Origin of the sequence: Rhizobium sp. BK112 (assembly GCF_014193215.1) — a bacterium.
Classification (GTDB): Bacteria; Pseudomonadota; Alphaproteobacteria; order Rhizobiales; family Rhizobiaceae; genus Rhizobium; species Rhizobium anhuiense.
In genome coordinates this window covers 1-230182 of the sequence record NZ_JACHYZ010000007.1, presented here as the reverse complement: position 1 = coordinate 230182, position 230182 = coordinate 1, and the positions used below count along the sequence as shown (strand labels likewise).

At 62.0% G+C, this 230182-nt stretch carries 203 protein-coding genes, 2 tRNA genes, 1 other RNA gene, 2 pseudogenes and 1 riboswitch (1 of these 209 cut by a window edge); of the genes and pseudogenes, 87 read left to right on the top strand and 121 right to left on the bottom strand.

Going from position 1 to position 230182, the window contains the following annotated elements; genetic code table 11:
* The 3 genes from FHT75_RS20590 to FHT75_RS20580 all read right to left on the bottom strand — a co-directional run.
* On the bottom strand, positions 1-229 hold the start of the coding sequence (locus tag FHT75_RS20590; protein ID WP_047616361.1) for a tetratricopeptide repeat protein. The gene continues 641 nt to the left of window position 1, outside the view; 229 of the gene's 870 nt are visible here — the first part of the coding sequence; it begins with the start codon at positions 227-229; the stop codon falls past the left edge of the window.
* 134 nt (positions 230-363) lie between these two features.
* Positions 364-576, bottom strand: coding sequence for a 30S ribosomal protein S21 (gene rpsU / locus FHT75_RS20585; protein ID WP_003585885.1), 213 nt, complete (start codon positions 574-576; stop codon positions 364-366).
* Positions 577-753: 177 nt separating this feature from the next.
* Positions 754-2355 carry an adenylate/guanylate cyclase domain-containing protein gene (locus FHT75_RS20580; protein WP_047616608.1) on the bottom strand — a complete coding sequence of 534 codons (1602 nt, stop codon included), beginning with the start codon at positions 2353-2355 and terminating at the stop codon, positions 754-756.
* A gap of 288 nt (positions 2356-2643) precedes the next feature.
* On the opposite strand from FHT75_RS20580, the gene FHT75_RS20575 reads away from it, so the two are divergent.
* Positions 2644-4815: a CHASE2 domain-containing protein gene (locus tag FHT75_RS20575; RefSeq protein WP_047616792.1), complete on the top strand. Its 2172-nt coding sequence runs from the start codon at positions 2644-2646 to the stop codon at positions 4813-4815.
* A 5-nt stretch (positions 4816-4820) separates the two neighbouring features.
* Here the strand turns inward: FHT75_RS20575 and FHT75_RS20570 are convergent, their stop codons facing one another.
* A complete protein-coding gene (locus FHT75_RS20570; RefSeq protein ID WP_063475311.1) occupies positions 4821-5840 on the bottom strand; it encodes a FecR domain-containing protein in 1020 nt (339 codons plus the stop codon).
* Between the two features lie 247 nt (positions 5841-6087).
* Between FHT75_RS20570 and FHT75_RS20565 the strand changes: the two genes are divergently transcribed.
* From FHT75_RS20565 to FHT75_RS20545, 5 genes are all read left to right on the top strand, one after another.
* Complete coding sequence (locus FHT75_RS20565) at positions 6088-7341, top strand: sarcosine oxidase subunit beta family protein (RefSeq protein WP_028756873.1); 1254 nt, start codon at positions 6088-6090, stop codon at positions 7339-7341.
* A gap of 115 nt (positions 7342-7456) precedes the next feature.
* Positions 7457-7798: a sarcosine oxidase subunit delta gene (locus FHT75_RS20560; RefSeq protein WP_063475313.1), complete on the top strand. Its 342-nt coding sequence runs from the start codon at positions 7457-7459 to the stop codon at positions 7796-7798.
* Positions 7795-10788, top strand: a complete 2994-nt coding sequence (locus tag FHT75_RS20555; RefSeq protein ID WP_063475314.1) for a sarcosine oxidase subunit alpha — start codon at positions 7795-7797, stop codon at positions 10786-10788. Before FHT75_RS20560 ends, FHT75_RS20555 begins: the two co-directional genes overlap by 4 nt.
* Positions 10781-11329, top strand: coding sequence for a sarcosine oxidase subunit gamma (locus FHT75_RS20550; protein ID WP_063475315.1), 549 nt, complete (start codon positions 10781-10783; stop codon positions 11327-11329). Before FHT75_RS20555 ends, FHT75_RS20550 begins: the two co-directional genes overlap by 8 nt.
* Before the next feature lie 48 nt (positions 11330-11377).
* Complete coding sequence (locus FHT75_RS20545) at positions 11378-11776, top strand: VOC family protein (protein WP_063475316.1); 399 nt, start codon at positions 11378-11380, stop codon at positions 11774-11776.
* A gap of 15 nt (positions 11777-11791) precedes the next feature.
* Here FHT75_RS20545 and FHT75_RS20540 read toward each other — a convergent pair whose 3' ends face one another.
* From FHT75_RS20540 to FHT75_RS20475, 14 genes are all read right to left on the bottom strand, one after another.
* Positions 11792-12280, bottom strand: coding sequence for a MaoC family dehydratase (locus FHT75_RS20540; RefSeq protein WP_028756868.1), 489 nt, complete (start codon positions 12278-12280; stop codon positions 11792-11794).
* A gap of 90 nt (positions 12281-12370) precedes the next feature.
* The gene (glgX, locus tag FHT75_RS20535) at positions 12371-14350 is read right to left on the bottom strand and encodes a glycogen debranching protein GlgX (RefSeq protein ID WP_063475317.1); all 1980 of its coding nucleotides are present in this window, start codon (positions 14348-14350) and stop codon (positions 12371-12373) included.
* A 12-nt stretch (positions 14351-14362) separates the two neighbouring features.
* The gene (locus FHT75_RS20530) at positions 14363-15994 is read right to left on the bottom strand and encodes an alpha-D-glucose phosphate-specific phosphoglucomutase (RefSeq protein ID WP_028756866.1); all 1632 of its coding nucleotides are present in this window, start codon (positions 15992-15994) and stop codon (positions 14363-14365) included.
* Positions 15995-16000: 6 nt separating this feature from the next.
* Positions 16001-17443 (bottom strand): glycogen synthase GlgA, encoded by a 1443-nt coding sequence (glgA, locus tag FHT75_RS20525; protein WP_063475318.1) that lies wholly within the window; start codon positions 17441-17443, stop codon positions 16001-16003.
* A gap of 3 nt (positions 17444-17446) precedes the next feature.
* Positions 17447-18709 carry a glucose-1-phosphate adenylyltransferase gene (glgC, locus tag FHT75_RS20520; protein WP_028756864.1) on the bottom strand — a complete coding sequence of 421 codons (1263 nt, stop codon included), beginning with the start codon at positions 18707-18709 and terminating at the stop codon, positions 17447-17449.
* A 19-nt stretch (positions 18710-18728) separates the two neighbouring features.
* Positions 18729-20936 carry a 1,4-alpha-glucan branching protein GlgB gene (glgB, locus tag FHT75_RS20515; RefSeq protein ID WP_063475319.1) on the bottom strand — a complete coding sequence of 736 codons (2208 nt, stop codon included), beginning with the start codon at positions 20934-20936 and terminating at the stop codon, positions 18729-18731.
* Positions 20933-23395: a glycogen/starch/alpha-glucan phosphorylase gene (locus FHT75_RS20510; protein WP_063475320.1), complete on the bottom strand. Its 2463-nt coding sequence runs from the start codon at positions 23393-23395 to the stop codon at positions 20933-20935. Before FHT75_RS20510 ends, glgB begins: the two co-directional genes overlap by 4 nt.
* Positions 23396-23671: 276 nt before the next feature.
* Positions 23672-24892: a TadE/TadG family type IV pilus assembly protein gene (locus tag FHT75_RS20505; protein ID WP_063475321.1), complete on the bottom strand. Its 1221-nt coding sequence runs from the start codon at positions 24890-24892 to the stop codon at positions 23672-23674.
* 115 nt (positions 24893-25007) lie between these two features.
* Entirely contained in the window at positions 25008-25886 is an 879-nt protein-coding gene (locus FHT75_RS20500; protein ID WP_063475322.1) for a transglutaminase domain-containing protein, read from the bottom strand.
* A 5-nt stretch (positions 25887-25891) separates the two neighbouring features.
* The gene (locus FHT75_RS20495; RefSeq protein ID WP_047616384.1) at positions 25892-28306 is read right to left on the bottom strand and encodes a circularly permuted type 2 ATP-grasp protein; all 2415 of its coding nucleotides are present in this window, start codon (positions 28304-28306) and stop codon (positions 25892-25894) included.
* Between the two features lie 39 nt (positions 28307-28345).
* A complete protein-coding gene (locus FHT75_RS20490; RefSeq protein WP_183845182.1) occupies positions 28346-31672 on the bottom strand; it encodes a DUF2126 domain-containing protein in 3327 nt (1108 codons plus the stop codon).
* A gap of 112 nt (positions 31673-31784) precedes the next feature.
* Positions 31785-33167 carry a sensor histidine kinase gene (locus FHT75_RS20485; protein WP_183845183.1) on the bottom strand — a complete coding sequence of 461 codons (1383 nt, stop codon included), beginning with the start codon at positions 33165-33167 and terminating at the stop codon, positions 31785-31787.
* Positions 33164-33841, bottom strand: coding sequence for a response regulator transcription factor (locus tag FHT75_RS20480; protein WP_183845184.1), 678 nt, complete (start codon positions 33839-33841; stop codon positions 33164-33166). The genes FHT75_RS20485 and FHT75_RS20480 overlap by 4 nt, the downstream gene beginning before the upstream one ends.
* Before the next feature lie 194 nt (positions 33842-34035).
* Complete coding sequence (locus FHT75_RS20475) at positions 34036-35904, bottom strand: adenylate/guanylate cyclase domain-containing protein (RefSeq protein ID WP_183845185.1); 1869 nt, start codon at positions 35902-35904, stop codon at positions 34036-34038.
* Between the two features lie 427 nt (positions 35905-36331).
* Between FHT75_RS20475 and FHT75_RS20470 the strand changes: the two genes are divergently transcribed.
* The 6 genes from FHT75_RS20470 (at position 36332) to FHT75_RS20445 (ending at position 42063) form a co-directional block, all read left to right on the top strand.
* A complete protein-coding gene (locus FHT75_RS20470; protein WP_183845186.1) occupies positions 36332-37201 on the top strand; it encodes an ornithine carbamoyltransferase in 870 nt (289 codons plus the stop codon).
* Between the two features lie 62 nt (positions 37202-37263).
* The gene (locus tag FHT75_RS20465; protein ID WP_029868252.1) at positions 37264-38310 is read left to right on the top strand and encodes an ABC transporter substrate-binding protein; all 1047 of its coding nucleotides are present in this window, start codon (positions 37264-37266) and stop codon (positions 38308-38310) included.
* A gap of 286 nt (positions 38311-38596) precedes the next feature.
* The gene (locus tag FHT75_RS20460) at positions 38597-39541 is read left to right on the top strand and encodes a Bug family tripartite tricarboxylate transporter substrate binding protein (RefSeq protein WP_183845187.1); all 945 of its coding nucleotides are present in this window, start codon (positions 38597-38599) and stop codon (positions 39539-39541) included.
* Complete coding sequence (locus FHT75_RS20455; RefSeq protein WP_025570435.1) at positions 39538-40029, top strand: tripartite tricarboxylate transporter TctB family protein; 492 nt, start codon at positions 39538-39540, stop codon at positions 40027-40029. The genes FHT75_RS20460 and FHT75_RS20455 overlap by 4 nt, the downstream gene beginning before the upstream one ends.
* Before the next feature lie 87 nt (positions 40030-40116).
* Positions 40117-41634 (top strand): tripartite tricarboxylate transporter permease, encoded by a 1518-nt coding sequence (locus FHT75_RS20450; protein ID WP_025570437.1) that lies wholly within the window; start codon positions 40117-40119, stop codon positions 41632-41634.
* A 258-nt stretch (positions 41635-41892) separates the two neighbouring features.
* The gene (locus tag FHT75_RS20445) at positions 41893-42063 is read left to right on the top strand and encodes a hypothetical protein (protein ID WP_088930351.1); all 171 of its coding nucleotides are present in this window, start codon (positions 41893-41895) and stop codon (positions 42061-42063) included.
* A 98-nt stretch (positions 42064-42161) separates the two neighbouring features.
* Here FHT75_RS20445 and FHT75_RS20440 read toward each other — a convergent pair whose 3' ends face one another.
* Complete coding sequence (locus FHT75_RS20440) at positions 42162-43253, bottom strand: DUF475 domain-containing protein (protein WP_025570439.1); 1092 nt, start codon at positions 43251-43253, stop codon at positions 42162-42164.
* A gap of 354 nt (positions 43254-43607) precedes the next feature.
* On the opposite strand from FHT75_RS20440, the gene FHT75_RS20435 reads away from it, so the two are divergent.
* Both FHT75_RS20435 and FHT75_RS20430 read left to right on the top strand, forming a co-directional pair.
* On the top strand, positions 43608-43838 hold the full coding sequence (locus tag FHT75_RS20435) for a hypothetical protein (RefSeq protein WP_025570441.1): 231 nt from the start codon (positions 43608-43610) through the stop codon (positions 43836-43838).
* A gap of 58 nt (positions 43839-43896) precedes the next feature.
* The gene (locus FHT75_RS20430) at positions 43897-44076 is read left to right on the top strand and encodes a hypothetical protein (RefSeq protein ID WP_183845188.1); all 180 of its coding nucleotides are present in this window, start codon (positions 43897-43899) and stop codon (positions 44074-44076) included.
* Positions 44077-44129: 53 nt separating this feature from the next.
* Here the strand turns inward: FHT75_RS20430 and FHT75_RS20425 are convergent, their stop codons facing one another.
* A complete protein-coding gene (locus FHT75_RS20425; RefSeq protein WP_029868307.1) occupies positions 44130-44642 on the bottom strand; it encodes an MgtC/SapB family protein in 513 nt (170 codons plus the stop codon).
* Positions 44643-44873: 231 nt separating this feature from the next.
* On the opposite strand from FHT75_RS20425, the gene FHT75_RS20420 reads away from it, so the two are divergent.
* Positions 44874-45599 carry a hypothetical protein gene (locus FHT75_RS20420; RefSeq protein ID WP_029868308.1) on the top strand — a complete coding sequence of 242 codons (726 nt, stop codon included), beginning with the start codon at positions 44874-44876 and terminating at the stop codon, positions 45597-45599.
* Positions 45600-45728: 129 nt separating this feature from the next.
* On the opposite strand, the gene FHT75_RS20415 is transcribed toward FHT75_RS20420, so the two are convergent.
* From FHT75_RS20415 to cpdR1, 4 genes are all read right to left on the bottom strand, one after another.
* Complete coding sequence (locus FHT75_RS20415) at positions 45729-46220, bottom strand: hypothetical protein (protein WP_245294586.1); 492 nt, start codon at positions 46218-46220, stop codon at positions 45729-45731.
* A 122-nt stretch (positions 46221-46342) separates the two neighbouring features.
* Entirely contained in the window at positions 46343-46537 is a 195-nt protein-coding gene (locus FHT75_RS36395; protein ID WP_028755908.1) for a hypothetical protein, read from the bottom strand.
* A 178-nt stretch (positions 46538-46715) separates the two neighbouring features.
* Positions 46716-46790 (bottom strand) — tRNA-Val (locus FHT75_RS20410).
* A gap of 84 nt (positions 46791-46874) precedes the next feature.
* Positions 46875-47237, bottom strand: a complete 363-nt coding sequence (gene cpdR1 / locus FHT75_RS20405) for a response regulator CpdR1 (RefSeq protein WP_003542883.1) — start codon at positions 47235-47237, stop codon at positions 46875-46877.
* A gap of 187 nt (positions 47238-47424) precedes the next feature.
* On the opposite strand from cpdR1, the gene FHT75_RS20400 reads away from it, so the two are divergent.
* Together FHT75_RS20400 and hisN are read left to right on the top strand one after the other, a co-directional pair.
* On the top strand, positions 47425-48306 hold the full coding sequence (locus tag FHT75_RS20400; RefSeq protein ID WP_025570459.1) for an N-formylglutamate amidohydrolase: 882 nt from the start codon (positions 47425-47427) through the stop codon (positions 48304-48306).
* Between the two features lie 277 nt (positions 48307-48583).
* Positions 48584-49357 carry a histidinol-phosphatase gene (hisN, locus tag FHT75_RS20395; RefSeq protein ID WP_028755893.1) on the top strand — a complete coding sequence of 258 codons (774 nt, stop codon included), beginning with the start codon at positions 48584-48586 and terminating at the stop codon, positions 49355-49357.
* 65 nt (positions 49358-49422) lie between these two features.
* On the opposite strand, the gene FHT75_RS20390 is transcribed toward hisN, so the two are convergent.
* The gene (locus FHT75_RS20390) at positions 49423-50397 is read right to left on the bottom strand and encodes an alpha/beta fold hydrolase (protein WP_132575850.1); all 975 of its coding nucleotides are present in this window, start codon (positions 50395-50397) and stop codon (positions 49423-49425) included.
* Between the two features lie 420 nt (positions 50398-50817).
* Here FHT75_RS20390 and FHT75_RS20385 point away from each other — a divergent pair, with 420 nt between their 5' ends.
* Positions 50818-51288 (top strand): Hsp20 family protein, encoded by a 471-nt coding sequence (locus FHT75_RS20385; protein WP_028755891.1) that lies wholly within the window; start codon positions 50818-50820, stop codon positions 51286-51288.
* A 129-nt stretch (positions 51289-51417) separates the two neighbouring features.
* Here the strand turns inward: FHT75_RS20385 and FHT75_RS20380 are convergent, their stop codons facing one another.
* Positions 51418-52422, bottom strand: coding sequence for a bile acid:sodium symporter family protein (locus FHT75_RS20380; protein WP_028755890.1), 1005 nt, complete (start codon positions 52420-52422; stop codon positions 51418-51420).
* Positions 52423-52513: 91 nt separating this feature from the next.
* Here FHT75_RS20380 and FHT75_RS20375 point away from each other — a divergent pair, with 91 nt between their 5' ends.
* Positions 52514-53368, top strand: coding sequence for a LysR substrate-binding domain-containing protein (locus FHT75_RS20375; protein ID WP_028755889.1), 855 nt, complete (start codon positions 52514-52516; stop codon positions 53366-53368).
* Positions 53369-53388: 20 nt separating this feature from the next.
* Here the strand turns inward: FHT75_RS20375 and FHT75_RS20370 are convergent, their stop codons facing one another.
* Positions 53389-54441: a threonine aldolase family protein gene (locus FHT75_RS20370; protein WP_028755888.1), complete on the bottom strand. Its 1053-nt coding sequence runs from the start codon at positions 54439-54441 to the stop codon at positions 53389-53391.
* 539 nt (positions 54442-54980) lie between these two features.
* Here FHT75_RS20370 and gltB point away from each other — a divergent pair.
* Both gltB and FHT75_RS20360 read left to right on the top strand, forming a co-directional pair.
* Positions 54981-59705 (top strand): glutamate synthase large subunit, encoded by a 4725-nt coding sequence (gene gltB / locus FHT75_RS20365; protein WP_176707375.1) that lies wholly within the window; start codon positions 54981-54983, stop codon positions 59703-59705.
* A gap of 223 nt (positions 59706-59928) precedes the next feature.
* The gene (locus FHT75_RS20360; protein ID WP_028756675.1) at positions 59929-61383 is read left to right on the top strand and encodes a glutamate synthase subunit beta; all 1455 of its coding nucleotides are present in this window, start codon (positions 59929-59931) and stop codon (positions 61381-61383) included.
* A 445-nt stretch (positions 61384-61828) separates the two neighbouring features.
* Here FHT75_RS20360 and FHT75_RS20355 read toward each other — a convergent pair whose 3' ends face one another.
* Together FHT75_RS20355 and FHT75_RS20350 are read right to left on the bottom strand one after the other, a co-directional pair.
* A complete protein-coding gene (locus FHT75_RS20355; RefSeq protein ID WP_028756674.1) occupies positions 61829-63064 on the bottom strand; it encodes an SGNH family hydrolase in 1236 nt (411 codons plus the stop codon).
* 171 nt (positions 63065-63235) lie between these two features.
* A complete protein-coding gene (locus tag FHT75_RS20350; protein WP_183845189.1) occupies positions 63236-64459 on the bottom strand; it encodes a lytic murein transglycosylase in 1224 nt (407 codons plus the stop codon).
* Between the two features lie 204 nt (positions 64460-64663).
* Here FHT75_RS20350 and galU point away from each other — a divergent pair, with 204 nt between their 5' ends.
* Positions 64664-65551, top strand: a complete 888-nt coding sequence (gene galU, locus FHT75_RS20345) for a UTP--glucose-1-phosphate uridylyltransferase GalU (protein WP_003542870.1) — start codon at positions 64664-64666, stop codon at positions 65549-65551.
* A 60-nt stretch (positions 65552-65611) separates the two neighbouring features.
* Here the strand turns inward: galU and FHT75_RS20340 are convergent, their stop codons facing one another.
* Entirely contained in the window at positions 65612-67156 is a 1545-nt protein-coding gene (locus FHT75_RS20340; protein ID WP_097595161.1) for an outer membrane beta-barrel protein, read from the bottom strand.
* A 143-nt stretch (positions 67157-67299) separates the two neighbouring features.
* Here FHT75_RS20340 and FHT75_RS20335 point away from each other — a divergent pair, with 143 nt between their 5' ends.
* On the top strand, positions 67300-68295 hold the full coding sequence (locus FHT75_RS20335) for an SIS domain-containing protein (RefSeq protein ID WP_047616405.1): 996 nt from the start codon (positions 67300-67302) through the stop codon (positions 68293-68295).
* A 28-nt stretch (positions 68296-68323) separates the two neighbouring features.
* On the opposite strand, the gene FHT75_RS20330 is transcribed toward FHT75_RS20335, so the two are convergent.
* The 11 genes and pseudogenes from FHT75_RS20330 to FHT75_RS20280 all read right to left on the bottom strand — a co-directional run bounded on the left by FHT75_RS20330 (position 68324) and on the right by FHT75_RS20280 (position 79979).
* Positions 68324-68779 (bottom strand): NfeD family protein, encoded by a 456-nt coding sequence (locus tag FHT75_RS20330; RefSeq protein WP_028756670.1) that lies wholly within the window; start codon positions 68777-68779, stop codon positions 68324-68326.
* 3 nt (positions 68780-68782) lie between these two features.
* Positions 68783-69823 carry an SPFH domain-containing protein gene (locus FHT75_RS20325; RefSeq protein ID WP_028756669.1) on the bottom strand — a complete coding sequence of 347 codons (1041 nt, stop codon included), beginning with the start codon at positions 69821-69823 and terminating at the stop codon, positions 68783-68785.
* A 180-nt stretch (positions 69824-70003) separates the two neighbouring features.
* A complete protein-coding gene (gene hemH / locus FHT75_RS20320; RefSeq protein ID WP_028758602.1) occupies positions 70004-71038 on the bottom strand; it encodes a ferrochelatase in 1035 nt (344 codons plus the stop codon).
* A gap of 125 nt (positions 71039-71163) precedes the next feature.
* On the bottom strand, positions 71164-73107 hold the full coding sequence (locus FHT75_RS20315) for a bifunctional metallophosphatase/5'-nucleotidase (RefSeq protein WP_063475333.1): 1944 nt from the start codon (positions 73105-73107) through the stop codon (positions 71164-71166).
* A gap of 176 nt (positions 73108-73283) precedes the next feature.
* Positions 73284-73604: a hypothetical protein gene (locus FHT75_RS20310; protein WP_028756666.1), complete on the bottom strand. Its 321-nt coding sequence runs from the start codon at positions 73602-73604 to the stop codon at positions 73284-73286.
* A 27-nt stretch (positions 73605-73631) separates the two neighbouring features.
* On the bottom strand, positions 73632-74000 hold the full coding sequence (gene omp10, locus FHT75_RS20305) for an outer membrane lipoprotein Omp10 (protein WP_028756665.1): 369 nt from the start codon (positions 73998-74000) through the stop codon (positions 73632-73634).
* A gap of 171 nt (positions 74001-74171) precedes the next feature.
* The gene (locus FHT75_RS20300; RefSeq protein WP_183845190.1) at positions 74172-75623 is read right to left on the bottom strand and encodes a homospermidine synthase; all 1452 of its coding nucleotides are present in this window, start codon (positions 75621-75623) and stop codon (positions 74172-74174) included.
* Positions 75624-75811: 188 nt separating this feature from the next.
* Positions 75812-76096: a YciI family protein gene (locus tag FHT75_RS20295; protein ID WP_047616412.1), complete on the bottom strand. Its 285-nt coding sequence runs from the start codon at positions 76094-76096 to the stop codon at positions 75812-75814.
* An 8-nt stretch (positions 76097-76104) separates the two neighbouring features.
* Positions 76105-76728 (bottom strand): annotated as a pseudogene (locus tag FHT75_RS20290) (aminotransferase class IV family protein); the annotation flags it as partial.
* Positions 76725-77831, bottom strand: coding sequence for an aminodeoxychorismate synthase component I (locus FHT75_RS20285; protein ID WP_210294485.1), 1107 nt, complete (start codon positions 77829-77831; stop codon positions 76725-76727). The pseudogene FHT75_RS20290 and the gene FHT75_RS20285, both read right to left, overlap by 4 nt.
* A gap of 294 nt (positions 77832-78125) precedes the next feature.
* Positions 78126-79979, bottom strand: a complete 1854-nt coding sequence (locus tag FHT75_RS20280) for a M3 family oligoendopeptidase (RefSeq protein WP_029867998.1) — start codon at positions 79977-79979, stop codon at positions 78126-78128.
* Positions 79980-80290: 311 nt separating this feature from the next.
* Between FHT75_RS20280 and FHT75_RS20275 the strand changes: the two genes are divergently transcribed.
* Both FHT75_RS20275 and FHT75_RS20270 read left to right on the top strand, forming a co-directional pair.
* Positions 80291-81838 (top strand): sigma-54-dependent transcriptional regulator, encoded by a 1548-nt coding sequence (locus FHT75_RS20275; protein WP_028755997.1) that lies wholly within the window; start codon positions 80291-80293, stop codon positions 81836-81838.
* A 178-nt stretch (positions 81839-82016) separates the two neighbouring features.
* On the top strand, positions 82017-83873 hold the full coding sequence (locus FHT75_RS20270) for a DUF882 domain-containing protein (RefSeq protein ID WP_028755996.1): 1857 nt from the start codon (positions 82017-82019) through the stop codon (positions 83871-83873).
* A 166-nt stretch (positions 83874-84039) separates the two neighbouring features.
* Here FHT75_RS20270 and FHT75_RS20265 read toward each other — a convergent pair whose 3' ends face one another.
* The 3 genes from FHT75_RS20265 to FHT75_RS20255 form a co-directional block, all read right to left on the bottom strand.
* On the bottom strand, positions 84040-84303 hold the full coding sequence (locus tag FHT75_RS20265; protein ID WP_008533181.1) for a DUF2312 domain-containing protein: 264 nt from the start codon (positions 84301-84303) through the stop codon (positions 84040-84042).
* Between the two features lie 91 nt (positions 84304-84394).
* Positions 84395-84700 carry a DUF1244 domain-containing protein gene (locus FHT75_RS20260; RefSeq protein WP_028755995.1) on the bottom strand — a complete coding sequence of 102 codons (306 nt, stop codon included), beginning with the start codon at positions 84698-84700 and terminating at the stop codon, positions 84395-84397.
* Positions 84701-84715: 15 nt separating this feature from the next.
* Positions 84716-85504: an N-formylglutamate amidohydrolase gene (locus FHT75_RS20255; protein ID WP_028755994.1), complete on the bottom strand. Its 789-nt coding sequence runs from the start codon at positions 85502-85504 to the stop codon at positions 84716-84718.
* A gap of 202 nt (positions 85505-85706) precedes the next feature.
* On the opposite strand from FHT75_RS20255, the gene FHT75_RS20250 reads away from it, so the two are divergent.
* The 3 genes from FHT75_RS20250 to FHT75_RS20240 all read left to right on the top strand — a co-directional run bounded on the left by FHT75_RS20250 (position 85707) and on the right by FHT75_RS20240 (position 88406).
* Positions 85707-86192, top strand: a complete 486-nt coding sequence (locus FHT75_RS20250; protein ID WP_017967841.1) for a DUF1036 domain-containing protein — start codon at positions 85707-85709, stop codon at positions 86190-86192.
* The gene (pyk, locus tag FHT75_RS20245; protein WP_028755993.1) at positions 86192-87631 is read left to right on the top strand and encodes a pyruvate kinase; all 1440 of its coding nucleotides are present in this window, start codon (positions 86192-86194) and stop codon (positions 87629-87631) included. The genes FHT75_RS20250 and pyk overlap by 1 nt, the downstream gene beginning before the upstream one ends.
* Positions 87632-87770: 139 nt before the next feature.
* The gene (locus FHT75_RS20240; protein WP_028755992.1) at positions 87771-88406 is read left to right on the top strand and encodes a LysE family translocator; all 636 of its coding nucleotides are present in this window, start codon (positions 87771-87773) and stop codon (positions 88404-88406) included.
* 2 nt (positions 88407-88408) lie between these two features.
* Here the strand turns inward: FHT75_RS20240 and FHT75_RS20235 are convergent, their stop codons facing one another.
* Genes FHT75_RS20235 through FHT75_RS20225 form a run of 3 tightly spaced genes read right to left on the bottom strand, consistent with a single transcriptional unit; the run spans position 88409 to position 89783 of the window.
* Complete coding sequence (locus FHT75_RS20235; RefSeq protein ID WP_028755991.1) at positions 88409-88966, bottom strand: DUF4865 family protein; 558 nt, start codon at positions 88964-88966, stop codon at positions 88409-88411.
* Positions 88963-89367, bottom strand: a complete 405-nt coding sequence (locus FHT75_RS20230) for a cupin domain-containing protein (RefSeq protein ID WP_028755990.1) — start codon at positions 89365-89367, stop codon at positions 88963-88965. The genes FHT75_RS20235 and FHT75_RS20230 overlap by 4 nt, the downstream gene beginning before the upstream one ends.
* Entirely contained in the window at positions 89364-89783 is a 420-nt protein-coding gene (locus FHT75_RS20225; protein ID WP_028755989.1) for a tautomerase family protein, read from the bottom strand. Before FHT75_RS20225 ends, FHT75_RS20230 begins: the two co-directional genes overlap by 4 nt.
* Before the next feature lie 117 nt (positions 89784-89900).
* Here FHT75_RS20225 and FHT75_RS20220 point away from each other — a divergent pair, with 117 nt between their 5' ends.
* Positions 89901-90797, top strand: a complete 897-nt coding sequence (locus FHT75_RS20220) for a LysR substrate-binding domain-containing protein (protein WP_028755988.1) — start codon at positions 89901-89903, stop codon at positions 90795-90797.
* A gap of 230 nt (positions 90798-91027) precedes the next feature.
* A complete protein-coding gene (locus FHT75_RS20215) occupies positions 91028-91834 on the top strand; it encodes a phytanoyl-CoA dioxygenase family protein (protein ID WP_028755987.1) in 807 nt (268 codons plus the stop codon).
* A 93-nt stretch (positions 91835-91927) separates the two neighbouring features.
* On the opposite strand, the gene FHT75_RS20210 is transcribed toward FHT75_RS20215, so the two are convergent.
* The 3 genes from FHT75_RS20210 to FHT75_RS20200 all read right to left on the bottom strand — a co-directional run bounded on the left by FHT75_RS20210 (position 91928) and on the right by FHT75_RS20200 (position 95721).
* Entirely contained in the window at positions 91928-92902 is a 975-nt protein-coding gene (locus tag FHT75_RS20210; protein WP_028755986.1) for a threonine/serine dehydratase, read from the bottom strand.
* A gap of 154 nt (positions 92903-93056) precedes the next feature.
* Positions 93057-94793, bottom strand: a complete 1737-nt coding sequence (gene ggt, locus FHT75_RS20205; protein WP_028755985.1) for a gamma-glutamyltransferase — start codon at positions 94791-94793, stop codon at positions 93057-93059.
* Positions 94794-94866: 73 nt separating this feature from the next.
* Positions 94867-95721, bottom strand: coding sequence for a helix-turn-helix transcriptional regulator (locus tag FHT75_RS20200; RefSeq protein ID WP_028755984.1), 855 nt, complete (start codon positions 95719-95721; stop codon positions 94867-94869).
* Positions 95722-95837: 116 nt separating this feature from the next.
* On the opposite strand from FHT75_RS20200, the gene FHT75_RS20195 reads away from it, so the two are divergent.
* Positions 95838-96554 (top strand): SDR family oxidoreductase, encoded by a 717-nt coding sequence (locus tag FHT75_RS20195; protein ID WP_028755983.1) that lies wholly within the window; start codon positions 95838-95840, stop codon positions 96552-96554.
* A gap of 25 nt (positions 96555-96579) precedes the next feature.
* Here FHT75_RS20195 and FHT75_RS20190 read toward each other — a convergent pair whose 3' ends face one another.
* The 6 genes from FHT75_RS20190 to FHT75_RS20165 all read right to left on the bottom strand — a co-directional run bounded on the left by FHT75_RS20190 (position 96580) and on the right by FHT75_RS20165 (position 100560).
* Complete coding sequence (locus FHT75_RS20190) at positions 96580-97635, bottom strand: alpha/beta fold hydrolase (RefSeq protein WP_029867997.1); 1056 nt, start codon at positions 97633-97635, stop codon at positions 96580-96582.
* Positions 97636-97753: 118 nt separating this feature from the next.
* Entirely contained in the window at positions 97754-98368 is a 615-nt protein-coding gene (locus tag FHT75_RS20185) for a tetratricopeptide repeat protein (RefSeq protein WP_028755487.1), read from the bottom strand.
* Between the two features lie 112 nt (positions 98369-98480).
* Entirely contained in the window at positions 98481-98606 is a 126-nt protein-coding gene (gene ykgO, locus FHT75_RS20180; RefSeq protein ID WP_003582204.1) for a type B 50S ribosomal protein L36, read from the bottom strand.
* Positions 98607-98770: 164 nt separating this feature from the next.
* On the bottom strand, positions 98771-99847 hold the full coding sequence (locus FHT75_RS20175; RefSeq protein WP_029867995.1) for a 5-(carboxyamino)imidazole ribonucleotide synthase: 1077 nt from the start codon (positions 99845-99847) through the stop codon (positions 98771-98773).
* The gene (gene purE, locus FHT75_RS20170) at positions 99844-100338 is read right to left on the bottom strand and encodes a 5-(carboxyamino)imidazole ribonucleotide mutase (RefSeq protein ID WP_028755489.1); all 495 of its coding nucleotides are present in this window, start codon (positions 100336-100338) and stop codon (positions 99844-99846) included. Before purE ends, FHT75_RS20175 begins: the two co-directional genes overlap by 4 nt.
* A gap of 18 nt (positions 100339-100356) precedes the next feature.
* Positions 100357-100560, bottom strand: a complete 204-nt coding sequence (locus FHT75_RS20165; protein ID WP_017968168.1) for a YdcH family protein — start codon at positions 100558-100560, stop codon at positions 100357-100359.
* Between the two features lie 228 nt (positions 100561-100788).
* Here FHT75_RS20165 and FHT75_RS20160 point away from each other — a divergent pair, with 228 nt between their 5' ends.
* The gene (locus FHT75_RS20160; protein WP_003542831.1) at positions 100789-100962 is read left to right on the top strand and encodes a YdcH family protein; all 174 of its coding nucleotides are present in this window, start codon (positions 100789-100791) and stop codon (positions 100960-100962) included.
* Between the two features lie 274 nt (positions 100963-101236).
* On the opposite strand, the gene FHT75_RS20155 is transcribed toward FHT75_RS20160, so the two are convergent.
* Together FHT75_RS20155 and FHT75_RS20150 are read right to left on the bottom strand one after the other, a co-directional pair.
* Entirely contained in the window at positions 101237-101497 is a 261-nt protein-coding gene (locus FHT75_RS20155) for an ArsR/SmtB family transcription factor (protein ID WP_017962043.1), read from the bottom strand.
* A 121-nt stretch (positions 101498-101618) separates the two neighbouring features.
* On the bottom strand, positions 101619-102383 hold the full coding sequence (locus FHT75_RS20150; protein WP_028755490.1) for a sulfite exporter TauE/SafE family protein: 765 nt from the start codon (positions 102381-102383) through the stop codon (positions 101619-101621).
* A 107-nt stretch (positions 102384-102490) separates the two neighbouring features.
* Between FHT75_RS20150 and FHT75_RS20145 the strand changes: the two genes are divergently transcribed.
* Both FHT75_RS20145 and FHT75_RS20140 read left to right on the top strand, forming a co-directional pair.
* Positions 102491-103144, top strand: a complete 654-nt coding sequence (locus FHT75_RS20145) for a thiamine phosphate synthase (RefSeq protein ID WP_028755491.1) — start codon at positions 102491-102493, stop codon at positions 103142-103144.
* Positions 103145-103154: 10 nt separating this feature from the next.
* The gene (locus FHT75_RS20140; protein WP_028755492.1) at positions 103155-104237 is read left to right on the top strand and encodes a tetratricopeptide repeat protein; all 1083 of its coding nucleotides are present in this window, start codon (positions 103155-103157) and stop codon (positions 104235-104237) included.
* A gap of 19 nt (positions 104238-104256) precedes the next feature.
* Here FHT75_RS20140 and FHT75_RS20135 read toward each other — a convergent pair whose 3' ends face one another.
* A complete protein-coding gene (locus tag FHT75_RS20135) occupies positions 104257-106005 on the bottom strand; it encodes a hypothetical protein (RefSeq protein ID WP_028755493.1) in 1749 nt (582 codons plus the stop codon).
* A 341-nt stretch (positions 106006-106346) separates the two neighbouring features.
* Between FHT75_RS20135 and FHT75_RS20130 the strand changes: the two genes are divergently transcribed.
* From FHT75_RS20130 to FHT75_RS20070, 13 genes are all read left to right on the top strand, one after another.
* Positions 106347-106676, top strand: coding sequence for an STAS domain-containing protein (locus FHT75_RS20130; protein WP_028755494.1), 330 nt, complete (start codon positions 106347-106349; stop codon positions 106674-106676).
* Positions 106673-107041, top strand: coding sequence for a response regulator (locus FHT75_RS20125; protein ID WP_028755495.1), 369 nt, complete (start codon positions 106673-106675; stop codon positions 107039-107041). Before FHT75_RS20130 ends, FHT75_RS20125 begins: the two co-directional genes overlap by 4 nt.
* A complete protein-coding gene (locus FHT75_RS20120; protein WP_028755496.1) occupies positions 107038-109092 on the top strand; it encodes a chemotaxis protein CheA in 2055 nt (684 codons plus the stop codon). Before FHT75_RS20125 ends, FHT75_RS20120 begins: the two co-directional genes overlap by 4 nt.
* On the top strand, positions 109089-109598 hold the full coding sequence (locus FHT75_RS20115; RefSeq protein ID WP_028755497.1) for a chemotaxis protein CheW: 510 nt from the start codon (positions 109089-109091) through the stop codon (positions 109596-109598). The genes FHT75_RS20120 and FHT75_RS20115 overlap by 4 nt, the downstream gene beginning before the upstream one ends.
* 31 nt (positions 109599-109629) lie before the next feature.
* Positions 109630-111339, top strand: coding sequence for a methyl-accepting chemotaxis protein (locus FHT75_RS20110; RefSeq protein ID WP_183845191.1), 1710 nt, complete (start codon positions 109630-109632; stop codon positions 111337-111339).
* A 223-nt stretch (positions 111340-111562) separates the two neighbouring features.
* On the top strand, positions 111563-113485 hold the full coding sequence (locus FHT75_RS20105; protein WP_028755499.1) for a methyl-accepting chemotaxis protein: 1923 nt from the start codon (positions 111563-111565) through the stop codon (positions 113483-113485).
* A gap of 220 nt (positions 113486-113705) precedes the next feature.
* On the top strand, positions 113706-115511 hold the full coding sequence (locus FHT75_RS20100; RefSeq protein WP_028755500.1) for a methyl-accepting chemotaxis protein: 1806 nt from the start codon (positions 113706-113708) through the stop codon (positions 115509-115511).
* A complete protein-coding gene (locus FHT75_RS20095) occupies positions 115508-115990 on the top strand; it encodes a chemotaxis protein CheW (protein ID WP_028755501.1) in 483 nt (160 codons plus the stop codon). The genes FHT75_RS20100 and FHT75_RS20095 overlap by 4 nt, the downstream gene beginning before the upstream one ends.
* A 30-nt stretch (positions 115991-116020) precedes the next feature.
* Positions 116021-116875: a CheR family methyltransferase gene (locus tag FHT75_RS20090; RefSeq protein ID WP_028755502.1), complete on the top strand. Its 855-nt coding sequence runs from the start codon at positions 116021-116023 to the stop codon at positions 116873-116875.
* A 120-nt stretch (positions 116876-116995) separates the two neighbouring features.
* A complete protein-coding gene (locus tag FHT75_RS20085; protein ID WP_028755503.1) occupies positions 116996-118093 on the top strand; it encodes a chemotaxis response regulator protein-glutamate methylesterase in 1098 nt (365 codons plus the stop codon).
* A gap of 245 nt (positions 118094-118338) precedes the next feature.
* The gene (locus FHT75_RS20080; protein WP_097630729.1) at positions 118339-119139 is read left to right on the top strand and encodes an inositol monophosphatase family protein; all 801 of its coding nucleotides are present in this window, start codon (positions 118339-118341) and stop codon (positions 119137-119139) included.
* A gap of 111 nt (positions 119140-119250) precedes the next feature.
* Positions 119251-120354: a hypothetical protein gene (locus FHT75_RS20075; RefSeq protein WP_028755505.1), complete on the top strand. Its 1104-nt coding sequence runs from the start codon at positions 119251-119253 to the stop codon at positions 120352-120354.
* 3 nt (positions 120355-120357) lie between these two features.
* Entirely contained in the window at positions 120358-121389 is a 1032-nt protein-coding gene (locus FHT75_RS20070; protein WP_028755506.1) for a peptidoglycan -binding protein, read from the top strand.
* Here FHT75_RS20070 and FHT75_RS20065 read toward each other — a convergent pair whose 3' ends face one another.
* The 5 genes from FHT75_RS20065 to FHT75_RS20045 form a co-directional block, all read right to left on the bottom strand.
* Positions 121390-122628 carry an RNA polymerase sigma factor gene (locus tag FHT75_RS20065; RefSeq protein WP_097630730.1) on the bottom strand — a complete coding sequence of 413 codons (1239 nt, stop codon included), beginning with the start codon at positions 122626-122628 and terminating at the stop codon, positions 121390-121392.
* A 7-nt stretch (positions 122629-122635) separates the two neighbouring features.
* Positions 122636-122974 (bottom strand): YciI family protein, encoded by a 339-nt coding sequence (locus FHT75_RS20060; protein WP_028755508.1) that lies wholly within the window; start codon positions 122972-122974, stop codon positions 122636-122638.
* Positions 122975-123244: 270 nt separating this feature from the next.
* Entirely contained in the window at positions 123245-123433 is a 189-nt protein-coding gene (locus tag FHT75_RS20055; protein WP_028755509.1) for a YegP family protein, read from the bottom strand.
* Positions 123434-123670: 237 nt separating this feature from the next.
* Complete coding sequence (locus tag FHT75_RS20050) at positions 123671-124663, bottom strand: Bug family tripartite tricarboxylate transporter substrate binding protein (RefSeq protein WP_097630732.1); 993 nt, start codon at positions 124661-124663, stop codon at positions 123671-123673.
* A gap of 144 nt (positions 124664-124807) precedes the next feature.
* Entirely contained in the window at positions 124808-126610 is a 1803-nt protein-coding gene (locus tag FHT75_RS20045) for an ABC transporter transmembrane domain-containing protein (protein ID WP_097630733.1), read from the bottom strand.
* 193 nt (positions 126611-126803) lie between these two features.
* On the opposite strand from FHT75_RS20045, the gene rpmE reads away from it, so the two are divergent.
* Positions 126804-127025 (top strand): 50S ribosomal protein L31, encoded by a 222-nt coding sequence (rpmE, locus tag FHT75_RS20040; RefSeq protein WP_028755512.1) that lies wholly within the window; start codon positions 126804-126806, stop codon positions 127023-127025.
* Between the two features lie 208 nt (positions 127026-127233).
* Here rpmE and FHT75_RS20035 read toward each other — a convergent pair whose 3' ends face one another.
* From FHT75_RS20035 to FHT75_RS20025, 3 genes are all read right to left on the bottom strand, one after another.
* Positions 127234-127749 (bottom strand): DUF1465 family protein, encoded by a 516-nt coding sequence (locus tag FHT75_RS20035; RefSeq protein WP_028755513.1) that lies wholly within the window; start codon positions 127747-127749, stop codon positions 127234-127236.
* Positions 127750-128137: 388 nt separating this feature from the next.
* The gene (locus FHT75_RS20030) at positions 128138-128329 is read right to left on the bottom strand and encodes a DUF1192 domain-containing protein (RefSeq protein WP_028755514.1); all 192 of its coding nucleotides are present in this window, start codon (positions 128327-128329) and stop codon (positions 128138-128140) included.
* 76 nt (positions 128330-128405) lie between these two features.
* A complete protein-coding gene (locus FHT75_RS20025; protein ID WP_028755515.1) occupies positions 128406-129704 on the bottom strand; it encodes an MFS transporter in 1299 nt (432 codons plus the stop codon).
* Positions 129705-129877: 173 nt separating this feature from the next.
* Here FHT75_RS20025 and FHT75_RS20020 point away from each other — a divergent pair, with 173 nt between their 5' ends.
* A complete protein-coding gene (locus FHT75_RS20020; RefSeq protein WP_088930352.1) occupies positions 129878-130042 on the top strand; it encodes a hypothetical protein in 165 nt (54 codons plus the stop codon).
* Positions 130043-130079: 37 nt separating this feature from the next.
* Here FHT75_RS20020 and FHT75_RS20015 read toward each other — a convergent pair whose 3' ends face one another.
* The 8 genes from FHT75_RS20015 to tkt form a co-directional block, all read right to left on the bottom strand.
* On the bottom strand, positions 130080-131003 hold the full coding sequence (locus FHT75_RS20015) for a PhzF family phenazine biosynthesis protein (protein WP_028755516.1): 924 nt from the start codon (positions 131001-131003) through the stop codon (positions 130080-130082).
* A 135-nt stretch (positions 131004-131138) separates the two neighbouring features.
* Complete coding sequence (locus tag FHT75_RS20010; RefSeq protein WP_028755517.1) at positions 131139-132164, bottom strand: class I fructose-bisphosphate aldolase; 1026 nt, start codon at positions 132162-132164, stop codon at positions 131139-131141.
* Between the two features lie 224 nt (positions 132165-132388).
* Entirely contained in the window at positions 132389-133588 is a 1200-nt protein-coding gene (locus tag FHT75_RS20005; protein WP_028755518.1) for a phosphoglycerate kinase, read from the bottom strand.
* 69 nt (positions 133589-133657) lie between these two features.
* Complete coding sequence (locus tag FHT75_RS20000) at positions 133658-135532, bottom strand: potassium/proton antiporter (protein WP_028755519.1); 1875 nt, start codon at positions 135530-135532, stop codon at positions 133658-133660.
* A gap of 493 nt (positions 135533-136025) precedes the next feature.
* The gene (locus tag FHT75_RS19995) at positions 136026-136205 is read right to left on the bottom strand and encodes a hypothetical protein (RefSeq protein WP_028755520.1); all 180 of its coding nucleotides are present in this window, start codon (positions 136203-136205) and stop codon (positions 136026-136028) included.
* 90 nt (positions 136206-136295) lie between these two features.
* Positions 136296-136610 carry a hypothetical protein gene (locus FHT75_RS19990; protein WP_028755521.1) on the bottom strand — a complete coding sequence of 105 codons (315 nt, stop codon included), beginning with the start codon at positions 136608-136610 and terminating at the stop codon, positions 136296-136298.
* A 228-nt stretch (positions 136611-136838) separates the two neighbouring features.
* Positions 136839-137849: a type I glyceraldehyde-3-phosphate dehydrogenase gene (gene gap / locus FHT75_RS19985; protein ID WP_028755522.1), complete on the bottom strand. Its 1011-nt coding sequence runs from the start codon at positions 137847-137849 to the stop codon at positions 136839-136841.
* Between the two features lie 82 nt (positions 137850-137931).
* Positions 137932-139905 (bottom strand): transketolase, encoded by a 1974-nt coding sequence (gene tkt / locus FHT75_RS19980; protein ID WP_028755523.1) that lies wholly within the window; start codon positions 139903-139905, stop codon positions 137932-137934.
* Between the two features lie 333 nt (positions 139906-140238).
* Between tkt and FHT75_RS19975 the strand changes: the two genes are divergently transcribed.
* From FHT75_RS19975 to ssrS, 3 genes are all read left to right on the top strand, one after another.
* Positions 140239-140514, top strand: coding sequence for a DUF4164 domain-containing protein (locus tag FHT75_RS19975; protein ID WP_012758879.1), 276 nt, complete (start codon positions 140239-140241; stop codon positions 140512-140514).
* Between the two features lie 125 nt (positions 140515-140639).
* Positions 140640-141017 carry a cell division protein ZapA gene (locus tag FHT75_RS19970; protein ID WP_028755524.1) on the top strand — a complete coding sequence of 126 codons (378 nt, stop codon included), beginning with the start codon at positions 140640-140642 and terminating at the stop codon, positions 141015-141017.
* A 69-nt stretch (positions 141018-141086) separates the two neighbouring features.
* Positions 141087-141245: non-coding RNA, 6S RNA (ssrS, locus tag FHT75_RS19965), on the top strand.
* A 427-nt stretch (positions 141246-141672) separates the two neighbouring features.
* On the opposite strand, the gene FHT75_RS19960 is transcribed toward ssrS, so the two are convergent.
* The 3 genes from FHT75_RS19960 to FHT75_RS19950 form a co-directional block, all read right to left on the bottom strand.
* Entirely contained in the window at positions 141673-142656 is a 984-nt protein-coding gene (locus tag FHT75_RS19960; RefSeq protein ID WP_063475345.1) for an NAD-dependent epimerase/dehydratase family protein, read from the bottom strand.
* A 98-nt stretch (positions 142657-142754) separates the two neighbouring features.
* Complete coding sequence (locus FHT75_RS19955) at positions 142755-143291, bottom strand: helix-turn-helix transcriptional regulator (RefSeq protein ID WP_063475346.1); 537 nt, start codon at positions 143289-143291, stop codon at positions 142755-142757.
* 76 nt (positions 143292-143367) lie between these two features.
* Complete coding sequence (locus tag FHT75_RS19950) at positions 143368-143700, bottom strand: ArsR/SmtB family transcription factor (RefSeq protein WP_063475347.1); 333 nt, start codon at positions 143698-143700, stop codon at positions 143368-143370.
* Between the two features lie 69 nt (positions 143701-143769).
* On the opposite strand from FHT75_RS19950, the gene FHT75_RS19945 reads away from it, so the two are divergent.
* The 3 genes from FHT75_RS19945 to FHT75_RS19935 all read left to right on the top strand — a co-directional run bounded on the left by FHT75_RS19945 (position 143770) and on the right by FHT75_RS19935 (position 147738).
* Positions 143770-144252, top strand: coding sequence for an SRPBCC domain-containing protein (locus FHT75_RS19945; protein ID WP_063475348.1), 483 nt, complete (start codon positions 143770-143772; stop codon positions 144250-144252).
* Positions 144253-144386: 134 nt separating this feature from the next.
* On the top strand, positions 144387-145418 hold the full coding sequence (gnd, locus tag FHT75_RS19940; protein ID WP_063475349.1) for a phosphogluconate dehydrogenase (NAD(+)-dependent, decarboxylating): 1032 nt from the start codon (positions 144387-144389) through the stop codon (positions 145416-145418).
* A gap of 205 nt (positions 145419-145623) precedes the next feature.
* Positions 145624-147738: a mechanosensitive ion channel family protein gene (locus tag FHT75_RS19935; RefSeq protein WP_063475350.1), complete on the top strand. Its 2115-nt coding sequence runs from the start codon at positions 145624-145626 to the stop codon at positions 147736-147738.
* Between the two features lie 4 nt (positions 147739-147742).
* Here FHT75_RS19935 and FHT75_RS19930 read toward each other — a convergent pair whose 3' ends face one another.
* Positions 147743-148120, bottom strand: coding sequence for a DoxX family membrane protein (locus FHT75_RS19930; protein WP_028755532.1), 378 nt, complete (start codon positions 148118-148120; stop codon positions 147743-147745).
* A gap of 235 nt (positions 148121-148355) precedes the next feature.
* On the opposite strand from FHT75_RS19930, the gene mprF reads away from it, so the two are divergent.
* Positions 148356-150962, top strand: a complete 2607-nt coding sequence (gene mprF, locus FHT75_RS19925; RefSeq protein ID WP_063475351.1) for a bifunctional lysylphosphatidylglycerol flippase/synthetase MprF — start codon at positions 148356-148358, stop codon at positions 150960-150962.
* Complete coding sequence (locus tag FHT75_RS19920; RefSeq protein WP_063475352.1) at positions 150959-152341, top strand: virulence factor family protein; 1383 nt, start codon at positions 150959-150961, stop codon at positions 152339-152341. Before mprF ends, FHT75_RS19920 begins: the two co-directional genes overlap by 4 nt.
* A 140-nt stretch (positions 152342-152481) precedes the next feature.
* Here FHT75_RS19920 and FHT75_RS19915 read toward each other — a convergent pair whose 3' ends face one another.
* The 8 genes from FHT75_RS19915 to ruvC all read right to left on the bottom strand — a co-directional run bounded on the left by FHT75_RS19915 (position 152482) and on the right by ruvC (position 157469).
* Positions 152482-153045 carry a DinB family protein gene (locus tag FHT75_RS19915; RefSeq protein WP_063475353.1) on the bottom strand — a complete coding sequence of 188 codons (564 nt, stop codon included), beginning with the start codon at positions 153043-153045 and terminating at the stop codon, positions 152482-152484.
* A gap of 38 nt (positions 153046-153083) precedes the next feature.
* Entirely contained in the window at positions 153084-153596 is a 513-nt protein-coding gene (locus tag FHT75_RS19910; protein ID WP_028755536.1) for an NUDIX hydrolase, read from the bottom strand.
* Between the two features lie 6 nt (positions 153597-153602).
* Positions 153603-154505, bottom strand: coding sequence for a metallophosphoesterase (locus FHT75_RS19905; RefSeq protein WP_028755537.1), 903 nt, complete (start codon positions 154503-154505; stop codon positions 153603-153605).
* A complete protein-coding gene (ruvB, locus tag FHT75_RS19900; protein ID WP_003552548.1) occupies positions 154506-155546 on the bottom strand; it encodes a Holliday junction branch migration DNA helicase RuvB in 1041 nt (346 codons plus the stop codon).
* Positions 155543-155947 carry a PIN domain-containing protein gene (locus tag FHT75_RS19895; protein ID WP_049810847.1) on the bottom strand — a complete coding sequence of 135 codons (405 nt, stop codon included), beginning with the start codon at positions 155945-155947 and terminating at the stop codon, positions 155543-155545. Before FHT75_RS19895 ends, ruvB begins: the two co-directional genes overlap by 4 nt.
* Complete coding sequence (locus FHT75_RS19890) at positions 155944-156228, bottom strand: AbrB/MazE/SpoVT family DNA-binding domain-containing protein (RefSeq protein WP_028755538.1); 285 nt, start codon at positions 156226-156228, stop codon at positions 155944-155946. Before FHT75_RS19890 ends, FHT75_RS19895 begins: the two co-directional genes overlap by 4 nt.
* A 74-nt stretch (positions 156229-156302) precedes the next feature.
* Entirely contained in the window at positions 156303-156917 is a 615-nt protein-coding gene (gene ruvA, locus FHT75_RS19885) for a Holliday junction branch migration protein RuvA (protein ID WP_028755539.1), read from the bottom strand.
* Positions 156918-156959: 42 nt separating this feature from the next.
* Positions 156960-157469, bottom strand: coding sequence for a crossover junction endodeoxyribonuclease RuvC (gene ruvC / locus FHT75_RS19880; protein ID WP_028755540.1), 510 nt, complete (start codon positions 157467-157469; stop codon positions 156960-156962).
* A 241-nt stretch (positions 157470-157710) separates the two neighbouring features.
* On the opposite strand from ruvC, the gene FHT75_RS19875 reads away from it, so the two are divergent.
* Both FHT75_RS19875 and FHT75_RS19870 read left to right on the top strand, forming a co-directional pair.
* Positions 157711-160026, top strand: coding sequence for a methyl-accepting chemotaxis protein (locus FHT75_RS19875; RefSeq protein WP_047616505.1), 2316 nt, complete (start codon positions 157711-157713; stop codon positions 160024-160026).
* A gap of 125 nt (positions 160027-160151) precedes the next feature.
* Complete coding sequence (locus FHT75_RS19870) at positions 160152-161153, top strand: LLM class flavin-dependent oxidoreductase (protein WP_063475354.1); 1002 nt, start codon at positions 160152-160154, stop codon at positions 161151-161153.
* A gap of 78 nt (positions 161154-161231) precedes the next feature.
* On the opposite strand, the gene FHT75_RS19865 is transcribed toward FHT75_RS19870, so the two are convergent.
* Positions 161232-161978 carry a YebC/PmpR family DNA-binding transcriptional regulator gene (locus FHT75_RS19865; RefSeq protein WP_047616509.1) on the bottom strand — a complete coding sequence of 249 codons (747 nt, stop codon included), beginning with the start codon at positions 161976-161978 and terminating at the stop codon, positions 161232-161234.
* Positions 161979-162118: 140 nt separating this feature from the next.
* On the opposite strand from FHT75_RS19865, the gene FHT75_RS19860 reads away from it, so the two are divergent.
* Positions 162119-162622 (top strand): pyridoxamine 5'-phosphate oxidase family protein, encoded by a 504-nt coding sequence (locus FHT75_RS19860; protein WP_028756321.1) that lies wholly within the window; start codon positions 162119-162121, stop codon positions 162620-162622.
* A gap of 132 nt (positions 162623-162754) precedes the next feature.
* Here the strand turns inward: FHT75_RS19860 and FHT75_RS19855 are convergent, their stop codons facing one another.
* The 7 genes from FHT75_RS19855 to FHT75_RS19825 all read right to left on the bottom strand — a co-directional run bounded on the left by FHT75_RS19855 (position 162755) and on the right by FHT75_RS19825 (position 169031).
* Complete coding sequence (locus FHT75_RS19855; RefSeq protein ID WP_063475355.1) at positions 162755-163600, bottom strand: MBL fold metallo-hydrolase; 846 nt, start codon at positions 163598-163600, stop codon at positions 162755-162757.
* 155 nt (positions 163601-163755) lie between these two features.
* Positions 163756-164580, bottom strand: coding sequence for a TIGR00282 family metallophosphoesterase (locus FHT75_RS19850; protein ID WP_047616736.1), 825 nt, complete (start codon positions 164578-164580; stop codon positions 163756-163758).
* Positions 164581-164583: 3 nt separating this feature from the next.
* Positions 164584-165171: a 5-formyltetrahydrofolate cyclo-ligase gene (locus FHT75_RS19845; protein ID WP_063475356.1), complete on the bottom strand. Its 588-nt coding sequence runs from the start codon at positions 165169-165171 to the stop codon at positions 164584-164586.
* Positions 165172-165289: 118 nt separating this feature from the next.
* Positions 165290-165982 carry a hypothetical protein gene (locus FHT75_RS19840; RefSeq protein ID WP_063475357.1) on the bottom strand — a complete coding sequence of 231 codons (693 nt, stop codon included), beginning with the start codon at positions 165980-165982 and terminating at the stop codon, positions 165290-165292.
* Positions 165983-166041: 59 nt separating this feature from the next.
* Complete coding sequence (locus FHT75_RS19835; RefSeq protein ID WP_047616740.1) at positions 166042-166959, bottom strand: NAD-dependent epimerase/dehydratase family protein; 918 nt, start codon at positions 166957-166959, stop codon at positions 166042-166044.
* Positions 166956-167780: a glycosyltransferase gene (locus FHT75_RS19830; protein WP_063475358.1), complete on the bottom strand. Its 825-nt coding sequence runs from the start codon at positions 167778-167780 to the stop codon at positions 166956-166958. Before FHT75_RS19830 ends, FHT75_RS19835 begins: the two co-directional genes overlap by 4 nt.
* A 30-nt stretch (positions 167781-167810) precedes the next feature.
* A complete protein-coding gene (locus FHT75_RS19825) occupies positions 167811-169031 on the bottom strand; it encodes an NAD-dependent epimerase/dehydratase family protein (protein WP_063475359.1) in 1221 nt (406 codons plus the stop codon).
* Between the two features lie 141 nt (positions 169032-169172).
* Here FHT75_RS19825 and ybgC point away from each other — a divergent pair, with 141 nt between their 5' ends.
* The 13 genes from ybgC to serA all read left to right on the top strand — a co-directional run bounded on the left by ybgC (position 169173) and on the right by serA (position 184718).
* Positions 169173-169628: a tol-pal system-associated acyl-CoA thioesterase gene (gene ybgC / locus FHT75_RS19820; protein ID WP_012485098.1), complete on the top strand. Its 456-nt coding sequence runs from the start codon at positions 169173-169175 to the stop codon at positions 169626-169628.
* Positions 169629-170004: 376 nt separating this feature from the next.
* The gene (gene tolQ, locus FHT75_RS19815) at positions 170005-170724 is read left to right on the top strand and encodes a protein TolQ (protein ID WP_047616526.1); all 720 of its coding nucleotides are present in this window, start codon (positions 170005-170007) and stop codon (positions 170722-170724) included.
* An 18-nt stretch (positions 170725-170742) separates the two neighbouring features.
* Positions 170743-171198 carry a protein TolR gene (gene tolR, locus FHT75_RS19810; RefSeq protein ID WP_003542730.1) on the top strand — a complete coding sequence of 152 codons (456 nt, stop codon included), beginning with the start codon at positions 170743-170745 and terminating at the stop codon, positions 171196-171198.
* Between the two features lie 8 nt (positions 171199-171206).
* Complete coding sequence (locus FHT75_RS19805; RefSeq protein ID WP_063475360.1) at positions 171207-172343, top strand: hypothetical protein; 1137 nt, start codon at positions 171207-171209, stop codon at positions 172341-172343.
* A gap of 21 nt (positions 172344-172364) precedes the next feature.
* Entirely contained in the window at positions 172365-173675 is a 1311-nt protein-coding gene (gene tolB, locus FHT75_RS19800; RefSeq protein WP_063475381.1) for a Tol-Pal system beta propeller repeat protein TolB, read from the top strand.
* Positions 173676-173828: 153 nt separating this feature from the next.
* Positions 173829-174362, top strand: coding sequence for a peptidoglycan-associated lipoprotein Pal (gene pal / locus FHT75_RS19795; protein WP_018243435.1), 534 nt, complete (start codon positions 173829-173831; stop codon positions 174360-174362).
* Between the two features lie 162 nt (positions 174363-174524).
* Positions 174525-175511 (top strand): tol-pal system protein YbgF, encoded by a 987-nt coding sequence (ybgF, locus tag FHT75_RS19790; protein ID WP_063475361.1) that lies wholly within the window; start codon positions 174525-174527, stop codon positions 175509-175511.
* A gap of 11 nt (positions 175512-175522) precedes the next feature.
* Complete coding sequence (gene tilS, locus FHT75_RS19785) at positions 175523-176944, top strand: tRNA lysidine(34) synthetase TilS (RefSeq protein WP_063475362.1); 1422 nt, start codon at positions 175523-175525, stop codon at positions 176942-176944.
* A 97-nt stretch (positions 176945-177041) separates the two neighbouring features.
* On the top strand, positions 177042-178973 hold the full coding sequence (gene ftsH / locus FHT75_RS19780; RefSeq protein WP_047616537.1) for an ATP-dependent zinc metalloprotease FtsH: 1932 nt from the start codon (positions 177042-177044) through the stop codon (positions 178971-178973).
* Between the two features lie 241 nt (positions 178974-179214).
* Entirely contained in the window at positions 179215-180567 is a 1353-nt protein-coding gene (gene glmM / locus FHT75_RS19775) for a phosphoglucosamine mutase (RefSeq protein ID WP_047616623.1), read from the top strand.
* Positions 180568-180829: 262 nt separating this feature from the next.
* The gene (locus tag FHT75_RS19770; protein ID WP_047616539.1) at positions 180830-181666 is read left to right on the top strand and encodes an outer membrane protein; all 837 of its coding nucleotides are present in this window, start codon (positions 180830-180832) and stop codon (positions 181664-181666) included.
* A gap of 190 nt (positions 181667-181856) precedes the next feature.
* Positions 181857-183035: a phosphoserine transaminase gene (locus FHT75_RS19765; protein WP_063475363.1), complete on the top strand. Its 1179-nt coding sequence runs from the start codon at positions 181857-181859 to the stop codon at positions 183033-183035.
* 87 nt (positions 183036-183122) lie between these two features.
* Complete coding sequence (gene serA, locus FHT75_RS19760) at positions 183123-184718, top strand: phosphoglycerate dehydrogenase (protein ID WP_047616543.1); 1596 nt, start codon at positions 183123-183125, stop codon at positions 184716-184718.
* Between the two features lie 96 nt (positions 184719-184814).
* Here serA and FHT75_RS19755 read toward each other — a convergent pair whose 3' ends face one another.
* Entirely contained in the window at positions 184815-185081 is a 267-nt protein-coding gene (locus FHT75_RS19755; protein WP_047616545.1) for a hypothetical protein, read from the bottom strand.
* 213 nt (positions 185082-185294) lie between these two features.
* On the opposite strand from FHT75_RS19755, the gene FHT75_RS19750 reads away from it, so the two are divergent.
* The 3 genes from FHT75_RS19750 to FHT75_RS19740 all read left to right on the top strand — a co-directional run bounded on the left by FHT75_RS19750 (position 185295) and on the right by FHT75_RS19740 (position 189252).
* Complete coding sequence (locus FHT75_RS19750; protein ID WP_183845192.1) at positions 185295-187379, top strand: putative bifunctional diguanylate cyclase/phosphodiesterase; 2085 nt, start codon at positions 185295-185297, stop codon at positions 187377-187379.
* Between the two features lie 461 nt (positions 187380-187840).
* Positions 187841-189040, top strand: coding sequence for a tRNA 2-thiouridine(34) synthase MnmA (gene mnmA, locus FHT75_RS19745; protein WP_063475365.1), 1200 nt, complete (start codon positions 187841-187843; stop codon positions 189038-189040).
* 135 nt (positions 189041-189175) lie between these two features.
* Positions 189176-189252: transfer RNA gene (locus tag FHT75_RS19740), tRNA-Met, on the top strand.
* A gap of 439 nt (positions 189253-189691) precedes the next feature.
* Here the strand turns inward: FHT75_RS19740 and FHT75_RS19735 are convergent.
* From FHT75_RS19735 to pobA, 7 genes are all read right to left on the bottom strand, one after another.
* Positions 189692-190525 (bottom strand): VCBS domain-containing protein, encoded by an 834-nt coding sequence (locus tag FHT75_RS19735; RefSeq protein ID WP_047616551.1) that lies wholly within the window; start codon positions 190523-190525, stop codon positions 189692-189694.
* A gap of 374 nt (positions 190526-190899) precedes the next feature.
* A complete protein-coding gene (locus FHT75_RS19730; RefSeq protein ID WP_097595158.1) occupies positions 190900-191616 on the bottom strand; it encodes an ABC transporter ATP-binding protein in 717 nt (238 codons plus the stop codon).
* Complete coding sequence (locus FHT75_RS19725) at positions 191597-192361, bottom strand: ABC transporter ATP-binding protein (RefSeq protein WP_047616555.1); 765 nt, start codon at positions 192359-192361, stop codon at positions 191597-191599. The genes FHT75_RS19730 and FHT75_RS19725 overlap by 20 nt, the downstream gene beginning before the upstream one ends.
* Positions 192358-193362, bottom strand: a complete 1005-nt coding sequence (locus FHT75_RS19720; RefSeq protein WP_063475367.1) for a branched-chain amino acid ABC transporter permease — start codon at positions 193360-193362, stop codon at positions 192358-192360. Before FHT75_RS19720 ends, FHT75_RS19725 begins: the two co-directional genes overlap by 4 nt.
* Before the next feature lies 1 nt (position 193363).
* Positions 193364-194227, bottom strand: coding sequence for a branched-chain amino acid ABC transporter permease (locus FHT75_RS19715; protein ID WP_063475368.1), 864 nt, complete (start codon positions 194225-194227; stop codon positions 193364-193366).
* Positions 194228-194334: 107 nt separating this feature from the next.
* Positions 194335-195507, bottom strand: coding sequence for an ABC transporter substrate-binding protein (locus tag FHT75_RS19710; RefSeq protein WP_063475369.1), 1173 nt, complete (start codon positions 195505-195507; stop codon positions 194335-194337).
* 199 nt (positions 195508-195706) lie between these two features.
* Positions 195707-196879: a 4-hydroxybenzoate 3-monooxygenase gene (gene pobA / locus FHT75_RS19705; protein WP_063475370.1), complete on the bottom strand. Its 1173-nt coding sequence runs from the start codon at positions 196877-196879 to the stop codon at positions 195707-195709.
* A 117-nt stretch (positions 196880-196996) separates the two neighbouring features.
* Here pobA and FHT75_RS19700 point away from each other — a divergent pair, with 117 nt between their 5' ends.
* A complete protein-coding gene (locus tag FHT75_RS19700; RefSeq protein WP_183845193.1) occupies positions 196997-197887 on the top strand; it encodes a helix-turn-helix domain-containing protein in 891 nt (296 codons plus the stop codon).
* A 63-nt stretch (positions 197888-197950) separates the two neighbouring features.
* On the opposite strand, the gene FHT75_RS19695 is transcribed toward FHT75_RS19700, so the two are convergent.
* Both FHT75_RS19695 and FHT75_RS19690 read right to left on the bottom strand, forming a co-directional pair.
* Complete coding sequence (locus FHT75_RS19695; protein WP_183845194.1) at positions 197951-200335, bottom strand: phosphoketolase; 2385 nt, start codon at positions 200333-200335, stop codon at positions 197951-197953.
* A 71-nt stretch (positions 200336-200406) separates the two neighbouring features.
* Positions 200407-201585: an acetate/propionate family kinase gene (locus FHT75_RS19690; RefSeq protein ID WP_063475372.1), complete on the bottom strand. Its 1179-nt coding sequence runs from the start codon at positions 201583-201585 to the stop codon at positions 200407-200409.
* A 113-nt stretch (positions 201586-201698) separates the two neighbouring features.
* On the opposite strand from FHT75_RS19690, the pseudogene FHT75_RS19685 reads away from it, so the two are divergent.
* A pseudogene (locus tag FHT75_RS19685) lies at positions 201699-201911 on the top strand (inorganic phosphate transporter); the annotation flags it as partial.
* 9 nt (positions 201912-201920) lie between these two features.
* Here the strand turns inward: FHT75_RS19685 and FHT75_RS19680 are convergent.
* A complete protein-coding gene (locus FHT75_RS19680) occupies positions 201921-203492 on the bottom strand; it encodes a putative bifunctional diguanylate cyclase/phosphodiesterase (protein ID WP_047616569.1) in 1572 nt (523 codons plus the stop codon).
* A 544-nt stretch (positions 203493-204036) separates the two neighbouring features.
* Entirely contained in the window at positions 204037-204591 is a 555-nt protein-coding gene (locus tag FHT75_RS19675; protein WP_063475374.1) for a histidine phosphatase family protein, read from the bottom strand.
* A gap of 88 nt (positions 204592-204679) precedes the next feature.
* Positions 204680-204822: riboswitch (adenosylcobalamin (AdoCbl) riboswitch) on the top strand.
* A gap of 13 nt (positions 204823-204835) precedes the next feature.
* Between FHT75_RS19675 and FHT75_RS19670 the strand changes: the two genes are divergently transcribed.
* The 3 genes from FHT75_RS19670 to FHT75_RS19660 all read left to right on the top strand — a co-directional run bounded on the left by FHT75_RS19670 (position 204836) and on the right by FHT75_RS19660 (position 206587).
* On the top strand, positions 204836-205045 hold the full coding sequence (locus tag FHT75_RS19670) for a CbtB domain-containing protein (RefSeq protein ID WP_047616573.1): 210 nt from the start codon (positions 204836-204838) through the stop codon (positions 205043-205045).
* Between the two features lie 113 nt (positions 205046-205158).
* Positions 205159-205905 carry a CbtA family protein gene (locus FHT75_RS19665; protein WP_047616574.1) on the top strand — a complete coding sequence of 249 codons (747 nt, stop codon included), beginning with the start codon at positions 205159-205161 and terminating at the stop codon, positions 205903-205905.
* A 49-nt stretch (positions 205906-205954) separates the two neighbouring features.
* Positions 205955-206587, top strand: coding sequence for a hypothetical protein (locus tag FHT75_RS19660; RefSeq protein WP_063475375.1), 633 nt, complete (start codon positions 205955-205957; stop codon positions 206585-206587).
* On the opposite strand, the gene FHT75_RS19655 is transcribed toward FHT75_RS19660, so the two are convergent.
* Positions 206572-207234, bottom strand: a complete 663-nt coding sequence (locus FHT75_RS19655; RefSeq protein ID WP_097595157.1) for a sulfite oxidase-like oxidoreductase — start codon at positions 207232-207234, stop codon at positions 206572-206574. The genes FHT75_RS19660 and FHT75_RS19655 overlap by 16 nt on opposite strands.
* Before the next feature lie 290 nt (positions 207235-207524).
* Here FHT75_RS19655 and FHT75_RS19650 point away from each other — a divergent pair, with 290 nt between their 5' ends.
* The 6 genes from FHT75_RS19650 to FHT75_RS19625 all read left to right on the top strand — a co-directional run bounded on the left by FHT75_RS19650 (position 207525) and on the right by FHT75_RS19625 (position 215359).
* Complete coding sequence (locus FHT75_RS19650; RefSeq protein ID WP_183845195.1) at positions 207525-209327, top strand: ATP-binding protein; 1803 nt, start codon at positions 207525-207527, stop codon at positions 209325-209327.
* Positions 209324-210658: a sigma-54-dependent transcriptional regulator gene (locus FHT75_RS19645; RefSeq protein WP_029868281.1), complete on the top strand. Its 1335-nt coding sequence runs from the start codon at positions 209324-209326 to the stop codon at positions 210656-210658. Before FHT75_RS19650 ends, FHT75_RS19645 begins: the two co-directional genes overlap by 4 nt.
* A gap of 283 nt (positions 210659-210941) precedes the next feature.
* A complete protein-coding gene (locus FHT75_RS19640; protein WP_029868282.1) occupies positions 210942-211925 on the top strand; it encodes a tripartite tricarboxylate transporter substrate-binding protein in 984 nt (327 codons plus the stop codon).
* Between the two features lie 180 nt (positions 211926-212105).
* The gene (locus tag FHT75_RS19635) at positions 212106-212567 is read left to right on the top strand and encodes a tripartite tricarboxylate transporter TctB family protein (protein ID WP_029868283.1); all 462 of its coding nucleotides are present in this window, start codon (positions 212106-212108) and stop codon (positions 212565-212567) included.
* Positions 212568-212576: 9 nt separating this feature from the next.
* Complete coding sequence (locus FHT75_RS19630; protein WP_018243405.1) at positions 212577-214082, top strand: tripartite tricarboxylate transporter permease; 1506 nt, start codon at positions 212577-212579, stop codon at positions 214080-214082.
* 107 nt (positions 214083-214189) lie between these two features.
* A complete protein-coding gene (locus FHT75_RS19625; RefSeq protein ID WP_029868284.1) occupies positions 214190-215359 on the top strand; it encodes a M20 aminoacylase family protein in 1170 nt (389 codons plus the stop codon).
* Positions 215360-215413: 54 nt separating this feature from the next.
* Here FHT75_RS19625 and FHT75_RS19620 read toward each other — a convergent pair whose 3' ends face one another.
* The 13 genes from FHT75_RS19620 to FHT75_RS19560 all read right to left on the bottom strand — a co-directional run bounded on the left by FHT75_RS19620 (position 215414) and on the right by FHT75_RS19560 (position 229751).
* Complete coding sequence (locus FHT75_RS19620) at positions 215414-217201, bottom strand: adenine deaminase (protein WP_063475377.1); 1788 nt, start codon at positions 217199-217201, stop codon at positions 215414-215416.
* Complete coding sequence (locus FHT75_RS19615; RefSeq protein ID WP_025570667.1) at positions 217198-218118, bottom strand: nucleoside hydrolase; 921 nt, start codon at positions 218116-218118, stop codon at positions 217198-217200. Before FHT75_RS19615 ends, FHT75_RS19620 begins: the two co-directional genes overlap by 4 nt.
* 4 nt (positions 218119-218122) lie before the next feature.
* Positions 218123-218275, bottom strand: a complete 153-nt coding sequence (locus FHT75_RS19610) for a hypothetical protein (RefSeq protein WP_165932280.1) — start codon at positions 218273-218275, stop codon at positions 218123-218125.
* A 19-nt stretch (positions 218276-218294) separates the two neighbouring features.
* Positions 218295-219335, bottom strand: a complete 1041-nt coding sequence (locus FHT75_RS19605; protein WP_029733029.1) for a LacI family DNA-binding transcriptional regulator — start codon at positions 219333-219335, stop codon at positions 218295-218297.
* A 171-nt stretch (positions 219336-219506) separates the two neighbouring features.
* On the bottom strand, positions 219507-220946 hold the full coding sequence (locus FHT75_RS19600; RefSeq protein WP_029733030.1) for an efflux transporter outer membrane subunit: 1440 nt from the start codon (positions 220944-220946) through the stop codon (positions 219507-219509).
* Between the two features lie 147 nt (positions 220947-221093).
* Positions 221094-224204, bottom strand: coding sequence for an efflux RND transporter permease subunit (locus FHT75_RS19595; protein ID WP_025570604.1), 3111 nt, complete (start codon positions 224202-224204; stop codon positions 221094-221096).
* A gap of 48 nt (positions 224205-224252) precedes the next feature.
* Positions 224253-225464, bottom strand: coding sequence for an efflux RND transporter periplasmic adaptor subunit (locus tag FHT75_RS19590; RefSeq protein WP_025570605.1), 1212 nt, complete (start codon positions 225462-225464; stop codon positions 224253-224255).
* Between the two features lie 156 nt (positions 225465-225620).
* Entirely contained in the window at positions 225621-226223 is a 603-nt protein-coding gene (locus FHT75_RS19585) for a TetR family transcriptional regulator (protein ID WP_028756368.1), read from the bottom strand.
* A 108-nt stretch (positions 226224-226331) separates the two neighbouring features.
* On the bottom strand, positions 226332-227276 hold the full coding sequence (locus FHT75_RS19580; RefSeq protein WP_183845196.1) for a phosphoribosylaminoimidazolesuccinocarboxamide synthase: 945 nt from the start codon (positions 227274-227276) through the stop codon (positions 226332-226334).
* Positions 227277-227387: 111 nt separating this feature from the next.
* Positions 227388-228095 (bottom strand): phosphoribosyltransferase, encoded by a 708-nt coding sequence (locus tag FHT75_RS19575; RefSeq protein WP_280952293.1) that lies wholly within the window; start codon positions 228093-228095, stop codon positions 227388-227390.
* A 5-nt stretch (positions 228096-228100) separates the two neighbouring features.
* Complete coding sequence (locus FHT75_RS19570; protein ID WP_029733032.1) at positions 228101-228907, bottom strand: pseudouridine synthase; 807 nt, start codon at positions 228905-228907, stop codon at positions 228101-228103.
* A gap of 159 nt (positions 228908-229066) precedes the next feature.
* A complete protein-coding gene (locus tag FHT75_RS19565) occupies positions 229067-229273 on the bottom strand; it encodes a hypothetical protein (protein WP_025570485.1) in 207 nt (68 codons plus the stop codon).
* Between the two features lie 139 nt (positions 229274-229412).
* Entirely contained in the window at positions 229413-229751 is a 339-nt protein-coding gene (locus FHT75_RS19560; protein WP_025570484.1) for a hypothetical protein, read from the bottom strand.
* Between the last annotated feature and the right edge of the window lie 431 nt (positions 229752-230182).

Genomic DNA, 230182 nt, shown 5'->3' with positions numbered 1-230182 from the left:
CGCGGACGTTGTAACCTTCTGGATCTCTCGGATTGGCATTGATAACAGCCGTCAGCGAAGCGATGTTCTCTTCCGAACCTTGCGCCTTGTCGATGCGGATCACGGCATCCGAGGTGTTGGTCGTCTCGCAGCCGGCGAGGCCGAACATCGCCGCCAGCGCCAAGGCGGGCAGGAATGCGGTTTTCTGCAAGCGCAAAGCGCGGGACGGATTGAAGGTGTTGACAGCCATTCGGGCTCGCTTTCCCCATGCGGCATATCCGGTGCGCGGATATGCGATCTTCAGCGGCAAACTAAAAAGGCGGCGGCGAACCCATCGCCCCCGCCACAATGCATCTGAAAACGTCGAAAAAACGACGGCAACGCTCAGCGTGCGACCAGACCTTCGCGCTGGGCGCGCTTGCGGGCCAGCTTGCGAACGCGACGAACAGCCTCGGCCTTCTCGCGAGCACGCTTCTGCGACGGCTTCTCGTAGTAGTCGCGCATCTTCATTTCGCGGAAAATGCCTTCGCGCTGCATCTTCTTCTTGAGAGCGCGGAGAGCCTGATCAACATTGTTATCGCGGACAAGTACCTGCACGAGAATCACGTTCCTTTGGTTGGTTGATGCCGGAGGCGGCGCAGCGGCCAGAGGCAAAACAATAACGTTCGCGCGGCCGCAGCCTTGCGATTGGTGATGCGGAATAGCAGATCGGGTATGGGAAGTCCAGATGGATATGGGAGGCAGGTGGAAAAATCACGCCTGCCCCGAATCCGCTCACGATCCGGCCGTTTCGGGCGCGGCTTCATCCAGCGCGGCGATGGCCTCCTTGAGAGCCGTCCTGACCCGGAGGCGGTCGGCCGGCTCCAGCCGGCTCATATCCAGATGCAGGTCAAGGCCGGAGAGATGCTCGCTGAGAACACGGCTCTTGTGATCCGCGCCGAGCGTCAGCCCATCCACCGCATAGGGCACGATTTCGCGCTGGATGCCCTTCATCGTGATCGGCGGCAGGGGATGGGCGTCGACGATTTCGTTCACCAGCGCATAGGTTTCGTAGCTGATGACGATCTCTCCTCCCTGGGCGATCGATTGCAGCCGGGCCGCGAGATTGGCCTCCGCCCCGATAATCGTATAGTCCATACGGTCATTGCTGCCGAAATTGCCGACATTGCAATAGCCGCTGTTGATGCCCATGCGGACGACGAAGGGCTCTTCGGTGCCGTTTCTGCGCCATCTGTCCTTGAGTTCGCCGAGACGGTGCTGCATGGCGACGGCCATGCGCAGACAGGCTTTGGCGTCCTCCTCCGGTCCCTTGGTTTCGGGATCGCCGAAGAAGACCAGCATCGCGTCGCCGATGAACTTGTCCACCGTGCCGCCATGCTCCAGGGCAATATTCGACATTTCGGTCAGATATTCGTTGAGCATCTCCGTCAGCGCTTCCGGCTGCAGGCGCTCGGTCGTCGCCGTGAAATCCTTGATGTCGGAGAAGAAGATCGTCAGGCGCTTGCGCTCGGTATGCACGACCACGTCCTTCTGTCCGGAGAAGATGCTCTTGTAGATCTGCGGCGAGAGATAGCGCGATATCTTCAGCGAAACGCTGGCGAGAAACTCGTTCGCCGCTTCCAGATCCTGGTTGGCGCTATGGATCGCGCGCGCCTGCTGCCGCTGGAGCAGAATGAAGCTGATGCCGATGATGGCGACGAAAAGAAAATAGCAGAGCAGGTATTTGAAGGCGAAGACGTTGCCCGCATAAGGCTGCCGGATGATGACCTCCTGAATGCCGCGCACATCGCCCACCTTCCAATCAGTCTTCGGGCTTTCGGGATGGCTATTGTGGCAGGCAACACAGGCCTGGCCCATGACGACGGGGGTGATGAACCGCAAGGTGTCGGTCAATCCGACGCGGGTGAGATCGTTCAGCGTCTGCTGCGGATTGGCGCGCAACGCGGCGAGCGATTTCTTCTCGAAGTCGTCGAGCTCGTGAGAGGCGCGGCTCTTGAACGGCAGGTCGGAGACGAAACGGTAGGTGATATTGGCCTGCTGTTCCTTAATGACGTCGCCGAGCTCCAGGGACAATGTGGCCGGCAGCGGAATGGCGCCTGGTATATTCGCGTAGTTGTGAGAGACGATCGTGCCTTCGGTCGCGCCGCTGGCATGGGCGGCCAGCACGCGCCCCACGACATTGGCGGAATAGTAGGAGCGGATGCTCGATATCAGCGAGCTCATGTCGCGCGCCTGACGCCGCAGGGTGTTTCCGGAGAGATCGCTGATATCGAGCCAGACGGCCAGCGGCAGCCCTGCGAGCATTGCCAGCACGACGACAATCAGCCAGTGGCCGCTGCGACGCGCGGCGGTTTCGGAAATCACGGCGACCTCCATCGCTCTCGAAAGCATCCGATTTTTCGGTCGCTACAAGAACATTTCGCCGCGCGCCGAGCAAGGTCGAAGCCTTGTCATCCAAGCAAAAGCACGGCCAAAATTGGAGGTGTGTTGGTATTGAAGAGGTTTGCAGGCCGCCGGCCGGAAAACGAAATGCGGGAGGCGGAAAAGACACTGCTCGGGATGCATGTGCGAATGGCGTTTGGACTGAAAGCGGCGTAGCCTGTCTGACGGCAGGTTCGGTCCGCTCTACCCTGTCTGCCGTGGGAGGGGACGCCCGGTGAGATGATGACGCGCGTGCAGCAAATCGGTGTCGTTATCGGCCTGGCGATCGTGGCTGCGCTGACGATCCTCCGGGCCGGCGATCCCGGGATTTTCAAGCTGATCCGCGGCGTGACGTTCGACGAGTATCAGCGGCTGGTTCCCAGAACCTTCGAGCCGATGCCGGTCCGCGTGATCGACATCGACGAGGCATCGTTGCGCGAATTCGGCCAATGGCCATGGCCGCGGGACCGGATCGCCCTGCTGGTGGACCGGCTTTCGCAGATGGGGGCTGCGGCCATCGCCTTCGATATTCTGTTCGCCGAGCCGGACCGGCTGTCGCCGCGCAACGTTGTCCGCGAGGTTGCCGGCGTCGATCCTTCCCTTGCCGAGAAGCTGCCTGACAATGACGAGATATTCGCCAGCGCAATTGCCGAGAAACCCGTCGTCCTCGGCTTCGGTCTTTCCAACGAGGGCAATTACCGGCCGCCTGTCAAGGCGGGCTTTGCCTTCACCGGCGAAAGCCCCGTCTCGGCTCCACCCTATCTCCGCGCCTCGACACCACTCAGGCCGCAATTGGAGGCCAAGGCGGCGGGGCTGGGTCATATCAGCCTCAACCCCGGCAATCCCTCGCCGGTGGTGCGGGCGGTGCCGCTGTTTCTGACCGACGGCACGCAGCTCTATCCGAATCTGGCGATCGAGGCCCTGCGCGTGGCGCAGGGAGTGTCGACCTATGTGCTGTCAGGCGCGCCCGATCGCGCCGGCATCATGACATCGGCAAAGATCGGGGATTTCGTCGTGCCGCTGACGGCGGCGGGCGAACTCTGGCTCTATGTCAGTCCCGACCGGGCCGAGCGGTACATATCCGCCCGGCAGGTGCTCGCCGCCGAAGGGGCCGCTCCCGAGGTCGCGGCCGCCATCGACGGCAGCATCGTCTTCGTCGGCACGTCGGCGGCCGGGCTGCAGGACATTCGCGTCACCGCGCTCGGCGAGAACGTTCCCGGCGTTTCGCTGCATGCGCAGGCTGTGGAGCAGATCCTCTCTGGTCATTACCTGTCGCGGCCCGACTGGGCGGACGGCCTGGAAATCCTGATGATTGCCGTGCTCGGATGCCTGCTCGTCGTGGTGACGACCTTCGTCAGCCCGGCGGTCGCGCTGATCTGCGGCCTGCTGATCACGGCAATGGGGTTGGTGGCGTCCTGGCTCTCGTTTCTCTATGCAGGACTTCTCTTCGATCCGCTGGCTCCAATCGTCAGCGGATCGATCATCCATTTTGCCGCGACCTCCTTCCGGATCCTGGTGATCGACCGGGAGCGGCGGGCGGTGCGGCGGGCCTTCGGCCATTATCTTTCTCCGTCGCTGCTGCATCGCATCGAGCATACCCGCGACGCGTTGCGCCTCGGCGGCGACGACCGCGAGCTGACGGTGATGTTCGTCGATGTCAGGAGCTTTACCGAGATCAGCGAGCGGCTGGCGCCGACGGATGTCGTCGCGTTCCTGAACACGTTGCTCGATGCGCTGAGCCGCCATGTGGTGGCCAATGAAGGCACGCTCGACAAGTTCATCGGCGATTCGATCATGGCATTCTGGAATGCGCCCGTCGATGTGGCCGATCATGAGACCAAGGCGGTTCGCGCTGCACTTGCCATGCGCGAGACGCTGGCCGAATTGAATGCCGGCGACGCCTTCGGCTTCGGGCCCGAACAAAAGGTCGGGATCGGCATCGGCATTCATACCGGCCTTGCCTGCGTCGGCAATATGGGCGCCAAGACCCGCTTCAACTATTCGGCGGTCGGCGACGCCGTCAACGTCGCGGCGCGGCTGGAATCATGCTGCAAGGAGGTTGGCTTCGATATTCTGATATCCGACAGCACGGCAAAGTCGGTGCAGGGGATGGCGCTGATCGAGGCCGGCGCCATTCCGCTCAAAGGCAAGAGCAGCCGAACGCAGATCCTTGCCGTCGTCGGCGACGAACGTGTTGCCGCATCTGCCGAGTTTGCAGCACTTGTTGGCGTTCATCAGCAACTGATGCAGGCCCTGCTTTCGCATTCGAAGAACACCCGCAAGCTTATCGGCACGGCAAAGCTCAGGGCGGTGCAGGTGATCGACGGCCTGGCGGAATTCTATCAACGAATATCCGGCAGGACGGATCATTTTCGCGAGGCGCCCGATGGATTGGAGAAGAGTGCGGCCGACTGAGGGCGTCAGCGGTTGCGATTGAGGCCCCAGCCCTTGCCATGGTTCCGATCCCTTTTGTGATCCCGATCTTTATCGTGATCGCGGTCACGATCCCGATGATCCCCTCGATCGTGATAGTCGTGATCATCGTGCTGATCGTGATGTTCATGCCGGCCACGGCCATCATGCTTATCGGGTTTATCCGGTTTGTCGTGATGCGGCTTGTCAGGCTTGTCGGGCTTGTCGGGCGTGGCCGGCCGCTCTTTCTGCGGCTCGGCCTGCCGCTGCGGCGGATCTTGTCGCTGCGGATTGGGCGCCGGCTCGGTTGAAGACGGAGGCGAGGGCCGGTTTCTCTCTTTTCTGTCCGGCGCGACGGAGGCCACATTGCAGCCGCCGAGCATGCCGATGCCGCCCGAAAGTCGCTGATTGCCGGAGAGGAAGGGGAGGGCGCGCGGATTTCCGAGCGTCTCGAGAACACTGGGATCGACCCGGCGTGCCGCCGACATATTGCCGTTCGGCTTGGCCACCACGCAATCGCAGCGCTGCTGCAACTGCCGGCAGCCGCCCGGGCCGCAAAACTGGGCCGCGCCGTTCAGCAGCACGACGGCGGTCGTGCCGTCAGGGCCGACGTAGAAATCGAAAGCGGTGCCGCGTACGCCGATCGTGCCGGCCGGCGTCAGGATCTGGTAGGCCGAGGAGTTGGAACTGCCGCTGACCCAGCGGAACGTCCCTTTTGCCGCTCTGATGGTCAGTTTCTTGACCGATTGGGAATCATCGAAGACATATTTGTCGATGACAACCGACGAACCCCAGCCGACCGCGAGCTTCGTGCCGTCACGAAACAGGAACTGGCCGAGCCCCGATTGCGATGTCTTGATGCGCTCGTTGCGATGAACTTTGGTGTCGACCTCGATCGGGCCGCTTTGTCCCGTCACCTCGGTCTTGATGACGACAGCCTGGCCGACCGGCTCGGCGGCGGGTGCCGGCCATGCGCTGCTTAACGCGACGCAAAGCGTCGCGACTGATACTGAGCGCCAACCCCACATGATACACATACCCCAGAACATGCGATGATTAGCATTTTAGCAATTGCTTGTCTTCTCACCCTGTTGGGCTAGGACGGAGGAGGCAGAGCATGGCGTCGACCGAAAACCGCGCAGTTTTTCGCCATCATGTCGTTTAGTGTCAAAAGCAAAGCTCTCGCGCGTCGCAAAAGAACCGTTGTGCCGCATTTGGATTTGCGATTTGTATGGGCGCGGAGAACAGCCCCTTGCCCGAAGGAGAAGAAGGCGGATGCGGAAATATTCGGTTTTTGCCGTGGCGCGGGAGGCCCTTCGTGGCCACAAGGGCTGGGAGAAGCAGTGGACTTCGCCTGAGCCGCGCGCTGAATACGACGTCGTCATCATCGGCGCCGGCGGCCACGGGCTGGGTGCCGCCTACTACCTCGCCAAGGAACACGGCATCACCAATGTTGCGGTGATCGAGAAGGGCTGGCTCGGCGGCGGCAATACCGGGCGCAACACCACCATCATCCGCTCGAACTATCTCTATGAAGAGAGCATGCACATCTACGAGCATTCGATGAAGCTCTGGGAAGGGCTTTCCCAGGAGCTCAACTACAATGTGATGTATTCGCCGCGCGGCGTGATGATGCTTTCGCACAATATTCACGACCAGCAGTCCTTCAAGCGGCATATCCATGCCAACCGGCTCTACGGCATCGACAATGAATGGCTGACGCCGGAGCAGGCGAAGGCCTATTGTCCGCCGCTCGATATCTCGGCCAGCGCGCGCTACCCGATCAACGGCGCAGCACTGCAGCGCCGCGGCGGCACGGCGCGGCACGACGCGGTCGCCTGGGGTTATGCGCGAGCGGCCTCGGACCGCGGCGTGCACATCATCCAGAATTGTGAAGTGACCGGGATCCGGCGCGGTGCGGACGGACGGGTGACCGGGGTCGAGACCTCGCGCGGTTTCATCGGCGCCAAGAAGGTCGCCGTGTCGGCGGCCGGCCATACGACAACTGTCATGCAGATGGCCGGCGTGCGTGTGCCGCTGCAATCGAGCCCGCTGCAGGCGCTGGTCTCCGAGCCGTTGAAGCCGATCTTTCCCTGCGTCGTCATGTCAAACACGGTGCATGCCTATATCTCCCAGTCCGACAAGGGAGAGCTGGTCATCGGCGCCGGCACCGACCAGTATAATTCCTATTCCCAGACCGGCGGGCTGCAGATCATCACCCACACGCTCGATGCCATCTGCGAGCTCTTCCCGATGTTCCGGCGCGTCAAGATGATGCGGCAATGGGGCGGCATCGTCGACAATACGCCGGATCGTTCGGCGATCCAGTCGAAGACGCCGGTTCCCGGGCTCTACGTCAATTGCGGCTGGGGCACCGGCGGTTTCAAGGCGACGCCAGGCTCGGCCAATCTCTTCGCGCATCTGATTGCCCGCGACGAGCCGCATAAATTCAATGCCGGGCTGACGCTGGAGCGTTTTCGCAGCGGCCGGCTGATCGACGAAGCAGCGGCGGCGGCGGTGGCGCACTGATGACAAATGTTATGGCTGAGCCTCGGACGCTCACTCCTTTCGTCGCTTACCCCCTCATCCGCCTTTCAGGCACCTTCTCTCTGCTGGGGAGAAGGGGAGGAGAAGGAAATCCCACATGCTGCTGATCCATTGCCCTTACTGTCAGGAAGAGCGTTCCGAGCTCGAATTCCGCGGCGCGGGTGACGCGCATATCGCGCGGCCCGCCGAGATCGCCTCGATCTCGGACGAGGAATTCGAGGCCTACTTCTTTCTGCGCGACAATCCGAAGGGGCTGATCTTCGAACGTTGGCGACACATTCACGGCTGCGGGCGTTTCTTCAACGCGGCGCGAGATACGGTGACCGACAAGTTCATCGTGACCTACAAGGCGGGCGAGCCGAAGCCTGAGATCGGGGCTGCGGCCAGGCAGCATGGGCCTGTCGAGACATATGAAGCCGTGGAAGGAGAGGCGCAATGAGCGGCGTGAACCGTATCGCCGGCAAGGGGCGCCTGACACCGGCCAAGACCGCCCGCTTCAGCTTCGACGGAAAGAGCTATACGGCGCTCGAAGGTGATACCGTCGCCTCGGCGCTGATCGCTAACGATGTGCATCTTCTGGGACGCTCGTTCAAATATCACCGGGCCCGCGGTATTCTGTCTGCAGGGGCCGAGGAGCCGAACGCGCTGATCGACGTCGCCCGTGATACGGCGCGCAAGCAGCCGAACGTGCGCGCCACCGTGCAGGAAGTTTTTGACGGCATGATCGTCAACTCCCAGAACCGCTGGCCCTCGCTCGCCTTCGATGTCGGCGCCGTCAACAATCTGATGTCGCCGTTCTTCGCCGCCGGTTTCTACTACAAGACCTTCATGTGGCCGCGCGCCGCCTGGAAACACGTCTACGAACCGCTCATCCGTCGCGCCGCCGGCCTCGGGGTCGCGCCGACGGAAGAGGATCCGGACCATTATGCCAGCCGCTATGCCCATTGCGACGTGCTGGTGGTCGGCGCCGGCGTTGCCGGGCTTTCGGCTGCGTTGGCTGCGGCTGAGACCGGTGCCCGGGTGATCCTTTGCGACGAGCAGGCGGAAGCCGGCGGTGCGTTGCGCTACGATGCCGGCGTGACGATCGACGGACAGGACGGCTATGCCTGGGCCCAGAAGGCCGTGGCGCGGCTGAAGGCGATGGACAATGTCGAAGTGCTCACCCGCACGACCGCCTTCGGCTACTACAACCACAATTTCGTCGGTCTTGCCGAGCGCGTCACCGACCATATCGCCAAGCCCTCCCACGATCTGCCGCGCGAGCGGCTCTGGCAGGTCCGGGCCAAGCGGGTCATCCTCGCCACCGGCGCGATCGAGCGGCACATGGTATTTCCGAACAACGACCGGCCGGGCATCATGCTCGCCTCGGCGGGGCGGATGTATCTCAATCACTACGGTGTCGCCGTCGGGACCAAGGTCGGCATCTACACGGCGCACGACTCGGCCTATGAAGCGGCTTTCGATCTGAAACGGGCCGGTGTTTCGATCGCCGCCATCGTCGACAGCAGGCAAGCGCCGGGAGCGGCGGTGCTGGAAGAGGCGCGTGCGCTCGGCATCGATGTTCTCACAGGCCAGTCTGTTATCAACACCGCGGGACGGCTGCGCATCTCATCGATGACGGTGGCGCGCAACGGCGGCGGTTCATCGCGCAAGATCGCGGTCGATGCGCTCCTGGTTTCGGCCGGCTGGACGCCGTCCGTCCATCTCTTCTCGCAGTCGCGCGGCAAAGTGGCCTTCGATGCCGAAAGCCAGCGCTTCCTGCCCGGCTCCTATGCCCAGGACTGCCTGTCGGTCGGCGCCTGCAACGGCACCGACGACCTGCAGCGGACGATCGAGGAATCGCTTGCCGCCGGCGAGCTGATGGCGCAGGCCACCGGCAAAAGCAGCGGCGAGAAGATCGCAATTTCGGCCGAGCAAGCCTATGACTGGACGGGCGGCATGATCGGCGCTGCCGAAGGCGCCGGTCCGAAGACCAACGCCAAGGCCTTCATCGATTTCCAGCACGACGTCTGCGCCAAGGATATCCGCCTTGCCGTGCGCGAAGGCATGCATTCGATCGAGCATATCAAGCGCTTCACGACCAACGGCATGGCCTCGGACCAGGGCAAGCTCTCCAACATGCATGGCCTGGCGATTGCCGCCGAAATGCTCGGCAAGGAAATCCCGCAGGTGGGGCTCACCACGTTCCGTGCGCCCTATACGCCGGTCACCTACGGTACGCTGATCGGCCACTCGCGTGGAGAGCTGTTCGATCCGACGCGCAAGACGCCGCTGCACGATTGGGAGGAAGCCCATGGCGCGGTCTTCGAAGATGTCGGCAACTGGAAGCGCGCTTGGTTCTATCCGCGGGCCGGCGAGACCATGCATCAGGCGGTCTCTCGCGAATGCCGGACGGCGCGCGAGTCGGCCGGTATCTTCGATGCCTCGACGCTGGGCAAGATCGAGGTGGTAGGGCCGGATGCGGCGAAGTTCCTCAACCTCATCTACACCAATGCCTGGGATACGCTGAAGCCCGGCAAGGCTCGCTACGGCATCATGACCCGCGAGGACGGCTTCGTTTATGACGACGGTGTCGTCGGACGCCTGGCGGACGACCGTTTCCACGTGACGACGACAACCGGCGGCGCGCCGCGCGTCCTTCACCACATGGAAGATTACCTGCAGACGGAATTCCCGAATCTGAAGGTCTGGCTGACCTCGGTGACCGAACAATGGGCGGTCATCGCCGTGCAGGGGCCGAAGGCGCGCGAGATCGTCGCGCCGCTGGTCGAAGGACTCGATCTTTCGAACGAGGCCTTCCCGCATATGAGCGTTGCCGAGTGCACGGTCTGCGGGGTGCCGGCACGGCTCTTCCGCGTCTCGTTCACCGGCGAAATCGGCTTCGAAATCAACGTGCCGGCCGATTACGGCCAGTCGGTGCTCGAAGCGGTCTGGGCCAATGCCGAACCGCTCGGCGCCTGCGTCTACGGCACCGAGACGATGCACGTTCTTCGCGCCGAGAAGGGTTACATCATCGTCGGGCAGGATACCGATGGGACGGTGACCCCCGATGACGCCGGACTTTCCTGGGCGGTTTCGAAGAAAAAGACGGATTTCGTCGGCATTCGCGGGTTGAAGCGGCCGGATCTCGTCAAGGACGGGCGCAAGCAGCTTGTCGGCCTCGTCACCAAGGACCCGAATCTGGTGCTCGAAGAAGGCGCGCAGATCGTCGCGAGCCCGAACGAGCCGAAGCCGAAGACCATGCTCGGCCACGTCACGTCAGCTTACTGGTCGGACAATTGCGACAGGTCGATCGCCTTCGCGCTCGTCGCCGGCGGCCGGGCGCGGATGGGCGAAACGCTCTATGTGCCGATGCCGGACCGGACGATCGCCGTCGAAGTGACGGATCTGGTATTCTTTGACAAGGAAGGGGGCCGCATCTATGGCTGATGTCGCAATTCGCAAACCGGCGCTTGCCGGCCGTCTCGGCGGCTCCGCAACGGTGCGGCTGACGACCGCACCCGCTGCCAGCCGGGTGGCGCTGCGGGCGCCTGCAGAATCGCTCGCAACACTTTCCGCTGCTCTCGGCCTGTCACTGCCGACCGCCCCGAAAACATCCGGCCGGGCTGGCGCCCGCTCGGCGCTGTGGATCGGGCCGGACGAATGGCTTGTCATCGATGAGGATGGCGCCGACCTGATGGCGGCATTTTCCGGTGCCGGCGCGCTGCATTCGGCGACCGACGTGTCCCACCGCAATGTGGCAATCATCGTCTCCGGGCCGGGCGCGGAGGCAACGCTTTCGGCCGGCTGCCCGCAGGATCTGTCGCTTGCTGGCTTTCCGGTCGGAGCCGCATCGCGCACAATCCTGGGCAAGGCGGAGATCGTGCTTTTCCGCACGGAAGAAGACACGTTCCGGGTGGAGTGCTGGCGGTCGTTTTCGGATTACGTCTTCGGGCTGCTGAACGAGGCGGCTCACGACGCCGGGCATTGAGCCCGCGCCAATCCCGGCTGGGTAAGCCTTCATTCAAGGGGTAGGCCAATGCTGCACCATGCTTCTCTCGGCGTTTCCGATATTGAACGGTCGGCGGCATTTTACGATACCACGCTGGCCGCGCTCGGTTACGTCAGGGTCTGGGACGATATCCGGCCGGGGCAAACGGGGCAGGCAATCGGCTATGGCCTTCCCGGCGGCGGGGACAAACTGGCGATCAAGCATCGCCCGGATGGCCAGCGTCCAGCCGGCCCGGGTTTTCATCTGGCTTTTGCCGCCCCGAACCGCCAGGCGGTCGATCGGTTTCATGCGGCGGCCATCGCGCATGGCGGCGGTGACAATGGCCGGCCCGGCCTGCGGCCCCATTACGGTGAGCACTATTACGCGGCGTTCGTCACGGATCCCGACGGACATGCTCTCGAAGCTGTGTTCAATTCGGCCGAGTAGCAAAAGCAGTTTTGCTTAGACGTCCTCGGGACGGTCCTTCGGGTCGAATTGGATGATGGTGATCCATTTTGCCGTCAGCGCCGGCTTCTTCTCGTTTTCGATCTCGATCGAGACGTCATAGGTGGTCATCAGCATGCCGGCGCCGCGGAAGCGGGCCTCGGAGAGCAGGAAGCGGCCGCGGACGCGGGCGCCGCTCTTCACCGGCGTCATGAAGCGGACGCGCTCGAAGCCGTAGTTGATGCCCATGGTCTGCTCGCGCACTTTCGGCAGGCAGTTGTAGTTCATCGTCGACAGCAGAGACAGTGTCAGGAAGCCGTGAGCGATGGTGCCGCCGAAGGGGCTCTCGGCTGCCGCGCGTGCGGGATCAACGTGAATGAACTGATGATCGTCGGTCGCCGCCGCGAAGGCATCGATCATCGACTGGTCGACGGTGATCCAATCCGATAGGCCCGTTTCCATGCCGATCAATCCCCGCACGTCGGAGAGTGAAATTTCCGTGACCATAAATTCCTCGTGAAACAAGCCGTCGCGGCAAAGCCTTATCGCGCATTTGTGACGATTGCGACAAGGATTTGCGCAAGCGAAGGCAGGCGGTCAATTTTCTACGAAAAAGGCGACGGAGCGCGGCTCGACGGCTGCACTCTTGCCGGCTTTCTGCGCTCCTTCAGGCGTCAACTGGCGCCAGCCCGGTTCGCCCCGGGAAGGGAGCGTGAAAAATTGGCGGCTCCCCGAGCGGTTGAAAAGCACGGCAAGCCGGGTCTGCCTGCCGCCGGCGGAGCGGTCCTCGGTCGACAGAAGCATGCCGAGGGTGGAAAGCGACGGCGTCTCCCATTCGGCAACGGTCATCGGCTCGCCGGAGAGCGAAATCCATTCGACGTCGCCATTTCCTGACAGGAAACCCGTTTCGGAGAAGACGGTGAAGCGGCGGCGCAGTTCCGCAACGAAGGCGGTGTGGGCGATGAGATTCCCGTCCAACGCGTTCCAGTCCAGCCAGGTGATCTCGTTGTCCTGGCAATAGGCGTTGTTGTTGCCGTGCTGGCTGCGGCCGCCCTCGTCGCCTGCCGTCAGCATAATGCTGCCGCGGGTGGCAAAGAGGGTTGATAGCAGCGCCATCACGTCGTCACGGCGACGCTTGCGGATGGTGGGATAGAGGGTTTCCCCCTCGACGCCGTTGTTCCAGGAGTGGTTTTCGTTGTGGCCGTCGCGATTGTGTTCGCCGTTGGCATCGTTATGCTTTCCGGCGTAGGAGACGAGATCGATCAGCGTGAAGCCGTCATGGGCGGCGAGGAAGTTGACGCTGCGCGTTTGCCTGCCGTCGTTGCGGGAGAAGATGTCGGAGGAGCCGGCGAGTGCGGTTGCCAGCGCGCCGGTCTTCCAATCGTCGCCGCGCCAGTAACAGCGCAGGTCGTCGCGGACCCGGTCGTTCCATTCCAGGAAGGACGCCGGGAAATTGCCGAGCTGATAGCCGCCCGGGCCGATATCCCAAGGTTCGGCGATCATGATCCGGTCGGCAAGCACATCGTCGGCGAGGATCGCGGCAAGCGTTCCGCCGTCGCGCTCGAAGCCCGTTGCGGTGCGGCCGAGCACGGGGGCGAGATCGAAGCGAAAACCGTCGACGCCAGCGTTGAGCACGAAATGGCGCAGGCTGTCGATGACGAGGCGGCGGACCTCGGGATGATCGCAGGCAAGCGTGTTGCCAGTGCCTGTGTCGTTGATGAGCTCGCCCGGCCAATTCTGGGCGTGGCGATAATAATGCAGATTGTCGAGGCCGCGCAGCGACAGCGTCGCGCCGTAACGGTCGCTCTCGCCGGTATGGTTGAAGACGAGGTCGAGGATGACGGCGATGCCTTCGGCATGGAGGGCCGCGACCGTCTCGCGCAGCTCCGTCATGCCGCCGGGGACAAGCCGCGGATCGAGCGCCATGAAGGCGACGGGATTGTATCCCCAGCCGTTGGTGAGGCCGAGCGGCGGCAGGTGGCGCTCGTCGATCCAGGCGGTGATCGGCATCAGTTCGACGGCGTCGACACCGATCCGCTTCAGGTGTGCGATGACGGAGGGATGAGCAAGGGCTGCAACCGTGCCGCGCTCTGCCTCCGGCACGTCGGGATGGAGAATGGTGAAGGGCCGCACCGCCACCTCATAGATAAAGCCGCCCGGATTGAAGAGCGGCTTGCTGACCAAGGCGGGTATATCGGCAGTGACGATCGCCTTCGGCATCAGATCCTGGCTGTCTTCGCCATAGATGCCGAGACGGGGATCGTAGCGGAACGGCCTGTCGATCTCCTTGGCATAGGGATCGATCAACAGTTTGGAGGGGTCATACCAGAGACCGTTATCGGGCGCGTAGATGCCATCGGCGCGATAACCATAGCGCGCGCCGGCCTTCAGCCCGTCGACAAAGAGACGATGGATGTGATTGCTGTCGCGCGCCATCGGCAGGCGCGCGAATTCCCTGTTGCCGTCATCCTCGAAGAGGCAGAGCTCGATCTGTGCGGCATCACGCGACCACACCGCAAATTCGACGCCGGTCTCGAAAACGATCGCGCCGGCTTGCGCCGCACTGCTTCCCCGCATGTTCCCCCCGGATCAGGTGATCACGGTTGGCGCGTCGCGTCCCGTGCGTTCCCGAATGCTGGCAATGCTTTCGGCGGCCGCGATCAGATCGGCGAGCGCTTCCTGCGTTTCGATGTTGTGGCGAGTCGAATCCGGCTCGTAACGCTCGATATAGACACGCAAGGTTGCGCCAGACGTGCCAGTGCCGGACAGGCGGAAGACGACGCGGGAGCCGCCCTCGAAGAGCACGCGGATACCCTGATGTTCGCTGACCGATTTGTCGATCGGATCGTGATAGGCGAAGTCGTCTGCCTTCTCGACCTTCAGGCTGCCGAAGCTCTTGCCGGCCAGGGTGGAAAGCTGGCTGCGGAGATTGTCGACCAAGCCGTTTGCCGCATCGGTGTCGAGGCCTTCATAGTCATGGCGCGAATAATAGTTGCGGCCGTAGGTCTGCCAGTGCTGGGTGACGATATCGGCGACACTCTCGCCGCGCACGGCAAGAATATTCAGCCACAGCAGCACGGCCCAGAGGCCATCCTTTTCGCGGACATGATTGGAGCCGGTACCGGAGCTTTCCTCACCGCAGATCGTCGCCATGCCGGCATCGAGCAGGTTGCCGAAGAATTTCCAGCCGGTTGGCGTCTCGTACATACCGATGCCGCGCTTTTCGGCGACGCGGTCGGCAGCACCCGATGTCGGCATCGAGCGGGCGATGCCGGCGAGGCCGCCGGAATAGCCGGGGGCGAGATTGGCGTTGGCGGCAAGGATCGCCAGGCTGTCGGACGGCGTGACGAAGATGCCGCGGCCGATGATCAGATTGCGGTCGCCGTCGCCGTCGGAAGCGGCGCCGAAATCGGGCGCATCATCGCCCATCATCTCGTCGAAGAGTTCCTTGCAGTGAACCGGGTTCGGGTCGGGATGATGGCCGCCGAAATCCGGCAGCGGCATGAAGTTGCGCACGGAGCCCGAGGGAGCGCCGAGACGATTTTCGAAGATTTCCTTGGCATAGGGGCCGGTGACGGCGCTCATCCCATCGAAGGCAATGCGGAAGCCGAGGCTGATCAGGTTGCGGATGGCGCCGAAATCGAACAGTTCTTCCATCAGTGCGGCATAGTCCTCGACCGGGTCGATGACCGAGAGGATCGTGCCGCCGGGAAGCTCGTCCTTGCCGATGCGGTCGAGATTGACGTCGGCGAAATCGGCGATCTTGTAGCTGTCGATCGTCTTGGAACGCGCATAGATCGCGTCGGTGATCTTTTCCGGCGCCGGGCCGCCATTGTTGATGTTGTATTTGATGCCGAAGTCTTCGGTCGGGCCGCCGGGATTGTGGCTGGCGGAGAGGATGATGCCGCCGAAAGCCTTGTATTTGCGGATGATGTGGGAGGCGGCCGGCGTCGACAGGATGCCGCCCTTGCCGACCATGACCTTGCCGAAGCCATTGGCAGCGGCCATCTTGACGGCCTTCTGGATGACTTCGCGATTGTAGTAGCGTCCGTCGCCGCCGATGACGAGGCACTTGCCCTGATAGCCTTCCAGCGAATCGAAGATCGACTGGATGAAGTTCTCCGCATAATTCGGTTGCTGGAAGACTGGAACCTTCTTGCGCAGGCCCGACGTGCCGGGTTTCTGGTCCAGATAGGGCGTGGTGGGTACGGACTTGATCATTTTAGGTCACATGCCTTTCGAGACGAGGCTTGAATAGAGGGCAGCGTAGCGTTCGGCGCTCTTCTCCCAGGAGACATCCGATTTCATGCCCTGCTTTTGCAATTGGGTCCAGAGTTTTCGGTCCTGGTAAAAATGCATCGCACGGCGGATTGCCTGTAGCATGCCTGTTTCTGTCACGGGGGCAAATTGTATGCCGGTTGCGACTTTCGCTGCAAGTGCGGCGTGATTGGCGTCGATCACCGTGTCATTCAATCCGCCGGTGCGGGCGACGATCGGCACGCAGCCGTAACGCAGCCCGTAAAGCTGGGTCAGGCCGCAGGGTTCGAAGCGCGAGGGGATGATGATCGCATCGCAGCCGGCCTGCATCAGGTGCGACATCGGCTCGTTATAACCGATCGAGACGCCGATGCGGCCGGGATGGCGGCTGGCGGAGGCGAGCAGCGCGCCTTCAAGCGCCGCTTCACCGGAGCCGAGCACGACGAGCTTGCCGCCCATGGCGACGATCTCATCGGCGACGTTGGCGACGATATCCATGCCCTTCTGCCAAGTGAGACGGCTGATGACGCAGAAGATCGGGGCGTCGTCATTGTCGAGATGGAAGAATTCGGCGATCGAGCGACGGTTCTCCTCGCGGTTCTTGAGCGTCGTCGGGCCGTAATGGGTGTGGACGACGGGATCGGTCGCCGGGTTCCAGACATCGGTGTCGATGCCGTTGACGATGCCGTGCAGATTGTCGATGCGGCTGGCGATGACGCCCTCGAGCCCCATGCCGAATTCCGAGGTCAGGATCTCATCGGCATAGGTCGGGCTGACCGTCGTGATCGCATGAGCGGTCTTGAGGCCGCCCTTGAGGAAGCCGACAGTGCCGTAATATTCGATGCTTTCGGTGGCAAAGGCATGGGCGGGCAGGCGCAGGCCGGGAAAGATCTCGGAACCGAACTGGCCCTGGAAGGCGATATTGTGGATGGTCAGCACGCTCGGCAGTTCCGGCGTCGGGTAATAGCGCATATAGACCGACGTCAGCGCCGCCTGCCAGTCGTGGGTGTGGACGAGATCCGGCCGCCACCCGGGCATCAGGCCGGCGGCAATCTCGGAGGCGGCAAGCGACAGAGCGGCAAACCGGCGCCAGTTGTCCGGATAGTCCTTGCCGAGCGGATCGAGATAGGGGCCGCCCGGCCTGTCGTAATAGGCCGGCGCATCGAGGATGAGCAGATCGAGGCCTTCGTGCTCAACCTCGAGCACCGTCGCCCGCTCGCCGAGCAGGTCGGCGAATTCGAGCCTGGCGACCGGGTTGCGAATGACCTTCATGACGGCGGGATAGCCGGGCAGAAGGGTCTTGGTCTCGACCCCGAAGGCTTTGAGAGTAATCGGCAGGGCGCCTGACACATCGGCCAGGCCCCCTGTCTTGATCAAAGGGAAGACTTCGGACGAAACCGAAAGAACTTTCATAAGTCAGATATCCAGCTTGTCGATCATCGGTTGCGTGATCAGGCAGATGCCGCTTTCCGTCCGCCGGAAACGCTTGGCGTCGAGCTCGGGATCCTCGCCGACAACCAAGCCTTCCGGAATGACGACACCATGGTCGATCACCACATTCTTGAGCTGCGCGCGCCGTCCGATCTTTACGTTCGGCAGGATGACGGCGCCTTCCATCTTGGAGAAGGAGTTGGCCCTGACACCGGTGAAGAGCAGGCTGTTGTTCAGGCTGGCGCCGGAGATGATGCAGTCGCCCGATACGACGGAGGAGGTGGCCGAGCCGCGGCGATCCTCGTCGTCATGGACGAATTTCGCCGGCGGGGTGATCTCGGCATAGGTCCAGATCGGCCAGGACTTGTCGTAGATGTCGAGCTCCGGAACGATCGCCGTCAGGTCGATATTGGCCTGCCAATAGGCGTCGATCGTGCCGACGTCGCGCCAGTAAGGCTCGTGCTCGAAATCGGACCGGACGCAGGACTTGGCGAAGCGGTGGGCGACCGCCTTACCGTTCTTGACGATATAGGGGATGATGTCCTTGCCGAAGTCGCGGCTCGAGTTCGGATCGGCGGCGTCGCGGCGCAGCGCATCGAGCAGGAACTTGGTGTGGAAGACGTAGATGCCCATCGAGGCGAGGGCGAAATCCGGCTTGTCGGGAATGGGCGGCGGATCGGCCGGCTTCTCGACGAAGGCGATGATCTCGTCCTTCGCGTTGACATGCATGACACCGAAGCCGGTCGCTTCCATGCGCGGCACTTCCAGGCAGCCGATGGTGACGTCGGCGCCGGAATCGACGTGCTGCTGCAGCATCCATTCATAGTCCATCTTGTAGACGTGGTCGCCGGCAAGCACGACCATGTATTCGACGCCGTAATCCTGGATGATGTCGATGTTCTGATAGACGGCGTCGGCGGTGCCCTCGTACCATTGCGTCTCGGAGACGCGCTGGCTGGCGGGCAGGATGTCGAAGCTCTCGTTGCGCTCGGGGCGGAAGAAGTTCCAGCCACGCTGCATGTGGCGGATCAGCGAATGCGCCTTGTATTGCGTGGCGACGCCGATGCGGCGGATACCGGAATTCAGGGCGTTCGACAGGGCGAAATCGATGATGCGAGCCTTGCCGCCGAAATAGACGGCCGGCTTGGCACGCCGGTCGGTGAGTTCCTTGAGACGGCTTCCCCTACCGCCCGCCAGAACATAAGCCATTGCATCGCGGGCAAGTGGCTGAACGCGTTTTTCTACCATTTTCTCCTCCCACCAGTCACTAATTTTCAGGTTCAAGCATGATTGTCGCCAAGGGCGGCAAGGTGATCGAGCAGGTGATGTTGCCGCCGGCATCGACGGCCTGCACGCGCCCGCCATTGCCCTTGCCGCTGCCGCCGTAGATGTCGGCATCGGTGTTCAGGATTTCCCGCCAGCGGCCTGCGGACGGCAGGCGGATCGAGTAGTTCTCGCGGTAGACAGGGGTGAAATTGGTGATGACGGCGACCGGCTTCTGGCCCGGCGCCTTGCGCAGCCAGGCAAAGACGGAATTCTGATGGTCGTCGGCGACCAGCCATTCGAAGCCTTCGCCTTCGCAGTCACGCTCATGCAGAGCCGGCTTGCTGCGATAGGTGAAATTGAGGTCGCGCACCAGGCGCCGCATGCCCTCGTGCATACGATACTGAAGCAGGTTCCAGTCGAGCGACTTCTCCTCGCTCCACTCGCTCCACTGGGCGAATTCCTGGCCCATGAACAAGAGCTTCTTGCCGGGATAGCCCCACATATAGGCGTAGTAGGCGCGCAGATTGGCGAATTTCTGCCAGTCGTCGCCCGGCATCTTGGCGATCAGCGAACCTTTTCCATGGACGACCTCGTCATGCGAGAGCGGCAGGACGAAATTTTCCGAATAGGCGTAGAGCAGGCCGAAGGTCAGCTCGTTGTGATGGTGCCCGCGGTAGATGGGATCGCGGCTCATGTAGCTCAGCGTGTCATGCATGAAGCCCATGTTCCACTTGAAGCCGAAGCCCAGGCCGCCTTCATGAACGGGCTGCGAGACCTTCGGCCAGGAGGTCGATTCCTCGGCGATGGTCATGACGTTGGAATGCTGGCCGTAGATGCGGATGTTGAGATCCTGCAGAAAGCGGACCGCTTCGAGGTTCTCGTTGCCACCATATTCGTTGGGGATCCATTCGCCGTGTTTGCGCGAATAATCGAGATAGAGCATCGAGGCGACGGCATCGACGCGCAGGCCGTCGAGATGGAATTTTTCGGCCCAGTAAAGCGCATTGTTGACGAGATAGGAAACGACCTCGGTGCGGCCGAAATTGTAGATCGCCGTGCTCCAGTCGGGATGGAAGCCCTTGCGCGGGTCTTCGTGCTCGTAGAGTGCGGTACCGTCGAACCAGCCGAGGCCGTGTTCGTCGGTCGGGAAATGCGCCGGCACCCAGTCGAGAATGACGCCGATGCCGACCTTGTGGCAGCCGTTGACGAAACGGGCGAAACCTTCCGGTTCGCCGAAACGAGCGGTCGGCGCGTAGAGGCCGGTCGTCTGGTAACCCCAGGAGGGGTCGTAGGGGTGCTCGGTGATCGGCAGGAACTCGATATGGGTGAAGCCCATATCGGCGCAATAGGGGATGAGGCTGGAGGCGAGCTCGTCCCAGGACAGCATCGTGCCGTCCTGCCGGCGCTGCCAGGAGGCGGCATGCACCTCGTAGATCGAGATCGGCTGGCGGCGCTTGTCGGTTTCGCGCCAGTGCTTGAGGTGGGCTTCGTCTTCCCACTCCTGCACCAGTTCGGCGGCGGTGATGGAGGCGGTCTTCGGCCGGAGTTCGCTGCGCCGCGCGAAGGGGTCGGCTTTCAGGGGCAGCAATACGCCATCCTGGCCGCGGATCTCGAACTTGTAGCCAACGCCGATCGGCACATCCGGGGCGAAGATTTCCCAGATGCCGCTATCGGCGCGGAAGCGCATCACGTGGCGGCGGCCGTCCCAATTGTTGAAATCGCCGACGACCGAGACGCGCTGCGCATTCGGGGCCCAGACGGCGAAATGGATACCCTGGGCGCCATCATGCTTGATGAGATGGGCGCCCATCTTGTCGAACAGCCGCAGGTGCGAGCCCTGGCGGGCGAAATAATCGTCCATCGGCCCGAGCACCGGACCGAAACTGTAAGGATCGGTGACAGCCCATTCGGCATCGCCGCGCCGGGCGCGATAGCGCACCGGCTGGAGCTTGGTCAGGGAAACCGGGCCGGCGAAGACGCCGTCGGCATGGAGCTGTTTCAACTCGCCGATGACGCTGCCATCGAGCGTCATGGCGGTCACTTCCTCGGCGCCCGGGATGAAACACCGGGCGACGAAAACGTCGCCGGCCTGGTGCACACCGAGGACGGCAAAGGGATTGGAATGCGAGCCGGCAAGGATCGCCGCGATTTCATCTGCCGAAATTTCCCAGGAAAGCTTTACTTCAGGGACGGTTTTCGGCGTTTTCATCCGGCTCTCCAGATTTCGTCTGCATATTGCCTGATCGTACGGTCGGAAGAAAACCAGCCCATCCGCGCCGTATTGTTGATCGTCTTTGTGTACCAGGCGGACTGGTTGGTCCAGATCTGGTCGACTTCGCGCTGTGCCTGGGCATAGGCGTCGAAATCGGCGGCGACCATGAACCAGTCGTGCGAATAGATGCCGTCGATCAGTGCGGTGTAGCGATTGCGGTCATCAGGCGAGAAGACGCCGGAGCCGATGGCGGCGAGCGCCTGGGCGAGCTCGCGCGACCCCTCGATGATGGCGCGGGGATTGTGGCCATCACTGCGGACCTTCGACACCTCGTCGGCCTTGAGGCCGAAGATGACGATGTTGTCCTCGCCGACATTGTCGCGCATCTCGACATTGGCGCCATCGAGCGTGCCGATCGTCAGTGCGCCGTTGAGGCCGAACTTCATGTTGCCGGTGCCGGATGCTTCCATGCCGGCGGTCGAAATCTGCTCGGACAGGTCGGCGGCCGGAACCATGACTTCGGCGAGCGAAACATTGTAGTTCGGTACGAAGACGACCTTCAGGAGGCCGCGGACCGACGGGTCGTTGTTGATCGTGCGGGCGACGTCGTTGATCAGCTTGATGATCAGCTTGGCATTGTAATAACTCGGCGCTGCCTTGCCGGCGAAGAGTTTTACACGCGGCACCCAATCCAACTCCGGATGCGAGCGGATCTGGTCGTAGAGCGCGACGGCCTCGATGATGTTCAGCAGCTGGCGCTTGTATTCGTGGATGCGCTTGATCTGGATGTCGAACATCGCCGAGGGATCAAGCTTCACGCCCATGCGGCTGGCAACGAGATTGGAGAGCGCTACCTTGTTGGCCCGCTTCACCGCGGCGAACTTCTGCTGGAAGGTCGGGTCGGAGGCGAACTTGTCGAGCGGCGTCAGCTTCTCGGCATCGTCAAGGAATTCGTCGCCGATCGCCTCGCGAATCAGGCTGGTGAGACCCGGATTGCACTGCTGCAGCCAGCGGCGCGGCGTGATGCCGTTGGTCTTGTTGTTGATACGGTCGGGATAGAGCTTGTGCAGGTCGGCAAAGACCGTGACCTTCATCAGGTCGGTGTGCAGGGCCGAGACGCCGTTGATCGAATGCGAGCCGACGAAAGCGAGGTTGCCCATGCGCACGCGGCGGTCGCCGCTTTCATCGATCAGCGAGATCGAGCGGATTTCCCCATCGGTGAAATTCTTGCCCTTGCGCGCGTCGATCAGGATCTTGGCATTGATCGCATAGATGATCTGCATGTGGCGCGGCAGCAGACGCTCGAACAGCGGCACCGACCAACTTTCCAGCGCTTCGGGCAGAAGTGTGTGGTTGGTGTAGGAGAAGGTATGGCGGGTGATTTCCCAGGCCTGGTCGAAATCCATTCCGTGGACGTCACAGAGCAGGCGCATGAGTTCGGCGACCGAGACGGCGGGATGGGTGTCGTTCAGCTGGATTGCCACCTTGTCCGGCAGCGAGGTGAAATCGTCATATTGCTGCAGATGGCGGCGCAGGATGTCCTGCAGCGAGGCCGACGAGAAGAAGAATTCCTGGCGCAGGCGCAGTTCCTGACCGGCCGGGGTGGCGTCGGCGGGATAGAGAACCCGGGTCAGGCTTTCGGCCTTGTTGCTTTCACGCAGCGCTCCGATGTGGTCGCCGGCGTTGAAGGCATCGAGCAGGATCGGATCGATCGGCTGCGCCGACCAGAGGCGCAGCGTGTTGACGCGCTTGCCGCGCCAGCCGACGGCCGGCGTGTCGAAGGCGGCGGCGATGACGCGCTCGGCCGGTTTCCAGACGTAGCGCGGCTGGTCGTCATGGGTGGTGATGAATTCGACGGCGCCGCCGAAGCCGATTTCATAGGAGCTTTCGCGGCGCTCGAACTCCCAGGGATTGCCGTGGGCGAGCCAGTTTTCCGGCAGTTCCACCTGCCAGCCGTCGGCCATCTGCTGGCGAAACAGGCCGTGGACATAGCGGATGCCGTAACCATAGGCGGGCACGTCGACGGTTGCCATGCTTTCCATGAAACAGGCCGCCAGACGACCGAGGCCGCCGTTGCCGAGTGCGGCATCCGGCTCCAGCCCGGCGATGACGTTGACGTCGACGCCGAGCGAGGCGAGGGCATCGCGCACCTCCTCCATCAGGCCGAGGTTCGAGACGGCGTCGCGCATCAGGCGGCCGATCAGGAATTCGAGGGAGAGATAATAGACGCGCTTGGCGCCGGTCGCATAAACCTCGCGGGTGGAGGCCATCCACCGATCGATGATGCGGTCGCGGACCACCAGGATCGTCGCCGTCAGCCAGTCATGCGGCTTTGCCACCTTGGCGTCCTTGCCGATGCGGTAGGTCAGGCGTTCGATGATTTCTTCGGCGAGAATTTCCGGCCTTGAACTGCGGGGAGCGGGAGAGGGGATAACCGGCTTGGAAACGGTATTCATGGTCAGATCTCGCCAATTTTAATTTGGTTTCAGGATGTTATGCCTGATTTAATCGATTTGTCGCCTGTGCTCCGACAGTTTATGCATCGTTAGGAAGCACTTGCAACAAAGGATTTGGACAAACGAAAAATTTGCGAAACCTTCATATTCACGGGGCTTGAGGGTATTGATTTCAATCGCTTTTCCCGATCAGATGGGGTTGGACGAGAATAACGAAAAGCCGCGCCGGTTTGTTCCGGAGCGGCTTTTCCTTTGCCCTTTTTCGTAGCGGTATGCTCAGTTCGTCAGACGTGTCAGCTGAGCGGAGGCTTTCGCACCGATCGCCTGAAAGGCCGCAAGGAGGTCTTCCATTTTTTCAGCCTGGAAATAATGGGAGTCGTCGGAGGCGCAATAATGCAACAGCGCCTGTCCGCCTGCGGGTGCCATAAAGGCAATCGTATAGATTTCGATGCCTTTAGATTTCGCGTCGTCGCATGTCTTCTTCGTCGCGGTGTCGTAGGAACGGCCGCCGCCGCTATCATTGTTATTGTCGCCGTCGGTCATAAAGACGATGTACTTCTTGGGCACTTGCCCGGTCTTCTGCCGGTGGGCGGCGTCTTCGGCGTCATTGCCCGCGGCGTTCTTGGCGGTGAGAGACGTGTAAGCCGTGTTCACTGCGCCGCTGGAATTCGTGCCACCTCCCGACTGAAGCGCGTTGACATAGCTCGTGACAGCGGCAGTTCCCCAGGCGAGGCTGCTGGCGGGGTATTCAACAATATCATAGGATACCGCGCCTGTGCGCACATATTCGGCATTGGGATCCGCGCTATCGAGCTGACCAAAGAGTTTGTCGGCGGCGAGCTTCAGCGCTTCTATCTTTGTGTAATAACGCGTACGCGTGCCGGTGCAGGTGTCGTAGATTGTCTTACCGTTTTTGTTGGGGTGAGGGTTGCATTTGTAGGTGTACGATTCCGTCGTGAGGGTCGCGGTATCCTCTCCCATCGACCCCGACTTATCGAGTGCGAGGAACATAGAGATCGAGCCCTGGGTCTGTGAGTGACCACCGACCGTCGTGCCTGACGTCGAGAGATGCTGCGTGCTGAAGCCGACCGCCTGCATCAGCGGGTTGACCGTGAGGTCGTAACTCGGTGAAACCGTCACCTGATAGGATGTCGACTTGCCCGATGTCGTCGTCTGGACACTGACGCTCGTCGTGTTCTTGATATCGGTGCCGCTCTGCAGGTAATTCGCCATTTGCCCGGCAACGAAATTCTGCGCAAAGGCCTCGGCCTGCGACGTTTGGATCGTGCCGTTCGCCAGGGCGGTGGCGGTCGCGAGCGCCGCCGAATCAGCGGCCTCCTGCAACTGCTGCTTCGAGAGCAGCATATCGCCCACCTGGATCGCCATGCCGGCTGCTCCGAAAAGGACGGGCAGCAGGATAGCCGTCATCATACCGAAATTACCGCCACGGTCGCTCAACATGCGACGCAGGCAGGGATGCAAAAAGGAGGTGCTCATCATGTTCACCCAACTGGAAACCCTGTGAGGTGATATTAGGCACGTCTCTCCTTTCCGCGGGCCTTACGGCGTCAATAGAATTTTAACGAATCGGCGGATTTTTCCAGTTTTGGGATTATTTCAGCGGGATGACGTCGACCGCCTGGACAGCGCGCTGGCCGCCATAGCTTTTCAGCACGCCGATGACGGGAACGACGTCGGAATAGTCCCGGCCATAGGCGACGACGATGTGGTCCATGCCAGCGGGGATGTTGTTGGTCGGGTCGAGTTCGATCCAGCCGATCGTCTCGCCGCACCAGATCCGCACCCAGGCATGCATGGCGTCGGCCCCTTCCAGCCGCTCCTTGCCGGGTGGCGGGATGGTGCGCAGGAAGCCGGAGACGTAGCCGGCCGGAATGCCGAGGCTTCGAAGCGCCAGGATCATGATGTGGGTGAAATCCTGGCAGACGCCGCGCTTCAATCGGAACGCCTCGAGCGGTGTCGTGTCCACCGTCGTCGCATCGGGATCATAGGTGAAATCCTTGTTGATGCGGGCACAGAGCGCATGGGCGATCTGCATGGCTGTCAGCGTCGGCAGGGCACAGCCTCGCGCATAGTCGCTGATCTCGCGTGCCTGGGTGAGGCGCGGGCTGTCGCCAAGGAAGTGGTGCGGCGAATCCGGTGCCAACGACCAGATGCCTGATATCTCCTCCGGCAGGTCGGCAAGCAGCGGCGAGAAATCGGCGGCGATCGGCTGGCTTTCCACCTGCACGCGGGCCTGCATGCGAATGTCGAGTGTTTCGTGCGGCGCACGCAGCATGAAGGAGGTGGCGGGATGATGGAAGAAATCGACGAAATGCGCCTGCTCATCCGGCGTCGGCGAGACGGTGATCGAGCCGGCGACCAGGCGCTGGCGGTTGGTCAGCGACAGCGGCATCAGCCGCATGACGTGGCGGGCGCCGGAGGCCGGCACGTCGTAGCTGTAACCCATGCGGAGAGTGAGATCGTAGAGCATTGATGTCACCCGAGATAGGTCTGGGCGAGCAGATCGGAAAGCTGTTCCAGTTCGCGTTCGAGCCGTTGATAGACCTCGACACCCATGCCCTCCGGGGTCATCACCGCCAGGCCGGAATGGAGCCGCATCGCTTCGCGGTAGAAGGGTGACATCTGGCCGTTGATCAGGGCATTGGGCAACTGCTCGACCTCGTGGTGGATCTCGTTCACCTGGAAGAGGACCGAGCGCGGGTTGAGGGGGTCGAGCGCCAAGAGGTCGGTGACCGTCAGCCGCGCCGTGTTGACGTTGTAGCGGCGGCGGTGGGTCATGACGCTGTCGCCGATCTCGAGCAGCATGTCGAGGGCGCCGTCCGGCGCTTCCGGGCCGGACATGTGGCCGAGCAGGCGCGTCATGTGCAGGCCGCGCTCGATATAGCGGCCGAGCGAGAGGAAGCGCCAGCCGGTGAAGCGGTACATGTTCTCGTGCACAAGGCCGGCGAAGCCCGCGAGCTTGCGCAGAAGGATCGTCATCGCATGGCTGGCGTCATCGCCGGCAGAGACGGTGACGTGAAAGCGGCGGGCGGTCTTGGCGAGGTCGTTGAGGGCCAGCCAGCCGTCCGGCGAGAAACGGTCGCGGATGTTGCTTGCCGAATAAACGGCGCTGTCGATGTTGCGCAGGAGCGTTTCCGGCACGGGTTCGGCGGTATCGATATCGACGGCCGTCAGATATTCGGAGACATCGGCTAGCAGCGGCTGGCTTGGATCGGCGGCTTCGGCGAAACGTGCATGCCAGGCGCGCAGGATGCGCAGCGCCCCTTCGGCGCGTTCGATGTAACGGCCGAGCCAGAACAGATTGTCGGCCGCCCGGCTCGGCAAGCTGCCCGGCATGTTGCGGGTGAAGCTGCCCTCGGCCGGCAGCAGCGTGTGGCGTTCGACCGGCTTGTCGCTGACGATCCAGACGTCGGCGGCCGCGCCGCCCGACTGCATGGCGATCGCCGCGACATCGGCGCCGGAGCCGATACGGGCAAAACCGCCGGGCATGATCTGCCAGCCGTTTGCCGTGCGGGCGGCGAAAACGCGCAGCGACATCGGCCGCGGCACGAGCTTGCCGTCCACCCAGGCGGGCGTGGTCGAGAGCGTGACGACTTCCTGGCCGACCAGTTTCGGGCCGTCCGAACTCAGCCAGTCGGTGATGGAATCCTTGGCCGTCGCACGCAGCGACGAGCCGAGCACGGATTCGCCGTTGTCGTCGAAGAAGGGTGCCCGGGAATAGGCCGGGCCGATCACCATCTTCTCGATGTTTTTTGCGACGTGCTCGCGCTCTTCCTTCTGGCCGCACCACCAGGTGGCGATCGAGGGGAGGTGCAGATCCTCGCCCAGCAGGCGGCGACAGATGGTCGGCATGAAGGCCAGAAGCGCCCGGGTTTCGAGAACCCCGGTGCCGAGCGCATTGACGATGGTGACGCTTTCGGCGCGCAGCGCTTCCACGAGGCCGGGCGTGCCGATATGCGAATTCTGGTTCAACTCCAGCGGGTCGGCAAAGGCCGAATCGAGACGGCGCCAGAGCACGCCGATCGGCTTCAGGCCGGCGACGGTGCGCACCATGACGCGGCCCTTGACGACGGTGAGGTCCTCGCCCTCGAGCAGCATGAAGCCGAGGTAGCGTGCGATGTAGGCGTGCTCGTAATAGGTCTCGTTGGCGGGGCCGGGCGTCAGCACGGCGATGCGGTCGTCGCCCGAATGTTTCATGCCCTGCAGCGCGTCGCGGAAGGCGCCGAAGAAGGAGGCGAGGCGGTGGACCGGCGTTTCGGCGTAGATATCCGAGAAGGCCCGGGTCGTCGCAACGCGGCTTTCCAGCGCGAAGCCGGCGCCTGACGGCGCCTGCGTCCTGTCGGCCAGCACCCACCAGTTGCCGTCAGGTCCGCGGCCGATCTCGAAGGCGCAGAAATGCAGATAGTGGCCGGAACCCGGCCGGATGCCGGCGAGCGGTCGCTGGAATTCGGGATTGGCGGCGATCAGTGCCGGCGGCAGGACGCCTTCCTCCACCAGCCGGTTGTCGCCGTAGATATCGGCAACGATCGCCTCCAGCAGGTCGGCGCGCTGGACGAGGCCCGCCGACAGCGTCTGCCATTCGCGCTCATCGATCAGCACGGGGATGTGCGAAATCGGCCAGGCGCGTTCGCCGGTGCCCTTGCTGCCATAGGCGCGGTAGAAGACGCCGGCATCGCGCAGGTAGCGGTCGGCGCGGGCGAAGCGCTCGGCGAGATCCTTTTCCGGCATTGCGCTCAGATGCGAGAGGAAACGCTGCCAGACGGGGCGGACCACGCCTTTGTTGTCGACCATCTCGTCAGCGGTACCAGGAAGCGGCGCATAGTCGAAGGCCGCATCCTTGATGCGGTCCTCTGCCTCTCCCCTGCGTTCCACTGCCGGCCTCTTACCCATCAAAACCCAAGCCCTAAACCCCCGGCCCTCACCTCAGCCTTAAATTCCGGCGGGCCGCCGCAGATCCAGCGTCAGCGGGAATTCAAGCGAACCCGTCTCGGCGCGCGGGATATAGCCGCCCGCCGTATGTCCCCACGGCTCGAAGCGGGCGAGCCGCCTTGCTTCCGCCTCGTTGCCGTTGACCGGGAAGGTGTCATAGGTCCGGCCGCCCGGATGGGCAACATGATAGATGCAGCCGCCGATCGAACGCTTCGACCATGTATCATAAATGTCAAAAGTCAAAGGTGTGTTGATCGGCAGGACGGGATGCAGGCCGGAGGCAGGCTGCCACGCCTTGTAACGGACGCCGGCGACCGACACGCCCGACGTGCCGGTTGGTGTCAGCGGCAGGGTGCGGCCATTGCAGGTGACGGTATAGCGCGCCGTATTGCTGGTTTCGAGCCGCACCTGAAGGCGTTCGACAGAGCTGTCGACGTAGCGCACGGTGCCGCCCGGCGCGCCTTCCTCACCCATGACGTGCCAGGGCTCCAGCGCCTGGCGCAGTTCCAGCTTCGAGCCCTCATATTCGACTTCGCCGCAGAAGGGGAAGCGGAATTCAAGCTGGGCCTTGAACCATTCCGGGCTGACGTCGAAGCCGTTTTCGCGAAGGTCGGCCAGCACGTCGAGGAAATCGGTCCAGACGAAATGCGGCAGCATGAAACGGTCGTGCAGGGTCGTGCCCCAGCGGACGAATTTGCCGTCGACGGGATTGACCCAGAAGCGGGCGATCAGTGCCCGCACCAGCAATTGCTGGGCAAGCGACATGCGGGCATTCGGCGGCATCTCGAAGCCGCGGAACTCGATGAGGCCGAGCCGTCCGGTCGGGCCCTCGGGCGAGAACAGCTTGTCGATGCAGATCTCGGCGCGATGGGTGTTGCCGGTGACGTCGGTCAACAGGTTGCGGAACAGGCGATCGACGAGCCAGGGCAACGGCTGCTGGCCGCGGCCGGGGGCAGCGATCTGCGCCATGGCGATCTCCAGCTCGTAGAGGCTGTCGTGACGGGCCTCGTCGATGCGCGGCGCCTGGCTGGTCGGCCCGATGAACATGCCGGAGAAGAGGTAGGAGAGCGAGGGATGGCGCTGCCAGTGGAGGACGACGCTCTTTAAGAGATCGGGACGGCGCAGGAAGGGACTATTGTTCGGATTGGCGCTGCCGACGACGACGTGGTTGCCGCCGCCGGTGCCGGTGTGGCGGCCGTCGATCATGAACTTGTCGGCGCCGAGACGGGTGGCGCGCGCCTCTTCGTAGATCGCCGTGGTGATATCGACGCACTCCTTCCAGTTCGATGCCGGATGGATGTTGACCTCGATGACGCCGGGATCCGGGGCGACGCGGATGACGTTGATGCGCTCATCCTGCGGCGGCGGATAACCTTCGATATGGACGGGAAGCTTGAGTTCGGCGGCGGCGTTTTCGGCAGCGGCAATCAGCTCGAGATAGTCTTCGATGCGTTCGACCGGCGGCATGAAGACGCAGAGCCTGCCGTCGCGCGGCTCGACCGACATGGCGGTGCGCACGGCGCCGCCGATTTCACCGAGCGTCTGTTCGATGCGGCCGCGATTGCTCTCGTCGGCGTGGAAGGAGGCTTCCGGCATGGCGCGACCGGCCGGCACGAAAACATCGGGCAGCGGTTCGCGCGGGATGGTCGGATCGGCGGGGTGGATATAGGGATAACGCGCCGGGGGAACATAGGGCAGCGTGCCGAGCGGCAGGCGGTAACCGATCGGGCTGTCACCCGGAACCAGGAAGATCTTGCCGCGGCGAGTGCGCCATTTCTCGCTGATCCAGACGCGTGTTTCGGCCGCCTTGGCGTTCCATGCCTGAACCGGAAGGAGGTAACCTGTGGGGACGGTGAGGCCACGGGCAAAGACGCGAGCGATGCGGTTGCGCTCCTCGGGATCTTTCAGTTTCGAATTCGCGGGATCGACATTGTCGGGAAGATTGCCTTCCTTGATGATCCAGTCGGCAGTATCCTCATAGGCCGGCTGCACCATGTCAGGCTTGATCGCCAGTTCCTTGGCGATCGCCGTCAGGAGCTTTTCGGCATCCTCGGCCGCAACACCGGTATCTTTGCCTTCGGCGGCGACCAGATCGAGGTTCTGCCAGATCGGCTTGCCGTCGCGGCGCCAGTACAGCGAGAAGGTCCAGCGCGGCAGGCTTTCGCCCGGATACCATTTGCCCTGGCCGTAATGCAGGAAGCCGCCGGGGGCGAAGCGTTCGTGCAGCCGGCGGATCAGGCTGTCGGCCTTTTCGCGCTTGGTCGGGCCGACGGCGGCGGTGTTCCATTCCTCGGACTGGAAGTCGTCGATGGAAACGAAGGTCGGCTCACCGCCCATCGTCAGATGCACGTCCTCGGCTTCGAGGACGCGATCGACCTTCTCGCCGAGTTCGTTGAGCTCGTCCCAGCTTTCATCGGAGAAGGGCTTGGTGATGCGCGGATGTTCGGCAACGCGTGAGACCTTCATGTCGAAGGCGAACTCGGTTTCGGCCTCGCCGAAATAACCGCCGGAGATCGGAGCGGCGTTGCGGTAATGCGGCGTGGCGGCAAGCGGGATATGGCTTTCGCCGGTCAAGAGGCCGGAGGTCGGATCGAGGCCGACCCAGCCGGCGCCGGGCAGATAGACTTCCGCCCAGGCATGCAGGTCGGTGAAATCGACTTCGGTGCCGGAGGGCCCGTCGAGCGCCTTCAGGTCCGGTGTCAGCTGAATGAGATAACCGGAAACGAAGCGGGCGGCCAGGCCGAGATGGCGAAGGATCTGCACGAGCAGCCAGCTGGTGTCGCGGCAGGAGCCTTTGGCGCTTTCCAGCGTCTCCTCCGGCGTCTGCACGCCGGTTTCCATGCGGATGACATAGCCGATCTGCCGCTGCAGACGGGCATTCAGGCCGACGATCATATCGACCGTCCGCTGACCGGGCGACCAGTCGAGCGTCGGCAGCAGCGCCTTCAGGCGCGGGCCGGCCGGCTCCGGCGTCATGTAGATCGACAGATCCTCCTGGATCGTTTCCGGATATCCGAAGGGCCACTTGGTCGCCTCTTCCTCGACGAAGAAGTCGAAGGGATTATAAACCGTCATGTCGGCGACGAGATCGACCTCGATCTTGAACTCCGTCACCGGATCCGGAAAGACGTAGCGGGCAAGGTAATTGCCGTAGGGATCCTGCTGCAGGTTCACGAAATGGTTGGAGGGCGTGATCTTCAGCGAGTGGCTGAGCACCCGTGTCTTCGAATGCGAGGCAGGTTTCAGCCGGATGATCTGTGGGCCGAGGCGGACCGGCTTGTCATAGGTGTAATGCGTCAGATGATAGATGCTGGCTTTGATCGACATATTTCTCTTTTTATCCGGCTCGCATCGTCGTGCGGCTTGCTGTTCCCGAAAATCAGTGTGTGCAATGCAGCGAAAGAAAGCAAGGTGGAAAGGTCAAACGAGCCGAAGGCTTTTACGCTGCCTTGGCGAAGGTGACGGCCGCCTTCAGGCCCTTGCCGTCCGTACCCGGCTCCAGCGTCAGGTCGGCATTGAAAAGATTGGCGATTTCTTCGACGATCGGCAGGCCGAGGCCGGCGCCGGGCGCGCCGGAATCATGGCCGCGCGAAAAACGCTGGCGTACCGCCTCCAGCTTCTCGCGCGGAATGCCGGGGCCATTATCCTCGACTTCGAGGCGGATCGTCTCTGACGCAGCGATAATGCGGACGGTGACCTCAGCCCCGTTGCCGGCATAGGCGATGGCATTGCCGGCGAGGTTGCGCAGCATTTCGCCGATCAGCAGCGGCTCGGCGCGGATCATCGCCGGGCTCTCGCCCTCGAAGCCGAGATCGATGCCGGCGACGGCCGCCGTCGGGATCTGCTCGCCGGTGATTTCCTGGGCGATTGCGGCAAGATCGATGGCGGAGGCGGTCAGCGCTTCCTTGGCTGTGGCGGCGTCGATCTTGGCCATCAGGAGCAACTGGGCGAGGATGCGCTCGGCATGCGCCACCGCCTGATCGCCCTTCAGCGCCGCCGCCTGCGCCTCATCCAGCGAGCCGGCGCGGGCGGCAAGAGCAAGCTGGGTGCGGATGATCGCCAGCGGTGTGCGCAGCTGATGGCTGGCATTGCCGGTGAAATGGCGCAGTGCATCGAGCGCCGATTGCAGCCGGACCATGAAGGAATTGACCGTATCGACCAGCGGCTCGACCTCGCTCGGCACAGTCTGCTTGATCGGATGCAGGTCATCGGGGCTGCGTTCGCCGATGGCGTCGCCGAGCTTATAGAGCGGGCGGAGCGCCACCGTGACCGAAATCCAGACGATGACGGCCGCGCCCGCAATCATGAAGGCGAGGCGCAATGCCGAGCGGACGAGGATTGCCCGCGCCAGCTGGCGGCGGGCGATGGTGGTTTCGGCGACCGTTACCACGAAGGGCACGGAGCGGATGCCCGTCGAGGCTGAGCGTTCGAGTGTGGCGACACGGATCGGCTCGCCGCGGAAGGTGTCGTCGGCGAAGGCGGCAGCATTGGGCGGCGTCTTCTTCAGGACCGGCAACGACTGGTAGCCAGTGATGAATTGGCCCGGCGGGCCGTCGACGCGATAGAAGACGCGATCCTGCGCGGCAGAGGTCAGCATTTCAAGCGCGACATAGGGGATATCGACCTGCAGCGTGCCGTCCTCGGCGACGACGACGCGTTCGGCGATCGCCAGCGCCGAACCGGCGAGCACGCGGTCGGAGACGATGTTCGAGGTCTGGACCGCCTCGCGATAGGTATCGGCAAGCGCCAGCGTGCCGATCACGGCGGTGGAGACGAGCAGCCAGAAGAGCAGCCGGCGCCGGAGGGAATAGGCGGCTTTCATGAGGCCTCGGGCAGCTTGTCGAGATAATAGCCGATGCCGCGGGCCGTCTTGACGGTCAGGCCGTGCGGCGAGAGACGCTTTCTCAAGCGGCTGACATATTGCTCGATGGCGTTTGCGGAAATGTCGTCGTCGAAGGCCGTCAGCGACTGGATGATCGCTTCCTTGGCGACGACCTTGCCGGCCCGCATGAAGAGGATTTCGAGCAGGCCGAGCTCGCGGGCGGGAATATCGAGGGGTGCGGCGCCTGATGAAAAGGTGCGGGAGGTGAGGTCGAAGGTAATGCCGCCGAAGCCGACTGTCGCCGAGCGCAGACCGGCCTGGCGGCGCAGAAGCACGCGCACGCGGGCCTCGAATTCTGATATGTCGAAGGGTTTGATCAGGTAATCGTCAGCGCCGAGGTCGAGGCCCTTCACCCTTTCTTCCGGCGTGCCGCGCGCCGTCAGGATGAGGACGGCCGCCTGGTTCTGGCGGGCGCGCATGGCACGCAGCACGTCGAGCCCGTCCATCTCGGGCAGGTTGAGGTCGAGAATCACCAGATCGAAATTTTCCGCAGCAATGACCGCATTGGCGGATGCGCCGTCATGGACGACATCGACGGCGTGGCCCGTGCCGCGCAAGATCGCCGACAGGCCGTCGGCCAGCGCGATATTGTCTTCGGTGAGCAGGATGCGCACGAATGTTCCCCCTGTTTTTCAAAGAAGATTACAGAGGTAGCGGAGCGATGTCACAGCGATTTTGCAGCTTACAGCGCAGCGGGTCCTTCAGACGCGCAAAATACGCTGTGGCACTTTAATCCTCGCATCGAGCTTTGCGAAAATCGATTCCGATTTCCGGCCGATGCGCCACCGAATGCCGGGAAAGACTGGCGTCAGCTCCCGGTCATTTCGATTCGTTCGCGCTGCGTCATTGCGGCGTTGAGGAGTTTCCGGAAGCGGGGATCGTCGCGGATGTTGTCGAGATCAGAATCATTGTCGAACCATTTGATATGGTAGACGGAGCTGTTCGGCAGCAGCTTCTCGAGAAGGTCGATCGCCTGGTCGGCGTCGCCGAGGACGGAATAGACGCAGGCGAGATTATACTGGGCGACGATGTCGTCGGGATCGATGGCAATCGCGCGGGCCGCCCAGTCGCGGGCTCTCGTCACATCGCCCATATGGGCAAGCGCCAGCGCGCCACGATGGGCGGGGCCGGAATTTTCCGGATTGAGGTTCAGCGCGCGTTCGGCGCGCAGCAGGCCGAGGCGCGCCCAGTTTTCCGTGTCCAGCACACGGCCGAGCGAGCGGTAGGCGGACATCAGGTGGATCGGCGAGACATAGTCGTCAGGGCGGATCTCGGCGGCGCGGGTGAAGTATTGAACCGATTCGGCAAAGTTGCCGTGCATGAAGAAGAACCGGGCATAATGGAAATTCGCCTCGAAGAGGTTCGGGTCGAGCGCCAAAGCCCGTTCGAAGGCCGCCGCCGCCCTGTCGTCATAGCCGCTCTGATGCAAGGCGAGACCATGGGAAGCGTGGGCCTCGGGAAGGTCGGGATCAAGTTCCAGGGCGCGGGCGCTCATCTCGAGGATGCGCCTCAGCGGCACGTCGTCTGGTGCCCAATCGCGGATCGCCGCATCGCAGTCGGCGATGCCGGCATAGGCGCGGGCATAGTCCGGATCGAGCTCGACCGCCTTGCAGAACATCCGCCTTGCAAGCTGCAGATAGGATTTGGTCCAGGTGTGGGAGAGCTGGCGGCCCCTGAGGTAATAGGTATAGGCCTCGACATTGGCGGTCGGCTCATTGGCGATCGCCTTCTTCTCTTCCGGCAGCAGACGCACCTTCAACTGGCCGACGATCGCGTGGGTGATCTCGTCCTGAATGGCGAAGATGTCGGTCAGGTCGCGGTCGTAACGCTCGGCCCAGAGATGGTCGCCATTGGCGGTGTCGATCAGCTGACCGGAGATGCGCACGCGATTGCCGAAGATGCGCACGCTTCCCTCGAGCACGTAGCGCACGCCGAGTTCCTGGGCGAGCCGCTTCACTTTCACCGATATGCCCTTGTAGGTGAAGATGGTGTTGCGCGGCACGACGTGCAGGCTGGAGATCTTGGAGAGATCGGTGATGATGTCTTCGGTGATGCCGTCGGAGAAATAGTCCTGGTCGGCATCGCCGCTCATATTGGTGAAGGGCAGCACCGCAATGAAGCACGTGTTGCGGTTCTGCGCGACCAATTTCGCCGAGGAGGGCGGCGCCAAGCTGACAGTATAGACCTGAACGGGCTGCCTGATGTTCTTCAGCGTATGTTCGCCGATGAACTCGAAGCCGAGATTGAGGCGCGAGCCGACCTGATCGCGCACCGAGGCGGACACGGCGATGCCGCCTGGCGCCGCGATACGCTCGAGTCTGGCGGCGAGATTGACGCCATCGCCGAATATGTCGCCATTCTCGACCACGACGTCGCCGAGATTGATGCCGATGCGGAATTCGACGCGCTCGTCCTTGGGCACGCTCTCGTTGCGGGCCGCCATGCTGCGCTGGATCTCGGCGGCGCAGGCGACCGCATTCACCACGCTCTGGAATTCGGCAAGGATGCCGTCGCCGGTGAGTTTGACGATCCGGCCCTTGTAGTCGGCAATACGAATATCGACCAGTTCGCAGCGATGGCGGTTCAGCGCCTGCAACGTGCCGGATTCATCGATGCCCATCAGTCGGCTGTAGCCGACGACATCCGCAGCGAGAATAGCGCTCAGTCGTCGTTCCATGACCCCTCCCAGGATCTTCCCAGTTTAGTCTAGCTTTTTATAGAGTTTTTGTTGCGCGGAGTCGTCCCCCGAATAAGGAATTCGGGCGGTTTCGACGTTTTGACGCGGCAGCGCGACCATATAAGGTCGCCGATCTTCATCAATACTCTGAATGGGTGAAGGATGGCGTTCGGCTCTAATCCTTTGTGATGAAAAGGTAATTCTAATCGAAGAAATGCGGGTTTATTTCATCGCTCGATACTTCGGGCGTGGCACTATAAAAGTGGCGGTCGATCGGTTTGGGGCTTGAAGCGGAGCCAGGGGTTGGGCCGGAAGACTATTGCGAGGGGTATCCACCGTATGATTGTGATTCGCGGCTGCTTCGATGGTTGCGACGAGGCCGGCGCCGGCTATTGTGGCGATGTTTCATGCGCGGCGGAGATTTTGGATGACAGGTTCGGCCCGGAATTTTCTGGAGTTTCACGATATTCCGGAGGCCGGGCTCCGATCGATTGTCGCCCGCGCCGGCGAACTCGCCAAAAGCTGGGATGAGCGCACCGTGCCGCAGAGCCTTGCGGGCAAACGTGTCGCGCTGATTGCCGACGATAGTGGCTGGCGTAATACCACTGCCTTTGATCTCGGCATTCAGGCAATGGGCGGTATCTGCGCGCATGTGCCGATCGGTTTCGATGTCAGGGAGGAGACCGGCGACCTTGCTGGTTATCTCGGCAACTGGTTCGATATGTTGGTGATCCGCACCAAGGCGCTTGCGACATTGAAGGCGACGGCGGCAGTCTCGCCGGTGCCTGTCATCAATGCGCGCACAGGCTCCAACCACCCTTGCGAGACGCTCGGTGACCTTGCCTATATTAGGAGCCGGCGCGGCTCGATCGACGGGTTGAAGGTCGTTGGCGTGGCGGCGGACGCAAATATCCTCCGCTCCTGGGCCGAAGCCTCGATTGCGCTGCCGATAGAGGTTGTGCAGGTCTACCCCGAACGCTGGCATATCCGTGACGCTGCACTGCTCAACGGGCGTTTCCGTGTGAGCGCCGATATGGGCGAGCTATCGGACGCCGATGTCGTCATCACCGATTCATGGCCGGGCGATGCCGCCTCGGAGGCGCTCGCCGGCTACCGGATCGGCGCCGACCTGCTCGATCGTTTGTCGGAGGATGCGATCTTCCTGCCGTGCCCGCCGGTGAGGCGTGGCCAGGAGGTGACGGCCGAAGCGATGGAACATCCGCGCTGCCAGAGCCGTGCCGCCAAAGCCTTTCTGCTGCATGCGCGGAATGCGCTGATGGAGTGGGTCGCCGCCTAGTCGGCGGCCTTGCTCCTCCCGGCGCGCTCAGGCATTGTTGCGGCATGAGGAGAGTTTTCATTTTGCTGCTGGCCTTCTGGCCGGGCTTCGCGCTCGCCGATCAGGCCTTCTATCCGGCGAAGTCGGGTCAGGCCGATGCGGCGGTGCTGACGGTTTACTCCTCGCTCGACGAGCCGCTGGCGCGGCCGATGATCCGCGGTTTCCAGGATGCCAATCCCGACGTTGCGGTCAAATACGAGGATATGCTGACCGGCGACATCTACGACCGGATCGTCAAGGAGACGGATGCCGGCGAGAAGACGGCGGATTTCGCCTTTTCCTCGGCGATGGATCTGCAGGTGAAGCTTTCCAACGACGGATATGCGCAGGTCAGCAACCTGCCGATGAGTGCAGCATGGCCGAAATGGGCGAACTGGCGCAACACCGCCTATGCGCTCACCTTCGAGCCGGCGGTGTTCGTCTATCACAAGCCGAGCTTTGTACATGAGCCGGTGCCGAGTTCGCGGGCGGAATTCGTCGACTATCTGAAACGCAAGGGCAACAAGGTCTATGGCCGGATCAGCACCTACGATATCGAACGCTCCGGGGTCGGCTTTCTGTTCATGGCGCGCGACCAGGAGCAATTCGGCGACATCTGGTCGGTGATCGGGGCGATGGGGGCTGCCGGCGTCAAGCTCTATTCGACGAGCTCGGCAATCCTCGAGCGCGTCGCCGACGGGCGCTTCGTGCTCGGCTACAACATTCTCGGCTCCTATGCGGCGGACTGGGCCTCGCGCTATCCCGATGTCGGCATCGTTCTGCCGAAGGATTACACGGTGGTGATGTCGCGGATCGGGCTGGTGCCGCAGGCGGCCGCCGAGCCGGAGCTCGGGCGGCGGTATCTCGCCTTCTTCATGTCGAAGGCGGGTCAGACGATCATGGCGCGGGAGCTGCAGATCCCGGCCGTCAGTCCTGAGGTGGCGGGGGAGAATACCGCCAATACGCTGCAGGAGCTGCTGGGCGCCCAGCTTCGGCCGGTGCCGGTCAGCCCCGGGCTGATGGTCTATCTCGACCAGGTGAAGCGGGCACGGCTCATCGCGCATTGGAATGAGGTCTTGCGCGCGCAGTGAAGGTGTTCCGCTTCCAGCTGCTTCGTCCTTTGAAGCCGGAAATCGGACTGCCGTCCGCCAATTACGGCAAAAAAGTGTCCGCTGCTGCTGGATATCTTGCCGATGTCAGCTAAATGACAGCTTGTTGTGGTGCCTTTGGCTACTTCTTCTCCGTGGAGGCGGAGAGCTGAAGCCTTGGGAGGTATTCCGCTCGTCATTCAGGACACTTGTGTCCGCTGATCAGCCATCCTCCCGATTCCCTGGAGAATAACGGGCGGTTTGCTCAGCCGCCGACGGAGGACACATCGTGAAGCATACGTTCATCGCAACCCTTTTTGCAGCTGCTATCGCGCTGCCGGCCTATGCGGCCGACTACACCATCATCGCGCCGGCCGCTCCCGGCGGCGGCTGGGACCAGACGGCTCGTTCGCTGCAGACCGCGCTGCAGCAGGAGAAGATCTCCGGCAACGTGCAGGTCCAGAACGTTCCGGGCGCCGGCGGCACCATCGGGCTTGCGCAGTTCAGCAGCCAGGCTGCAGGCAACCCGAATTCGCTGATCGTCGGCGGCTATGTGATGGTCGGCGCGATCCTCACCAACAAGTCGCCGGTGACGCTCAAGGACGTTACGCCGATTGCCCGGCTGACCGGCGAGTACGAAGCCGTCGTCGTTCCCGCCGCATCCGAGATCAAGACCATGGCCGATCTGGTTGCGGCGCTGAAGAAGGATCCGGGTTCGGTTTCCTGGGGCGGCGGTTCGGCCGGCGGTACCGATCACATCACCGTCGGCCTGATCGCTAAGGCGTCCGGCGTTGATCCGACCAAGATCAACTATGTCGCCTTCTCCGGCGGCGGTGAAGCACTCGCCGCCATTCTCGGCGGCCAGGTCACGGCCGGCGTCTCGAGCTACAGCGAGTTCCAATCGCAAGTGAAATCCGGCACGCTCCGCCTTCTCGCCGTTTCCAGCGACAAGCGTATCGACGGCGTCGATGCCCCGACGCTGAAGGAAGCCGGCACCGACGTCACCATCCAGAACTGGCGCATGGTTGCGGCTGCCCCCGGCCTGTCGGCTGAACAGGTCGCCGCCGTCACCGCCGATTTCGAGAAGCTGCATAACTCGGCCACCTGGCAGGAAACCCTGAAGACCAAGGGCTGGGCCGACACCTATCTGTCCGGCGACGCCTTCAAGGCGCAGCTCGAAAAGGACGTCTCCGCCACCGAAGGCATTCTCAAAGAGATCGGACTTGTTCAATGAGCGAGGATAACACCTCCTCGGCAACCGAGCGCCGCCCTGATTGGGCGGCGTTCATCATTGCCGTTTTCCTCTTCGTCGTCGCCGGCGTGATGGCCTGGGATGCCTCGCATCTGAAAACGATCGCGCAATACGACCGCATCGGCCCGGCAACGGTGCCTGAAGTGGTGGCGTTCGGGCTCTTCTGTCTTGGGGTCTGGACCGTCGCCGAAGCCTGGCGCGGCGAGTTTCCGGAACGCGACCGGCAGGAAGTGGCGCCGGTCATCTGGATCGTCGCCGGTCTTGCCGCCCAGATGCTGCTTCTGCGCACCGCCGGCTTCTCGATTGCCACCGGTGTGCTGTTCGCACTGACGGCGCGCGGCTTCGGCAAGCGCAAGCTCTGGATCTCGCTGCCGTTCGGCATCGTTTTCAGCTTCGTCGTCTGGGCGATCTTCTCGCAGTTGCTGCAGCTGACGCTGCCGGCCGGCCCGCTCGAACATCTGTTCTTCTGACCGCGCGAGGCGCTGTCAGCTCTTTTGATTTTGCGCGGCGCCTGACCCCGTAACCGCAGGGTCGGGAATGCCGCTTGGGACACCAAGATGAGCACATTCGAATTTCTATGGCAGGGTATCCTGGTTGCGATGCAGCCGATGAACCTGGTTTATGCGCTGGTCGGCGTCACCCTCGGCACCGCCGTCGGCGTGCTTCCCGGTATCGGCCCGGCCCTTACCGTGGCGCTGCTGTTGCCCGCCACCTACAAGCTCGATCCCGGCGGTTCGCTGATCATGTTCGCCGGCATCTACTACGGCGGCATGTATGGCGGCTCGACGACCTCGATCCTGCTCAACACGCCGGGGGAAAGCGCCTCGATCGTCACCGCGCTCGAGGGCAACAAGATGGCGCGCGCCGGCCGCGGCGGACCGGCGCTGGCGACGGCGGCGATCGGCTCCTTCGTCGCCGGCCTGCTCGCCACGCTCGGGCTTGCCTTCATCGCGCCCTATATCGTCAAGCTGGCGCTGGTCTTCGGACCACGCGAATATTTCGCGCTGATGGTGCTTGCCTTCGTCACCGTCTCCTCGGCCTTCGGCGATTCGGCATTGAGGGGTCTGACCTCGCTGTTCATCGGTTTTGCGCTTGCCATGGTCGGCATCGACCAGCAGACGGGCCAGGCACGGCTTTCCTTCGGCATCCCCGACCTGCTCGACGGAGTCGAGGTCACGACGCTGGCGGTGGCCATGTTTGCCATCGGAGAGACGCTCTACATCGCCGCGCAGGGCAACCGGATCGCGGAGAAGGTCGAGGCGGTCAAGGGTTCGCTCTGGATGAACGCGCAGGATTGGTCGCGCTCGTGGAAGCCGTGGCTGCGCGGCACGCTGATCGGGTTCCCGATCGGTGCGATGCCGGCGGGCGGCGCCGAAATCGGCACCTTCCTCTCCTATGCCACTGAAAAGCGGCTGGCAAAGAACCCGGAAGAGTTCGGCCATGGCGCAATCGAAGGCGTGGCCGGTCCCGAGGCGGCGAACAACGCCTCGGCCGCCGGTACGCTGGTGCCGCTTCTGACGCTCGGCCTGCCGACGACGGCGACGGCGGCGATCATGCTTGCCGGCTTCCAGCAATACGGGCTGCAGCCCGGACCGCTGCTGTTTGCCACCAATCCGCAACTCGTCTGGGGCCTGATCGCCAGCCTGCTCATCGCCAATGCGATGCTCCTGGTGCTGAACCTGCCGATGATCGGGCTCTGGGTGCGGCTGCTGACCATTCCGAAACCGTGGCTCTACGCCGGCATCCTGCTGTTTGCAACGCTTGGGACGATCGGCGCCAATCCGTCGGTGTTCGAGCTCGGCATGCTGCTCGCCTTCGGCTTGCTCGGCTATGTGATGCGGCTCTTCGGCTATCCGATTGCGCCTGCCGTCGTCGGCCTGATCCTCGGGCCGCTGGCCGAACAGCAGCTGCGCCGTGCGCTGGCGATCAGCCAGGGCGACGTCACGACGCTGGTGATGTCGCCGATCGCGGCCGGTCTGCTCATCGTTGCCGCTGCCGCCTTCCTCATCCCGCTGATCCTGCGGCTGCGCGGCAGGGGCCAGGTGCTGTCGCAACTGGCGGCAAACGAAGACTAGCGCATCGGCCCGAAAATCGGAATCGATTTTCGGAAAACACGATGCGGGGATTGAAAGTGTTAGAGCGTCCTTTGTGGTCCGAAGGGACGCGGCGCTCTAAGAAGAAAAAGACGACCTTACCCCTCCCTCGAGGCCGGCCATGGAGACATGCGCCGGCCTCTCGTTTTTGCATGGCTGAGGTGATTTTCTGAGCATTGTGGAGGTATGGGCGCGATGCCATCTATAGGTAGTCAATCATAGAGCAAGAGGAAAAGGACAATGTCCGCCATCCGCAATTCAGTCCGTACAGGTTTCTTTGGCCGCGCCTTTGCCGTGCTGGGCGCCGCAAACGCCGTCAGCGCCGCCGTTGAAGCCGGCCGCCGCCCGCGTGCCAGCGACCTCAAGGAACTCGGCATCGACCCGGCCTCCTTCGGTCCGGCTTCCCGCTAAGGCCTTCAAGCCATGCATGAATGAATTAGCCCGCAACCGGATGGTCGCGGGCTTTGTTTTTAACCGCAAGGCTGTTGCGCACTGCGCTTCCTGCATCGTCAGGCGTGAAGCTCCTCCCGCTCGGCGCCGTGCTCCTCCACTCGTTCGCGCCTGTTGTGGCGGATGGACGACCAGAGCGACAGCCCGATCAGGGCCGCGCCGCCGAGCCCGGTGATAACCTCGGGGATGTGCATCAGGGTCTGCGCATACATGATCACCGACAGGATCAGGATGGCGTAGAAGGCGCCATGCTCGAGATAGCGGTATTCGGCAAGCGTTCCCTTCTCCACCAGCATGATCGTCATCGAGCGCACATACATGGCGCCGATGCCGAGGCCGATCGCGATGACGAATAGGTTCTGAGTCAGGGCAAAGGCGCCGATGACGCCGTCGAAGGAAAAGCTCGCATCCAGCACCTCCAGATAGATGAAAGCGCCAAGACCACCCTTGGCGGCAGCGCTCATCGTCTGCTGCGAAGCATCGAGCAACTCGCCAACGACCTCGACCGCGAGGAAGGTGAGCAGGCCGTAAATGGCGCAATGAACGAAGACGCTAGCCTCCTCGCCGCCGATCAACCAGGAGAAAACCAGCATCAGCGCCAGCACGAAAGCGATCTCGATACCTCGGATGGTAGCCGAGCGTGCCATCACCTTTTCCAGGCCGCGAAACCAATGGATCTTCTTTTCATGGTCGAAGAAATAGCTGAGGCCGACCATCATCAGGAAGGTACCACCGAAGGCTGCGATCGGCAGATGCGCGTCGTTCATGATGCGGGCATATTCCTCGGGTTCGCGGGCAGCCAGCACCAGCGCGTCCCAAGGGCCGATCCGCGCCGCGATCGCGACGATCGCCAGCGGAAAGACGATGCGCATGCCGAAGACGGCGATGATGATGCCCCAGGTGAGGAAGCGCTTCTGCCAGACGGGCGTCATCTCCTTCAGCTTGTTGGCATTGACGATGGCATTGTCGAAGGAGAGCGAGATCTCCAGCACGGCAAGCACCGTGCAGATGAAGAAGACAGTTGCCATGCCGCCGATCGTGCCGGTCGTCTGCCAGCCGAGCACGGCGCCGAGAACGAGGCCGAGGGCAGTGACGATGAAAGCCCAGCGGAAATAGCCGAGCGAGGATTGAGGGACTACGGGCTGATTCATGGCCGCACCTCGTGGCCGCAAATCGTGTTGAAGAGGGTGGATATATTGGAAAGACGCGGCACGCCACAACGGGCATGCGGGTCAGGCATGGTGAGTTTGTTCATCGATGAAAAATCCGCCGGCTAAGCTGCAGGCGGTACCGACATCACGAGAGCGCCGTAAAAACTCTCGCCAGAGGGGCCCGGCACCAAAGTTCCCCGTCAGCCGATGTCTGGAAGGCTGCGGGATAGGCTCTAGTTAATGAACTTCCCCGGCCAGTCAAGGCTCCGGGCACACCGGAGATCAGGCAATTTTTTTTGGAACCATCCCGATGCCCGCCCGTTAGGCTCTGGTTGAGCTTAAAAAAGGAGGCCGATGATGCACACTTCGACCCATATTCCCGACAAACGCACGGAGGCATCCGACCGCATGAAGCGGGCGAAGCCGAACCGCATGCAGAAGGCGCAGGTGCTGCCGCCGCATCATGTCGACCTGACGCTGACGCCCGGTGTCTATCACGACATTCATGTGCCGGCCCATGTTACCGGTGCGGATCTTTCCAAGGGTGGCCCGGACATCAAGAGCAATGCAGAGACCAAGAAATAACCAGCATTCCCGCCTCTTTGGCGCGCTGACGGTCGATTTGAAACAGGGTGAGAAACATATGACGATCAACTTTGTGCCCCGCGAGATCTTCATCCGGCACGAAAAAGAATGGCAGGCCATACGCGAGGCGGCGGACGAGCGCATTCGGATCGGCAAACGGCAGAAGCCGCTTGCCTCGTCCATCGGCGACGCGACGCCGGTTGAGAAAAACGATCTTTCGGCCGCATGCTCCGAATAACCGACAGACAGTCACGCTGACACAAACGCCCGGCATGATGCCGGGCGTTTTTTCTATCGATGTTCATCCCGGTCGACCCGCTGTCCGGAATTATAGCCGAAGTGTTGTTCGAGTTTGCCGAAGGCGAAGAGCACGCAGATGGCGGCAATCGTCGTGAAGAAGGCGATCGGCCAATAGCCGAAGCCCATGGCGAGGCCGATCGCGCCGGAGAGCCACATGCCGGCGCCGGTCGTCAGCCCGTGCACCCGGCCTCTTGCAAAGACGATCATGCCGGCGGCAAGGAAGGCGACGCCGGCGGTCACCGCTTCGATGACGCGCAGCGGATCGATGCGCACCTGCTCATCATCGGCGAAACCCGGCATGTGCACGGCCTCGATCGAGATGATGGCGAAGAGGGCAGCGGCAAGACTGATCAGGATATGGGTTCGGAAGCCTGCCGGGCGGTCGCGGGCCTCGCGTTCGAAACCGATCAGTCCGCCGAAGAGGATGGCGCCGATCAGGCGGGCGAAGATGACAGGATAGTGGATGCGTGACGCCGGTATCATGTCGGCGATGATGAGATCCATGGAGTTTCCCCAGAACATACGGAATTTTTCGCTGGCTAACGTATGAGCGCGGGATTTGTTCAGCTTTTTCCCCTCACGCGTTTCGGCCGCCACGCTGGCCTCCCCGATAGGCGCCGACGCTTGTATGCCATTCGAGGGAAAGATCGGCGGATCAAGCATCATCCTGCCGCCGCGCCAACCTTTCAGAAAGGATTGGGCGGCGATAATTGCGGCCTCACAGGAATCGGACAGATGGCCAAGACAGCGACACGCGGCCGCCGCAAGGCGCCGGCGAGAGGAAAGAGCAGAGCACGCAGCAGCGGTGGCGGATTGCTGCCCTGGGCGGTGATCGGCATTGCCGCGATCGGCGGCATCGTCGCCCACGACAATTGGAAGAGCATCCAGCCGATGCTTGCAAGGCAGGCAACGCCGGTCACGCGGGAAACGGCGGAGCTGAAACCTTCAGTCAGGAAGGACGTGCCGGCGAAGCAGGTGGCGCTGGCCACACCGACGCCGAAAGCTGCACCGCCGGTGCAACAGTCGCAACCGTTACCGCCAGCCGCGATCCCGACGCCGGCGATCCAGCCGATAAAGGCGGTGCCGTCGCCCGCCTCCCCGGCCGTGTCGGAAACCGGGACGGTGGCCTTCGGCTATTGCGGGCAGGGCGCCCATATCAATTGCGTCGGCGATGGCGGTGTCTTCTGGTACAAGGGCGAGAAGATCGTGATAGCCGACATGGCAAGCCCTGTCGTCGACCAGGCGCGTTGCGACGGCGAACGCCGGGTGGCCTTTGCCGCCAAGTCGCGGCTGCTGGCGCTTCTGAACGCCGGACCGTTCACGATGAATGCCGCGGGCAAAGCCGAGCCTTCAGGCGCGCCGCGCGTCGTCTCGCGCGACGGGCGCTCTTTCGGCGCACAGCTGATCAATGAGGGGCTGGCACGCAAGCCGGGGGCTGCCGGCGCCGCCTGGTGCGCCTAGACCGGTTCAGCTTTTAACGGAAGCGCCGAACCGCTCGATCCTTTTGTTTTTCGCATTCCCGGCAAAAGCGCTTCGCGCTTTGCCTTGGAAAACCGCTTCGCACTTTTCCTGGAACTGCTCTGACGGGGACTATTTGCCCTTCTTCACCAGCTTGCCGCCGGTGCGGAAGCTGCCGGTAAAGGAGGAATCCTTGCTTTCGGCGGTGCATTCGATTGCGATCGGCTTGCCGGAATAGGGATTGCCGAAGGTGCAGAAGCCAGCGACCTTGACCTCCCCGGTCATCTTGTTGCCGACACCCGTGGTGACGAGGCTGAGCGGCAGGCGGGCATTGCCGTTGGATGCGGGTTTGATGCCGGCGCCGTCGCCCTGGAAGCCGAGCGCCTTGCCGTCAGAGGTGAAGATGAAGGTCACCAGGCCATTGGCCAGCGTGACGCTGGCAAGCTCGTTCTTGCAGCCTTTGGTGGCGTCGAATTTGGCGACAACAAGCTTGGCGCATTTGCCGGAAAGGGTAATGACGCCGGGTGCGCCCGGAAACGTCTCGGGAGCAACTGGTGCTGCAGAGACCGGCAAGGTGAAGGCGGCGGAAAAAATGGCGGCGGCTGCCGGTGCGAAAAATCTCATTCTCTGTCTCAACCCCATCTGTCTGCGACGGCGAATCGGCCATGCGTTGGATAATCAGGCATTGGCACCGTTCTGTGACTTATTTTGGTCTTGTCCGGCGCTGTTCGGCGTCGAACGGGGCGTTAGGGATTTTTGAAATCATCCCAGAGGATCGCCACCGCAGCCGCGAATATCGTGGTCGGAATCAGCCAAAACTTGATGCTGATCGGTTCGACGACATGAAACTGCATATAACCGAAACCGAAGAGGCCAGTCCCAACCAGGGCGAGGCCGAGGATTATCGATATCGCTTTCCGTGTCCGCGTTCTTTGCGCCATACATCCCCCCAATTTCCCACATGTGCGGGTGACCGCACAGCCGACTGAAATCCGCCCGGACATAATCCGAGTTAAAAAGCCCTTGCGCCCGTAAAGTGTCGGATTGGGAGCGCATGCCAGCCGCAAGAACGAAAAATCCCCGAAGCGGGGATTTATCAACGATGTCAGGGGGATCGGATGGTGGGCGTGACAGGGATTGAACCTGTGACCCCTACGATGTCAACGTAGTGCTCTCCCGCTGAGCTACACGCCCATCCGATGGCGGCGCATAGATCACAAAACCTTTGGAGCCGTCAATAGGCTTTTTTCAGTTTTGTGACGCGCCGCCCGGCAAGCCTTACGCGGCAAGCATTTTGTTGACCTCGTCGACGAGGTCGCGCAGGTGGAAGGGCTTGGAAAGGACCTTGGCATCCTTCGGCGCCTTCGAATCGGGGTTCAGCGCCACGGCGGCAAAACCGGTGATGAACATCACCTTCAGGTCGGGGTCGAGCTCGGTAGCGCGGCGCGCCAGCTCGATACCGTCCATTTCGGGCATGACGATATCGGTCAGCAGCAGGGAAAACGGCTCCTCGCGCAGCCGGTCATAGGCGCTGGCGCCGTTGTCATAGGAAAGGACCTTGTAGCCGGCCTTTTCGAGCGCTTTCACCAGGAAGCGGCGCATGTCATTGTCGTCTTCTGCGAGAAGTATCTTCTGAGTCATTAATCCAGACCGCTGATCAATAAGTTTTGGTGGGCTGCCAGCCGTTTACACTAGTCTTGAGCCGGTAAACAACCGGTGAATTGCCTGTGCGTGATTGCCATCCCTTCTACATAGTATGGACTTGAGGCCGGGCAACTGGCAACATGGGCGCAGCAGCCAGTTCATGACATGGTAAAGAGGGCCGAAAGTGCCGGAAATACGCGAATACGAGCTTTTTGAGGTTCATGAGCCCGTGTCGCAGACCATTCCCTTCGTCTACAACTCCCCTCATAGCGGCCGCATTTATCCACCGGAATTTATTGCCCAGTCGCGGCTCGAGGGCATCGCCATCCGCCGTTCCGAGGATCACTATGTCGACGAGCTCTTCGGCTCTGCCGTCGCACTCGGCGCGCCGCTGCTCGCAGCCAACTTCCCCCGCGCCTATCTCGACGTCAATCGCGAGCCCTACGAGCTCGATCCGCGGATGTTCGACGGGCTGTTGCCGCCCTATGCCAATGTCAATTCGCTGCGCGTCGCCGGCGGGCTCGGCACCATTCCGCGTATCGTCGCCGAAAATATGGAAATCTATGCACGTCGTCTTCCTGTGCAGGAGGGGCTCGACCGGGTCGAAGCGGTCTATAAACCCTATCATGCGGCGCTGCGCCGGCTGATCGCGCGGACGCATGTGCAGTTCGGCTTCGGCGTGCTGATCGACTGCCACTCGATGCCCGGCAATGTGCGCGTCGCCGGCAACGTTGGGCGGCCTGATTTCATCATCGGCGATCGTTACGGCACCAGTGCTTCGGCCGAGCTTTCGCGGGCGGCCATCGCCATTCTCGAGGAAATGGGCTTTGCAGCAATCCGCAACAAACCCTATGCCGGCGGCTTCATCACCGAACATTACGGCCGGCCGTCGCGGGGCCTGCATGCACTGCAGATCGAGGTGAACCGGGCGATCTATGTCGATGAAGTGACGCTGGAGAAACGCGAGGATTTCGCCGCAGTTGCCGATGCCGTCACCGCCTTCATGCGGCAGATGGCGGATTACGTCGAGAAATTCGCCGGCGATCGGGCGCTGGCCGCCGAATAAATCTCTTTTTCGATTTCGCTGCTGCCAGGCCTAGTCCTCCCTGGCCAAAAAAAACCGCGCTTGTGAGCGCGGCTAAGTCTAGGGAGGAAACACCCAAGGAGGGTATTTACAGTCAGAAGACTGTACGGAAGAAGCTACTATTGCATTGCACAAATGTCAAGCAATATATTGCGCTGCGACATCTTTGGGCAGTTAGATTGAAATTGCCTGCTACGTTTGCATTCCCGTTGCTTTTCGCTATGAAAAGCGCCACTCCCGCCAGCCAAACGGATAAATCATGCTTCCTGACCGTTCGTTCTTCAACCGCCTGGCGGAAGCCGCCCGAGCCGAGACGCTGCCGCGATTCCGCTCCGGTCTCGATGTCACCAACAAGCTCTCCTCCGGTTTCGATCCGGTGACGGAGGGCGACCAGGCGGCCGAACTCGCCATCCGGGCGCTGATCGAGGAGAGTTTTCCCGGTCACGGCATTCTCGGCGAGGAACACGGCAATGTCGGGCTCGACCGCGAATATGTCTGGGTGATCGATCCGATCGACGGTACGCGCGCCTTCATATCAGGCGTGCCGGTGTGGGGAACGCTGATCGGTCTGCAGAGAGAGGGCCGGGCGATCATGGGCATGATCGAACAGCCCTTTACCGGTGAGCGTTATTTCGCCGACCAGAACGGCTCGATCTATACAGGACCGGAGGGCGAACGGCGGCTGGTGACGCGCCAGTGCGACGCGCTGTCGAACGCCATCCTGTTCACAACCTCGCCGCATCTCTTTGCCGGCGAGGAGATGGAAAAATACCGCGAGATCGAGAGCCAGGTACGGCTCTTCCGCTACGGCTGCGACTGCTACGCCTATGCGCTGCTTGCCGCGGGCCATATCGATCTCGTCGTCGAAAACAGCCTGAAGCCCTATGACGTCGGCGGCATCATTCCCGTCATCGAAGGGGCGGGCGGCATCATCACCACCTGGGACGGCGGACGGCCGGAAAATGGCGGCTCGATCATCGCCGCCGGCAGCCGGGCGGTCTACGAGCAGGCGATCGCCATCCTGCAGCGCTAATCCGGATCAGCCCTGCTGATCCTTGATCAGCCTTGCTAATCGCCCGGTCAGCAACAGCGGTCGGGTCACGTGCCGAGGGCGGCGACGTCCTGGTTTTCTTCGGCGTCGCTGCCGGGAATGAAGGCGTGGAAGGCGGCAAGAGCGGCGGCGCGGTAGGTATCCCGTTCCTGGAAGATCTCGTGACGGGCGCCGTTGATTGGCACCAACTGGCCGGCGCGGAAATAACGCGAGAGCCGCTCCTGCGCCGTGTAGGGCACGACACCGTCCCGCGTCGGGGCGATGACGATGGTCGGGATGGTGATCGAGAAGAGATGGTCGGGCGAGGTGACCCGGTCCATCGTGCGAAAAGCCTCGATCAGCCAGCGGGCTGTCGGCGGCCCGAGCGTCAGTTCCGGATGGTCCTTCATCATCGCGACGTTGCGCTCGAAGCGGAGTTCGTCGGAGGTCAGCGGATTGTCACGGAAATCCGGCTCCTTCAGTTTCGAGGTCAGCGGCAGAAAGCCCAGGCCGATGGCGTTCAGCGTGCCGGCCAGAGCGCGGATGACACGGGGCGAAGCCGCCTGGCCGGTGAGGCCGATGAAGGGCGCCGACAGCACCATCCGGTCGATACGGGTGGTGAGATAGGGCGCGGCCGAGAGCGCGATCAGCCCGCCTGTGGAATGGGCGAGCAGGTAGAAGGGCAGGCGGGTATCCGGCAGCACCACCTTTTCAAGGAAGATGTCGAGATCACGCTCGTAATCGGCAAAGCGGCGGATGTGGCCGTGGTTGCGGTGCTTCAGCAGCCGTGACGAACCGCCCTGGCCGCGCATGTCGAAAGTCGCCACCCAGAGGCCTTTGGCCGTCAGGTCGCGGATCGTCTCGAAATATTTCTCGATATATTCGTTGCGGCCATGAAGGATGACGACCGTGCCCCTGGCCATCTGGGCGCTCGAGCGGAAGACGGCGTAACGCAGCCGGTGGCCGTCATGGGTTTCGAAGAACCCCTCGGTGCGGTTTTCCGGGGCGGGATTGTCGGGCGTCGAATAGAGAACCTGATCCATGACCTTGCCAATGCGCCGCTGCTGACTGCTTCGCCTATCAGGGATAGCGCATGGTATCCGCCTTGGAAAGCGGTGCGCCCGCAAGGCGCGGGAAAAGGGCCGGCAGGAGCATGAGGGTGCTCGCGGCCGGCCGAAGTTGAGACTGAAGAAGAAGGGACGATGCACTTCAGCCATCGGGACCAGATTCACCCGACGCTGAAATTCCTAAGCGAATGCGCCTGAACGCGTGCCGAACCGGTCGTTCATGCGGGGTTCACTGGCCGATCAAGGCGATTCCCAAAAGGTCTTGAACTCGTCAAATCCCATCACCATCTCCTTCCTGCGGGCGCCGGAAAGGGCCCGCGCAACCGTCCCGAGGCCGCCAAAGATGGGGTTTCAGGGGCATTTCATCGCAACACGTCGCTTCCACAGGAGGACATCATGCGTCACGTAGACTTCTCTCCCCTTTATCGTTCGACCGTCGGTTTCGACCGGCTCTTCACCATGCTCGACAGCCTTGCCCAGCCGGAGCAGGCGCAGACCTATCCGCCCTATAATATCGAGCGCACCGGTGAAAACACCTATCGCATCACCATGGCGGTCGCCGGTTTCGACGAGACCGAACTTTCGATCGAAGCCCATGCCCATGTTCTGTCCGTGAAGGGCGAAAAGAACGAGGAACCTGCCGAAGGTGGCGAATTCCTCTATCGCGGCATTGCCAAGCGCGCCTTCGAGCGCCGCTTCCAGCTTGCCGACCATGTCGAGGTGACTGCCGCTTCGCTGAAGAACGGCCTGCTGCACATCGACCTTCTGCGCAATATTCCCGAGGCCATGAAGCCCCGCAAGATCGCGATTGCCGCAGAACCGGTTGAGGCTCCGAGGGCCATCGAAGCGCAGATCATCAACGGCTGATCGATCCCTTACGGGTAAAACGGACGGCGCTCCCATCGGGGCGCCGTTTTTTATTTGTCGCCCAAAGCGCGCCGCGATCCTTCAGATTCGCTCCTCGCGCTTTAGCTCCTTATTTTTGCGCGACCTGCTCTATGCCGGGCTGGCTGCCTCGTCCATTTCCTTTTCCGTTGCGCGGCGGGCCGCGGCGGCGGCGTATTTCTGGGCGATGACGGCGCAGACCATCAGCTGGATCTGGTGGAAGAGCATCAGCGGCAGCACGATCGCGCCGATCGACTGGCCGGCGAAGATGACATTTGCCATCGGCACGCCGCTGGCAAGGCTCTTCTTCGAGCCGCAGAAGGTGATGGTAATCTGGTCGGGCTTGTTGAAACCGAGCCAGCGGCTGCCGAACATCGTCAAAACAAGAACAAGTGCCAACAGCACGATGTCGGCTGCGATGACGACGGCGATATCGGCGATCGAGAAAGTGTGCCACAGGCCTTCGACCACCGCCGTGCTGAAGGCGAGATAGACGACCATCAGGATCGAGCCGCGGTCGACAGGCATCAGGATCTTCTTCTTGGCGCGGATCCAGTCGCCGATCCAGGGCTGCAGGATCTGGCCGACGATGAAGGGGGCAAGCAGCTGCAGCAGGATCTGCTCCAAGGCGTCGAAAGAGAAGCCGCCATGGCCGCCGACGGAAAACAGCAAGCCGACGAGCAGCGGTGTCAGGAACATGCCGAAGATGTTGGACGCCGAGGCCGAGCAGATGGCGGCAGGCACATTGCCGCCGGCCATCGAGGTGAAGGCGATCGACGACTGCACCGTCGATGGCAGCACGCAGAGGAAGAGAATGCCGAGATAAAGCGGCTGCGGCAGGATCGTGTCCGGGATCAGTCCGAGCGCCATCCCGAGCAGCGGGAAGATGCCGAAGGTCGTCAGCAGGATGACGAGATGCAGCCGCCAGTGCAGCAGGCCTGCTATGACGACGTCGCGCGAGAGGCGGGCGCCATGCAGGAAGAACAGCAGGGCGATGGCAAGATCGGTGGCGATGCCGAAATAATCCGCGAATGTGCCGCTCGCCGGAAACAAGGAGGCGAGGATGACGGTGCAGACGAGCAGGATGGTGAATGTATCGGGCAGAAAGCGGCGCATGGCGGTCTCGCGGCGTGATAAAAACAGTCGTTGTTCTGTCGTCCATTATGATCCAGGATGCAAGAAATAACAGTTATCGAGAATCTGGATCATGCTGGACCTTTCGCAATTGCGCAGTTTCGTCGCCGTCGAACAGATGGGCAGTTTCACCCTTGCTGCGGAGAGGCTTGGCTTGGGGCAATCGACGGTCAGCCAGCATATCCAGCGGCTGGAGACGGCCCTGGGGCGCAAGCTGCTGGCGCGCGACACGCATAAGGTGATGCTGACCGGCGATGGCGAGGCGTTGCTCTCGCATGCGCGCGCCATGCTTTCGATCGAGGGGCAGGTGCAGTCATTGTTTAAGAGCCACAGCCTGCGCGGCAGCCTGCGGCTCGGCGTGTCGGAGGACTTTGTCACCAGCCAGTTGCCGGCGGTGCTGGAAGATTTCGTTCGTTCGCATCCCTCCGTCGATCTGGAACTGACGGTGGCGCTATCAGGCGTTCTCTACGAGATGCAGGATAATGGTGAGATCGATTTGGTGCTCGCCAAGCGCCGGCTCGGCGATGCACGCGGAAAACTCGTCTATCGCGAGCCGCTCGTCTGGCTGGCGCGCGATCCCGAGCGCGTGCTCGCCTCCGGCCCTCTGCCTCTGATCGCCTTTCCGCCGCCGAGCGTCACACGGGTGATCGCCCTGGAAGCGCTCGGGCGAAACGGCGTGCCGTGGCGGATCGTCTGCACCTGCGGCAGCCTGAGTGGGTTGACGGCGGCGGCGCGGGCCGGGATGGGCGTGCTGGTGCAGCCGCGCAGCATGGCACCATCAGGCCTGAAGGAGATTGCTGCGGGAAAACTTCCGGCGCTAGAGGACGTCGAATTCGTGCTGGTGCCGCGCAAGGGAGCGGATCAGGCGCTGGTCTCAGCACTTTCCGACGATATTCTGCAAAAGGTGAGGGGACTGAAATCGGCGTGAAGCATTGCCAATCGGGGCAATCAGGCAACCAGGCACTTCAGGAAACCATCCACATCCGCTTCCGTCGTCGCGAAGCTGGTGACGAGACGGATCAGGATTTCGCTTTCGGAAACGAGCTCGGGCGTTGCCGCCGGAACCGGCCATTCGTAGAATTTCGCGCCCTTTTCCTCCGCGGTTTTCGCAGCGCTTTTGCTGATAACGGCAAAGACTTCGTTGGAGGCGGTCGGCCAGGCGAGGCGGGCGGCGTTGCTGTCTCTGATGCCGGCGCGCAGCCCGTCGGCCATGCCGTTCGAATGGCGGGCGAGATCGAGCCAGAGACCGTTTTCGAAATAGGCATCGAACTGGGCGGCGATGAAGCGCGACTTGGAAAAGAGCTGGGCGGCGCGCTTGCGGATGAAGGGCATTTCCCGGGCCTGATCCGGATTGAAGAAGACGATCGCTTCCGCACACCAGCAACCATTCTTGGTGCCGCCGAAGGAGAGCATGTCGACGCCGCGCTTCCAGGTCATTTCGGCCGGGGTGGCGCCGAGCGCGATCAGCGCATTGGCGAAGCGGGCGCCATCCATATGGAGCGGCAGATTGCGTTTTTTTGATATGGCGGCGATCTCGCCGATCTCCGGCAGCGAATAGACGGTGCCGATCTCGGTTGCCTGGGTGATCGTCACCGCGCTGGCGCGGCCATGACGGAGGGCGTCTTCGGGATAATGCGCGATCTTTGCCGAGAGCCCGGCCGGATCGATCTTGCCGGCTTCGCCGTCGACGGCAACGAGGCGGGCGGAGCCGGAGAAGAATTCCGGCGCGCCGCATTCATCCTCGATCACATGGGCTTCCGAATGGCAGAAGGTGATGCCGCCGGGGCGCTGGACGCTTGCCAGCGACAGCGAGTTGGCGGCCGTGCCGGTGGCGACGAAAAAGACCGAAACCTCGCGTTCGAAAATCTCGGAAAAGCGGGCTTCGACCTTCCTGTCGAGGTCGCCGGCGCCATAGGCGGCGGCAAAACCGGCCGATTCCGTCAGCAGACGTTCGGCAATGGATTGATGGGCGCCGGCCCAGTTATCGGAAGCAAAGAACATGGGGGAAACCGTTGGGGAAGGATAAGGTTGGCAAGTCCGCAGCGGACATTACGCCAAAGCTTCACAGGATCAAGGTTGTCGCCCGTGACACATCACAGAAATTGAACTACGCAATCAATAAACAAAATAGTGTGGCTTTGCGTAATTTTATTTCGCCATGCCGACTGATCTGGCAATCTTCAGTCGCAAATTGATGTTTTTTGACAGAGCGCTCTTGCGGAGCCGAATGCTTTCTGGCATAGAACTGATGAATTAGGACAGTGTTGCTGTCCTATTTTGGCCTTTGTGGCCGAAGAGGCGCCGAAAGCCCTGGAACAGACCGGCTTTCACGCTATAGTTCTTCCGAGCGTCAAAGCCTTGCCGGCGGCGCGCGGAGGCGAATGGCAGGCGCGGAACGCGACGGTTTGCTTTCCTTTGAAGCAGATGTCTGCGGCCGATCTTCACACTGCAACAGCGCTGTCACGCGCCGAACCTATCTTCGGGTTGCGGCGCATGACGAAAAGCCGCCCGCGGCCCCGCGGGCTTCGACAGGAGGAAAGATGATGACGAAGACGCCATCCATGGAATTTGACCGGTTTGCTGCTGCCGAGGTGCGCGCGACGGCCAATATCTCCACATCCGCCTCCGGCCTGCCGAAGAAACAGGGCCTCTACGATCCGCGCAACGAACACGATGCCTGCGGCGTCGGCTTCGTCGCGCATATGAAGGGCCAGAAGTCGCACCAGATCGTCAAGGACGGCCTGTTCATCCTCGAGAACCTGACGCATCGCGGCGCCGTCGGCGCCGATCCGCTGATGGGTGACGGCGCCGGCATCCTGGTGCAGATCCCCGACCGTTTCTTCCGCGAGGAGATGGCCGAGCAGGGCATCACCCTGCCGCCGATCGGCGAATATGGCGTCGGCCATATCTTCATGCCGCGCGATGAAAAGCAGATCGAGCACTTCAAGAAGGTGATCCAAGACGTCATCACCGAGGAAGGCCAGGTCTTCATCGGCTTTCGCGACGTGCCGGTCGACAATTCCTCGCTCTCCAAGGCGCCGGCGATTGCCGCAACCGAGCCGCATCATGTGCAGGTCTTCATCGGCGCCGGCGAGGATGCCGAAAACAACGACGAGTTCGAGCGCCGGCTGTTCACGCTGCGCAAGGTGATCTCCAACCGTATCTATGATGAGTTCGACGGCGAGGAGAGCAATTTCTATCCGGTGTCGCTGTCGTCGGCGACGGTGGTCTACAAGGGCATGTTCCTGGCCTATCAGGTCGGCGTCTATTACAAGGACCTGTCGGATCCGCGCTTCGAAAGCGCGGTCGCCCTGGTGCACCAGCGTTTCTCGACCAACACCTTCCCGTCGTGGAAGCTCGCGCATCCCTACCGCATGGTCGCCCATAACGGCGAGATCAACACGCTGCGCGGCAACGTCAACTGGATGGCGGCGCGCCAGGCGTCGGTCTCCTCGCCGCTGTTCGGTGAGGACATTTCCAAGCTCTGGCCGATTTCCTATGAGGGTCAGTCGGATACGGCCTGTTTCGACAACGCGCTCGAATTCCTGGTGCGCGGCGGTTATTCGATGGCACATGCGGTGATGATGCTGATCCCGGAAGCCTGGGCCGGCAACCAATCGATGGCGGCCGACCGCAAGGCGTTCTACGAATATCATGCCGCTCTGATGGAGCCCTGGGACGGTCCGGCTGCCGTGGCCTTCACCGATGGCAAGCAGATCGGTGCTACGCTCGACCGCAACGGCCTGCGGCCGGCGCGCTACCTCGTCACCGATGACGACCGCGTCATCATGGCGTCCGAAGCCGGCGTGCTGCCGGTTCCGGAAGAGAAGATCATCCAGAAGTGGCGCCTGCAGCCGGGCAAGATGCTGCTGATTGACATGGAGGAAGGCCGCATCATCTCCGACGACGAGGTGAAGTCGCAGCTGGCGACGGCGCATCCCTATCGCAGCTGGCTGAACCGCACCCAGCTCATCCTCGAAGATCTGAAGCCGGTGGAGCCACGGGCGCTGCGCCGCGACGTGTCGTTGCTCGATCGCCAGCAGGCCTTCGGCTACACGCTCGAGGATACTCGCATCCTGATGTCGCCGATGGCGACGACGGGCCAGGAGGCGATCGGCTCGATGGGCACGGATACGCCGATCTCGGCGATGTCGGAAAAGCCGAAGCTGCTCTACACTTATTTCAAGCAGAACTTCGCGCAGGTGACCAACCCGCCGATCGACCCGATCCGCGAGGAACTGGTCATGAGCCTGGTGTCCTTCATCGGGCCGCGGCCGAACATTCTCGACCACGAGGGCGCGGCGAACGCCAAGCGGCTTGAAGTGCGTCAGCCGATCCTGACCAACGGCGATCTCGAGAAGATCCGCTCGATCGGCCATACGGAAGATCGTTTCGACACTAAGACGCTTGATTTCACCTATGATATCGAGCGTGGCGCCGAAGGCATGCCGGAGATGCTCGACCGACTCTGCGAGCGCGCGGAAGCGGCCGTCAAGGGCGGCTACAACATCATCGTGCTCTCCGACCGCCAGATTGGCCCGGACCGGATCGCCATTCCGGCGCTGCTGGCGACGGCGGCCGTACACCATCACCTGATCCGCAAGGGGCTCCGCACCTCGGTCGGTCTCGTCGTCGAGACCGGCGAACCGCGCGAAGTGCATCATTTCTGCCTGCTCGCCGGCTACGGCGCCGAGGCAATCAACCCCTATCTCGCCTTCGACACGCTGCTCGACATGCATGCCAAGGGCGAATTCCCGAAGGAAGTGGATGCTTCCGAAATCGTCTACCGCTACATCAAGGCGGTCGGCAAAGGCATCCTCAAGGTCATGTCGAAGATGGGTATCTCGACCTATCAATCCTATTGCGGGGCGCAGATCTTCGATGCGATCGGCCTGCAGTCGGAACTCATCGACAAATATTTCTTCGGGACCGCGACGATGATCGAAGGTGTCGGCCTCGAGGCGATTGCCGCCGAAACCGTCGCCCGCCATAACTCGGCCTTCGGCAAGGATCCGCTTCTTGCGACGACGCTCGACATCGGCGGCGAATATGCCTACCGCATGCGCGGCGAAAGCCACGCCTGGACGCCGGATGCAGTCGCTGCCCTTCAGCATGCGGTGCGCGGCAATGCCGAGGATCGCTACCGCGAATTCGCCGAGATGGTGAACAATTCAGCGCTGCGCATGAACACGATCCGCGGCCTCTTCAGGATGAAGAGCGCCGAGGCGCTCGGCCGCACGCCGGTTTCGATCGACGAGGTCGAGCCGGCGGCCGATATCGTCAGGCGTTTCTCGACGGGAGCGATGTCCTTCGGCTCGATCTCCAGGGAGGCGCATACGACGTTGGCGATCGCCATGAACCGGATCGGCGGCAAGTCGAACACCGGCGAGGGCGGCGAGGAATCCGACCGCTACATGCCGCTGGCCGACGGTTCGATGAACCCGGAACGTTCGGCGATCAAGCAGATTGCCTCGGGCCGCTTCGGCGTCACCACCGAATATCTCGTCAATGCCGACGTGCTGCAGATCAAGGTGGCGCAAGGCGCCAAGCCTGGCGAAGGCGGCCAGCTGCCGGGTCACAAGGTTGACGCGACGGTTGCCAAGACCCGCCACTCGACGCCGGGTGTCGGCCTGATTTCGCCGCCGCCGCACCACGACATCTATTCCATCGAAGATCTGGCGCAGCTGATCTACGATCTAAAGAACGTCAATCCGACCTCGGATGTCTCGGTCAAGCTCGTCTCCGAAGTCGGCGTCGGCACGGTCGCCGCCGGCGTCGCCAAAGCGCGTGCCGACCATATCACGGTCGCCGGCTTCGATGGCGGCACGGGTGCATCGCCGCTGACTTCGCTCAAGCATGCCGGCAGCCCCTGGGAAATCGGCCTTGCCGAGACCCAGCAGACGTTGGTGCTGAACGGCTTGCGCTCGCGTGTCGCATTGCAGGTGGACGGCGGGTTGAAGACCGGCCGCGACGTCATCATCGGGGCGCTGCTCGGCGCTGACGAGTTCGGCTTCGCCACCGCGCCGCTGATCGCGGCTGGCTGCATCATGATGCGCAAGTGCCATCTCAACACCTGTCCGGTGGGCGTGGCAACCCAGGATCCGGTGCTGCGCAAGCGCTTCAAGGGCACGCCGGAGCACGTCATCAACTACTTCTTCTTCGTCGCCAACGAAGTGCGCGAAATTCTCGCCTCGCTCGGCTTTACCCGGCTCGACGAGATCATCGGCGCTTCGGAGCTGTTGGAGAAGGACGAGATGCTGGCGCACTGGAAGGCCAAGGGCCTCGACTTCAGCCGCATCTTCCATAAGGTCGATGCCGCCAAGGAAGAGACCTTCTGGACGAGCCGGCAGCAGCACCCGATCGACGATATTCTCGACCGCGTGCTGATCGAGCAGGCACAGCCGGCGCTGACCGCCAAGACACCCGTTGCCTTCGAGGTCGGCATCAAGAACGTCGACCGTTCGGCGGGCGCGATGCTCTCCGGCGAGGTCGCCAAGCGCTTCCGCCATCGCGGGCTGAAGGAAGACACGATCAATGTCACACTTCGCGGTACGGCGGGGCAGAGCTTCGGCGCCTTCCTGGCGCGTGGCGTCACCTTCAACCTGATCGGCGACGGCAACGACTATGTCGGCAAGGGGCTTTCGGGCGGCAAGATCATCATCCGGCCGCCGGAGAATTCACGGATCGTGGCCGAGAACTCGATCATCGTCGGCAACACCGTGCTTTACGGTGCGACCGAGGGCGAATGCTACTTCCGGGGTGTTGCGGGCGAACGTTTCGCCGTGCGCAATTCGGGTGCGATCGCCATCGTTGAGGGTGTCGGCGACCATGGCTGCGAATATATGACCGGCGGCGTCGTCGTCGTGCTTGGCGCCACGGGCCGTAACTTCGCGGCCGGCATGTCCGGCGGTGTTGCCTATGTGCTCGATGAAACCGGCGATTTCGCCAGCCGCTGCAACATGGCGATGGTCGAACTCGAGCCGGTGCCCGAGGAGGACGACATGCTGGAGAAGCTGCATCATCACGGCGGCGATCTCATGCACAAGGGACGTGTCGACGTTTCCGGCGACATGACGCGCCACGACGAGGAGCGCCTCTACCAGCTGATCTCCAACCATCTGCACTATACGGGTTCGACCCGCGCCAAGCAGATCCTCGACAGCTGGGCCGACTACCGTCCGAAGTTCCGCAAGGTCATGCCGGTCGAATACCGCCGTGCGCTCGAGGAAATGGAGCGCAGCCGGATGGGCATCGCCGCGGAATGATTTGCACTGGGACATCCGTCACCTGCTGACCGCAGGTGACGGATGACGAAAATATCTCGATGACTCCGATCATGCCGGCAGCGAAACCTGTCCAGATCGTACGGATGTCTTCCAGGGGATATGCGCCAATGACGGTCAAGAGAAGCAACTTGCCCCGGATACCGGGACTGACGATAGACAGATTGGCTGCGGTGAGGCGGTCATGAGGGTAAGGGACGAAAGCATGGGTAAGGTAACAGGGTTTCTGGAAATCGACCGGCAGGTAGCGAAGTATCAGCCGGCGTCGGATCGTATCCGTCATTTCCGCGAGTTCACGATCCCGATGTCGGACCCGGAAGTGCAGAAACAGGCCGCGCGCTGCATGGACTGTGGCATCCCCTATTGTCACGGCCCGACCGGATGCCCGGTTCACAACCAGATTCCCGATTGGAACGACCTCGTCTACAACAACAACTGGGAAGCGGCGATCCAGAACCTGCATTCGACCAACAACTTCCCTGAGTTCACCGGCCGCGTCTGCCCGGCACCCTGCGAGGAAGCCTGCACGCTGAATCTCGAGGATGCGCCTGTTGCCATCAAGACGGTCGAACAGGCGATCGCCGACAAGGCCTATGAGCTCGGCTTCATCCGGCCGCAGCCGGCGACGGTGCATACCGGCAAGAAGGTCGCCGTCATCGGCTCCGGCCCCGCCGGCATGGCGGCCGCCCAGCAGCTCGGCCGCGCCGGCCACGAGGTGCATGTCTACGAGCGCGAGACAAAGCCGGGCGGGCTGCTGCGCTACGGCATCCCCGATTTCAAGATGGAGAAGAACTTCATCGACCGCCGCGTCGAGCAGATGAAGGGCGAGGGCGTCACCTTCCATTGCGGCGTCAATGTCGGCGTCGATGTCAAGGTCGAGCAGCTACTCGCCGATCATGACGCCGTTCTTTACTGCGGCGGCTCCGAGACGCCGCGCGAGGCGGGCATTCCCGGCACCGAGCTTGCGGGCGTCCACGATGCGATGCCCTATCTCGTCCAGCAGAACCGTCGCGTCGGTCGCGAGAACATCGACAGCGTCGGCTGGCCATCGGACCCGATCCTTGCCGGCGCCAAACATATCGTCGTCGTCGGCGGCGGCGATACGGCTTCGGACTGCGTCGGCACGGCGTTCCGCCAGGGAGCCGTCAAGGTTACCCAGCTCGACATCCGGCCGCAGCCGCCGGAGAAGGAAGACAAGCTTGCCGTCTGGCCGTTCTGGGCGACGAAGATGCGCACCTCCTCCTCGCAGGCCGAAGGCGCCGTGCGGGAATTCCAGGTAGCCACCCTCGAGTTCGTCGGCGAAGACGGCGTGCTGACCGGCGTCAAGTGCTGCGAGGTCGATGAGCGCCGGCGGCCGGTTCCGGGCACGGAATTCGTCATCCGGGCCGATCTCGCCTTCATCGCCATCGGTTTCCGCGGCCCGTTCACATCAAGCGTGCTGAAGGAACTCGAAGGCAAGCTGACGCTCAACACCGACAAGCGCGGCTCGACCAACGTCGTCGCCAACGACCGCGACTACAAGACGTCGATCGACAAGTTCTGGACGGCCGGCGACGTGCGCCGCGGTCAGTCGCTGGTGGTCTGGGCGATCCGTGAAGGCCGCCAGGCGGCGCGCGCGATCGACGAGGCATTGATGGGCTCGACCGTCCTGCCGAACTGACCGCCGGCCGCTCGCACCTTCAAGAAGACAAGAACTCCGCCCTTTCGGCGGAGTTTTTTCATGGAGCGCCGCGCGTCCGCCAGGACGTGATGCGACCGCTTGCCACAGAAACCGTGCCGCAAAGCTCGGACAACGGCAAGGATATCGATGTCAGCAGCCGGATCGACTTCAGACGGACGACAGCGATGCCTTCTTCGGCCTATCGGCTCCAACCATTATTATTTGAGCTGGCCGTAGGCGGCGACCTAGACGGGAAGGGAGCGAAAGGCTGCTTCACGCACAGCGCGTTGCCGACTGATCTACGATCTAGAGCTAGCCGAATTGCAGGACGCTGTTACGCAGGAGATGTGCTTTTATGCTCGCCGAAGAGCAGCTTGTAACCGCAAGCACAATGCCGCCCGCCGCGATTGATCGCTGATCCAGCGCAGCAGAGCGGGCGGTCTCTTTATTTGACCGAGACTTCGGCCGGCGCCTTTGCGGCAGGCAGGCGGTAATCGTCAACGCGGCCGGGAGGTGCTGGCGTCATTTCGCCTTGCTCGACCAGGAGGTCGCGCGGCGACCGCGTCAAAGCCACAGGCGGCGGCCTGGCGCCGAGAAGCTCGGCGCCGCCGTCGAGATTGGGATCGGAGAGGCTGATCGGCACGGTATGTTCGACCGGATTGGCGGGGAGGCCGAGGCCGGGCAGATTGCTGGAGTCGAGGCGAATTAGGTCGGGGCTTGCCTGGGTGCCGAGAAGACGCCGGGCCGGCTTTTCCACATAGAAGGCGAGCTTTCGCCGGCCGGCTTGCGTAAGATTAATGCCGTCGGAGGTGCGCAGGCGCACCTGCTGGCCGTTCACATCCGAACCAGTGACGATGAAGGTGCCGTTTTCGTCGACGAAACCATCCCAGATGTCGACGAATTCGCCGCCGATGCTTTCAACCTGGTTGCGGTAAAGCTGATTCATCTGGACGGCATCGGCCGTCATCGAATCGGACTGGAAAGCGGGAAGGCCGACCCAGAGCAGCGGGATCTTGCGGGCGGTGACCTCCTTGCCGAAGGAAAGGACACGGCGGCGATATTCGGTAAACCAGCCATCGGTGCGGAATTTTTCCTTGGCGGTGTCGGTCACCATCTGCTGGCGGTCGTTGGCGCCGATCATGACGACGACCATCGCCGGCTTCAGCTCGTCGATCATCTTCGGCAGCTGTGCCGGCCAGTCGTAATAATCGTCACGAACCAGGCCCGAGGAGACGTTGCCGCGGGCTTCGACGACGACGCCGGGCGAGGTCTCGAAGGCGGCGGTGAGGCCGTCGCCGAGGCCGCTCGCCAGGAAATCGCCGACGATCAGGATCTTACGGGCGTCGCCGAGCTTCTGCACCGCCGGCTCCTCCTGCACGGGAGCGCGGACCGGCGGCGCGGTGCGGGTATTGACGATGGCTTTCTGCGCCGGCGGGCGCTTGCGCTGCTGGCGTCTCGGCTGCTGGACATCAGGCGCCTGCGGTGCGTCGTCGAGATAGCGCCGGCCGAGGAGGAAATCGAGGATCGACCGGCGCTGGTAGCGCTGCTCCTGGGCTTCGGCAACCTGCATCGGCGCAAGCGCGCCAACGAATAGCGAAGCCGCCGTCAAGGCGAGCATGAGCCAACGGATTGGGGTGCGATCAGTTTTCTTCGTCATGGGCAGTTCCGCATCTGCCGGCATCTTGCACGTGGGGTAGGCCAGCGTCCACTCTCGCTATCTAGGTCAAGGTTCTGGCTGTTGTAGAGCAGCATGCCGAAAAGTGTGTGTGGTTTTCGGGCGGTGTCATGCCCTACTTTCTTGATCCAAATGCGGGTTCAGCTTCCCGGCGGATTCGGCCGGGATCATCCCGATCTAGCGACGCAGCGCGTTCAGAAGCGGCAAGGAGGGCTCGCCGTCCGGCTGCATGCCGATGCGCTCCTGCACGGCTGATATCGCCGCCTTCGAACCCGAGCCGAAATTGCCGTCGACCTCGCCATTGTAATAGCCGAGTGTCTTCAGACGCGTTTGCAGCTCGAATTTCTCAGTGATATCAAGGGCGCCGTCCGGGCGCGGCCAGCGCTGCTGCATGCCGCCGTAGCCGGCGATCTGGTCGGCCAGCAGGCCGACGGCAAGCGCATAGCTGTCCGAGGCATTGTAGTTCTTGATGGTGAAGAAGTTGGCGGTCATCACGAAGCCGGGGCCACCGGCTCCGGCCGGCATCTTCAGCATGGCTTTGGTGCCGCCGTCGCGGAAGGCCTTGCCGTTCGGGCGTGTCAGGCCGAGCGCTGCCCATTGGGCCAGCGTATGGGTCTTGCCGGCCTGCTTGGCCGCGTCCGCGGGAACGACGACCTCGTAGCCCCAGGTCTTGCCGGTGTCCCAGCCGTTCTTCATCAGGAGATTGGCCGAAGTCGCCAGCGCATCCGGCACCGAGTTCCAGATATCGCGATGGCCGTTGCCGTCGGCATCGACGGCATAAAGCAGGTAGCTTGTCGGGATGAACTGGGTGTGGCCCATGGCGCCGGCCCAGGAGCCGGTCATTTCGCGAGCCGGCACGTCACCGTTCTGCAGGATCTTCAGCGCGGCGACCAGCTGCTTCTTAGCGAATTTGGCGCGGCTCGGATCGGCATAGGCCAGCGTTGCCAGCGCGCGCGGCACATAGTGCAGCCGGTCGTCCTTGTCGAGAATCGCGCCGTAATTCGATTCCATCGACCAGATGGCGAGCAGAATGGTCTTGTCGACGCCGAATCGCCGCTCGATCGCATCGAGTGTTCTTGCGTGTTTGGCGGCCATCTCGCGGCCGATCTTGACCGTGTAGGGATTGACGCGGGAATCGACATAGTCCCAGATCTTCGAGGTGAATTCCGGCTGATAGGCGGCCTTTTCGAGCACGGTCGGATCAGGCTCGCTCACCCCGGAAAAGGCCTTTTGATAAGTTGCCTTACTGATGCCACTCTGAGCGGCTGTTTGGTAAAAATCCGCGATCCATTTCTGGAACCGGGAATCAGCTCTAGCGTTGTCGGGGACCAGCCCCACCTGGGCGGCGACAATGAGGGCGAGAGCAAGACCACGAAGGGAGTTTTTGTGATTCTGGGTCATCGACAGTCGTATCCGTCATCTTCAGTTTCCGGGGACAGCGAGGCATCATGTCCGCGCCAGAACCAAGACTACAGGAACGGAGTCAACAAATTCTTTACCATAGCGAACCGCTGCGGTCACCATTGCAAAACAGTAGCAATTCTATACTAGTTAAGGCTAAAAAGCCCTATTTCCAAAGCGATATGATCGAAGCAGGAGGCCGGTGTGGCTCAACACAACAAAGTTCGTAAAGCAGTATTTCCGGTGGCCGGATTGGGGACGCGATTCCTGCCGGCGACAAAGGCTGTTCCGAAGGAAATGTTGACCGTCGTCGACAAGCCAATCATTCAGTATGTCGTCGATGAGGCGATCGAGGCCGGGATCGAACATCTGGTGTTCGTCACCGGACGCAATAAGCACGTCATCGAAGACTATTTCGACATCCATTTCGAGCTGGAACAGACGCTGCGCGAGCGCGCCAAGAAGGCGGAGATCACCCTTCTGGCCCAGCAATTGCCGAAGGCCGGCACGGTGAGCTTCACCCGACAGCAGGAGCCGCTCGGCCTCGGCCACGCCGTGTGGTGCGCCCGCGAGATCGTCGGCGACGAGCCCTTCGCATTGCTGCTGCCCGATATGATCATGAAGGGCGACAAGGGCTGCATGAAGGGCATGATCGACCTTTACGCCCAGAGCGGCGGCAATATCATCGCCGTCGAGGAATGCGCGCCCGACCAGGCGCATAAATACGGCATCGTCGGCGTCGGCGAAGCGATCGGTGACGGCTTCCGCATCACCGGCATGGTGGAAAAGCCTGCCAAGGGGACGGCACCTTCCAACTTCTTCATCAACGGCCGCTACATCCTGCAGCCGGAGATCTTCAAGATCCTCGAAACCCAGGAGCGCGGCGCCGGCAACGAGATCCAGCTCACCGACGGCATGCTGAAGCTGCTGAAGGAACAGGATTTCGCCGGTTACCACTTCCGCGGCGCGACCTACGACTGCGGCGCCAAGGACGGCTTCATCCTGGCAAACGTCGCCTTCGCTCTCGAACGCGCCGATATTCGTCCCTCCGTCGAAGGCGGCTTCAGGGAATTGCTTGCCGGCCTGAAGTAAGGGCTACGCCTGGATTATGAAGTGACAGAACGCCGCGCATCCGGGCTGGATGCGCGGCGTTTAACGTTTCAGCTTGAGGCCGACGCCGGCACGAAATTGCTGCGAGTCGGTGCCTTCCTTGCGCGTCGTCAGCTCGTAGCCGAGCGTGCTGGTCAAATCGAGATAGCGGTTGATGTTCCAGGTCAGGCCGGTCGCGGCGGTATAGACGAGCTCGTCGTTGATGGTGCTATCCGTGGGATAGTCGCGCCATATTACCCCGCCGATCATCGTCCCGACCAGATTGTCGCGCAGCTGGTGGGTGAGCGTCGTCGTCAGTGCGTGCGAGACGTAGCCGCTCTCACCGGCAGTCGTTGAGGGCTGAATGCTGGTTTGCAGGTCGAAATTGACGTCGGTTCCGCGGATCGGCGACCAGAGCAGGCTTGCATCGAGTGTCGCCGTATCGATCGAGGACAGGCGGCTGTCTTCGAAATCGGCCTGCTCGTAACCGACGCCGACTTCACCCTTCAGTTTCTCGCCGAGATCGACTTCGACGCCCACCTTGGCGCCATAGCTGTGCCCCGAGCGCTCATAGCCGGCCGAGTCGCGCGTTTCGTCATAGATCGTGCGGCCGATGTTGGCTTCGATGAAGGGGATGAGCGCGGGGGACAGCTCGTAGCCGACGCGGCCGCGCAGCGTACCCGTCGTCTGGTCGCGATCGCTGAGGGTGACGGTCGTGCCGTTCGAAAGCTTGGCATCCGAATAAATCGAGCGGGTCATGGCAAGGGCCGTCGTCCCGCGTAGAATGCCGAAATCGCGCTGGACGGAGGCGCCGGCCGAAAATTCCTGTACATCAGACTGCTGCGCGGCATTGGCGATGGCGTCGGGATCGTCCGTATCCTCGCGGTAGAAATTGTAACCGGCGGTCAGGTGCGCCGTGGTGTCGTCGGGAAGATCGAGCCTGAGGTCGCTGTTGATCTTGAAGGAGGGCTGTTCTTCGCCCTCGCCACTGATATTCCTCTGATAGGCACCTTCCGAGGTTACGGACAGTTGATGGCGGCCCCAGTCGGAGGTCAAGGTCGCTGCCGCGTCTGTTTCGAAAAAGGCGCGCCGCTGTCGGGTATTGCCGTCCTTGGTGGTCTCGGTGTTGATGCTCTGGGTGACGCTCGGGCGGAGCACGAACGTGCCGATCGGGATTCCCGGCGTTTCCTCCGTCGAGGCGCTTGTGGCAGCCCTGCGGCGCGGCAGCGTCTCGTCGAGCGGCGCTTCGCGGGTGTTCAGCCGGCGTATGTCCTCGTCGAGGATGGAGCCGGTAATGTCGTCGCCGGCCTGCGCATCCGGTATGGCTGGCCTCTGCTGGGCATCGTCGGCATTCGCGGTCGCACCATTTGCCGCAGGCGCGGCGGCACCGTCGGTCTCGTCATCGAAACCGGTGGCGGCGGCGTTGTTCGTGGTGCTTTTGTCCTGATTGGCCGCGGAGCGGCTGTTTGCCATCCCTGCCGGCTGTGCGGCGGACTGCGCAAGGGCTGCCGTCTGGGCAAGAATCAGGCCTCCGAACGCGGCAAAAGAGACGGCACGGCTCATGGCGCGGAGCGGCGTCACACTGCTCGTCTGTTTTGGCTGGCCCATGCAATTCGCGCCTGACATGCTTTCGGTTCTTACCCAAAGGTAAAGCCTTGTGGTTAATCATTCGTTGCCGTCAGCGGGCGCCGTTCACATTTCGGAAAGAGTGCGGGGTGGACTTGGAAAGTGAAAAGGTCTAACGCAACTTCATGAACAGAAGAGCGATAAACCTCGTTGAAAACAGCGTGCTCGAATCGGCAAAACGCACGATAGAGACCGAAAGACGCGGTCTTGAAGCGCTGGAACGGGCCCTTGACAATGGCTTGGCCGATCCTCTGACACGGGCCGTCGAAGTCATCGGCGACATCTCCGGCCGCGTCATCGTCACCGGCGTCGGCAAGAGCGGCCATATCGGGGCCAAGCTCGCGGCGACATTCGCTTCAACCGGGACACCTGCCTTTTTCGTGCATGCGGCCGAAGCCAATCACGGCGACCTCGGCATGATCGAGCGCGACGATGTCGTGCTGGCGATTTCCAAAGGCGGCGAGAGCGCCGAGCTCAAGAGCATCATCTCCTTCACCCGGCGCTTCTCCATTCCGCTGATCGCAATCACCTGCAGCGACCGTTCCTCGCTGGCGACCGCCGCCGATATCGTCCTTCTTGTGCCGAACGAACAGGAGGCCTGCCCCAATGGGCTGGCGCCGACGACCTCGACGCTGATGCAGCTTGCGCTCGGCGACGCGCTGGCAGTGGCGCTCCTGGAAGCGCGCGGCTTTACCGCCACGGATTTCCATGTCTTCCATCCCGGCGGCAAGCTGGGCGCCAGCCTGATGCATGTCGCCGATATCATGCATACCGGCGAGCGGCTGCCGCTCGTTGCCAAGGGCACGCCGATGCCGGAGGCGATCACGGTGTTATCGCGCAAGCATTTCGGCTGCGTCGGCGTGCTGGATGAGGATGGCCGGCTTTGCGGTATCGTCACCGAAGGCGATATGGCGCGCAATCTGACCCGCAATCTGGCCGAGCTCGCGGTCGACGATATCATGACCAAGACGCCGAAGACGGTGAAGCCGACGATACTGGCGACCGCGGCGCTGGCGCTGCTCAACCAGCATCATATCGGCGCGCTGATCGTCATCGACGACGACCGCCGGCCGGTCGGACTGGTGCATTTCCACGACCTGCTGCGCATCGGCGTCGCCTGATCAAGCTCGTTCGATCAAGCTCGTTTGATCAGATGGGCTCGACCGTCAGGTCGCGGCCGTTGCTTGAAACCACCTTCACCTGTGTTCCCACCGGCAGGTCCGGTCCCATCACCTGCCATAGCGTATCGTCGAGGCGGATGCGGCCGCGGCCCTCGCGGATCGGTTCGTGCAGCGTCGCCGTGCGGCCGACGAGGCTCGCGCCGCGCTGATTGAGGAAGGGCTCGTCGGTCGTTGCATTGCGCAGCGTCAGCCGCCGGCCGGCGAAGGTCGTGGCAACGGCGAGCAGCGCAAAAAGGATCGCCTGCAATTCCCAGACCCAGAAGGCGCTGTCCCAGAAGAGCAGCGACAGCGCGCCGACGATCAAGGCGGCAAGGCCGATCCAGACTAGGAAGAAGCCGGGTACGATCATTTCCGCGGCGAGCAGCACGAGGCCTGCGACCCACCAACTCCACGGACCGAGTTCGGCGATGATCTTCGCCAGCATGGCTTATCGCTCCTGATCGGGATTGAAAGGATTGGGAGTCGACGGATTGATCGGCGGCGTCGAGCGCGCCGGTGCGGGGCGCGGACGCGGCGGCAGCGGCGGCGGGGTTGCCGGGCTGTTGCCGGCATCGCCGAAGACCTCGCGGGCAATGGCGCCGATGCCGCCGAGCGAACTCAAGATGGAAGAGGCTTCCATCGGCATCATGACGATCTTGGAATTGGGCGCCGAACCGATCGAGGTGAGCGCTTCGGTGTATTTCTGCGCAACGAAATAGTTGATCGCCTGGATGTCGCCGGCGGCGATCGCCTCGGAGACCATTTTCGTCGCCTTGGCTTCGGCTTCGGCCAGGCGTTCGCGGGCTTCTGCGTTGCGGAAGGCGGCCTCGCGCTGGCCTTCGGCCTGGAGAATGGCGGATTGCTTGGCGCCTTCGGCTCGGAGGATCTGCGCGTTGCGCGAGCCTTCGGCCTCCAGCACCTGCGCCCGCTTCTCGCGCTCGGCCTTCATCTGGCGGGCCATCGCGTCGACGAGGTCGCGCGGCGGCTGGATGTCCTTGATCTCGACGCGGGTGACCTTGATGCCCCAGGGATGCACGGCCTCGTCGACGACGCGCAGCAGCCGGTCGTTGATCGCATCGCGGTTGGAAAGCAGTTCGTCGAGATCCATCGAACCCATGACCGAACGGATATTGGTCATGGTGAGATTGAGGATGGCGTTTTCGAGGTTGGAGACCTGATAGGCGGCCTGGGCGGCGTTCAGCACCTGATAGAAGGAGACGGCATCCGCCGAAACCGAGGCATTGTCCTTGGTGATCACCTCCTGGGTCGGCACGTTCAGCACCTGTTCCATCACGTTCAGCTTGGCGCCGACGCGCTCGATGAACGGGGTGATCAGGTTGAGGCCGGGCTCCAGCGTGCGGGTATACCGCCCGAAGCGCTCGATCGTATAGCGGTAGCCCTGCGGCACGGTCTTGATCCCGGCAAAGAGCACGAGGATGACGAAGATGACCAGCACGATGACGACAATGTCGAAGCCGCCGAACAACATGAAGAATTCCTCCTATCGGCGCATGCGCCCATACACTGATGTGGTGGGGTAGCATGTTCTTTGCGAGGAAGAAATGCCGTATGGATGCTACACATCCGTGTGAGGTGGAGGTTTCCTCTCGGTTGGGTTATTTGGATCTTCGCCAGCTATCCGTGCGGCGATGCTTTCTGAAAAGATCTCTCAGGTCCAGCCCTGCAATTCGCGGCGCACGACCTTTTCCAGCACCTTCATGCCGTCCTCGCCGTCGTTGAGGCAGGGGATATGCGCGAACTTCTCTCCACCGTTCTCATGGAAAGAATGGGCAGCCTGCTCGGCGATCTCCTCGAGCGTCTCCAGACAGTCGGAGACGAAGCCCGGATTGATGACGGCGATGCGCTTGACGCCGTCCTTGGCGAGCTTCTCCACCGTCTTGTCGGTATAGGGCTGCAGCCATTCCTCCGGCCCGAAGCGGGACTGAAAGGTGACCATGAAGTTTTCCTCGGTCAATCCGAGCCGCTCGCGCAGCAGCCGGCCGGTCTTCTGGCATTGACAGTAATAGGGATCACCCTGCTTGAAATAGGACATGGGGATGCCGTGGAAGGAGGCGAGCAGCATCTCGGGCTTCCAGTCGAGCGTCGAAAGATGTCTTTCGACGGAACTGGCGAGTGCCTCGATATAGGTCTCGTCGTCGTGATAGTCGGGCACGGTGCGCAGCGCCGGCTGCCAGCGCATAGAGAGCAGCTTCTGGAAGGCCTTGTCGTTGACGGTGGCGGTCGTTGCCGCCGCATATTGCGGATAAAGCGGGAAGAGCACGATACGGTCGCATCCCTCTTGCTTCAGCGCGTCGATGCGCGAAGCGATCGACGGCGTACCATAGCGCATCGCCCAGTCGACTTTGACGCTATCAAGATCCTTCAGGCGCTCGGCCATCAGCTCCGATTGGTTGCGGGTGTAGGTGCGGAGATAACTTTCGTTCTTCTCCTTATTCCAGATCAGCTCATAGGCCTTGCCGACCTTCTGCGGGCGGGTGTTGAGCACGATGCCGAACAGGATCGGGTACCACTTCCAGGGCGACCATTCGATGACGCGGCGATCGGTCAGAAATTCCCTGAGATAGCGGCGCATCGACGTGTAATCGGTGCCATCGGGCGTGCCGAGATTGACCAGCAGGACACCGACCTTGCCTGATTTTACGGCCGGATGGTCCGCCGGGCGGAGTGAAATATCTGCTGTCATTCTGGCCCCAACGCTTTTTTTGTCTCGTCAGCTCATACGCAGCCTGGAGATCGTGGTTCACCCTATAGAAAGAAAAGCCGGCCCGGGAAACCCCGGACCGGCCAGTGGCATCGGGACAAATCGTCTTACTTGGCGGGAACCTCGATCTCCTTGCCAACCGTCAGGTGACGTGGGTTCGGCTTGCCGTTGGCATCCGACAGCTTCCGCCACAACGTGCCGTCGCCATAGAAGGTTACGGCGAGATCCCAGAATGTGTCGCCGGCGGCAATGACGTGGGTGGACGGCGTCGTTGCGGCAGGTGCGGAGGCTGCCGGCGCCGGTGTGGGTTCCGCAGCGGGCGCGGGGGCTGCTGGTGCCGGAGCGGCAGGTGCCGGTGCAGCGGGTGCGGGAGCCGGCTCTGTGGATGGAGCAGGAGCAGCCGGTGCAGCAGGCGCCGGTTCGGAAGCGGAGGGGGCCGGCGCTGCCTGCGCCAGTTCCGCGATGCGGCCATCCGTGTATGGCTTATAGGGCGAATGCGCGGCGACGTATGCCGCAGTCACATCGGCAAGATCCGGGCCGAAATCATAGGCGTTCTGGCCCTCCTTGAAGATCGAATAGCCGTCGCCGCCGGCCCGCATGAAGTTGTTGGTGGCGAGTTTGTAGGTCTTGGCCGAATCGATCGGCGCGAAATTGGCGCCGTCCTTCACCTGAACATCGCTGACACGGCTGCCCGCGGGCTTCGACGGGTCGAAGGAGAATTTCAGGCCGGCGACCTGCGGAAAGCGGCCGGCGCTCTGGTCGATCTGGCTGACGCCGTTTTCGAGCGCCTTGACGACGTCTGCGCCGGTCAATTCAAAAGTGGCGAGCGTGTTCTGGAAAGGCAGGACGGTGATGACCTCGCCCTGGGTGACCTCGCCGCCGTCGATCGACGCGCGCAGGCCGCCGCCGTTCTGGACGGCGATGGTGACGCCCTGGTTCTTCGTACGGTCGAGCATGGCGTCAGCCACCAGATTGCCCATCGAGCATTCCTTGACGCGGCAGACCTTGCGATCGCCCTCGATCGGGCTTTCGGAGGAGCCGATGACCTTGTTGCGCAGTTCCTCGATCGGCTTTGCCAGTTCGGCGATGCGGGTAATGACAGCCGGATCGGGCGTGAAGGTGGAATCGATCAGGATTGGATCGCCCTTGGCATCCTTGACGACGCCGTTGTCGTCGAAATTGACGACGAGATCGCCGAGATACTTGCTGTAGGAAGCGGCCTGGACGACCGGCACCTTGTAGCCGCCGGGATTGTCGACCATCGTCGGATAGGGGCCTTCGGCCTTCGGATCGGTGTTGGAGAGCAGGCTATGGGAGTGGCCGCCGACGACGACATCGACGTCCGGAATCTTGGCGATCAGGGCGAGATCGCGGGGATAACCGACATGGGTCAGCGCGATGATCTTGTTGACGCCCTGGCCCTTCAGATCCTGGACGGCTGACGTAATGGCCTGGACGTCATCTGATATCGTGACGTTCGGACCGGGGGAGGACAGCTCGGGGGTATCATTGGTGACGGCGCCGACGATGCCGATCTTCTGGCCGCCGACATCAAGCACCAGCGAGGGCTTGATGCGGTCGCCGAGCTTAGAGGCAGCCGTCGCCTTGACGTTCGCCGTCACGACAGGGAACTGCACCTTGTCGAGGAAGGTCGCAAGCCCGTCCTCGCTGTCGTCGAATTCATGATTGCCGACGGTCATGGCGTCGAACTTCATCAGGTTGAGGAATTCGGCTTCGGCCGCTCCCTTGTAGGTCGTGTAGAACAGCGAGCCCTGGAAATTGTCGCCGGCGTTCAGGAGGACGACGTTCTTGCCGGATAGCGCCTGACGGCGCTGGTCGATCGCGGTCTTCAGGCGGGCAGCACCCCCGAAGCATTCCTTCTTGCCTTCCTCCTCGGCCGAGCAGGTGGAGTCGAATTTGTTGATCGATTCGATGCGCGAATGGAAATCGTTGATATGAAGAATATTAAGTTCGTAATCCGCAAAGGCGGCGCCCGCGCTCAGCGCCAGCATGGACGCGGTCAAAAGACCGAAGCTGAAAGACTTCGTCATCCCTGTTCTCCTGATTGAGGCGAAAGATTCCCCTGATCCCTCGCCGTTCCCTTTCATTGTGCGCCGGGGCGATTGCCCGGCCTTCGGATTGTTCCATCAGACGATGTGCAACCGCAAGAGAAAGCTGGGCCAGGCAGGGCGCTTTCCAAGGGGACAGGGCAAAAAAGCCGGGCTGCTTATCCCTGGCATTCGCCATCGGCCGCGTTTCGGTAGAGTTCGTGTACGGCCTCGGCAATATTCGGAACTGTCGCCAGCGCGATGACCAAACAGAAAAGGGCAAAGAGGCGATGAAAGCGCCGGCCGGTCCGGTAGACCAGAAATGCGCCCGCACCATAAATCAGGATTGCCGGTACGGCGAAGATCAACACCTGCAGCGGCCCGTCGCAATCGGGAGCGGCGATGCCCTGGGCACGATAGACATTGGCCGGCAAAATAACGGCAAGTGCCGCAAGCGGCATTGCAAGCAGCAGAACGAGGTAAAAGGCGAAGGCCCGCATGGTGTGCCTAGCCTATCGCCTCATCTTTCAGCCGCGGCGGGAAAGCGTGAACTGTGCGCCGGAATCGGAGGTGCAGTTCAACTGGCTCGGATTGACGAGAGCGCAATTGACCTTGGACTGGGTCTTGCGCACCAGCGAGGTCATGTTGATCTCCACCAGGGTCGGCGAAGTGTTGATATAGGTGCCTGAGGCGAGAAGCTGGTTGCTATCGGTGGTGCGGGTGGTGAAAGTGCCGCCCTGGAAGGTGGAAACGATGCCGTTCGGATCGCTCCAATTGCCTTCGACGCCGGTGGCGACGGGTGCGGTTGCAACCGGCAGGCGACGCGGCTCCGATGAAACACAGGCGGCAAGAGCGGCGGCTGCGCCGACAAGAACGAGACCAGTTCTGATTTTCATAAGGCTTCTCCCGGCGAATCGGCGCGGCGGACACCCGCCAAGTTCGGGCAAAACATGGCGCGCGCCCGGCTTGAAGGCAAGCCTTGGAGGGGCAGCGGCCAGCATTTAGACAGCAGGCGTTACAAAAATGCCCGCCTTGCGGCGGGCATTGTCAAAGCCGAGGAAATGATCTCAGCGAACCAGAATGTTCCGGAACTGCCACGGATCCTTGGTGTCGATATCTTCCGGGAAGAGGCCCGGACGGCCGTCGAGGGGTGTCCAGTCGGTGTAATGACCTTCGACCGGGCCGAGATAGGGCATCTGCACTTCGAGGCAGCGCTTGTAGTCGATCTCGTCGGCTTCGACGATGCCGGCTGTCGGGTTTTCCAGCGCCCAGACCATGCCGGCGAGAACGGCTGATGTGACCTGCAGGCCGGTGGCGTTCTGGTAGGGCGCGATGCGGCGGGTTTCTTCCAGCGACAGCCGCGAGCCGTACCAGTAGGCGTTCTTCTCATGACCGTAGAGCAGGACGCCGAGTTCGTCGATGCCGTCCTCCAGCTCGTCCTCGTCGAGAACGTGATGGACCGGCTGCGGGGTGCCGCCATTGCCGAACATCTCATGCAGCGAGAGCACGGCGTCGTTGGCCGGGTGGTAGGCATAGTGGCAGGTCGGGCGGAAGGTCACTTCGCCGTCCTTGTCGCGCACGGTGAAATAGTCGGCGATCGAGATCGACTCATTGTGGGTGACGAGGAAGCCACATTGCGGGCCGGGCGTCGGGCACCAGGTCCGCACGCGGGTGTTGGCGCCCGGCTGTTCCAGGTAGATCGCCGCCTTGTTGCCCTTCTTGTGCTTCTTGGCATTCTTCGGCATCCACTCTTCATGGGTGCCCCAGCCGAGTTCGGCCGGCTGCATGCCTTCGGAGATGAAGCCTTCGACGGACCAGGTGTTCCAGAAGACGTTGAGCGGCTTCGGATGCTTGGTGCGCTGGGTATCACGCTCGGCGATGTGGACGCCCTTGACGCCGAGTTTCTTCATCAGCTTTGCCCAGCCTTCGCGATCGTGCTGGTCCGGCTCGTCGAATTTCAGGCCGGTGTCGTTGGCGAGGTTGACGAGCGCCTGCTTGACGAACCAGGAGACCATGCCCGGATTGGCGCCGCAGGTGGAGACGGCGGTGGCGCCGCCCGGGTTCTTCGCCTTTTCCTTGCGCACGGTTTCGCGCAGCGCATAGTTGGTGCGGTCGGCATTGCTCATACCCTTGTCGAAATAGAAGCCGAGCCAGGGTTCGACGACGGTGTCGACGTAGAGCACGTCATGCTTGCGGCAGAGCTTGATGAGGTCGAGCGAGGAGGTGTCGACCGAGAGGTTGACGCAGAAACCCTGGCCTTCGCCTTCCGTCAGCAGCGGCTTCAGCAGTTCCTTGTAATTCTCCTTAGTGACATATTCCTTGATGTGGCGAACGCCGTGCTTCTTCAGGATCTCCATGTCAGAGGGATCTTCGCGCGGGTCGATGACGACCATCCGGCTCTTGTCGAATTTGAAATGGCGCTCGATCAGGGGCAGGGTGCCGCGGCCGATGGAGCCAAAGCCGATCATCACGATCGGACCGGTAATTTCGGCATATACCGGATAGTTCTGTTCCGTCATTCTTTTCTCCTGTGGAAGGCGACGAAGGCGTTCAGCCCGAAGAATTATTTGAAATTGCCGCAGAGAGTGCGAGGTGACCGGCTCTAATCACAAAACGACGTCACAATAAAGAGCGTTGACGGGGAAAGGCCAAATATCGGTCGGGCGATGGAGGCCGGCGCGACTATCCACGATCGGTTCGCGTAGATTCAGCGCTTCAGGATTTCCAGCCCTTCGACCACCGTCGTTACGGCAAGCTCGGTGATTTCGTATTCGGCGATGCCGTGGATGGTGAAGGGATCGGCGGCGACATAGGCCTCGATCCCAGCGCGCTCGCCGATCGCCAGGATGACGCCGCCGGTGCGCGGCACCTTGCGGCCGGAGGCGAGGAACCAACCCTTCGCATAACCCTCCTTCACCCAGGCCATATGCGGCTCCATCTGCCCGTCGGCTTCATCGTTGGACTTGAGATAGGTGAGGGAGAGAATGAACATGGTGAGTGCCTCAGAAGGTTTGCGCGGATCAGGCCACGCAGCGAGTTGCCGATATAAAGCGTGCCGGCATCGAGATCGGCAAGCGTGAGGCGGCCGACGCGGGCCCTGCGCTGGCAGATGAGTTCGGTGCGCAGCACGCCGGCGAGCAGGCCGCAGGAGATGGGCGGGGTGCGCAGAATGCCGCTCCCGTCGTCGAGGAAGATCGAGGTGATGGTGCCCTCGCAGACTTCGTCGTGCTCGTTCAACAGGATGACTTCATCGGCCTCATAGGGCCCATATTCGGCGCGGGCTCTCTCGTAGACGGCACGGCGTGTGGTCTTGACCCGAAGCAGCCTGTCGGCGGAATCCAGACGGGTCTCGGCGAGGCGGACGATCCAGGTGGTATCGGGCGCCAGCGGCACGAAAGCGGCGCTCGTCACCTCGATGCGGCCTTGCGCGTCGAAAGTCAGGCGGATGCGCAGCGGACCGGTAGCGCCTGCAACGGCTTGGTCGAGCTTGGCCGCCGCGTCGACCGGTTGCGGGAAGCCGAGGCGACCGGCGGAGCGGGAAAGCCGGGCGAGATGCAACTGCCGCCGGATGAAGCCCTCGCCCGGCTGCCAGCGCAGCGTCTCGATCAACGAAAAATCGATCATCGTGCAATCCAATGATCGCCGACAGCGAAGCGGGCCTTGAGCAGGCATTCCTCATATTCGGCCTCGGCGGTCGAATCGAAGACGATGCCGCCGCCGACATTGAAGACGGCCCTGCCGCCCTCAAAAAGCGTGATGGTGCGGATGGCGACGGAAAAACGCATGGCGCCGGCGGGCGAGATCATGCCGATTGCGCCGCAATAGGCGTCGCGCGGGGCATCCTCGAGCGCATGGAGAATTTCCATTGCCCGCATCTTTGGCGCGCCGGTGATCGAGCCGCAGGGAAAAAGCGCGGAAAAGATGTCGCGGATCGAAAGATCGGGGCGGAGCCTTGCCTGCACATGGCTCACCATCTGGTGGACGGTCGGATAGGTCTCGATGTCGAAAAGCTTCGGGACGTCGAGCGTGCCGACTTCGGTGATGCGGGAGATATCGTTGCGCAGGAGATCGACGATCATGCGGTTTTCCGCCTGCGTCTTGATATCGCGGCGCATGGCCTCGATGATTTCGGCATCCTCGGCGGCGGTGGCGCCGCGTTTCGCCGTACCCTTCATCGGATGGGTCTCGATCCAGCCCTGTTCGTCGGTGCGGAAGAAAAGCTCGGGCGACCGCGAAAGGATGACCGGACCGCCGAGATCAACCAGCGCGCCGTATTTGACCGGCTGGCGTTCGATCAGCGACCAGAAGGCGGCACGGGGATCGCCGTTCCAGCGGGCTTCGACCGGCATGGTGAGGTTCGCCTGATAGGCGTCGCCGAGCCGCAGATGCTGGTGGAGGCGGTCGAAGCGCTCCTTATATATAGCGAAATCCCAGGCAGCTTTCGGAGCAGTGAGGAATTCCTCGTTTTCGAGACGCTGTTTGGGCTGGGCAAGCGGATGCGCATCCGGCTGCGGCGCATCGAAGACGCCGAAGCAAAGCAGCGGTGTTTCGCGGTGTTCCCCAGCGAAGGGGGCGAGTTTCTCCTCAAAGAAGTATCCGGCCTCGTAGGCCATATAGCCGGCAAGCCATTTGCCCTCGGCCTTGGCCTGCTCCATCCGGGTAAGACCCGCAAAGAACTCGGCGCGCGTGCTGGCAACGATGATCTCGGCCGGCTCGGCGAAAAGCATCACCTGTCCGGTCGTGTCGTCGCGGAAGAGAATGTAGGGTTGGTCAGCCACGCGCCGCTTTCAATTTGTTCTGCTCCTCATTGCTCAAAATCCAATGGGAGCGTGAGGCATTTTTCCGCTTCTCCCCACGGGGGAGAAGATGCCCAAAGGGCAGATGAGCGGGCGGAGCGGAGCGACGTCCTGAGCACATGCGAAGGACAGGTTCAGCCGTGTCGCCCCCCATCCGCCTGCCGGCACCTTCTCCCGAGGGGAGAAGAGACCCGTTGCTGCCCTTCCGCCTTTGGAGAAGAGATCTCAGCCTCTATCCAACGCTTCCAACTCGTCGATCAGCCCTTCGATCATCGACAGGCCCTGGCTCCAGAACGACGGATCGGTGGCGTCGAGGCCGAAAGGCTTCAGCAATTCCGAGTGATGCTTGGTGCCGCCGGCCCTCAGCAGTTCGAAATACTTCTCCTGGAAGCCTTTCTCGGCCTTCTGGTAGACGGCATAGAGCGAATTCACCAGGCAATCGCCAAAGGCATAGGCGTAGACATAGAAGGGCGAGTGGATGAAGTGGGGGATATAGGCCCAGTAGGTCTCGTAACCCTCCGAAATGTTGATCGCCGGCCCGAGGCTTTCCGACTGGACGGAGAGCCAGAGTTCACCGATGTCGTCGGCTGTCAGTTCGCCTGATTTGCGGGCGGTGTGGAGCTTGCGCTCGAATTCGTAGAAGGCGATCTGGCGCACGACCGTGTTGATCATGTCCTCGACCTTCTGGGCGAGCATCGCCTTGCGCTCGCGCGTGTCGGTGGTCTTTTGCAGAAGCGCGCGGAAGGTCAGCATCTCGCCGAAGACGGACGCGGTTTCGGCAAGCGTCAGCGGCGTCTGGCACATCAGCGCCCCTTGCGCACCGGCGAGAACCTGGTGCACGCCGTGCCCGAGTTCATGGGCAAGCGTCATTACGTCGCGCGGCTTGCCCATATAATTGACGAGCACATAGGGATGGGCCGAGGGAACCGTCGGATGGGCGAAGGCGCCTGGCGCCTTGCCGGGACGGACCGGGGCGTCGATCCATTGTTCGTCGAAGAAGCGCTTGGCGATGGCAGCCATCTCCGGGGCGAAATTGCTGTAGGCCGAAAGCACCGTGTCCTTTGCCTCCGGCCAGGAGATGATGGCGCTGGAGGTTTCCGGCAGCGGCGCGTTGCGATCCCAGAAATTCATCTGCTCCATGCCGAGCCATTTCGCCTTCATCTTGTAATAGCGATGCGAAAGGCGGGGATAGGCTTCACGGACGGCCGCGGCCAGCGCATCGACGACCTCGCGCTCCACCCGGTTTGCCAGGTGGCGACTGTCGGCGATGTCTTCGAAGCCGCGCCAGCGATCGGCGATCTCCTTGTCCTTGGCAAGCGTGTTGGTGATCAGCGTGAAAGTGCGGATATTCGCCTTGAAGGTTTCGGCGAGCGCCATAGCCGCTTTGCGGCGGACTTCAGGGTCCTTTTCCTGCAGCCTGTTCAGCGCCACTTCGAGCGGCACTTTCTCGCCATCGATGTCGTAGCGAAGTTCCGCCATGGTTTCGTCGAAGAGGCGGTTGAAGGCGGCGGCCGATGTCATCGACTTCTCGAGGAAGAGCTGTTCCAGCCTGTCGTCGAGCTGGTAGGGCTTGTCCTTCCTGAGATCGAGCAGCCAAGGGCGATAGTGTCCGGCGGCGGAATCGCTCGCCATGCAGGCGTCGACCACCGCGTCGTCGATGCGGTTCAGCTCCAGCGCGAAAAACAGGAGGTGGCCGGAAAATTCGGTGATCTTGGCCTGCACGTCGCCGTAGAGCTTGCCGTTTGCCGGGTTGGTGGTGTCGGAGAAATAGGTGAGGCCGGCAAAGGAGCCGAGGCGGCCGATGATATCGTCAAGCGCCTCATATTCCTTCAGCGCCGCGCCGATGCCCTCGGCACCAGTCTTCGTCGCGGCCTCAGCGAGTTTGCCCTTCCATTTTTCTTCAAAGGCGATTGCGGCCTTGCCGGCCTTTTCCATGTCGGCGACGAAAGCGGTCGACGTGGCGGAGGGGTAGAGATCTTGCAGCTTCCAGACCGGCAGATCGCCGAGCGCCGGATCGGCGGCTCCAGCTGGCGCTGCTGCCGACAAAAGAAGGCGGGCGTGCGGGAGCTTGATTTTCATGGGTGCAATTCCTCTCCACTTTCATAACAGGTCTGATTGTCTAGCGCATCGGCCCGAAAATCGGAATCGATTTTCGGAAAGCACGATGCGCAGGTTCAAAGTGTTACAGCGTCCTTTGCGCGTCTGAAAAGACGCGCGGCGCTGTAAGCGTGAGAAGCCCCCGCATCAAGGGATTTTCGGCGCATGAAAGGCGTCGCTTCGGCATGAAAATGACCCGTTCCAATCGTTAAAATGCAATTGTTTCTCAAAACTGGATGTTCAAGCCTTTCTGTCAGAGTGCGCTTTATGGTTTCGCATGAAGTGAGGCGACAATGACCGGTTACAATGAGCTCAAGGGAGCAGGGCAAATCCTCGTGGTCGAGGACGACCCGGTGCAGCGCCGCCTGCTCAAGAACGCAATCGAGCGTCACGGCCATGTCGTGCACCAGGCGGAGAACGGCCGTATCGGCCTGGAAATGGTCAAACGCGACGGCGGCCTTTTCAACGTCATCGTGCTCGACCTGATGATGCCGGAGATGACCGGCCTCGAATTCCTCGACGCGCTCCACGAGTTCGGCACGCAGATCCCGGTCATCGTGCAGACGGGCCAGGGCGGTATCGAAACGGTGGTGCAGGCAATGCGCGCCGGCGCCTTCGATTTCGTCGTCAAGCCGGTCTCGCCTGAACGCATCGCCACGTCGATCTCGAACGCGATGAAACTCGACCAGCGCGAGGTCAAGGCGCGGGCCGGACGCCGGTCGCGCTCAGGCTCGGTCGGCTTCGACGACATCGTATCGGCAAGCCCGGCGATGATCCGCGTCATCGATCTCGCCCAGCGGGCGGCCCAATCCAACATTCCCGTCGTGCTCGAAGGCGAATCCGGCGTCGGCAAGGAGCTGGTGGCGCGCGCCATTCAGTCCGGCGGCGACCGCTCGAACAAGCCCTTCGTCACCGTCAATTGCGGGGCGATCCCGCATAATCTCGTCGAGAGCATTCTCTTCGGTCACGAGAAGGGCGCGTTTACCGGCGCGACCGAACGCCATATCGGCAAATTCATGGAAGCCGACGGCGGCACCATTTTCCTCGACGAGATCGGCGACCTGCCGCTCGAAGTCCAGGTGAAGCTCCTGCGCGCCGTGCAGCAGGGCGAAATCGAGACCGTCGGTGCGCGCACCGCGCATAAGGTCAATGTCCGACTGATCTCGGCGACCAACAAGGATCTGATCGAGGAGGTCAAGAACGGCCATTTCCGCGAGGATCTCTACTATCGCCTCAATGTCTTCCCGATCACCATTCCGGCGCTGCGCAAACGCAAGGAAGATATTCCCAATCTGGTGCGCGTCTTTGCCGATCGCTTCTCCAGCGAACAGAAGAGCGGCCGCCGTATGACGGTGAACTCAGGCGCGCTGGCGTTGCTGACCGCCTATGACTGGCCGGGCAATATCCGCCAGCTCGAAAACGCGATCTTCCGCGCGGTCGTTCTGGCCGAAGGGCCGGAGCTGACCGAAGCGGACTTCCCGCAGATCGCTGCCCAGCTTCCGGAATACGAGGTGGTGGATCACCTGGCGCTGGTTGCCGACAATACCGGCCTCGATCCCGACGATAGCTATGGTGAGGAGTTCCGGGCGTCGATATCGGGGGAGGTGCACCACCACCGCCTGTCCGAAGCCTCGGAAAACGCGATCGCCAGCGTCAATCCCGCCGGAGATGTGCGCAAGCTTGCCGATGTCGAGGAAGAACTCATCCGATTCGCACTCAAATTCTATCGCGGGCAGATGAGTCAAGTGGCACGGAAGCTCGGCATTGGCCGATCCACACTTTATCGCAAGCTCAAGGATTACGGTATCGATCCCGATAATCCCCAGAAAGATGCGGCTTAAGCGCTTTTTGTTAAGACTAAGGCAACCACGATTTGTTACCGGTCATAAACCACTTGTTAGTGGCTCGTTCACTATGTAAAGAAAAGGTTGATCATGTGTGGCATTTTTGCCATCGTGTGACCGCATTTGACAGTCATCTGAGACAGTACGGGACATTGTCTGTCTGACGGGGATCGAGTTGCCGAATCTGAATGGGAATTCTAAGCCTTCGCGCTTGAGCTGGCGTTCGTTGGGCGCCAACATTTGCGGAAAGGCAATAAGGACGGTAGCGGCCGCCCTTCTTGCGCTTGCGGTTTCCTCACCGGTATTCGTTGGTACACCTTCGCAGGCAGCGGGCGACACCCGCAGCCTGAAGCTCTATTTCATTCATACCGGCGAAAAAGCCGTCATCACCTACAAGCGCAACGGCAAGTTCGACCCCAAGGGTCTGGAGCAGCTGAACCGCTTCCTGCGCGACTGGCGCAAGAACCAGCCGACGAAGATGGACCCGCGCCTGTTCGACCTGATCTGGGAAGTCTATCGCCAGAGCGGTTCGAGGGACTATATCAACGTCGTCTGCGGTTTCCGTTCGCCGGGAACCAACGAGATGCTGCGCGGCCGCTCGCGCAATTCCGGGGTCGCCGAAAAGAGCCAGCATATGCTCGGCAAGGCGATGGATTTCTTCATTCCCGACGTCAAGCTGGCGACGCTGCGCGCCATCGGCATGAAGATGCAGGTCGGTGGCGTTGGTTTCTATCCGAAGTCGGGCTCGCCCTTCGTGCACATGGATGTCGGTGGTGTTCGCGCCTGGCCGCGCATGAGCCGCGACGAGCTGGTCCGGCTCTTCCCCAACGGCAATACCATTCATATTCCGGCTGACGGCAAGCCGCTACCGGGCTACCAGCAGGCGATGGCCGACTATAAGCGCCGCGCCAGCGGCACGCAGATAGAGATCGCCAGCGCTTCCGAATCGGCGCCAAAACATAAGACGCTGTTTGCCGCGCTGTTTGGCGGCGGAGCGGACGAGCAGGAAGACGAGTCGGATGATTCGACGCCTGTTGCCGTCGCCAAGGCGACGCCGCCGAAGGCGGAGCCCGCCCCGGCTGAGCCCGCTCCGGTCGAGCCGCAGCAGACCGAAGTCGCCGATCTGAACGCGCCCGTGCCGCAGGTTCGCCCCGCATTCAGCGGTCAGCCGGCCGGCAGCGAAGTGGCGAGCGCGCTCGTCGCACCGCCTTCGGGTAATGCCGCACAGCAGGCTCTTGCGGCGGCCCTTCCGGCCGACCAGGCGCCGCCGCAGCAATTCGCCGATCTCAGCGCCTACAGCATTCCGGTTCCCTCGCTTCTCGGCCCGCGCCGCGCGCCCGGCGACGCCGAGGTCGCGTCCGTCGATCCTAGCGTGCTGACGGGTGCGAACGGATTGCCGGTTCCGACGCCGATCGAACGCCCCTCCGTTGCCGAGAACCTGCTTGCCGCCGCCGATGCCGATCCGGAAGCAGATGCCGACGAAGCCGATCAGGACGCGCTGTCTCCTGCCGTCGCCGATGCGCTCGAGCAGCAGCGGAATGAGGGTGAAAGCGAGATCGCGTCGAAGGGGCCGGTCACGGTGGAGCAGGCGATCAACGCCGCGATGACGCAAAAGCCGGCTGCAAAGCCGCCGCTCGAGCTTGCAGCTTTGGCGCCGATGACCAAGTCGGCAAGCTTCGGCGATGGTTTCGACGAGCCGGCCGCCGAAAGCGCCGTGGCACAGGGCCTTCCCACCAAGGGTGGTCGCCCGACGCAGAAGGAAGCCGCAGCAGCGGATGCCAGCCGCACGACGGTGCGCACCGAGCCGAAGCTGACGGAAAAGATGATTTCGCAGTGGGCGCTTACCAACGCTCGGCTCGAAATGGCTTCCAAGCAGGTCAAGGCGCCGCGTTTCGTCAGCCAGACGATGCGCGCCCAGCCGACCGCCGTCTACGCCGAGGGCTTCAATATCAAGACCGCCTCGGTCGACCCGGCCCGCTTCAGCGGCACGGCTGTGAACTTCATGGAAGTGCGCAAGTTCAACACGAATTGAGCCGGCCAATCACGGAAATATCGAAAAACCGCCGGAGCGATCCGGCGGTTTTTCTTTTGGCTGCTTCGATCGGGCAAGATGGCCGTTTGGCCAAGCGGATTCTAAGCAAAAGAAAAGCCGCCGGGCGAAGGCCCGGCGGCTTGGTCGACATCAGTATGCCGGCGGATCAGCCTTCCGGCGGCGCCTCGATCATCCCGAGCGCGTGCAGATAGGTGTCGAGGATTGCTTCCTCTTCCATGCGCTCCTGCTCGTCCTTCTTGCGCAGCGCCACGACCTTCTTCAGGATCTTGGTGTCGAAGCCCATTCCCTTGGCTTCGCCATAGACGTCCTTGATATCGTCGGCGATGGTCTTCTTTTCTTCTTCCAGCCGTTCAATGCGCTCGATGAAAGCGCGGAGCTGATCGCGGGCGACGCCATGAGCATCAGACATCGTGTTCTCCTGATTTTCCGGTGATTAATTTTGGATGCACGTGACTGCCGCGAAGCGGCGTCACGGTCAAGCCTGTTCGGGGCAAGCCGGGCTATTTGTGTGGGTTGTTCAGTTCAAAAGCAGCCTTTTGCACAGGCGAGGCCTCGTTCTGGTGAAGATTCTTCCAGTCCTCATAGGGCATGCCATAGACCATCTCGCGCGATTCGTCCCTGGTAACGGCGACACCTTCGGCCTCGGCGGCTTCGCGATACCAGTTCGACAGGCAGTTGCGGCAGAAGCCGGCCAGATTCATCAGATCGATGTTCTGAACGTCGCTGCGTTCACGAAGATGTGCGACGAGGCGGCGGAAGGCGGCGGCCTCGAATTCGGTCTGCTGTTCCTTGCTGAGCGTGGTCATTTCGCTCTCCTTCGTTCAATAGGGACCGGTGCGTGAGAGGTGGACGTCGTATTCGTGCAAGGCGGGATCGGCATTCATCGCCGCAAAGATCGGCGCCAGGCGTCCGGCCCATGCCGATATGCCGGCGTCGTCTCCCATCAGATCCTGGCGCACCTCGAGCAGCGCGTGCGGAATGCCCGTAATCATGCAGTGGCGGTACATGGTATCGCCCTTCAGCGCCCCGTCATAGGGTTCGTTGTCACCGACCACGAGATCGGGATCGGCGCGCAGCATGTCAAGCAGCGGGCCGACGGCGCGATGATCGCTGTCCCAGAGTACGGCGGCGTGCCAGGGGCGGGGAGTACCTTTCCAGGCCGGGGTGAAGGAGTGCAGCGACAGCACCAGCGGAGCCCGGCCGGTGGCATTCGCCACGCTGTCGATCGTTGCGGCCACGGCATCGTGATAGGGGCGATGGAAGGTTTCGATGCGGTGGTCCCACTCTTCCTGGGTGATCGGATGGTTGCCGGATATGACGGCGCCGTCTGATATTTTCATGATCAGCGTCGGATCGTCCTCGCCGCGGTTCGGGTCGATCAGCAGGCGCGAGAAGCCGCCGAGCACGGCGGGCACGCCGAGTCTTGCCGAAAGCTGCCGCGTCAGGCCCTCGATGCCGATGTCATAGGCGATGTGGCGGGCAAAAGCCGCGTCGGGCAGTCCGAGCCGGCCATATCGCGCGGGGAGGCGGTTCATCGCGTGATCTGCGAGGATCACCATGCCTTTGTCATGTTTGCCGGATAGGATTTCGAAGGATTGGAAGTCGTCCATCAGGGAATTGCCGTTCGTCATTGCGCCGTCGGGCGCAGTGATCGCATGCACCTGCGGCGGGTTCAAGCGCGGCAGGTGGGGAGAGGTCGAGCCGCACCCTCGACAGGCGGTATATGAAAGGAAATATAATCGATTAGCATTGCGTTGACTTTCGCTTGACGGCGGCGCAAGAAGACACGGATACGAATAACCGTGGAGCTATTTGGGAGCCGTGTTGATCCAAGCCGCGCCAAGTTTCCTCACGCGGTCCGGGCCGCTGGTCCGTCTCGCTCTGTTCGCTCTTGCAGCTGCCATGCCGTTTTTTATCGCAGATGCCGCACGCGCCGATTTTCGCGTCTGCAACGGAACACAGAATCTCGTCGGCGTCGCCATCGGATACCGGGCCAAGGATGGCTGGGTGACGGAGGGCTGGTGGCAGGTGCCGGCAACGACCTGCGCTACGTTGATCGAGGGAGAATTGCAGTCGCGCTATTATTACCTCTACGCAGAGGACGCCGCCCGGGGGGGACGATGGACGGGTGACGTGCAGATGTGCGTGGCGGAAAACGAATTCAAGATCACGGGTGTGCAGGATTGTTATGCCCGCGGTTACCAGAAAATGGGATTCAAGGAATATGATACGGGCCGCCAGGGTAGCTGGATGGTTCAGCTCTCCGACACCCCAGGGACGCAAGAAAGCCAGAATTGATGAAGCGCAATCGCAAAATTAAAATCCTCGCCACCCTCGGGCCAGCCTCCTCCGAGGAATCGATGATCGAGAAGCTGCACCAGGCCGGTGCGGATGTCTTCCGCATCAATATGAGCCATGCGAGCCACGACCTGATGCGTACGCTCATCCAGCGCATCCGCTCGGTCGAGGCGCGCTCCGGCCGGCCGATCGGCATTCTCGCCGACCTGCAGGGGCCGAAACTGCGCGTCGGCAAGTTCGTCGACAGCAAGGTGGACCTGAAGCCCGGCCAGACCTTCACGCTCGACAACAACGAAGCGCTTGGCGATCAGAACCGCGTCTATCTGCCGCATCCGGAGATCCTGGAATCGGTGCAGCCCGGCCACCGCCTGCTGATCGACGACGGCAAGCTCGCTCTGCGCGCAGAAAAATGCGACGGCAAGAGCATCGTCACGACAGTTATTTCGGGCACGCGCATTTCCGACCGCAAGGGCGTCAGCCTTCCCGACACGCTGCTCGGCGTCGGCGCATTGACGGATAAGGACCGCGCCGACCTCGACGCCGTGCTCGCCACCGACGATGTCGACTGGGTGGCACTGTCCTTCGTCCAGCGTCCGGACGACCTTGCCGAAGTGCGCAAGATCGCCCGCGGCCGTGTCGGCCTGATGTCGAAGATCGAGAAGCCGCAAGCTCTCGAACGCATCGAGGAAATCATCGAGCTTTCCGACGCGTTGATGGTCGCCCGCGGCGATCTCGGCGTCGAAATGCCGCTCGAATCGGTTCCCGGCATCCAGAAGCAGTTGATCCGCGCCTGCCGCCGTTCGGGCAAGCCGGTGGTCGTCGCCACCCAGATGCTGGAATCGATGATCTCGGCGCCGGTGCCGACGCGCGCTGAAGTTTCCGACGTCGCGACCGCCGTCTTCGAAGGTGCGGATGCCGTCATGCTTTCGGCCGAATCGGCCTCGGGCGACTACCCCGTCGAAGCCGTTTCGACGATGGCGTCGATTGCCACCGCCATCGAGCGCGAGCCGCATTATCCCGGCATCATCTATGCTCAGCGAGCCCAGCCGGAAGCGACCGGCGCCGACGCGATCTCGCTTGCCGCCCGCCAAATCGCCGAGACGCTGAAACTGTCGGCAATCGTCTGCTACACCTCGTCGGGCACCACAGGCCTTCGCGCTTCGCGCGAGCGTCCGCAGGTGCCGATCCTGGCGCTGTCGCCGATCATCAAGACGGCGCGCCGGCTTGCCATCGTCTGGGGCCTGCATTGCGTCGTCACCCATGATGCGACCGATCTTGACGACATGGTCAATCGTGCCTGCCGCATCGTCGCCGACGAAGGTTTCGGCAAGCCGGGCGATCGCATCATCATCTCGGCCGGCGTGCCGCTCGGCACGCCCGGCGCCACCAATATGATCCGCATTGCCTATATCGGCTCCGACGGCCAGAGCGGCGTCTGATCCGATCGTGTCCCTTCGAAAGCCCGCTGCCTCAAGAGGCGGCGGGCTTTTTCGTTGAAGGGCCGGCATTGCCAAGGTTGGCGACACGTGCAAATTTCGAACCTAGCGCTGGAATTGCTCCAGGTTCGGAGGGATCATCATGGATATCGTCACGCTTCTGGCTTTTGCAGCTGTTTCCTTCGTCGGCATCGCGACGCCGGGGCCGACGGTGCTGCTGGCATTGACCAACGGTTCGAGGCACGGCCTGCGCCGGGCGATTGCCGGCATGATCGGCGCGGTGCTGTCCGATTTCGTGCTGATCGGCGCCGTCGCGATCGGGCTCGGTGCGCTGCTGGCGGCATCGGAATTCTGGTTCTCGATGCTGAAATGGGCGGGTGCTGCCTATCTCACTTTTCTCGGTATCATGCTGCTGCGCTCGAAGGGCACGATCGACGCGGCGTTGAAGTCCGGGGCGCCTGCGGGTGCGACATCGCCCTTCTCGATCGGACTGAAAAGCTTCATGGTCGCGGCGACCAATCCGAAGGGCTATCTGTTCTTCTCGGCCTTCCTGCCGCAGTTCATCGATCCGGCCCTGCCGCAGGCAACGCAATATGCGCTGCTTGCGCTGGTCTTTGCCGCACTCGATTTCCTCATCATGTTCGGCTACGCCTTCTTCGGCTCGCAAGCGGTGCGTTTCCTGAAAACCTCAGGCGCCATGTGGCTGGAGCGAGCCTGTGGTGGTGCGCTGCTGGCGCTTGCCGGTTCGCTGGCCTTCTACCGCCGGGCAACTGTCTGAGTTCAGGATCGGGCCAGGGATAGATGGCCGACGCGATAGGCCTGCGTTTGCTCGTCAATCTCGGGAATCTCTCGCCAGAGCCTGAAGCGCACCCGTGTCCAGTTCGTCGGTTCGAAGGCGGAGACCGAGGCGAGCGCGCCGGCTGTCGCAACGTCGGCTGCAGCCTCTGCGCTTTCGGCGCGGCGGATATCGGCGAGCAGCGCGTAAGGCTCTATCCGCAGGATATCGCGTGTGGCGAACCTGGCTGAGGCGATATCGGACGAGATTTCTGCCTGCCAGACGATCCAGGTCCTCACCTGCGGCCAGCCGAAGGCGCTGGTGAGAGCCTCGAACCCGGGGCCGCAGAGGAAGTCGCTTGCTCCTTCCGGCTTCTGCCAGAGATAGAAGGGCGCGTAGAGATTGTCGCGGCTGCCGAACTCCCCCTTGCGAGCGCTGAGATAGGCTTTGAAACCGAGATTGGGAAAGCCGTCGAGCAGCGGACCCTTGTCGCGGATGCGGCGATCGATGATTGACATGTCGTAATCGCCGGGCAGGGTGAAGCCGTATTGCATGGCGATCATGACCGTTTCTCCACCGGTTGCAGCCATTCGACGACGCTGCTGTTTTCCGTGGGCTGGACACTGATATAGCTGAAGGGGCTGTCATCGGCGGCGCCATGCCAGTGACGCTCGCCGGGCGCAAACCAGACGGCATCGCCGGCACGCAATGCTTCGATCGGGCCGCCGTCGTTCTGCGCCAACCCATGACCTGAGAGCACATAGAGCAATTGACCCCTGGGATGGGTGTGCCAACGGGTGATGGTGCCGGGATCGAGCGTCGCCCGCATCGCGGTGTTCTCGCCATCGGCGCTGCCTTCGAGCAGCATCTCGACCCAGAAGGGCGCCGTCGCGACGCCCTCTGGCGAGCGGACCGCCTTGCCGGAGCGTCTAACAGTCGTGATCTTCGGGTTCGAAACGCTCATTGCCGGCCTCCGACCGCACGCAGCCGCCAGTCGGGGTCGGTCATCTGGGCGATGCCGTCGCCGAAGGACCAGTCTTCCGGGGCGCTGGTGCTGATGACGATCATCACATCCTCGGGCCGAAGGCCCGGCGATTGCGCCAGGAGTTCGGCGAGCCGCCGATAGAGCGCCGCCTTCATCTCGGCCGTGCGAGGCCTGCCGATCGTGATGGAGATGTAGACGAAATCGGCGGAGCGCGGGCCGGAGAGGTAGGTGCGGTCGAAGATCAGCTCGTTCTCGTCATGCTGGTGTATAGTCTGGAAACGGTCGTTTTCGGGCACGTCGAAGGTCTCGACCAGTGCACGCTGGATGCTGTCGGCTAGCGCCGTGAGATAGTCCGGCGACTTGCCTTTGCGAAGAGAAATGCGAACGAAGGGCATCGGGATCTCCATGGTTAGGGCCGTCTGTCGGCCTTGACAGCAGAACCATCGCACGGCACGATGATACTGAAAATCAGAATTTTATGGATTAATGATCCTGAAAAATAGGATTATAAGATGCGGCGGACGATCTTCGATCTTGATGTGCTTCGAACCTTTTCGACCGGCATGGAGCTCGGTAATTTCGCCAAGGCGGCCGAGCGGCTCGGGCGGTCGACCTCGGCAGTGAGCGCGCAGCTGAAGAAGCTGGAGGAACAGGCGGGCACGCCGATCTTCCGCAAGGCCGGGCGCGGGCTGGCGCTGACCGATGCCGGCGAGACGATGCTCGGCTATGCCAGGCGGCTGCTGGAACTCAACGACGAGGCGGCTGCGGCTGTTCACAGCGTCGAGCTGGAGGGCTGGGTGCGGCTCGGCCTGCAGGAGGACTTCGGCGAAAGCCTGTTGCCGGAGGTGCTCGGCCGCTTCGCGCGTGCCCATCCGAAGGTTCGCATCGAAGCGCGGGTGGTGCGCAATGCCGAGCTGCTCGAGCGTGTCACATCAGGCAAGCTTGATCTGGCGCTTGCCTGGAGCGATGGCACGCTGACCGCCCATTGCGAGCGGATCGGCGAGGTGCCGATGCGCTGGATCGGACCTGCCGAGGGGCCGCCGGGCTGGCAGGCCGCAAGTGGTGAGCCGATGCCGCTTGCCTCGCTGGAGGCGCCGTGCCTGTTGCGGAGCGCAGCAACCAGGGCGCTTGATGCGGCGGGCATTTCCTGGCGGCTCGCTTTCGTCAGCCCCAGCCTGGGCGGTCTCTGGGCCGCGACGGCGGCAGGCCTCGGTCTCACCATCCGCACGCCGATCGGTCTGCCGGCGAAGGTGCGGCCGCTGGCGCCCGAGACGGTCGGCCTGCCCGATTTGCCGAAGCTCGGTCTGATCCTGCACCGGGCGGAAGCCGAGCCGCAGCCGGCGGCGGCACGCCTTGCCGAGCTCGTACTGCAGTCGGTGCATGGTGCGTTGCGCGAGGTGCTGGCCTGACATCTCCGCATTGACCCTTCGAGCGCGAGCCTGTAGCTTCGCACCGCTATGAAGACGATCACCCTCAATATCGCGACAATCTTCTTCTTGAGCCTCTAAAGGCTCTGCCTTCGGGCATCAGAAGATGCGGCTACTGACCAGCCTTCGCGGCTGGCTCGTTGCCGTTGTTGTAACCACCCTGCGTCTGGCCAAGGAAAGAGCCGGCAGGTTTGGCGATAGAGAGAGCTTTCATGACATCAGCTGTTTACCCGCCGGCGCTGAGCGCTGCGCAGATCGAGCAATTCATCGAAGACGGCTTCATCAGGATCGACGACGCTTTTCCCCGCGCATTGGCCGAGGAAGCTCGTGCCATCATGTGGCGCGATATTCCCTTCGATGCCGATGATCCAAGCACGTGGACGCAGCCCGTCGTGTGGCTTGCCGGTTATGGCGGCGGACCGTTCGAGAAAGCCGTCAATACGCCGGTATTGCATCTGGCCTTCGACCAGCTCGTCGGCAAGGGACGCTGGCAACCACGCGATGGGCTTGGCAGCTTCCCGGTCCGCTTTCCCCATCCCGATGATCCCGGCGATGCGGGCTGGCATGTCGACCTCAGCTTCCCCGGCGAGGATGGCGATCCGAACGAGCAACGGGACTTTTCGGCATGGCGGGTGAACATCACCTCGCGCGGGCGGGCGTTGCTGATGCTCTTCCTGTTTTCGGATGTCGGGGAGGAGGATGCGCCGACCCGTATCCGCGTCGGTTCGCACAAGGATATCGCCCGCCTTCTGGCGCCGGCGGGCGAAGCGGGAATGGCGCATCTCTGGTTGGAACATGTCGGCGAAGAGCGACCGCTGGCCTTGGCGACAGGGCCGGCGGGCACTGTTTATCTCTGCCATCCGTTCCTGATCCATGCAGCGCAGATGCATCGCGGCGGGGAGCCGCGTTTCATGGCGCAGCCCGGCCTTGCGCCTTGCGAACCGCTTCGCCTCGAACGGCAGGACGGCGCCTATTCGCCGGTCGAAATCGCAATCCGCCGGGCGCTTCGGGAGCATTAGCAGAGACGGGATGCATTCGGCCGCGCAAACCGGCTGCATGACATCTGCAGTTTCCATCTCCAGGCGGGCGGCTGGCGGTCGCCCGCGCGCTATCTAGCCGAAGCGTTCGAGCGCCATGGCGAAGATATCAGCGTCGACGTTGCCACCTGAGGTGACGGCGACGACCGTGTCGCTTTCCAGCGCCTCGCCATGGAAGAGAGCGGCCGCCAGCGCCACGGCGCCGCCGGGCTCGACGACGATCTTCAGCCGTGTGAAGGCGAGCGCCATGGCGCGCAGCGCTTCCTCGTCGGTGACGACGATGCCGGCGCCGGCGAGACGCTTGAGGATCGGGAAGGTGATGTTGCCGGGCTGCGGCGTGACGATCGCATCGCAGATCGAGCCTGACACCGAGGCGTTGCGTTCGATCCCGCCGGAGGCGAGCGAGCGGGTGGTGTCGTCGAAATCCTTCGGCTCGCAAGGGCGGACGCGGAAGCCGGGGGCACTGGCTTCCAGGGCGAGCGCGATTCCGGAGGTCAATCCGCCGCCGCCGCAGGGAACGAGAACTTCGGCTGATGTCACGCCTTCCTCTTCGGCCTGTTCGGAGATTTCGAGACCGGTCGTGCCCTGGCCGGCAATGACAAGCGGTTCGTCGAAGGGTTTGATCAGCGTCAGGCCGCGCTCGGCCGAAAGTTTCGCGCCGATCTCGTCGCGGTCCTCGTTGACGCGGTCGTAAAGGACGACTTCGGCGCCGAAGGCGCGGGTGTTCGCGATCTTCAGCTTCGGCGCATCGCTCGGCATGATGATGACGGAGGGGACGTTGTGCAGCTTGGCCGCAAGCGCAACACCCTGGGCGTGGTTGCCGGAGGAGAAGGCGATGACGCCCTTCGAGCGCACCGCCGGATCGAGCCCGGAGACCGCCGACCAGCCGCCGCGAAACTTGAACGAACCGGTATGCTGCAGGCATTCCGCCTTCACGAACAGACGCCGGCCGGCGATCTCGTTGAGGAAGGGGGAAGAGAGAAGCGGCGTGCGTCTGATATGACCGCGCAGGCGGGCGCGGGCTGCGACAATCATTTCAATGCTGGCCATGCGGGAATCTTTCTGCTTGCGGGTTCGCTCATGCATAGGGCGCGGCCAGCCAATTGTGAACGGCGACTTTGTCACGGTGACATGAATATGGCGATGCTGCCTTTGCGGCTCTTGGAGCCGCATCGTGCCTGGTCGATCAGGCGATCCGCCGTCGTCAGTAACCGTTCGCCGACCCCTCCGCCGCGCGGCTGTCCATGGCGCCGTTATATCGGGCGCCGCCACCCTTTTCGATGGCGGCAAGGCTTTTGCCGCCGACGAGGATGCCCGCGGCTTGGCCCCATTGTGGCGCGTCATTGCCGCCATCGAAACTGTAGCCCATGGCGGCGAGCGTCTTTTCGGTATCGGGCGAAAGCGCATAGGGTTCGAGATAGATCTTGTCGGGCTGCCATTGATGGTGCACACGCGGAGCATTGACCGCCTGGCTGATATCCATGCCGAAATCAACGACGTTGAGGATCGCTTCCAGCGTGATGGTGATGATGCGCGAGCCGCCGGGGCTGCCGATCACCATGAAGGGTTTGCCGTCCCGGGTCACGATCGTCGGGCTCATCGAGGAGAGCGGCGTCTTCTTCGGGGCGATGGCATTGGCCTCGCCCTGCACCAGTCCGTAGAGGTTCGGCACGCCTGTTTTGGAGGTGAAATCGTCCATCTCGTTGTTGAGCAGGACGCCGGTGCCCGGCGCCACGACGGCGGCGCCGAAGGAGCCGTTCAGCGTATAGGTGACGGCAACCGCGTTGCCCTCGTCGTCGATGATCGAATAATGCGTCGTCTCGGTGCTTTCCTTGCCGCCGAGCGGTTTGAGGTTCGCCGAGGTGCCGGCCTTGTACGGATCGATCTTGGCGGCGATTTCCAAGGCATACTTCTTGTCGAGCAGTTTCGTGACCGGGTTTTCGACGAAATCGGGATCACCGAGTGCGGCATTGCGGTCGACATAGGCATAGCGCATCGCCTCGACCATGATGTGTACGGTTTCGGCCGAATTGTAGCCGAGATAGGAGAGCGGATAGCCTTCGAGAACATTGAGGATCTCGCAGATGATCACGCCGCCGGAGGAGGGCGGCGGCGAGGAGATGATGTCGTAGCCGCGGTAATTGCACTCGATCGGCTTCAACTCGCGCACGGCATATTGCTCGAAATCCTCCTTGGCGAGAATGCCGCCCTGGGCTTGGCTCGCCTTGACGATCGCTTCGGCGGGCGCGGCCTTGTAGAAGGCGTCGGGACCTTTTTCGGAGATGCCGGCCAGGACGGCGGCAAGGTCCGGCTGCAGGAGTTTCTCACCCGATGCATAGGGCTTGCCGTCGGGTTTCAGGAAGATCTTCGCTGCCGCATCATCCTTGGCGAGGCGCTTGGCGCTGCCGGCGAAACTTGCAGCGTCACCCTGTTCCAGCGTGAAGCCCTCTTTGGCGAAACGGAGTGCCGGCGCGATCAGATCCTGGCGCGATTTCGTGCCGTATTTTTCGCGTGCGGTCTCCAATCCCATGACGGAGCCGGGCACGCCGACGGCGAGATAACCGTCGAGGCTGGCGCGCGGCACGATATCGCCCTTGGCATCGAGATACATGGTCTTCGTCGCGGCAAGCGGCGCGCGTTCGCGGAAGTCGAGGAAGGTCTTCGTACCGTCTTTCAGGCGGATGGTCATGAAACCGCCGCCGCCAAGATTGCCGGCCGAGGGATAGACGACCGCCAGGGCATAACCGACGGCGACCGCCGCATCGACGGCGTTGCCGCCGCTCTTCAGCACCTCGACGCCGACATCGGTCGCCAGATGCTGGGCGGTGACGACCATGCCGTGCTCGGCTTCGACTGGTGCGGGCGAGGCGGCGAAAGCCGAGGTCAGGCCCAGCGACAATGCTGATATGACGGAGATCGTCCCGATATGCAGGCGGCCCATGATTTCCCTCCTATGGACAATGATGGAAAACATATGGGGCTGCGGCAGTTCGCGGCAATGCAAGGGATCAGCTTTAGGTGAGGAGTTCGGCGAGTTTTCTGTTGGTCTCGTCGTCATCGAGGGGCGTATAGACGATGAGCTTCATCTCCGGCCGGTTCGTGAGTGTCAGGCCGGTATGCTCGAAGGACATGCGGCCCTTGACGGGATGGTCGATACGCTTGATGCCGGACAGCGGGCTGATGACCTCGTGGCGCTGCCACCAGTCGCGAAATTCAGGGCTTGCCTCTTTCAGCAGTGCGATCAGCCGTTCAAAATCCGGATCACCGGCATAACGCGCGCTGTCGGCCCGGAACGTCGCCAGCGAGACGCGGGCAACCGATTCCCAATCGACGAGCAGCCGGCGATGCGCGGGGTCGGCGAAGAGACGGTGCATGATGTTGCGTTCGTCGCGGTCGAGCGTGTCATAACCGCCGAAAAGCACGTCGGCGGCACGGTTCCAGGCAAGCACGTCCCATCGACGGCCGAGCACATAAGCCGGCTGGTGGGTCAGATTGGCGAGCATGCGCTGCAGCGGTTCGTCGACGCATTCGGGAGCAGAAGACGTTGGTTGTGGCGCCTGGCGATTGTTGAGGGTGAAGAGATGCCGTCGCTCGGCCTCGTCGAGGCGCAGCGCATCGGCAAGGGCGTTGAGGACCTGCACGGAAGGCCTGATGTCGCGGCCCTGTTCCAGCCATGTGTACCAGGTGGTGCCGACGCCAGCGAGCATGGCGAGTTCCTCGCGCCTCAGACCCGGCGTGCGCCGACGAAGTCCCTCCGGCAGGCCGACCTCGGAGGGCGTCAGCCGCTCGCGGCGGGATCGCAGGAAGGCCGCGAACTCGCGGCGGCGGGCTTCGAATGTGTCGGCTCTTTGGTCCATGGCAGTATTCATATCAGTATCGATACCAGGATAAAACTGGAACTGGTTGCCGTTTCCAGGCCACGCATGATGCCGGTGTCGCAGGTGCTTGAAGCGCCTGCAGCCCGATCAATTCAAGGAGCAGCATCATGTCTTTGCAGCATGTGGTCGTCATCGGCGGTTCTTCCGGCATCGGCCTCGCCACGGCGACATTACTTTTGAAACAAGGATATAGGGTCACTATTGCAGGCCGTGACGGCGAAAAACTCGCGGCGGTCAAGGCTTCGCTCGATGGTAATCTGCGCAGCCTGGTGCTCGATGCGACGCAGCTTTCCACGCTCGGGCAGGCTTTTGCCGGGATCGGCGCGTTCGACCATCTGGTGCTGGCGATGGGCAGCGGCCATGGCGCCGGACCTTTTGCATCGCTCGATATGGCGGATCTGCTTGCCGGGTTCCAGACCAAGCTCATTCCGCATGCCGCGGTAACCCAGGCGGCGTTGCCGCTGTTGCAGCCGGGCGGCAGCATCACTTTCGTTTCGGCGGTCAGCGCGCAGGCCGCGATGCCCGGTACGGCTGGGCTTGCTGCCGTCAATGCCGGCATCGAGGCGATGGTGCCGGTGCTGGCGGCCGAGTTGAAGCCGTTGCGTGTCAACGGCGTTTCCCCTGGGGTCGTCGATACGCCTTGGTGGAGTTTCCTGCCGCCTGAGCAGCGCGGCAGCGTCTTTGCAGATTTCGCAGGCCGCACGCCGGTCGGCCGTGTCGGCAGGCCGGAGGATATTGCGGAGGCGATCGCCTTCCTGGTCGGAAACACCTTCATGAGCGGCCATATCATCACCTGCGATGGCGGCGTGCGTCTTGGCGCCTGAGGCAGGTAAATTCAAACCGGAGAGGTCATGCGCCGTGCAGGGCGCCTGGCCCCAATGGCGACACGGCTGCGACCTTTCGATCACGTGATGCGGCGGCAAGCCTTTCCTCGGCGCTGCGGGCGATTGCCTGCAGGTCGCGCGGCTTGCCTGATATCTTCTCCATGGCGGCGATGACGACATCGGTTGCGAGGTAGTCCGGCTTATGGCCGACGCCGCGAACGGTGATGAGCTCGGAGCCCGATATGTCGCGGGCAAGGCCGCGCGAATGCAGGTGCTCCCAGACGATCTCGTCGCGGTCGCCTGTTATGATGACGGTCGGCGCGGTGATCTGCGAGTAGAGCGGCGACTGTTCCTTCACATAGGCCAGCAGTCTTTTGAAATCGGCGGCGTTATTGTGGAAGGCGCGGGGCCGCAGCACCAGTGACGGGCCGGTTTTTTCGATATAGTCGGCCGGGCGCGGATTGGGGCGGAAGACGTTCAGCGTGCCGCGCTCCAGCCGGCTCAGCCCGAGCGGCACGACGATCGCATGGTTGAAGAGCCAGCCGACGACCGGCACGGTTGCGACATGATAATACCAGTCGATGCCGCCCGGCCATGGATGGGTGGCGGGTGCGAGGAACAGCAGGCCTGATGTCTTATCGGGATGGCGCAGGCCGAAGGCGGCGGTGATCGCGCCGCCGAAGGAATGGCCGACAATGATCGCCTTCTCGATGCCGCGCTTTTCCATCAGCCTGGCGATCGCATCGGCCTGGCCGGAGGGAACGGCGTTCTCAGGGCCGCCGCGCTCGGAATAACCATGACCGGGACGATCAACGAACAGCATTTCCGCCCGGCCTTCGAGTGCTGCGTGAAAGGCGACGACCTGGTCGAGCAGATTGCCGCTGGCGCCATGAATGAAGACAAGCGGCGGCAGATCCGCATTTTCGGGACGCTTGATGTGGACGGCATTCATGCAGTAGCCGCCGACATCCGTCAGTTCGCCGATATTGGGATAGGCGTGTTCGAATTGCCGCGCCTTATAGGATGAGTAACCGATGGCGGCGGCGAGCGGGGCGAGAAGAGCGGAAACTTCTGCAAGCATGATGTTAACAACGAGCGACAGTTGCGGGATGAGCTGCGGGCGAACAAACCGCTACATCATTCCCTCTATATTCTAAAATTGCGCGACGTGATCCGACGTCAAGATGTCAGCCCGGGAATCAGGTGCGGTTGCCGGCGAGTTTTTCGGCAAGCGTGTTGACCTGTTCCTGCGCGGTGCGTTCGGCGGGATAGACATCGAGGAAACGCTCCCAGGCCTTCAAGGTCAGTTGGTCGTTGCCGGAATTGCTAAGAATCGCCGCCATGCCGGAGAGTGCGCCGAAATGGCGCGGCTCGAGATCGAGCACACGTTCGATGTCGGACATCGACTTGCGATAATTGCCCATGACGAAATTCAGCGTGGCGCGGCGGTTCCAGCTTTCGGCATAATCGGGCTTCAGCGCGATCGCCTCGTCGAGGAAGTCGAGGGCAGCCGGATTGCGCTTTTCCTCGATCGCCTTGTCGGCCCACTGCATCAGCAGATTGATGGTGGCGCTGCCGGAATCGTTCCATTCCATGCGGATTTCATTGGCGATGCTGCTGGCCTTGTCGGGGTCGCGCTCACGCTTCAACTGGCTGAAGAGCTGGTCGAGGTGCTGCTTCGGCGAACTGCTGACATCCGTCTGTTCGACGATGACGTCCTTTTCCGCGGCGGTGGCCGGAAAAGTGGCGGAGAGGAGAATGAGGGCGAGCGGCAGCGCCGCTGATGTCAAAGCAAAAAAGCGCATGGCGGACATATTAGCCCGCCAACGCCGAAGATCAAACAAATTTGACGTGATCACCATAGTGACCCACCGGATATATCCGCCGGCGCAAGCTCACGCGGCGCGGCGATCCGGATGCGCGAAATCAGCCCTGACGAGCCTTGTAGCGCGGGTTCAGCTTGTTGATGATGTAGATGCGGCCCTTGCGGCGAACCAGACGGTTGTCACGGTGACGAGCCTTGAGCGACTTGAGCGAATTCTTGATCTTCATTTTTCTGATCCGCGATCTCTATGGGGGAATTCACATTCGCCCGTATCTTTAACAATCAAAAGCGCGCCATCGGGCGCGCTCTTTAGGTGGGGGAGCAGATACCTCTTCACCTTTTCCATGTCAACCGCATGAAGGTGTTTTTCCCAAGGCGTCGCGGTGTTTTCTCAAGCCGAAACCGGTGATTTCGGCGTCAAGGTGGTGACGTGGCCCATCTTGCGGCCGGAGCGCCACTCGGTCTTGCCATAGAGATGAACCAGCGTATCGGGACGCTGCAACCAGTCGGGAACGGCAAGGATATCGTCGCCGATCAGGTTCTGCATGACGCAGTCGGAATGACGCTCGCCATTGCCGAGCGGCAGGCCGGCGACGGCGCGGATATGCTGCTCGAACTGGCTGACGACGCAGGCGGCTTCCGTCCAGTGACCGGAGTTGTGGACACGCGGCGCCATCTCGTTGGCGATCAGACCACCGTCGCGCAGCACGAAGAATTCGATGCCGATGACGCCGACATAGTTCAAGGCGGCGAGGATCTTTTCGGCCGATCGGCGCGCAATATCCGCCGTCGCTGGCGAGATCGTAGCGGGAACCGTCGAGGTGTGAAGGATGCCGCTGCGGTGGACATTCTCGGCGGGATCGAAGCAGACGACCGTGCCGTCGGTGGCCCGCGCGGCGATGATCGAGACCTCGCGCTCGAAGGCGACGAAACTTTCGAGGATGAGTGGCACGCCGCCGAGCGCGGCATAGGCGCCATCTGCGCTGTCGGCCACGGAGCGGAAAACCATCTGGCCCTTGCCGTCATAACCGAGACGGCGCGTCTTCAGCACGCCCTGACCGCCGAAATCCTTCAGTGCCATCTCGAGATCGGCCTGGCTGTCGACCGCATGGAAGCGGGCGGTCGATATGCCGCAGCCATTGAGAAAGCGCTTTTCGACGAGGCGGTCCTGGGCGGCTTCCAGTGCCTTCGGCGGCGGATAGACGGACACGCTCGCCGAGAGCGTCTCGGCAGCTGCGACGGGCACGTTCTCGAATTCGTAGGTGACGACATCGCAGATATCAGCGAGTTCGGCGAGTGCCGCCGGATCGTCATAGGCGGCGGTAATCTGCCGGTTGGCGAGCTGGGCGGCCGGGCAGTCCGCCTGCGGCTCGAGGATGATCGTGCGAAAATTCAATCTGGCGGCGGCAATGGCCAGCATGCGGCCAAGCTGGCCGCCGCCGATTATGCCGATCGTTCTTGCCGTCATAGGTCGTCCATCGGGTATTCGGCGACGGCGGCACTCTGGCGCTCGCGCCATTCGTCGAGCCGGTCGGCGATTTCTTCGTCGGAAAGGGCAAGGACGGCTGCGGCGAGAAGGGCGGCATTGACCGCGCCGGCCTTGCCGATGGCGAGCGTGCCCACCGGAATGCCGGCCGGCATCTGCACGATGGAAAGAAGGCTGTCCTGGCCGGACATGGTCTTTGACTGGACCGGCACGCCGAAGACCGGCAGCGGCGTCATCGATGCGGCCATACCCGGCAGGTGGGCAGCGCCGCCGGCGCCGGCGATGATGACCTTGAAGCCCTCCGCCCGCGCTCCCTTGGCGAAATTGACCAGCCGGTCGGGTGTGCGGTGCGCCGAAATGATGCGCGCATCGTAAGGGATCTCAAGCGCCTCCAGCGTGTCGGCGGCGTTCTTCATGGTCTCCCAGTCGGACTGGCTGCCCATGATGATGGCGACGGGCGGTCTGTCTGTCATCGTTGCTGCTATTCCCTCTCAGGCGATGATGTCAGGGATGATCTGATCTTCCAGCTTGGAGAGCCTGTCCTTGATGACGAGCTTCTTCTTTTTCATACGCTGGATCCGCAGAGCATCGCATCCGGTCTGGATCATGGCGTTGATCGCGGCGTCGAAATCCTCATGCTCCTGGCGCAGACGCGCCACTGTGAGCCTGATTTCCGCCTGTTCCTGATCGGCCATATGCAATCCCCGTTATCGTGCTCGGACGTTGTCCGATCTGCCGATGATTTCCGCAAGCTCCTATCACCAAATACAGGTAACGGCTAGTTAGTCTTGATCATGAAATTGCCATCCAGTCTTCATCTTTTGGCCTTCGACAAGCCTTCAAAAATATGTCACAGTCCCCGCCGTTGACACCTTGATCCCCGACGATGTTGGCCGGGGAGGGTAAGAGGAAGGAAGGGTCATATGACTGTTCAAGCTCATCTTGAGTCACTCCAGAAAAAGCATGTTGCTCTCGAGGAGGAGTTGCACGCGCTCAGAACATCTCCCTCTATTTCCGATACGGAACTTGCCGAATGCAAGCGCCGCAAGCTGCGCATCAAGGACGAGATTCAGCGTCTTAAGTCATCCGTCCACTGATCTTCCCAAGGGTCGCCGGACGATCATCTTGCGCAAAGAGGTAAATCCATCCATTCCGCCTAAAATCAGCAAGAACCGGTGATCACACACTCGATTTGCGCCAGTCCGATGCCCGCCGCATCGCGGCTGGCGCTTTTGGTTCGTCAAGCTTCAAAGGGGCTGATGATCCGTGTCGAGTTTCCGGCCGGCATAATTTAACCCTGAAGCGGAACTGCTCGGGATAAAATTATGCAATTCAAAGTGATAAAACGTCCTCAGAGACGCGTGACGTGCATCAGGCCCAGAATTGATCAAGCCATAAATTGAGCGTGTCGAAGCCGCGGTTGTTGACCGCGTAGATGCGCTTCGTGCCTTCGGATGTCACCGAAACAAGATTGCTGTCCAACAGCGCTTTCAGGTGTTGCGAAACGGCGGGGCGGCTGATCGGCAGACCCTCGGCGAGCTCATTGACCGTCCGTGGTGCGCGGCGCAGTTCCTCCAGCAGAAACCGCCGGTTCGGATCGGCAATCGCAGAGAAAGGGTCCGTGTTCGACATGGCGGGAACGCTACGTCAAACCGGGCGCTCCAGCAAGGAAATTGTGCATTGCAGCGTGCGGCAATTCAAAGTGCTGCAGCGTTCCTCGCGCGTCTCAAAAGAAGCGCGGCGCTCCAGGGTTTCACCAACCAAGGCCCTCGTGCACGATCAGGAAGGCAGCGATCAGCGCCATCGCATACATGAAGGGATAGAAGATCTGTGGCCTCATGCGGCGCACGCACCATGCGCCGGCAAAGGTGGCGAGCGGGGCGAAGGGCAGGAGCGTCGCGGAGGTCGCAAGGTTCTGGGTGTCGAGTTGGCCGAGCGCGAAATAGGGGATCAGCTTGATGGCGTTGAGGATCGCAAAGAAGCGCACGCTGGTGCCGGTATATTCGCGTGGCTGCAATTTGAGCGGCAGGGCATAGATCTGGAAGGGCGCGCCGCCGGCATGGGCGACGAAGCTGCCGTAGCCGGAAAATGTGCCCCAGAGGCTGGCGGCCACCGGCCGCTGGCCGCGCGGCGGGACCACCTTGCCGGCGCCCGGGCCGAAATTATTCCAGAAATAGCGCAGGCAGAAGAGGATGGTCACCGCGCCGATGACAATGCGCAGCATGCTGCCCGGAACGAGCGCCGAGGTCGCCCAGCCGAGCGCGATGCCGAAGACTGCGCCCGGCAGCATGATCTTCAGCGTCGCCCAGTCGCCATGCTTGCGCCAGATGACGAGCGAGATCATGTCCATGAAGACCAGGATCGGCAGCAAGATCGCTGCCGCTTCGACCGGCGAGACGACGAGGGCGAGGAAAGGCAAGCCGATCAGCGACAAAGCGTCGCCCATGCCGCCCTTTGCGAGGCCCACCAGCAGAACCGCGGGCACGGCGGCGTAGTAGAATGACAAATCCTGCGGCATGCTTTCGACGTCCTCCTCTTGCAAGCCTCGTCTAACGGAACTACTCACACAAAACGAGTGCGGATCCCTCATTTCGAAGGGGAATTCGCCGGAAACGGAAAGACCTCATGACCGAACCGGAAAACCGCTGCCGCCTTGTGCTCATCGCACCTGATATTGCCGATGCCGATGAACAGGCAAAGATCGTCGCCGACGCGCTGAAGGGCGGCGACGTCGCTTCGGTGATCGTGCCGCAATACGGGCTCGACGACGGCGCCTTCCAGAAACATGCCGAAAAGCTGGTGCCGCTGATCCAGGATGCCGGAGCGGCTGCGCTGATTTCAGGCGACAGCCGCGTCGCAGGCCGGGCGAAGGCCGATGGCCTGCATCTTTCCGGCAATGCTGAGGCGCTTTCGGAAGCGATCGACAAACACGCGCCGAAGCTGATCATCGGCGGCGGCAACGCGGCTGACCGCCACCACGCGCTGGAGATCGGCGAAGTCAGGCCGGACTATATCTTTTTTGGCAAGCTCGACGGCGACATCAAGCCGGAGGCGCATCCGAAGAACCTTGCGCTCGGCGAATGGTGGGCCTCGATGATCGAGATTCCCTGTATCGTCATGGGCGGCACCGATCCGGCCTCGGCGCTTGCCGTTGCCGAGACCGGAGCGGAGTTCGTGGCGCTGCGGCTGGCGGTCTTCGGCGAGCCCGGCCGGGCGCCGTCGATCGTCGCCGAAATCAACGCGTTGCTTGACGAAAAAGCGCCACGGTTTGAGGATTGAAATCGCCCTCATGCCGATCCCGCCCGTCCGCCTTTTGAAATTTGCCCTTGCCAGCGTGGCGGCCTTGGTTGCTGCCGGGCCGGACGTCGCTTTGGCGCAGGCGCCGGACAGCGTCATCAGCCAGCCGGGCACGGCGCCGGCATCGACCTTCCGCACCGACCGGCCCACTGGCCCGGATGTCAAGCCCTCCGATGGTGTTGGCGTGTTCGACCGTATGGGCGCGAAGCTGCCGGACCTGCCGCCGGAAAAGGATTACAAGGGGCCGATCGACGAGGCTTACGGCGCCTTCCAGCGCGGTTATTACCTGACGGCAATGGACAAGGCGCTGCCGCGCGCCCAGCTCGGCGATCCGGCGGCGCAAACGCTGATCGGCGAAATCCTCTCGCAGGGCCTCGGCGTCAAGAAGGACGTGAAGAATGCCGCCTTCTGGTATGGCAAGGCGGCCGAAGGCGGCGATGCGGCAGCCATGTTTAAATATGCGCTGATCCTGATGGAAGGCCAGGGCGTGCCGCGTGACAAGGTCAAGGCCGACGACTACATGCGCAAGGCGGCCGAGGCGGGCAATCCTTCAGCGGAGTTCAACTGGGCGCAGCTTCTCATCGCCGACAATCCCGGCGAGAAGGGGCTGAAGCTTGCGCTGCCGTTCTACGAGAAATCGGCCGAGCAGGGCATTGCCGATTCGCAATATGCGGTGGCGCAGATCTATGCGACGCTGAAGGACCTGCCGGAGGAAAAGAAGCAGCTCGCCCGCGAGTGGATGGCGCGGGCGGCGCGCGCCGGCTTCGACACCGCCCAGCTCGATCTCGGCATCTGGCTCGTCAATGGCGTCGGCGGACCGAAGGATTACGTCAAGGGTTTCGAATGGCTGAAACTTGCCGCCAATGGCGGCAATGTCGTGGCGCAGAACAAGCTCGCCCATCTCTACATCAACGCCATCGGCACGCCGCCCGATCCGATCGAGGCAGCGAAGTGGTACGTGCTGTCTCGGCGTGCCGGGCTTGCCGATCCGTCGCTTGAGGATTTCTATCTCGGTATCGAGGACGATCAGCAGAAGGCGGCGATTGAGGCCGCCAATAAGTTCCGGCGGCGATAGCGGCCCGACGCGACGCGCTTTAAAAAAGCGCGTCGGCGAACAGATCTTCGTCGTTTTCGGCTTTGGCGGTCTCGGTGGGGGCGGGGGCGGGAGCGCTGTCCGCGGCCGCCGGGATGATGTCGCGATGAATGCTGCGCTCCTGGACCATCGTGTAGTGCTTGAAGATCGTGCGGTCGAGCGGCGCGATCGTCTCGGCGAGATCCGAGATATCTTCGATATCGCTGCCGGCGATGCCTTCGAGCAGATCGGCGCAGCGGCCAAGGACTTCGCCGAGATCATGCTGGAAATCGAGCTTGCCGATCAGCAGGCTGATCTTCGTGGCGACCTCGCGGCCGTTCTCGGCGAGCACTTTCAGTTCATCTTCCATCACGTTGGCCGCGGAGCGGATGTTGCCGACGGCTGACGTCAGGCTCTCCCCGAGGTTGCCGGCCCCGGCGCCGGCAGCGGGGGCGACGCGTCCGGCCGCGGCTTCGAGCGCCGGCAGGCCGTTGACGATGGCGTCGGCGGAATCGTCGAGCTTGCCGGCGAAGATGCGCAGCTCGGCGGTGACGACGTTGATCGACTTGCCTTCCTCGCCGAGACGGCTACAGCGCAGGTTGGTATTCAAGGCCATATAATGGATGTCGGTCTTGACGGCGCGGATATTTGCGATGGCTTCGGAGAGCTTGGCGGCCGTGCCGATCGTCGACTGGCTCACCTGGTCGGCCTGGCGGCTTGCCGTGTCGACCTGCTTGACGATTTCGTGAGCGGCCGAAACGCTGGATTCGAGCGCGCGCATGAAGTTGCCGCCGGCTTCGCCGCTCTGCCCGCTCATCTGATCGCGAAGCTTGAGGATCTCCCGCATGTCGTGGCCGAAACTCGCGATCGTCTTGACGACGTTCTCTGAATCCCGCTGGAAATTGGCGCACATGTCGCGCATCTGCGCTGCGGTTAGATGGTGAATGACGTTCTGAAGGCGCTGGCGGGCGCTAGCGTCGAGCCTTGCGCCATCCTCGCCGGCAAAGAAATCGTCGAGCGACGAAAATGTGGCCTGCACATGCTCGATGCGCTGGCGGGTAATGTCGCCGATCTGCAGGGCAGACAGCGTCGAGCCGACCTTGCTCTGGACATCGCGGGCAATCGCGCCGACCTCGCGGGCGATGACGCCGAGATCCTTGCGGTGTGCGGCGATCTTGGCGGCATCATCGCGCAGGGCTGCGGCGACGGCCGGAACGGTCTCGGCATAACCCTTGGAAACGCTGGCGCCAAAGGAGGCGGCGAGCTTGACCTCCTTGTCGAGGCTATCGAGATGCGTGGCGAAACGGTTGACTTCGTCGGTGCCGGAATAGATGCGTTCGAGGATCTCCTGGGCGAATCCGGCGAATTCGGCAAGGCCGGCACCGGTGATCTTCACGGTCACGGCGAAGGTTCTGAGATAACGCATCGTCTCCTGCATGTCGGAAACGTGCTTGCGCAGTTCCCTGCCGGTATGCGCCAGCGAGACCAACGCCTGCTGACGGTTTTCCTCGGTGACGGGCAACGCCTTCAGGCTCTCCACCGTGGCGCGGAGATCGGCGGTGGTATCGCTGGCTTCCTTGTTGTCGAGCGCCGTGGTCACACTCTCAAGCGAGTTCAACAGGCGGTTGAGGACATCCATCACCGACAGCAGTACGGTGCCGCCTTCGAGAAAACGCTCCTCGACCTGGTTGCGGGCGGATTCCAAGGTCCGGCTGATGTCCCGCCCCGACGAGTAGGCTGCAGCGTTCGGCGATACCAGAGCGTGTGCCAATTTTATACCTTTTCTTAAAATACAGGCAATTCGATTCTATTTTTACGGGCAGGATGGAAACGTCCGGTAAACGCGCCGGACTCGCCAGCGTTGTGATTAACGAAAGATGTCGATGCGACCCAGGGCAAAGTGTCAGGGCCGAGAAATGCAATTTAACACGCTGTTTTTACTTTATTTATTTCTAATTTTTGAGAAAAAAATACAACTTATCTCGGATGAGAATTGGGAGTCTCGGGACTCGTTATACGGCAGTTTCCTACAACCGCTGTTTACCCCGCATTAACGCTGCCATGAGAGTCCTTTTAGGGTCATCAAGTATTTCTCTGGCCCAGGAGGCGGCATTGGATACTCCGAAGCAATATTACGAATCTATAAATTTGCCGGATGTGCTCAGCATTCGCAACGTTTCAGAACTATATTCCAAGCTTACTGATGAATTTCATAGTCGTGATTCAATCATCATCAGCATTCCGGAAGGCGCGGAAGCGGATCTGAGTTTCGTTCAACTCATCGAATCCTCGCGCTGCCAAGCAAAATCCCAAGGAAAGACGTTCAAACTTTCTTCGCCGGCCAGTGGTTCGGTCCTGAAGGTACTTGAGCGCGCCGGTTTCATCGAATCTTTCGATCAAGAAGATGCAAATTTCTGGTTGCATAAAGAGGTAACGTTATGAGTGCAAATATCCTGACCGTCGACGATTCCGCCAGCATTCGTCTGACTACCAAGGTCACGCTGACCAATGCCGGCTATAGCGTCACCGAGGCAGTCAACGGGGCAGAGGGCCTCGCGACGGCCAAGGGCAGCACCTTCGATCTGATTGTGACCGATCTCAACATGCCTGTCATGGACGGGCTGACGATGATCGAGGAGCTGCGCAAGCTGCCGGCGCAGGCCGGCGTTCCGATCATCTTCCTGACGACGGAATCGGATGCCGATCTCAAGGCGCGTGCCAAGGCCGCCGGCGCCACCGGCTGGCTGACCAAGCCGTTCGACCCCGAAAGTCTGGTGAAAATCGTGAAAAAGGTTCTCGGACGATGAGCACGATCGATCCTGTCGCCGTATTCCGCATGGAGGCCGCCGAATGCCTCGAAGCGATCGAGGCCGGTCTTCTCGACCTGACCCACCAACTCGACAACAAGGATCTCGTCGACGCCGTGTTCCGCGGTCTCCACACGCTCAAGGGCTCCGGCGCGATGTTCGGTTTCGAGGCGCTCGCCGCCTTCACCCATCATTGCGAAACAGCCTTCGACCGCGTCCGCAAGGGTGAAGTCGCAGCGACCAGCGAACTCGTCGCCGCCGTTCTCGCCGCCCAGGACCATATGCGTGCCCTTGTCGACCAGCCGGACGCCGATCACGGCGATACCGGACATAAGCTTCTGGCGCAGCTGCAGGCCGCCGTCGGCGGCAAGGCGGCAGCGGTAGCTGCCCCTGTGGTCGCCGTTCCCCCACCCGTGGCCGTGCGCGAGGCACCGGCGAAGAGGAAGAACAGCTGGCGCATTCACTTCAGCCTGCCCGCCAATTCGATGGCCAACGGCACCAATCCGCTCGGCCTGCTGGACGAGCTGCGCGATCTCGGCGAATGCACCGTGCGCGCCAATAGCTCGGCTATTCCGCCGCTCGACGAGCTCACTCCGACAGAACTCCATATCTCCTGGGACGTGACGCTGGTGAGTGACCAGGACCGTTCGGCGATCGACGACGTCTTCATCTTCGTACTCGATGATATGGAACTCAGCGTCGAGGAAATCGACGCGCCGGCAGCGGCAACGGTCGCGGCCATCGAGGAAAAGACAGCATCTGCAACTGCCGCCGCATCGACGGCGCCCGTTCCACCGGCCGCCGTTCCGGAATTTCGTCCTGTCGAGGCGGTTCCGGCCAAGCGCGAGGCGCCCGTTGCCGTCAGCCAGGCGAAGGCGGCCGAGAACGTCCGCGTTCCGGCCGAACGTCTCGACGAGCTGATGGACCGCGTCGGCGAACTCGTCATTGCGCAATCGCGCCTCAGCCAGCTCGCCAGCGCCAGCACCGATATCGCGCTACGCTCCGTCTCGGAAGAAATCGAACGCCTCTCTGGCGAATTGCGCGACACGATGATGGTGCTGCGCATGGTGCCGGTCGCCACCCTCTTCTCTCGCTTCCGCCGCCTCGTCCACGATCTCGCCCGCGAGACCGGCAAGGTGATCGAGCTGGTGACGGAGGGCGAGAGCACCGAAGTCGACAAGACGGTCATCGAGCGCCTGGCCGATCCGCTGGTGCATCTGGTGCGCAACTCGATCGACCACGGCCTCGAAACGCCGGCCGATCGACTTGCCTCCGGCAAGACCGAAGCCGGCACGGTGACGCTTTCGGCCCGCCAGGCCGGTGGCGAGGTGATCATCTCGATCAAGGACGACGGCCGCGGCATCAATCGTGACCGGGTTCGCGCCAAGGCGGAATCTTCCGGCCTCATCCACCCCGGGCAGCCGCTTTCCGACTCCGAGCTGCTGCAACTGATCTTCGCCCCCGGCTTCTCGACAGCCGCGGCGATCACCAATCTGTCCGGCCGCGGGGTCGGCATGGACGTGGTCAAAAAGACGGTCGAAGCGCTTCGCGGCGCAATCGACATCGTCAGTGTGCCCGGACAGGGTTCGGAAGTGTCGCTGCGCATCCCGCTGACGCTTGCCATCATCGATGGCCTGCTGGTGCGGGTCGGTTCCGGCCGCTACGTCATCCCGCTCTCGGCGGTCGAGGAATGCCTCGAACTGTCGCTCGAGGAAGATCTCCGTTCGCGCGGCCGCAGCTTCATCTCACTGCGCGACAGCCTGGTGCCGTTCCTGCGCCTGCGCGATCTCTTCCGCACCGGCACCAAGCCCGACGTGCACCAGAAGGTCGTCGTCATCTCGACCGGCACCGAGCGTGTCGGCCTCGTCGTCGACCAGATCATCGGTGACCACCAGACGGTCATCAAGTCGATGTCGAAACTGCACAATAACGTTGCGACCTTCTCGGGCGCCACCATTCTCGGCGACGGCAGCGTCGCTCTCATTCTCGACGTCGGGCACCTGGTTGCCGCGGGTCAGCAACAGGAGGCGCAATTGCGTGTAGCAGGATGAGTGCAACAGCAGCAGCCGAACGATTTGACAATCACTGGAGCTATGCCGAAGAGGTGGAGGTCCTGACCTTCGATCTCAACGGCGAAACCTTCGCGCTGGAAGCGGTCATCGTCCAGGAAATCCTGGACCTGCTTCCTGAGACAGCGGTCCCGGGCAGCCAGCCCTTCGTCGCCAGCGTCATCAACTTTCGCGGCAAGGTCATTCCGCTCGCCGATCTGCGCCTCGCCTTCGGGATGGAAGCGGCAGAAGCGACGATCGACAGCCGCATCATCGTCATCGAGATCGATCTGCAGGGCGAGCAGACGCTCGTCGGCCTCAGAACCGACAAGGTGAACGAAGTGACGACGCTTGCAAAGACCGCGAGCGAGGCACCACCGAGCGTCGGCATGCGCTGGCGCGCCGACTACATCAATTGCCTCGTGAAGAGGGGCGGAGAATTCATCATTCTCCCTAATCTGCAGGCGATTTTCTCATCGAGGCACGATGCGGCGGGAGCCGTTAATTGACGCCGGATGAATTCAACGAGGGGTTTGGACCATGCGACTGACAATCAAGACGAAACTGGTGACCGCGTTCACCTTCATCATTCTGATGCTCATGGGCACCGCCGCTTACGGTGTCCTCAGCCTTGGATCGCTGAACGATACGATCGATAAGCTTCTCTCCGGCCCGGCAGCCCGCCTCGATCTCGCGCAGCAGATCAACATCGCCCAGCTCGAGGCCATCCGCCAGCAGAAGAACCTGCTCACCGCCCGGACCGCGGACGAGTCGGCCGGGGCAATCGCCAAGGGCAACCAGGCCCGCAAGGAATTCGCCGACGCCTTCAGCCATGTGCTGGCGCTGGCAACGGAAGAGGGCAAAGTGCGCTGGGCACGCATCGCCGAGCTGTCCAAGACCTTCAATGCGGCCGACGATCAGATCCGCGAATATGTGAAGGCCGGCAATGCCGAAGGCGCAAATGCCATCTCCGTCTCGACGGCCCGGGCCGCTGCCAACGACATCGACTCGACACTCAGCGAAATCCTGGCGCTTGAAAAGCAGCGTATGAAGGCTGCCGATGACGGCGCCGAAGCGCAGTACACGACGACCCGCACGACGATGATGGCGGTCGCCGCCGTCGCGCTGCTGATCGCTGCTCTCACCGCCTTCTGGATCGCCAGCACGATCAGCAAGGGACTTAGCCGCGCCAACACCGTGGTTCGCGAGGTGTCGGAAGGCGATCTGACGAAGATGGCCGATATCACCAGCCATGACGAAATCGGCGAGCTTCTGGGTAATGTCAATACGATGATCGAACGCCTGCGCGGCGTCGTCGCCGACGCATTGTCGGCTGCCGACAACGTCTCTTCCGGCAGCCAGGAACTTTCGGCGAGCTCGGAACAGGTCTCGCAGGGCGCCACCGAACAGGCGGCGTCGGCTGAAGAGGCGTCGGCCTCGATGGAGCAGATGGCCGCCAACATCAAGCAGAACGCCGACAACGCCGCCCAGACGGAAAAGATTGCCCGCCAGTCGGCCAAGGACGCGGAAGCCAGCGGTGAAGCGGTGACGCGTGCCGTCGACGCCATGCGCACGATCGCTCAGAAGATCGGCATCGTCCAGGAGATCGCCCGCCAGACCGATCTCTTGGCTCTCAACGCGGCTGTGGAAGCAGCACGTGCCGGCGAACACGGCAAGGGTTTTGCGGTCGTCGCCTCCGAGGTTCGCAAACTCGCCGAACGCAGCCAGTCGGCCGCCGCCGAAATCAGCTCGATGTCGAGCGATACGGTCAAGGCCGCCGCCGATGCCGGCGACATGCTTGGCCGGCTGGTGCCCGACATCCGCAAGACGGCAGAGTTGGTCTCCGAGATCAGTGCAGCCTGCCGCGAACAGGATATCGGCGCTTCGCAGATCAATGAGGCGATCCAGCAACTCGACAAGGTGACCCAGCAGAATGCCGGCGCCTCCGAGCAGATGTCGGCGACCTCCGAGGAGCTCGCCTCCCAGGCCGAAGAACTGCAGGCCTCGATCGCCTTCTTCAAGGTCGATACGGCGGGTAGTGCGCGGCCCGGCGCCCAGAAGGCACAGCCAAAAGCTTCGGCCAAGGTGGCCAAAGCCCCGGCCACTGTCCGCAAATCCGCCCCGCAAGGCCATGGACAGGGTCGCGGCCAGACGGTTTCGGCTCAGCAGCAGCGTCTCAAGGGCTTTGCTCTCGACATGTCGATGGGTGGTCCAGACGCCAGCGACGACGACTTTAGGGAGCGCGCATAAGCGCTCCTGCCCTCAATGTGATCCCTCGGGCTGCTCCGGCGGCCCGAGGAGGGAATATCCCCCAACGCATGTAGGCGTTGGCGCTGCGATGGATAGATGTCCGGCTGCCGGGAAGTGAATGTAATCGCTTTTCCCCGTTTCAACACATCAGTTCCAAGCTCGACGTCCCGCCAAGGGGACATGTCTCTCTCCATTCGTTTTGACCGCAAATCGGGGGTATCACATGCGTTTCACCATTAAACTCAAACTGGGTCTTGCCTTCGGCATCATGACGCTGCTGCTAATCGGCATCGCGGTTTATGGAAGCCTCAGCCTCGGCACTTTGAACGAGGCGAGCAGCAATATGATCGACGGCCCGATGCGCCGCCTGGAACTGGCGCTGAATGCCAATGTCGCCGAAGTCAACGCCATCCGCGCTCAGAAGAACGCGCTGCTTTCCACGGATCCCGACGCGGCCGCCGCTTTCTACAAGGAAGCCGATCAGAACCTGCAGGCCATGTTCGATGCTGTCGACGCCGGTTTTGCCATCGCCACCGCTGAAGGCAAGCCTCATTGGGAAAAGCTGCGGACGGTCGGTGGGAAATTCCGTGAAAAATCCACTGAGTTGCAGCAACTTGACGCGAAGGGCGACAAATCAGGCGCGCTGGCGCTTTCACTCGGCGACCTTCGAGCGATGACCAATGACATGGGCGATGCAATCGCCGCCCTTACGGAGATCCAGCGCAAGGGCATGCAGGCAACCAACCACTCGAACACCGATCTTTATAATTCGACCAAGCTGATCCTCACTGCTGCTTCCGGCATCGCCGTGCTCGTCGCACTCGCCGCCGCATTGTGGATCACGCTCGGAATCAACAACGGCTTGCGGAAGATCACGACCGTCGCAAACGCCGTCGCAATCGGTGATCTCAACCAGAGGGTCGACGTCAAGACCAATGACGAGATCAAGGATCTCATCAACACGGTCAATACCATGACCGCCAATCTGCGCGCCACGGCAGCCCTTGCCGACCAGATCGCCATGGGCGACCTCAGCACCGACGCCAAGCCGCTTTCGGACAAGGATACGCTCGGCATCGCGATGCAGAGCATGATCTCCAACCTACGAACCACCGCCGGCATCGCCGATCAGATCGCAAACGGCGACCTGACGGTGTCTCCGAAGCCGCTCTCCGACAAGGATGCGCTGGGCCTCGCCCTGGAGCAGATGGTCGAGCGCCTGCGCGGCGTCGTCGCCGACGCAATCTCCGCGGCCGAGAACGTCTCGTCCGGCAGCCAGGAGCTTTCGGCAAGCTCCGAGCAGGTCTCGCAGGGTGCCACCGAACAGGCGGCTTCCGCCGAAGAGGCTTCCGCTTCGATGGAAGAGATGGCCTCCAACATCAAGCAGAACGCCGACAACGCCGCCCAGACGGAAAAGATCGCCCGTCAGTCGGCCAAGGATGCGGAAGCCAGTGGTGAAGCCGTCTCCCGTGCCGTCGACGCCATGCGCACGATCGCTCAGAAGATCGGCATCGTCCAGGAAATCGCCCGGCAGACCGATCTGCTGGCTTTGAACGCCGCAGTCGAAGCGGCGCGCGCCGGTGAACACGGCAAGGGATTTGCGGTCGTCGCCTCCGAGGTTCGCAAACTCGCCGAACGCAGCCAGTCGGCGGCCGCCGAAATCAGCGCCATGTCGAGCGATACCGTGACAGCCGCCCAGGAAGCCGGCGAAATGCTCGGCCGGCTGGTGCCCGATATCCGCAAGACGGCCGAGTTGGTCTCCGAGATCAGCGCCGCCTGCCGCGAACAGGATATCGGGGCGGCCCAGATCAATGAAGCGATCCAACAGCTCGACAAGGTGACGCAGCAGAATGCTGGCGCTTCCGAGCAGATGTCGGCGACCTCCGAGGAGCTCGCCTCCCAGGCCGAAGAGCTGCAGACGTCGATCGCTTTCTTCAAGGTCGATACGGCCGGCAGTCGCCGTGACCGCGCCCCGGCGGCAAAACTCGCCGCCCGCAGCCGGGTTCAGGCGGCACCACGCAAACCGGGCGGCAAGACGCCGGCCAATACGGTCGCCGGCCAGCAGGCCCGCGTGAAAGGATTTGCCCTCGACATGTCGATGGGCGGTCCCGACATGGCCGATGACGAGTTTAGGGAGAGCGCATAGCGCTCCCTTGGAGAAAGCGCATAGGTGCTCTCTCCGTTTGCAACTGTCGTGGGCCAGCCAACATGGCCCGCGACGCAGGCTTCCGGTGCTCGAGGGGATAGGCACGGAACCTATTCATTTCTTTCCGTTGGATGCTTTTGCCTGATGGAATTTCTTTGCTGCATGACGCCGCGCCACCTGGACCATATTTATTGCTTCGCTCTCTGAGAGGAATATTGAGATGCGTATTACGATCAAACTTAAGCTCGCGGCCGCATTCGGCTTTGTCATATTGTTGCTGGTGGGTAGCGCGGTTTATGGAATCATCAGCCTCAGCTTGCTGAACGACGCTGTTGGCGACCTTGTTTCCGGGCCTGCAAAAAGGCTGGAACTGGCTCTGGAGGCGCAAACTGCCGAGCTCGATGCCGTCCGCTGGCAAAAGAACGCGCTTCTGGAAATGGATTCCGAAATCGTCAAAAAGGATTATCAGAATTCGGCGAGAAGCGTGGATGAAATGCTCAGCTTCGCGACAAGCGGCCTACAGCTCGCAACTGCTGAAGGCAAGCCGCTCTGGGACAGGTTGATCGAACTGGCCAAGCGCTTCGATGAAGGCTCCAACAAAGTAGCCTCCATTCAACAAAGCGGCGACAGAGCGGCGGCCGTGGCCCTTTCCTCAGGGGAGGTTCGCGCCCTCGTCGCGGAAATGGAAGAGGTTTTCGGGAAACTCGTTACGCTTCAACAGAAGTCGATGGCGCAAGCCGATAGCGATACCGATGCTCTTTATAGCTCAACAAAGAACATGTTGATCGGTATCGCAATCGGGGCTTCCCTTATCGCCTTCGCCGCCGCGCTTTGGATCGCGCTCGGTGTCAACAGCGGCCTGCGCAAGATCATGAACGTTGCCAGCGCCGTCGCCATCGGCGACCTGAACCAAAAGGTCGAGATCAGGACCAACGACGAGATCAAGGATCTGGTCAACATGATCAACACCATGACGGACAACCTTCGCGTCACCGCCAACATTGCGGCACAGATCGCTGACGGCGATCTGACGGTGTCTCCGAAGCCGCTTTCGGAGAAGGATACGCTCGGCATTGCGCTCGACCAGATGGTCGAGCGCCTGCGTGGCGTTGTCGCCGATGCGGTCGCGGCCGCCGAAAATGTTTCGGCCGGCAGCCAGGAACTGTCCTCGAGCTCCGAACAGGTGTCGCAGGGCGCCAGCGAACAGGCGGCTTCGGCCGAAGAGGCGTCGGCCTCGATGGAGGAGATGGCCGCCAACATCAAGCAGAACGCCGACAACGCCGCCCAGACGGAAAAGATCGCCCGCCAGTCCGCCAAGGATGCGGAAATGAGTGGCGAAGCGGTGTCGCGCGCCGTGCAGGCGATGCGGACCATTGCCGAGAAGATCAGCATCGTCCAGGAAATTGCCCGCCAGACCGATCTTCTGGCGCTCAACGCCGCCGTCGAAGCGGCGCGCGCCGGTGAACACGGCAAGGGTTTTGCGGTCGTCGCCTCCGAGGTTCGCAAGCTTGCCGAACGCAGCCAGTCGGCCGCCGCCGAAATCAGCTCGATGTCGAGCGATACGGTCAAGGCCGCCCAGGACGCTGGCGACATGCTCGGCCGCCTGGTGCCCGACATCCGCAAGACGGCCGAACTGGTTTCCGAAATCAGTGCGGCCTGCCGCGAACAGGATGTGGGCGCCTCGCAGATCAACGACGCGATCCAGCAGCTCGATCGGGTGACGCAGCAGAATGCCGGCGCGTCCGAGCAAATGTCTGCGACCTCGGAAGAGCTCGCGAGCCAAGCCGAAGAACTGCAGGCCTCGATCGCCTTCTTCAAGGTGGATACCGCAGGCGCCCGCCAATCCCGCGTGCCCGCTGCCAGGGCGACTGTCCGCAGCTCGGCGCCCGCCGGCCGCAACCTCGGCACCAGGAAACTCGCCGCCAACAGCGTCGCCGGTCAGCAGGCGCGGGCAAAGGGTTTTGCTCTCGATCTCTCCATGGGCGGTCCCGATGATGGGGACGTCGAATTTAAGGAAAGTGCATGATCATGGCCACGACATCCCTGGAAGCGCAATTCGTGACCTTCAGCCTCGGCGAGGAGATCTTCGCCGTGCCGGTCGAGGTGGTACGGGAAATCCTCGACTATGCGGAAGCTTTCAAGATTCCGAATGGTCCCGACTATCTGCTCGGTCTGCGTGACGTGCGCGGACAGGGCGTGCCGACGATCGATCTTCGATTGAAGCTCGGCATGACGAAGACCGTGCCGACGCCGCACACACGCGTGCTCGTCCTCGACGTGCCGATGGAAAGCCGGCTGCTGACGCTCGGCCTCGTCGCCGACCGCGTCTTCGAGGTGACGCCGTTCCGGCGCGAACAGATCGAGGCGGCGCCTGATATCGGCGTGCGCTGGCGCTCGGATTATATTGCCGGCGTCGTTCGCCGTGAAAACGGTTTCGTCGTCATCATCGATCTTGCCCGGTTGCTGTCGCACGAGGACGCCTCGGCACTGCAATCGGCGGCCTGACCCGCGCATCAACTGGGAGTACGGCGTTCTATGAGTATGGCAGCGGTGGAAACCCAATTGCCGGGGGACCGGATCAGCAAGCGCAATTTCGACAAGCTTGCCCGGTTCATCTACGACTATAGCGGCATCAAGATGCCGCCGACCAAGCTGACGATGCTCGAAGGGCGGCTGAGGCGCCGCCTTCGCGCAACCAACCATTCGACCTTCGACGATTATTGCGACTTCCTGTTCAATCACGACGGCCTCGCCCAGGAAACCGTCTACCTGATCGACGTGGTGACGACGAACAAGACCGACTTCTTCCGCGAAGCCAAGCATTTCGATTACTTGCAGAGCGTGGCGTTGCCGGCGATCGCCAATAGCGGCGTGCGGACCATCCGCACCTGGAGTTCGGCCTGCTCGACAGGGGCGGAACCCTATACGATGGCGATGGTGTTGGCGGAATTCACCGAAGGCCGCAACGACGTCTCCTACAGCGTGCTTGCCACCGACCTTTCCACCGACGTGCTACAGACGGCGCGCCGGGGCATCTACCCGGAAGACCTCATCGCGCCTGTGCCGCGTGACCTGCAGCGCAAATACGTGCTGACGGCCAAGCAGCCGGATCGGCGGGAGGTGCGCATCACGCCGAAATTGCGCAGCAAGATTGGTTTTGCCCGCATGAACCTGATGGACGAGAAATACCCGATCGGCGAGGCGATGAACGTCATCTTCTGCCGCAACGTGCTCATCTACTTCGACAAGCAGACTCAGGCCGGCGTGCTCAACCGCCTCTGCGACTGCCTGGCGAAGGGCGGCTACATGTTCATCGGTCATTCCGAATCGATTACCGGCTTCGACCTGCCATTGAAACAGGTCTCGAATACGGTGTTTCAGCGCATCTAGAGCATGTCCGTTTTCTTCCAATCACGGGCGTGCTCTATCTCTTTGTGTCACTAAAGAGTTAGAGCATGATGTCGTCCGAAAATTGCCAATTCTTTTCGGCATCATGCTCTAGGAGCATTCATGGCTAAAAAAATCCGCGTTCTGATCATCGACGATTCTGCCAGCGTCCGTCAGACACTGACCCATGTCTTGGAGCAGGATCCCGATATCGAGATCATGGCGGTCGCATCCGACCCCTTCGTGGCGGCGCGGAAGCTGCTGGAGGAGATCCCCGACGTCATCACGCTCGATGTGGAAATGCCGCGCATGGACGGCATTACCTTCCTGCGCAAGCTGATGTCGCAGCGGCCGATCCCCGTCGTGATGTGCTCGTCGCTGACGGAAGCGGGTTCGGAAACGCTGATCCAGGCGCTGGAGGCCGGCGCCGTCGACGTCATCCTGAAATCGAAGATCGGCGCCGCCGACAGCCTTGCCGACGATGCGATGCGCATTCGCGAAGTCGTCAAGAGCGCCTCGCATGCGCGGCTTACCACGGTGCGTCGCGCCGCCGGAACCATCCGCTCGGCTTCGGCGGAAGGGCCGGCCAAGAAGCTGACGGCGGACGTGATGCTGCCGCCGCCGACGGGGCGGGCCATGGCGAAGACGACGGAGATGGTCGTCTGCGTCGGCGCCTCCACAGGCGGCACCGAGGCGCTGCGCGAATTCCTGGAGGAACTGCCGGCCAATGCACCCGGCATGGTGATCGTCCAGCATATGCCGGAGAAATTCACCGCCGCCTTCGCCAAGCGGCTGAACGGGCTCTGCGAGGTCGAGGTCAAGGAAGCCGTCGATGGCGATCCGGTGCTGCGCGGCCATGTGCTGATCGCGCCAGGCGACAAACACATGCTGCTCGAACGCCAGGGTGCGCGCTACTATGTGAGCGTGAAGACCGGACCGCTGGTGTCGCGCCACCGGCCTTCGGTCGACGTGCTTTTCCGCTCGGCGGCGCGCTCGGCCGGCTCGAATGCCATGGGCATCATCATGACCGGCATGGGCGACGACGGCGCGCGCGGCATGCTGGAAATGCATCAGGCCGGCGCCTACACGGTGGCGCAGGACGAGGCGAGTTCGGTTGTCTTCGGTATGCCGAAGGAGGCGATCGCCAAGGGCGGTGTCGACCGTATCCTGCCGCTCGATCAGATAGCTCGCGAAGTGCTGATAACGCAGCAGAAATTCTGAGATGAGTTTCGAGGGAAACCACGTAAAACGGGCGGTCCCGGAAGATGGCGCGGATTTAATCCGTTCAGCATAATCGGCGGTTTCCGGTGTCGCAGCGCAGCCATGCGCGCCTCCCCTTGAAATTTCCCTGATTTTGTGGTCTTGAGGCCGCCAATCTTTGCAGCGCCGCCTGTCATGCATGTTCAGGGACATTTCCCGCCCCCGGCAGTGCGCGCCCCGTATCAGTCCCAAGGAAAAATGCGCCGATGGCCCGTTCAGCTCTTCTCAATGTCATGGTTCAGGCTGCCCTCAAGGCAGGAAAATCGCTGGGACGTGATTTCGGCGAAGTGCAGAACCTGCAGGTTTCGGTGAAGGGACCCGGCGATTTCGTTTCCACTGCCGACCGCAAGGCCGAAAAGATCGTTCGGGAAGAACTGCTCAAGGCGCGTCCCACCTATGGCTTTCTCGGCGAGGAAAGCGACGAGATCAAGGGCACGGACGGCGCGCACCGCTGGATCGTCGACCCGCTCGACGGCACGACGAACTTCCTGCACGGCATTCCGGCCTTCGCTGTTTCGATCGCGCTCGAACGCAACGGCGAGATCGTTGCCGCCGTCGTCTTCAATCCGGCGACCGACGAGCTCTATACAGCCGAGCGCGGTGGCGGCGCCTTCCTCAACGACCGGCGCCTGCGCGTCGCTGCGCGCCGCGTGTTGTCGGATTGCGTCATCGGCTGCGGTGTGCCGGCGCTCGGCAAGCGTAATCACGGCAAGTTTCTGGTCGAGCTTCGCCACGTGATGGGCGAAGTGGCGGGCATCCGCCGCCTGGGCTCGCCGACACTCGATCTCGCCTATGTCGCCGCCGGGCGCTTCGACGGTTTCTGGGAAGCGGAGCTTGCGCCCTGGGACATGGCGGCCGGCATCCTGCTCATCCGTGAAGCCGGCGGGTTCGTCACCGATTGGGACGGCGGGACGGCCATTCTGGAGAGCGGCGCGATCGTCGCCGGCAACGAACTCATCCACAAGGCGCTGATCGAAGTCGTCAAGCGACCGATCCCCGCCAAGTAAGCGAACGAAAATCCGGCTGTTGTAAAGTCACGGTTTTCGCCCCGGCATACTTCAATTCGGCACAATGTTGCTCTAGTCTCCGCCAGCAATGACTCCGGAGGCAGCGACCCTATGGAAAATGTGAATGTGGCGGAGATCGGCTCCACCGAAAAGACGGCCGGCGGTTATGCCTACAGGCTTTCGAGCCCCATGCCCTTCCTCTGGACGATGCTGCTTTTCCTGGTCATCGTCGGCTTTATCGCCGCCATCCTCTTCCGCCAGACGCAGACCGCCTTCATGCACAATCCAGGCCTCAACGGCCTGATCGTCGGCGTTCTCGCGGTCGGAATCATCCTTGTTTTCAATCACGTGCTGGCGCTTCGCCCCGAAGTGCGCTGGTTCAACTCGTTCCGCGCCGCCGGCAGCGCCGACAAGGTCAGCCGCAATCCGCGGCTGCTTGCGCCGATGCGGGCGCTGATCGGCAGCCGCAAGACCTCGGTCGCGCTGTCGACGACGGCGCTGCGCTCGATCCTCGATTCGATCGCCACCCGCCTTGACGAATCGCGCGACGTTTCGCGCTACCTGATTGGCCTCCTGGTCTTCCTCGGCCTGCTCGGCACCTTCTGGGGCCTCATCGGCACGATCGGTTCGATCAGCATCGTCATCCAGTCGCTCGATGCCGGCTCGAACGGAACGGGGGATGTACTTTCGGCGCTGAAGGAAGGGCTTTCCATGCCGCTTTCGGGCATGGGCCAGGCCTTCTCCTCCTCGCTGCTCGGCCTCTCCGGTTCGCTCATTCTCGGTTTCCTCGATCTGCAGGCCGGCCGCGCGCAGAACCGCTTCTATATGGAACTGGAAAACTGGCTGTCCTCGGTCACAGATGTCGGCTCCGATCTTGCCCCGGCCCTCGACGCCGTTTCCGGCGCCTCCTCGGACGACATGCGCGCGCTCTCCGATTATCTGCGCAAGGTCTCCGAAGAGGGCGGCACCGGCAGCCAGCGCTCCGTCGCCGCCATGGCGAGCCTTGCCGAAGGCATTCAGGGCCTCGTCAAGAACATGCGCAACGAACAGCAGATGCTGCGCGACTGGATCGAGGCGCAGCAGGACGAGGCGAAGGCGATGCGCCGCACGCTTGACCGGCTGGCCGAACGCATCGGCGTGCAGGAGCGCGCAGGCGAGAGAGGCGAGCGCACGCGCGACCGCGCCAGCCAGACAGAAAAGAGCGAGGGCAAGTAAGCCATGGCTCTTGCCCGCAACCGCCGCCGCGAACGCACGGTGGATTATTGGCCGGGTTTCGTCGACGCGCTGTCGACGCTGCTCATCTCGATCATGTTCCTGCTGACGGTCTTCGTCGTCGGGCAGTTCATCCTCAGCCGCGAGATCACCGGACGCGACGAGGTGCTCAATCGCCTCAACAGCCAGATCAACGAGCTGACGCAGCTACTCGCGCTCGAAAAGGGCAGCAACCAGGATCTTCAGGATTCGGTCGCCAATCTGCAGGCCTCGCTTGCCAGTGCCGAAGGCGACCGTTCGCGGCTGCAGGCGCTGCTGAATGCCGGTTCGGGCGGTCAGGATGCAGCGCAGAAACGGATCGGTGCGATGACGCAGGAGCTCGACGAGCAGAAGCAGGTGAGCGAGCGGGCGCTCAGCCAGGTCGAACTGCTGAACCAGCAGATTGCAGCGCTTCGCAGCCAGATCGCCGCCGTCGAAGCTGCCCTTCAGGCGTCGGAGGAGAAAGACCGGGTCTCGCAGACCAAGATCGCCGACCTCGGCAGCCGCCTGAACGTCGCGCTCGCGGCGCGCGTGCAGGAACTGAACCGCTACCGTTCCGACTTCTTCGGCCGCCTGCGCGAGATCCTTTCGGACCGCGAGAATATCCGTATCGTCGGCGACCGGTTCGTCTTCCAGTCGGAAGTGCTGTTTCCCTCGGGCGGCGCCGATCTCAATCCGGAGGGGCAGACGGAGATGGCAAAGCTCGCCGCCGCCCTTCTCGATCTCGCCAAGGAAATTCCGCCGGAGATCAACTGGGTGCTGCGCGTCGACGGCCATACCGACAATGTGCCGCTTGGCGGAACGGGCCGCTATCGCGACAATTGGGAACTTTCCTCGGCGCGCGCGATCTCGGTCGTCAAGTTCCTGATCGCGCAAGGCGTGCCGGCCGACCGGCTCGTTGCCGCCGGCTTCGGCGAGTTTCAGCCGATCGCGCCAGGCGATACGCCGGACGCGCGCGCTACCAACCGCCGCATCGAGCTGAAGCTCACTGAGAAATGATTACAGCCGCGCCTCCTTTAGCCGGCCGGCGAGAAAATCGCGGACGGCGGGGCTGTCACTGAGGCCGATCGCTGTCATATAGGCGCCGGCCGCCGCGGTATCGTCGCCGGCCTGCGACAGAAGAAAGGCGCGCACCGCCCAGTAGGGCTGGTAGCTGGCGACAGCGCTCGGATCGAGCTGGTCGAGCCGTTTCAGGCCAGCGGCCGCATTCAGCGCCCTGCCGATCACCGCAGCCTGGCTGACATGTGCACCCAGCGTGGGTTTCATCATCACCAGCGCCGCGTAGAGTGTTGTCAACGCCTGCCAGTCGGTCTTTCCCGACAGCCGGCGCGCCGCATGCACGGACTGGATCGCCGCCTGGCACTGGAAGGGGCCGAAACGGTTGAAACTCCCGGCCTTGCGTAGCAGCGAATCCGCCTCGGCGATCATGATTGCGTTCCACGCAGCGGTATCCTGTTCGTCTAGCGGCACATATCGACCATCGCTGTCGCGCCGGGCGTTGCGGCGGGCTTCGCAGTGAAGCATCAACGAGAGGAGACCGATTGCCTCCGGTTCGTCCGGCAGTACCGCAAGAAGCGCTCGGCCGAGCCAGATCGCTTCGCCGGCAAGCGAATGGCGCTCTTCTTCGCCGTCGAGGCCGTCCCAGCCGAGGCCGTAGGCGGCGTAGATCGCCGAGAGCACCGCGGCGAGCCGCCCGGGCAAGGTGGGACGCTGCGGAACGGCGAAGGGAATGCCGGCATCCCGAATCTTCGCCTTGGCCCGCACCAGCCGTTGGCTCATCGTATCCGGCGAAATGACGAAGGTTCGCGCGATGGTTCGCGCCTCGATGCCGAGAACGGTCTGCAGCATCAGCGCCGTATGCACGGAGCTGTCGATGGCGGGATGGGTACAGGCAAAGAGCAGCTTCAGCCGCTCATCGGGAAAGACGGCCTTGCCGGCCTCGTTCATGCGTTCCTCTGCTTCTTCGAAGGCAATCAATATCGTCGTTTGCGCATTGACCTCGACGGTGCGGTGGCGGGTGGCCTGCATGAGGTTGCGGCGTGCAGCCACCAGCAGCCAGGCTTCCGGATTGCCGGGAATGCCGCGCTCTGGCCAAACGCGAAGGGCCGAGGCCAGCGCTTCCGACAATGCGTCTTCCGCCGCCGGCACGTCGCGCGAGCGGGCGGCGAGGAAAGCGATCAGCTTGCCGTAGGATTGACGCGCCACCTTTTCGGCAGCGCGCCCGGCATCAGGCGGCATCGTCGCCTCACATCTGCAGGCGCGGGCGCACCTCGACAGAACCCTTGTCGGAGATCGGAACGCGGGTCGCCCATTCAAGCGCGGTGTCGATGTCGGGGACGTCGATCAGATAGAAGCCGCCGAGTTGTTCCTTGCCTTCCGGATAGGGGCCGTCCTGAACATCGTGTTCCCCGCCTTTGCGGCGTACGATCGTGCCGGTCTCCGGGCCGGTCAGCCCGGCGCCGCCGGTCATGATCCCTGCCTGAGCAAGCGCCTTGCTGTAGGCGACCCAGCCATCTCGATAGGCCGGATCGCTGCGGCGCTCGAAATCCTCGGCGGCTTCGCGAATGATGAGAGCATATTGCATGGAAAACTCCTGATCTCGTTGTTGGCGTTGATCCGGGCATGCCGATATCGGGGACCGATATCCCGAGAGCTGTAAAGCCCGGCGGAGCGGAGGGCCGTTCCAAAACAATGAGGCGCGGCCATCGGTCGTTTCGACATGGTTTTCAAAAAATATGCGAAAAAGAAAATGGCGCCGAAAAATCACCAGCAAACGGGCAGACTCAAGGGTGCCGGCGCTGCTCAAAGGCGCGAAAGGGCAGGAGCTGCGTTGACGCCGCCCCTGCCGATCTGATCAGGATTCGGCCTTCGTCTGATCGACGATTTCGGCGCCGGGTGCGTTCTTCTTGATGGATTCGATGGCGTTCACGGCCGACGCCTTCGCCTTGTAGCCCTCGGACGAGAACATGGCTTCGCCGTTCGATGCCTTGAAGCGGAAGCGGAACTCGCCGGCCTTATCCTTATAAACTTCGAATTTATACATGGATGTCTCCCGAAACGCTGAATTGCAACCATCAGCGTAGCGGAGGCTAGATCAAAATGGCGAGCTTTTCCACTACCTTAATTTGAATTGAATTGCTTAGCGTCCAATTGTCACCATTTCCATTGGACGCTAGCAAAGGAGAGGCCGGACGCTTCGCCGCGACAACAAGAGATTTCAGGCCGGGCCGGCCTAAAATCCGAATCCTGTTCGCGATGGAAGAGGCATGATGCTCCGGCATCACTCCATCTGGATATTCGCCCCCTTGACGACCGGTCCCCATTTGGCGAGTTCGGCCTTCACATGGGTGGCAAGTTCTTCCGGCGTCGAGCCGACGATGGTGGCGCTGAATTCTTTCATCCGTTCGGCAACGGCCGGGTCGGCGAGCGCCTTTTTGGCCGAAGCATTGAGGCGCAAGACCACCTCGTCCGGCGTCTTGGCCGGGGCGAAAAGCGCGTTCCATGTATAGGTCTCGTAGCCTGGTATGCCCGACTCGGCGACCGTCGGCACATCGGGGAAGGAGGGCGCGCGCTGGGCCGTCGTCACCGCCAGCGCCCGCAGCGTACCGGCCTTGATGTGGCTCGATGAAGAGGGCAGGTTGTCGAACATGATCGGCACCTGGTTGCCGATGACGTCGTTCAATGCCGGGCCGGCACCCTTATAGGGGATGTGCTGCATGCTGACGCCGGCCATGGACTTGAAGAGTTCGCCGGAAAGATGCAGCGGCGTACCGTTGCCCGACGAAGCGTAACTGTATTTGTCGGGCTCGGCCTTCAACAGCGCGATCAACTCCTGCACGGTCTTTGCCGGCAATTCCGGATTGACGACCAGAACGTTGGGCACGATGACGAGCAGCGAGACCGGCGCGAAATCCTTCTCGGGATCGTATGGGGTCGATTTGAGGATCAGCGGGTTGAGGGCGTGGGTTGCGACCGTGCCCATCAGAATGGTGTAGCCGTCGGGTTCAGCGCGGGCGACATTGCCGGCGCCGAGATTGCCGCCGGCGCCGGCGACATTCTGGACGATCACCTGCTGGCCCAGATCCTCCGACATCTTCTGCGCGACGATGCGGGCAACGACATCGGTCGAGCCGCCGGCCGCGAAGGGCACGACCATGGTGATCGCGCGATCAGGAAAATCCGCGGCAGCGGCAGTTGCGCCGGCGGCAAAGGTCGCAAGCACACTGAAACCGAGCACAAGGCCCGCACGTCGCGTCATATCGGAAAGCGCCATTCCCATCTCCTCCCAAGAATTTCTACAGCGATATCCCCACCCCGGGGAATGAAGAGGGTAGGGCAGACCGCGCGAAAGGCAACCGCGGAGAGGTGCTGCGAGGTTCAGACTTTAGTCGCTTTTGGCTGGAGAGATGCGCGCCGGCTATTTGGCGGCGGCGAGTACATCCTCGTTGGCGGCGTCGAATTGCAGCCGTGCCAGCCGCGCATAGATACCGCCATGGCCGATCAGGCTCTTATGCGTGCCCTCCTCGACGACGCGGCCCTGATCCATGACCAGGATGCGATCGGCTTTCAGAACCGTTGCCAGGCGATGGGCGATGACCAGCGTCGTGCGGCCGTCGACAAGGCCGTCGAGGGCTTTCTGCACCAGCGTCTCGCTTTCGGCGTCGAGGGCGGAGGTCGCTTCGTCGAGCAGCAGCACGGGCGCGTTCTTCAGGATGGCGCGGGCAATGGCGATGCGCTGGCGCTGGCCGCCGGAGAGCGTGATGCCGCGTTCGCCGACTTCCGTCTCGTAGCCCCTATCCAATCGGGCGATGAATTCGTCAGCCTGGGCGGCAAGGGCTGCGGCGCGGACCTCGTCACGCGAGGCGCCGGGACGGCCGAAGGCGATGTTGTCATGGATCGAGGCGGCAAAGATGGTGACGTCCTGCGGCACGATGGCGATGCGCTGACGCAGCTCGTCGGGCGTGGTCAGCTGGGCGTCGACCCCGTCGATCTTCACGCTGCCCTGCTGCGGATCGTAGAAGCGCAGCAGCAGCGAAAAGACGGTGCTCTTGCCGGCACCGGAAGGGCCGACGATGGCAACGGTCTCGCCCGGCGTGATGGCGAAGTTTAAGCCATGCAGCGCCGATTTGCCGGGGCGTGAGGGATAGGCGAAATGCACGTCTGCGAATTCGACGCGGCCGCGGCCAGGGGACGGAAGCGGCTGCGGACTGGCGGGGGCGGCAATCGGCGAAACCTCGTCGAGAAGTTCGGTCAGCCGGTCGGCAGCGCCGGCTGCCTGCGAGAGTTCGCCCCAGACCTCCGACAGCGCGCCCAGCGAACCGGCGGAGATGACGGCATAGAGCAGAAACTGGCCGAGCGTGCCGGCAGAAAGGGTGCCGGCAAGAACGCTATGGGCTCCGACCCAGAGCACGGCGACGACGCTGCCGAAGATCAGCGTAATGGCGATCCCCGTCAGCAGCGCGCGCGAGCGGATGGCTGCCCGGGCGGCGTCATAGGCGGATTCGACGGCGGTGCCGTAACGCGTCGCTGCGGCATCCTCGCCGTTGAAGGCCTGGACGGTGCGGGTCGCGGCGATCGTCTCGTTGGCGAAGGCGGAGGCGTCGGCGAGCGTATCCTGGGCGGCGCGCGAGCGCTTGCGCACCGAGCGGCCGAAGGCGACGAGCGGGAAGACGATCAGCGGGATCGCTCCGATGACGAGGCTCGAAAGCTTCGGCGAGGTGACGATCATCATGCCCATGGCGCCGATACAGAGGATGAGGTTTCTGAGCGCCACCGAAGCGGTGGCGCCGACGGCGGACTTGATCTGAGTCGTATCGGCAGTCAGGCGCGAGACGATCTCGCCGGACTGGTTGACATCGAAGAACGAGGGCGACAGCCTCGTCACATGGGAGAAGACATCGCGGCGTAGATCGGCGACGATGCGCTCGCCGATGGTGATGACGAAATAATAGCGCAGCGCGCTCGCGACCGCGAGGACGATGGCCATGACCATCAGCATGGCGAAGTAGCTGTTGATGAAACGGCCGTCGGAATGAGTGAAGCCGTGATCGATCATGCGGCGCACGGCAAGCGGCAGCGCCAGCGAGGTGACGGCGGCAAGCGCCAGCGACATCAGCGCGCCGGCCACCATGGCGCGATAACGCATGACATAGGGCGTCAGCCTGCCGAGCGGTCGCAGCGACCGACTTTTGTTTTCTTCAGCCCGTGCCTGCTCTGCCAAATCGTCTCCGATCGCCCGCAGGACCCGCGCAATGCGGCCTGTTGGCTCTTGTTATCTAGGCGTCCTTCATGTATAGGCACCGCATCCTAATGGGAAGCCGTAGCCATCACGACTGCGGCTTCATTTATTCAATCGGTTCGTTGGCCGCAACTGCATGCGGCAAATTGAACTCCGGTATCGCAGGAAGATTGTTATGAAGGCAGGCATCCATCCCGAATATCACATGATCAAGGTGGTCATGACCGATGGCACCGAATACGAAACCCGCTCGACCTGGGGTTCGGAAGGCGCTGTCATGAACCTTGAAATCGATTCCAAGTCGCATCCGGCCTGGACCGGCGGCAGCCAGCAGCTCATGGACCGCGGTGGCCGCGTCTCCAAGTTCAACAAGCGTTTCGGCGGCCTCGGCCTCTAATCGCTTCTGCCCGACGGAATTCGAAGAGAGCCCGGTTTCACCGGGCTTCTTTGCGTGTGCAGTGGCTTACAGCGCCGCGCGTCTTGCCAGACGCGCAAACGGCGCTGGAACAGTTTGAATTATGCAGTCGGCATGCCGGCGTTCGACGACAACAAAAAACCGGCCGCGCAGGACGCAGCCGGTCTCTATCGAATTCTCGCAGATCCGTTCAGTTGTTGCCGAAGGCGGTCTGCAGCAGGGAAAGCTGAGCCTGGACGCTGTTCTGGTTGTCATGAACGATCACGGCTTCGGATGGGCGGTAGATCTCGCGGTCGAGCAGAGCAATGCGGTTCTGCAAACGCAGTGAGCGCTCGACGAGATCGCGGAAGGATTCCGGCAGGTCGCCCCAGCCGGGTGCTGTGCGGTCGACGTTGAAGCCGTCGAGGCGGACCTTGTTCTTTTCGGCCAGCACTTGGTCACGGGACATTTCGCCATTGTTGACGGCGCGCTGCAACAGCAGCCAGGAGGCCATCTGCATCAGGCGGGTGGTGAGACGCATCGATTCCGCGGCGTAAAGAACCGAGGCCATCCGCGGCAGAACCTTGGAGGCTGCGCGGCCCTGGCCGTCGAGATAGGCGGCGGTCTCTTCGACTAGCGACATGCCTTCCGCATAAAGTGCCTTGAACTGCGAGGATGCAGCGGCGCGGCCCGCAAAACTGATCGTGTTCAATCCAACTTCCGACATCGCAATAGTCCCTGTTGCACGCAGCTACTTTATATTCAGGTAACGCCGACACCGACGGAAAAGTTTCCAGGCCCGGTCTTTATGACTTTAAGATGGTATCATTAGCCCAAATGCGCAAGCCGTTTCTTAAGAAAGGGTTAATCTCCACAGTTTCGTGGAAACGCGCCGGCATAGGAAAAAGAAGAGCCGCAAAAGCGGCTCTCAAGGTAAAACAGGGAGAAAAATCAGACCAATTCACCGCTTGGAAAACTGTCTGAGATCCAGAGAAAATCCGGATGAATATAGTAATACCTTATAAAGCTTAATATTTTATTAACACTGTACCGAAGTAAGACTTGAGGCAGGCTCATTTATCCGCCTATAGCCTTGTTTTTCGGGGTTTACCGGATCACGAGCGGAAGAAGCTTTCCGCCGCCTGCCGCCCGGAAGCCTTGCGCGCGGCTTCGGCTTCGAGACGAGCGATCTCCGTCTTCAACAATTCCACCCGCGCCTTCAACTCGTCCACCGAAAGCATGGAGAGATCGGCGCCGATCTCATGGGCGAGTTTCTTCTGCGGCCGGTCGTCATCGATGAAGCTCATGGTTCGTCCTCCGTTTTGCTGTTCTGTCAAAGCAATTCCGGACGCAAAACCGCTGCGCACTTTTGCTGGAACTGCTCTAACCGAACTTTACAGCAGGATCGCCGCTTTCGGGAGACTTTCCGGTGTCGGCAGCCTTGCCGGCGCCGCGATCGGCAAGCGACATGCTCTGTGGTGTCAGCATCGGCGAGGTGCCGGTCGGGATCGTCGTATAGGCGTCGCGGTCGCTGACGGGGACGGCGGCGCGGATACGGCTCCTGATGATGGCATAAACGGTGATCAGCACGTGAGCGATGGCGGTGACAAGGAAAAGCGCATGCGGGGTGATCACCGACATGACGGGGCCGCCGATCGTCGGGCCGATCACCGTGCCGATGCCGTAGAGCAGCAGCAGGCCGCCAGAGACCTTGACGAAGTCCTCCGACGCCGCGAAGTCGTTCGCATGGGCGACGGCGATCGGATAGAGCGTATTGGCCACCGCGCCGTAAAGGACAACGAGCCCGATCAGCAAGCCGGCGGATGTCGGGTGGAGAAAAAAGATCAGCAGGCCGGCAACGGCGGCGATCCCGGACATGGCGGCGAGCACGTAGCGCCGGTCGATACGGTCGGAAAGCCGGCCGGCCGGCAGCTGCATCATGGCGCCAGCGAAGATGGTGGAGCTCATCATGATGGCGATGCTGGTGTCGGAGAGGCCGGCGCCGGCGCCGAATACAGGAGCGAGCGTGCCGTAGGCACCGTTGGCGATGCCGACGAGCAGGATGCCGAGGCAGGAGACCGGCGAGTTGCGATAGAGGGCCGGCAGATCGAGGCGGACCGCCTTCAACGGCTGCGGCGAAGCGGCCGTCGATAGCGTCGTCGGCAGCATGGCGATGCAATAGAAGATACCGCAGATCATGAACAAGACAGGCGTGCGCACATCCTCGAGCGGGATCATCATCTGGCCGCCGACGACGCCGAGCAATGTGATGCCGATATAGAGCGAGAAGATCGCACCGCGGCTCTCGTTGCTGGCGCGCTCGTTCAGCCAGCTTTCGATGATCATCGAGGTGCCGGCGGTGGAGAAGCCGGTGACGGCGCGCAGGATCACCCACCAGATCGGATCGATGATGATGCCGCTGACCAGCGCGATGATGGCGATGATCGAGATGAAGCCGGAAAAGGCGCGCACATGACCGACGCGGCGCACCAATTTCGGCGCCACCAGGCAGCCGATGACAAAGCCCCCAGCCCATGACGTACCGAGCAGACCAAGCGTCGTCGTGGCATAACCTTCGAGATTGCCGCGCACGGGAAGCAGGATGCCCTGCAGGCCATTGCCCATGAAAAGGAAGAGCGTGCCAAAGAGCAGCGCAGCGACGGACAGCAGATTTCTCTTCATTTCCCCAGACTCGGTCTTAAGCGATTTGCATGGACATAAGGCAGGAGCGGCGTCAGCCCAGCCTCAAGATGATTGATTGTGCCCCGGAATGTCTTTACGGCGTGTCGAGATTCTCTTGTTCGCGCGGAAAAATGTCCGTCCTGTGACATTCCGAAAAACGGAAAAAATAAAGCATGACAAAGCTGATAGCCTTGCTGCTCATCCTTGCCATGGCGATACAGCTGATCAAGCCGCTCGGGCTTCCCGGCCTGAGGCGACGGATGGATTTCTGGAAGATCGCGCTGATTGCTTTTGCCGTCTGGGCATTGGCACTGCTTTCGCGCGACTTCCTGATGTAATCCCTGGTTACCTGGGGTACGGCGCGATCTGCGACCGTCAGTCTTGCAAGCCGATTTCTCCGCGCATGACGGGAACGCAGCTTCCCGAGATGACGACATCGGTGACGATGCCGCCTGATTTCACCACATCGAGGGCGATGATGCTGCGGCGGCCCATTTCGACACCTTGCTCGATGGTGATGCGGACATTCATATCGCGATCTGGCGCAAGCGAGACGAGATAGGCGCCAAGGGCGGCGGAAGCGCTGCCCGTCGCCGGATCCTCGGGCACGTTGTCGAGGGGCGCGAACATGCGAGCGCGGATATGCCAGGGATCATCGGATGTTCTGACATAAAGAAAGAGCGAGAAATCGTGGCCGTTCGTCGCCTGGCGGCCAGCCGCCCCCTGGAAACCGGCAAGGTCCGGACGGGCAGCGGCCAGTGCTTCGAGCCCGTTCAGCTCTGAGACGGCGAAGTTCAACCCGACGGACGCAAAGACCGGGGCATGGGTGGTGCTGACGATGACACTGGGATCGATCGAGACGCAGCGCGCAATGGTTTCTGCGGCAATGGTATCGCCGATCGTCAGCGATTGCGGTGCGCGGATGGCGGCAGCAACAACCTTTCCGCCGCTGCGTTTCAGGCTGACCTCGACGATGCCGGCCTTTTCCTCGAAGCGCAGCGTATCGCCGACCGGCTTGCCGAAGATCTTCGCCTGCTGGCCGAGCACATAGGCGGTGCCGACATTCGGATGGCCGGCGAAGGGTATTTCCATCGTCGGGGTGAAGATGCGCACATGAGCGGAGTTTTGCGGGTCTTCCGGCGGCAGCACGAAGGTGACTTCGGAATAGTTGAACTCGGTGGCGATCTTCTGCATCGCCGCATCGCTGAGACCGCGCGCATCGGAAATGACGGCAAGCGGGTTACCCTCGAAACGGGTGGAGGTGAAGACATCGACAGTGACGTAGGAGAGGGTGTTCATGGCGGCTCCCGTTGTGGCAGGCCGCTATGAATAATCACGGTTTTTCAAGGAACGAAGCGGTTTCTTGTCGCCGTGACAATGAGAGGGCAGGAAGCTGTGTTTGCCGCTCCCTGCCCAAATCTCAAGCTTGAAAAATCAGGCTGCCTTTTCCAGGTCTTTCTTCCAGCTGCCCTTGGCGGCGAGGCTGTTCATCTCGGCGCGGTGGGTGAACTCGCGCTGGCCGGCGGCGACGTTTTCCTGTTTGCCGTTCCAGGCCTTGAGCGCGCTGTCCTGCAGGGCGCGGCCGTAGGAGAAGGTAACGAACCAGGGCAGGTCGGCTGTGGCATTGATGGCGGAAAGATGCGCACTCGCCTCTTCGGTCGACTGGCCGCCGGAGAGGAAGGCAATGCCGGGAACCGCTGACGGAACCGTGCGCTTCAGCACCTGCACGGTACGTTCGGCGACTTCCGCGACCGAGGCTTTGCGGGCATTCTTACCGTCGATCACCATGTTCGGCTTCAGGATCATGCCTTCGAGGCTGACGCGGGCATCGGCCAGTTCCTCGAAAACGATGCGCAGCGTGGATTCGGTCACTTCGGCGCAGCGGTCGATAGTGTGGTCGCCCGGCTTGCCGTCCATCAGGCATTCCGGCTCGACGATCGGGACGATCCTGGCCTCCTGGCAGAGTGCGGCATAACGAGCAAGCGCCTGAGCGTTGGCGCGGACGGAACCGCGGGTCGGCAGCGTCGATGAGATGGCGATGACGCCGCGCCATTTGGCGAAGCGGGCACCGGCTTCATAATACCGGGCAAGGCGCTCGCCGAGACCGTCTAGGCCTTCGGTGATGGTTTCGCCAGGATACTTGGCCATCGGCTTGGCGCCGGTATCGACCTTGATGCCGGGAATGGAACCGGCAGCGCGGATGATATCGACGAAAGGCGTGCCGTCCGCGGCCTTTTGGAAGAGCGTCTCTTCGTAAAGGATGACGCCGGAGATATATTTCTTCATCGCCTCGTCGGAGCGGAAGAGCATCTCCCGGTAGTCGCGACGGCTCGTTTCGGTCGATTCGAGATTGATCGTGTCGAAACGCTTCTTGATGGTGGAGGTCGATTCATCAGCTGCGAGCAGTCCCCGGCCGCCCGTAACCATCTGCACTGCAATGTCTTCCAGTCGTTCGCTCATCTCGTTCTCTCCACAGCATTAAACATCGGCGATTAAGAATATAGGACGGCGATAACAGAAGTTTATAGAGAGGAAAATGGAAGGCTAAGTCATTGAAACGATTGAAATCAATTCAATCGTTTGAAAATCTGGGATTTTTTCCGCGCGCTGAGCAAAAGACCGCGGAAAGCGCTTGGCCTCCACGGTCTATCCACATGTAAAACCTGTCAAATCAGGTTTTGCGATTATCTGCCGTTGAGGACGGCGACGCCGGGAAGCTCTTTGCCTTCCATCCATTCGAGGAAGGCGCCGCCGGCGGTCGAGACATAGGTGAAGTCGTCGGCAACGCCGGCATGGTTCAGGGCTGAGACGGTGTCGCCGCCGCCGGCAACCGAGGTGAGCTTGCCGGCGGCGGTGCGCCCCGCGGCGTATTTCGCGGCAGCAACGGTTGCGGCATCGAAGGGTTCGATCTCGAAGGCGCCGAGCGGGCCGTTCCAGACCAGGGTTGCAGCGCGCTCGATCCAGGCGTTGATGGCCTCGACGGATTTTTTGCCGACATCGAGCACCATGGCATCGGCGGGAATAGCGTTGATATCGACCGTCTCGTTGGCAGCACCTGCCTTGAACTCGCGGGCGATCACGCCATCCTCCGGCAGGATGATGGCGCAGCCGGCGGTCGCCGCCTCGATCATGATCTGCTTGGCGGTTTCGGCGAGATCATGTTCGCAGAGCGACTTGCCGACATTGGTGCCGCGGGCGGCGATGAAGGTATTGGCCATGCCGCCGCCGATGACGAGCGCATCGACCTTCTTCACGAGGTTCATCAGGAGGTCGATCTTGGTCGAGACCTTGGCGCCGCCGACGATCGCGACAACAGGACGAGCGGGATCGCCGAGGCCTTTTTCCAGCGCCTCCAACTCGGCCTGCATGGTGCGGCCGGCATAGGCCGGCAGGTGGTGAGCAAGGCCCTCGGTCGAGGCATGGGCGCGGTGGGCGGCGGAAAAGGCGTCGTTGACATAGATATCGCCATTGGCGGCAAGCGCCTTGGTGAAGTCGGCGTCGTTCTTTTCTTCGCCCTTGTGGAAGCGGGTGTTTTCCAGAAGCAGGATATCGCCGTCATTCATCGCGGCGACGGCGGAGGCGGCGGCCTCGCCGATGCAGTCGGAGGCCGTCAGCACGGCATGATCCAGCACTTCCTCGACCGAAGGGGCGATCAGCGACAGCGAGAGATCAGGCGAAGGGCCATCCTTCGGCCGGCCGAAATGGGCCAGCAGGATCACCTTGGCGCCCTTCTCAGACAGTTCGAGGATCGTCGGCGCCACGCGCTCGATGCGCGTCGTATCGGTGACCTTGCCGTCCTTGACCGGAACATTGAGGTCGACGCGGACGAGAACGCGCTTGCCGCGGATGTCGGTGAGGTCGTCAAGGGTCTTGAAAGAAGGCATGGGCAGATCCAGTCTTGGTTGGCGGAAGTTGCGCCGACCATAGCAAGGATCATTCGAGACGCAAGGCGTTCAACGGCCGTTTTCGCGTGTGCCTTCGTCGCGTCCGGCCGCCGTTTTCGGCGCGCTTTCGGCAGCCTTGGTTTCGCGGTTCCGGCGCCCGTTCAACCGGTCGCGGATGCGCTGGATGATGTCCTTGAGGTTGATGAAGATCGGCAGCGTGATCGCCGGCTCGACGGCTTCGAGCGACATGCCGACGGAGGTGATGTGGTCGTGCTCGTCGAGATCGCGGACGATGAGGATGATCGAGCCGAGGCGGACGCGGTCGGCATAATCGGCCTTGCCGCCCAGGCGCTGCCGCATCAATTCGGCGATCGTCAGGCCCTTTTCGGATTCGTTGAGCAGGCCGGGTCCATAGGCGGCGTCGAGATCGGCGGCGGGGCGGGCGGGGGAGAGCGCGAAGGCTCCGAAGAATTCGGCATCGTCGTCATCGACAGGCGCACGGCTGGCGAAGAGCCGGTCGAGCAGGCGGGAATAGCTCGGCACGATGAAGAGATAGACGAGATCGTTCTCGCGCAGCCGCCCGGCATATTGATAACGCATCGACTTGCCGTCGCGGATGACGAGCGAGGGTGTCGCCCAGCGCGGAATACGCTCGCCCCGCAGCACCGGACTATCCTTGATGACGCGGTAGGAGAGCAGTTCGTGGTTGGCAGCCCCCGGCAGGTCGACCTCGACCTTGTCGACGGCGCCGATGCGCGGCGGAATGATCAGACCGAGCTTCTTGGCGACGGGCTTGATCGTCCAGCCCTGGAGGAGCAGCGAGACCAGTACGATGATGAAGGCGGTATTGAAATAGATCTGGCCATTCGGGAGCCCGCCGAGGATCGGCATGATGGCGAGCAGGATGGAAACGGCGCCGCGCAGGCCGACCCACGCGACGAAACCGATTTCCTGCTGCGTGTAATCGAAGGGAAGCAGCGACAGCCAGACCGCCAATGGCCGGGCGACGAAGATCAGGAAGAGGGCGAGCAGGATGGCCGGCACGATGATGACCGGAAATTGCGATGGCGTGGCGAGCAGGCCGAGGACCAGGAACATGATGATCTGCGCCAGCCAGGTCATGCCGTCCTGGAAGCGCTTGATGGTGCCGATCGCCTGCATCTTGCGGTTTCCGGCATAAATGCCGGCGACGTAGACGGCGAGGAAGCCGCTGCCGCCGACCGCGCCGGTGAAGGAGAAGACGAGAAGGGCGAGCGCCAGCACGAAGATCGGCGTCAGGCCACGATCGGTATCGAGCTTGCTGACGATCAGCACGATCATCATGCCGCCGAGTAGGCCGAGGATGACGCCGAGGCCCATCTGCTGCACGAACATGGCGAGCATGCCGATATTGATGCCGGCGTAACGCTCGCCGCTCGCCAGCACCTCGACGAGGGCGATGGTGAGGAAGATCGCCATCGGGTCATTGGTGCCGGATTCGACTTCCAGCGTCGAGCGCACCTTGTCGCGGATGTTGATGCCGCCGATGCGCAGCAGGAAGAAGACGGCGGCGGCATCCGTCGATGCGACGATCGAGCCGAGCAGCAGACCTTCCAGCCAGGTGAAGTTCAAAAGCCACATGGCGGCAAAGGCAAAGAGCGAGGCGGTGATCAGCACGCCGACCGAGGCGAGCGCCAGCGAGGGCACGGCCGCCAGCCGGAAGGCCTGCATCGGCGTGCCGAAGCCGGAATCGAAAAGGATGACGGCCAGCGCGATGGAGCCGAGAATATAGGCGAGATAATTGTTGCTGAACTCGATGCCGAGGCCGTCAACGCCGGCGGCAAGGCCGATCATCAGGAAGAGCAGCAGCAGGGGCGCGCCGAAGCGGAAGGCGAGCAGGCTGGAAAAGGCGGCAAGAAGCACGAGCGCCGTCGAGACCAGCACCACGATATAGAACGCTTCCATGCCCACCCCTTTCCATCGACTGCTTCGCGAATACGGCCACCCCGGACCGATCCGTCCCGTTTCAACCCCTCCACACGCGCGGCGATCCATCAGTAAACGGCAAAACGCCAGAGAAGGGTAGGCCTTGCGGCTTAACCTCGTCGCGATGCTGCATCATGCTGCTGAACGGTTGCCGGACGGCCAACCGATACGGAATGCTACGGGAGAAACTCTCTATAAAGAATGTATAGGAAAATCAGGCGAGAGCAGGGCAAAAGAGCCGGGCACGGATTTTTCCTGCCGGCATCTGCGAATGGCAACAGGATAAGACACGCTCCCTCCTTTCACGCGGCCCGTTTGCGCTGTCCAATGACGGGAAGAATGGATTGCAGGCGCGAATGCGGAGAGCGGGGAAATTGAACGCGGAGATTTTTCGATATCGGGTGGAAATGCCGGCCGCCCAGCGAGAGCAGCCGGCTGTCGTTTCGTGCCAGAAGCGCCGGCTCTTGCTCTGCTATCCCAACGTTGCCTGAAGTATGACGATGGCGAGAAACGAGAGGCCAATGAACGCGGCAACCCAGATGACCAGACGATTGGCCTTTGCCAGCACGGCAGGCCTGACGTCCCGCTTGGGGTGAAACCGCTGCCGCCGTTTGAGGCTGGTGTGGGACAAGCGTTTTTGTGCTTCTGCCATTGATCACCTCCACTTGGCTCATTCTAGCCATTGTGCAGCGCTACGCATTTCCTCAATCTAGCACGCCAAGCCAGCGGATTGCCAACTCGCTCAGTCTTCTGTGTCCTCGCCCTCGTCGGTCAGATCCGCGACCGGGACCAGGAATACGACGAACTCGTCCTCGATCGTCCGTTCAGGATCGTCGTCGAATTCATAGGCGTGCTCGACCTCGCTTGCTTCCTCGGCTGTCGCCTTGCGCAAGCTCAGGGCCGCTTTGCGGTCCCAAAGAGGCTTGCCTTCGGATTCCAGGATGGTCAGGTCGTCGCGAAAGTCTTCCGCCTCGAAGAAATGCGTCGCTTCCTCACTGTTTTCCGAGCGGAAACTGGCAACGGCACGGCCGGCGATTTCAACGGTAAAGTAATCCATTCATCTCTCTTTATCTCCCCGAGACGACGATGCGGCTGCAGGGGTTATGGATGACGCCGTGCCGGCTTGGGAACCGAGCCGGTACTGACGGCCTGTGCATATCGAATGCCCAAGGCCGCTCATCCTACCAGATCCGGTGCTGGAAATGGGAAATGATGCGGCGTGAGCATGTATAGCAAAAAACGGCCCGGTTTCCCGGGCCGCTTACAATAGTCAATCGTCAGGCTCTTAGATGAGCTTGGCGAAGGCGACGGCCGTATCGGACATGCGGCTGGAGAAGCCCCACTCATTGTCGTACCAGGACAGGACGCGCACGAAGTTGCCTTCCATGACCTTGGTCTGATCGGTTGCGAAGATCGAGGAGTGGCTGTCGTGGTTGAAGTCACGGGAGACGAGCGGCTCGTCGGTGTAGCCGAGGATGCCCTTCAGCTTGCCGTCTGCAGCAGCCTTGATGGCTTCGTTGATTTCGCCGACGCTGGTCGCCTTCTTGGCGACGAACTTGAAGTCGACGACGGAAACGTTCGGGGTCGGAACGCGGATCGAAGTGCCGTCGAGCTTGCCCTTCAGATGCGGCAGAACGAGGCCGACGGCCTTGGCTGCACCCGTCGAGGTCGGGATCATAGAAAGGGCGGCCGCGCGGGCGCGATACAGGTCCTTGTGCATCGTGTCGAGCGTCGGCTGATCGCCGGTGTAGGAGTGGATGGTGGTCATGAAGCCGTGGTCGATGCCGACGGCGTCGTCGAGAACCTTCACGACCGGCACCAGGCAGTTGGTGGTGCATGACGCGTTGGAGATGACCAGGTGCTCCTTGGTGAGCTGGTCATGGTTGACGCCGAAGACGACCGTCAGGTCGGCGCCATCGGCAGGAGCCGAGACGATGACGCGCTTGGCGCCGGCCGTCAGATGAGCTGCGGCCTTGTCGCGGGCGGTGAAGATGCCGGTGCATTCCATCGCGATGTCGACGCCGAGTTCGCGGTGCGGGAGCGTTGCCGGATCCTTGATCGCCGTGACCTTGATCGGCTTGCCGTTGCCGACGATGATCATGTCACCCTCGACCTTCACCGTCGCCGGGAAGCGGCCGTGGATCGAGTCGTAGCGCAGCAGGTGGGCGTTGGTTTCGACCGGGCCGAGATCGTTGATGGCAACGACTTCGATGTCGGTGCGGCCGGATTCGACGATGGCGCGAAGGACGTTACGGCCGATGCGGCCGAAACCGTTGATGGCAACCTTGACTGTCATGTGCATTCACTCCCGATAGAGTAGGGCCCGATAAGGCAGGGCCTGGAATTGAGGAGATGGAGAGCGCCTCAAGGCGCCCTCATTAAAGCTTTGCTTCGGCGGCCGCAACGACGGCGTCGGCGGTGATGCCGAAATGCTTGTAGACGTCCTTCACCGGGCCGGAAGCGCCGAAGCTCTTCATACCGATGAAAGTGCCTTCCGGTCCGATGAACGCATCCCAGCCTTCGCGAACCGCGGCTTCAACAGCGATCTTGACCGGCGAATTGCCGAGGACTTCCTTGCGGTAGGCGTCCGGCTGCTCGAAGAACAGTTCCGTGCAGGGAACCGATACGACACGGACGGTCACGCCCTTGGCTTCAAGCGCCGTACGAGCAGCAACGGCGATTTCGACTTCCGAGCCGGAGGCGAAGATCGTCACCTTGGCGTCGGCATTGCCGGCCAGCGTATAGGCGCCCTGTTCGCAGAGGTTCTTTTCGCTGTATTCGGTACGGGCGGCGAGCAGGTTCTGGCGCGTCAGAGCAAGGCCCGAAGGACGGTTGTGCGTCTTGATGGCGATCTGCCAGCATTCCGCTGTTTCCGTGGCGTCGGCAGGCCGGAAGACCATCAGATTCGGGATGGCGCGCAGACCGGCGAGTTGTTCGACCGGCTGATGCGTCGGGCCGTCTTCGCCGACGCCGATCGAGTCATGCGTCAGGACGTGAATGACGCGAATGCCCATCAGCGCCGCCAGGCGGATCGGCGGGCGGCAATAATCCGAGAAGATCAGAAAGCCGCCGCTATAGGGAATGAGACCGCCATGCAGCGCAATGCCGTTCATGGCAGAGGCCATGCCGTGCTCGCGGATGCCCCAATGCACGTAACGGCCGGCGAAATCCGTCGGTGTGATCGAGTGCATCTGGCTAGTCTTGGTGTTGTTCGAGGGTGTCAGGTCGGCGGAGCCGCCGAGCGTTTCCGGCAGGAAGCCGTTGATGACCTCGAGTGCATCTTCCGAAGCCTTGCGGGTCGCAACCGTCGGCTTGGTTTCGGCGACCTTCTTCTTGTATGCGCTGATCGCGGCGTCGAAGCCTTCCGGCAGTTCGCCTGCCATGCGGCGCGTGAATTCGGCCTTGGCGGCGGCGTTGGCGAGAGTTTCCTCCCAGGCCTTGACGATATTGTCAGAGCGAGTGCCAGCTGCGCGCCATGCGTCCAGGACGTCGGAGGGGATGACGAAGGGCTCGTAATCCCAGTTCAGCGCCTTGCGGGTGGCGGCGATTTCCTCGGCACCGAGCGGGTTGCCGTGTACCTTGTGGGTGCCCTGCTTGTTTGGGGCGCCAAAGCCGATGATCGTCTTGCAGGCGATGAAGGTCGGGCGGTCGGACTTGTGGGCGGCTTCGATCGCCTCGGCGATGGCGGCCTGATCGTGACCGTCGATCTCGATGGTGTTCCAGTGAACGGCCTTGAAGCGAGCGATCTGGTCGGTGGAGTCCGACAGCGAAACGGCACCGTCGATGGTGATCGAATTGTTGTCCCAGAAGAGGATCAGCTTGTTCAGCTTCAAGTGGCCGGCAAGCGCGATCGCCTCATGGCTTATGCCTTCCATCAGGCAGCCGTCGCCATTGATGACATAAGTGTAGTGGTCCTGCAGGTCGGAGCCGAACTCCTCGCGCAGCTTGCGCTCGGCAATCGCCATGCCGACGGCATTGGCAATGCCCTGACCGAGCGGGCCGGTCGTCGTTTCGATGCCGGTCGCGTGACCATATTCCGGATGGCCGGCGGTCTTCGAACCGATCTGACGGAACTGCTTCAGATCTTCGACCGTCATGTCGGGATAGCCGGTCAGATACAGCAGCGAATAGAGCAGCATCGAGCCATGGCCGGCCGATAGCACGAAGCGATCGCGGTTCGGCCAGTGCGGCTTCTTTGGATCGAAGCGCAGATATTTGGTGAACAGGACCGTTGCCACGTCAGCCATGCCCATCGGCATGCCCGGGTGGCCGGAGTTCGCCTTTTCGACGGCGTCCATGGCGAGAAAACGGATCGCATTCGCCATCCGGTCGTGTTGTTCGGGAGAGGTCATGGCTTTTCCGCAAGTTCCGGGTGTCGGGGGATGGCCTCGAGCCTCCAAGACCATCGTGTGAAAGCGGCAGAGACATAGCAGTTGGAACGGGCAAGTCAATAAATGGCAGGCTAAATCCGGGCGGACAGCGGCGATTTTTGACATTTGATCGCGCGATTATACAAATGACGAATCTGCTGCGGCGAGCACGTGTAAAGTGCTCATCCACAGGATAGGCCGGTGGGCAAGTGACAGGATTTATTGACGGGCCGTTTGCGAGCGGCATATCCTTTTGAAATCACAGGATCGGCGCGGCGTGCCGATTCGCGGATTCTGTGCGGGAATCGGAAAGACATGATGCCCACAGGCAAAACCATGGAAGCAGCGCTCAACGAATTGAGACAGGCGATTTCGAGCCTCGAAAACGCCGTCGACATGCGCGTCGAGCGGCAGCGCGAGCAGGGTGAGATCGAGGGCGAGGTACGACGCGTGCACGCCGACCGCTCCCGGCTGGCGCAGGAGCTCGATCAGGCCGAATTCCGCGCCAACCGGCTGGAAGAGGTCAATCGCGAGGTATCCCGGCGGCTGGTGACGGCCATGGAAACGATCCGCGCGGTTCTGGATCGCTAGAACAGGATGATTTTGGGCTGTGGCCCAAAATCTGAATCCTGTTCTAATTTAAAAAGTTAGAGCATGATGTCGTCCGAAAACCGCTCACACTTTTCGGCATCATGCTCTTATAGAAAGAGTTTGGTATGGCGCAGGTGACGGTAACGATCGACGGCAAGGCCTATCGCATGGCCTGCGAGGAGGGGCAGGAGGAGCACCTGTCCGATCTCGCCACCCGTTTCGACGGCTATGTCGGCCACCTCAAGGGACAGTTCGGTGAAATCGGCGATCTGAGGATCACGGTCATGGCCGGCATCATGGTCATGGACGAGATTGCCGAGCTGACGCGCCGCGTCGCCGGGCTGGAATCCGAACTCGAGTCGCTGCGCGGCAACCGCGACACGGTGCTTGCGGCCACCGCGCGCACCGAAGAAAACCTTGCGGCAGCACTCAGTGAGGTTTCGAGCCGCATCCGTGGCATCACCGACAAGCTGAACGGCCGCTCCGCCCCGGACCTGAACTGATCTCAATTAAATCAGGACGGTCTGCCACCGCCACTGGCGCGGCAGCGCAAACGTCCTTATATATCGCGATGCGGTCTGCGCCTCTCGACAGGAACCACAATCCCTGGGGCCATACTCGATCCAAAGGGAGCTGTCCCTGGCCAGGCCCGTGGGCCTGGACACACGGCGCCCACCTACGTTTGTAGGCACCCAGGATCGTAAACATCCATCGGTGGTCGTGGATCGCACCTTCCCTTTCATCGTCGGCAGGGACGTCGCATCCGGCGGGCGAACGCCGACCAGGCCCTTGTTGACGAAGGTGAGGCCGCCGCCGACAGCGGAATTTTCGGCCATTGCGACGGCCGGAATGGTGGCGGATGCCGCGAGAGCCGCGGCAAACAGCCGCGATGCTATGGTCTGACATTCTTCATGGAGATACCCTCTCGGTCAAAAGCGCTCTCAAAACGGGCTCAGCCCGCAGGCTGGACACCGCTTCAAATGACACCCCGCCTTGGATTCGATTTCCCGATGGCAGAACACGCCTTGGATTTCGTCGCCCCATATCCCCGTCAGACGGTCTATGACGGGATCATAATATCTGGATGACGCTTTTCGGCGAAAAGGCCATGCCGCGAGGATGCCGGGCTTTCGCCTATCCGTATTCCAGATCGTGGTTCTATCGGACCGGATAAGGCCCTTCGACAAAGGTCTGGTCATGGTAGCCTTTCGAGCCGACATCTAGCGCCAAAGGGCTTCGCCATTCCCTATTCTCGCGTAGGCAATCCAACACGAAACGGAAATCATATCGCGGCTGCCAGCCGAGTTCCCGCTTTGCGCGCGCGTTGACATAGACACGGTCAAGCGCCGGAAACATCTTCCAGCCGCGTGATGCATAGAGGGCGCTCGCACCCGGAAACAGGCGTTCGACGACATCAGGCGCATCGCGTCTGATCTCGGCGAGATCGCCTGATGAAAACGGCGTTGTGGCGGAGATGATGTAGCGGCCGAAGCCGATGGCCGGAGCTTTTTCGAGCGCCAGTAGATGGGCGCCGGCCACATCGCTGATATCGACGCGGCGATGAAGAAGCTCGTTGGCCTGGGCATTCTCCGGCGAATAGCCGTTGCGAATATCAGCATCGTCGTCGTTTTCGGGAAAGAAACGCGATGTCCTGAGAATGACAACCGGCAGGCCGGATTTGCGGGCGAAGAGTTCGCACACGCCTTCGGCGGCGAGTTTGGTGACGCCGTAGATGTTTTTTGCGACCGGAAGCACGTCCTCCGTCACCCATGCCGCCGGTTCGCCGGCAGCCGGCGTCAATGCCGCGCCGAATGTGCTGGTGGTGCTGGTGAAGACGAAGCTTGCGACGTCTGCGGCGACGGCTTCTTCGAGCAGGTTCAGCGTCCCGGCGATATTGATGTCGAGGAAATCGCGATTGTCGTGGGTCGCCACATGCGGCTTGTGCAATGTTGCGGCATGGATGACTTGGCTGATACCAGACATTACCTGCCGGACGAAGGCGCGATCACCGATCGAGCCGACCATATCGGTGAAAGCCGAGGGCTTGATATCGATGCCGCGCACCCAGCGGCTTTGCGCCCTCAAAGTGCGCATCAGCGCCTCGCCGAGATGGCCGGCACTTCCCGTCACCAGTATCGTCATCACATCGTCTCCTGAGCGTTTCGGCGGCCGACGCTATAAAGACCGAGGTTTCCGGACAACGCATAAATTATGCATGGGAATGCAGGAAAGCTGCAGGCTCAGCCGATGGTCGTGACAAGGCGGCCGGCGCTGCCATCGGAAAGCATGATCCTTTCCCAGCTCACGTGCCCGGCCGCAATGGGCAGCTGCGCATTGCCGTTGGCGCCGGTCTCGAGAATCAGCGACGAGAGCCTGCCTGCATGCCAGCCGCGCTCCTCCAGCGACTGCTCGGCCGCGGTGATTTCGGCGGAAGCGTAAGAGAACAGAGAACGGCCGAGAAAGGCAGCGAGCGGCGCCCGCCATTCCGCCTGCCGCGGGCGGGAGGCTGATAGCAGCCGGTGGGTGCGGTCGCAGATCAGATGCACTGGGCGAACGGAATCCTCGACCAGCCGCTTCAGCGCCGCATCGACTGCCGCATGTCGAGGCGCAGCGAAAATCCGTTCCAGCTTGACGGCCTGTTCGGATGAGAGGGCGAGCTGATCGCGCTCCCAGCGTGAGACCGTCGCCTGGTTGACGCCGAGGAGTTCGGCGAGATGTTCCTGCTTCATGCTGCGCAACAGCCGCATGCGGCGTATGCCGGCCCCTGTTATCATCATCTGTCCTGTCCCATGCTTTGCCGCCAGCATAGGGCTGTGGCGGGCCGGGCGACAAGGCGGTTGGACAGTCGGCATTTTATTCGGGCTGGCCTTCGAGATCGCTTCTCAGCCGGTCGAGTATAGAGAGCGCATGGCCGGCATAGGCGCTGATCCAGCGGTCGTAGATGTGCTTGATCGGCAGGCTGTTTAAGTGGTTCCAGCGTTCGCGGCCCTCCTTCCTGGCGATGACCAGGTCTGCCTCCTCCAGCACTTTCAGATGCTGCATCACCGTGCAGCGGTCCATCTGAGGAAACATCTCGCAGAGAGTTCCCGTGGTGCGGGGGCCATTCTTGAGCAGATCGAGGATTTCGCGGCGGCGATGATGCGCCAGCGCTTTGAAAACAGGGTCGTCGGTTGATTCGCTTGACATGTTATATTTTTATAACATAATGAAGCCAAGTACAATGGAACAAGCACAATGGAGAAGAGGAGAAGTGCCATGTCTCTCGGAATCCGCATTTCCGGCCGTATCGGCCGCCCCGTGGCGGAGGTATTCGACGCCGTCGTCAACCCGAAGAAACTCAACAGCTATTTCACCACGATCGGCGGGGCGAGCGCGCCGCTCGTCCAGGGCACGACGGTGACTTGGTGGAAGGATGCGCCAGTCGAAGTGATCGAACTCGTGCCGGAAAGCCGTATCGTGCTGCGATGGGACGGCGGCACCGGCGAAGATGAGGCAAGATACAAGACGCTGGTGGAGATGAACTTCAAGCCGCTGGAGGATGGCGGCACGCTGGTGACCATCGCCGAGACCGGCTGGCGCGAAGACGATGCCGGCCGGCGCGGCACCTATCTCAACTGCGAAGGCTGGACGCAGATGCTTTGCTGCATGAAGGCCTTCGTCGAATATGGCATCAACCTGCGCGAGGGCATGTTCCTCAGCGAAATGAAGGGTGAGCCGGCCAGCGCATCTGACGCTTGACGAAGCATTGGTTTGCAGGAGATCGGCGGCGCAATCGTCGCATCCGCCAATATCACCGAGACTTCGCTTGCCTGTCACACTGCGGGTGCTAATTTCCGGATTCGATACTTCATTTCGGTTTCCAGGAGATTCATATGCAGCTTGGCATGGTTGGTTTGGGCCGCATGGGCAATTATATGGTCCAGCGCTTGATGCGAGGCGGTCACGAATGCGTCGTTTACGACGCCAGGCCGGAAAGCGTCGCCGATCTCACGGGCCTCGGTGCGACCGGCAGTGGTTCTCTCGAGGAATTCGTCTCGAAGCTCACCCATCCGCGGGCGATCTGGCTGATGCTGCCGGCGGCGATCGTCGACAAGGTGCTGGCGAGCCTGGTGCCGCTGCTTGAGAACGGCGATATCGTCATCGACGGCGGCAACTCTTATTACCACGACGATATCCGCCGCGGCGCCGAACTCATCACCAAGGGCATTCATTATGTCGATGTCGGCACCAGCGGCGGCGTCTTCGGCCTCGAGCGCGGCTATTGCTTGATGATCGGCGGCGAGAAAGGCATCGTCCAGCATCTTTCCCCAATCTTCGCGACATTGGCGCCCGGCCCCGGCACGACGGAAGCCTCGCCGAACCGGAGCGCCAAAGCGGCGGCGGCCAGCACCGCCGAACAGGGTTACCTGCATTGCGGCCCACATGGCGCCGGCCATTTCGTCAAGATGGTGCATAACGGCATCGAATACGGTCTGATGGCCGCCTATGCCGAAGGCCTCAATATCCTGAAGCACGCCAATATCGGCGCTGCCTCGCACGAGGTCGATGCGGAAACCGCCCCGCTCGCCCATCCGGAGCACTTCCAGTACGATCTGAACCTGCAGGATGTTGCCGAAGTCTGGCGCCGCGGCAGCGTCATCACTTCCTGGCTGCTCGATCTCACGGCCGATGCGCTGCATGCCGATCCGGCACTATCGAAATATGCAGGCCGCGTTTCCGACAGCGGCGAAGGCCGCTGGACGATCATGGCGGCAATCGACGAAAGCGTGCCGACGCCGGTGCTGAGTGCGGCGCTCTATGGCCGCTTCTCCTCGCGCGACAATGACGAATTCGCCAACAAGGTGCTGTCGGCGATGCGCGCGGGCTTCGGCGGCCACGTGGAAAAACCGGTCCCGAAATCCTGAAGGCCGGCGGTTTCACTCGCCGTTCCGACAAAGCCGTCATCCTGACATAGCGAGCGCGGCGCTTCGTTCGAGGGCGGCGATGTCGGTATCTCCTAGCCATCGGTATGGTTTTCCTACTGCTTGCTGGCGGCAACGGTCACGGGTATCCATTGCAAAATGTTGGGGCTGCTTCATCCAGGCGGCCGACTTTTCATCGGAGGCGGTCATGAAGCGTGGCATGGCAGGGGGCTTGAAGGCCGTCCTATTCGGCATATTGGCATTGCTTGCGCTTTTTTCGGCGGTTTCGCCTGGCTTTTCCCAGACGCCGCCGGCGCAAGTGCCTGCCGCGGCCACCCCGCCGGCGCAGGTGCGTGAGATGATGGAGCTCATGCAGACGCCCGAGGTCAAGCAGTGGATGTCGACGCAGATGGCCGCGACGCCTGCGGCCAACGCAGCGTCTGAAAACCAGATGTCGGTTCTGTCAGGTCTGCTGCAGCATGCCCGCCGGCATGTCTCGATGGTCTCCGATGCGGCGATGACGCTGCCCTCGCAGGTCGGCAATGCCTCCTCACTGTTCTTCGGTGAAATCGCCGTCACCGGCTGGCCGCGGATGGTGGCGCAATTCCTGGCGATTTTCCTGCTCGGCGCGATCGTCGAAAGCATTGCCCGTTATGCCTTCCGCCGCCGTCGCCGCCGGCTGATTGAGATGGAGGGCATGCATCTGGCGCCGCGCGTCATCCCGGCGCTGATCTTCGCGGCGGCGACCATGCTCACGCTTCTCAGCCTCAGCTGGCCGCCGTTCAGCCAAAGCATCGCGATCGTCTGCGTCGTCGCGCTCATCGTCCAGCGCTTTACGATCTGCCTCGGCGGCGTGCTGGTCGATCTCATCGGGCTGGCGCGGGCCGACGAAGAACGGCAGGGTATCACCGGTCCGATCATGCCGGGACGTGACGTCGCGCTCTTCTGGTATCGCCGCTGTGCGACCTTCGTCATCTATTTCATCTTCGGCTGGGCGGCGATCCAGTCGATGGAACCGCTTGGCTATACCTCGAGCGCCCGGCTTCTCGTCGGCTATATCCTCGGCATCGGCCTGTTGCTGATCGCGATCGAGGCGGTCTGGTCACGGCCGCACAAGGACGAGAAGCGCGATCACGGGACCTCCTGGGCGCTCACCGTCTATTTCCTGTTGCTGTGGAGCATCTGGGTTGCGGGCTTCAACTGGCTGCTTTGGCTCGGCATCTATGTGCTGCTGCTGCCGCGCGTACTCGCCGTTTCGACGCTTGCGGTGAGATCGCTGCAGCAGACCGAAGCGAGCTTCTTGGCCACGCGCCGGATTGCGACGGTGCTGCTCGACCGGGGCGTGCGGGCATTGATCATTGCCGTTGCCGCCATCTGGCTTGGCCATATGCTCGGCGTCGGCGCCGATACGATGGCCGCGGGCGACACGATGGTCGACAAGATCGCGCGCGGCGTCATCGGCGGCATCGTCATCCTGTTGGCCGCCGACCTGCTCTGGCATGTCATCAAGGCCTATATCAACGGCAAGCTGCTCGATTCATCCGTGGATGGCGGAACAACGGATGAGGAGAAGGCCAAACGCGCGCGGATACATACGCTGTTGCCAATCTTCCGCAATATCCTTGCCGTGGTGATCGCCGTCATCGCCGTGCTGATGGTGCTGTCGGGCCTCGGTATCGAGATCGGGCCGCTGATCGCCGGCGCCGGTGTGGTCGGCGTCGCTGTCGGCTTCGGCGCCCAGACGATCGTCAAGGACGTCATCAGCGGCATGTTCTATCTCTGGGACGATGCCTTCCGTATCGGCGAATATATCGAGAGCGGCAGCCACAAGGGCGTGGTCGAGGCCTTCAGCCTGCGTTCGGTGAAGCTCAGGCACCATCGCGGCCCGCTGACGACGGTGCCGTTCGGCGAACTCGGGGCGGTCAAGAACCTCAACCGCGACTGGACGATCGACAAGATCAGCCTCAACGTCAAATACGACACCGATCTCGTCAAGGCGAAGAAGGTGATCAAGCAGATCGGCCAGACGCTGCTCGAAAATCCGGAATTTGGTCCGCACATCATCGAGACGCTGAAGATGAAAGGTGTCGAACAATTCGGCGAATTCGCAATCGAAATCCGGCTGTCGATGATGACGAAACCTGGCGAGCAATTCGTCATCCGCCGCAATGCGCTGGCGATGATCCGCAATGCCTTCAAGGAAAACGACATCGAATTCGCAGTGCCGACCGTGCAGGTGGCGGGCGATCGCGACGCGGAGGTTGATGCCGCCGTGGCGCGCTACGCCGCGCATGCACGGGCGGGCAGCGAGCCGGCGGCGTAAACCCTCACATCGCCCCGGCGGCTGCAATCAGCAGGCCACCGATGATCGCCATGTTGGTTTTCCAGGTATTGATCGCGCTGTCGCGCGCCGTACCCTGCATGTCCCAGAAATTCAGCAGCATGATGGTGGCGGCAAGGGTGAAGACGATGAGGCCGAATGCCGCCGCCGCGACGAAAAGTCCCAGCATCAGCAGGAGGCCGGCCGCGATCTGGAACAGGCTGCCCGAGAGCAGTACCCATTTTGCAAAGGGAACGCCGCGGGCTTCGATTGCCGCGGTCAACGGCACGATGACGAAAAAATGATGAATCCCGCCCGCGACATAGAGGCCGCCCAGCAATAGGCGTCCGAGGACAAGCATCATGAGGGCCGGACTATCCTGCATATCGAACCGTTCTCCCGGATCTCAAATCCCATCGTAGGGCCAAGTTCTTTCGAAGCTTACGAAAATGCAATGTGCCGCGACGCCGGCCTGCGCAAATTCGCCCCAATTGAGGATGATTGAGGCGCAAAGGGCGGGGCGGGGTAGCGGCGGCATGGCTTCATAGAGCTTCCATGCCTCCTATGTTACGTCTTTCAAAAATGATTCCCGCCACGCTAGCAGTTGCGACAGGTACGAGATGTCGGGTCACGGCAATTTGGAAAATATAGAAGAATCGGACGGCGGGTTTTCTTTTCGCGGGCTATTCAGACGGTACAGAACGCCGCTGACGGCCGCGGCGACACTCGTGGTCTTCTGCCTTGTCGGTTATGCGATCATGCAGCTGACCAACGAGGTGCGCTACGATGACGTCGTCGACGCGCTGGCGGCAACCCGGCCGAGCGCCATCCTGCTTGCTCTGTTCTTCACGGGGCTGAGTTTTCTCTCGCTGATCTTCTACGACCTCAACGCGATCGAATATATCGGCAAGAAACTGCCTTTTCCGCATGTGGCGCTGACGGCGTTCAGCGCCTATGCGGTTGGCAATACCGCCGGCTTCGGCGCGCTTTCAGGCGGTGCGATCCGTTACCGTGCCTATACGCGTCTCGGGCTCTCGCCGGAGGATATCGGCCGCATCATCGCCTTCGTCACGCTGTCCTTCGGTCTCGGGCTTGCGGGCGTCGCGGCGATCGCCCTCATCATCATCGCCGACGAGATCGGCCCGCTCATCGGTGTCAGCGCCTTCCTCCTGCGATTGATCGCCGGTTCGATCGTCGCCATCCTGGGCGCGGTGATGATCATCGGCCGTGACGGGCGCGTGCTTGATCTCGGCCCTGTGGCAATCCGCCTGCCGGATTCGCGCACCTGGTCGCGCCAGTTCCTCGTCACCGCCTTCGATATCGCCGCCTCGGCGTCGGTGCTCTACGTGCTGCTGCCGCAGACGGCAATCGGCTGGCCGGTCTTCCTCGCCGTCTATGCCATCGCCGTCGGTCTCGGCGTGCTCAGCCACGTTCCGGCCGGCCTCGGCGTGTTCGAGACCGTGATCATCGCGTCGCTCGGCAGCGCGGTGAACATCGATGCCGTGCTCGGATCGCTGGTGCTCTACCGGCTGGTCTACCATGTGCTGCCGCTGCTGATCGCCGTGCTCGCGGTGTCGGCGGCGGAGCTGCGTCGTTTCGTCGACCATCCGGCCGCCTCCAGCGTGCGGCGCATCGGCGGACGGCTGATGCCGCAGCTGCTCTCGGCTCTTGCGCTGCTGCTCGGCGTCATGCTGGTGTTTTCGAGCGTCACGCCGACGCCGGACCAGAACCTAGAATTCCTCTCCAACTATCTGCCGCTGCCGATGGTCGAAGGGGCGCATTTCCTCTCCAGCCTGCTGGGGCTGGCGCTCGTCGTCGCCGCACGCGGCCTCGGCCAGCGGCTCGACGGCGCCTGGTGGGTGGCGGTGTTCTCGGCTGTCGCCGCGCTGACCTTGTCGCTGTTGAAGGCGATCGCGCTGGTTGAAGCCGCTTTTCTCGCCTTCCTCATCTTCGGGCTCTTCGTCAGCCGCCGGCTCTTTACCCGCCATGCCTCGCTGCTCAACCAGGCGCTGACGGCGTCCTGGCTGATGGCGATTGCCGTCATTGTCGTCGGCGCCGTCGTCATCCTGCTCTTCGTTTATCGTGACGTCGAATACAGCAACCAGCTCTGGTGGCAGTTCGAATTTACCGCCGAGGCGCCGCGCGGGCTGCGCGCCGTGCTCGGCATCACCATCATCTCGTCGGCGATCGCCATCTTCAGCCTGCTTCGGCCGGCGGCCTTCCGGCCGGAACCGGCCACGGACGAGGCACTGGCGCGTGCCGTCGAGATCGTCATGAAGCAGGGCAATGCCGACGCCAATCTGGTGCGCATGGGCGACAAGAGCATCATGTTCTCGGAAAAAGGTGACGCCTTCATCATGTATGGCCGGCAGGGCCGCTCCTGGATCGCACTGTTCGACCCGGTCGGCGAGCATCGCGCCGTGCAGGAGCTCGTCTGGCGTTTCGTCGAAGCGGCGCGCGCCGCCGGCTGCCGGGCGGTGTTCTATCAGATCTCACCGGCGCTGCTTTCCCATTGCGCCGATGCAGGCCTTCGCGCCTTCAAGCTTGGCGAACTGGCGGTTGCCGATCTCAGGACCTTCGAGATGAAGGGCGGCAAATGGGCGAACCTTCGCCAGACGGCAAGCCGCGCCCAGCGCGACGGGCTGGAATTCGCCGTCGTCGAGCCGCAGGACATAGCCTCGGTCATCGATGATCTCGCCGCCGTTTCCGCCGCCTGGCTCGAGCATCACAACGCCAAGGAAAAAGGCTTCTCGCTCGGCGCCTTCGATCCCGATTACGTTTCATCGCAGCCGGTCGGCATCCTGAAAAAGGACGGCAGGATCGTCGCTTTCGCCAATATCCTTGTCACCGAATCCAGGGAGGAGAGCACGATCGATCTGATGCGCTTCTCGCCGGACGCACCGAAGGGCTCGATGGACTTTCTCTTCGTGCAGATCATGGAATATCTGCGCGGACAGGGTTTCACCCACTTCAATCTCGGCATGGCGCCTCTTTCCGGCATGTCGAAACGCGAGGCGGCGCCCGTCTGGGACCGCATCGGCAGCACTGTTTTCGAACACGGCGAGCGCTTCTATAACTTCAAAGGCCTTCGGGCATTCAAATCCAAGTTTCATCCGCACTGGCAACCGCGCTATCTTGCGGTCTCAGGAGGGGGCAATCCGATGATCGCGTTGATGGACGCGACATTTCTGATCGGGGGCGGATTGAAAGGGGTAGTGAGAAAATGATCAGGACAATCCTTCTTGCCACGGCATGCGCCTGCATGCTCGCGGCCGCACCGGCTAATGCCGCCGAGGAAACCAAGCAGAGCTTCGAAACCGGGCTCATTCCGTCGCCGCACATCTTCCTGCCGGAAGGAGAGGTGAAAGGCACGGTGATGCTGATCTCGGATGCCGCCGGCTGGGGCGACTATGAGAAGGCCGAGGCCGACAGGCTGGTCGCCGAAGGCGCCGTCGTCATCGGCATCGACTTTCCCTCCTACATCCAGGCGCTCAGCCGGTACGACGTCAGCCTCAACGACGGCTGCATCTACATGGTCTCGGATATCGAATCGCTGAGCCAGCAGGTGCAGCGCGCGACCGGCAACAGCGCCTATCATCTGCCGATCGTCGCCGGCATCGGCGAGGGCGGAGCCTTGGCGCTGGCGATCGCGGCGCAAACGCCGGATGCGACGATCGGCCAGACGCTTGCCGTCGATCCGGTCGCCGGCATTCCGCTCACCCAGGCACTTTGCACGCCGGCTTCCAAGCAGGTGGTTGGTCAACGCACAGTCTATGGACTCAGCGACGGCGTTCTGCCGGACCCTGTGATCACCGTCTTCACGCCTAATGCCAACAAGGATGGCCGGGCGCATGCCGAGGCATTGAAGAAGGCCCATGCCGAGATAGAAATCCGCGATTCCACCGATGATGCGCAGACGGTGTTTGCCGATACGCTCGACGATCTCGTCACTGCCTCCGGTGCCTTCGGCAACCCGCTCGGCCTGCCGTTGGCGGTGCTCGAGGCGACGCCCGCCTTCGATACGATGGCGGTGATCTATTCCGGCGACGGCGGCTGGCGCGACATCGACAAGGAGGTCGGCGGCACGCTGCAGAAGGAAGGCATTCCTGTCGTCGGCGTGGATTCGCTCCATTATTTCTGGTCCGAGCGTAAGCCGGAGGAGACAGCCGGCGATCTTTCGAAGATCATCGACTTCTACCGCAAGCAGTGGAAGGTGAAGCATGTGCTGCTCGTCGGTTATTCCTTCGGCGCCGATGTCGTACCCGCCACTTATCAGCTCCTCAAGCCGGCTGAAAAGTCGGCGGTGGCGCAACTGTCGCTGCTGTCGCTGTCGCACGAAGTCGACTATGTCATTTCCGTTCTCGGCTGGCTCGGCCAGAAGACGGAAGGGGCGGGAGGCGATCCCGTCAGCGATGTGAAGAACATCGATCCGAAGCTCGTGCAATGCATCTACGGCAAGGACGACGATGACGATGTCGCCTGTCCGGCGCTGAAGGATAGCGGCGCCGAAGTCATCGAACTGCCCGGCGACCATCACTTCGACGAGAATTACGACCTTCTCACCAAGACGATCATCGACGGGCTGAAGAGGCGACTGCAGGACTAGAGCAATTCCAGGAAAAGTGCGAAGCGGTTTTCCGTCCGGAATTGTGTAAACAAAAGTTAGAGCGGTTCTGCGCTTCTGCGAAAAGCCGAACCGCTCTAAAGCGCAGCGCGTCCGATAGGACGCGCTGAGGACGCTGATTATCAGCGCATCAGCGTCTCTTCGCTCCAGCCGAGTTCGGCGAGTTCTGTGCCACGGAACCGCGCATCGTCGGCGACGATGAACTCGTCGAGTTGCGGCGGAGCGACGCTGGTGCCGGAAAGCATCGCATGCACCTGGCCGCGATGATGGGTCTGATGCTGGAAGAGGTGGGCGAGCACGTCTTCCATCCGCTCCTCCTGGATGCGAGCGCCGCGATGGAGGCGGACGGTGGAGACCAGCTTCTCCGGCGTCAGGGCCTCGCAAAGCGCTATCAGGCGCTGATCGACCTTCGCCTGCGCCTCTGCCAGCGAGGAAACGTCATCGAAGGGTTCGTCGACCTCGAAGGCCTGGAACCCGAGCGTGCCGCCTTCCAGGCCATCGACATAGAACCAATCGACCGTGATGATATGGTTCAAGGTTTCCTTGAGCGAGGGAAAGAAGCTGGTGCGCGGGGCCTCGAATTCACCGGGCTTCAATGCCGCGCAGGCCTGAAGCAGACGGCGGTTGGCAAGCGCATTGTTATAGGCAAGTTTGCGAAACGGCCTGACGGGATCGAAGGTCGGCATAGGCACATCTCCTCTTCACACGTGCTGGAATGTTTGCGTCAGTCCTCGTCATCGAGATTGCCGTCCCGCCAGACGAGGTGACGGGGCGCGGCGGGCAGGTTCTCGATTTCATCGGCGATGAAATAGGGCGGGATGTCGAGCGCGGTCAGGGCCGTGCGCGTCGCCGACACCCATTTGAATTCGAGATGATTGTCGCCGTCTTCGACGCGATGGATGATTTCGTGTGACTGAAAAGGGAAGTCCGGCGGAATCTCCATCAGATAATAGAGGCCGAGCTCATGCCAGTCGCGCTGCTCATAGTGGAAAAAATTCTCGACGATCCAGAGCAGGCGGGAGACGGTGACGTCGACGCCCAGTTCTTCCATCATCTCCCGTTTCAGCGTCTCCTCCGACGTCTCGCCTATTTCCGCCCTGCCACCCGGAAAGGTCCAGAAGGGTTCATGCACGGCGCGATGAACGAGCACATGGCCATTGCGAAAACCGAGGCCGGCGATGCGATAGTTGAAACGCTCGGCGCCCGCATTCAGGCGGATGAGAGTGCGCTTGGTCATGCCATTCTATCCAAGATCGATCACGACGATTTCCGGCGGCACGCCGAAGCGCACCGGTGCAATGGAACAGCCGAGGCCGCCGGACACGATGATATTACGCCCCTCCTCAACCATATGGCCATAGGCGTAGCGATTGCCGTAACGCGAGGGCACGACCGGCGAACGGCCCAGCAGCCGGATCTGTCCGCCATGCGTGTGGCCCGATAGCGTTAGCGAGACGCGCTCTGGCACGCGCGGGAAGATATCGGGTTCATGGGCGAGCAGGATGACAGGCGCATCGTCGGTCACCTGAGCCATCGTTCCCTCGAGATCGTCGAGGCCGAGCATATGCGTGCGGCCCCACTTCCGGCCGGGCAGCAGCGCCAACTGATCTTCGAGGCCTGCGAGCCAAAAGCCGCGGCCATCCTTTTCGAGCCGAACGGCGCGGTTGCCATAGACCGGGATTCCGACATCGGCGAGAGCCCGGTGTCCGAATGTTTCCATCCCGCCGTTCTTCTGGGCGGTGCGGTCCTCCCACCAATCGTGGTTGCCCATGACCGCATGGACTCCGAGAGGAGCCCGCAAGGTGGCGAGCGCCTTCGACCATTGGCCCGAATGCACGTATTGGGTCACCATGTTCATGCCGGCGGCATAATCGCCGAGCAGAATGGTCATATCGCCTTCGAGTTCATTTGCCCTGTGGCAGATCGCGGCAATGCGACTTGCCGACATCCAGGGTTCGCAGGCGTGCAGATCGGCGAGCGCGACGATGCGGAGCTTCAGCCCCGGTGTCCATCCCGGCGGTGTCAGCCGGTAGCGGGTGATGGCGAGCCGCGCGAGCGGTTCATAGGCGAAGGCATAACCACCGAGTGACATGACGCCTGCGACACCGCCGCCGAGAACCTTGAAAAATCCGCGGCGGGTGATCACTCAGTTATCCTCCTGAAACAGCCGGAACTGCGCAGCCTCCATATCCTTAGGTGGTTGCATTCCCAGATGTTTCCACGCGATTGCGGTCAGAACGCGGCCGCGTGGCGTGCGCTGAATGAAACCCTGCTGGATCATGTAGGGCTCGATGATGTCCTCGATCGCGTCGCGCGGCTCGGAAAGGCCGGCGGCAATGGTTTCAATGCCGACTGGGCCGCCGCCGAAATTGACCGCGATCATGTTAAGGTAACGTTTGTCGAGCTGGTCAAAGCCGACATTGTCGACCAGCAGGCGGGTCAGCGCCTCGTCGGCGATCTCGCGGGTGACGGCCTCTGCCCTTGCCACCTCGGCAAAGTCGCGCACGCGCCGCAACAGCCGGCCGGCGATGCGCGGGGTGCCGCGGGCGCGTCTTGCGATCTCGCGGGCGCCCTCTTCGGTGATCGGCAGGTTCATCAGCCGCGCGCCGCGGCGCACGATGAGTTCCAGTTCCTCGACGGTGTAGAAGCTCAAGCGGACCGGAATGCCAAAGCGGTCGCGCAGCGGCGTCGTCAACAGTCCGAGGCGAGTGGTGGCTGCCACCAGCGTGAATTTCGACAGGTCGATCTTCACCGAGCGAGCTGCAGGGCCTTCCCCGATGATCAGGTCGAGCTGAAAATCCTCCATGGCCGGATAGAGGATTTCCTCGACGGCGGGGTTGAGGCGATGGATCTCGTCGATGAAGAGCACATCTCGCTCCTCGAGGTTGGTGAGCAGGGCGGCGAGATCGCCAGCCTTGGCGATCACGGGACCCGACGTCGAACGGAAGTTGACGCCGAGCTCCTTCGCCATGATCTGCGCCAGCGTCGTCTTGCCGAGGCCGGGCGGGCCGACGAAGAGCACGTGGTCCAGCGCTTCGCCACGGTTTTTCGCCGCCTCGATGAAGACCTTGAGATTGGCGCGCGCTTCCGCCTGGCCGGTGAACTCGTCCAGCGATTGCGGGCGCAAGGTGATATCTAGGTCTTCGCCCCGCTTTTCCGGTGATATCAGGCGGGCGGGTTCGCTCATGTCAGAAGCTCCATACCTGGCACAGTCTTGAACGCGTGCCGGTCAAATGTCTTGGTCGCCTGGCATCCCTCATCCGCGGCGCGGTAGCCAATCAAGGCATCGGCAAAATCTGCGTTTCGCGTTTCCACGGCCCTCAGGGCCTTGATCACCAGGGTCTGGTTCTCGATGTCCAATCCTCTGACGCGTGTCAATTTGCCGATTGCCTCGACAACATCCTTTTTCTTGAAGCCGAACCGGGCGCGCAACGCCCAATCCAGTTCCAAGAGATTCAGAAGCGAGAGAAATCCACGATAGTCCCTGCCGATACCTTCACCGAACTTCAGCGCGGCAGCCCTTTGCTCCGGATCGTCGTCGACAATAAGCCTCAGCAGGACGTTTGTATCCACACCATACGCAATCATGCGGCGACATCCGATTTCGACCGCGTGGCTTCGTCGACCACATCGCTGCCCGCAGCATCGGTCACCGTTGCGTCGATCTCCTCCAGGGAAGCACGTCCATTTGGAGGCGATCCGAGAAGGCCTGCGAGATCGTTGAAGTTGATCGATTTTGGTGTGATCACGACCTCTCCGTCGATGATGGAGAAAACAAGCTGATCGCCGGGCTGAAGACCGAGAGCATCCCGCAGTTCCTTCGGAAGCGTTATCTGGCCTTTGGGTGAAAGCGTAAATTCTCCCCACATCGATCAGTAGTCCTATTTTGGTGAGTGAGTCGGAAAATTTGTCATTTGTCGGAAAATCGACAGTTTATCCTACTCTACCGCGCCAGTTCCTTCAATCCCAATCGGATCAGCTTGGCGCTGTCTGCACCATCGCCTGCCGTCTTCATGGCTGCGGCAATCGCATTCGCCGCCTGGTCGCGGGAATAGCCGAGGTTGGTCAGTGCGGAAACCGCATCGGCGACAGGTGCTGCCGCGACACCTTCGCCGAGTTCCTGTTTGAGGCCGATATTGATCGCTTCGCCGGCAAAGGCCGGCGCCCGGTTCTTGAGCTCGGTGACGAGGCGCATCGCCACTTTCGGACCAACGCCCGGTGCGCGGGAGACGGCGGCGCGGTCCTGTAGGGCGATCGCATTGGCAAGTTCGCCCGGCGTCAACGTCGACAGCACGGCGAGTGCCACCTTGGCGCCGACGCCCTGGACGCTCTGGAGCAGGTTGAACCATTCCCGCTCCAGCGCGCTCATGAAGCCGAAGAGCTTCAACTGGTCCTCGCGCACATAGGTCTCGATGAACAGCACGCAGGCCTCGCCGGCCGAGCCGAGCTTGGACAGGGTGCGGGCCGAACAATGGGCGACGTAGCAGACGCCGTGCACATCGACGAGCACATAGTCTTCGCCGATCTCGTCTATGGTGCCTTTCAGCTTGCCGATCATGGGTCGCGGTCTCTCAGCAGATGGGAACAAGTCAAGTATAGATTAACCGGCCAGTGCCTGGCGCATCCTGTTACTGCCGCGATTATGCGCGTGGCAGATGGCGATCGCCAGGGCGTCGGCAGCATCGTCGCCCTTGAATTCGACTTTCGGCATCAGGATCTTCAGCATCATGTGGATCTGGTGCTTTTCGCCATGGCCGACGCCGATGACGGCCTTTTTTACGGCGTTCGGGGCATATTCCGAAACCGGCAGGCCGGCACGCGCCGGCACCAGCATGGCGATGCCGCGGGCCTGGCCAAGCTTCAAGGTCGCCACCGCATCCTTGTTGACGAAGGTCTGTTCGACGGCGGCTTCATCCGGCTTGTAGCTATGGACAATCTCCGCCAGGCCGTCGTGCAATTGGCAAAGGCGGGAGGCAAGGTCCATGTCGCCATCGGAGGTCACGGTTCCAGACGCGACAAACCGCAGGGAATTGCCCAGCGTGTCAATGATTCCCCAGCCGGTGCGGCGAAGTCCGGGATCAATACCGACAATGCGAATCGTATTTTGCATGGTTCAACCTATAGCGATCGCGAAATAAGTGCCATCGATATGTGAACAAAACAAAAACACTCCCGGATTTAGGCCCCGCTATTTACCGCGAATTAAAACAGATGCCCGAATTCTAGTCGTCAATACGAGAGGGGCGTCTTTTCACGAAGATTAAGCCCCCGATGTTCTGTTTACAGGTCAGTCGATCGGGCATGCGCTGCATGCCAGGCCGGCAAGCGCGTTCAGAAGGGGTTCGTCGTACATGGCACAGAGATTTCAATCCCTGTCCTTCAAGGTCATCGTCACATTCATTCTGCTGACCGTGCTGTCGATCGCGGTCATCGACGTACTCGCCTATTTCGCCAGCAGCCGCATCTCCGACGAGCAGGCGCTGAAGGCCAAGGAAAGCGTGCTGATCTTCCGCGGCGACATGCTGCAGGACCAGCTGGCGCAGCTTGAAAACCAGGCCAACTCGATTGCGCGCATCGAGGCGCTGCAAATGTCGATCACCAGCCTGAAGAGCGGCTGGAAAACCATCGAGAAGACCTCGGGCGACGCTCGTGCCGAGCTGAAGAAGGTTTTCATATCGAACAATCCCAACCCGGCCGACCAGCGCGAGAAGCTTATGAAGCCGGAAGGGCCGAGCGGCTTTTATTATTCGAACCATGAGAAGACGCAGGGCGAAGTCGCCCGCGACCTCGAGGATACCGCCTTCAGCGACCTGCTGATCGCCGATCTCGAGGGCACGGTCCTCTATTCCTATAAGAAGGAGGACGATTTCGCCGAGAACCTGAAGTCGGACGCCTGGAAGGCAACCGGCGCCGGCATCGCTTTCGCCAAGGCGATCGAGAATACCGCCAAGGCGACCGATGATGCCGCGCCGACAGGTTTCTCCGGCCTTCGCGTCGATGCCGGCAGCGGCAAATCGGCGATCTTCTATGCCGTGCCGATCATCAAGCTCGGAGCGGCCAAGGGCATCATCCTCTTCAAGGTGCGCGACGACATCGTCACCGGCATCCTTGCCAAGGGCATCGTCCAGGGCAGCACGGCACGGGCGGCGATCGTCTCCGGCGATGGATCGGCTATCGGTCTCGATGCGGCCGGCAAGCTTGCCATGCTCGATGCCACACCCTTCACCTTCATCCAGAGCGCACTTGCCAGTTCGGCGATGACGGTTGCCGATTTCAACCGGGCGGATGGTGCCGCCCGTGCCTATGTCCGCGGCATCGACTATCGCGGCGACCGCTTCCTGGTGGTCGAGAGCGTGCTGCTCAGCGAACTCAATGCCGGCTCGATCGAGATCGCCACTCTGCTGACGATGATCGGCATCGGCGTGCTCGTCGTCATGGCGGTCGCGACCGGCCTCGTCACCAATTTCCTGTTTTCGCCGCTTGCGCGCCTTGCCGGCGTCACCCGCGATGTCGCGGACGGCAAACTCGACAGCGAGATCGGCAGCCTGAACCGCAAGGACGAAATCGGCACGATGGCCAACGCGCTCGCCCGCTTCCGGCAGTCGCTGATCGAAGGCCGCGAGCTCGAAGCCGCCAGTGAAGAGACGCGCCTGCAGGCCGAGCACGACCGCCAGCAGAATCTGGCCGAGCGCGAGGCAGAGGCGAAGACGCTGCAGCAGGTGGTCGAGGCGCTCGACGAGGGCCTGCATCATCTGGCGAACGGCGATCTCGCCTACCAGATCGATACACGCTTCCCGAACGAGCTCGAAAGCCTGCGGGTCAATTTCAACGAAGCGCTGGCGACGCTCAGCGAAACCATGACGGCAATCGGCGGCAACTCGATGGCGGTGCGCGCCGGCTCCGAGGAGATGCGCACCGGCGCCGACGAGCTTGCCGGGCGCACCGAGCGCCAGGCCGGCTCGATCACCGAAACGGCGAATGCGATCAGCGCCATCACCCAGTCGGTCCGTCAGCAGATCGAGCGGGCCGAACAGGCCGAGCGCATCGCTCGCGACGCCAAGAAGGAAACGACGGGCTCCGGCCAGATCATGCAGGAGACGATCGCGGCGATGGAGGCAATCCAGGCTTCCTCGCGCCAGATCAACACGATCATCTCGGTCATCGACGACATCGCCTTTCAGACCAACCTCCTGGCGCTCAATGCCGGCGTCGAGGCGGCGCGCGCCGGTGAATCCGGCAAGGGCTTCGCCGTCGTCGCCATGGAAGTGCGCGAGCTCGCCCAGCGCTCATCGAGCGCGGCGAAGGAGATCTCCAACCTGCTGCAGAAATCGACGCATGAGGTCGAAAGCGGCGTTACGCTGGTGGAAAGGGCGGGCGTTGCTCTCACGGGCATCGGCGCCCATGTCGAGGCGATCAACGGACAGATCAACGAGATCATGGGCGCGACCCGCGAGGAGGCCAATACGCTGCGTGAGATCAATAGCGCTGTCGCCGAACTCGACGCGATGACGCAGCAGAACGCCTCGATGGTCGAGGAGACGACGGCGGCGATCCACCGGCTGGCGACGGAAGCCCTGGAAATGGACCGCCAGCTCGGCAATTTCACGCTGCCGCAAGGCCACCACCAGCCGAGCGCCGAGGTGCATGTGCTGCGCCGTCACCGCTAAGCTATCGCTTCCAGCATCTGGCAGGGTCGCGCTCGCGCGGCCCTTTTTGTTTGCGCGCATGGTTTGGAATGGCGCGAGGGCGAACCTACATAGGCTGCATCCTTCAACTGCCCGGCAGGTTTTCCATGGTTCCCTTCTCCATACTCGACCTTTCCCCCGTTGCCGAAGGCAGCACCGTGCGTCAGTCCCTCGAAAGTTCGGCGCGGATGGCTGAGAAGGCCGAGGAGTTCGGCTACAAGCGCTTCTGGCTCGCCGAACATCACGGCATGCCGGGGATCGCCAGTGCCGCCACATCAGTCGTCATCGGCCATGTCGGGGCTGCGACCAAGCGCATCCGCATCGGCTCGGGCGGCATCATGCTGCCCAATCATTCGCCGCTCGTCATCGCCGAGCAGTTCGGCACGCTGGAGGCGCTTTTCCCCGGCCGCATCGATCTCGGCCTCGGGCGCGCGCCGGGAACGGATATGCGCACGGCACAGGCGCTGCGGCGCAACCTCGAAGCCGGCGCAAACAGCTTCCCCAACGACGTGGTGGAATTGCAGCAACTCCTTGGCACGCCGGTCGAGAACCAGGCGATCCTCGCCGTTCCCGGCAATGGCTCGCATATCCCGATCTGGCTGCTCGGTTCCAGCCTTTACAGTGCGCAGCTCGCCGCCATGCTCGGGCTTCCATATGCCTTCGCCTCGCATTTCGCACCCGACATGCTGCTCGATGCGATCGCCATCTACCGTGACCGTTTCCAGCCTTCGGCGACACTCGACAAGCCCTATGTGATGGTCGGCGTCATGGGCGCGGTGGCGGCGACGGACGAGGAGGCGCGGTACCATTTCACCTCCGCCCAGCAGCAGTTCGTCAATCTGCGCCGCAATGTCCGCGGGCCGTTCCCGCGTCCGGTGGCCGATATGGAGGACTTCTGGTCGCCGATGGAGAAGATGAATGTCGAACACACGCTGCGTTATGCCGTCGTTGGCTCGCCAAAGACGGCCGAAGCGAAACTGACGGAGTTTCTGCGGGAAACAGAGGCCGACGAGGTGATCATCTCGATGCCGATCCATGACATCGAGGCGCGGCTGAAATCGGTGGAGCTCTTCGCGGGGCTGGGGAGCTTCATGCGAGCCGCCGCTTAGGATCTACACAAGGATCTTGCCCGCAAGAAAAAATCCGGCGTTGCGGCCGGGTTTTATTTAACGCGTGTCTGAGGAAACTCAGGCGGAGAGCTTCGCCAGCACTTCTTCCGAGACTTCGAAGTTGGAATAGACGTTTTGCACGTCGTCATCGTCTTCGAGCGAGTCGATGAGCTTCATCAGCGACTGGGCTTTTTCCTCGTCCACCGGCACGTTGTTCTGAGCACGCCAGATGGCCTTGACGGTTTCGGCTTCGCCGAGGCTCGATTCCAGCGCCTTCGCCACTTCGCCGAGGGCTTCGAAGCCACAAGTGATGTAGTGGCCGTCTTCGTCGGTCTCGACGTCGTCGGCGCCGGCTTCGATCGCGGCTTCCATCACCTTGTCGGCATCGCCGACGGAAAGCTTGTAGGTGATTTCGCCGACATGGTCGAAGGAGAAGGAAACGGAACCGGTTTCGCCGAGAGCGCCGCCGGCCTTGGTGAAGATCGAGCGGACGTTGGAGGCGGTGCGGTTGCGGTTGTCGGTGAGCGCCTCGACGATGATCGCCGTGCCGCCCGGGCCATAGCCCTCGTAGCGGACTTCATCGTAGTTTTCGCCGTCGGCGCCGGCTGCCTTCTTGATGGCGCGGTCGATATTGTCCTTCGGCATGGACTGGGCCTTGGCGTTCTGGATCGCCAGGCGGAGGCGGGCGTTCATCGTCGGGTCGGGCAGGCCGGCCTTGGCGGCAACGGTGATTTCGCGTGCGAGCTTGGAGAACATTTTCGACCGCACGGCGTCCTGACGGCCCTTGCGGTGCATGATGTTTTTAAACTGTGAATGGCCAGCCATGGCACCCCTGTTCACGTCTCATTGTTCGGAATGGGCCGCCTTATAAGAGCGAAACGGCACCCGTTCAAGGAAAAAGCAGTTCGGAACAAAGGCGAGGGGATGACGTTTCAATCGAACTCCACCCAACGAAAGGAACGGTCATGGCAAGTCTCAGCGAGGCGCAGGAACATCCAGCACGTCAGCTCTGGGATCAGGTCAACGATGTTCATGCCGGCATGCTCGGAATTTCGGGGCTGGACATGCACATGCAGCCGATGGCGCCGCATGCCGATCCCACCACCAATACCATCTGGTTCTATACCAAGACCGATGCCGACATCGTGCGCGCCATCAAGCCCGGCAGCCGCGCACATTTCTGTGTCATCGGCAAGGATCACGATTATCACGCCTGCCTTGCCGGCGTGATCGAAGTGCGCCCCGACCCTTCCAAGATCGAGGAGTACTGGAGTTCGATCATTGCCGCCTGGTACGACGGCGGCAAGAAGGACCCCAAGCTCACCATGCTTTCCCTCCACGTCGACGATGCCGAGATCTGGGTTTCCACAGGCAACAAGCTGAAATTCGGCTGGGAAATCGCCAAGGCCAATCTCGACGACGACAAGATGCCGGATGTCGGCATCAAGCGTCATCTGCAATTCGCCTGACGCGCAAGGCTCCTGCATAATTCTTAAATCGGAACTGATTTAAGGATAAAATTGCAGCAATTCACAGTGCTACAGCGTCCTTTGCGCGTCTAAAAGACGCGCGGCGCTGCAGGAGGGAAACCGCCGGGCCTTTTACCGCACGCCCTTCAGCACATAGATCAGCGGTTTTTTCGGCAGCGTGCGCATCGAGACGGTGATGCTGTCGTCGGGCGCATAGGCGACGTCGAAATCCTTGCCGAACATCGAAACGAAGGCATCGACCGGCGGGCCGCGGCGGTGCATCGGCAGGATCAGCGACGAGCGCAGCCGCTTGATGACGCGGCTCATGCTGTCGGCGCCCATGGTCAGGCCGCCATCGACCGGCACCATGACGACATCGAGGCGGCCGATCTCGATATAATGGGTATCCGTCAGTTCGTAATGCAGGTGGCCGAGATGGCCGATGCAGAGGCCGGCGATCTCGAAAATGAAGATGGAATTGCCGTTCTCCTGCGAGCCGCCGAGGCCGTAGCTGAAGCGGATATCCGTCGGAACATTGCGGATATAGGCATCGCCGACGACGAGATCGATGTCGGCCTTTTCGCCGGGAACGTCGCTCCACCCATGCAGAACATGTTTGATGCCGGGATCGGGAGTCAAGGTGAAGTGGGTGGTGTGCGCCTTGTTCATGGTCACCACATCGGGCAACGTCGCCGGCCTGTACCAGCCGTTATAGTCTGTGGCGATGATGATGCCGCCGGGCGTGTCGATTTCGAAGGTGGAATGGCCGAGGAAGGTGAATTTGACGTCTTCGCCCTCGGAGACAGCAGGTATCGGCGGCGGGGCGCCGGAAAAGCTTGCAAAGGTCGCCTTGGGGAGAGTCTGCGCGATCGCCTGGCATTGGCTGACGGGCGTTCGCTGCTCCTGTGCCCTGGCAGGACCCGGCGCGGCGAAGGCTGCAAGGCATGCGATAGCGAGGACAAGATATTGCGGCTTCATGCCACCCCTCCGGCGCTTTCACAGAGAGCGCCGCACGTCCGAAGGGCGCGCTAACGACGCTCGATCACTTTGAATTGGCGGCCGGAGAATGCGGCAAGTGGTCGCAGGGGTCTAGACTGGGGATGCTCACAATTGCGTGTTGGTCGCGGGATGAATTACCGCCAGAACTCCGGCACCGTCTCGGCCAACCGCGGTCCGAGCCGGAGCGGCCCGATCTTTTCGGCCAGTCCGGTGCTGTCGGAAATCTCGACGCCGACGCCGCAGATCGTCGCGGGGCCGTTGGCTGCTTCCATGCGGCCCTTCGGCATCTTGGAGATGAAGCGGTTGAGCGGCTCCTCCTTGTCCATGCCGAGGGAGGAGTCGTAATCGCCGCACATGCCGGCATCCGACATATAGGCCGTGCCGCCGTTCAGGATCTGCGCATCGGCCGTCGGCACATGCGTGTGGGTGCCGACGACGAAGCTGGCGCGGCCGTCGACGAAGTGGCCGAAGCACTGCTTCTCGCTGGTCGCTTCCGCATGGAAATCGAAGATGATCGCATCGGCCTGCTCCTTCAGCGGGCAGGCGTCGAGGATCGCCTCCGCCGATTTGAAGGGATCGTCGAGTTCCGGGTGCATGAAGACCCGGCCCATGACGTTGGCGACGAGCACACGCGCGCCGTTCCGGGCATAGAAAAGGCCGGAGCCGCGGCCGGGCGTGCCTTGCGGATAGTTGGCCGGCCGCAGGAATTGATCGTGCCGCCCGGCAAAAGCAACGGCTTCCTTCTGGTCCCAGACATGATTGCCTGTCGTCACCACATCGGCGCCGGCATTGATCGTCTCCAGAAAAATGTCCTCGGTGATACCGAAGCCGCCGGCGGCGTTCTCGCCGTTGACGACGACGAAATCGAGCTTGAGGTCGGAGATCAGGCCGGGGAGGCGGTCCCAGACCGCCGTGCGTCCCGTCTTGCCGACCATGTCACCCAGAAAAAGCAGCCGCATTCCCTATCCAATCCAAGAGGCAAAAAAGCGAAGGCCGCTTTCTGTCAGGATGGCATCCAAGCTTATGTCGTGCGGCTCAGCGGGCACATGTGCCACTTCCTGGCAGTCGAATGCAATGCCGATAAGCTTCGGATGCAGGCCTTTTTGCCTTAGCCGGCTGATGGCGCGGTCGTAGTGGCCGGCGCCATAGCCGATACGGTGGCCGCGGACATCGAAGGCCGAAAGCGGCACCAGCATGATTTCGGGATCGAGAATGGCGGCATCGGCGCCGGGGCCGACCGTACCGAAACCGGTATCGACAAGCGGCGCATCTTCGGCCAGCTCGCGAAAGACGATGGTCTGCCGGTCGAGGATCGCCGGTACGCAGAGCCGCGCACCGCGCACGGCAAAGCGTGCCATCAGCGGCCTGAGATCGGCCTCCGAACGGATCGGCAGGAAGCCGGAGATGATCGTACCCAGCGCAAAACCAACGGCCTCGCCGGCATGATCGGCCATCGCGAGACTTTTGGCGGCACGTTTTTCGGCGGGGATGGCGTCGCGTGCGGACAGCCGTTCGTTGCGCAGCTGCGCTTTCAATTCTTTCGCGGTCATTCGATCTGCCGGTTCTGAGAGATTTGGCCGAGCATAGACGGCTGGATCTCCGATGCAAATGCCGGATGCGACAGCATCACGCCGGTTTCACGCCTCGCCCGCCGGCGGCTGCGGATCGTCAGACGACGATGCTTGTCGGTATCGTCGCGGCGGCGATGGAGAAGCCAGCGATGTCGGGAATGGCATTGACCCCGGCCTGCCGGTTCTGCTGCAGATCGCGCATCGCCTTTTCGAGCAGCTGTTTGAGTTCGCGCACAACCGCCTTGAACGCTTCCATCGTTTCGCGATCACCAGCCGAGATGTTGGAGAATTTCGGGGCATCCTCGGCAACGCTTTCATAGGCTTTGCGGGCGTTGGCTGCGGCGTCCGGTTCCTGCGAGCCGGTCTCGCCGGTCCGAGTGTCTCCTGAGATATCCGTCAGCGCGGCATCGGTCCCGCTGGTTGCGACCGCCGCTGTATCCACCGGAACCGCGGTTGCCGGACTGCCGGTCGCGACTGATGATGCGAATTCGGAGGCGGCGGTGCCGACCTGGCGCGCCAGTTCGACGGCCAGCCGGGTGACCACCTCAGGCGGCATGTTGGAACTGCGCAGCATCTGCAACTGCTGCTGTGCCTCTTCGAGCTTGCGTTGCGCCTTCGCCTTGGCTTCATCCCCCGAGTTCGCCAGGGTCTGGCGCATCTGCTGCAGCGCCTGAGTGGTGCGCTGCAGCTTGAGCACACCCTGACCGGCCTCGCTTCCGGCGACCGATGTGGCTGCCGTCGAAGGCGCGCCGCGCAAGATGATGGAGGCAGACATGGTTGCGACCTGCATGGACAATCCCCCGATTTTCAATTCGGGCTCCCGATTGCAATTCGGCGCATTCTGCAACGTCAGGCTTGTGTGGACCTGTGTCTGCGGGACGTCGGCAATACAGCGGCCAGCCGCTGCATCGTCTCTTCGAACAGAGAGGTTCCCCCGGGCATCCAGCCGAGCGCGCGGATTTTCGCTGTGCTCATGGGGTTGAGCGCCGCCCTGTCGGCAGGAGCCGGCGGCGCGTGTCGACAGCTCGTCTCGCGGCGAATAGCGGAAAGGATATCGTGCGTGTCGATCGCGATGTCCGAGACGTTGAAGACCTCGCCGGAGATGCGGGTGCTTTCCGTCTCCAGCATCAGCCGTACCGCCCGCCCGAGGTCGCGGCCGTGAACCTCCGTTCCCACGCGGGCGACAACCGGTTGGCCGGCGAGGTAGTCGGCGATGAGTCCGTCCCATTTGTTCGGCGAGAGATCGCCATAGACGCCGGTCGCCCTCAGGCTGACGCCGGCAAAACCGGGTGCTGCGAGGTGGGCGAGTGCGCGTTCGGCATCGAGCTTGACCTGGCCGTAGAGTGTTTCGGGCTTGGCCAGCATCGTCTCCGCCAGTTCGGTTCCCCCGGGATGTTCGCCATAGGCGGCGCGGCTGGACAGGAAGATGCAGCGGCGCGTGCCGGCGCGTTTGGCGGCTTCGAAAAGCCGGACGGTGCCGTCAAGGTTCAACCTGTGGAAGGTCTTGGGGTCGTCACCCTCTCCGCCGCGATACTTGCCCGGAACATGGCTTAAGGCGGCATGGACGAAGAAATAGGCATCGTCGAAAGCGTCGATCTGATCCTTGTCGGGATCGAGCGAAAGCGCTGCGAACTCGACCGGGCGGGAGAAGAGGCGGGGCAGCGGCGCGCGGCGCCCGCCAACGATCACCTGATATCCGGCGGCCAGCAGTTCCTCGACGACATACCGGCCGACGAGACCCGTTCCGCCAGATACCAATACCTTCATGCTGCCCCTTCCGGATTGTTCAGCGCCGTGATCTCAGGCACATCATCGTCATCGTGGAAACGGTGCCACAGATCGATCAAAGGTTGTAGTCGCACTGCCTTGGGATGATCCTTTTCCCACGGTTTTTCATACTGGTAATGCAGGATCGAAATGCTCTTCCAGTCCCAAAGCTCCGGCATGGTGAACCATACATATTGCAGCATGTTGAAATAAACCGGCAGGCCGTGCCAATCCGGGAAGAACGTCTCAAGAAACGTCTGATCGGTGCGCCGCCAGAAAGCGTCCGGCCTGTCGAGCCTTTCGAGCATGTGCCGGAATGTGTCACGCGAGGGCGTGGCGACGAAGACGCCGGAATTCATGCGGCGGAAGTCGGCGAGGCTTTCATAGACATTGGGGGCGGCGGAAAATTCCGGATAGAGGAAGAGCCTGTCGACATTCTTCAGCACGAGGGCGTCGGCATCAATGAAGACGCAACGCTCGTATTCGACGAGCTGCCACAGCCTGAGCTTGCAGAAATTGTCGAGCGGCGAATGGAAATCCGGCTTGCGGCCCTTGGTAAAGGGGGCTGCGGAATGGAGCTGGCGACGCGCATGGCGTTCGTTGAAGGCGTCGGAGAGCGGCAGGTGCTGGACCTCGATCAGGCGACAGTCGAGCGCTTTCAGGGGGGCGAGGGCGCCTGCATCGACGCCGCCGGTGTGGAGGACGACGATGTCGGCGCTTGTGCCCGTGCGACGAAGCGAATTTGCCAGGGCGGTGGCGCCCTTGGCGTAGTCGGCATTGGTGACGAGGGTGACATAGGCGAGGTTTGAGGTAAAAGTCATCGCTGGAGGGGCTTCACCATAAGATACCGCTCATGAAACCGACTTCAGCCGTTTGCCTTCCGGATCGTGATTGATCGTCGCGGCGATGTCCTTGGTCCAGGCGGAGACGGCCGGAACGCGCGAGCGGTCGACGCGATAGGCGAATTTCTTCGCCACGTCGACGATCTCGCCGAGCAGGCCCGCTTCCAGCGTGATCGGCTCGAGGCCGAGATTGCGGAATTTTTCGTTCCGGACGATCAGATCGTTTTCAGCGGCTTCCTTGCGCGGGTTCGGCAGCCAGGCAATCTGGGCGCCGCTCATCCTGGCAATCATCTCGGCGAGGTCGCGTACCCGGTGGGTTTCCGTCATCTGGTTGAAGATCTCGACACGCGCGCCGCGCGCCGGCGGGTTCTCGAGCGCCAGTTCGATGCAGCGCACCGAATCCTGGATATGGATGAAGGCGCGGGTCTGGCCGCCGGTGCCGTGCACCGTCAGCGGATAGCCGATCGCCGCCTGGATGAGGAAGCGGTTCAGCACCGTGCCGTAATCGCCGTCATAGTCGAAACGGTTGATGAGCTGCGCGTGGCGGCGCGTCTGCTCGGTATGTGTGCCCCAGACGATGCCCTGGTGCAGATCGGTGATCCTGAGGCCGTCGTTCTTGGCGTAGAACTGGAAGAGAAGCTGATCCAGGCACTTGGTCATGTGATAGATCGAGCCGGGATTGGAGGGATAGAGGATCTCCTGGCTGGCCGTCTCGCCGCCTGTGGTTTCGATGTCCACCGGCAGGTAACCTTCGGGGATCGCCGCGCCGACCGTCGAATAGCCGTAGACGCCCATGGTGCCGAGATGGATGAGATGGGCGTCCAGGTTAAGTTCCGTCAGCGCGTTCAGCAGGTTATGCGTGGCGCTGACATTGTTGTTGACGGTGTAGTTCTTGTGGCGGTCGCTTTTCATCGAGTAGGGCGCGGCCCGCTGTTCGGCGAAATGGATGACGGCGTCCGGGCGGTGTTCGGAAAGCCAGTTCTTCAGAAGTTCGTAATCCCTGGCGAGATCGATCAGATTGAAGTGGATGCGGCGTCCGGTTTCGGCATGCCAGATGCGGGTGCGCTCCTGGATCGAATCCATCGGGGTCAGCGACTGAACGCCAAGTTCGGTGTCGATCCAGCGGCGTGAGAGGTTGTCGAGGATATGAATGTCATGCCCGGCATCGGAGAGATGCAGCGACGTTGGCCAACCAATGAAACCGTCTCCGCCCATAACCGCAATCTTCATCACATCGTCTCCTGATCGGTCGCTCATTATCGGGAATAGTTAGGAATTATGACAATCATTCAATGCCTGCCTGCCGGGCATTCAATGCTTGCCTGTCGGGAAGCGTTGCGCCAAAGAGGGCACCTCAGTTTGGAGAAAATTATGACGGAACGCCCTTTTTCCATTTCGGGAGAGTTGACGGAGGCCGGACATCGCCTCGTCCAGCGGGTCTATTATGAAGATACGGACTTCTCCGGCCTGGTCTATCACGCCCGTTACCTGCATTTCCTGGAGCGCGGCCGCACCGACTATCTGCGCTGCCTCGGCGTCGAGCAGCGCGAGCTCGTCAGCGCCGACGAGGAGGGCCTCGTTTTCGTCGTCCACCGCATGGAGATCGACTTCAAGAGCCCGGCGCGCATGGATGATGTGCTGACGATCCTGACGCACACGGAAAAGGCCGGCGGCGCCAAGATGGTGCTCAATCAGCAAATCCGCTCCGGCGAGACGCTGCTGATCGCCGCCAAGGTGATCATCGCCGTCATCAACGCTCGGGGGCGCCCGAGGCGACTGCCGGAAACACTGGCGGCGAAATTCCTGGAAGGCAGCACGCCGCTATAGCCACGAATCGCCCAGATTTCAGGCTTGTCAAAACTTGAACTTTATGTGAAGGAATTCCCGCGCCGCAGGATGAGCGCTCTTTCGGCAGCCGGACCTTGCTCCGGTCAAGTAATCCATGGACGAAAATCTTCCAAAACCAGGCTTACTGTCACAGTCCGGCACTAACGATCTATTAACCATAATAGTGTCTTACTGGGAAAGTCAGAGTTTGTGCGGTGCACGCCTTCCTTTGACCAAATTTGACGGCAAGAAGGCGGAAGATGAGCTTGGAAGTTTGACCAGGGCTTTGGGCGGCGGCCGCCGGAACACTTCTTGCGAGATCACTTTGTGCCGCCCGGTCTAGCACCGGGCGTTTGGATTCGGGGATTTTGGATCAATGGAACAAGTAGGATTGGCAGCAGCAACGGCGGACGTCAGCCTCTGGTCGCTTTTCATGCAGGCCGGCATCGTCGTCAAGCTCGTCATGCTCGGGCTCATCGCGGCCTCGGTGTGGACGTGGGCGATCGTCATCGACAAATACCTGGCTTATGGCCGCGCACGGCGCCAGTTCGACAAGTTCGAGCAGGTCTTCTGGTCGGGCCAATCGCTGGAAGAACTCTACCGTTCGCTGTCGGAACGCAACAATACCGGGCTGGCTGCGATCTTCGTGGCGGCCATGCGGGAGTGGAAGAAATCCTTCGAACGCGGCGCCCGCTCCCCGATCGGCCTGCAGATGCGCATCGACCGCGCGATGGACGTCACGCTCGCCCGTGAGACCGAATATCTCGGCGCCCGCCTCGGATCGCTCGCAACCATCGGCTCGGCCGGTCCGTTCATCGGTCTCTTCGGCACGGTCGTCGGCATCATGACCTCATTCCAGGCGATCGCCGGTTCGAAGTCGACCAACCTTGCGGTCGTCGCGCCCGGCATCGCCGAAGCGCTGCTTGCCACGGCGATCGGCCTTGTCGCCGCTATCCCGGCGGTTATCGCCTACAACAAGTTCTCTGCCGATGCCGGCAAGCTTTCGGGCCGCATGGAAGGTTTCGCGGATGAATTCTCCGCCATACTTTCGCGCCAGATCGACGAGAAGCTGCAGCCGCGCGCTGCCGCTCAGTAACCAACGGAGTATTCTGACATGGGTATGGCTGTTGGAGGCAATGGCGGCGGGGGCGGCGGACGCCGCCGTCGCGGCGGTCGGAACAGGGCCGTGATCTCCGAAATCAACGTGACGCCGCTCGTCGACGTCATGCTCGTGCTTCTGATCATCTTCATGGTCGCGGCACCGATGATGACCGTTGGCGTGCCGATCGACCTGCCGGAAACGCAGGCCAAGGCGCTGAATTCCGAGACGCAGCCGATCACCATCTCCGTCAAGAACGACGGCGAGGTGTTCCTGCAGGAAACGCCGATCCCGGCTGCGGAGATCGCCGCCAAGCTCGAGGCGATCGCCACCACCGGTTATAACGAACGTATCTTCGTGCGCGGCGACGCGACCGCGCCTTACGGCGTCATCGCCGACGTCATGGCCCGTATTCAGGGCGCAGGCTTCAAGAATATCGGCCTCGTGACGCAGCAGAAGAAGGACCAATAGCGCTCAAAATGAAGGCCAGTGTCATCACATCTGCTGTTTTGCATGGCCTGGTGCTAACCTGGGCGATGGTGTCGCTCAGTGCCCCGGAATCCTTCAAGGTGGAGGATTTCGAGGCGATGCCGGTCGATCTCGTGCCGGTGGAATCCATCACCCAGATGCAGCAGGGCGATAAGAAGGCTCCGAAGAAGGAGACTTCCGCGCCCGTGCCGACGACGCGGCCACCGATCGCACAGCCGGCCGAGAATGCCGGCGACAACAATGTCGACCTGAAGACGCCGCCGGTCCCGAACGCCAAGCCGAGCACCACCGAGGCTGCGGCAGCGAATTCGAGCGAAAAGCCGATGCCTAAGACCGATCCTGTCCCAAACGATGTCAAGGACATCGTCAAGGAGGAAACGGAAGTCGAGCAGCCGAAGGAGGTCGCCTCCATTCCGCCGCCGAAGCCGGTCGAAGTGACGCCGCCGAAGCCGGAAGAAAAGCCACATGAGGAGCAGGCCAAGCCCGAGGAACCGCCGAAGCCGGATGCGGAAGCATTGCCGGACAATGTGCCGACCCCTGTTGCCAAGCCGCAGGTGAAGCCGCCGGAACCACAGAAACCCGCAGAAAAGCCACCGGAAAAGACCCAGGACCAGCCGAAGGCCGCCGAAATACCGACCGAAAAGAAGAAGTCGGATCAGAAGCAGGAGACGGCGAAATCCGCCTCATCGATGAAAAGCGATTTCAATGCCGACGAGGTTGCGGCGTTGCTGAACAAGACGGACCCTTCCGCCGGTGGCGCCAAGCGCTCGACGCAGGAGGCATCGCTCGGTGCGAAGAAGAGCAACGGTGGCTCCAAGCTATCTTTGAGCGAGATGGATGCGCTGAAGAGCGCCATCGCTGGCAACTGGTCGGTTATTCCTGGCATGGAAGGCATGAGCGACGTACGCATTAAGGTGCATATGAAGCTTGATCAGGACGGCAATATCGTCGGCGAACCTGACGTAGAGGCGGTCGGTGGTGACAATGAATCCACTCGACGGGCGCTGGCCGGGGGGGCCTATCGCGCCATCATGAAATCGGCACCCTTCTCGTCGCTTCCGAAAGACAAATATGATGCCTGGAACGAAGTCGTGGTCAACTTCGATCCCAGCGATCTAGGAATTTAAATGCTGAAAGGCCTTTACTCCATGAACAAGTTTTCCTTCATCCGCGCTATTGCGGTCGCTGCTGGTCTCATGACCATTGCGGCGTTCGCCTCGCCTGCAAATGCTCTCGTCGAAATCAACATCAACAAGGGCAATGTGCAGCCGCTGCCGATTGCGGTGACTGACTTCCTTCAGGGCGACATGGGTGCGCAGGTCTCGCAGGTCATCGCCGCAGATCTTCAGCGTTCCGGGTTGTTTGCACCGATCAGCAAGACGGCCTTTATCGAGAAGATCTCCAATCCGGATGCGTCGCCGCGCTTCGAAGACTGGAAGGTCATCAATGCCCAGGCGCTGGTGACTGGCCGCGTTACCCAGGAAGCCGATGGTCGCCTTCGTGCCGAATTCCGTCTCTGGGACACGTTCGCCGGGCAGCAGATGACCGGGCAGCAGTTTTACACCCAGCCGGAGAACTGGCGCCGCGTGGCCCATATCATTGCCGATGCGATCTACAAGCAGATCACCGGCGAGGAAGGTTATTTCGACACCCGCGTCGTCTTCGTTTCCGAATCCGGCACCAAGCAGCAGCGCAAGCGCCAGCTGGCGATCATGGATCAGGACGGGTTCAACGTGCGCATGTTGACCGATGGCAGTGATCTCGTGCTGACGCCGCGCTTCTCGCCGAACCGGCAGGAAGTCACCTACATGTCCTTTGCCAACCAGCAGCCGCGGGTCTATCTGCTGCAGCTCGAGACCGGGCAGCGCGAGGTCGTCGGCAATTTCCCCGGCATGACCTTCTCGCCGCGTTTTTCGCCGGATGGCCAGAAGGTGATCATGAGCCTGCAGCAGGAAGGCAATTCCAACATCTACACGATGGACCTGCGCTCGCGCACGACGACGCGGTTGACCTCGACGGCTGCGATCGACACCTCGCCCTCCTATTCGCCCGACGGTGCCCGTGTCAGCTTCGAAAGCGACCGCGGCGGGAAGCCGCAGATCTACGTGATGAATGCCGACGGCTCCGGCCAGACGCGCATTTCCTTCGGCGATGGTTCCTATTCGACGCCGGTCTGGTCGCCGCGCGGCGATCTGATCGCCTTCACCAAGCAGGCCGGCGGCAAGTTCTCGATCGGCGTGATGAAGCCGGACGGCTCGGGCGAGCGCATCCTGACGACGGGCTTCCACAATGAGGGCCCGACCTGGGCGCCAAACGGCCGCGTTTTGATGTTCTTCCGCCAGGCGGCGGGGTCCGGCGGCCCGCAGCTCTATTCGATCGATCTGACCGGTTACAACGAGCAGTTGGTCAAGACGCCGACCTACGGTTCAGACCCGGCCTGGTCGCCGCTTCTGGAGTAGGCGATGTGGTGCTGCCTTCATGTCGCCTCAAAGTCATGGAAACCGGGCGACTACGGGACAAATCAGTAAATCGTTAACCATAATCTTTGAGGGGCGGTTAACCGAGTGCGGTTACTGTCCGGAAACCCTGATGAAATCGCAAGGAGACCGGCCATGAGCCGAATTCATACCCCGGCAATGAGCCGCATGCAGAATTTCGCCCGCAACCCCGTCATGATCGCGCTTATCGCCGGCCTCGCGCTCGCAAGCTGCGCCAAGAAGCCGCCGAACAGCGCCGGCGACCTCGGCCTCGGCACCGGTGCTGGTGGGGCTGCAACGCCGGGCTCTGCCCAGGACTTCACGGTCAATGTCGGCGACCGCATCTTCTTCGACACCGACTCCTCGTCGATTCGCGCCGATGCTTCGCAGACGCTCGACCGTCAGGCCCAGTGGCTCGCCCGCTACCCGAATTACCAGATCACCGTTGAAGGCCATGCTGACGAACGCGGCACGCGCGAATACAACCTCGCGCTCGGCGCCCGCCGTGCGGCTGCCGCCAAGGATTACCTCGCTTCACGCGGCGTCCCGGCGCAGCGCCTGAAGACGATCTCTTACGGCAAGGAACGTCCGGTCGCCGTCTGCGACGACATTTCCTGCTGGTCGCAGAACCGCCGCGCGGTTACCGTGCTCGGCGGCGCCGGTATGTAACTTCCGGCAACAATTCGCTTTTTCGACGGGCGGTCCCATCAGGGGCCGCCTTTTCTTTTTGACCACACTTTGGCCAGACTCCGTTGCTTTTTGAAAGCAATTGGAAAAATCTCCTGTTCGTGCCATCGAGGTGCGAAGAATCACTGGGACAGGACGATACATATGAAGAAACTTGTCGTGGCAGGCATGCTGTGCCTCGCGGCTGTGACCGGGAGCGAACGAGCGGCCTATTCCGCTTCGTTTTTCGGGCTGCATCTTGGCGGCCGATCCGCGGAAAACCAGGCGGCGCCACCTGTTGTCAAGGTGCAGAGCGGCGACGCGGAGGTCCGTGTGCAGCAGCTCGAAGAGCAACTGCGGCAGCTGAACGGCCGGATCGAAGAGATGAGCTTTCAGCTTCTGCAGATGCAGGAGACGATCCGCAAGCAGCAGGAAGACAATGAATTCCGCTTCCAGCAGCTGGAAAAGACGGGCGGCGGCGGTGCCGCCAAGGCTCCGGTCAAGAAGAGTGAGACCGATGTCGCGCCGGCTGCTTCCGGCGGCGACGACATCGCCAGGGTGATTCAAGCACCGCAGGGAGCCGAAACGGCTCCCTCCACCAACGTACCCGCCAATACCGGCCTCGGCCAGCCACCGAAGGAGCTCGGCTCGATCGAGTTCGATCAGAACGGCAATCCGATCGGCGGAAGCGTGGATGAAAATGCCACCATCGGCTCCGGCCCGATTCCCGATGCCAATCCCGGGACGCCGCAGCAGACCGCCTCGCTCGGCAGCGAGGCGGACCAGTACAAGGCGGCTTATGGCCACGTGTTATCGGGCGATTACAGCACGGCCGAGCAGGAATTCACGCAGTACATCACCCGCTACCCGAGCAGCGCGCGGGCGGCGGACGCCAATTTCTGGCTCGGCGAAGCGCTCTATTCGCAGGGCAAGTACAATGAGGCGGCCAAGACTTTCCTCAATGCGCACCAGAAATACGGCACATCCGAAAAGGCGCCGGAAATGCTGTTGAAGCTCGGCATGTCGCTCGCCGCCCTCGACAATACCGAGACGGCATGCGCCACACTGCGCGAAGTCTCGAAGCGTTATCCCAAGGCCTCGCGTGCGGTCATAAGCAAGGTTGCGAGCGAACAGAAGCGCCTCGCCTGCTAAGGTCTTCCGGCATGTCTCCGGAAGCCTCATCGCCGCAACAGGCGATCCTCCAGTTTCTTATTTCGCTTCAAAGCCCTGCGCGCATCCTCGTCGCGATCTCGGGCGGCAGCGATTCCACCGGCCTGCTTCTTCTCCTCGATGAAGCCGTAAAGGCCGCGCCCGATCTCAAGATTTCCCTTTGCGCCGCGACCGTCGATCATGCGTTGCGCGCCGGCTCCGCAGACGAGGCGCGCGAGGTCGCTGCCCTCTGCGCATCGCTCGGCATTCCCCACACCATCCTGATCTGGCAGGGCGACAAGCCGAAAACCGGCATCATGGCTGCGGCCCGCGAGGCTCGTTATGACCTGCTGGCAGCCGCCGCCCAAAATTTCAAAGCCGATCTCATCGTCACCGGCCACACCTTCGACGACCAGCGCGAAACGCTTGCCATGCGGGGTCTGCGCTCCGAACAGGTTTCGACCGGCATCGCCGATGCGGTGCTGTTCGACCGTCATATCTGGATCATGCGGCCGCTGCTCGGCAGTCGGCGGGCAGATATCCGCGCTTATCTGAAGACAGGTGGGATTTCCTGGCTCGACGATCCGAGCAACGAGGATGTGACCTATGAGCGGGTGCGCATGCGCCAGCGGCTCGCGGAGGAGGTGGCTTCCAAGGCAGGGGCGGAGACCGAAGGGCAACGTCTTTTGCTCGCGGCAGATGCAGCCGCTTGGCTCGATCTGCATTTCCGGCTGCATGGCGGTGTGCTTGGTCATATCTCTCCCGACGGCCTGAGGGCCGAAGCAACTGTATTGAATTACGCGCTTGGCCGTCTTGCCGCCGTTTTCGGCGGCCGGGATTTTCCACCGGGCGGCAAGCAGATGGACGGCATTCTCGCCTTTATCGCAGCGGCCAAGGCAGGGCGGATGACGGCGGGCAGGGTGGTGTTCGATCTCAGACGTAGCGGGCTCTATCTCGCCCGCGAAAGCCGCGGCATCCTCCCGCTGTCATTGCAGCCGGGTGAGCGCAGCGTCTGGGATGGACGTTTCGAGGTTGTGAACAATTCCCCGTTCGGCGTCAGGATCGAGGCGGCCGGGATGAATGCAGGACCGGGTGCGGCTGGGTCACCAAAGCGTGAAGAAGAGTGTTCCGCGTCCATAGAGTCCCGCCGATCGGGTTCCTACGACGAGCACCGCATTGCGGTGAGATGGGATGATACCCTGCCAAAAGCGGCATTGAAGCGCGCAACTGCTGCGTTGCCGGTCGTTTTGCCAATGGCTGACATTATTTTTTCCGACGATTTGGCCGGCCGGGTGCGCCTCACGCCTTATTCCGCGCCGTTCGACCGCTTTTTGACACGATTTGATTTCATCTTTGCCAACAGGCTTTCGGCGGTTTTCGCGACGGCGCCCTATGCGAGGCTGCCTTTAAGAAGTATTGACGGAAAAACCATCTGACATGGGGCGTCGCCTTGGCAACGGCACGGCGCAACCCTATGTTAGAAACGAATAAGACGGTCGCCATGAGGCGGCTGTTCCAGTGCTGGGGAGTTCAATGAACCCTAACTTACGTAATTTCGCCTTGTGGGCGATCATCGCGCTTCTGCTGATCGCCCTTTTCAGTATGTTTCAGACGGCGCCGGCGCAGACGGGCTCCCGCGAAATCCCTTATTCGCAGTTTCTGCGTGAGGTCGATGCGGGCCGCGTGAAGGAAGTCGTGGTCACGGGCAACCGTGTCTCCGGAAGCTATGTTGAAAATGGCACCACCTTCCAGACCTATTCGCCTGTGATCGACGACAGTCTGCTCGATCGCCTGCAGTCGAAGAACGTCCTGGTTTCCGCCCGTCCTGAAACGGACGGCTCTTCGGGTTTCCTCAGCTATCTCGGCACGCTTTTGCCGATGCTTCTGATTCTCGGCGTCTGGCTGTTTTTCATGCGGCAGATGCAGGGCGGCTCGCGCGGCGCGATGGGCTTTGGCAAGTCCAAGGCCAAGCTTTTGACCGAAGCGCATGGCCGCGTGACTTTCGAAGACGTCGCCGGTGTCGACGAGGCCAAGCAGGATCTCGAGGAAATCGTCGAATTCCTGCGTGATCCGCAGAAATTCCAGCGTCTCGGCGGCAAGATTCCGCGCGGCGTGCTGCTCGTCGGCCCTCCGGGTACCGGCAAGACACTGCTCGCCCGCTCGGTCGCCGGCGAAGCCAACGTGCCCTTCTTCACCATTTCGGGCTCCGACTTCGTCGAAATGTTCGTCGGCGTCGGTGCAAGCCGCGTGCGCGATATGTTCGAGCAGGCCAAGAAGAATGCTCCCTGCATCATCTTCATCGACGAAATCGATGCCGTCGGCCGCCATCGCGGCGCCGGTCTCGGCGGCGGCAACGATGAACGCGAGCAGACGCTGAACCAGTTGCTGGTTGAGATGGATGGCTTCGAGGCGAATGAGGGCGTGATCCTGATCGCCGCCACCAACCGTCCCGACGTTCTCGATCCGGCGCTGCTGCGTCCCGGCCGTTTCGACCGTCAGGTCGTGGTGCCGAACCCCGACATCGTCGGCCGCGAGCGTATCCTCAAGGTGCATGCCCGCAACGTTCCGCTGGCGCCGAATGTCGATCTCAAGGTTCTCGCCCGCGGCACGCCCGGTTTCTCCGGCGCCGACCTGATGAACCTGGTCAACGAAGCCGCCCTCATGGCCGCCCGCCGCAACAAGCGCGTCGTCACCATGCAGGAATTCGAAGACGCCAAGGACAAGATCATGATGGGCGCCGAGCGCCGTTCTTCGGCGATGACCGAGGCGGAAAAGAAGCTCACCGCTTACCATGAGGCTGGACACGCCATTACCGCGCTCAATGTCGCCGTCGCCGATCCGCTGCACAAGGCGACGATCATTCCGCGCGGCCGTGCGCTCGGCATGGTCATGCAGCTTCCCGAGGGCGATCGCTACTCGATGAGCTACAAGTGGATGGTTTCGCGCCTCTGCATCATGATGGGCGGCCGCGTCGCCGAGGAGCTCACCTTCGGCAAGGAGAACATCACCTCAGGTGCCTCCTCCGACATCGAACAGGCGACCAAGCTTGCCCGCGCCATGGTCACGCAGTGGGGCTTCTCCGATCAGCTCGGTCAGGTCGCCTATGGCGAGAACCAGCAGGAAGTCTTCCTCGGCCACTCGGTTTCGCAGTCGAAGAATGTTTCGGAAGCAACCGCGCAGAAGATCGACAATGAAGTGCGCCGCCTGATCGACGAAGCCTATACGCAGGCCCGCACGATCCTGACGGAAAAGCACGACGAATTCGTCGCCCTTGCTGAAGGTCTGCTCGAATACGAGACCCTGACCGGCGAAGAGATAAAGGCGTTGATCCGCGGCGAGAAGCCTTCCCGCGATCTCGGCGATGATTCGCCGCCAAGCCGCGGCTCGGCCGTTCCGAAGGCCGGCGCTCGGCCCGCCACCAAGGGTGACGAGCCGGAAGGCGGTCTCGAACCGCAGCCGCATTAACTGCGTCGACCAACTCGAACAAGGCCGGATTTCCGAAGTGGGAGATCCGGCCTTTTCTATTGGTAACGGGATATAATCATTTTTCTTGCTAATTTACGTGCCGATCGCCGCATTTTGTGGCATTCCGCTGAATTGAGGCAAGCATGAATCACGCTCGTGAATTGACGAGATCTCACTGAAGCCGGATTCGCTTGGAAGAATGCGCTGCCTTGAATGGCGCGCCGAGAGCACAGGAGTGCAGATGAAAAGACGCTATTTCGGTACGGATGGCATTCGCGGCCAATCCAACGTCTTCCCGATGACGCCGGATCTCGCCATGCGGGTCGGCATCGCCGCCGGCACGATCTTCCGCCGCGGCAACCACCGCCACCGAGTCGTCATCGGCAAGGATACGCGCCTTTCCGGCTATATGCTTGAGAATGCCATGGTCGCAGGCTTTACCGCCGCAGGCCTCGATGCCTTTATTCTCGGCCCGATCCCGACGCCTGCCGTCGCCATGCTGACGCGCTCGCTGCGCTGCGATATCGGTGTGATGATTTCGGCCTCGCACAATCCGTACGAGGATAACGGCATCAAGCTCTTTGGCCCCGATGGTTATAAGCTTTCCGACGATATCGAGGCCGAGATCGAGGATCTGCTCGAAAAGGACCTGAACGCGCAGCTCGCCAAATCCGACGATATCGGCCGCGCCAAGCGCGTCGACGGCGTGCATGACCGCTATATCGAACATGCCAAGCGCACCTTGCCGCGTGATGTGACGCTGCAGGGCCTGAGGATTGCGATCGACTGCGCCAATGGCGCCGCCTATAAGGTGGCGCCCGCCGTGCTCTGGGAGCTCGGTGCTGACGTCGTCACCATCGGCAACGAGCCGAACGGCACCAATATCAATCTCAATTGCGGCTCCACCAGCCCCGTCGCGCTGCAGAAGAAGGTGGACGAGGTTCGTGCCGATATCGGTATCGCCCTCGACGGCGATGCGGATCGCGTCATCATCATCGACGAAAACGGTTCGATCGTCGACGGCGATCAGCTCATGGCGGTCATCGCCGAGAGCTGGGCCGAGAGCCAGCAGTTGCGCGGCAATGGCATCGTCGCCACCGTGATGTCCAACCTCGGCCTCGAGCGCTTCCTCGACGACCGCGGCATGGCGCTTGCCCGCACGAAAGTCGGCGACCGCTATGTCGTCGAGCATATGCGCCAGAATAATTACAATGTCGGCGGCGAGCAGTCCGGTCATATCGTGCTGTCGGATTACGGCACGACCGGCGACGGTCTCGTCGCTGCTCTGCAGATCCTGGCCGCGGTCAAGCGCACCGGCCGGACCGTCAGCGAAGTCTGCCGCCGTTTCGAGCCGGTGCCGCAGCTCCTGCGCAATGTCCGCATCAGCGGTGGCAAGCCGCTGGAAGATATCCAGGTGCAAAAGGCGATCGCCGATGCCGAAGCCGAACTCGCCAGGAACGGCCGGCTCGTCATCCGCCCCTCGGGCACTGAGCCGTTGATCCGTGTCATGGCCGAAGGCGACGACCGTGCCCAGATCGAACGCATCGTCAACGAGCTGATCGGCACGATCTCGAACGTCCGGACCGCCGCCTGATCCAATGAGGAAAGAATAACGAAAAAGCCGGTGCATCAGCGCCGGCTTTTTCGTTATGCATGCCCGCTATCGTGAGCCGATTACTGCCAAGCCGCTCCCCACGATCCAAACTGATCTATGCTCGGGCCGCGAATGCCTCGGCATCTAGGTAAATGATCGTGGTTAAGCAGCTTTTAACGTTTCCCATTCATTATCCATCCGAAGCGTATCAGATTGGCAGCGACTGAGCCTGCCGACGCAACGGGATTTTGGAGTGGGATCCATGAAAAGAAGCTTGTCCGGCATCTTCGCCGCATTGTTGATCGCGACAAACGCCTATTCCGCGGACCTCGCCCCTGCCGAGCCGATCCCGGAGCAGCCGCCCGAGGTGGCGGTCAGCGAAGCGACGGGCTGGTACTTGCGCGGCGATGTCGGTTATGCCTTCACCGATCTGCGTGGCGCCCGCTATTTTCAGGGCAGCAATGCGACGGAGGTCGATTTCGACCGTGCCGACCTCGACGACGCATGGACGGTCGGCGGTGGTGTCGGTTATCAGATCAACAGCTATCTGCGCACCGACCTGACCTTCGACTATCTCACGCAGGCGGATTTCCACGGTTCGACGGTCGGACAGTGCGGCTTCCCGCTGGTGGATTGCACCTCGAGCGACCGCTCCTCGCTAACCGCCTACACATTGCTCGCCAACGCTTACGTTGATCTCGGCACCTACGGCTATGTCACGCCTTATGTCGGCGCCGGTATCGGCGGTTCCTACGTCAAGTGGAAGAACCTGCGCAACGTTGCCTGCGCCGATGACGGCAGCTTCTGCGACGACGAGGTCACCCATGGCGGCAAGGGCAACTGGCGCTTCACCTACGCGCTCATGGCCGGCGCCTCGATCGACGTCACCTGCAACATCAAGGCCGATGTCGGTTACCGTTACCTGCATATCGACGGCGGCAACATGTTCGGCTATTCGGACAATGGCGGCCCGGGCCGTGACAAGGGCCTCAGCGCCCATGAAGCCCGCGTCGGCGCCCGTTATCTCTTCGGCGGATGCGCCCAGGCGAGCTATGAGCCGCCGCCGGAAATTCCGCTGCAGCAGCCGGTCTACAAATAAGTTCGATCCAGCCACCAGATCAGAAAGCCGCCCTCGCTCCGGGCGGCTTTTTCATTTTGGCCACCTCTCCTGCGTCAAAATATCCTCTCTCTGCGACACTTCCATCTTGACTATGACGCGTCCGATCCATACACACGGCGGCGGGACACCCTTCCCCAACGAAGGGCTTTCTATCTGAGAGGATAGCATCATGGCGAAGACCGCAAAGCCGGACATCCGTCCGCACAATACTCATTTTTCTTCTGGCCCTTGCTCGAAGCGTCCCGGTTGGTCGCTCGAAGCCCTTTCCGACGCGGCTCTTGGCCGTTCGCACCGCGCGAAGGTCGGCAAGACCAAGCTGAAGCAGGCCATCGACCTTACCCGTGAAATTCTCGAAGTGCCGGCAGATTACCGCATCGGCATCGTCCCGGCTTCCGATACCGGCGCCGTCGAAATGGCGCTCTGGTCGCTGCTCGGCGAACGCGGCGTCGATATGCTCGCCTGGGAAAGCTTCGGCGCCGGCTGGGTCACCGATGTCGTCAAGCAGTTGAAGCTCAAGGACGTGCGCAAGCTCGAAGCCGGTTACGGCGAGCTTCCCGATCTCGCGACCGTCGATTTCGACCGCGACGTGGTCTTCACCTGGAACGGCACCACCTCGGGCGTGCGCGTGCCGAACGCCGATTTCATTCCTGCCGACCGCAAGGGCCTGACGATCTGCGACGCCACCTCGGCGGCTTTCGCCCAGGAACTCGATTTCGCCAAGCTCGACGTCGTCACCTTCTCCTGGCAGAAGGTTCTGGGCGGCGAGGGCGCACACGGCGTCATCATTCTTTCGCCGCGCGCAGTCGAGCGCCTCGTCACCTACACGCCGGCCTGGCCGCTGCCGAAGATCTTCCGCATGACCTCGGGCGGCAAGCTGACGGAAGGCATCTTCCAGGGCGAGACGATCAACACGCCGTCGATGCTCTGCGTCGAGGACTATATCGATGCGCTCGTCTGGGCCAAGGGTCTCGGCGGCCTCAAGGCGCTGATTGCGCGCGCCGATGCCAATGCCAAGGTCATCCACGATTTCGTCGCGGCAAACGACTGGATCGCCAATCTCGCCGTCAAGGCGGAAACCGCCTCCAACACCTCCGTCTGCCTGAAGATCGTCGACAAGGACATCGCAGCCCTCGATGACGACGGCCAGGCGAATTTCGCCAAGGGTCTGGTCGGCCTCCTGGAAAAGGAAGGCGTCGCTTTCGATGTCGGCCATTACCGCGACGCGCCGTCCGGCCTGCGCATCTGGGCCGGCGCCACGATCGAGGCATCCGACATGCAGAAGCTCATGCCATGGCTTTCCTGGGCCTTCGAAACCCAGAAGGCACAGCTCGCTCAGGCCGCCGCCTGAGGTGATCGCATCCGGCTCCGCCACAAGGCGGCGGAGCCCAGCATTTCTGATTTCATTCATCGCTGAACACTTTTGAAGGAGGCCCTCATGGCACCTCGCGTTCTCGTATCCGACGAATTGTCGGAAACCGCCGTCCAGATCTTTCGCGACCGCGGCGTCGAAGTCGATTTCGAACCGCAGCTCGGCAAGGACAAGGACCGTCTGCTCGAAGTCATCGGCAATTATGATGGCCTGGCTATCCGCTCCGCCACCAAGGTGACGGAAAAGATCATCGAAGGGGCGAAAAACCTCAAGGTGGTCGGCCGCGCCGGTATCGGCGTCGACAATGTCGATATCCCGGCCGCCTCGCGCCGCGGCATCATCGTCATGAACACGCCCTTCGGCAACTCGATCACGACAGCCGAACACGCGATTGCGCTGATGTTCGCCGTCGCCCGCCAGCTTCCGGCCGCCGATACCTCGACGCAGGCCGGCAAGTGGGAGAAGTCGAAGTTCATGGGTGTCGAGATCACCGGCAAGACGCTCGGCGTCATCGGCGCCGGCAATATCGGCTCGATCGTCTGCGCGCGCGCCATCGGCCTGAAGATGCACGTCGTCGCCTACGACCCGTTCCTTTCCAAGGAGCGCGCCGAGGAGATGGGCGTCACCAAGGTCGAGCTGGAAGAGCTTTTCGCCCGCGCCGATTTCATCACGCTGCATGTGCCGATGACCGACAAGACGCGCGGCATCCTCAACAAGGAAGCACTGGCAAAGACCAAGCCCGGCGTGCGCATCATCAACTGCGCCCGCGGCGGCCTGGTCGATGAGGCAGCGCTTGCCGAAGCGATCAAGTCGGGGCATGTCGCGGGTGCCGCCTTCGACGTGTTCGAGGTCGAGCCCGCCAAGGAAAGTCCGCTCTTCGGCCTGCCGAACGTCGTCTGCACGCCGCATCTCGGCGCCTCAACGACCGAAGCGCAGGAGAACGTCGCTCTGCAGGTGGCCGAACAGATGGCCGATTACCTCGTCAATGGTGCGGTCTCCAACGCCATCAACATGCCGTCGATCACGGCTGAGGAAGCGCCGATCCTGAAGCCCTTCATCCGCCTTGCCGACGTTCTCGGCGCCTTTGTCGGCCAGGTCACCGAAGAGCCGATCAAGGAAATCGAAATCCTTTATGACGGCATCACCGCCAACATGAACACGCGGGCGCTGACGAGTGCCGTGCTCGCCGGCCTCATCCGGCCGCAGGTCGCCGACGTCAACATGGTTTCGGCGCCGATCATGGTCAAGGAAAAGGGTGTCGTGCTGTCCGAGGTCAAGCGCGACAAGACGGGTGTATTCGACGGTTACATCAAGCTGACGGTGACGACCGAAAGCATGACGCGCTCGGTCGCCGGCACGGTGTTTTCGGATGGCAAGCCGCGCTTCATCCAGATCAAGGGTATCAACCTCGATGCCGATGTCGGCTCGCACATGATCTATATCACCAATACCGACGTCCCAGGCATGATCGGCTTCATTGGCACGACGCTCGGAGCGGCCGGCGTCAACATCGCCAACTTCCAGCTCGGTCGTGACAAGCAGGGCGGCGACGCCATTGCGCTGCTCTATGTCGACGGCGAGGTTGACGACGCCGTGCTTGCGCAGCTGACGGCCCATCAGGCGATCCGCCAGGCAAAGCTGCTCACTTTCAACATCGACTGAGTTTCCTCCTCGGGATCTCGATCCGGCAAGAATGACAACAAAAACCCGGCGCGGGAAACGGCGCCGGGTTTTTGTTGTGTCGGAATCGAATGGATCTCAGTGCGGCCGGCGTTTTCGGCGGACGATCTTGCCGAAACGGGCGATATCGTCTTCAGCCTTCGTGCGGTGAAGGAAGGCAAGCCGGCTGCCGTCCAGACCCTCGTAGAATTCGTCCCAGGAAATCTCTTCCTGCGTTTCAGAGGAAAAATCGACGCGAACGGTTTCGCTATCCGCTGCGTTCTTGATACGGGCGGGATGGCCGCCACGCGCCTCGATCCAATGCCTAATCCTGCTGTAATCCGTCGTCGTGCCGAACCTGCCCATGAAACCCTCCTCAGCAATGCGACATCGATGACCCCGAACGCACGATCGACGCAATTGTTCCGGGGCATCCAAATTATTTTATTGAAGATGAGGCAGAGCGCCGTTTGCTCGTTTCACAGGCGGAAGCCTAAAGTTTAGGCCGAGTATGATTCTGATTTTATTTAACTTTTCTCAGTATACCCTGGCATCGGCATCAACCGCGCGTGAATTTCCATGGCCCCTTTGCAGAAGACCGAGCAGATCGAGGCACTGAACGATGACTTCCGGTCATTGTTTGCAACGCACCCATCCCCGATGTGGGTCTATGATCCGGTATCGCTGCGGTTTCTCAGCGTCAACGAAGCGGCGGTAGCCCTTTACGGCTATGGCGCGGACGAATACCGGCGCATGACGGTTCTGGATATCCGCCCCCAGCATGAGCGGGAACGGATGATCGAGGCCGTCAACGGCCGTACCGACATGGAAAAGGCGGAGCGCTGGCTTCATCTCAAGGCGAACGGCGAGACCTTCGAGGTGCTGACCTATGGCCGTGAAGTGCGTTTCGAGGGACGGGCGGCGATCCTGGCAATCGTGCAGGACCGCACCGAGGTCAACGCCGCCAGGCGCCAGATGAGCGATGCACGCTCGCTTCTCGACAGCATCGTCGACAATCTGCCGGTCGGGGTCTTCGTCAAGGACATGGAAGCGGACGGGCTTTACATTCTCTTCAACGAGGCCTGCGGCGACATCGTCGGCATGAAGGCGCGGGATGTGGCCGGCCGAACCGACCGGGCGCTGTTTGCCGCCGGCCAGACAGACGCTTTCCGTGAGCAGGATCGCCGGGCCTTCGAAGCCAAGAGGACGATCAGCTTCGAAGAGACGATGCTGCGTCCCGACGGAGCGCAACGCATCCTGCGCACCGTCAAGCGCGTCCTGCCGGCGCCGGAGGGCCATGCGCCGCGCTATCTGCTTGGCATTTCGCAGGATGTCACGGAGGAGCGTGCCATCGAGGCAAAGCTTGCCCATCTTGCTATGCATGATGCCCTGACCGGCTTACCGAACCGGGCAGCATTTTCTGAACATATCGATAAGCGCGTGGCCGAAGCGACCACAGAGAGCCCGATCGCGCTGCTCTATATCGACATCGATCATTTCAAGCATATCAACGACAGCAAGGGGCATGCCGCCGGCGACGCTCTGCTTTGCCAGGTGTCGGACCGTCTGCTGCAATTGGCGGAGGAGGGCGATCTCGTCGCCCGTCTCGGCGGCGATGAGTTCGCCATCGTGCTCGAACTCGGCGAGCCTGAGCGGGTCGGGCGTTTTGCACAGCGGTTGCTGCAGACGCTTAGCCATGCCTTCGATCTCGACGGCGCCCGGGAGCATGCCACCTGCAGCATCGGCATCGCCTTGGCGCCGGATCATGCCGGCGACGCGGATGTGCTGATGCGCCATGCGGATCTGGCGCTCTATGCCGCCAAGGAGAGCGGGCGCTCGACCTATCGCTTTTACGAGACGGAGATGCGGCTTGCCGCCGAGCGGCGGCATGTGATGACCGCAGAGCTGTGGGAGGCGCTGGAGAAGCGCCGGTTCGAGCTGCATTACCAGCCGATCGTGCAGCTCGACAATGACGGCATCGCCGGCTTCGAGGCGCTGATCCGCTGGCGCCATCCCAAGCGCGGCCTGGTGGCGCCGATGGATTTCATTCCGCTCGCCGAGGAGACCGGCCTCATCGTACCGATCGGCGACTGGGTGATCCGGGAAGCCTGTCGTGCCGCCGCCGGCTGGCCCGCCCATCTGAGGATCGCCGTCAATCTCTCCGTCAGCCAGTTCCGGCATGCGAGCCTGCTTTCGACCGTAGTCGCGGCGCTCAACGAAACGGGGCTGAATGCCGACCGGCTTGAGATCGAAATTACCGAATCCGTCTTCCTGACCGATGCCGATCAAAGCCTGCCGCTGCTGCGGGCACTGAAGGAGCTTGGGATCCGCATCGCCATCGACGATTTCGGTACGGGTTATTCGTCGCTGAGCTATCTCAGGGCTTTCCCCTTCGACAAGATCAAGCTCGATCGCAGCTTCGTTTCAGGCATCGAGACGGATGCCGGCAATCTTGCCATCGTGCGCGCCGTCGTCGGTATCGGTTCCGGTTTCAACGCAACGACGCTGGCCGAGGGGATCGAGACCGAAGAGCAGTTGCAGAAGCTGCGCGCCGAAGGTTTCCGCGAGGTGCAGGGCTATCTGCTTGGCCGGCCGATGCCGCAGCACGAGGCAGAGGTGCTGATCCACGGCCACGCGCTGAAGGCCGCTTCCTCATGCGGGTGACAAACGGCGGTGCTTGCGCGGGAGCTGGGTTCAGCCGTCCGAGGAGCAGGCATGCCGCTTGAGACCATCAAGCATTCGTTATTTTGAGAACGGCGGCCGAACCGGCATAATTCTCGTGGGCTGGAAGGAGGATGTATATGAAACGCTATTCATTCTCGATGATCGGACTGGCGCTCGTGACTGCCATCATCGTCAATCCGGGTATCGCATTCGCCTGCAACAAGCTGATCGGCACCTGAGCCGCACCCCTCGCTTCCGAGGCGCGGTTTCGGCTGCGCCTTCTTTTCCACGCGAATTCGAAACTATCGGGCGTCCGAAGGCCCGCCCCTTGCGTCCAGGGACAATCCTTTCTATATCGGTCCCTCATCGAGAGACGGCGGCCGATCCCGCCGGAGATCAGCAAATCCGCCGCAATTGCAGCGCAAGGGCGGATCGTGACCCAAGCAGAATTGGCATCATCGTTGAACACACTGGATTTTGATAAGAAGCCGGAAGAGACCCGTGTCGTCGTCGCCATGTCGGGCGGCGTCGATTCATCCGTCGTCGCCGGCCTTCTCAAACAGCAGGGTTACGATGTGCTCGGCATCACGCTGCAGCTTTACGATCATGGCGCCGCCGTTCATCGCGCCGGCTCCTGCTGCGCCGGCCAGGATATCGACGATGCGCGCCGCGTCTGCGAAACGCTCGGCATCCCGCATTATGTGCTCGATTACGAAAAGCGTTTTCGCGAGACGGTAATCAATCCCTTCGCCGAAAGCTATGTGGCGGGCGAAACGCCGATCCCCTGCGTGTCCTGCAACCAGACCGTCAAATTCGCCGATCTGCTGGCGACCGCCAAGGAGCTCGGCGCCGATGCGCTGGCGACCGGCCACTATATCCGCTCGGGCCCGAACCCTTCGCCGGAGAATCCCGGCCGCCGCGCGCTGTTCCGCCCGGCCGATGCCGACCGCGACCAGAGCTATTTCCTCTTCGCCACGACGCAGGAACAGATCGACTATCTGCGCTTTCCCTTGGGCGGCCTGCCGAAGGCCGAGACCCGCAGGCTCGCCGAAGAAATGGGCCTCGTCGTCGCCAAGAAGGCCGACAGCCAGGACATCTGCTTCGTGCCGCAGGGCAAATATTCCGACATCATCACCAAGCTGAAGCCGAATGCGGCGCTGGCCGGTGAGATCGTCCATCTCGATGGCCGCGTGCTCGGGACCCATGAGGGTATCCTGCATTTCACCATCGGTCAGCGCCGCGGCATCGGCATCGCCACCGGCGAGCCGCTCTACGTCGTCTTTCTCGACGCCCGTTCGCGCCGCGTCATCGTCGGGCCGAAAGAGGCTCTGGAAACGCACCGCGTCTACCTGCGCGATGTCAACTGGCTGGGCGACGAGACGCTTGCGGAAGCCGCTTCCGGCGACGGCTTTGCCTGCTACGCCAAAGTCCGCTCGACGAGGGCGCCGGCACCTGCCGTGCTGCATGTCGATGCGACCGGCACCTATGTCGACCTGACGGTCGGCGAGGCAGGCATCGCGCCCGGCCAGGCCTGCGCGCTTTATTCCGCCCCCGGCGACAACGCCCGCGTCTTCGGCGGCGGCTTCATCGAGCGCTCCGAGCGCGAACCGTCGGCGGAAGCTTCGCTGAAGGCCCTTTTGGCCGGCCCCGTCGCCGCCTGAAAGCCAGAGGCAACGGCGCCCTATAAAGCCCACCGTTTTTCTCGATCATGCGCTTGACACAAAGCCGAAGCGCACCTTATAAGCCGCTCATCCCACGAACCGGCATCGCTTCGCGAGCGGGTATCGTTGACCAGTGGCGGAGTAGCTCAGTAGGTCAGAGCAGAGGAATCATAATCCTTGTGTCGGGGGTTCAAATCCCTCCTCCGCTACCATCTCCTTATTGCAGAAATAGCGATTTATGCGGCTCGATTTTGAGCCGGTTCCGAAGGCCGTGGTAGCACGTTGGTAGCAGCGCCAGATGTCGCGGCGAGGGGAAACCAGTTGCCCCTGGTCTGCAGCCGCCAACGCCGAGGACAGACCTATCTGTAAAGCGTCAAAAGCAATACAGGCATCTTCGTCGCCCAAAAATGGGATGCGACAGCGATAATAATAGCCCATACGGCAAGCGAGAACATGACCGCCGCTAACCTGATCCCGACTGGCTGCATCAATTCCTCCATCCCAGCATAACCGTGCCTCCTCGCACGATCCTATGCTAGCAAGACGCAACTCGGTCAGCTATCGCAAGATATTGGTATCAAATAGCGACAGCAGAGAGCGCTTGGCGAAGATGCAAAGATGTCGGCGATACGATGCCTTTTTCCCCATCCGTCAAACGATGAAATGGAAGTTGTCGTATTGCGCACCATAATAATCCGGGCCGCTCGTTTCGGTGATCACGGGTTCGGTGTCGAGTATGAGGTAGTCGATCGGGCCGTAGGCGCTGAGATCGATCATTTGCGGGTCATGAATGCTGTCGGCGGTGACGTTGACCGTGACCAAGAATACGGTATCGCCGTTCAACTTGCCTTCGATCGTTAGAACGTTGTCATAGTCCGATGTGCCGTTTGCGACACTGAATTGCTCGATCTGAAAGTCACCGCCATCGGCGGCTTGGATGGGTGTCCAGAACACGCCTCCTCCCAGATAGTGGTTGCCATCCGCTTCCTCCCGCACAGTCGCGTCGTCACCATCGTACCAGGCGCCCCAATCGAAACCTTTATAGCCTGTAGGGAAGTCGTGTTTGCCGACATCCTCGAAGTTAACGAAGACGTCGCCGCGTTCCGGCAGGTCGACCGCGATATTGAGCAGGCCGAAGTCGGTGGCGCCTTTGCCATCCGAGATCTTGAAATTGAACTGGTCGGCGAGTTGATCTCCTGGGCCGAGCGCGGCCACGATCGGGTTGGAGTGATCGAGTTCGTACGTGTAGTTGCCGTTGGAATAGACGGTCAGCGTGCCGTATTTTCCCTCGATTGTCGTCGTCGTGGCGGGTCCATCCGGATCGGCCGGTTGCGGAATTCGCTGTCCATTCACGAAGTTGAGGCGCACCCGATCTCCATCGGCATCGGTGGAACTGGTGTTGTCCAGGATGTTGCCGTCGATCGGGTTGTCGATGTTGAAAATAGGCTGGTACACGTCACCTGCGACCGGCTTGTGGTTTGCCATTTCTATCCCCCCGTTTGATCTGCTGTTCCAGTGTGCAACTTTATCGAGTGTGTTGACAACAGAAATCGATGAAGCATCGGATAAATCAACCGGCTATTGCTCCAGCTTCCAAGTAAAAAAGGCACAATCGACGCAGATTCTGCCTATGATCCAAGCTTTTACGCCTGTCTCGCGCTGCTGCTGCCTTGTCGATCAGAGCATTTCCCGCCTCTTCAGACGATTACCATTTTCGCCGGCACAAGACGTTCCAGGCAGTATAATAGTGGCAGGCCAACGATGACGTCATAATGACGATATACTGGATGAATTCCTCTGTCTGTCCGGCGCAACGGTGAAGACAGGACGAGGGATTGATCGGCCGCTCCGGCCGTGCGTCAATGCAGGCCGCCGACCCCGAGCAGGCTCTCGACAGCCTCGTGATCGCTGGTGAGGCGCTCCGGCGTTCCCGCCCAGGCCAGTCGCCCTCGTTCGAGAATGACGACCTGATCGGCGAAATCGAGCGCGCTCTGGATACGCTGTTCGACCAGGAGGATCGTCATGTCTCCCGTCTTGGCGAGTTCGGCAAAGGCAGCCATCAATTCCTCGCAGATAACGGGGGCGAGGCCCTCCAGCGGTTCGTCGAGCAACAGGACGGAGGGGCGGCCGAGAATGGTGCGGGCCGTCGAGAGCATCTGCTGCTCGCCGCCCGAGAGTTGGCTGCCGAGGTTGCGGCGGCGCTCCTTCAGACGCGGGAACATGGCATAGGCTTCCTCCAGCGCCGTCCTCGGCCGCGTCTTCAAGCCGACGAAAAGGTTCTCTTCGACCGTCAGCGTCGGGAAGACGCAGCGCGTCTGCGGCACATATCCCAGGCCCTTATGCGCCCGTGTCGCGCTGGCTGCCGTGGTGACATCCGAACCGCCGAGGCGGATGCTGCCCTCGTAGCGCTTGGTCTGGCCGGCAAGCGTTGCCAAGAACGTGGTCTTGCCCATGCCGTTGCGGCCGAGCACGGCCAGCCGTGCGCCCGCCGGCACGGAGAGAGAAATGCCTTCGAGCACTCTCGTCGGCCCATATCCCGCCGACAGATTTTCGACCTCAAGCGATATGGCTGGCATTGGCATAGCTCCCGAGATAGGCCTCGCGCACGCGCGCATCCTTGGTGACGTCTTCAGGCAGGCCGTCGAAGATGATTGCGCCTGATGCAAGCACGATGACGCGTTTTGCAAAACGGAAGACGAGGTCCATGTCGTGTTCAATCATCAGCACGGCGAGATCGGCGGGCAGATCGGCAAGCGCCTGCTCGATGCGGCCGGTATCGCTCTGCGGCACGCCGGCTGCCGGCTCGTCGAGCAGCAGCACCTTCGGTCTCAGCGCCAGTGCCACGGCGATCTCGAGAAGCCGCTGCTGGCCATAGGCGATCTCGCTGACCTTGCGATGCATCAGCAAAGCCAATCCGAGCTTTCCCAAGAGATCGTCGACTTCCGCCATGACGTCAGGCATTCGCAGGAAATTTCCGAACATATGGCCGGTCTTTCCGTCGCGTTGGAGGACGGCAAGCCCCACATGCTCGGCTGGCGTCATCTCCTGGAAAAGCCGTGTCACCTGAAAGGAGCGGACAAGGCCGCGCTTGACCCTGCCGATCGCATCGACTTTCGTCACCCTTTCGCCGCCGAGGCGAACCTCGCCGGAATCGGGCGACAGATTGCCGGTCACGAGGTTGACGAAGGTGGTCTTGCCGGCGCCGTTCGGGCCGATCAATGCGATGCGATCGCCTGGCGACATTGCGAGCGATACATCGTTGGTGACGGCAAGGCCGCCGAAGGCTTTCCTGAGATTGGCGACTTCGAAGACGGGGCTCATGAGCGTTGCTCCGTGCGACGTCCAATGAAGGCCGCGGCTGTGCCATAGAGGCCTTTCGGCGCAAAGAGCACGACGGCGATCAGCAGCGCGCCGACCATCGTCAGCCAATGAAAGGGATTGGCGGCCGAGACATAATCTTCAAAGAGCATGAAGATGACAGTGCCGGAGAGCGCGCCGAAGAGAGAACCGGTGCCGCCGAGCACCAGCATGACAAGCGCTTCGGCCGATTGGGTGAAAGACAGGCTGTCCAGGCCGACGACCTGTGTCGAGATCGCATTTAAGGCGCCGCCGACACCGGCAACCGCGCCCGAGATTCCATACATCCTGATGAGAGCGGCCTTAGGCGAAGCGCCCATGGCGCGAACGCGCAGCGGGTCCTGCTTGATGGCGCGGCAGAGCATGCCGAAGGGTGAGCGGACCAGGAACCGCAGCAGCACGAAGACGATCAGCAGCAGCGCCATTCCGAAGAAGAAGGCGGTATGTCCGTAAAGGTCGAATTCGAAGAGGCCGAAGACCGGATCCGGCGCGATGCCGGAAAGCCCATCGCTGCCGCCTGTCCATGACGACGCCTTGTTGGCGAATTCATGGAAGAGGTTGATGAGCGCAATTGACAGCACCAGTTGCGGCAAGCCATGCGCACGCAGGATGATTGCGCCGCAGAAGAGCCCGGCAACCGCGCCGCCTGTTATGCCGGCCAACATCATCAGCAGCGGATCATTGATGCCGTAATGTGCCGACAGGATCCCGGCGGCATAGGCGCCGGAGCCGAAAAGTGCTGCATGGCCGAGCGTTGCGACGCCGCAATAACCGGTCACGAGATCGAGCGACAGGACGAGCAGCGCGATCGTGATCATCCGGGTCAGAAGGGCGAGATTATCGGGGAAGGCGAAATAGCCGAGCGCGGCAATGGCTGCCATGACCGCTATTCCGGCGAGATCCCGGCCGATGGTGCCGCGCCGATGCTGGAGACGTCCGTTTTCGTTGTTGATCACAATTGCCATCTCATTTCGCCCTTCCGGCAAGGCCGCGCGGGAAGACGCAGATGATCGCGATCACGGCGAGATAGAAGAAGAATTCGCCGAATTCAGGCATCAGATACCGCCCGGTCGTATCGATCGCGCCGAGCAACAGGCAGGCGATCAGCGCGCCCGGAATGGAACCCGCGCCGCCGACGGAGACGACGACCAGGAAGGTGACCATATAGCGCAGCGCGTAATAGGGTTCGACCGGTAGGAGTTCGGCGCCGACCACGCCGCCGAACGCGGCAAGCCCGACGGCAACGGCAAAGCTCACCGCATAGATGATCTCGGTGCGCACGCCGAGTGCTGCAGCCATCGCCGCATCATCGACGGAGGCGCGCAGCTTGACGCCGAAGCTCGTCCTGTCGATCGCAAACCAGAGCGCGAGTGCAACGGCCAGGCCACAGAGGATGACAAAGAGCCGGTGAACGGGAATGGTGCGGAAGCCGAGATCGGCTGATCCTTGCAACGCAGCGGGCAGCGGTATGGTCTTCAGCGTCGGCCCCATCAGGTAGTTTGCGATGCCGATGATGCAGAAGGTGAGGCCGATCGTCATCAGCACCTGGGTCAGCTCGGGCGCGCCATAGATCCGGCGGTAGAGGAAGCGCTCGACCGGGATTGCGACGATGATGGTGATCACAACGGCGGCGAGGACCGCCACGGCATAACCAAGGCCGAGGTCGCGGGCGACATAGGAGGCGATATAGCCCCCGATCATCGCGAAGGCGCCGTGAGCGAGGTTGACGACACGCATCAGCCCCATGGTGACGGAAAGGCCAATCGATATCACGAAGAGCACCATGCCGTAGGCAAAGGCATCGACGGCTATGCTGAAGACTGTCTGCATGGAACTACCTTGCTTCGATGCGACGGGCTTGGCGCGCCTTGGCAGCTCCGGAGATCGGAAGCCTGCCCGGCAATCGCCAAACCCGTCGCAAATCAGGATGGCGTAGGTTATTTGGCCGCCGCCAGGCCTGGATCGCCCTGTTTCTCGAAGGTCTGGACTTCCTTGTTGATATAGGTCCCGTCATCGGCTTTGACGACTTCGCGCAGATAGATGTTCTGCGTGATGTGACGGCTTTCCGGATCGATCGAAACCGGGCCGCGTGGGCTTACCCAGGCAAGACCCTTGACCGCATCGACGGCCTTCTCGGCATCCTGCTTGCCGCCCGTCGCCTCGATCATCTTGTAGATCACATACATGCCGTCATAGGCGCTGACCGCGGGGAAGGAGAGTTCGGCCTTGTTGCCGATCGCTTTGGCAGCCGCCTCGACGAAAGCCTTGTTCTCAGGAGAGTCGTGCGACACCGCGTAGTGGAAGGTCGTCTGAATGCCGAGCGCGGCATCGCCCAGCGCCGGCAAGTCGGATTCCTGCGTCAGATCGCCCGGCGCGAAGAACTTGATGCCGGCGGCCTTCAGGCCATTGTCGTTGTACGCCTTGACGAAGCCGAGTGTCGTCGGCCCCGATGGCAGGAAGGCGAAGACGCCCTGCGCGCCGGAATCCTTGATGCGCTGCATGATCGGGCTGAAGTCGTTGGTCGCAAGCGGCATGCGGATTGCCTCGACCACCTGACCGCCGGCCTTTTCGAACCCCGCCTTGAAGGCATTCTCGGCGTCGATACCGGGGCCGTAATCGCTGACGACCGAAATCACCTTTTTGACGCCGGCGTCGAAGGCGACCTTGGCGATCGGCGTCGAGGTCTGCCAGGTGGTGAAGGAGGTGCGGACGACGAGCGGGCTCTTGGTGACGATCGCCGAGGTGGCGGCGTTCATGATGACCATCGGCACGTTGCCCTGCTTCAGGATCGGCGTCACTGCCATGGCATCGGGCGTGAAATAGAAGCCTGTGAGATATTGGACCTTCTCCTTGACGATCAGTTCCTGCGCCAGCGCCTTGGATTGGGCGGGATCGGCCTGCGGTACGTCGCGATAGACGATTTCGACCGTGTCGCTGCCGACCTTGTTGCCGTTGACCGCCATATAGGCGTCGATGCCGGCCTTGAAGTTCTTGCCCTGCAGCGCGAACGGACCGGAGAACGGGCCGATGACGCCGACCTTGATGGTCTCGGCATAGGCGCTCGTGCCTATGGCGATGGCCGCAACGGCGGCCAGAAACAGCTTCTTCATTCTCTCTCTCCCTTTTGGGCGCACTCCCGCGCCGTATCCGCCAACCTCTCAAAATTGAGCGTTAGCTTGTCATGCGAAATGGTGATGTAAAATGAAATAAATCCCGGAATTCATGTTCACACGGTTATGAACGGGAGCGGAAACAATGGACGGCCAGCTCCGTGTTCAACGTGGCTTGCATCCATCGCCAATCTCCCCGTCAGAATGGCAATCCCACATAGTTTTCCGCGAGCACCGTCGAGGCGGCGCGGGAATGGGTGAGATAGTCGAGCTCCGCCTCCTGGATCTTCTGTTCGAAATCACCGGTATCGGGAAAACGGTGCATCATCGTCGTCATCCACCAGGAAAACCGTACGGCCTTCCACACCCGGGCGAGCGCCTTCTGCGAATACGCGTCGATGCCGCTATTCGAGCGTTCGCGGTAATGCTCGATCAGCCCGGAGAAAAGGTAGTGGACGTCGCTGGCGGCAAGGTTCAACCCCTTGGCGCCGGTCGGCGGTACGATATGGGCGGCGTCGCCGACGAGGAAAAGCCGGCCGAAGCGCATCGGTTCGGCGACGAAGGAGCGCAATGGGGCGATGGATTTCTCGAAGGACGGCGCGGTCACCAGTGCCTCGGCGTGATGGGTCGGCAGTCGTCTTCGCAACTCGTCCCAGAAGCGATCGTCGCTCCAGTCCTCGATCTTCTCGTCGAGCGCGCATTGGATATAGTAGCGGCTGCGCGTGGCCGAGCGCATCGAACAGAGCGCAAAGCCCGTGGGATGGTTGGCGTAGATCAGTTCATGGCTCACCGGCGCCACATCGGCCAGGACGCCCAGCCAGCCGAAAGGGTAGACCTTCTCGAAACTCCTGATCGCCTTTTCTGGGATGGCCTTGCGGCTGACGCCGTGAAAGCCGTCGCAGCCGGCGATGAAATCGCAATCGATGCGTTGTGTTGCGCCGTCCTTGGTGTAGGTGACGAAAGGAGAATGGCCGTCGAAGTCATGCGGCGTGACATTGACGGCATCGTAGATCGATAGGGAGCCGCTCGCTTCGCGCCGCTCCATGAGATCGCGCGTCACTTCGGTCTGTCCGTAAACGGTGACACGCCTGCCGCCGGTCAATTCGTGCAGGTCGATACGATGGTCACGTCCGTCGAAGGCCAGTGAGAAACCGTCATGCGGCAGGCCCTCGGCATGCAGCCGCGCACCCGCTTTGGCCTGGTCCAGCAGCCCGACGGTGCCTTCCTCCAGAACACCGGCGCGAACCCGCCCAAGGATGTATTCCTTGTTCACACGATCGAGAACGACATTGTCGATACCGGCTTCCGCGAGAAGCTGACCGAGCAGCAGGCCGGACGGTCCCGAACCGATGATGGTGACCTGGGTTCGCAAATGCTTCCTCCCTGCACTTTTGCGTTTTGCCAGATTCTGCCGTGCCGCTCTCGCCGCAGCAATGGACATCTCCGCCTAAAAATTGCACTAATCGAACATTGGTGCGGGAGGAGCCCCATGAGCAAACATGTTCCGACCTACGAACTTTACGGCGAAAATACCGGGCGAGGGCCGGATTTTTGGTTGCATTGCGAAACAATTCGCTCCCGCAGCAGCCTGCATCAATGGGAAATTCGCCCGCACCGCCACGAAAGCTTCTTTCAGATATTGTACATCGAAGGCGGTTCCGGCGATGCGATCTTCGGCGAAAAGAGCCATGCCATCCTGCCGCCGGCAGTCATCACGGTCCCGCCTGGGCTCAATCACGGCTTTCGTTTTTCACGCGACATCGACGGCTTGGTGATCACCCTATTGAGATCCCATCTCAGCCATCCGCTTGGCGAGCGAAGCCAGCTCGGCGAATGGCTGGCGACACCGCATCTGACGCTACTCGATCCTGAGGATGCCGAGGCAGCCTATGTGATGCAGACGTTGAGGCGGCTGGGCGACGAATTCGAAAACCGGCGCAGCGGCCGCAACGAGGTGTTGGCGGCCTATGTCGGCTTGGTGCTCAGGCTGACTGCGAGGATTTCCCATCAAGGAAACATGCACGAGCTCCCGCCCGACGAGAACGAGCGGCGGCTGGAAATGCTGAACGAGCTCATTCAACGCCATTTCCGATCGCACAAGCCCGCGTCCTTCTACGCCAGGGAGCTTGGAGTTTCGCCGACGCATCTTACCCGTATCGTCCGGTCGATGACCGGCAACACCCCCCATGAATTGCTCGCCGGCAAACTCATCGAAGAGGCGAAACGCCAGCTCGTTTTCACACTTGGCAGCGTCCAGCAGATCGGGTTTCGGCTCGGCTTTGCCGATCCGGCCTATTTCTCGCGTTTTTTTCTCAAATATACCGGCGAAACGCCGCGGGTCTGGCGCATCAAGGAAAAGGGTCGGCTTGAAGGCGCGTGACGTGTCGCGCCCGACGGATGATCTCTGCGGGCCGGTTCGCTGCGGTCCTGTTTGGTTTTCGCTTCACGCCGCTGGCCACGTCCAGTTCCGCACCTCCGGCATGTCCTCGCCATGCTCGCGGACATAGGCGTGATGCTCCGCAAGTTTGCCGCGGAAGGCGGCGAGCGCTTCGCCTGCCTTTTCTTTCAGGCCGGGTACACGCTCGATCGCTTCGATGGCGAGATGGAAGCGGTCGAGTTCGTTGAGGACGGTCATATCGAAGGGCGTCGTCGTCGTGCCCTCCTCGATGAAGCCGCGGACATGGATGTTGCGGTGGTTGGTGCGCTTATAGGTCAGGCGGTGAATGAGATAGGGATAGCCGTGATAGGCGAAAATGACAGGCTTGTCTGATGTGAAGATCGCGTCGAAGGCCCCGTCGGTCAGGCCGTGCGGATGTTGATCGCTGGATTGCAGCGCCAGGAGGTCGACGACGTTGACGGTGCGGATCTTCAGCTCCGGAATGGCCTTGCGCAGAAGATCGACGGCAGCCAGCGTCTCCATGGTCGGCACGTCGCCGGCGCAGGCCATGACGAGATCGGGCAGGATCGTGTCGTCCTCGTTGCTCGCCCAGTGCCAGATGCCGATGCCGGCCTCGCAATGTTTCACCGCCTCGTCCATCGACAGCCATTGCGGCTCCGGCTGCTTGCCGGCGACGATGACGTTGATGCGGTCATAGGTGCGCAGGCAATGGTCGCCGACCCAGAGCAGGGTATTGGCATCCGGCGGCAGATAGATGCGGACGATATCGGCCTTCTTGTTGGCGACGAGGTCGACGAAGCCGGGATCCTGGTGGCTGAAGCCGTTGTGGTCCTGGCGCCAGACATGGGAGGTCAGCAGGTAGTTGAGCGACGAGATCGGCTTTCTCCATTCGAGTTCGCGCGTCACCTTCAGCCATTTGGCGTGCTGGTTGAACATGGAATCGATAATGTGGATGAAGGCTTCGTAGCACGAGAACAGGCCGTGCCGGCCGGTCAGCAGATAGCCTTCAAGCCAGCCCTGGCAGAGATGTTCGCTCAGCACCTCCATGACACGGCCGTCGCGGGAGAGGTGGATGTCGTAGGGTTCGATATCCTCCATCCAGACACGGTCGGTGACTTCGAAGACGCTGCCGAGACGGTTTGATTCCGTTTCGTCAGGACCGAAGATACGGAAGTTGGCGGCCTCCGCATTGCGCTTCATCGTGTCGCGCAGATAATGGCCGAGGATTTCCGTCGACTGCACCATGGCGCTGCCGCGCTTGCCGATCTCGACCGCATAGGCGCTGATATCGGGAACATCGAGCTCCTTGCGCAGCAATCCGCCATTGGCGTGCGGATTGGCGCCCATGCGGTGTTCGCCGGCCGGTGCCAGCGCCCGCAGTTCCGGTTTCAGCCGGCCGTCGGCGCCGAACAGGTCTTCCGGATCATAGCCGCGCATCCAGTCCTCGAGGATCTTGCGATGGCCGTCATTCTCGCGGCAGTTGGAGACCGGCACCTGGTGGGAGCGCCAGAAGCCTTCGACCTTCTTGCCGTCAACCTCCTTCGGTCCTGTCCAGCCCTTCGGGCTGCGCAGCACGATCATCGGCCAGCGCGGGCAGATATCGGGCGCCTTGCCATTGCGTGCTTCCTCCTGGATTTCGCGAATGCGATCGAAGACCCTGTCGAAGGTTGCGGCCATCTGCTGGTGCATGTCGCGCGGTTCGTGACCCTCGACGAAGAAGGGCTCGTAGCCATAGCCTTCAAAGAGGCTCTGCAAATCCTCGTGACTGGCGCGGCCAAGAATGGTCGGATTGGCGATCTTGTAGCCGTTCAGATGCAGGATCGGCAGCACGGCGCCATCGCGGGCTGGGTTCAGAAACTTGTTGGAATGCCAGCTCGCCGCCAGCGGCCCGGTTTCGGCCTCGCCGTCGCCGACGACGCAGGCGACGATCAGATCGGGATTGTCGAAGGCGGCGCCATAGGCATGGACGAGGGCGTAGCCGAGCTCGCCGCCCTCGTGGATCGAGCCCGGTGTTTCGGGTGCGGCGTGGCTCGGAATGCCGCCAGGAAAGGAGAATTGCCGGAAGAGCTTGCGCATGCCCTCCGTATCCTCGGAAATATCGGGATAGATTTCACTGTAGATGCCTTCGAGATAGGTGTTGGCGACCATGCCCGGCCCGCCATGGCCGGGGCCACACATGTAGATGATATCGAGGTCGCGAGCGCGGATGAGACGGTTCAGATGCGCATAGATGAAGTTGAGGCCGGGTGTCGTGCCCCAATGGCCGAGCAAGCGGGGTTTGATGTGCTCCGGTTTCAGCGGCTCGCGCAGCAGCGGATTGGCGAGCAGATAGATCTGACCGACCGAGAGATAGTTGGCGGCGCGCCAATAGCGGTCGATCAGGGCGAGTTCGGCATCGGTCAGGGCGGCGGTCGAGACATGCTTTTCCATGGATTTCTCCCGTTCGAAAACGTGTTCAACGTCAATTCTATCGGCCGGCGTCAGCCTGTTATTGATCTGGATCATCCACCACGAAGAAGGGTCAGCGCCTCGTCGGCGATGACCTGCTCCTCATCGGTGGCGATGACATGAGCGGCGATGCGGCTTTCCCCAGTGCTGATCGTGAAATCATTGGCGGCATTGGCCTTTTCGTCGATCGCAAGGCCAAGCCAGGACAGCCGCTTGGCAACGCCGGCGCGGATCGCCGGTTGATGTTCGCCGATACCGGCGGTGAAGACGATGGCGTCAAGGCCGCCGAGTGTCGCCGCCATGCGGCCGATCTCGCCGGCGATGCGCAACGTAAAGAGGTCGATCGCCTGACGCGCCTCCGGCCGTCCATCCTTCAGCAGATCGCGCGTATCGGCGCTGATGCCGGAGACGCCGAGCAGGCCGGAGCGGTGATAGAGCAGGTCTTCGATCGCCTCGAAGGACTGTTTTCTCTCTCCGGCCAGATGCAGGATGACGCCGGGATCGAGCGGGCCTGGGCGTGTCGCCATCGGGATGCCGTCGAGCGTCGAAAAGCCCATGCTGCAATCGCGGCTGACGCCGCCGTCCAGCGCGCAGAGGCTGGCGCCGCTGCCGAGATGGGCGACGACGGTCTTTGCCGCGCGTGGCGCCTTGCGGGCAAGCTCGCCGGCGATGAATTTATAGGAGAGGCCGTGGAAGCCGTAGCGCTTGACGCCCTCGTCATGCAGCGCACGGGGAATGGCGAAGCGGCGAACGAGATCGTCCTGCGTGGCATGGAAGGCGGTGTCGAAGGAGGCCGTCTGGGTGAGATGCGGCTTCAGATGCCGGAGCGCGCGGATGAAACGCAGCGCCTGCGGCTGGTGCAGGGGCGCAAGCGGGGTCAGCGCATCGATCGCATCGATTGCTGCGTCGTCGAGGGCGATCACCTTCGTGAAGCGATCGCCGCCATGGACGACGCGGTGGCCGGCGGCGCGTGTGGCGGTCGTGTCGAAATGGTCGGCGAGATGCGCCAAGGTCTCGTCGATAACGCCGTGCAGGTCTTCCGTCATTTCGGCCTTCAATGGCATCTCGAATGTCTGCGATCCCCTGGTCAGGCCGAGCGAGAGCGGTTCGGCGCGGAAATCGATCACGCCCTTGCCGAGGCGTCGCGCCGCATCACCCTCCATCGTAAAAATGCCGATCTTGACGGTCGAGGAACCGGCATTGAAGGTCAGGAGGAGGTCGGTCGATGACATTCTCAGACTCCGCGCGGGCGTGACGATAGCTGAACTTAGCGTCGGGCCTCCTGACGGAAAGGGAATATTCGGGCCTCCACGTGTTTTTGCCGCCGCGCGGCAGCCGAAGTCGTGCGATGGTCACCATCGCTTCGGCCGATGATCTCGGCCTGCCGGTCTCGACCACACGTGTGCTGTCGTCAGGCGTCGCCGGCACCATGGCGGCGAACGGTTCCGGCCTGCAATGGTCGACCGTGCGCAACATGCTGATGGCTTGGGTGCTGACGCTGCCGGCCTCGATTGCGATCGCCTTCCTGCTCTTCGTGATCCTGCGCCAGGTGTTTTAAGACGTCCCGTCAGGCCGTCGAGGCCAGACTGGCATTGCGATCGCTGATGAAGATGCCCGCCTCGGCGGCGGGCATCGCCTTGCCGAAGAGATAGCCCTGGCCGATGTCGCAGCCGAGCTGCAGCAGGAAGGCGAGCTGCCCATGCTCCTCGACGCCTTCCGCGGTCGTCTTGATGTTGAGGCTCCGGCCGAGGCCGAGCATGGCGCGGACGATCTTTTCCTGGCGTTCGTCGTCGCGATAGGTGGCGATGAAGCTTTTGTCGATCTTGATCTTGTCGAAACGATAGCGGGCGAGCTGGGCGAGGCTCGAATAGCCGGTGCCGAAATCGTCGAGCGCGATCTGGATGCCGGCCGCATGCAGTTCGTCGAGAATGACGGCGGCGATGGCGGGATCCTGGATCAGCGCGTTTTCGGTGATCTCCACTTCCAGGCGCTGCGGCGGCAACCGGCTTGCCGAAAGCACCTTGAGGATGCGGGAGGTCAGCAGCCTGTCTTCCATCTGCACCGGCGAGACGTTGAAAGACAACATCACATGCTCCGGCCAGGTGAGTGCGTCGCTGCAGGCCTGGGCGAGAAGATCCTCGAACAATGCAGTGATCATGCCGGTTTCCTCGGCGATGCCGATGAAAACAGGCGGCGGGATGTTGACGCCATCGTCGCCGATCCAGCGCGCCAGCGCCTCGAAGCCGCAGAGCTGGCCGGTCTTCAGATCGATCAGCGGCTGGTAGAAGGGTTTGATCGCCTTGTTGGAGATCGCGGCGCGCAGCCTGGTTTCCAGTGCGGCGCGTTCGGTCACCTTGTCCTGCATCGAAGGTTCGAAGACGAAATAGTGGTTCGGTCCGCGTGATTTCGCCTCATACATGGCGAGGTCGGCACGGTGGGCGGCGTCTTCCAGTGGTTCGGCTCCCTCGGCCCAGCGGTCGTAGCCGACGCTGGCGCCGACCTCGACGGCAAAGCCATCGATATGGATCGGCCGGGTGACCGCCTGGATCAGCAGCTTGGCAAAACGCTCCTCGCGCTGCGCCGTCAGGGCGAAGGCGACGACGATGAATTCGTCGCCGCCGAAGCGATAGACGCAATCGGCATTGCCGAGTGCACAGATGCGTCTGGCAACCTCGATCAACAGGACGTCGCCGCCCTTGTGGCCCACGAGATCGTTGACTTTCTTGAAGCCGTCGAGGTCGACGGAGAAGAGAGTGACGTTGCGATCCCACTCCTCGATCTCGGCCTCATCGTCCTTGATCGGCCGCGAGAGGATCTTGCGCTCGAAGGCGTAGCGGTTCGGCAGTTTGGTGAGATGGTCGTGGGTTGCGGTCCAATCGGCCTTTGCCTGGGCGGTGGCGCGCAGTTCCGTTTCCTTGCGCAGGTCGGCTATGCGCAGCACCGAATAGATGAAGCTCATGGCGCCGGCGATGCCGAGCGCCAGAACGAGCTTGTCGGCGCCGTACTCGCCGAAACCGGTCATGAAGTAGACAAGGCTGTCGTCAAGCTGCAACAGGGTGCAGAGGAGCCAGAGAGTAATCCCGAACCCGACGATCGAAACACATTGCCTTCCGGCCCTGCTCTGGAAAAATACCGGCACTGCGCCTTCTCCATCTCCACCCTTCGCGGAAGTAGCACGAAAGTCTGAAATGTTCGTTGAAACCAGAAGGCGAATTATCCGAGGCTTCAGCCTCCTGATGTGCCGTCGAGGGACCGTTGGCGCCAGAGGAAAACGCCGAGCGAGCCCTCTTCGTGGTTGGCAGAATGGCAGGTGCGGAAAAAACGAAGGCGAGCGTGCCATGGCATCGCTCGCCCTTTTTCGTGCTTCAGGCGGTGACGATCAGCAGCGGGACGCTGACGATGAGACCGACCAGAACTGTGACTGTGGCGACACGCATCAAACGCAGGCGCCGCGTGCGCTCCCCACTCCAATCATATGTCATTCTTCCATCTCCTTGGGATAAGGAAGTAGTCCCCGCGAAACCGGGTTCAACAGAGATGACGCGATTTGCTTGTGTAAGGCTGGATATGATCAGGACTCGCTAAAGCATCGGTCCGAAAATCGGAATCGATTTTCGGACAGCGCGATGCGAGGATTGAAAGTGTCCGAGCGTCCTTGTGCGTCCGAAAGGACGCACGGCGCTCTAATGCTGGAAGCGCAGAGACCAGCGTCGTCCATTGCTGGTCATGCGAATGACGGCGAGCGGCTCGATGTCGCTCAGCCAGAAAGAGGAGAGCGGCGCCTGAAGCACATGGGCGACCGCCGCCCGGATGACGGCTGCGTGACTGACGGCGATCACATGGCCGCCGAGGGCGGATTCGCTCTCCATCCAGTCGGCGACGCGTGTTCTCAAATCAAGAAGGCTCTCGCCGCCATGCGGGGCCGCTTCCGGATCGCTCATCCAGGCCATGAGGCTCTCAGGCTCTTCCGCCTCTATCGCGGCGATCGATCTGCCGGCCCAGCGGCCATGGTCGCAGTCGCGAAGCGCCGGATCGATCCGGGCTTGGAGGCGGAGCGCGTCAACAGTCTGGCGGGCGCGCAAAGCGGGGCTCGTGGCAACGCGATCGGCGCGGGGCAGGGCGGCCATCCTGTCGGCTTCTTCCGCCGCCTTGCCTTCCAGCGGTTCGTCGAGCGGGAACAGGGCCTTGCGGCTCGCCATCGTCGCGCCGTGGCAGATCCAGGTGAGGCGCGTATTCACGGTCGTTCTGATCTCCCGGAGTGCGGCTGTAGCGGCGCAGGACGGCCCTTGGCCGGCTTGTGAAGTTTCGTTGACAGTCTCTTCGGCGTGCAGATATAACCGTGCTGTTGCGGGTTTGGAAGCCGGTGGAAATCCGGCGCGGTCGCGCCACTGTGACCAGCGTGTCGAAAGCTCTTCGCGCTGGAAGTCAGACCCTACTGCACAAGCACTCTTTCGACTGAACGCGTCATTCCCGGAGGAATACATGTCTGACACCACTTTTGCGCCCGTCGCGGCACCGGCGCCGATCCCCCTGGGAGAGATCCTGCCATGGGCGATCTTCGGTGGCCTGCTGATGCTCATCGTTCTCTATTTTGTCGGCACCGAGGAAGGCGCGATGGCGCTGTTCAACGGGATGTATGTGCACGAATTCGTGCATGACGGCCGTCATCTCCTCGGCTTTCCCTGCCACTAAAGCGCGTCGCGATCTTTCAGATTCGCGCCTCACTTTAGGTCTTTGTTTTCGCATGTCGTTATCGCAAAATCGCTGCACACTTTTGCGCGACATGCTTTAGGGGAGTTCCTGACATGGTTGGAAATCTTCTGCTTCGCGGCATGCTCGCGGGCCTGATTGCTGGCATCCTCGTTTTCGCTTTTGCGCATATCTTCGGCGAGCCGCTGGTCGATGCGGCGATCGCCTTCGAGGAGGCGAGTGCCCAGGCGGCCGGTGAAGCTGCCGAACCTGAAATCGTCAGCCGCGCCACGCAGGCCGGTCTCGGCCTTTTCACCGGCGTCATGGCCTACAGCGTTGCCGTTGGCGGGCTCTTCGCTCTCGCCTTCGCTTTCGTGCACGGCCGTTTCAGCAGCCTTTCGGCGCGCGGCACCTCGGCCGTCATCGCCATTGCCGCCTTCGTGGCGATCGTCCTCGTTCCCGGTATCAAGTATCCGGCCAACCCGCCGGCGGTCGGCAATCCCGATACGATCGGCGTCAGGACCGAACTGTTCTTCCTGATGATCGTCGTCTCGCTCGCCGCGCTGATTGCCGCGGTGGCGCTGTCGCGCCGCCTCGCGGGGCGTTTCGGTCTCTGGAATGGCGCGATCATCGCCGGAATCGCTTATCTCGTCTTCATCGGCGTCGTGCTCTATCTGCTGCCGCCGATCAACGAGGTGCCGGAGAACTTCTCGGCGATGGTCCTCTGGCGGTTCCGCACGACTTCGCTCGGCATGCATGTGATCCTCTGGACAACCTTGGGCCTTGCCTTCGGAGTGCTGGCGGAAAAGCGGCTTGCCGTTAAGGACGGGCAACGCGGCCGGCCGGCAACGGCATTTCACTGAACGCATCGAAGGGCGCCGCTTGCCGGCGCCCTGAACTTTTCGGGCGGCCATGACAAGCAGCAGAACCATACCACTCGTGTCGACGGCGTTTGCCACCGCCGTCTTTTTTTGTGTGGTTGCTGGAAGCGCTCTTGCCCATAGCCCTAGCGGCGGCGGCAGCCATACCGGACTGGATATTCCGGAAATTTCCCATGGCGAGATGGCGGTGATTGCAGACTATCGCAGTGGGATCATCGACCTTGCTTCCCGTGCCGTCGATACCAACGAGCCGTTCCGCCGCGTCCTGAACTATGCCGAGATCCAGTATTCCTATTGTCTCTGGGGCCGGGTGCCGGGCAGCGTGACGGACGAGGAAAGCCCGTTCAACGAATGCGCCCATGCCTATCTCGCGGCGGCCAAGGCGGTCTTGCTGTCGATGCGCGAGATGCCGCAAGAGAGGGCTGCCGCGAATGAAATCATTTCCGCCGTCGACGCCGACATGACGCGGCGCGGCCTTGCGCTCGTCACCTGCCGGTTCAGCGGCGAGGCCTTCAACACCGCCGATGTCATCAAGCCACACTGGGGCAAGGTGCCACTTCATCCAGCCAGCATGGCGTCGCTGACCGGGCTCGCTGCATTGTTCGGCCTTGGTTTTTTTTGGCTTCGCCACTTCCTGCGGCCGAAGGCTCAATCGTCGGAATAGCGCTGCTCGCGCCATGGATCGCCGTAGATATGGTAGCCGTTCTTTTCCCAGAAGCCAGCCTCGTCGTCGGGCATCAGCTCGATGCGGCGCAGCCATTTGGCGCTTTTCCAGAAATAAAGATGCGGCACGACCAGGCGCATCGGGCCGCCGTGATCCGGCGTCAGCGGCAGGCCTTCCCAGGCGGTAGCAAGGATCGCGTCCTCGGCGGCGAAATCAGCGAGCGGCAGGTTGGTGGTATAGCCGTCATAACTGGTCAGCATGACGTAACCGGCTTCGGGCTTCGGCGTGGCGAGGTCGAGCAGATCACGCGTCGAGACGCCCTTCCATTTGTTGTCGTAGCGCGACCATGTGGTGACGCAGTGGATATCGCTCACCCCAGTGCTCTGCTCGATCGCCTGGAAGGCGGTCCAGGTGAGGGTGAGCGGTGTTTCGACGAGGCCGCGCACGTCGAGCCGCCACGTATCCGTCGAGACAACAGGCTGCTGGCCGAGATCGAGCACCGGCCAGTTCTTGACGAGGTGCTGGCCGGGCGGCAGACGCTCGGTTTCAGGTCGGCTGATGCGGCCAGTCAGGAACTTGCCCTCGGCCGCCCAGCGGCGCTTGGATGTGGTGAGCTTGCTGTCGGCGGGTGTCTGATCGTCGCTCATGATGGGCTTCCTTGCGATGCGGCAATAGGATATCCGAGGTCGTTAAGTGTCAAGTTTCGGCTGGCCCTTGGAAAACCTTGCCAGGGTTGTTAGAGCGTCCTTTGTGCATCCTTTCGGACGCACAAAGGACGCTCTAACATTTTGAATCTACGCATCGTGCTTTCCGAAAATCGATTCCGATTTTCGGGCCGATGCGCTAGACTTGAGGGCGTCGGGTATGCCTCGCTGGGGAGTGGAGGCAGAAAGGGGAGGAGCCGGATCTGTCTTCGAGGTATCGTGCGATAGCGGCGTTGCTCGTCGTGCCGCTGATCATCTTCGCCTTCTTCACTTATGGAAGCGCGATTGCGACACGCGCTTATATGGGGGAAGCCTCGGCGCAGGCAGGAACGGCGCTGCGCCTTGCCGTGTCGGCGCTCAGCGGCCACCTCAACCGCTACGAGGCGCTGCCGGCGCTGATTGCCGATCACGACGACATCAAGGAACTGGTGAGCGCGCCTGAGGATGCGGCGCTACGCGATGCCGCCAATCTCTATCTCAAGGAGATCAACGGGCTGCTGAAATCCTCCGACATCTATGTGGTCAAACCGGATGGCGAGACGATCGCGGCGAGCAATTACGACGGACCGGGAAGCTTCGTCGGACAGAATTTCAGCTACCGGCCCTATTTTCAGGATGCGATCGCAGGCCGGCAGGCAAGGTTCTACGCGCTCGGCACCACCTCGCTGAAGCGCGGCTATTATTTTGCCGCGCCGATCCGGACCGGCGCGGATATTCGGGGCGTCATCGTTTTCAAAGTCGATATCGACATGATCGAATCCTCCTGGGGCGGCGGCGAATACAAGATCTTCGTCTCCGATCCGGAGGGCATCATCTTCATGTCCGGCAGCCCCGAATGGCTCTATGGCGCTATCCTGCCGCTGACGGCCGATCGCATCGCACGCACGGAAGCGTCGCGGCGGTATGCCAATGCCAGGCTGACGGCGTTGCCGGTGACGCGTCAGCGCTTCGAGCCGCATGAGTTGATGACGCTCGCCGGCGAGCGCGGCTCGAGCGAATATCTGGTGCTCTCGCACTACATGCCGGCCGAGGACTGGACCGTGAACGTGCTGATGGAGACGAGTTCCATCCGCGCCCAGGCGCGCACCGCGCTTGCGGCGGTCTTTCTCATCCTCTGCATTGCCGGGCTCGCGGTCGCGGTCATTCGCCAGCGGCGGGCGCGGCTTGCCGAGCGCATGCAGATGCAGGCCGACGCCCGCAACGAGCTGGAGCGGCGCGTCGAGGAACGCACAGCCGATCTTGCCCGCGTCAACAGCCGCATTGAAGAAGAGATCGCCGAGCGGCGCCTGACCGAGCAACAACTCCGCCAGACACAGGCCGATCTGATCCAGGCCGGAAAGCTCGCCGGCCTCGGACAGATGTCGGCCGCTCTTTCGCACGAGTTCAACCAGCCGCTCGCCGCGGCGAAGACCTATACGGACAGCGCCTCCGTTCTCATCGATCGGGGCCGGACGGAGGAGGCGCGGGACAATATCCGGCGTATCGGCGGGCTCATTGACCGCATGGCCGCGATCAGCCGGCACCTGCGCAACTTCGCCCGCAAACCGAACGAGAAGCTCGGCTCGGTTTCTCTCGACGAGGCGATGCATGACACGCTCGAGATCATCGCCTGGCGGCTGAAGGCGGCGGATGCCGAACTCCTGCTCGGTCTAGGCCCACGTCCACCCGTCGTGCGCGCCGGTTCGGTGCGTCTGCAACAGGTGCTGGTGAACGTGATCTCGAATGCGGCCGATGCGGTGGAAGGGCTGGACGACAGGCGCATCGAGGTTTCGGCCTTCGAGGAGGCCGGCAAAGTGGTGCTGACGGTGCGGGATCACGGGCCGGGCGTGCCGGCGGCGATTGCCCAGCGTATCTTCGATCCCTTCTTCACGACGAAGGGCGTCGGCAAGGGGCTCGGCCTCGGGCTTTCGATCTCCTACAACATCATCAAGGATTTTGGCGGCAGCCTTGAGGCGGCCAATCATCCCGAAGGGGGCGCGGTGTTCCGCATCGAGCTGCAGTCGGCGGCAGGGCTGATGCCGGAGGCGGCGGAATGAACGATGCGAAGATCCTGCTGGTTGACGACGAGGAGGAATTGCGCCGCTCGACGGCGCAGGCGTTGGAGCTCTCCGGCTTCAGCGTCGAGACCTTTTCGAACGGCGACCACGTGCTGGAGCTGATCGGCTACAGCTTTCCCGGTGTCGTCGTCAGCGACATCCGCATGCCCGGCATGGACGGCATGACGCTGATGCAGAAGATCCGCGAGCTCGATCCAGAGGTGCCGGTCATTCTTGTCACCGGCCACGGCGACGTGCAGCTCGCGGTGAAGGCGATGCGCGAAGGCGCCTATGATTTCATCGAGAAGCCGTTCACGCCCGAAATGCTTGCCGGCGTCATCCGCCGGGCGATGGAGCGGCGCGGCCTCGTGCTCGAAAACCGGCTGCTGAAAGCGGTCGCCGGCAAACGCGACGATATCGAGGCGCGGCTGCCGGGGCGCACGCAGGTGATGGTGGATTTGCGCTACCGTATCCGGGCGATCGGGGCGAGCGATGCCGATACGCTTATCGTCGGCGAAACGGGAGCCGGCAAGGAAGTGGTGGCCCGGGCGCTCCACGATATCAGCGCCCGGGCAAGCCGGCCGTTCATCGCGATCAATTGCGCCGCACTGCCGGCAAACCTGATCGAGAGCGAACTCTTCGGCCATGAGGTGGGGGCCTTTCCGGGCGCGGTGAGGCCGCGCTACGGAAAATTCGAACACGGGCGCGGCGGCACGATCCTGCTCGACGAGATCGGCTCCATGCCCTTCGACCTGCAGGCCAAGTTCCTGCGGGTACTGCAGGAGCGGGTGATCTCGCGGCTCGGATCGAACGAAGTGGTGGCGCTCGACGTGCGGTTCATCGCCACAAGCAAGGTCGATCTGGAGGCGGAGGTGGCAGCCGGGCGCTTCCGCGCCGACCTCTTCTATCGGCTGAACGTTGCGACGCTGCACGTGCCGTCGCTGTCGCAGCGGCGGGCGGACGTTCCGCTGCTTTTCCTGCAACTGGTGCGGGAGGCGGCGGCCCGCTACGGCCGCGACGAGATGCCCGTGCCGCCGGAGGTGATCTCCGACATTGCCCAACGCGACTGGCCCGGCAATGTGCGTGAATTGAGGAACGCCGCCGACCGGCTGGTCCTCGGTCTCGACAATGGCGGGCGGCAGGCCGAGGAGGCGACGGGGCTTGCGGAACGCGTCGCTGAATTCGAGCGAGGGGTGATTGCAACCGCGCTGGTGGCGCATGGCGGCAGCCTCAAGGCGGTCTATGAGTCACTCGGCATTTCCCGCAAGACCCTCTATGAAAAGATGCAGAAATACGGTCTCGACAAGCGGATGATGATTATCGAAAGCTGACTGCTTTCGGAAAATGCCTGTTTTCCGAGTGACGATTCCGGCTGTGGCCGCGCACTCTTTCCAATCTCAAGTCGATTATCCTCCGGTGCGATGGGTGGATTTCCACCCATCGCACCGGCCGTTTGTTTCCGAATCGACCCATGCTGCATTGCACTTTTGCAAAATCGCCTTTCGAAAGCGGCTGCAATGATTGCAGGTCGATTTTTCCCGGCGGCAAATAGGCCATCCCAACCGGCGCGGAGGATGTGTCGGCGGGCTTGCTTGTTTCATCAGGGAGGAAACGATGAAAATTCTGAAGGCCATGCTCGGCCTGACCGCGGCTGCCGCGGTCTCTCTTCTCGCCGGCGTCGCTTCGGCGCAGACCTATCCCGAGCGCACCATTACCATGGTCGTGCCCTTTGCGGCCGGCGGCCCGACCGATACCGTGGCGCGCCTGGTCGCAGAATCCATGTCGAAGGATCTCGGCCAGCAGATCGTCGTCGAAAATGTCGGCGGCGCCGGCGGCACGCTCGGCGCCGGCCGCGTGGCAAATGCCGATCCCGACGGTTACACCATTCTGCTGCACCATATCGGCATGGCGACCAGCGCCACGCTCTACCGCAAGCTCGCCTACGACACGCTCGGCGCTTTCGATTATGTCGGCCTCGTCACCGAAGTGCCGATGACGATCGTTGCACGCAAGGACATGGAGCCGACCGACCTCAAGGGGCTGATCGACTATATCAAGGCCAACAAGGACAAGGTGACGGTCGCCAATGCCGGCATCGGTGCGGCTTCGCATCTCTGCGGCATGATGTTCATGAGCGCCATCCAGACACCGCTGACGACCGTGCCCTACAAGGGTACCGGCCCTGCCATGACCGACCTGCTCGGCGGCCAGGTCGACGTCATGTGCGACCAGACGACCAACACGACCAAGCAGATCCAGGGCGGCACGATCAAGGCTTATGCCGTAACCTCGCCCAAGCGCCTCGACGTGATGAAGGACATTCCGACGGCCGTCGAAGCCGGCCTGCCGGGTTTTGAAGTCGGCATCTGGCATGGCATCTATACGCCGAAGGGCACGCCGGCCGAGATCAACGAGCGTCTGTCGAAATCGCTGCAGGTGGCGCTGAAGGATCCGAATGTCGGCGCCCGCTTTGCCGAGCTCGGCACCGCACCATCCTCAGACGCCGATGCGACGCCGGCCGCACTGAAAGCCAAGCTCGAAAGCGAGATCGCCCGTTGGAAAACGGTGATCGAGGCCGCTGGCGAATATGCCGACTAAGGCTTGTCCTCGTCCGGGCATGCCGGACGAGCCCCTCACCCTAACTTACCGGGGTCGAGCCACTTGTCTCGACCCGTCCTCCGGACCCCCGTTTACGGGGAGAGGGTGGCGGCAGGCGGATGAGGGGCTAGCTCCTTTGCCGCGGCGTGACGTGAACCATCTCCAACCCCAGGAGACACCATGAAATCCATCAGTTTCGATACCACCAATGCGATCTGCGGCGCGCTTTTCGTCGCCTCCGGGGCTTTCTTCGCCATCCAGTCGCTGGGGCTCGACCTCGGCACGACGGTGCGTATGGGGCCAGGCTATTTTCCGTTGCTGCTTGCCGGCGTGCTCGTGCTTCTCGGTGCGATCATCTTCATTCAGGCCCTTCGGGTCGAGGGCGAGCCGATCGACCCGTTTGCCTGGCGCGGCATGCTCTTCATCCTGCCGGCGCCAGTCTTTTTCGGGCTGACCGTGCGCGGGCTCGGCTTCGCACCGTCCTTGTTCCTCACCGCCTTCATCGCCTGTTTCGCATCGCAAAAGATGAACCTGTTCTTTGCGATCGTGCTGTCGTTGCTGCTGACGATCTTTTCGGTCGCGGTGTTCAGCTACGGGCTCGGCTTGCCGTTCGAGCGTTTCGGCCCCTGGGTCCGGTTCTAGGAGGCGATGATGGATCTTTTCAGCAATCTCGCGCTCGGCTTTGCGACAGCCGGCACTCCGGAAAACCTGTTCTTCTGCCTGATCGGCGTGCTGCTCGGCACGCTGATCGGCGTGCTGCCCGGCATCGGCGCCACGGCGACGATCGCCATGCTCTTGCCGATCACCTTCCAGCTCGAGCCGGTTTCGTCGCTCATCATGCTCGCCGGCATCTATTACGGCGCGCAGTATGGTGGCTCGACGACGGCGATCCTCATCAACATGCCAGGCGAATCTTCCTCGGCCGTCACCGCGATCGACGGTTACCAGATGGCCCGCAAGGGCAGGGCGGGGGCAGCGCTTGCGATCGCCGCGCTCGGCTCGTTCTTCGCTGGCACCGTGTCGACCTTTCTCGTCGCGATCTTCGCGCCGCCGCTCACCGCAATCGCGCTGCAATTCGGCTCGGCGGAATATTTCTCGCTGATGATCGTTGGCCTCGTCTCCTCGATCGCACTGGCGCATGGTTCCGTTGTCAAGGCCTTAGCGATGGTGGCGCTCGGGCTGCTGCTCGGCCTTGTCGGCACCGACATCTATACCGGCACGCCGCGCTTCACGCTCGGCATCCGTGAATATGCAGACGGGCTGAATTTCGTGGCGCTCGCCGTCGGCGTTTTCGGGGTGGCGGAAATCCTGCGCAACCTCGAGGGCGAATCGACACGCACGGTGCTGATGGCCAAGGTGTCCGGCCTGCTGCCGTCGCGCCAGGAATTCAAGGAGATGATCGCCCCGGTCATTCGCGGCACGGCGATCGGTTCGGCGCTCGGCATCCTGCCGGGCGGTGGCGCCATCCTTGCCTCCTTCGCCTCCTATACGGTGGAAAAGCGGATGTCGAAGACGCCGGAGGAATTCGGCAAGGGTGCGGTTGCCGGCGTCGCAGGGCCGGAATCGGCAAACAATGCCGGTGCGCAGACCTCGTTCATTCCGCTGCTCACGCTCGGCATTCCTGCCAATCCCGTCATGGCGCTGATGATCGGCGCGATGATCATTCAGGGCATCGTGCCGGGTCCGAATGTCGCCACCGAGCAGCCGGCGCTGTTCTGGGGCATCATCGCCTCGATGTGGATCGGCAACCTGATGCTGGTCATCCTCAACCTGCCGCTGATCGGGCTCTGGGTGAAATTGTTGACCGTGCCTTACTACGTGCTCTTCCCCGTCATCATGGCTTTCTGCTCGATCGGGGTCTACAGCGTCAATGCCAACGTCTACGACCTCTATGCCGTCGCCTTCTTCGGGCTCATCGGCTATGTGCTGGCCAAGCTTCGCTGCGAGCCGGCGCCGCTTCTGCTCGGCTTCGTGCTCGGGCCGCTGCTCGAGGAGAACCTGCGGCGCGCCATGATCCTCTCGCGCGGCGATCCGACGACTTTCGTCACGCGGCCGATCAGCGCCATTCTTCTGGCCATTGCGGTTGCCGTCCTCATCGTCGTCTTCCTGCCGAGCGTCAAGAAGAAGCGCGAGGAGGTGTTCGTCGAAGAGGCGTGAGGGTTGAACTCGCGCCTTGTTTGATAAACAACGGATGATCTGAGGCGGGCGCCGGTTGGGCGCCCGTTTCGCATGACAGGATATCCAGGCCCCAGGAGCATCGCCCGATGAGCATTCCCGCCCGGATCGAGGACGATCTGCCGTTTCTCATGGCCTTGCGCCGCGACCTGCACGCCCATCCCGAACTTGGTTTCGAGGAAGAGCGCACCGCCGGCATCGTCGCGAGGCTTCTCGATGATGCCGGTATCACCGTGCATCGCGGCCTCGGCGACACCGGCGTGGTCGGTACGTTGCAGGTCGGGAGGGGCGCGCGCAGGATCGGGCTACGCGCCGATATGGATGCGCTCGCCGTGCCCGAGCTGGTGGAGCGGCCTTATAAATCGACCGTACCCGGCAAGATGCACGCCTGTGGGCACGATGGACATACGGCGATGCTTCTTGGCGCCGCGCGGCATCTGGCGGTGACGCGGAATTTTTCCGGCACGGTGCATTTCATCTTCCAACCCGCCGAAGAGGGGCGGGGCGGAGCCAGGCGCATGGTCGAGGAGGGGCTGTTTCGGCTTTTTCCGTGCGATGCCGTTTATGGATTGCACAATATGCCAGGACTTGCGGTCGATGAGATCGCCGTGGTCGAGGGGCCGCAGCTTGCCTCCTCCGATAGCTGGCGCACGACCTTTCGTGGGACCGGCACACACGGCGCCAAGCCACATCTCGGGCGCGATCCAATCACGGCCGCCGGCACCTTCCTGTCGTCGCTGCAGACGATCGTCGGACGGGTGGTCGATCCGCTGCAGCCGGCCGTCGTCAGCGCCTGCTCCCTGCAGGCAGGCGACCCGAAGGCGCTGAACGTCATTCCGGATACGGTCGAGATCGGCGGAACGGCGCGAGCTTATTCGCCCGAGGTGCGCGATCAGTTGGAGACCGAGATCGGCCGACTGGCGCATGGCACTGCTGCTATGTACGGCATATCAGTCGACTATGCATTCGAGCGGCGGATTCCGCCTGTCATCAATGATCCGGATGCGACCGCGCGGGCGCTCGCAGCGGCCCGATCGGCGTTCGGCGGAAAGGTGCTGACAAGCTTTCCGCCGTCGACGGCGGGCGACGATTTCGCTTTCTTCGCGCAGAATGCGCCGGGTTGTTACGTCTGGCTCGGCAATGGGCCGGCGGTGGACGGGGCGTTGCATCACAATACGGCTTATGATTTCAACGATGGGGCGCTTGGATACGGGACGGCTTATTGGGTGGCGTTGGTGGAGCGGGAGTTGAAGGCATGACTGGTGTTTGGGCTACAGCAGCACTCCTTCGCATTATGATCTGTGCGTCCTGACTTACCAAGCTTCCAGCACCGGACTCTCCATCACTCTCCCCGTCCCCACATCGGCAATCCCGCGGTCCGTCTGGTGCGGGCCGGCATTGCAGGCGAGTGTGGCGCCGAAGCAGGCCTTGAAGACCCGATAGGGCGGTTTCCAGTCGACGATCTTGTCCATGGCCTTGCGGATATCGGTAAAGGTCAGGGCTGTGTCCTCAAGCGCTGCATCCGTCACCAGGCCGGAGAGTGGCAGCGGCAGGAGCGCTTCGATTCGACCGTCTTTGGCGACCGCCATGCCGCCGCCGGCTGATATGACGGCGTTGGCGGCGAGCATCATGTCGCGCGCATTGCCGCCGAAGACGGTGAGGTTGTGGCTGTCATGCGAGACGGTGGTGCAGAAGGCGCCGCGCCATTCGCCCCAGCCGGTGAGGAAACCGACGCGTGGGGTGCCGTCGGCCTTGCCGTGACGATGGGCGACGGCGATCATGGCGCTACCGGCCGGCGGCACGACGAAACCATCCCGCACCTCGGTTTCGACCTCGCCCCATTGCGTGAAGCGTGGCCGGTCGATGGTGGCGACACGGACACGCTCGCCCGTCGCCGGAATGCGGAAATCATCCTCGGTCAGCGGCGGCAGCTTCACCGAATTGACGAGCGGCGCCGAATCAATCTGCTGGACGGCACGCTGCATGCGGCCGTTGTGAGCGACGACGCGGCCGCCTGATACGACCACCCGCGCCCGGAAATCCGTAAGGTCCTCGAAGAGCACGATGTCGGCCCGGCGGCCCGCGGCGACAAGGCCGAGATCGGGACGCTTCAGACGCTGTGCGGCGTTGAAGGTCGCGGCCCGGATCGCCCAGTCCGGCTTCATGCCGTAGCGCACCAGGCGCCTGACGACGTCGTCGAGGCCGCCGCCTTCCTGAAGCTCATCGGGAAAAACGTCGTCGGTGCAGAGCGTCACGGTCGGGGGCAGGTGGCCGAGACCGTTCAGAACCTCGACGAATTCCCGCAACAGATGATCGTGAGAGCCGCGCAGCTCGATTGTCAGGCCGGCGGAAAGCTTGGCGAGGAAATCGGCACCGGAGGTGAGTTCATGGTCGGAGGTGATACCTGATGCCATGAAGGCATTGAGATCGGCGCCTTCGAGGCCGCGTGCGTGGCCGCAGATGAGCTTGCCGGCGGCAAGGCCGGCATTGACGATATCAGTCATGCGTGGATCGCCGTCGATGACGCCGCGCATATTCATGACCTCGGCGACGCCGCCGACTGTCGAGGAGCGCAGCATTTCGGCGACGACGGTGGCATCGAAATCGGCGCCGGCAAGTTCCAGGCCCGGCGCAGACGGCACGCAGGAGGGGGCGAGCAGGATCATGCGCAGCGGCAGGGAACGCGCGGCCTCGATCGCCCAGCGCACGCCGTCGAGACCATGGACGTTGCCGAATTCATGCGGATCCCAGACGATTGATGTGACGCCGCGCGCCAAAACGGCGCTAGCATATTCGGCCGGTGTCACCATCGAACTTTCGACATGCATGTGCGTGTCGATCAGGCCGGGCGTCAGGATGCTGCCCGTCGCATCGATGATCTCGGCGGCATCCGTTCGGTTTGCCGGCGCATGGACACTGGCGATCAGCGCACCGACAAGGCCGATATCGGCCTCGCGGATCAGGCCCGTCACCGCATCGAGCAACCGGCCGCCGGTGATCAGCACGTCGAAGGGGGCATCGCCGCGCGCAGCAGTAACGGCGCGGGCGCGCAAAGCGGGATCATTGAGGTCGGCGGGTTCCTGGCGAGGGCTGGCGTTCATTTGCGGGCCTCGTTGACCAGGGCAGCGAGAATGATGACACGGGCCATGTCAGCATCGATGTCGGCGGCGAATTGGGCATTGAAACTCGCATGTGTGGCGCGGGTCTCGACAACGGTGCGGCCACGGGTGAGGGCGCCCTGCAGCTCGACGTCGATGCGCGCGGGACGGAAGCTGACGATATCGGGGGCGACAAAGGCGACGGCGGCGGAGGGATCGTAGATCGCCATGGCGGGGCGGCCGCGGCTGGTGGCGATGCGGATATAGCCTGAGAACATATCCGCGATCAGCTCGGCATTGGCGCCGCCGGCATTGCGCACCGGCTCGGCATCCTCGGGCCTTGCCAGCACCTTGCGGCAGAGATCGAGATCGACCATGCGCAGCGGCAGGCCGTGGGCAATGACGATCGAAAGCGCTTCCGGGTCGGCAAGTGCGTTGAACTCGGCGGAGGCCGTATGGTTGCCTGATGTGACGCCGCCGCCCATCCAGACGAGTTCGGTGATGCGGGCGGCAAGATCAGGCCGGGCGAGCGCCACGGCAGCGATGTTGGTGAGCGGGCCGAGCGCCAGGATGCGGTGCTGGCCCTGGCGTTCCAGCCAGCGGCAGAGCCCTGTGAAGGCATCGCTTTCGGCAAGGGCGGGTGCCTGCGGCAGGCTCTTGCCTGATGTCGGGATGCCGGTTTCCCCAAGGATCGCCTGAGCGGTCTCAAGCTTGCCGAGAACGGGCATGGCGCGACCGGTGTGGATGGGGAAGTTCCAGCCGAAGGCGCTGGCGGCGCCGGCGGCATTCATTCTTACCTGCGGCAGCGGCGTATTGCCGAAGACCAGCGATAGGCCGTCGATCTCGAATTCCGACTGTCCCACCACCAGAATGGCGGCGATGTCGTCGAAGCCCATGTCCGTGTCGATCCAGACGCCCATGATTTCATCCGAACCGTTTGAGACTTGCCGTGTCGGCAACTGGTAGATCGCAGGCGAGCGCGCCGTGTGGCGGCAGGCCTACATCGATCTCGGTCTCGATTGGGCCGGGCATGGTATCAAGCAGGAGTACTGCCGAGGCAATGGGAGCTTTTTTCATCTTACACGTTCCCCATCTCTCAGGTTTTCGGCTCTGAGGTTTCTGGTGCCGGCTTCGCAGGCCCGGATGATTGGCGGACGATCAACTGCATGGCAACGCGTTCGATCTCCGCGGTAACGAGCATGCCCTCCCGGATGCGGTTTGCTCTTATCGTAGCGACCAGCGCCGACACGGCAATCCCGGCAATCCTATCCATGTCCATCCGCACCGTCGTCAGCGACGGCGTGACAACAGGCGACCAGATGAGGTCGTCGAAGCCGGTGACGCTGACATCGGCGGGAACGTTGACGCCGGCCTGCTGTAACTCCGTCAGCGCGCGTAGCGCCTGCAAATCGGAAAGGGCTGCGAAAGCGGTGAATCCCTGCCTGGCCTTTTCGGCAAGGCCGAGCGGGCAGCCCCTGCCGCCATCCTGCTCGAGCCTATCGATCCATAGTGTTTCGGAATGCATGCCCGGGCGCATGCCGGCGCGGATGCCGCCGACGCGGTCGTTCTGAACGCTGGATTCCTGATTGTTGCCGATGATGAGGATGTGGCGATGGCCGAGATCCGCGAGGTGGTCGGCGATTTCGCGGCCGCCCTGCCAATGATCGGCGGAAACGGTGTTGCCCGGCGTCGAGGGAGTGTCGATGATGGCGACCGGACAGGTGGTGGACGAGATGCGGGTGGCGCGGCGGGGAATGACGATCATGCCATCGACGCCACGCTCGACCAGACGGTCGATCGCTTCGGTCTGGGTGGCGATATCGCCGCGGGAATCCGCGATCAGCACGCCGTAACCCGCAGCCGAGGCGGCGAATTCGATCGCCTGAGCGATCTTCGGGAACAGCGGATTGGCGATATCGGGTAGCACCAGGCCGAGAACGCCGCTGCGGCCGGTCCTGAGCGCCCTGCCGGCCTGGCTTGGGACATAGCCGAGCTCGGCTGCATGTTCACGGATTCTTTCGATCAATTGGCCGGAGACCCGGCCCTTGCCGGAGAGCGCATTGGAGACCGTGGCGACGGAGACGCCGAGCGACGTCGCTATCCTGCTGAGATTTGGTCCCGAACGCGATGGAGCCATAATCGACGGCGCTCTGATTAATCGTTTAATCAAAGGCTTACCTCAGCTATCTCAGCTTGTCGAATCCAAATTCGTCCTGTGTGTAATTAGCTGGAGGAGAGTTCGGCGGCAACGAAAAAGCCCCGCGAGACGATCGCGGGGCTCTGCCTTTTCAGAAGGGCCAAACGCCGATCAGCTCTTGGCGGGCTTCACCGCTGCTGTGGTATTGGGTGCGGTGGTCTTGCCGCCGGGCGCATAGCCGCCGCCGACTGCGATGTTCAGCGAGACGTAGTCCTTGGCCATCTGTTGGACGGACTGGGCAAGGCTTGCCTGAGCCAGCGAAACCTGGCGCTGCGCGTCGAGAACGTCGAGCAGTGAAGAGGCGCCGTCCTTGTAGGATGCGGTGGAAAGCTCGAGCGTTTCCTGGGTGGTCTTGACCTGGGCCTGAAGTGCGGCGACCGTACGGGCGTCGCGCCGGACAGCCGCAAGCGCGTTCTCGACCTGTTCGACGGCGGTCAGCACCGTCGACTTCCAGTTGAGGTAGGCCGTAGCGGCATCGGACTGGGCCGACTTGACGTTGGCGCGCAGGCGGCCGCCATCGAAGATCGGCAGGTTGAGGGTCGGACCGAAGGACCAGGGGGTCAGGCCACCGTGGACGCCGCGCTGGTTGATGTAGGATGGCGAGATCGAGCCGCTGAGCGAGATGCTCGGATAGAGCTGGGCCTGGGCAACACCGATATTGGCCGTTGCGGCGGCGAGATCACGCTCGGCGACGCGAATGTCGGGACGGTTGCGGATCAGATCGGCCGGGATGCCGGAGTTGATGCCGCCGCGGAATACCGGCTGACCGGCGCCCCTCAGCAGTTCGTCGACGAGGGCCGAGGCCGGCAGGCCGAGCAGCGTGGCGATGTGATGGGCTGATATGCGGATGTTGGTTTCAAGGCCCGGAATTTCGGCGAGCGTGGACTGTACGAGGCCTTCGGCCTGAACGACGTCGAGACGCGAGGCGGCGCCGGCTTCAAGCTGGAACTTGGTCAGTTCGTAGGTTTCCTGACGAGACTTCAGGTTGGCCTTCGAAAGCGCCAGGCGCTGCTGATAGTAGCGAACGTCGATATAGCTCGAGACCAGGTCCTGGACGAGGGTCAGCTTGGCGACATCAGCCGATGCGTAAGCGGAATCGAGCGAAGCGAGCGCGCTTTCGGTGCTGCGCTTGTAGAGGCCAAAGAGATCGAGCAGCCAGCTCAGCTGGACGTCGCCGGCGCTGGTGTTGCGCGTGTCGAGTTGCGTGCGCAGTTCGCCCTTCTGACCGCTGATCGTGTGCGACGCGCCAACCGTCAGGTTCGGAAGGCCGCCGGCTCCGGCGGTGGTGACGGCGGCGGAGGCCGCATTGATGCGTTCGATCGCCTGCTGGACTGTCAGGTTCTGCTCAAGGCCCGCGTTGACGTAGCCGTTCAGCCTCGAATCGTTGAAGGCGGTCCACCAGGCTGCGGTAGCAACATCACCATCACTCTTCGTTCCGCCTTCTCCGAATTTGGCGGGCAGCGGCATTTCAGGAGGAACATGATCCGGGCCAACAACGCAGCCCGACAACAATAACAATAATGCCGGGGTGGCAAAACGAAGAGATACCATTCATTTCATCCTGTACTCGAGCAAGTCAATTCTTGTCCGAAGCTTCATGCTTCACTAACGCGCGCCGCGCCTCGTTACCAAAAACACACACCGAAGCAGTCGGGCGCAATGTAGCAATCGGAACAGCATTATCACAGTGCATTTATATCACACTCCTGCCGCATTTTTGCCGCGTGTGGCAAAGATGCGTCGGATGACAACGAAAAAGGACGGTACGAAGAAAATTCCGAGCATCGTCGCCGCCAGCATGCCGCCGAGAACGCCTATGCCGATGGCGTTCTGTGCCGCCGAGCCAGCGCCAGTCGCGATCGCCAGCGGCACGACGCCGAGAATGAAGGCAAGTGAGGTCATGATGATCGGCCGCAGGCGCAATCTTGCCGCCTCCAGCGTGGCTTCGTAGAGCCCCATGCCGCTTTCCATACGGTCCTTGGCGAATTCGACGATCAGAATCGCGTTCTTCGCCGCCAGCCCTATGGTGGTGAGCAGGCCGACCTTGAAATAGACGTCGTTTGCCTGGCCGAAGAGCGTTGCCGCCGCCAGTGCCCCGAGAATGCCGACGGGTACCGCCATGATCACCGAGAAGGGGATCGACCAGCTTTCGTAAAGTGCCGCCAGGCAGAGGAAGACGACGAGAACCGAGATCGCGTAGAGCATCGGCGCCTGCGAACCGGAAAGGCGCTCCTGATAGGAGATGCCCTGCCAGGCGACCGTATAACCGCCGCCGAGCTGTTCGGTCAGCGCTTCCATTTCGTTCATCGCATCGCCGGAGGAGACACCGGGTGCGGAAGCGCCGTCGAGCGGAATGGCGCTAACGGCGTTGAAGCGGGCAAGCGATGGCGCGCCTTTCACCCACTCCGTCTTGGTAAAGGCGGAGAAGGGTACCATTTCACCGGCAGTGTTGCGCGCGTACCAATGGTCGAGATCATCCGGCTGCATGCGGAAGGGCGCATCGCCCTGAACATAGACCGGCTTGATCTCGCCGTTCAGCGTGAAGTCGTTGACGTCGCGGCCGGTGAAGATGATCGACAGCATCGAGTTGACCGAGGCGATGTCGACGCCCATAGCGCCGATCTTCTCCTGATCGAGCACGATGCGCATCTGCGGCTCGACTTCCTTGTTGCTGCTGCGCAGCGCCACGATCTTGCCCGAGGTGTTGCCCATCTGGATCAGCCGCTTGGAGGCGGCCGTCAGGGCGTCGTTGCCGTGGCCGCCGGTGTCGACGAGATACATGGAGAAGCCGCTCGATACGCCGAGACCCTGAATCGCCGGGGGCAGGAGCGCGAAGACCTGCGCCTCGCGGATGGCAAAGAAGCTGCGCAACGCGCGGTTGACGACCGACTGGGCGCTCAGCGTCGGATCGGTGCGCTGTGCGAAATCCTTGAGCTTGGTGAAGACGATGGCGCTGTTCTGGCCGGAACCGTTGAAGCCGAAGCCGAGCGCGCCAAACACGGATTCGACGGCGTCCTTCTCGTTTTCACGATAGTATTTCTCAACCTTCTCGACGACTGCCTGGGTTTGCTGCGTGGTCGAGCCCGGCGGCGTGGTGACGATGGTCAACAGCACGCCCTGATCTTCCTGAGGCAGGAAGGAGCTCGGCAGACGGGTGAAGAGATAGGCGCAGCCGGCGCCGACGAGGAGGAAGACCAGCATGACGCGGATCGGCCGCTTCAGCAGATAGCCGATGGCGCTGATATAGCCGTTGGTCGAGCGCGTGAAGTTGCGGTTGAACCAGTCGCCGACGCGGTGTTTCCTGTGTTCGCCGACCGGCTTCAGCATTGTGGCGCAAAGTGCAGGCGTCAGCACCAGGGCGACGAGCGCCGACAGCAGCATGGCCGAGACGATGGTGATCGAGAACTGGCGATAGATGATGCCGGTCGAACCGCCGAAGAAGGCCATCGGAATGAAGACGGCAGTCAGCACGAGCGCGATGCCGACAATGGCGCCGGTGATCTCTCCCATCGATTTTTCCGTCGCCTCAAGTGGCGAGAGCTTCTCTTCGGTCATGATGCGTTCGACGTTTTCGACGACGACGATGGCGTCGTCGACAAGAAGGCCGATCGCCAGCACCATGGCGAACATCGTCAACGTATTGATCGAGTAGCCGGTGACCGCCAGCACTCCGAAGGTGCCGAGCAACACCACGGGCACCGCAATCGTCGGGATCAGCGTCGCCCGCAGGTTCTGCAGGAAGATGAGGAGGACGACGAAAACCAGCACGATCGCCTCGATCAGGGTATGGACGACCTTCTCGATCGACAGCTCGACGAAGGGCGTGGTGTCGTAGGGATAGGTGATCGCGACACCTGCCGGCAGGCCGCGGCCGATGACCTCGAGCGCGGAGCGCACACGGGCGGCGGTATCGATGGCGTTGGCGCCAATCGCCAGGTTGACGGCAAAACCGGTCGACGGCTGGCCGTTATACCGCGAACCGCCGCCGTAGCTTTCCTGACCGATCTCGATGCGCGAGACATCGCTCAGGCGCACGGTCGCGCCGTCCTTTTCGACCTTCAGGATGATGTGCTCGAAGTCGGCGACGGTGGTCAGCTGGCTTTGGGCGGTGATGGTGACGTTGATCTGCTGGCCGGGGGTAGCCGGCTGGGCGCCGAGCGAACCAACGGAGACCTGGGTGTTCTGCGCCTGGATGGCTGATGTGACGTCGCTCGGCGTCAACTGGTACTTCAAGAGCTTGAAGGGATCGAGCCAGACGCGCATGGCGTATCCCGAACCGAAGACGTTGATGCTGCCAACGCCTTCCAGGCGTTGGATCTGATCCTCGATGGACGTCGACATGATGTTGCCGAGATCGACCGAGTTGCGCTTGCCGTCGGTCGAAACCAGCGAGCCGACGAGCAGGATGCTCGAGGTCGAGCGGGTGACGCTGATGCCGGCATCGATGACGTCGCTTGGAAGCTGCGACTGAACCAGCTGCAGCTTGTTCTGCACCTGCACCTGGGCGATATCGGGATCGGCGCTCGTCCCGAAGGTGAGCTGGATGCTGGCCGAGCCCGTCGATGAGGTTGAGGTCATGTATGTGAGATCGTCGAGGCCGGTCATGCCATCCTCGATGATCGTCGTCACCGATTTTTCGACGGTCTCAGCGCTGGCGCCGCGATAGGTGGCGTTGATGCGAACCGTCGTCGGGGCGATGTCGGGATATTGCGAGATCGACAGCGTGAAGATCGCCAGCAGGCCGGCGAGCATGATGGTGATCGCAATGACCCAGGCGAAAATCGGACGTCGGATGAAAAACTTGGCCATCGGTTGTTCCTGTGCGGCTGAGACGGTGACGATGCGGGGCTTCAGCGATTATTTCGCTGCAGGCTTCTCAGCATCACCGGCCGCTGGCTGCTCGGCAGCCACGACCACGCCATTGTCGTTGATCTTCATCGGGACCGGTTTCACCGGCATGCCTGATGTGATCGATTGCAGGCCGCTGACGATCAGCTGATCGCCGTCCTTGATGCCTTCGGTCACGAGCCAGGAATTGTTGGAGGGCGAACTGTTCTCGAAGGCACGGGTTTCGACCTTGCCTTCGGCGGAAATGAACTGTGCCGTCAGCCGGCCGTTGGCATCACGGCTCGTCGCCAGCTGCGGCAATGCATAACCGGCCTCGGCGCCAAGCTCGACGGTTGCCCGGACATACATGCCGGGCAGGACGATGCGATCGGGATTGGGAAAGAGCACGCGGATGATGAAGGTGCCTGTGGTCTCGCTGACCACCTGCTTCGACATGTCGAGCTTGCCCTGCTGGTTATATTCCTTGCCGTCTTCGAGGATCAGGTGGAAGGCGACGTTGTCTGCACCCTTGATGTCGCCGGCGGTCATCGCGTCGCGCAGCTTCAAGAGGTTGGTGCTCGATTCCGTCAGCGAGATGTAGATCGGATCGAGCTGGCGGATCGTCGTCAGCGCCGTCGTCTGGTTGGCCGAGACGACGTTGCCGACATTATAGGCCGTCTGGTCGATGACGCCGTCGAAGGGGGCGATGATCTTGGTATGGTCGAGGTCGATCTGGGCGGCGGAAAGTGCTGCCTTCGCCGACTCGACTTCGGCCTTGGCCTGGAGCAGCGTCGTCTTTGCTGTTTCGAATTCGATCTGGGTGGCGCCGCTGCCGACGAGGCGCTGATAGCGGTCGAGATTGCTTTCAGCGCTCGGCACGCTGGCTTGCGCCTTGGAGATTGCCGCCTTGGCCTGCTCGACGGCGGCGATATAGGGCGCATCCTCGATCTGGTAGAGAAGGTCGCCCTTCTTGATCTCGCCGCCTTCTTTAAAGGCGATCTCGCGGATAAGGCCGCTTACCTGCGGCCGGATATCGGCTGTCTGAAATGTCTCGGCGCGGCCGGGAAGGATCGTCGTGATCGGGAAACTGGCTTTTTTCAGGGTGATCACGCCGACGGGCGAGGCCTGTTGTGCTGCGCCCGCACCGGCATTGCCGGCGGGCTTGCCGGCATTGTCGCTGCAGGCGGCGAGCAATGCGCCGAACGCCAGGGCCGTGGAGAGGAGGAGGGCACGCCGTATCATTCTGAATTCCCTGTTCGGTGGCAATCGGCGTTCAATCCGCAGGCTCGGCCCGGCCGAACGCAGGCTTATATAAGCGTCAGGATTGATCTGGCTTCAAATGCCATTATCCGAATTTAACAAAAGCTTTATGAAGTGACGTAAGTCAGCAATCGTCACTTAGCAAGCGTTATTTTGCAGTGCGGCATCGACAAAGCCGACGATATCCTCGGCGCGGTGCACGAGGGTTTCCTTGTCGTCGCGGGCGATGAGGATGGGGTGCAATACGCAGGCCAGGAGGTCTGCGACGGTGTGTGCGGCGCGCTCGGGATCGCGGCAATGATAACGCCCCTCCGCGATACCCTCGCGGATGATCTCGCCGAGCTTCAACTCGATTCGGGCGCGATAACGGTTGCCGGCCTCGAGTTTGGCCTCGATCGTCGAAAGCACCATTTCGAAGATGTAAGGATTTTTCTGAATGTCCTGCAGATGACCTTCCAGCAGGCGCAGGACGAAGCGGAGCAATTGCTCCTTCGGCGGCAGATTCTGGTCGAAGGCTGCGAAACGCTCGGTGGCATTGTCGAGATGGCGTCCGGCGATCGCATCGACCAGCGCGACCTTGGAACGGAAATGCTTGAAGACATTGGCGGGTGACATGTGCAATGCACTGGCGATATCGGCGATTGACACCGCGAGGTAACCGCGCTCACGAAACAGCACCTCTGCCATGGAGAGGATGTCCTCCCGCGTTTCCTCGGCTTTGCGTCTCGGCCTTCTCGTCATCTGTCCCCCGCCCGGCCGAGCCCGATGCCCCTTTTTTCTGATGCTAGCGCGATTGGAGGGAGGCTGCCAAGCCAATGCTCGGCCTGGCAGCTTTCATGTATCGCCATGTCAAGGGAAATAGGGAGCGAGGCTGCCTCGCACGCGGGCAAGCGGCGTCTCGCCGCTATTGTCGGGAACAAAGCGCTCGCCGGTAATCGCCTCGTAAGCCTTGATATAGACGGCCGAGGTCTGCTCGATCAGTTCGACAGGAATTTCAGGGATCTCGTCCTTATAGGGATCACAGCGCTCGGCAACCCAGGCGCGGACGAAATCCTTGTCGAAACTTTCCGGACGTTTTCCGGCGGCAAAACTTGCCGGGTAGCTTTCGGCAAGCCAGTAACGGCTACTATCGGGGGTGTGGATCTCGTCAGCGAGAATGATGTTGCCGTCGCCATCGGTGCCGAATTCATATTTGGTGTCGACGAGGATCAGACCGCGCTTGGCCGCCATTTCTTGGCCGCGCGCAAAAAGGGCGAGCGCATATCCCGACAGAGTGTCCCACTGCTCCTTGCTCAAAAGGCCGCGGCTGACGATTTCGGCAGGCGTCAGCGGCTCGTCATGGCCGCCATCGAATTCCTTGCTGGTCGGCGTGATGACGGGCTCGGGCAGGATCTGATTGTCGCGCATGCCGTCGGGCAGACGCATGCCGTACATCTCGCGCTCACCCTTTTTATAAAGCGTCAGGATCGAGGTACCGGTGGTGCCGGCGAGATAACCGCGCACGACGATCTCGACCGGCAGGATGTCGAGCCGCTTGCCGATGACGACATTCGCATCCGGATAGTCGAGAACGTGGTTGGGGCAGATGTCCTTCGTCGCCTCGAACCAAAAGCGCGCTGTCTGCGTCAGGACCTGGCCCTTATAGGGGATGCAGGTAAGGATGCGGTCGAAAGCGCTCAGCCGGTCGGTGCTGATTATGATACGGCGTCCGTCCGGAAGATCGTAATTCTCGCGCACCTTGCCGCGATAATAGTTCGGCAATTCGGGGAAATGGGCTTCGGAGAGAATTCGCACGGCGCTCGACTATCCTTGATTATTGGGTGAAGACTTCCTGCTCTAGTTTTATTGCTGGGGAAGTCAAGCCGAGGCTGGACAGAGGCGCCCTCAAGCAAAGAAGAACAATCCTCATGTCCCGCGTCTGGCCGATGGTGCCTGCCAGCGGCCTGCTTCGTTCCGCTCCAGAATAGGCGTTGCGAAGACGCCGACGGTGCGCGTGGTCCATTGCGGCCCAGCGGCCGCGAGGCTTTCGCGCCAGCGCTCCGATTGCAGCATGGCGGCGGCGATGACGACGGGTTCGATGCCGCAGCCTGTCAGCAGGTTGAGGCCCGCGACGATCGAGGTGCCGCTGGAAATCACATCGTCGATCAGCGCGACGCGCCGTCCCTTGAGCAGCGGCAGCATGCGCGGATCGATATAGAGGCGTTTCTGCTGCATCGGCGTGGTGATCGAGGACAGGGCAACGGAGAGCTCGTCGCGATACCAGAATTTGCGTGAGGTTCCGAGCGGGACGTAGCGGCTGTGGCCGAGCTTTTGCGCCACGGCGGCGGCCAGCGTCAGGCCGAGGGTCGGCAGACCGGCGACGACATCGATGCGCATCGGCCTGATCTTTTCGGCGAGGCTTTCGGCGAGCGCATCGAGAACGGCGAAGCTCGCCTGGTTGACGATCAGTGAAGCGAGAGCGTGATCGCCATCCGCCAGCGCGCGGATCGGCAGGCGAAGCTGGCGGCCGTCTTCGAGAACGGCGACATAGAAGGAGGTGAACTCGCCATCATCGGCAAAGGTGCCCGACGGGTGAATCTCCTGCCAGAAATAGTGCGGCGCCATCTCCGTCATTTCAGTCAATTGCGCCTCGCCTTTTCCATCCCGGCCTTCCGGCGCAATGCCTGCAATTCTGTCTCTGTCAGGGCACGCACCGCGCCTTTCGGCAGTTCGCCGAGTGCGAGCCCGCCGATTGCAACGCGCACGAGGCGCAGGCATTCGCTTCCGAGCGCTTCCAGCATGCGGCGGATCTGGCGGTTGCGGCCCTCGTCCAGCTCGACCTCGATCCATGAGTTCCTGTCGCCCTGGCGCAGGCGCCGTGCGGCGGTTGCCGTCAGCAGCTCGCCGTCGTGGCGGATGCCCGATGTCATCGCGGCAATGCCCTCGTCGTCCATGATGCCGTCGATCTGGACATGATAGGTCTTCGTCACATGCGTGACCGGATCGAGCAGGATCTGAGCGAATTCGGTGTCGTTGGTGAAAAGCAGCAGGCCCTCGCTCGCCTTGTCGAGCCGGCCGACCGGAGAGAGATGCGGGATGTCGAAATCCCTGAGGCAATCATATACCGTCGGCCTGCCTTCGGGATCGTGGCGGGTGGTGACGAGACCGCGGGGCTTGTTGAGCATCAGATAGATTTTCGCTTCGGCAGCGATGACCAGGCCGTCGATGCTGATCCTGGCAGTGCTAAGATCGACCCATGCCGAGGTCTCGCTGACCGTGCGGCCGTCGACGGCAACGCGGTTTTCGGCAATCAGCCGTTCGGCCTGGGTGCGGGAGCAATAACCGAGCTTGGAAAGGGCACGGGGAAGGGTCACCCGCTTAGCCGCGGCGTTATCGGCGGGCTTTGTTCGCTCGCGCGTCTTATGCGGTGGGCGCCGCTCCCTCATCTGCCGTCCTTGTCCTGCTTTTGATGCCGTTTCTTGGCATGAACGGAACAAGGATGCCAGCAATCGGAACAAAAAAACGAGGGGAATAAAAGACGCCGCAAAACAATTTCGGCGCTTTGGGATAAAGCGCCGTCAGGGCTTTGACAGGGTAACGCTGCCTCAGTGGCAGGCCATGAAGCCCGCCAGTTCTTGGCGGCTGACGACAATACCGGCGGCGGCCTTGACCGGGTCCGGATGTGTATAAGAAAGGCTTGGCATTTCCGGCAGGTCGAGTGCCTGGCGCATATTCATGATGCCGACCGCGTGACGGCCATTGGCGCCGTCGACGCTGACTTCGATGATGCAGTTGGCCCTCTTGTTTTCCATGATGATCCTCCCTTCGTTTTTTATGTTCCCATAGCTCACATTAAAAATTGGTTTTTGTAAGACATAAGCATTTACGCACCCTGCCGAAAAACGGATCGGCGGGTGCGTAAAAACCGGTTTATGGGTGGCTGTGGTCTGTTTAGCGCCACCAGTGGCGAGGCTGCGGCTGCGAACTGCCGGAAAGCAGATATCCGGCGAGGAAGCCAATGGCGCCGGCAAGCGCCAGCGCAGTGGTCGTTGCGGTCGGATGCTCGCGGGCGGCGCCGGCGGCGGCCGCACCTTCGGCCCTAATTTGGGCGACGGCGTTCTTTGCCCGGGGCAGGGCTTCGTCGTATGCCTTGCCGGCGCGGCCGCGTACTTCGTAATAGGCTTCGGCGCCTTGAGCGGAAATCATCTTCTGCAGGCGCGAGACTTCCTGTTGGAGTGCGGCGATGTCCTTGCTGACAGTTGCTCTGATATCATCGGTATTGGCAGCCATGTCGGTCTCCTTCCTTCAATGGGAAAGAAAACACCCAAGTCGGTGATAGGTTCCGAAATGTCAGCCGCTGATTTGTGACGGAAATTTAGAGCTCGCCGGTCGGAGACGGTTTAATCCTCTGTTAACCATAAATCGGCTCAAGGCGCTGTTTTTTCGCGATCTTTCGGGGTTGAGAACGACTTTCCGATCGATTTTTGACCAGCAGGTAAAGGATTTTCCAGGAATCTGTCCCGGGAATCCGCCCTGTGGATAATATCCACCGACAAAAACCCCAGCCGAATCAACCTGTTACAAAAATGTCAAAAAACTTTGGCTAGGTGTGTTGACTTGGAAAAGGGGTTAGTTCTATAAGCCCCCTCACTGAACGAGGGCGGCGGCGCTGCTGGCGACGAAGTCTTTCGTTCTAAAGAACCTCAAGCGGATTGGCGGAT

Bases quoted from the DNA above. Each gene is read 5' to 3' on its own strand.
- FHT75_RS20220 (WP_028755988.1), top strand. From the start codon at position 89,901: ATGCGGCGGACGATCTTCGATCTTGATGTGCTTCGAACCTTTTCGACC.
- pyk (WP_028755993.1), top strand. From the start codon at position 86,192: ATGAAGCGCAATCGCAAAATTAAAATCCTCGCCACCCTCGGGCCAGCC.
- FHT75_RS19665 (WP_047616574.1), top strand. From the start codon at position 205,159: ATGGTTGGAAATCTTCTGCTTCGCGGCATGCTCGCGGGCCTGATTGCT.
- FHT75_RS20150 (WP_028755490.1), bottom strand. From the start codon at position 102,383: ATGCCGCAGGATTTGTCATTCTACTACGCCGCCGTGCCCGCGGTTCTG.
- FHT75_RS20415 (WP_245294586.1), bottom strand. From the start codon at position 46,220: ATGAGATTTTTCGCACCGGCAGCCGCCGCCATTTTTTCCGCCGCCTTC.
- FHT75_RS19865 (WP_047616509.1), bottom strand. From the start codon at position 161,978: ATGGCTGGCCATTCACAGTTTAAAAACATCATGCACCGCAAGGGCCGT.
- FHT75_RS20260 (WP_028755995.1), bottom strand. From the start codon at position 84,700: ATGACCACGCTCAGCAAGGAACAGCAGACCGAATTCGAGGCCGCCGCC.
- FHT75_RS20105 (WP_028755499.1), top strand. From the start codon at position 111,563: ATGCGTTTCACCATTAAACTCAAACTGGGTCTTGCCTTCGGCATCATG.
- ggt (WP_028755985.1), bottom strand. From the start codon at position 94,793: ATGGGCCGCCTGCATATCGGGACGATCTCCGTCATATCAGCATTGTCG.
- omp10 (WP_028756665.1), bottom strand. From the start codon at position 74,000: ATGAAAATCAGAACTGGTCTCGTTCTTGTCGGCGCAGCCGCCGCTCTT.
- FHT75_RS20530 (WP_028756866.1), bottom strand. From the start codon at position 15,994: ATGATCAAGTCCGTACCCACCACGCCCTATCTGGACCAGAAACCCGGC.
- glgB (WP_063475319.1), bottom strand. From the start codon at position 20,936: ATGAAAACGCCGAAAACCGTCCCTGAAGTAAAGCTTTCCTGGGAAATT.
- FHT75_RS19750 (WP_183845192.1), top strand. From the start codon at position 185,295: ATGGCCCCTTTGCAGAAGACCGAGCAGATCGAGGCACTGAACGATGAC.
- FHT75_RS20015 (WP_028755516.1), bottom strand. From the start codon at position 131,003: ATGAACACCCTCTCCTACGTCACTGTCGATGTCTTCACCTCCACCCGT.
- FHT75_RS19910 (WP_028755536.1), bottom strand. From the start codon at position 153,596: ATGACCAAGCGCACTCTCATCCGCCTGAATGCGGGCGCCGAGCGTTTC.
- FHT75_RS20210 (WP_028755986.1), bottom strand. From the start codon at position 92,902: ATGGCCAGCATTGAAATGATTGTCGCAGCCCGCGCCCGCCTGCGCGGT.
- FHT75_RS20020 (WP_088930352.1), top strand. From the start codon at position 129,878: ATGACAAAGCTGATAGCCTTGCTGCTCATCCTTGCCATGGCGATACAG.
- hisN (WP_028755893.1), top strand. From the start codon at position 48,584: ATGCTTCCTGACCGTTCGTTCTTCAACCGCCTGGCGGAAGCCGCCCGA.
- FHT75_RS19870 (WP_063475354.1), top strand. From the start codon at position 160,152: ATGGTTCCCTTCTCCATACTCGACCTTTCCCCCGTTGCCGAAGGCAGC.
- FHT75_RS19765 (WP_063475363.1), top strand. From the start codon at position 181,857: ATGGCGAAGACCGCAAAGCCGGACATCCGTCCGCACAATACTCATTTT.
- FHT75_RS20540 (WP_028756868.1), bottom strand. From the start codon at position 12,280: ATGGTCACGGAAATTTCACTCTCCGACGTGCGGGGATTGATCGGCATG.
- FHT75_RS19695 (WP_183845194.1), bottom strand. From the start codon at position 200,335: ATGGAAAAGCATGTCTCGACCGCCGCCCTGACCGATGCCGAACTCGCC.
- FHT75_RS19735 (WP_047616551.1), bottom strand. From the start codon at position 190,525: ATGGCAAACCACAAGCCGGTCGCAGGTGACGTGTACCAGCCTATTTTC.
- FHT75_RS19990 (WP_028755521.1), bottom strand. From the start codon at position 136,610: ATGGATTACTTTACCGTTGAAATCGCCGGCCGTGCCGTTGCCAGTTTC.
- FHT75_RS19855 (WP_063475355.1), bottom strand. From the start codon at position 163,600: ATGAAGCCGCAATATCTTGTCCTCGCTATCGCATGCCTTGCAGCCTTC.
- FHT75_RS20435 (WP_025570441.1), top strand. From the start codon at position 43,608: ATGATGCACACTTCGACCCATATTCCCGACAAACGCACGGAGGCATCC.
- FHT75_RS19600 (WP_029733030.1), bottom strand. From the start codon at position 220,946: ATGGTATCTCTTCGTTTTGCCACCCCGGCATTATTGTTATTGTTGTCG.
- FHT75_RS19860 (WP_028756321.1), top strand. From the start codon at position 162,119: ATGGCAAGTCTCAGCGAGGCGCAGGAACATCCAGCACGTCAGCTCTGG.
- FHT75_RS20075 (WP_028755505.1), top strand. From the start codon at position 119,251: ATGGAAAATGTGAATGTGGCGGAGATCGGCTCCACCGAAAAGACGGCC.
- FHT75_RS19895 (WP_049810847.1), bottom strand. From the start codon at position 155,947: ATGATTGCGTATGGTGTGGATACAAACGTCCTGCTGAGGCTTATTGTC.
- FHT75_RS20175 (WP_029867995.1), bottom strand. From the start codon at position 99,847: ATGACGGCAAGAACGATCGGCATAATCGGCGGCGGCCAGCTTGGCCGC.
- FHT75_RS19670 (WP_047616573.1), top strand. From the start codon at position 204,836: ATGTCTGACACCACTTTTGCGCCCGTCGCGGCACCGGCGCCGATCCCC.
- FHT75_RS20145 (WP_028755491.1), top strand. From the start codon at position 102,491: ATGACCGAACCGGAAAACCGCTGCCGCCTTGTGCTCATCGCACCTGAT.
- FHT75_RS20155 (WP_017962043.1), bottom strand. From the start codon at position 101,497: ATGTCGAACACGGACCCTTTCTCTGCGATTGCCGATCCGAACCGGCGG.
- FHT75_RS20035 (WP_028755513.1), bottom strand. From the start codon at position 127,749: ATGTCGGAAGTTGGATTGAACACGATCAGTTTTGCGGGCCGCGCCGCT.
- FHT75_RS19930 (WP_028755532.1), bottom strand. From the start codon at position 148,120: ATGCAGGATAGTCCGGCCCTCATGATGCTTGTCCTCGGACGCCTATTG.
- FHT75_RS20490 (WP_183845182.1), bottom strand. From the start codon at position 31,672: ATGTCGATCAAAGCCAGCATCTATCATCTGACGCATTACACCTATGAC.
- FHT75_RS19835 (WP_047616740.1), bottom strand. From the start codon at position 166,959: ATGAAGGTATTGGTATCTGGCGGAACGGGTCTCGTCGGCCGGTATGTC.
- FHT75_RS20085 (WP_028755503.1), top strand. From the start codon at position 116,996: ATGGCTAAAAAAATCCGCGTTCTGATCATCGACGATTCTGCCAGCGTC.
- FHT75_RS20385 (WP_028755891.1), top strand. From the start codon at position 50,818: ATGCGTCACGTAGACTTCTCTCCCCTTTATCGTTCGACCGTCGGTTTC.
- FHT75_RS20315 (WP_063475333.1), bottom strand. From the start codon at position 73,107: ATGACGAAGTCTTTCAGCTTCGGTCTTTTGACCGCGTCCATGCTGGCG.
- FHT75_RS19975 (WP_012758879.1), top strand. From the start codon at position 140,239: ATGATGCCCACAGGCAAAACCATGGAAGCAGCGCTCAACGAATTGAGA.
- FHT75_RS20330 (WP_028756670.1), bottom strand. From the start codon at position 68,779: ATGCTGGCGAAGATCATCGCCGAACTCGGTCCGTGGAGTTGGTGGGTC.
- FHT75_RS20450 (WP_025570437.1), top strand. From the start codon at position 40,117: ATGAGCACATTCGAATTTCTATGGCAGGGTATCCTGGTTGCGATGCAG.
- gltB (WP_176707375.1), top strand. From the start codon at position 54,981: ATGATGACGAAGACGCCATCCATGGAATTTGACCGGTTTGCTGCTGCC.
- FHT75_RS20095 (WP_028755501.1), top strand. From the start codon at position 115,508: ATGATCATGGCCACGACATCCCTGGAAGCGCAATTCGTGACCTTCAGC.
- FHT75_RS20370 (WP_028755888.1), bottom strand. From the start codon at position 54,441: ATGTTCTTTGCTTCCGATAACTGGGCCGGCGCCCATCAATCCATTGCC.
- FHT75_RS20335 (WP_047616405.1), top strand. From the start codon at position 67,300: ATGAACAGAAGAGCGATAAACCTCGTTGAAAACAGCGTGCTCGAATCG.
- FHT75_RS20575 (WP_047616792.1), top strand. From the start codon at position 2,644: ATGACGCGCGTGCAGCAAATCGGTGTCGTTATCGGCCTGGCGATCGTG.
- FHT75_RS20055 (WP_028755509.1), bottom strand. From the start codon at position 123,433: ATGTATAAATTCGAAGTTTATAAGGATAAGGCCGGCGAGTTCCGCTTC.
- FHT75_RS19575 (WP_280952293.1), bottom strand. From the start codon at position 228,095: ATGACGGAGATGGCGCCGCACTATTTCTGGCAGGAGATTCACCCGTCG.
- gap (WP_028755522.1), bottom strand. From the start codon at position 137,849: ATGACAGTCAAGGTTGCCATCAACGGTTTCGGCCGCATCGGCCGTAAC.
- FHT75_RS20185 (WP_028755487.1), bottom strand. From the start codon at position 98,368: ATGTCCGCCATGCGCTTTTTTGCTTTGACATCAGCGGCGCTGCCGCTC.
- FHT75_RS20360 (WP_028756675.1), top strand. From the start codon at position 59,929: ATGGGTAAGGTAACAGGGTTTCTGGAAATCGACCGGCAGGTAGCGAAG.
- ybgC (WP_012485098.1), top strand. From the start codon at position 169,173: ATGACGGAACGCCCTTTTTCCATTTCGGGAGAGTTGACGGAGGCCGGA.
- FHT75_RS20555 (WP_063475314.1), top strand. From the start codon at position 7,795: ATGAGCGGCGTGAACCGTATCGCCGGCAAGGGGCGCCTGACACCGGCC.
- FHT75_RS20215 (WP_028755987.1), top strand. From the start codon at position 91,028: ATGACATCAGCTGTTTACCCGCCGGCGCTGAGCGCTGCGCAGATCGAG.
- FHT75_RS19825 (WP_063475359.1), bottom strand. From the start codon at position 169,031: ATGAAGATTGCGGTTATGGGCGGAGACGGTTTCATTGGTTGGCCAACG.
- FHT75_RS19625 (WP_029868284.1), top strand. From the start codon at position 214,190: ATGAGCATTCCCGCCCGGATCGAGGACGATCTGCCGTTTCTCATGGCC.
- FHT75_RS19615 (WP_025570667.1), bottom strand. From the start codon at position 218,118: ATGGGCGTCTGGATCGACACGGACATGGGCTTCGACGACATCGCCGCC.
- FHT75_RS19610 (WP_165932280.1), bottom strand. From the start codon at position 218,275: ATGAAAAAAGCTCCCATTGCCTCGGCAGTACTCCTGCTTGATACCATG.
- FHT75_RS19565 (WP_025570485.1), bottom strand. From the start codon at position 229,273: ATGGAAAACAAGAGGGCCAACTGCATCATCGAAGTCAGCGTCGACGGC.
- FHT75_RS19710 (WP_063475369.1), bottom strand. From the start codon at position 195,507: ATGAAGAAGCTGTTTCTGGCCGCCGTTGCGGCCATCGCCATAGGCACG.
- glmM (WP_047616623.1), top strand. From the start codon at position 179,215: ATGAAAAGACGCTATTTCGGTACGGATGGCATTCGCGGCCAATCCAAC.
- FHT75_RS20550 (WP_063475315.1), top strand. From the start codon at position 10,781: ATGGCTGATGTCGCAATTCGCAAACCGGCGCTTGCCGGCCGTCTCGGC.
- FHT75_RS20300 (WP_183845190.1), bottom strand. From the start codon at position 75,623: ATGACGGAACAGAACTATCCGGTATATGCCGAAATTACCGGTCCGATC.
- FHT75_RS19890 (WP_028755538.1), bottom strand. From the start codon at position 156,228: ATGTGGGGAGAATTTACGCTTTCACCCAAAGGCCAGATAACGCTTCCG.
- rpmE (WP_028755512.1), top strand. From the start codon at position 126,804: ATGAAGGCAGGCATCCATCCCGAATATCACATGATCAAGGTGGTCATG.
- FHT75_RS20475 (WP_183845185.1), bottom strand. From the start codon at position 35,904: ATGGAACGACGACTGAGCGCTATTCTCGCTGCGGATGTCGTCGGCTAC.
- glgA (WP_063475318.1), bottom strand. From the start codon at position 17,443: ATGAAAGTTCTTTCGGTTTCGTCCGAAGTCTTCCCTTTGATCAAGACA.
- FHT75_RS19850 (WP_047616736.1), bottom strand. From the start codon at position 164,580: ATGCGGCTGCTTTTTCTGGGTGACATGGTCGGCAAGACGGGACGCACG.
- FHT75_RS20565 (WP_028756873.1), top strand. From the start codon at position 6,088: ATGCGGAAATATTCGGTTTTTGCCGTGGCGCGGGAGGCCCTTCGTGGC.
- FHT75_RS19590 (WP_025570605.1), bottom strand. From the start codon at position 225,464: ATGATACGGCGTGCCCTCCTCCTCTCCACGGCCCTGGCGTTCGGCGCA.
- FHT75_RS20190 (WP_029867997.1), bottom strand. From the start codon at position 97,635: ATGCTTGCAGAAGTTTCCGCTCTTCTCGCCCCGCTCGCCGCCGCCATC.
- FHT75_RS19630 (WP_018243405.1), top strand. From the start codon at position 212,577: ATGGATCTTTTCAGCAATCTCGCGCTCGGCTTTGCGACAGCCGGCACT.
- FHT75_RS19970 (WP_028755524.1), top strand. From the start codon at position 140,640: ATGGCGCAGGTGACGGTAACGATCGACGGCAAGGCCTATCGCATGGCC.
- FHT75_RS20060 (WP_028755508.1), bottom strand. From the start codon at position 122,974: ATGCAATATGCTCTCATCATTCGCGAAGCCGCCGAGGATTTCGAGCGC.
- FHT75_RS20005 (WP_028755518.1), bottom strand. From the start codon at position 133,588: ATGCCTTCTTTCAAGACCCTTGACGACCTCACCGACATCCGCGGCAAG.
- FHT75_RS20325 (WP_028756669.1), bottom strand. From the start codon at position 69,823: ATGTTGTTCGGCGGCTTCGACATTGTCGTCATCGTGCTGGTCATCTTC.
- FHT75_RS19605 (WP_029733029.1), bottom strand. From the start codon at position 219,335: ATGGCTCCATCGCGTTCGGGACCAAATCTCAGCAGGATAGCGACGTCG.
- mprF (WP_063475351.1), top strand. From the start codon at position 148,356: ATGTCGGGTCACGGCAATTTGGAAAATATAGAAGAATCGGACGGCGGG.
- hemH (WP_028758602.1), bottom strand. From the start codon at position 71,038: ATGACAGCAGATATTTCACTCCGCCCGGCGGACCATCCGGCCGTAAAA.
- FHT75_RS19915 (WP_063475353.1), bottom strand. From the start codon at position 153,045: ATGCCGACCTTCGATCCCGTCAGGCCGTTTCGCAAACTTGCCTATAAC.
- FHT75_RS19725 (WP_047616555.1), bottom strand. From the start codon at position 192,361: ATGAGCCCCGTCTTCGAAGTCGCCAATCTCAGGAAAGCCTTCGGCGGC.
- FHT75_RS20280 (WP_029867998.1), bottom strand. From the start codon at position 79,979: ATGAAAATCAAGCTCCCGCACGCCCGCCTTCTTTTGTCGGCAGCAGCG.
- FHT75_RS20065 (WP_097630730.1), bottom strand. From the start codon at position 122,628: ATGCCGCCTGATGCCGGGCGCGCTGCCGAAAAGGTGGCGCGTCAATCC.
- FHT75_RS19570 (WP_029733032.1), bottom strand. From the start codon at position 228,907: ATGAGGGAGCGGCGCCCACCGCATAAGACGCGCGAGCGAACAAAGCCC.
- FHT75_RS19755 (WP_047616545.1), bottom strand. From the start codon at position 185,081: ATGGGCAGGTTCGGCACGACGACGGATTACAGCAGGATTAGGCATTGG.
- FHT75_RS19690 (WP_063475372.1), bottom strand. From the start codon at position 201,585: ATGTCATCGACCGACCTCCTCCTGACCTTCAATGCCGGTTCCTCGACC.
- FHT75_RS19730 (WP_097595158.1), bottom strand. From the start codon at position 191,616: ATGCCAGCCATATCGCTTGAGGTCGAAAATCTGTCGGCGGGATATGGG.
- FHT75_RS20445 (WP_088930351.1), top strand. From the start codon at position 41,893: ATGTCCGCCATCCGCAATTCAGTCCGTACAGGTTTCTTTGGCCGCGCC.
- FHT75_RS20495 (WP_047616384.1), bottom strand. From the start codon at position 28,306: ATGGGTAAGAGGCCGGCAGTGGAACGCAGGGGAGAGGCAGAGGACCGC.
- FHT75_RS19875 (WP_047616505.1), top strand. From the start codon at position 157,711: ATGGCACAGAGATTTCAATCCCTGTCCTTCAAGGTCATCGTCACATTC.
- FHT75_RS20120 (WP_028755496.1), top strand. From the start codon at position 107,038: ATGAGCACGATCGATCCTGTCGCCGTATTCCGCATGGAGGCCGCCGAA.
- glgX (WP_063475317.1), bottom strand. From the start codon at position 14,350: ATGCGGGGAAGCAGTGCGGCGCAAGCCGGCGCGATCGTTTTCGAGACC.
- FHT75_RS19595 (WP_025570604.1), bottom strand. From the start codon at position 224,204: ATGGCCAAGTTTTTCATCCGACGTCCGATTTTCGCCTGGGTCATTGCG.
- FHT75_RS19655 (WP_097595157.1), bottom strand. From the start codon at position 207,234: ATGAGCGACGATCAGACACCCGCCGACAGCAAGCTCACCACATCCAAG.
- FHT75_RS19645 (WP_029868281.1), top strand. From the start codon at position 209,324: ATGAACGATGCGAAGATCCTGCTGGTTGACGACGAGGAGGAATTGCGC.
- ykgO (WP_003582204.1), bottom strand. From the start codon at position 98,606: ATGAAGATCAAGAATTCGCTCAAGTCGCTCAAGGCTCGTCACCGTGAC.
- FHT75_RS19770 (WP_047616539.1), top strand. From the start codon at position 180,830: ATGAAAAGAAGCTTGTCCGGCATCTTCGCCGCATTGTTGATCGCGACA.
- FHT75_RS20125 (WP_028755495.1), top strand. From the start codon at position 106,673: ATGAGTGCAAATATCCTGACCGTCGACGATTCCGCCAGCATTCGTCTG.
- FHT75_RS20275 (WP_028755997.1), top strand. From the start codon at position 80,291: ATGACCGGTTACAATGAGCTCAAGGGAGCAGGGCAAATCCTCGTGGTC.
- FHT75_RS20025 (WP_028755515.1), bottom strand. From the start codon at position 129,704: ATGAAGAGAAATCTGCTGTCCGTCGCTGCGCTGCTCTTTGGCACGCTC.
- FHT75_RS20390 (WP_132575850.1), bottom strand. From the start codon at position 50,397: ATGGATCAGGTTCTCTATTCGACGCCCGACAATCCCGCCCCGGAAAAC.
- FHT75_RS20420 (WP_029868308.1), top strand. From the start codon at position 44,874: ATGGCCAAGACAGCGACACGCGGCCGCCGCAAGGCGCCGGCGAGAGGA.
- FHT75_RS19845 (WP_063475356.1), bottom strand. From the start codon at position 165,171: ATGACCGCGAAAGAATTGAAAGCGCAGCTGCGCAACGAACGGCTGTCC.
- FHT75_RS20545 (WP_063475316.1), top strand. From the start codon at position 11,378: ATGCTGCACCATGCTTCTCTCGGCGTTTCCGATATTGAACGGTCGGCG.
- ruvB (WP_003552548.1), bottom strand. From the start codon at position 155,546: ATGAGCGAACCCGCCCGCCTGATATCACCGGAAAAGCGGGGCGAAGAC.
- FHT75_RS20100 (WP_028755500.1), top strand. From the start codon at position 113,706: ATGCGTATTACGATCAAACTTAAGCTCGCGGCCGCATTCGGCTTTGTC.
- FHT75_RS20265 (WP_008533181.1), bottom strand. From the start codon at position 84,303: ATGTCTGATGCTCATGGCGTCGCCCGCGATCAGCTCCGCGCTTTCATC.
- FHT75_RS20505 (WP_063475321.1), bottom strand. From the start codon at position 24,892: ATGAGCACCTCCTTTTTGCATCCCTGCCTGCGTCGCATGTTGAGCGAC.
- FHT75_RS19620 (WP_063475377.1), bottom strand. From the start codon at position 217,201: ATGAACGCCAGCCCTCGCCAGGAACCCGCCGACCTCAATGATCCCGCT.
- FHT75_RS20090 (WP_028755502.1), top strand. From the start codon at position 116,021: ATGAGTATGGCAGCGGTGGAAACCCAATTGCCGGGGGACCGGATCAGC.
- FHT75_RS19640 (WP_029868282.1), top strand. From the start codon at position 210,942: ATGAAAATTCTGAAGGCCATGCTCGGCCTGACCGCGGCTGCCGCGGTC.
- tkt (WP_028755523.1), bottom strand. From the start codon at position 139,905: ATGACCTCTCCCGAACAACACGACCGGATGGCGAATGCGATCCGTTTT.
- FHT75_RS20380 (WP_028755890.1), bottom strand. From the start codon at position 52,422: ATGCGCCGCTTTCTGCCCGATACATTCACCATCCTGCTCGTCTGCACC.
- ybgF (WP_063475361.1), top strand. From the start codon at position 174,525: ATGAAGAAACTTGTCGTGGCAGGCATGCTGTGCCTCGCGGCTGTGACC.
- FHT75_RS20355 (WP_028756674.1), bottom strand. From the start codon at position 63,064: ATGCCGGCAGATGCGGAACTGCCCATGACGAAGAAAACTGATCGCACC.
- FHT75_RS20580 (WP_047616608.1), bottom strand. From the start codon at position 2,355: ATGGAGGTCGCCGTGATTTCCGAAACCGCCGCGCGTCGCAGCGGCCAC.
- FHT75_RS20050 (WP_097630732.1), bottom strand. From the start codon at position 124,663: ATGGCGCTTTCCGATATGACGCGACGTGCGGGCCTTGTGCTCGGTTTC.
- tolQ (WP_047616526.1), top strand. From the start codon at position 170,005: ATGGAACAAGTAGGATTGGCAGCAGCAACGGCGGACGTCAGCCTCTGG.
- FHT75_RS19840 (WP_063475357.1), bottom strand. From the start codon at position 165,982: ATGCAGGTCGCAACCATGTCTGCCTCCATCATCTTGCGCGGCGCGCCT.
- FHT75_RS19955 (WP_063475346.1), bottom strand. From the start codon at position 143,291: ATGATGATAACAGGGGCCGGCATACGCCGCATGCGGCTGTTGCGCAGC.
- FHT75_RS20010 (WP_028755517.1), bottom strand. From the start codon at position 132,164: ATGAGCGAACGACTGGAAGACATTGCAGTGCAGATGGTTACGGGCGGC.
- tilS (WP_063475362.1), top strand. From the start codon at position 175,523: ATGTCTCCGGAAGCCTCATCGCCGCAACAGGCGATCCTCCAGTTTCTT.
- ftsH (WP_047616537.1), top strand. From the start codon at position 177,042: ATGAACCCTAACTTACGTAATTTCGCCTTGTGGGCGATCATCGCGCTT.
- FHT75_RS20375 (WP_028755889.1), top strand. From the start codon at position 52,514: ATGCTGGACCTTTCGCAATTGCGCAGTTTCGTCGCCGTCGAACAGATG.
- purE (WP_028755489.1), bottom strand. From the start codon at position 100,338: ATGACAGACAGACCGCCCGTCGCCATCATCATGGGCAGCCAGTCCGAC.
- FHT75_RS20510 (WP_063475320.1), bottom strand. From the start codon at position 23,395: ATGAATACCGTTTCCAAGCCGGTTATCCCCTCTCCCGCTCCCCGCAGT.
- FHT75_RS20225 (WP_028755989.1), bottom strand. From the start codon at position 89,783: ATGCCCTTCGTTCGCATTTCTCTTCGCAAAGGCAAGTCGCCGGACTAT.
- FHT75_RS20310 (WP_028756666.1), bottom strand. From the start codon at position 73,604: ATGCGGGCCTTCGCCTTTTACCTCGTTCTGCTGCTTGCAATGCCGCTT.
- FHT75_RS19700 (WP_183845193.1), top strand. From the start codon at position 196,997: ATGAGCAAACATGTTCCGACCTACGAACTTTACGGCGAAAATACCGGG.
- FHT75_RS19960 (WP_063475345.1), bottom strand. From the start codon at position 142,656: ATGACGATACTGGTGACGGGAAGTGCCGGCCATCTCGGCGAGGCGCTG.
- FHT75_RS20200 (WP_028755984.1), bottom strand. From the start codon at position 95,721: ATGAATACTGCCATGGACCAAAGAGCCGACACATTCGAAGCCCGCCGC.
- FHT75_RS20485 (WP_183845183.1), bottom strand. From the start codon at position 33,167: ATGAAAGCCGCCTATTCCCTCCGGCGCCGGCTGCTCTTCTGGCTGCTC.
- ruvA (WP_028755539.1), bottom strand. From the start codon at position 156,917: ATGATCGGCAAGCTGAAAGGCACCATAGACGAGATCGGCGAAGACTAT.
- FHT75_RS20295 (WP_047616412.1), bottom strand. From the start codon at position 76,096: ATGTTCATTCTCTCCCTCACCTATCTCAAGTCCAACGATGAAGCCGAC.
- FHT75_RS20000 (WP_028755519.1), bottom strand. From the start codon at position 135,532: ATGGAAGCGTTCTATATCGTGGTGCTGGTCTCGACGGCGCTCGTGCTT.
- FHT75_RS19560 (WP_025570484.1), bottom strand. From the start codon at position 229,751: ATGGCTGCCAATACCGATGATATCAGAGCAACTGTCAGCAAGGACATC.
- cpdR1 (WP_003542883.1), bottom strand. From the start codon at position 47,237: ATGACTCAGAAGATACTTCTCGCAGAAGACGACAATGACATGCGCCGC.
- FHT75_RS20560 (WP_063475313.1), top strand. From the start codon at position 7,457: ATGCTGCTGATCCATTGCCCTTACTGTCAGGAAGAGCGTTCCGAGCTC.
- FHT75_RS19805 (WP_063475360.1), top strand. From the start codon at position 171,207: ATGAAGGCCAGTGTCATCACATCTGCTGTTTTGCATGGCCTGGTGCTA.
- FHT75_RS20160 (WP_003542831.1), top strand. From the start codon at position 100,789: ATGACTGTTCAAGCTCATCTTGAGTCACTCCAGAAAAAGCATGTTGCT.
- FHT75_RS20070 (WP_028755506.1), top strand. From the start codon at position 120,358: ATGGCTCTTGCCCGCAACCGCCGCCGCGAACGCACGGTGGATTATTGG.
- FHT75_RS20255 (WP_028755994.1), bottom strand. From the start codon at position 85,504: ATGGACGACTTCCAATCCTTCGAAATCCTATCCGGCAAACATGACAAA.
- FHT75_RS20195 (WP_028755983.1), top strand. From the start codon at position 95,838: ATGTCTTTGCAGCATGTGGTCGTCATCGGCGGTTCTTCCGGCATCGGC.
- FHT75_RS20030 (WP_028755514.1), bottom strand. From the start codon at position 128,329: ATGAGCTTCATCGATGACGACCGGCCGCAGAAGAAACTCGCCCATGAG.
- FHT75_RS19715 (WP_063475368.1), bottom strand. From the start codon at position 194,227: ATGCAGACAGTCTTCAGCATAGCCGTCGATGCCTTTGCCTACGGCATG.
- FHT75_RS20080 (WP_097630729.1), top strand. From the start codon at position 118,339: ATGGCCCGTTCAGCTCTTCTCAATGTCATGGTTCAGGCTGCCCTCAAG.
- FHT75_RS19720 (WP_063475367.1), bottom strand. From the start codon at position 193,362: ATGGCAATTGTGATCAACAACGAAAACGGACGTCTCCAGCATCGGCGC.
- FHT75_RS20165 (WP_017968168.1), bottom strand. From the start codon at position 100,560: ATGGCCGATCAGGAACAGGCGGAAATCAGGCTCACAGTGGCGCGTCTG.
- FHT75_RS20350 (WP_183845189.1), bottom strand. From the start codon at position 64,459: ATGACCCAGAATCACAAAAACTCCCTTCGTGGTCTTGCTCTCGCCCTC.
- serA (WP_047616543.1), top strand. From the start codon at position 183,123: ATGGCACCTCGCGTTCTCGTATCCGACGAATTGTCGGAAACCGCCGTC.
- FHT75_RS19635 (WP_029868283.1), top strand. From the start codon at position 212,106: ATGAAATCCATCAGTTTCGATACCACCAATGCGATCTGCGGCGCGCTT.
- FHT75_RS20235 (WP_028755991.1), bottom strand. From the start codon at position 88,966: ATGATCGCCATGCAATACGGCTTCACCCTGCCCGGCGATTACGACATG.
- gnd (WP_063475349.1), top strand. From the start codon at position 144,387: ATGCAGCTTGGCATGGTTGGTTTGGGCCGCATGGGCAATTATATGGTC.
- FHT75_RS20115 (WP_028755497.1), top strand. From the start codon at position 109,089: ATGAGTGCAACAGCAGCAGCCGAACGATTTGACAATCACTGGAGCTAT.
- glgC (WP_028756864.1), bottom strand. From the start codon at position 18,709: ATGGTAGAAAAACGCGTTCAGCCACTTGCCCGCGATGCAATGGCTTAT.
- FHT75_RS19660 (WP_063475375.1), top strand. From the start codon at position 205,955: ATGACAAGCAGCAGAACCATACCACTCGTGTCGACGGCGTTTGCCACC.
- FHT75_RS36395 (WP_028755908.1), bottom strand. From the start codon at position 46,537: ATGGCGCAAAGAACGCGGACACGGAAAGCGATATCGATAATCCTCGGC.
- FHT75_RS19945 (WP_063475348.1), top strand. From the start codon at position 143,770: ATGTCTCTCGGAATCCGCATTTCCGGCCGTATCGGCCGCCCCGTGGCG.
- tolR (WP_003542730.1), top strand. From the start codon at position 170,743: ATGGGTATGGCTGTTGGAGGCAATGGCGGCGGGGGCGGCGGACGCCGC.
- FHT75_RS19830 (WP_063475358.1), bottom strand. From the start codon at position 167,780: ATGACTTTTACCTCAAACCTCGCCTATGTCACCCTCGTCACCAATGCC.
- FHT75_RS20285 (WP_210294485.1), bottom strand. From the start codon at position 77,831: ATGCTTTTCGCCGAGCCGGCCGAGATCATCGTTGCCAGCACGCGCGCC.
- FHT75_RS19950 (WP_063475347.1), bottom strand. From the start codon at position 143,700: ATGTCAAGCGAATCAACCGACGACCCTGTTTTCAAAGCGCTGGCGCAT.
- FHT75_RS19920 (WP_063475352.1), top strand. From the start codon at position 150,959: ATGATCAGGACAATCCTTCTTGCCACGGCATGCGCCTGCATGCTCGCG.
- FHT75_RS20240 (WP_028755992.1), top strand. From the start codon at position 87,771: ATGGATATCGTCACGCTTCTGGCTTTTGCAGCTGTTTCCTTCGTCGGC.
- FHT75_RS20500 (WP_063475322.1), bottom strand. From the start codon at position 25,886: ATGCTCTACGATCTCACTCTCCGCATGGGTTACAGCTACGACGTGCCG.
- FHT75_RS20425 (WP_029868307.1), bottom strand. From the start codon at position 44,642: ATGGATCTCATCATCGCCGACATGATACCGGCGTCACGCATCCACTAT.
- FHT75_RS19935 (WP_063475350.1), top strand. From the start codon at position 145,624: ATGAAGCGTGGCATGGCAGGGGGCTTGAAGGCCGTCCTATTCGGCATA.
- FHT75_RS19995 (WP_028755520.1), bottom strand. From the start codon at position 136,205: ATGGCAGAAGCACAAAAACGCTTGTCCCACACCAGCCTCAAACGGCGG.
- FHT75_RS20440 (WP_025570439.1), bottom strand. From the start codon at position 43,253: ATGAATCAGCCCGTAGTCCCTCAATCCTCGCTCGGCTATTTCCGCTGG.
- ruvC (WP_028755540.1), bottom strand. From the start codon at position 157,469: ATGCAAAATACGATTCGCATTGTCGGTATTGATCCCGGACTTCGCCGC.
- FHT75_RS20340 (WP_097595161.1), bottom strand. From the start codon at position 67,156: ATGGGCCAGCCAAAACAGACGAGCAGTGTGACGCCGCTCCGCGCCATG.
- FHT75_RS20230 (WP_028755990.1), bottom strand. From the start codon at position 89,367: ATGAGCGTTTCGAACCCGAAGATCACGACTGTTAGACGCTCCGGCAAG.
- FHT75_RS20570 (WP_063475311.1), bottom strand. From the start codon at position 5,840: ATGTGGGGTTGGCGCTCAGTATCAGTCGCGACGCTTTGCGTCGCGTTA.
- FHT75_RS19585 (WP_028756368.1), bottom strand. From the start codon at position 226,223: ATGACGAGAAGGCCGAGACGCAAAGCCGAGGAAACGCGGGAGGACATC.
- FHT75_RS20455 (WP_025570435.1), top strand. From the start codon at position 39,538: ATGAGCGAGGATAACACCTCCTCGGCAACCGAGCGCCGCCCTGATTGG.
- tolB (WP_063475381.1), top strand. From the start codon at position 172,365: ATGAACAAGTTTTCCTTCATCCGCGCTATTGCGGTCGCTGCTGGTCTC.
- FHT75_RS20470 (WP_183845186.1), top strand. From the start codon at position 36,332: ATGACAGGTTCGGCCCGGAATTTTCTGGAGTTTCACGATATTCCGGAG.
- FHT75_RS20430 (WP_183845188.1), top strand. From the start codon at position 43,897: ATGACGATCAACTTTGTGCCCCGCGAGATCTTCATCCGGCACGAAAAA.
- FHT75_RS20110 (WP_183845191.1), top strand. From the start codon at position 109,630: ATGCGACTGACAATCAAGACGAAACTGGTGACCGCGTTCACCTTCATC.
- FHT75_RS20140 (WP_028755492.1), top strand. From the start codon at position 103,155: ATGCCGATCCCGCCCGTCCGCCTTTTGAAATTTGCCCTTGCCAGCGTG.
- pal (WP_018243435.1), top strand. From the start codon at position 173,829: ATGAGCCGAATTCATACCCCGGCAATGAGCCGCATGCAGAATTTCGCC.